Source organism: Streptomyces sp. SGAir0957 (genome assembly GCF_043523415.1).
In genome coordinates, this window is record NZ_CP027290.1 from 169,504 (window position 1) to 400,189 (window position 230,686).

General features: G+C 73.1%; 181 protein-coding genes and 3 pseudogenes (2 of these 184 running past the window's edge). 107 read left to right on the top strand and 77 right to left on the bottom strand.

What is annotated here, in order from left to right; all coding sequences use genetic code 11:
• Window positions 1-263, top strand: the end of a protein-coding gene (locus C1N81_RS01190; RefSeq protein WP_394425802.1) for an ABC transporter permease. It extends 514 nt beyond the left edge of the window; 263 of the gene's 777 nt are visible here — the last part of the coding sequence; its start codon lies off the left edge, out of view; the stop codon is at window positions 261-263.
• A gap of 110 nt (window positions 264-373) precedes the next feature.
• On the opposite strand, the gene C1N81_RS01195 is transcribed toward C1N81_RS01190, so the two are convergent.
• A complete protein-coding gene (locus tag C1N81_RS01195; protein ID WP_394425803.1) occupies window positions 374-1,060 on the bottom strand; it encodes a TetR/AcrR family transcriptional regulator in 687 nt (228 codons plus the stop codon).
• Between the two features lie 53 nt (window positions 1,061-1,113).
• On the opposite strand from C1N81_RS01195, the gene C1N81_RS01200 reads away from it, so the two are divergent.
• Complete coding sequence (locus C1N81_RS01200) at window positions 1,114-2,352, top strand: FAD-dependent oxidoreductase (RefSeq protein WP_394425804.1); 1,239 nt, start codon at window positions 1,114-1,116, stop codon at window positions 2,350-2,352.
• Window positions 2,353-2,379: 27 nt separating this feature from the next.
• On the opposite strand, the gene C1N81_RS01205 is transcribed toward C1N81_RS01200, so the two are convergent.
• The 3 genes from C1N81_RS01205 to C1N81_RS01215 are packed head-to-tail and all read right to left on the bottom strand — an operon-like array spanning window position 2,380 to window position 4,910.
• The gene (locus C1N81_RS01205; RefSeq protein ID WP_394425806.1) at window positions 2,380-2,955 is read right to left on the bottom strand and encodes a transcriptional regulator; all 576 of its coding nucleotides are present in this window, start codon (window positions 2,953-2,955) and stop codon (window positions 2,380-2,382) included.
• 6 nt (window positions 2,956-2,961) lie between these two features.
• A complete protein-coding gene (locus C1N81_RS01210; protein ID WP_394425808.1) occupies window positions 2,962-4,632 on the bottom strand; it encodes a helix-turn-helix domain-containing protein in 1,671 nt (556 codons plus the stop codon).
• A complete protein-coding gene (locus C1N81_RS01215) occupies window positions 4,629-4,910 on the bottom strand; it encodes a hypothetical protein (RefSeq protein WP_394425810.1) in 282 nt (93 codons plus the stop codon). The genes C1N81_RS01210 and C1N81_RS01215 overlap by 4 nt, the downstream gene beginning before the upstream one ends.
• A 158-nt stretch (window positions 4,911-5,068) precedes the next feature.
• Here C1N81_RS01215 and C1N81_RS01220 point away from each other — a divergent pair, with 158 nt between their 5' ends.
• The 4 genes from C1N81_RS01220 (at window position 5,069) to C1N81_RS01235 (ending at window position 7,121) form a co-directional block, all read left to right on the top strand.
• Complete coding sequence (locus C1N81_RS01220; protein WP_394425812.1) at window positions 5,069-5,533, top strand: VOC family protein; 465 nt, start codon at window positions 5,069-5,071, stop codon at window positions 5,531-5,533.
• On the top strand, window positions 5,533-6,009 hold the full coding sequence (locus C1N81_RS01225) for a helix-turn-helix transcriptional regulator (RefSeq protein WP_394426226.1): 477 nt from the start codon (window positions 5,533-5,535) through the stop codon (window positions 6,007-6,009). Before C1N81_RS01220 ends, C1N81_RS01225 begins: the two co-directional genes overlap by 1 nt.
• A complete protein-coding gene (locus C1N81_RS01230; protein ID WP_394425814.1) occupies window positions 6,006-6,641 on the top strand; it encodes a glyoxalase in 636 nt (211 codons plus the stop codon). The genes C1N81_RS01225 and C1N81_RS01230 overlap by 4 nt, the downstream gene beginning before the upstream one ends.
• 90 nt (window positions 6,642-6,731) lie before the next feature.
• The gene (locus tag C1N81_RS01235; protein ID WP_394426228.1) at window positions 6,732-7,121 is read left to right on the top strand and encodes an iron chaperone; all 390 of its coding nucleotides are present in this window, start codon (window positions 6,732-6,734) and stop codon (window positions 7,119-7,121) included.
• 81 nt (window positions 7,122-7,202) lie between these two features.
• Here C1N81_RS01235 and C1N81_RS01240 read toward each other — a convergent pair whose 3' ends face one another.
• The 3 genes from C1N81_RS01240 to C1N81_RS01250 form a co-directional block, all read right to left on the bottom strand.
• Complete coding sequence (locus C1N81_RS01240; protein ID WP_394425816.1) at window positions 7,203-7,580, bottom strand: DUF6009 family protein; 378 nt, start codon at window positions 7,578-7,580, stop codon at window positions 7,203-7,205.
• 163 nt (window positions 7,581-7,743) lie between these two features.
• Window positions 7,744-9,477: a DNA primase family protein gene (locus C1N81_RS01245; protein WP_394425817.1), complete on the bottom strand. Its 1,734-nt coding sequence runs from the start codon at window positions 9,475-9,477 to the stop codon at window positions 7,744-7,746.
• Window positions 9,474-10,472, bottom strand: a complete 999-nt coding sequence (locus tag C1N81_RS01250; protein ID WP_394425819.1) for a bifunctional DNA primase/polymerase — start codon at window positions 10,470-10,472, stop codon at window positions 9,474-9,476. Before C1N81_RS01250 ends, C1N81_RS01245 begins: the two co-directional genes overlap by 4 nt.
• 4,254 nt (window positions 10,473-14,726) lie before the next feature.
• On the opposite strand from C1N81_RS01250, the gene C1N81_RS01255 reads away from it, so the two are divergent.
• Together C1N81_RS01255 and C1N81_RS01260 are read left to right on the top strand one after the other, a co-directional pair.
• Window positions 14,727-15,653 carry a ParA family protein gene (locus C1N81_RS01255; protein ID WP_394425821.1) on the top strand — a complete coding sequence of 309 codons (927 nt, stop codon included), beginning with the start codon at window positions 14,727-14,729 and terminating at the stop codon, window positions 15,651-15,653.
• The gene (locus C1N81_RS01260) at window positions 15,650-16,282 is read left to right on the top strand and encodes a hypothetical protein (RefSeq protein WP_394425823.1); all 633 of its coding nucleotides are present in this window, start codon (window positions 15,650-15,652) and stop codon (window positions 16,280-16,282) included. Before C1N81_RS01255 ends, C1N81_RS01260 begins: the two co-directional genes overlap by 4 nt.
• A gap of 44 nt (window positions 16,283-16,326) precedes the next feature.
• Here C1N81_RS01260 and C1N81_RS01265 read toward each other — a convergent pair whose 3' ends face one another.
• Complete coding sequence (locus tag C1N81_RS01265; protein ID WP_394425824.1) at window positions 16,327-18,108, bottom strand: hypothetical protein; 1,782 nt, start codon at window positions 18,106-18,108, stop codon at window positions 16,327-16,329.
• Between the two features lie 1,070 nt (window positions 18,109-19,178).
• Between C1N81_RS01265 and C1N81_RS01270 the strand changes: the two genes are divergently transcribed.
• Together C1N81_RS01270 and C1N81_RS01275 are read left to right on the top strand one after the other, a co-directional pair.
• Entirely contained in the window at window positions 19,179-20,801 is a 1,623-nt protein-coding gene (locus C1N81_RS01270) for a DNA primase family protein (protein ID WP_394425826.1), read from the top strand.
• A gap of 148 nt (window positions 20,802-20,949) precedes the next feature.
• The gene (locus C1N81_RS01275) at window positions 20,950-21,339 is read left to right on the top strand and encodes a DUF6009 family protein (RefSeq protein ID WP_361075653.1); all 390 of its coding nucleotides are present in this window, start codon (window positions 20,950-20,952) and stop codon (window positions 21,337-21,339) included.
• 184 nt (window positions 21,340-21,523) lie between these two features.
• Here C1N81_RS01275 and C1N81_RS01280 read toward each other — a convergent pair whose 3' ends face one another.
• The 9 genes and pseudogenes from C1N81_RS01280 to C1N81_RS01320 all read right to left on the bottom strand — a co-directional run.
• Window positions 21,524-22,150, bottom strand: a complete 627-nt coding sequence (locus tag C1N81_RS01280) for a histidine phosphatase family protein (protein ID WP_394425828.1) — start codon at window positions 22,148-22,150, stop codon at window positions 21,524-21,526.
• 28 nt (window positions 22,151-22,178) lie between these two features.
• Window positions 22,179-23,102, bottom strand: coding sequence for an alpha/beta fold hydrolase (locus C1N81_RS01285; RefSeq protein ID WP_394425830.1), 924 nt, complete (start codon window positions 23,100-23,102; stop codon window positions 22,179-22,181).
• 13 nt (window positions 23,103-23,115) lie between these two features.
• Complete coding sequence (locus C1N81_RS01290) at window positions 23,116-24,357, bottom strand: beta-ketoacyl-[acyl-carrier-protein] synthase family protein (protein WP_394425832.1); 1,242 nt, start codon at window positions 24,355-24,357, stop codon at window positions 23,116-23,118.
• Window positions 24,354-24,596, bottom strand: a complete 243-nt coding sequence (locus C1N81_RS01295) for a phosphopantetheine-binding protein (protein WP_394425833.1) — start codon at window positions 24,594-24,596, stop codon at window positions 24,354-24,356. Before C1N81_RS01295 ends, C1N81_RS01290 begins: the two co-directional genes overlap by 4 nt.
• Before the next feature lie 54 nt (window positions 24,597-24,650).
• The gene (locus C1N81_RS01300) at window positions 24,651-25,229 is read right to left on the bottom strand and encodes a GtrA family protein (protein WP_394425836.1); all 579 of its coding nucleotides are present in this window, start codon (window positions 25,227-25,229) and stop codon (window positions 24,651-24,653) included.
• A 57-nt stretch (window positions 25,230-25,286) separates the two neighbouring features.
• Window positions 25,287-25,955 carry a DUF4097 family beta strand repeat-containing protein gene (locus tag C1N81_RS01305; RefSeq protein WP_394425838.1) on the bottom strand — a complete coding sequence of 223 codons (669 nt, stop codon included), beginning with the start codon at window positions 25,953-25,955 and terminating at the stop codon, window positions 25,287-25,289.
• Window positions 25,956-26,165: 210 nt separating this feature from the next.
• On the bottom strand, window positions 26,166-26,609 hold the full coding sequence (locus C1N81_RS01310; RefSeq protein ID WP_394425840.1) for a BON domain-containing protein: 444 nt from the start codon (window positions 26,607-26,609) through the stop codon (window positions 26,166-26,168).
• A gap of 223 nt (window positions 26,610-26,832) precedes the next feature.
• A complete protein-coding gene (locus tag C1N81_RS01315) occupies window positions 26,833-27,276 on the bottom strand; it encodes a hypothetical protein (protein WP_394426246.1) in 444 nt (147 codons plus the stop codon).
• 137 nt (window positions 27,277-27,413) lie between these two features.
• Window positions 27,414-27,833, bottom strand: a pseudogene (locus tag C1N81_RS01320) (hypothetical protein); the annotation flags it as partial.
• A 38-nt stretch (window positions 27,834-27,871) separates the two neighbouring features.
• On the opposite strand from C1N81_RS01320, the pseudogene C1N81_RS01325 reads away from it, so the two are divergent.
• Window positions 27,872-28,560, top strand: a pseudogene (locus C1N81_RS01325) (sigma factor).
• A 41-nt stretch (window positions 28,561-28,601) separates the two neighbouring features.
• Here the strand turns inward: C1N81_RS01325 and C1N81_RS01330 are convergent.
• The 3 genes from C1N81_RS01330 to C1N81_RS01340 all read right to left on the bottom strand — a co-directional run bounded on the left by C1N81_RS01330 (window position 28,602) and on the right by C1N81_RS01340 (window position 30,655).
• Entirely contained in the window at window positions 28,602-29,015 is a 414-nt protein-coding gene (locus C1N81_RS01330; protein ID WP_394425842.1) for a hypothetical protein, read from the bottom strand.
• A 94-nt stretch (window positions 29,016-29,109) separates the two neighbouring features.
• Window positions 29,110-29,832 carry an alpha/beta fold hydrolase gene (locus tag C1N81_RS01335; RefSeq protein WP_394425843.1) on the bottom strand — a complete coding sequence of 241 codons (723 nt, stop codon included), beginning with the start codon at window positions 29,830-29,832 and terminating at the stop codon, window positions 29,110-29,112.
• A gap of 139 nt (window positions 29,833-29,971) precedes the next feature.
• A complete protein-coding gene (locus C1N81_RS01340) occupies window positions 29,972-30,655 on the bottom strand; it encodes a ScbR family autoregulator-binding transcription factor (RefSeq protein WP_394425844.1) in 684 nt (227 codons plus the stop codon).
• 178 nt (window positions 30,656-30,833) lie between these two features.
• Here C1N81_RS01340 and C1N81_RS01345 point away from each other — a divergent pair, with 178 nt between their 5' ends.
• The 6 genes from C1N81_RS01345 (at window position 30,834) to C1N81_RS01370 (ending at window position 36,664) form a co-directional block, all read left to right on the top strand.
• A complete protein-coding gene (locus C1N81_RS01345; RefSeq protein ID WP_394425845.1) occupies window positions 30,834-31,799 on the top strand; it encodes a ScbA/BarX family gamma-butyrolactone biosynthesis protein in 966 nt (321 codons plus the stop codon).
• Entirely contained in the window at window positions 31,793-32,926 is a 1,134-nt protein-coding gene (locus C1N81_RS01350) for an acyl-CoA dehydrogenase family protein (protein WP_394425846.1), read from the top strand. Before C1N81_RS01345 ends, C1N81_RS01350 begins: the two co-directional genes overlap by 7 nt.
• The gene (locus C1N81_RS01355) at window positions 32,923-33,606 is read left to right on the top strand and encodes an HAD family hydrolase (RefSeq protein WP_394425847.1); all 684 of its coding nucleotides are present in this window, start codon (window positions 32,923-32,925) and stop codon (window positions 33,604-33,606) included. Before C1N81_RS01350 ends, C1N81_RS01355 begins: the two co-directional genes overlap by 4 nt.
• 142 nt (window positions 33,607-33,748) lie before the next feature.
• The gene (locus tag C1N81_RS01360; RefSeq protein WP_394425849.1) at window positions 33,749-34,303 is read left to right on the top strand and encodes a TetR family transcriptional regulator; all 555 of its coding nucleotides are present in this window, start codon (window positions 33,749-33,751) and stop codon (window positions 34,301-34,303) included.
• A 79-nt stretch (window positions 34,304-34,382) separates the two neighbouring features.
• Window positions 34,383-35,426 (top strand): helix-turn-helix transcriptional regulator, encoded by a 1,044-nt coding sequence (locus C1N81_RS01365; RefSeq protein WP_394425850.1) that lies wholly within the window; start codon window positions 34,383-34,385, stop codon window positions 35,424-35,426.
• A 221-nt stretch (window positions 35,427-35,647) separates the two neighbouring features.
• Window positions 35,648-36,664: an enolase C-terminal domain-like protein gene (locus tag C1N81_RS01370; protein ID WP_394425851.1), complete on the top strand. Its 1,017-nt coding sequence runs from the start codon at window positions 35,648-35,650 to the stop codon at window positions 36,662-36,664.
• A 22-nt stretch (window positions 36,665-36,686) separates the two neighbouring features.
• Here C1N81_RS01370 and C1N81_RS01375 read toward each other — a convergent pair whose 3' ends face one another.
• Entirely contained in the window at window positions 36,687-36,866 is a 180-nt protein-coding gene (locus C1N81_RS01375; protein ID WP_394425852.1) for a hypothetical protein, read from the bottom strand.
• A gap of 293 nt (window positions 36,867-37,159) precedes the next feature.
• Here C1N81_RS01375 and C1N81_RS01380 point away from each other — a divergent pair, with 293 nt between their 5' ends.
• The gene (locus C1N81_RS01380) at window positions 37,160-38,341 is read left to right on the top strand and encodes a LeuA family protein (RefSeq protein ID WP_394425854.1); all 1,182 of its coding nucleotides are present in this window, start codon (window positions 37,160-37,162) and stop codon (window positions 38,339-38,341) included.
• A gap of 92 nt (window positions 38,342-38,433) precedes the next feature.
• Window positions 38,434-39,183 (top strand): response regulator transcription factor, encoded by a 750-nt coding sequence (locus C1N81_RS01385; protein WP_394425855.1) that lies wholly within the window; start codon window positions 38,434-38,436, stop codon window positions 39,181-39,183.
• 75 nt (window positions 39,184-39,258) lie between these two features.
• On the opposite strand, the gene C1N81_RS01390 is transcribed toward C1N81_RS01385, so the two are convergent.
• Entirely contained in the window at window positions 39,259-40,266 is a 1,008-nt protein-coding gene (locus tag C1N81_RS01390) for a TauD/TfdA family dioxygenase (RefSeq protein ID WP_394425856.1), read from the bottom strand.
• A gap of 491 nt (window positions 40,267-40,757) precedes the next feature.
• On the opposite strand from C1N81_RS01390, the gene C1N81_RS01395 reads away from it, so the two are divergent.
• From C1N81_RS01395 to C1N81_RS01405, 3 genes are all read left to right on the top strand, one after another.
• The gene (locus C1N81_RS01395) at window positions 40,758-41,252 is read left to right on the top strand and encodes an RNA polymerase sigma factor (protein WP_394426230.1); all 495 of its coding nucleotides are present in this window, start codon (window positions 40,758-40,760) and stop codon (window positions 41,250-41,252) included.
• 244 nt (window positions 41,253-41,496) lie between these two features.
• Window positions 41,497-41,703: a hypothetical protein gene (locus tag C1N81_RS01400; RefSeq protein WP_394425857.1), complete on the top strand. Its 207-nt coding sequence runs from the start codon at window positions 41,497-41,499 to the stop codon at window positions 41,701-41,703.
• A gap of 288 nt (window positions 41,704-41,991) precedes the next feature.
• The gene (locus C1N81_RS01405) at window positions 41,992-42,321 is read left to right on the top strand and encodes a hypothetical protein (protein WP_394425858.1); all 330 of its coding nucleotides are present in this window, start codon (window positions 41,992-41,994) and stop codon (window positions 42,319-42,321) included.
• Window positions 42,322-42,518: 197 nt separating this feature from the next.
• Here C1N81_RS01405 and C1N81_RS01410 read toward each other — a convergent pair whose 3' ends face one another.
• Together C1N81_RS01410 and C1N81_RS01415 are read right to left on the bottom strand one after the other, a co-directional pair.
• Window positions 42,519-43,697 carry a UDP-N-acetylglucosamine--N-acetylmuramyl-(pentapeptide) pyrophosphoryl-undecaprenol N-acetylglucosamine transferase gene (locus tag C1N81_RS01410; protein ID WP_394425859.1) on the bottom strand — a complete coding sequence of 393 codons (1,179 nt, stop codon included), beginning with the start codon at window positions 43,695-43,697 and terminating at the stop codon, window positions 42,519-42,521.
• A gap of 125 nt (window positions 43,698-43,822) precedes the next feature.
• Complete coding sequence (locus C1N81_RS01415) at window positions 43,823-44,713, bottom strand: ArsR/SmtB family transcription factor (protein WP_394425861.1); 891 nt, start codon at window positions 44,711-44,713, stop codon at window positions 43,823-43,825.
• Window positions 44,714-44,777: 64 nt separating this feature from the next.
• Here C1N81_RS01415 and C1N81_RS01420 point away from each other — a divergent pair, with 64 nt between their 5' ends.
• The 3 genes from C1N81_RS01420 to C1N81_RS01430 all read left to right on the top strand — a co-directional run bounded on the left by C1N81_RS01420 (window position 44,778) and on the right by C1N81_RS01430 (window position 47,692).
• Window positions 44,778-46,256 carry an MFS transporter gene (locus tag C1N81_RS01420; RefSeq protein ID WP_394425863.1) on the top strand — a complete coding sequence of 493 codons (1,479 nt, stop codon included), beginning with the start codon at window positions 44,778-44,780 and terminating at the stop codon, window positions 46,254-46,256.
• 57 nt (window positions 46,257-46,313) lie between these two features.
• On the top strand, window positions 46,314-46,886 hold the full coding sequence (locus C1N81_RS01425) for a TetR/AcrR family transcriptional regulator (protein WP_394425864.1): 573 nt from the start codon (window positions 46,314-46,316) through the stop codon (window positions 46,884-46,886).
• A 170-nt stretch (window positions 46,887-47,056) separates the two neighbouring features.
• The gene (locus C1N81_RS01430) at window positions 47,057-47,692 is read left to right on the top strand and encodes a hypothetical protein (protein WP_394425866.1); all 636 of its coding nucleotides are present in this window, start codon (window positions 47,057-47,059) and stop codon (window positions 47,690-47,692) included.
• Window positions 47,693-47,896: 204 nt separating this feature from the next.
• On the opposite strand, the gene C1N81_RS01435 is transcribed toward C1N81_RS01430, so the two are convergent.
• Window positions 47,897-49,153 (bottom strand): pyridoxal phosphate-dependent aminotransferase, encoded by a 1,257-nt coding sequence (locus C1N81_RS01435; RefSeq protein WP_394425868.1) that lies wholly within the window; start codon window positions 49,151-49,153, stop codon window positions 47,897-47,899.
• Window positions 49,154-49,170: 17 nt separating this feature from the next.
• Entirely contained in the window at window positions 49,171-49,764 is a 594-nt protein-coding gene (locus C1N81_RS01440) for a cysteine hydrolase family protein (protein WP_394425870.1), read from the bottom strand.
• A 152-nt stretch (window positions 49,765-49,916) separates the two neighbouring features.
• Between C1N81_RS01440 and C1N81_RS01445 the strand changes: the two genes are divergently transcribed.
• On the top strand, window positions 49,917-51,797 hold the full coding sequence (locus C1N81_RS01445; protein ID WP_394425871.1) for an FAD/NAD(P)-binding protein: 1,881 nt from the start codon (window positions 49,917-49,919) through the stop codon (window positions 51,795-51,797).
• An 81-nt stretch (window positions 51,798-51,878) separates the two neighbouring features.
• On the top strand, window positions 51,879-52,292 hold the full coding sequence (locus C1N81_RS01450) for a cupin domain-containing protein (RefSeq protein WP_394425873.1): 414 nt from the start codon (window positions 51,879-51,881) through the stop codon (window positions 52,290-52,292).
• Between the two features lie 16 nt (window positions 52,293-52,308).
• On the opposite strand, the gene C1N81_RS01455 is transcribed toward C1N81_RS01450, so the two are convergent.
• The 12 genes from C1N81_RS01455 to C1N81_RS01510 form a co-directional block, all read right to left on the bottom strand.
• Window positions 52,309-53,208: a LysR family transcriptional regulator gene (locus tag C1N81_RS01455; protein WP_394425875.1), complete on the bottom strand. Its 900-nt coding sequence runs from the start codon at window positions 53,206-53,208 to the stop codon at window positions 52,309-52,311.
• Window positions 53,205-53,855 (bottom strand): 3-isopropylmalate dehydratase small subunit, encoded by a 651-nt coding sequence (gene leuD, locus C1N81_RS01460; RefSeq protein ID WP_394425878.1) that lies wholly within the window; start codon window positions 53,853-53,855, stop codon window positions 53,205-53,207. Before leuD ends, C1N81_RS01455 begins: the two co-directional genes overlap by 4 nt.
• 36 nt (window positions 53,856-53,891) lie before the next feature.
• Entirely contained in the window at window positions 53,892-55,292 is a 1,401-nt protein-coding gene (gene leuC / locus C1N81_RS01465; RefSeq protein ID WP_394425880.1) for a 3-isopropylmalate dehydratase large subunit, read from the bottom strand.
• A gap of 201 nt (window positions 55,293-55,493) precedes the next feature.
• Window positions 55,494-56,534 carry a TauD/TfdA family dioxygenase gene (locus C1N81_RS01470; protein ID WP_394425882.1) on the bottom strand — a complete coding sequence of 347 codons (1,041 nt, stop codon included), beginning with the start codon at window positions 56,532-56,534 and terminating at the stop codon, window positions 55,494-55,496.
• A gap of 2 nt (window positions 56,535-56,536) precedes the next feature.
• Window positions 56,537-57,670, bottom strand: coding sequence for an amino acid kinase family protein (locus C1N81_RS01475; RefSeq protein WP_394425884.1), 1,134 nt, complete (start codon window positions 57,668-57,670; stop codon window positions 56,537-56,539).
• Entirely contained in the window at window positions 57,667-58,710 is a 1,044-nt protein-coding gene (locus tag C1N81_RS01480) for an aspartate-semialdehyde dehydrogenase (RefSeq protein ID WP_394425886.1), read from the bottom strand. Before C1N81_RS01480 ends, C1N81_RS01475 begins: the two co-directional genes overlap by 4 nt.
• Window positions 58,707-59,732 carry a DMT family transporter gene (locus tag C1N81_RS01485; protein WP_394425888.1) on the bottom strand — a complete coding sequence of 342 codons (1,026 nt, stop codon included), beginning with the start codon at window positions 59,730-59,732 and terminating at the stop codon, window positions 58,707-58,709. The genes C1N81_RS01480 and C1N81_RS01485 overlap by 4 nt, the downstream gene beginning before the upstream one ends.
• A 40-nt stretch (window positions 59,733-59,772) precedes the next feature.
• Window positions 59,773-60,711, bottom strand: coding sequence for a transporter substrate-binding domain-containing protein (locus C1N81_RS01490; protein ID WP_394425890.1), 939 nt, complete (start codon window positions 60,709-60,711; stop codon window positions 59,773-59,775).
• Between the two features lie 97 nt (window positions 60,712-60,808).
• On the bottom strand, window positions 60,809-62,161 hold the full coding sequence (locus tag C1N81_RS01495) for a methylaspartate mutase (RefSeq protein ID WP_394425891.1): 1,353 nt from the start codon (window positions 62,159-62,161) through the stop codon (window positions 60,809-60,811).
• Window positions 62,158-62,625, bottom strand: coding sequence for a cobalamin B12-binding domain-containing protein (locus C1N81_RS01500; RefSeq protein WP_394425892.1), 468 nt, complete (start codon window positions 62,623-62,625; stop codon window positions 62,158-62,160). Before C1N81_RS01500 ends, C1N81_RS01495 begins: the two co-directional genes overlap by 4 nt.
• A gap of 165 nt (window positions 62,626-62,790) precedes the next feature.
• Complete coding sequence (locus C1N81_RS01505; protein WP_394425893.1) at window positions 62,791-63,723, bottom strand: LysR family transcriptional regulator; 933 nt, start codon at window positions 63,721-63,723, stop codon at window positions 62,791-62,793.
• Between the two features lie 428 nt (window positions 63,724-64,151).
• Window positions 64,152-64,829, bottom strand: coding sequence for a ScbR family autoregulator-binding transcription factor (locus C1N81_RS01510; protein WP_394425896.1), 678 nt, complete (start codon window positions 64,827-64,829; stop codon window positions 64,152-64,154).
• A 382-nt stretch (window positions 64,830-65,211) separates the two neighbouring features.
• Here C1N81_RS01510 and C1N81_RS01515 point away from each other — a divergent pair, with 382 nt between their 5' ends.
• From C1N81_RS01515 to C1N81_RS01575, 13 genes are all read left to right on the top strand, one after another.
• Entirely contained in the window at window positions 65,212-66,057 is an 846-nt protein-coding gene (locus tag C1N81_RS01515) for an AfsR/SARP family transcriptional regulator (RefSeq protein WP_394425898.1), read from the top strand.
• Window positions 66,058-66,173: 116 nt separating this feature from the next.
• Window positions 66,174-67,124: an SRPBCC family protein gene (locus tag C1N81_RS01520; protein ID WP_394425899.1), complete on the top strand. Its 951-nt coding sequence runs from the start codon at window positions 66,174-66,176 to the stop codon at window positions 67,122-67,124.
• On the top strand, window positions 67,121-68,452 hold the full coding sequence (locus C1N81_RS01525; protein ID WP_394425901.1) for a hypothetical protein: 1,332 nt from the start codon (window positions 67,121-67,123) through the stop codon (window positions 68,450-68,452). The genes C1N81_RS01520 and C1N81_RS01525 overlap by 4 nt, the downstream gene beginning before the upstream one ends.
• A 23-nt stretch (window positions 68,453-68,475) precedes the next feature.
• Window positions 68,476-69,372: a 4'-phosphopantetheinyl transferase family protein gene (locus C1N81_RS01530; RefSeq protein WP_394425902.1), complete on the top strand. Its 897-nt coding sequence runs from the start codon at window positions 68,476-68,478 to the stop codon at window positions 69,370-69,372.
• Window positions 69,369-71,408: a condensation domain-containing protein gene (locus C1N81_RS01535; protein ID WP_394425904.1), complete on the top strand. Its 2,040-nt coding sequence runs from the start codon at window positions 69,369-69,371 to the stop codon at window positions 71,406-71,408. Before C1N81_RS01530 ends, C1N81_RS01535 begins: the two co-directional genes overlap by 4 nt.
• 108 nt (window positions 71,409-71,516) lie before the next feature.
• Window positions 71,517-71,711, top strand: coding sequence for an acyl-CoA carboxylase subunit epsilon (locus C1N81_RS01540; protein ID WP_394425906.1), 195 nt, complete (start codon window positions 71,517-71,519; stop codon window positions 71,709-71,711).
• A 74-nt stretch (window positions 71,712-71,785) separates the two neighbouring features.
• The gene (locus C1N81_RS01545) at window positions 71,786-72,472 is read left to right on the top strand and encodes a phosphopantetheine-binding protein (protein ID WP_394425908.1); all 687 of its coding nucleotides are present in this window, start codon (window positions 71,786-71,788) and stop codon (window positions 72,470-72,472) included.
• Window positions 72,473-72,494: 22 nt separating this feature from the next.
• Entirely contained in the window at window positions 72,495-74,315 is a 1,821-nt protein-coding gene (locus C1N81_RS01550) for a beta-ketoacyl synthase N-terminal-like domain-containing protein (protein WP_394425910.1), read from the top strand.
• 14 nt (window positions 74,316-74,329) lie between these two features.
• Window positions 74,330-75,178, top strand: coding sequence for a 4'-phosphopantetheinyl transferase family protein (locus C1N81_RS01555; protein ID WP_394425912.1), 849 nt, complete (start codon window positions 74,330-74,332; stop codon window positions 75,176-75,178).
• Between the two features lie 162 nt (window positions 75,179-75,340).
• Complete coding sequence (locus C1N81_RS01560) at window positions 75,341-76,162, top strand: AfsR/SARP family transcriptional regulator (RefSeq protein WP_394425914.1); 822 nt, start codon at window positions 75,341-75,343, stop codon at window positions 76,160-76,162.
• 432 nt (window positions 76,163-76,594) lie between these two features.
• The gene (locus tag C1N81_RS01565; protein WP_394425915.1) at window positions 76,595-77,860 is read left to right on the top strand and encodes a helix-turn-helix domain-containing protein; all 1,266 of its coding nucleotides are present in this window, start codon (window positions 76,595-76,597) and stop codon (window positions 77,858-77,860) included.
• A 14-nt stretch (window positions 77,861-77,874) separates the two neighbouring features.
• Window positions 77,875-78,087, top strand: a complete 213-nt coding sequence (locus tag C1N81_RS01570; RefSeq protein WP_394425917.1) for a hypothetical protein — start codon at window positions 77,875-77,877, stop codon at window positions 78,085-78,087.
• On the top strand, window positions 78,087-78,557 hold the full coding sequence (locus C1N81_RS01575; RefSeq protein WP_394425919.1) for a hypothetical protein: 471 nt from the start codon (window positions 78,087-78,089) through the stop codon (window positions 78,555-78,557). Before C1N81_RS01570 ends, C1N81_RS01575 begins: the two co-directional genes overlap by 1 nt.
• A 226-nt stretch (window positions 78,558-78,783) precedes the next feature.
• On the opposite strand, the gene C1N81_RS01580 is transcribed toward C1N81_RS01575, so the two are convergent.
• From C1N81_RS01580 to C1N81_RS01605, 6 genes are all read right to left on the bottom strand, one after another.
• Window positions 78,784-80,067, bottom strand: coding sequence for an MFS transporter (locus C1N81_RS01580; protein WP_394425922.1), 1,284 nt, complete (start codon window positions 80,065-80,067; stop codon window positions 78,784-78,786).
• A complete protein-coding gene (locus tag C1N81_RS01585) occupies window positions 80,064-81,914 on the bottom strand; it encodes a hypothetical protein (protein ID WP_394425924.1) in 1,851 nt (616 codons plus the stop codon). The genes C1N81_RS01580 and C1N81_RS01585 overlap by 4 nt, the downstream gene beginning before the upstream one ends.
• Complete coding sequence (locus tag C1N81_RS01590; RefSeq protein ID WP_394425925.1) at window positions 81,911-83,209, bottom strand: ATP-grasp domain-containing protein; 1,299 nt, start codon at window positions 83,207-83,209, stop codon at window positions 81,911-81,913. The genes C1N81_RS01585 and C1N81_RS01590 overlap by 4 nt, the downstream gene beginning before the upstream one ends.
• A gap of 41 nt (window positions 83,210-83,250) precedes the next feature.
• Window positions 83,251-84,321 carry a guanitoxin biosynthesis L-enduracididine beta-hydroxylase GntD gene (gene gntD / locus C1N81_RS01595; RefSeq protein WP_394425927.1) on the bottom strand — a complete coding sequence of 357 codons (1,071 nt, stop codon included), beginning with the start codon at window positions 84,319-84,321 and terminating at the stop codon, window positions 83,251-83,253.
• A complete protein-coding gene (locus C1N81_RS01600) occupies window positions 84,318-89,624 on the bottom strand; it encodes an amino acid adenylation domain-containing protein (RefSeq protein WP_394425929.1) in 5,307 nt (1,768 codons plus the stop codon). The genes gntD and C1N81_RS01600 overlap by 4 nt, the downstream gene beginning before the upstream one ends.
• A gap of 494 nt (window positions 89,625-90,118) precedes the next feature.
• A complete protein-coding gene (locus C1N81_RS01605; RefSeq protein ID WP_394425930.1) occupies window positions 90,119-90,550 on the bottom strand; it encodes a hypothetical protein in 432 nt (143 codons plus the stop codon).
• A 414-nt stretch (window positions 90,551-90,964) separates the two neighbouring features.
• Between C1N81_RS01605 and C1N81_RS01610 the strand changes: the two genes are divergently transcribed.
• From C1N81_RS01610 to C1N81_RS01630, 5 genes are all read left to right on the top strand, one after another.
• Complete coding sequence (locus tag C1N81_RS01610; RefSeq protein ID WP_394425932.1) at window positions 90,965-92,206, top strand: aminotransferase class V-fold PLP-dependent enzyme; 1,242 nt, start codon at window positions 90,965-90,967, stop codon at window positions 92,204-92,206.
• A 180-nt stretch (window positions 92,207-92,386) separates the two neighbouring features.
• Window positions 92,387-92,983 (top strand): ScbR family autoregulator-binding transcription factor, encoded by a 597-nt coding sequence (locus C1N81_RS01615; RefSeq protein WP_394425934.1) that lies wholly within the window; start codon window positions 92,387-92,389, stop codon window positions 92,981-92,983.
• A gap of 409 nt (window positions 92,984-93,392) precedes the next feature.
• Complete coding sequence (locus C1N81_RS01620) at window positions 93,393-93,674, top strand: hypothetical protein (protein WP_394425936.1); 282 nt, start codon at window positions 93,393-93,395, stop codon at window positions 93,672-93,674.
• The gene (locus C1N81_RS01625; protein ID WP_394425937.1) at window positions 93,671-94,069 is read left to right on the top strand and encodes a type II toxin-antitoxin system VapC family toxin; all 399 of its coding nucleotides are present in this window, start codon (window positions 93,671-93,673) and stop codon (window positions 94,067-94,069) included. The genes C1N81_RS01620 and C1N81_RS01625 overlap by 4 nt, the downstream gene beginning before the upstream one ends.
• Before the next feature lie 395 nt (window positions 94,070-94,464).
• The gene (locus tag C1N81_RS01630) at window positions 94,465-94,635 is read left to right on the top strand and encodes a hypothetical protein (RefSeq protein WP_394425939.1); all 171 of its coding nucleotides are present in this window, start codon (window positions 94,465-94,467) and stop codon (window positions 94,633-94,635) included.
• Between the two features lie 50 nt (window positions 94,636-94,685).
• On the opposite strand, the gene C1N81_RS01635 is transcribed toward C1N81_RS01630, so the two are convergent.
• Window positions 94,686-95,759 (bottom strand): hypothetical protein, encoded by a 1,074-nt coding sequence (locus C1N81_RS01635; protein WP_394425941.1) that lies wholly within the window; start codon window positions 95,757-95,759, stop codon window positions 94,686-94,688.
• A 481-nt stretch (window positions 95,760-96,240) separates the two neighbouring features.
• Window positions 96,241-96,738 (bottom strand): nuclear transport factor 2 family protein, encoded by a 498-nt coding sequence (locus C1N81_RS01640; protein ID WP_394425944.1) that lies wholly within the window; start codon window positions 96,736-96,738, stop codon window positions 96,241-96,243.
• A gap of 256 nt (window positions 96,739-96,994) precedes the next feature.
• Here C1N81_RS01640 and C1N81_RS01645 point away from each other — a divergent pair, with 256 nt between their 5' ends.
• Complete coding sequence (locus C1N81_RS01645) at window positions 96,995-97,747, top strand: thioesterase II family protein (RefSeq protein ID WP_394425946.1); 753 nt, start codon at window positions 96,995-96,997, stop codon at window positions 97,745-97,747.
• A gap of 68 nt (window positions 97,748-97,815) precedes the next feature.
• On the opposite strand, the gene argB is transcribed toward C1N81_RS01645, so the two are convergent.
• Both argB and C1N81_RS01655 read right to left on the bottom strand, forming a co-directional pair.
• A complete protein-coding gene (gene argB / locus C1N81_RS01650) occupies window positions 97,816-98,766 on the bottom strand; it encodes an acetylglutamate kinase (protein ID WP_394425947.1) in 951 nt (316 codons plus the stop codon).
• Between the two features lie 193 nt (window positions 98,767-98,959).
• Window positions 98,960-100,312 carry a lysine N(6)-hydroxylase/L-ornithine N(5)-oxygenase family protein gene (locus tag C1N81_RS01655; RefSeq protein ID WP_394425949.1) on the bottom strand — a complete coding sequence of 451 codons (1,353 nt, stop codon included), beginning with the start codon at window positions 100,310-100,312 and terminating at the stop codon, window positions 98,960-98,962.
• 345 nt (window positions 100,313-100,657) lie between these two features.
• Here C1N81_RS01655 and C1N81_RS01660 point away from each other — a divergent pair, with 345 nt between their 5' ends.
• A complete protein-coding gene (locus tag C1N81_RS01660) occupies window positions 100,658-101,302 on the top strand; it encodes an FMN-binding negative transcriptional regulator (protein WP_394425951.1) in 645 nt (214 codons plus the stop codon).
• A 179-nt stretch (window positions 101,303-101,481) separates the two neighbouring features.
• Window positions 101,482-102,465 (top strand): ParB/RepB/Spo0J family partition protein, encoded by a 984-nt coding sequence (locus C1N81_RS01665; RefSeq protein ID WP_394425953.1) that lies wholly within the window; start codon window positions 101,482-101,484, stop codon window positions 102,463-102,465.
• A gap of 208 nt (window positions 102,466-102,673) precedes the next feature.
• Here C1N81_RS01665 and C1N81_RS01670 read toward each other — a convergent pair whose 3' ends face one another.
• The 5 genes from C1N81_RS01670 to C1N81_RS01690 all read right to left on the bottom strand — a co-directional run bounded on the left by C1N81_RS01670 (window position 102,674) and on the right by C1N81_RS01690 (window position 108,655).
• The gene (locus tag C1N81_RS01670; RefSeq protein ID WP_394426232.1) at window positions 102,674-103,864 is read right to left on the bottom strand and encodes an acetylornithine transaminase; all 1,191 of its coding nucleotides are present in this window, start codon (window positions 103,862-103,864) and stop codon (window positions 102,674-102,676) included.
• Window positions 103,865-103,953: 89 nt separating this feature from the next.
• Window positions 103,954-105,105: a bifunctional glutamate N-acetyltransferase/amino-acid acetyltransferase ArgJ gene (argJ, locus tag C1N81_RS01675; RefSeq protein WP_394425955.1), complete on the bottom strand. Its 1,152-nt coding sequence runs from the start codon at window positions 105,103-105,105 to the stop codon at window positions 103,954-103,956.
• The gene (gene argC / locus C1N81_RS01680) at window positions 105,102-106,130 is read right to left on the bottom strand and encodes an N-acetyl-gamma-glutamyl-phosphate reductase (RefSeq protein WP_394425957.1); all 1,029 of its coding nucleotides are present in this window, start codon (window positions 106,128-106,130) and stop codon (window positions 105,102-105,104) included. Before argC ends, argJ begins: the two co-directional genes overlap by 4 nt.
• Before the next feature lie 135 nt (window positions 106,131-106,265).
• On the bottom strand, window positions 106,266-107,441 hold the full coding sequence (locus C1N81_RS01685) for a serine hydrolase domain-containing protein (protein ID WP_394425959.1): 1,176 nt from the start codon (window positions 107,439-107,441) through the stop codon (window positions 106,266-106,268).
• A gap of 473 nt (window positions 107,442-107,914) precedes the next feature.
• On the bottom strand, window positions 107,915-108,655 hold the full coding sequence (locus C1N81_RS01690) for a thioesterase II family protein (RefSeq protein ID WP_394425961.1): 741 nt from the start codon (window positions 108,653-108,655) through the stop codon (window positions 107,915-107,917).
• Window positions 108,656-109,156: 501 nt separating this feature from the next.
• Between C1N81_RS01690 and C1N81_RS01695 the strand changes: the two genes are divergently transcribed.
• From C1N81_RS01695 to C1N81_RS01750, 12 genes are all read left to right on the top strand, one after another.
• Window positions 109,157-109,372: an MbtH family protein gene (locus tag C1N81_RS01695; protein WP_394425963.1), complete on the top strand. Its 216-nt coding sequence runs from the start codon at window positions 109,157-109,159 to the stop codon at window positions 109,370-109,372.
• 107 nt (window positions 109,373-109,479) lie between these two features.
• A complete protein-coding gene (locus C1N81_RS01700; RefSeq protein ID WP_394425965.1) occupies window positions 109,480-110,412 on the top strand; it encodes an LmbU family transcriptional regulator in 933 nt (310 codons plus the stop codon).
• Window positions 110,412-112,004 carry an amino acid adenylation domain-containing protein gene (locus tag C1N81_RS01705; protein WP_394425966.1) on the top strand — a complete coding sequence of 531 codons (1,593 nt, stop codon included), beginning with the start codon at window positions 110,412-110,414 and terminating at the stop codon, window positions 112,002-112,004. The genes C1N81_RS01700 and C1N81_RS01705 overlap by 1 nt, the downstream gene beginning before the upstream one ends.
• Window positions 112,005-112,042: 38 nt before the next feature.
• A complete protein-coding gene (locus tag C1N81_RS01710; protein WP_394425968.1) occupies window positions 112,043-112,276 on the top strand; it encodes a phosphopantetheine-binding protein in 234 nt (77 codons plus the stop codon).
• Between the two features lie 183 nt (window positions 112,277-112,459).
• The gene (locus C1N81_RS01715; protein WP_394425970.1) at window positions 112,460-113,647 is read left to right on the top strand and encodes an NAD(P)/FAD-dependent oxidoreductase; all 1,188 of its coding nucleotides are present in this window, start codon (window positions 112,460-112,462) and stop codon (window positions 113,645-113,647) included.
• Between the two features lie 37 nt (window positions 113,648-113,684).
• Entirely contained in the window at window positions 113,685-121,463 is a 7,779-nt protein-coding gene (locus C1N81_RS01720) for an amino acid adenylation domain-containing protein (RefSeq protein ID WP_394425972.1), read from the top strand.
• Window positions 121,464-121,474: 11 nt separating this feature from the next.
• Window positions 121,475-130,342: a non-ribosomal peptide synthetase gene (locus tag C1N81_RS01725; protein WP_394425974.1), complete on the top strand. Its 8,868-nt coding sequence runs from the start codon at window positions 121,475-121,477 to the stop codon at window positions 130,340-130,342.
• Window positions 130,343-130,346: 4 nt separating this feature from the next.
• Window positions 130,347-134,153, top strand: coding sequence for a non-ribosomal peptide synthetase (locus tag C1N81_RS01730; RefSeq protein ID WP_394425976.1), 3,807 nt, complete (start codon window positions 130,347-130,349; stop codon window positions 134,151-134,153).
• A 74-nt stretch (window positions 134,154-134,227) separates the two neighbouring features.
• Window positions 134,228-134,962 (top strand): thioesterase II family protein, encoded by a 735-nt coding sequence (locus C1N81_RS01735; protein WP_394425978.1) that lies wholly within the window; start codon window positions 134,228-134,230, stop codon window positions 134,960-134,962.
• A gap of 31 nt (window positions 134,963-134,993) precedes the next feature.
• The gene (locus tag C1N81_RS01740) at window positions 134,994-135,995 is read left to right on the top strand and encodes a threonine ammonia-lyase (RefSeq protein ID WP_394425980.1); all 1,002 of its coding nucleotides are present in this window, start codon (window positions 134,994-134,996) and stop codon (window positions 135,993-135,995) included.
• A 68-nt stretch (window positions 135,996-136,063) separates the two neighbouring features.
• Window positions 136,064-136,843, top strand: coding sequence for a thioesterase II family protein (locus tag C1N81_RS01745; RefSeq protein ID WP_394425982.1), 780 nt, complete (start codon window positions 136,064-136,066; stop codon window positions 136,841-136,843).
• Between the two features lie 272 nt (window positions 136,844-137,115).
• Window positions 137,116-138,342, top strand: a complete 1,227-nt coding sequence (locus C1N81_RS01750; protein WP_394425984.1) for a cytochrome P450 — start codon at window positions 137,116-137,118, stop codon at window positions 138,340-138,342.
• A 15-nt stretch (window positions 138,343-138,357) separates the two neighbouring features.
• Here C1N81_RS01750 and C1N81_RS01755 read toward each other — a convergent pair whose 3' ends face one another.
• Window positions 138,358-139,869 carry an FAD-dependent monooxygenase gene (locus C1N81_RS01755; protein WP_394425986.1) on the bottom strand — a complete coding sequence of 504 codons (1,512 nt, stop codon included), beginning with the start codon at window positions 139,867-139,869 and terminating at the stop codon, window positions 138,358-138,360.
• A 306-nt stretch (window positions 139,870-140,175) separates the two neighbouring features.
• Between C1N81_RS01755 and C1N81_RS01760 the strand changes: the two genes are divergently transcribed.
• From C1N81_RS01760 to C1N81_RS01830, 15 genes are all read left to right on the top strand, one after another.
• Complete coding sequence (locus C1N81_RS01760; RefSeq protein ID WP_394425988.1) at window positions 140,176-140,409, top strand: phosphopantetheine-binding protein; 234 nt, start codon at window positions 140,176-140,178, stop codon at window positions 140,407-140,409.
• Complete coding sequence (locus tag C1N81_RS01765; protein ID WP_394425990.1) at window positions 140,406-141,656, top strand: cytochrome P450; 1,251 nt, start codon at window positions 140,406-140,408, stop codon at window positions 141,654-141,656. Before C1N81_RS01760 ends, C1N81_RS01765 begins: the two co-directional genes overlap by 4 nt.
• Window positions 141,653-142,393 carry a thioesterase II family protein gene (locus tag C1N81_RS01770; protein ID WP_394425992.1) on the top strand — a complete coding sequence of 247 codons (741 nt, stop codon included), beginning with the start codon at window positions 141,653-141,655 and terminating at the stop codon, window positions 142,391-142,393. Before C1N81_RS01765 ends, C1N81_RS01770 begins: the two co-directional genes overlap by 4 nt.
• Before the next feature lie 82 nt (window positions 142,394-142,475).
• Window positions 142,476-145,547 (top strand): type I polyketide synthase, encoded by a 3,072-nt coding sequence (locus tag C1N81_RS01775; protein WP_394425994.1) that lies wholly within the window; start codon window positions 142,476-142,478, stop codon window positions 145,545-145,547.
• 77 nt (window positions 145,548-145,624) lie between these two features.
• A complete protein-coding gene (locus tag C1N81_RS01780; protein ID WP_394425996.1) occupies window positions 145,625-151,204 on the top strand; it encodes an SDR family NAD(P)-dependent oxidoreductase in 5,580 nt (1,859 codons plus the stop codon).
• A gap of 7 nt (window positions 151,205-151,211) precedes the next feature.
• A complete protein-coding gene (locus C1N81_RS01785; protein WP_394425998.1) occupies window positions 151,212-157,865 on the top strand; it encodes a type I polyketide synthase in 6,654 nt (2,217 codons plus the stop codon).
• A 5-nt stretch (window positions 157,866-157,870) separates the two neighbouring features.
• Window positions 157,871-160,984, top strand: a complete 3,114-nt coding sequence (locus C1N81_RS01790) for a type I polyketide synthase (RefSeq protein WP_394426000.1) — start codon at window positions 157,871-157,873, stop codon at window positions 160,982-160,984.
• A 183-nt stretch (window positions 160,985-161,167) separates the two neighbouring features.
• Window positions 161,168-164,437: an AMP-binding protein gene (locus C1N81_RS01795; RefSeq protein ID WP_394426001.1), complete on the top strand. Its 3,270-nt coding sequence runs from the start codon at window positions 161,168-161,170 to the stop codon at window positions 164,435-164,437.
• A 59-nt stretch (window positions 164,438-164,496) separates the two neighbouring features.
• A complete protein-coding gene (ccrA, locus tag C1N81_RS01800) occupies window positions 164,497-165,864 on the top strand; it encodes a crotonyl-CoA carboxylase/reductase (protein ID WP_394426005.1) in 1,368 nt (455 codons plus the stop codon).
• On the top strand, window positions 165,861-166,877 hold the full coding sequence (locus tag C1N81_RS01805) for a 3-oxoacyl-ACP synthase III family protein (RefSeq protein WP_394426006.1): 1,017 nt from the start codon (window positions 165,861-165,863) through the stop codon (window positions 166,875-166,877). Before ccrA ends, C1N81_RS01805 begins: the two co-directional genes overlap by 4 nt.
• Complete coding sequence (locus C1N81_RS01810; protein WP_394426008.1) at window positions 166,874-167,755, top strand: 3-hydroxybutyryl-CoA dehydrogenase; 882 nt, start codon at window positions 166,874-166,876, stop codon at window positions 167,753-167,755. Before C1N81_RS01805 ends, C1N81_RS01810 begins: the two co-directional genes overlap by 4 nt.
• 68 nt (window positions 167,756-167,823) lie before the next feature.
• Entirely contained in the window at window positions 167,824-168,189 is a 366-nt protein-coding gene (locus C1N81_RS01815; protein ID WP_394426009.1) for a hypothetical protein, read from the top strand.
• Window positions 168,158-168,685 (top strand): DUF6879 family protein, encoded by a 528-nt coding sequence (locus C1N81_RS01820; protein ID WP_394426011.1) that lies wholly within the window; start codon window positions 168,158-168,160, stop codon window positions 168,683-168,685. Before C1N81_RS01815 ends, C1N81_RS01820 begins: the two co-directional genes overlap by 32 nt.
• Before the next feature lie 7 nt (window positions 168,686-168,692).
• A complete protein-coding gene (locus tag C1N81_RS01825; RefSeq protein WP_394426012.1) occupies window positions 168,693-169,541 on the top strand; it encodes a helix-turn-helix domain-containing protein in 849 nt (282 codons plus the stop codon).
• Between the two features lie 155 nt (window positions 169,542-169,696).
• Window positions 169,697-170,158 carry an ATP-binding protein gene (locus C1N81_RS01830; RefSeq protein ID WP_394426013.1) on the top strand — a complete coding sequence of 154 codons (462 nt, stop codon included), beginning with the start codon at window positions 169,697-169,699 and terminating at the stop codon, window positions 170,156-170,158.
• A gap of 14 nt (window positions 170,159-170,172) precedes the next feature.
• Here the strand turns inward: C1N81_RS01830 and C1N81_RS01835 are convergent, their stop codons facing one another.
• From C1N81_RS01835 to C1N81_RS01870, 8 genes are all read right to left on the bottom strand, one after another.
• Window positions 170,173-170,931 carry a thioesterase II family protein gene (locus C1N81_RS01835; protein WP_394426015.1) on the bottom strand — a complete coding sequence of 253 codons (759 nt, stop codon included), beginning with the start codon at window positions 170,929-170,931 and terminating at the stop codon, window positions 170,173-170,175.
• 104 nt (window positions 170,932-171,035) lie between these two features.
• A complete protein-coding gene (locus tag C1N81_RS01840; RefSeq protein ID WP_394426017.1) occupies window positions 171,036-172,316 on the bottom strand; it encodes an aminotransferase-like domain-containing protein in 1,281 nt (426 codons plus the stop codon).
• Window positions 172,317-172,333: 17 nt separating this feature from the next.
• Window positions 172,334-173,731: an adenosylhomocysteinase gene (ahcY, locus tag C1N81_RS01845; protein WP_394426018.1), complete on the bottom strand. Its 1,398-nt coding sequence runs from the start codon at window positions 173,729-173,731 to the stop codon at window positions 172,334-172,336.
• The gene (gene metF, locus C1N81_RS01850; protein ID WP_394426020.1) at window positions 173,721-174,584 is read right to left on the bottom strand and encodes a methylenetetrahydrofolate reductase [NAD(P)H]; all 864 of its coding nucleotides are present in this window, start codon (window positions 174,582-174,584) and stop codon (window positions 173,721-173,723) included. Before metF ends, ahcY begins: the two co-directional genes overlap by 11 nt.
• Entirely contained in the window at window positions 174,581-178,060 is a 3,480-nt protein-coding gene (gene metH, locus C1N81_RS01855) for a methionine synthase (RefSeq protein ID WP_394426022.1), read from the bottom strand. The genes metF and metH overlap by 4 nt, the downstream gene beginning before the upstream one ends.
• Complete coding sequence (locus C1N81_RS01860) at window positions 178,057-179,040, bottom strand: carbohydrate kinase family protein (RefSeq protein ID WP_394426024.1); 984 nt, start codon at window positions 179,038-179,040, stop codon at window positions 178,057-178,059. Before C1N81_RS01860 ends, metH begins: the two co-directional genes overlap by 4 nt.
• 164 nt (window positions 179,041-179,204) lie before the next feature.
• On the bottom strand, window positions 179,205-180,419 hold the full coding sequence (gene metK, locus C1N81_RS01865; RefSeq protein ID WP_394426025.1) for a methionine adenosyltransferase: 1,215 nt from the start codon (window positions 180,417-180,419) through the stop codon (window positions 179,205-179,207).
• Window positions 180,420-180,649: 230 nt separating this feature from the next.
• Window positions 180,650-182,923, bottom strand: a complete 2,274-nt coding sequence (locus C1N81_RS01870) for an MMPL family transporter (RefSeq protein ID WP_394426027.1) — start codon at window positions 182,921-182,923, stop codon at window positions 180,650-180,652.
• A gap of 420 nt (window positions 182,924-183,343) precedes the next feature.
• Between C1N81_RS01870 and C1N81_RS01875 the strand changes: the two genes are divergently transcribed.
• Entirely contained in the window at window positions 183,344-183,748 is a 405-nt protein-coding gene (locus C1N81_RS01875) for a hypothetical protein (protein ID WP_394426028.1), read from the top strand.
• A 203-nt stretch (window positions 183,749-183,951) separates the two neighbouring features.
• Here the strand turns inward: C1N81_RS01875 and C1N81_RS01880 are convergent, their stop codons facing one another.
• The 3 genes from C1N81_RS01880 to C1N81_RS01890 are packed head-to-tail and all read right to left on the bottom strand — an operon-like array spanning window position 183,952 to window position 186,381.
• Window positions 183,952-184,728, bottom strand: a complete 777-nt coding sequence (locus C1N81_RS01880; RefSeq protein ID WP_394426030.1) for an ABC transporter permease — start codon at window positions 184,726-184,728, stop codon at window positions 183,952-183,954.
• Window positions 184,725-185,687 (bottom strand): ATP-binding cassette domain-containing protein, encoded by a 963-nt coding sequence (locus C1N81_RS01885; protein ID WP_394426032.1) that lies wholly within the window; start codon window positions 185,685-185,687, stop codon window positions 184,725-184,727. The genes C1N81_RS01880 and C1N81_RS01885 overlap by 4 nt, the downstream gene beginning before the upstream one ends.
• 22 nt (window positions 185,688-185,709) lie before the next feature.
• Complete coding sequence (locus C1N81_RS01890) at window positions 185,710-186,381, bottom strand: DUF4097 family beta strand repeat-containing protein (RefSeq protein ID WP_394426034.1); 672 nt, start codon at window positions 186,379-186,381, stop codon at window positions 185,710-185,712.
• A gap of 726 nt (window positions 186,382-187,107) precedes the next feature.
• Between C1N81_RS01890 and C1N81_RS01895 the strand changes: the two genes are divergently transcribed.
• From C1N81_RS01895 to C1N81_RS01920, 6 genes and pseudogenes are all read left to right on the top strand, one after another.
• A complete protein-coding gene (locus C1N81_RS01895; RefSeq protein ID WP_394426036.1) occupies window positions 187,108-187,743 on the top strand; it encodes a ScbR family autoregulator-binding transcription factor in 636 nt (211 codons plus the stop codon).
• Between the two features lie 72 nt (window positions 187,744-187,815).
• The gene (locus tag C1N81_RS01900) at window positions 187,816-188,580 is read left to right on the top strand and encodes an SDR family oxidoreductase (protein ID WP_394426038.1); all 765 of its coding nucleotides are present in this window, start codon (window positions 187,816-187,818) and stop codon (window positions 188,578-188,580) included.
• Between the two features lie 236 nt (window positions 188,581-188,816).
• Window positions 188,817-189,779, top strand: coding sequence for a ScbA/BarX family gamma-butyrolactone biosynthesis protein (locus C1N81_RS01905; RefSeq protein ID WP_394426040.1), 963 nt, complete (start codon window positions 188,817-188,819; stop codon window positions 189,777-189,779).
• A complete protein-coding gene (locus tag C1N81_RS01910) occupies window positions 189,766-190,758 on the top strand; it encodes an NAD-dependent epimerase/dehydratase family protein (protein WP_394426042.1) in 993 nt (330 codons plus the stop codon). Before C1N81_RS01905 ends, C1N81_RS01910 begins: the two co-directional genes overlap by 14 nt.
• Before the next feature lie 209 nt (window positions 190,759-190,967).
• Window positions 190,968-191,459, top strand: a pseudogene (locus C1N81_RS01915) (methylmalonyl-CoA mutase family protein); the annotation flags it as partial.
• Window positions 191,460-191,483: 24 nt separating this feature from the next.
• On the top strand, window positions 191,484-191,678 hold the full coding sequence (locus C1N81_RS01920; protein ID WP_394426234.1) for a methylmalonyl-CoA mutase family protein: 195 nt from the start codon (window positions 191,484-191,486) through the stop codon (window positions 191,676-191,678).
• Here C1N81_RS01920 and C1N81_RS01925 read toward each other — a convergent pair.
• Complete coding sequence (locus C1N81_RS01925) at window positions 191,646-191,960, bottom strand: acyl carrier protein (RefSeq protein ID WP_394426044.1); 315 nt, start codon at window positions 191,958-191,960, stop codon at window positions 191,646-191,648. The genes C1N81_RS01920 and C1N81_RS01925 overlap by 33 nt on opposite strands.
• Before the next feature lie 238 nt (window positions 191,961-192,198).
• On the opposite strand from C1N81_RS01925, the gene C1N81_RS01930 reads away from it, so the two are divergent.
• From C1N81_RS01930 to C1N81_RS01980, 11 genes are read left to right on the top strand one after another with little or no spacing between them, the layout of a single operon-like run.
• Window positions 192,199-192,402, top strand: coding sequence for a hypothetical protein (locus C1N81_RS01930; protein WP_394426046.1), 204 nt, complete (start codon window positions 192,199-192,201; stop codon window positions 192,400-192,402).
• Window positions 192,399-193,193, top strand: coding sequence for a tyrosine-protein phosphatase (locus C1N81_RS01935; protein WP_394426048.1), 795 nt, complete (start codon window positions 192,399-192,401; stop codon window positions 193,191-193,193). The genes C1N81_RS01930 and C1N81_RS01935 overlap by 4 nt, the downstream gene beginning before the upstream one ends.
• Window positions 193,190-194,512: a B12-binding domain-containing radical SAM protein gene (locus C1N81_RS01940; RefSeq protein WP_394426050.1), complete on the top strand. Its 1,323-nt coding sequence runs from the start codon at window positions 193,190-193,192 to the stop codon at window positions 194,510-194,512. Before C1N81_RS01935 ends, C1N81_RS01940 begins: the two co-directional genes overlap by 4 nt.
• Entirely contained in the window at window positions 194,509-195,603 is a 1,095-nt protein-coding gene (locus C1N81_RS01945) for an aminotransferase class I/II-fold pyridoxal phosphate-dependent enzyme (RefSeq protein ID WP_394426052.1), read from the top strand. Before C1N81_RS01940 ends, C1N81_RS01945 begins: the two co-directional genes overlap by 4 nt.
• On the top strand, window positions 195,600-197,420 hold the full coding sequence (locus C1N81_RS01950) for a hypothetical protein (protein ID WP_394426054.1): 1,821 nt from the start codon (window positions 195,600-195,602) through the stop codon (window positions 197,418-197,420). Before C1N81_RS01945 ends, C1N81_RS01950 begins: the two co-directional genes overlap by 4 nt.
• Complete coding sequence (locus C1N81_RS01955) at window positions 197,420-198,130, top strand: 2OG-Fe(II) oxygenase family protein (protein WP_394426056.1); 711 nt, start codon at window positions 197,420-197,422, stop codon at window positions 198,128-198,130. Before C1N81_RS01950 ends, C1N81_RS01955 begins: the two co-directional genes overlap by 1 nt.
• Complete coding sequence (locus tag C1N81_RS01960) at window positions 198,118-198,660, top strand: P-loop NTPase family protein (protein ID WP_394426058.1); 543 nt, start codon at window positions 198,118-198,120, stop codon at window positions 198,658-198,660. Before C1N81_RS01955 ends, C1N81_RS01960 begins: the two co-directional genes overlap by 13 nt.
• On the top strand, window positions 198,651-199,397 hold the full coding sequence (locus C1N81_RS01965; RefSeq protein ID WP_394426060.1) for an HAD family hydrolase: 747 nt from the start codon (window positions 198,651-198,653) through the stop codon (window positions 199,395-199,397). Before C1N81_RS01960 ends, C1N81_RS01965 begins: the two co-directional genes overlap by 10 nt.
• A 15-nt stretch (window positions 199,398-199,412) precedes the next feature.
• A complete protein-coding gene (locus C1N81_RS01970; RefSeq protein WP_394426061.1) occupies window positions 199,413-200,837 on the top strand; it encodes a hypothetical protein in 1,425 nt (474 codons plus the stop codon).
• 14 nt (window positions 200,838-200,851) lie between these two features.
• Window positions 200,852-201,475 (top strand): 2OG-Fe(II) oxygenase, encoded by a 624-nt coding sequence (locus C1N81_RS01975; protein ID WP_394426063.1) that lies wholly within the window; start codon window positions 200,852-200,854, stop codon window positions 201,473-201,475.
• Window positions 201,472-202,776 carry an MFS transporter gene (locus C1N81_RS01980; RefSeq protein WP_394426065.1) on the top strand — a complete coding sequence of 435 codons (1,305 nt, stop codon included), beginning with the start codon at window positions 201,472-201,474 and terminating at the stop codon, window positions 202,774-202,776. Before C1N81_RS01975 ends, C1N81_RS01980 begins: the two co-directional genes overlap by 4 nt.
• 86 nt (window positions 202,777-202,862) lie before the next feature.
• On the opposite strand, the gene C1N81_RS01985 is transcribed toward C1N81_RS01980, so the two are convergent.
• Both C1N81_RS01985 and C1N81_RS01990 read right to left on the bottom strand, forming a co-directional pair.
• On the bottom strand, window positions 202,863-203,711 hold the full coding sequence (locus C1N81_RS01985) for a DUF4097 family beta strand repeat-containing protein (protein WP_394426067.1): 849 nt from the start codon (window positions 203,709-203,711) through the stop codon (window positions 202,863-202,865).
• 83 nt (window positions 203,712-203,794) lie between these two features.
• A complete protein-coding gene (locus C1N81_RS01990) occupies window positions 203,795-204,307 on the bottom strand; it encodes a hypothetical protein (RefSeq protein ID WP_394426069.1) in 513 nt (170 codons plus the stop codon).
• A gap of 241 nt (window positions 204,308-204,548) precedes the next feature.
• Here C1N81_RS01990 and C1N81_RS01995 point away from each other — a divergent pair, with 241 nt between their 5' ends.
• The gene (locus C1N81_RS01995) at window positions 204,549-204,884 is read left to right on the top strand and encodes a hypothetical protein (RefSeq protein WP_394426071.1); all 336 of its coding nucleotides are present in this window, start codon (window positions 204,549-204,551) and stop codon (window positions 204,882-204,884) included.
• Between the two features lie 5 nt (window positions 204,885-204,889).
• On the opposite strand, the gene C1N81_RS02000 is transcribed toward C1N81_RS01995, so the two are convergent.
• Entirely contained in the window at window positions 204,890-205,876 is a 987-nt protein-coding gene (locus C1N81_RS02000) for a LuxR C-terminal-related transcriptional regulator (protein WP_394426073.1), read from the bottom strand.
• Window positions 205,877-206,021: 145 nt separating this feature from the next.
• Here C1N81_RS02000 and C1N81_RS02005 point away from each other — a divergent pair, with 145 nt between their 5' ends.
• Window positions 206,022-206,534, top strand: coding sequence for a hypothetical protein (locus C1N81_RS02005; RefSeq protein WP_394426075.1), 513 nt, complete (start codon window positions 206,022-206,024; stop codon window positions 206,532-206,534).
• Window positions 206,535-206,558: 24 nt separating this feature from the next.
• Window positions 206,559-207,164 (top strand): response regulator transcription factor, encoded by a 606-nt coding sequence (locus C1N81_RS02010; protein WP_394426077.1) that lies wholly within the window; start codon window positions 206,559-206,561, stop codon window positions 207,162-207,164.
• A gap of 83 nt (window positions 207,165-207,247) precedes the next feature.
• Here C1N81_RS02010 and C1N81_RS02015 read toward each other — a convergent pair whose 3' ends face one another.
• From C1N81_RS02015 to C1N81_RS02030, 4 genes are read right to left on the bottom strand one after another with little or no spacing between them, the layout of a single operon-like run.
• Window positions 207,248-208,363, bottom strand: a complete 1,116-nt coding sequence (locus C1N81_RS02015; protein WP_394426078.1) for a 3-dehydroquinate synthase II family protein — start codon at window positions 208,361-208,363, stop codon at window positions 207,248-207,250.
• Window positions 208,335-209,249, bottom strand: coding sequence for a 2-amino-3,7-dideoxy-D-threo-hept-6-ulosonate synthase (locus tag C1N81_RS02020; protein WP_394426080.1), 915 nt, complete (start codon window positions 209,247-209,249; stop codon window positions 208,335-208,337). Before C1N81_RS02020 ends, C1N81_RS02015 begins: the two co-directional genes overlap by 29 nt.
• Entirely contained in the window at window positions 209,146-210,879 is a 1,734-nt protein-coding gene (locus C1N81_RS02025; RefSeq protein WP_394426082.1) for a class I adenylate-forming enzyme family protein, read from the bottom strand. The genes C1N81_RS02020 and C1N81_RS02025 overlap by 104 nt, the downstream gene beginning before the upstream one ends.
• Before the next feature lie 33 nt (window positions 210,880-210,912).
• Window positions 210,913-212,397 (bottom strand): multicopper oxidase family protein, encoded by a 1,485-nt coding sequence (locus C1N81_RS02030; RefSeq protein WP_394426084.1) that lies wholly within the window; start codon window positions 212,395-212,397, stop codon window positions 210,913-210,915.
• Window positions 212,398-212,677: 280 nt separating this feature from the next.
• On the opposite strand from C1N81_RS02030, the gene C1N81_RS02035 reads away from it, so the two are divergent.
• The 3 genes from C1N81_RS02035 to C1N81_RS02045 all read left to right on the top strand — a co-directional run bounded on the left by C1N81_RS02035 (window position 212,678) and on the right by C1N81_RS02045 (window position 214,762).
• On the top strand, window positions 212,678-214,207 hold the full coding sequence (locus C1N81_RS02035; RefSeq protein ID WP_394426086.1) for a SagB/ThcOx family dehydrogenase: 1,530 nt from the start codon (window positions 212,678-212,680) through the stop codon (window positions 214,205-214,207).
• 176 nt (window positions 214,208-214,383) lie between these two features.
• A complete protein-coding gene (locus tag C1N81_RS02040) occupies window positions 214,384-214,554 on the top strand; it encodes a thiazolylpeptide-type bacteriocin (protein ID WP_361075795.1) in 171 nt (56 codons plus the stop codon).
• A 37-nt stretch (window positions 214,555-214,591) separates the two neighbouring features.
• Window positions 214,592-214,762: a thiazolylpeptide-type bacteriocin gene (locus tag C1N81_RS02045; protein WP_361075795.1), complete on the top strand. Its 171-nt coding sequence runs from the start codon at window positions 214,592-214,594 to the stop codon at window positions 214,760-214,762.
• Between the two features lie 122 nt (window positions 214,763-214,884).
• Here the strand turns inward: C1N81_RS02045 and C1N81_RS02050 are convergent, their stop codons facing one another.
• Entirely contained in the window at window positions 214,885-215,475 is a 591-nt protein-coding gene (locus tag C1N81_RS02050) for a hypothetical protein (RefSeq protein WP_394426089.1), read from the bottom strand.
• A gap of 153 nt (window positions 215,476-215,628) precedes the next feature.
• Here C1N81_RS02050 and C1N81_RS02055 point away from each other — a divergent pair, with 153 nt between their 5' ends.
• Genes C1N81_RS02055 through C1N81_RS02080 form a run of 6 tightly spaced genes read left to right on the top strand, consistent with a single transcriptional unit; the run spans window position 215,629 to window position 225,609 of the window.
• The gene (locus C1N81_RS02055) at window positions 215,629-216,831 is read left to right on the top strand and encodes a hypothetical protein (protein WP_394426091.1); all 1,203 of its coding nucleotides are present in this window, start codon (window positions 215,629-215,631) and stop codon (window positions 216,829-216,831) included.
• Window positions 216,828-219,452 (top strand): hypothetical protein, encoded by a 2,625-nt coding sequence (locus C1N81_RS02060; RefSeq protein WP_394426093.1) that lies wholly within the window; start codon window positions 216,828-216,830, stop codon window positions 219,450-219,452. The genes C1N81_RS02055 and C1N81_RS02060 overlap by 4 nt, the downstream gene beginning before the upstream one ends.
• Window positions 219,449-221,227: a hypothetical protein gene (locus C1N81_RS02065; protein WP_394426095.1), complete on the top strand. Its 1,779-nt coding sequence runs from the start codon at window positions 219,449-219,451 to the stop codon at window positions 221,225-221,227. The genes C1N81_RS02060 and C1N81_RS02065 overlap by 4 nt, the downstream gene beginning before the upstream one ends.
• Window positions 221,214-223,139, top strand: a complete 1,926-nt coding sequence (locus C1N81_RS02070) for a TOMM precursor leader peptide-binding protein (RefSeq protein ID WP_394426097.1) — start codon at window positions 221,214-221,216, stop codon at window positions 223,137-223,139. The genes C1N81_RS02065 and C1N81_RS02070 overlap by 14 nt, the downstream gene beginning before the upstream one ends.
• Complete coding sequence (locus C1N81_RS02075; protein WP_394426099.1) at window positions 223,136-224,644, top strand: nitroreductase family protein; 1,509 nt, start codon at window positions 223,136-223,138, stop codon at window positions 224,642-224,644. The genes C1N81_RS02070 and C1N81_RS02075 overlap by 4 nt, the downstream gene beginning before the upstream one ends.
• A gap of 29 nt (window positions 224,645-224,673) precedes the next feature.
• On the top strand, window positions 224,674-225,609 hold the full coding sequence (locus C1N81_RS02080) for a thiopeptide-type bacteriocin biosynthesis protein (protein ID WP_394426101.1): 936 nt from the start codon (window positions 224,674-224,676) through the stop codon (window positions 225,607-225,609).
• A 150-nt stretch (window positions 225,610-225,759) separates the two neighbouring features.
• On the opposite strand, the gene C1N81_RS02085 is transcribed toward C1N81_RS02080, so the two are convergent.
• Together C1N81_RS02085 and C1N81_RS02090 are read right to left on the bottom strand one after the other, a co-directional pair.
• Window positions 225,760-226,596, bottom strand: coding sequence for an ABC transporter permease (locus tag C1N81_RS02085; RefSeq protein WP_394426103.1), 837 nt, complete (start codon window positions 226,594-226,596; stop codon window positions 225,760-225,762).
• Window positions 226,593-227,564, bottom strand: a complete 972-nt coding sequence (locus tag C1N81_RS02090; protein ID WP_394426105.1) for an ABC transporter ATP-binding protein — start codon at window positions 227,562-227,564, stop codon at window positions 226,593-226,595. Before C1N81_RS02090 ends, C1N81_RS02085 begins: the two co-directional genes overlap by 4 nt.
• A 334-nt stretch (window positions 227,565-227,898) precedes the next feature.
• Between C1N81_RS02090 and C1N81_RS02095 the strand changes: the two genes are divergently transcribed.
• Window positions 227,899-229,143: an FAD-dependent monooxygenase gene (locus C1N81_RS02095; protein ID WP_394426106.1), complete on the top strand. Its 1,245-nt coding sequence runs from the start codon at window positions 227,899-227,901 to the stop codon at window positions 229,141-229,143.
• Between the two features lie 17 nt (window positions 229,144-229,160).
• Here C1N81_RS02095 and C1N81_RS02100 read toward each other — a convergent pair whose 3' ends face one another.
• Window positions 229,161-229,724 carry a TetR/AcrR family transcriptional regulator gene (locus tag C1N81_RS02100; RefSeq protein ID WP_394426108.1) on the bottom strand — a complete coding sequence of 188 codons (564 nt, stop codon included), beginning with the start codon at window positions 229,722-229,724 and terminating at the stop codon, window positions 229,161-229,163.
• A gap of 117 nt (window positions 229,725-229,841) precedes the next feature.
• Between C1N81_RS02100 and C1N81_RS02105 the strand changes: the two genes are divergently transcribed.
• Window positions 229,842-230,686 carry the 5' portion of an MFS transporter gene (locus C1N81_RS02105; protein WP_394426110.1) on the top strand. The gene runs 619 nt beyond the window's last position, so 845 of the gene's 1,464 nt are visible here — the first part of the coding sequence; the start codon lies at window positions 229,842-229,844; its stop codon lies off the right edge, out of view.

A 230,686-nucleotide genomic window follows, 5' to 3' on the forward strand; every position in this document is an offset into this window, starting at 1 on the left:
CGGAGGCCGCCAGCAACAACGCGATGCCGCTGATCCTCCTCCCCCTCATCTCCAGCGCCTTCGTCCCCCTGCACTCGATGCCCGGCTGGTTCCAGCCGATCGCCGAGTACCAGCCCTTCACCCCCGCCATCGAGACCCTGCGCGGCCTGCTCCTCGGCAGCGAGATCGGCAACAACGGGTGGATCGCGCTGGTGTGGTGCGTGGCGCTCACCGCCCTCGGTTACCGCTGGTCCCGGGCGCAGTTCGACAGGGACCCGAAGTAGGGGCCGTGCCCGCACACGGAACGAGATCGGCCCCGCCCCGGACGCACGGGGGCGGGGCCGATCTCGCTGTGGTCAACGGGCCTGGGGGCCTGCGGAGCGCGGGGCGCCGGTCAAGGCCGTTCGAGTCGGGCGGCGACCGCGTCCAGGACCCAGTCGAGGCCGGTCGCGAAGGACGTCTCCGGGTCCACGTCCTCACCGTCGTAGACGGCCTTCGACAGCGCCGGGAAACGGCCCGTGGCCAGCATCTTCGTCAGATACGGGCCCGAGGCGCGCTGCCAGTCGTGCTTGGACAGGCCCGTCGCCCGCTCGGCCCGCAGGTTCGTGATCTCACGCCGGATCGCTCCGGTGAAGTAGGAACTGACCGTCTCCACCGCGCGCATGACCGTGTCGATGTCGGCGTGGCCGTCGAAGGCGGTCAGCGTGGCCTCGGCCACGGCGAGGCCGTTCGGCCCCAGGGCGGGACGGCCGCCGAGCAGGTCGGCCAGCCATTCATGCCGCAGAGCGGCCCGCCTGGTGCCGTGGGCGAGGAAGCGCAACGCCTCCCGCCAGTCGGCGGGCGCGCCCTCGGGGAGGATCTCGGCCTGGACCTCGTCCGCCATGAGGTCGAACAGTTCTTCCTTGGTGGAGATGAAGCCGTACAGCCGCATCGGTCCGGCGTTCAGCCGGGCGGCGACCTTGCGCAGCGACACCGCCTCGAGCCCGCCCTCGTCGGCCAGCGCGACGGCGGCGGCGACGATCCGCTCCCGGTCGAGCGGCACGGGGCGAGTCGGCGGCTCCGGCCGGTCCCACACAGTCATGGCCACATCGTACTGTTGCTAGGCAGCGTATCGAGTCAATACAGTGTATCGCCATGAGACTTCGTATCGCCGTGGTCGGGGCCGGTCCCGCAGGCCTCACCCTCGCCCGGGTCCTGCATCGCCACGGCCACCCCGCCACCGTCACCGTCACCGTCCTCGAACGCGACCCCTCCCCCGACGCGCGTCCCGCGGGCGGCACGCTGGACCTGCACGAAGGACTGGGTCAGCGCGCGCTGCTGGACAGGGCCGGGCTGCTGGCGGAGTTCCAGGCGCTGTCCCGTCCCGAGGGGCAGGCCATGCGCATCCTGGACACGGACGGCACCGTCCTGCGCGACTGGCGCCCCCGCCCCGGCGAGCGAGCCAACCCCGAGATCGACCGCGGGCACCTCCGCGACCTGCTGCTCGGCCCCCTCGACGTCCAGTGGGGGCGGGGCGTGAGCCGGGTGGTGCCGGGGGCCCGGGGCGGCGCGGTGGTCCACTTCGCGGACGGCCGCCAGGAGACGTACGACCTCGTGGTCGGCGCGGACGGCGCCTGGTCCAAGGTCCGCCCGGCGCTCTCGTCGGCGGCGCCGCACTACACCGGCGTCACCTACGTCGAGACGTCCCTGGACGACGTCGACGCCCGCCACCCCGACCTCGCCCGGCTGGTCGGCGACGGTTCCATGGCGGTGTACGGCGTGAACCGGGGTCTCGTCGCCCAGCGCAACAGCGGCGGCCACGTCAAGGTGTACGCCCAGTTCCGCACACCGCTGGACCGGTCCGCGGACCCGGACCCGGACCCGGCCGACATCGAGGCCGACACGGACGCCGATGCCGACGCCGTGCGCGCGAGGCTGCTGGCGCTGTTCGACGGCTGGGCCGCGCCCGTCCTCGACCTCCTCCGTCGCGGCACCGCTTTCGTGCGCCGCCCCCTCTACGCCCTGCCGGTGTCCCACACCTGGACCCACGTCCCGGGGGTGACGCTCCTGGGTGACGCCGCCCATCTGATGCCTCCGCTGGGCGCGGGCGCGAACCTCGCGATGCTGGAGGGCGCCGAACTCGCCGAGGCCATCGCCACCACCACCACCGCCACCGCCACCGGTCCCGAGGAACTCGACGAGGCCGTGCGCGCCTTCGAGGAACGGATGGGGGCACGGGCCGGCCGGTGGGCGAAGATCACGACGGCCGGTCTGGAACGCCTGGTGAGCCCGGACCCCGCAGAAGCCATCGCCCTATTCGACGAGGTCCACGAGGTCGATGAGGCCGACCAGGCCGCCACGGCCCACCAGGCCCCTGAGGCCCAGCCGTCCTGACCGCGTGATCGGCCCTCGTGCGGACGGCTACGCGGCGAAGCCGATGTTCATCACGTACTCGTACGCGCCGTACTCCGAGCCCAGGTCCGCCGTGATGTCGTCGAACCAGACCGAGTCCATCGCCTCCTCGTCGTCGGCCGCCCACGCCTCGACCATGCGGTCCCAGCGGCGGACGTTCAGGGTGCGGAAGGAGACGTCGCGCTGGAGGGGGCGGGAGACCTGGGACTGGTTGACGGGGTGGAACTCGACGCGGGTGCCGCGGCCCTGGCGGTTGAGGCGCTGGAGGAGGTGGCGGGCCACGTTGCGACGGCGCACGCGGCGGTAGGCCGCGTCCAGTTGGGCGAGGCTCTTGCGCGACGGGCTCGCCTTCCCCTCCGACCAGCGCTTCAGCGTGCGGTCCGTGACCGTCAGGCCCGCCTCGCGGGCCTGGGCGCGGGCGTGCGGGGTGCGGGTCAGGTAGTTCAGGCGGGCCAGCATGCCCCGGCGGGTGGTGACCGGGCTGGCGATGAAACCGGCCAGCGTGTCCAGCTGGCGGGCCGCCGCCTCGTAGCCCTTCAGGCCCTGGGCGCCGAACTTGCCGAATTCGAGGTTGCGTTGCGGCATCCCGGGCTACGCCTCCGCCTCGTCCTGATCGTCGTCGTACTCGGTCCCCGCCGTGTAGACGTCCTTCACCTTTACCTCGGTGACCGCGCGGCCCTCGGGAAAGACACGGCGCCAGTCGCCGATCACGTGGAGTTCGTCGGTGCCCATCGCGCGGACGACCGTCAGGCCCTCCTCGTGGGCCTTGAGCGCCTTCATCCAGAGGTTGGCGAACGCCTGCGAGCGGATCAGGTGCATCCAGTCCGGGCGGTACAGCTCCCTGTTGTAGTTCGACTCCCCCATCGTGGAGACGAACTTGGAGTACATGGCCTTCACGTACTCCAAAGTCACGTCGTCGTCCTGCTCGATCGCCGTGTCCCGGGCGTCCTTGAGCGCCACCCGGAACTTCTCCAGGAGACCCTCGGTCGCGCCCGACGTGTACGACTCGTGGATCTCGGGCGGGTCGCACAGGCCGTGCTTCGGGCCCGAGACGCGCAGGAGGAGGCGGAGCGTCGGTTCCGTCACCCACAGGGGGCCGGGCTCGTCGCGCCGGCCGATCGGGTTCGGGAGGACCGCGTCGTGGTCCCAGTGCGGCGGCGTGATCAGGTGGACGCCCGCGCGGCGGCGGTCGTGGTCGAAGCCGGTGGAGTGTTCCAGCTGGCCGAGCGGGAGGTGGGTCTTCAGGGCGGAGAGGTAGGCGCCGTTGATGTCCAGGGCGGTGACCTCGTGGGCGCCCGGGGGCAGCTCGGACCGCGTCCACTTCGGGCGGGCCTCCCAGATCTGGTCGGCGCCGCGCGACGTCTGCTTCTTCAGGATGTCCGGCACCCAGGGGTGGGCGATCACCTCGTAGCGGCCGCCCTTGCGTGTCTCGTCGAGCAGCGCCATCGCGTCCGGGATCGCCTTCTTCAGCAGGTCCGCCGTGGCCGCTTCGACGTCGCCGCCGTGGTCGGCGAGGACAGCGGCGACGCGCTTCGCGATGAGCCCGGCGGGTTCGGTCGGGGCCGGCTGGAAGGCCCTGCGGGCCGGGGAGGGGGTGGGTTTGGTGGAGGCGGAGTTCTGGCGCGGGGGGCGACGGGTCGCCGCTCGTGCGGGGGCGGGCCGCTCTCGCGTGGGGGCGGATCGCTCGGGCGCGGGGACTTCGGACGCCGGGGCCTCGGGGGCCGAGGCCTCAGGGGCCGGGGCCGGGGCCGCAGGGACCGGGGATTCAGCCGCCCGGCCGCAGTCCGCCGGGTCCAGGTGCTGGGCGAACCCGGCAACACGCTGACCTGCCAAGTCCCCGCACAGCACGCAGGGTTCGGGCACGGCCAGGGTCTCCACGTCGTCACCGTCACCCACACCGGAACCGGCGCCACCAGCAGAACCGGCGCCGCCACCGGAACCGGCGCCGACGGGCTCCGGCTCGGAGTCGGGCTCCGGCTCCGCATCCTCATCCCGCTCCGGCTCCGCCGCCCCTTCCTGCTCGGCGAGCTTCGCGCTCAACCCCTCCAGCAGGTACGCGTACTTCGCCCGGACGTCGCCCGACGGGTCCCGGTCCGATTCCCAGGCGGTCAGCGTGGACGGGCTCACGCCCAGAGCCCGGGCCACCTGCGCCTTGGCCAGCCGGGCCTGTTCGCGCAGGGCGCGGCGGACCTCGGGGGCGGGGAGCGGGACCTCCGGGGCGACGGAGGCGAGCAGGGAGTCGATGGCGTCGAAGTCGCTCACGCGCCGTCCGCCTTCCGCCTGGCCCGGCGGCGCTCCGCGAGGGCCGGGGTGACCGTCTCCTTCACCCGCTGTTCGCCCCAGCCGGTGAGCTGGGCCGCGCGGCCGATGCGCCCGTGGGCGGGGCGGCCGGTCACGGGGTCCCTGGACAGGTACGTACGGAGCGCCTCGGCGACGCGGGCCTCGGCCGCGCGCAGGGCGGCCACGGCGTCGGCGAGTTCGCGCTCGTCGGCGACTTCGCGCTTGTCGGCGCCGCTCACATCCACCTTCTTCACCGTCACCCACGAAGTGTCGGCAATTCCACGACGCAGGTCAATTCATGGACGGTGTCGATCCCGGCACGACCCCGATTCAGTGACAGTCCAGGAAACGTAGACATCGGCTCAACCGGTCAGGATTCGAGAAGCCCTCCTCCCCCGCCCGCGGCTAGCGTGGCGTCATGGATCTCCGCATTCACACCACCGTCCTCCCGCACGACGACCCCGACGCCTCCCTGGCCTTCTACCGCGACGTCCTCGGCTTCGAGGTCCGCGGTGACGTGGGGCAGGGCAAGATGCGCTGGATCACCGTCGGCCCCGTCGGCCAGCCCGGCATCTCCCTGCTTCTCGCGCCGCCCGCCGTCGACCACGGGATCAGCGAGGACGAGCGCCGCACCATCGCCGAGATGATGGCCAAGGGCACCTACGGCTGGATCCTCCTGGCCACCGGCGATCTCGACGCCACCTTCGAGCAGCTGCAGTCCAGCACCGCGGAGGTGGTGCAGGAACCGACGCTCCAGCCGTACGGGGTCCGGGACTGCGCCTTCCGCGACCCGGCGGGCAACCTGGTCCGCATCCAGGAGGTCCAGGAGGTCCAGGAGGACCGGGCGGACCGGGCGGACCGAGCGACCCGGGAAGGCGAGTGATGTGCCACCCCGGGTTACGGCGCGCGCTGATCGCCGCCCAGCACCTGCGCGACCTCGCGCGGCTGCGCCGGGTGCGCGACCGCATCGACCGTGAGTACGCGCGCCCGCTCGACGTCGAGGAGCTGGCGCGCGCCGCCGGACTGGCCCCGGGCCGGCTCAGCCGGCAGTTCCGTCTCGCCTACACCGCCTCCCCGTACGCGTACCTGATGGCGCGTCGCACCGAGCGGGCGATGGCGCTGCTGCGCCGTGGTGACCTAGGCGTCGCCGAGGTGTGCCGCGCGGTCGGCTGGTCGACGTCGACGGCCGCCTTCGGCGACCGTTTCACCGAGCTGGTCGGCATGGACCCCCTCACGTATCTGCGGCGCGCCGCGACCGCCCCGAACTGGCTTCCCCGGCACGTCACACGGCGTGCGCCGGTATCGAGCAGGAATGAAGAAGCCACCGCCGCAGCGCCGCAACTAGCGTGCTCCGCATGACGACTTCACTCGCCTCCGTGACCCTGGAAGTGGCCGATCCCGCGGCCGCCGAACGCTTCTACTCCGCCGCCTTCGGGCTCGGCCCGCGGCTGCGGCTGCGCGCCTCCGAGGCGCCCACGACCGGCTTCCGCGGCTTCAGCCTGTCGCTCACCGTCGCCCAGCCGGCCGACGTCGACGCCTACCTCGGCGCGGCCCTCAGGGCGGGCGCCAAGGCCCTGAAGCCCGCCGCCAAGTCCCTGTGGGGCTACGGCGGCGTCGTCCAGGCCCCCGACGGCACGATCTGGAAGGCCGCGACCACGGCCAGGAAGGACTCCGGACCGGCCAGGAAGGAGTTCGGCCAGATCGTGCTTCTGCTGGGCGTCGAGGACGTCAAGGCCAGCAAGCAGTTCTACGTCGAGCAGGGCTTGAGCGTCGGCAAGAGCTTCGGCGGCAAGTACGTCGAGTTCGCCTCCGGGGAGAGCGCCGTGAAGCTCGCGCTCTACAAGCGCCGCGGCCTCGCCAAGGACGTGGGCGTGGACGCCGACGGCAGCGGCTCGCACCGCATCGTGCTGGGCGGCGCGGGCGCCGGGCCCTTCACCGACCCGGACGGGTTCGCGTGGGAGCCGGCGTCGGTCACGTCGCCGTCGTCCTGACCGTCCCTGTCCATCCATCAGACCTACGAGAGGAACCCCGTGGCCACCACAGAGAAGCTCGAAGGTTTCACCGCCGAGGAGCGCGAGGCGATGAAGGACCGCGCCAAGGAAGTGAAGTCCGCGCGCCGCGCCAGGGGCGGGGCCAAGGCGGACACCGAGCCCGAGGTCCTCGCCAAGATCGCCGAGATGGACGACGCCGACCGGGCCCTCGCCGAGAAGGTCCACCGGATCGTCCGCGCGGTCGCGCCCGGCCTCCGGCCCAAGCTCTGGTACGGGATGCCCGCGTACGCCAGGGACGGCAAGATCGTCTGCCACTTCCAGTGCGCGGCGAAGTTCAGGTCGCGCTACGCCACGCTCGGCTTCAGCGACCAGGCCGCGCTCGACGACGGGTCGATGTGGCCCACCGCCTTCGCGCTGACCGAATTGACCGCCGACGACGAGAAGCGCATCGGCGAACTGGTGCGCCGGGCGGCTGGCTGAAACGCCCCGAGGACCCCCGGAGACGCTCAGGGACGCCCGGGGACGCCCGGAAGCCTGGCCCGCGAAACGTTTCGGGACCTGCTAGGACGAAGCGGCCGTGAGCTGTCCGCGCTGCGACCGGGGCGTCTTCATGCCGACCCGGCCGGGCTCGATCGTGCGCGGGTCGACTGCCTCACCGGGGGCGCCGACCTCGTAGGGGCCGTCCGGGGCGTTGGGACGGTCGTGCGGGAGGAGGAAGAAGGTGCGGCGTTCGAACAGTCCGCTGTCGGGGTCCTTGTCGGCGCCGGGCAGCAGGTTGGCGTAGCCGATGATGCGGCCGTCGCGCTCGTAGCGGGGCTTGCCCCTGCGCCGGGTCGACTTGTCGAGGGCCTGGCGTACGTAGTCGAGGTTCTCGGTGCTCTCGAGCCAGACCACGGCTTCTTCGTCGGCGAGCTGGCTGTCCTGCAGCATCGAGCTCATGACCGCAGACCCTCCTGATTTTCCTGGACCGGGCACCGGTCCGCGCGTGTGGCGGTCACGCCATGTGTTCTCTTCCCCCTGGGTTGGCTCGCGTTAAGGTCGCCACCGCCATGGTACGGGCAGCACCCGTACCCGCCCAGGGCGATGTCAGGCCTCACGCGTCTCACCGGCCTCCTCCCCCACTCTGCGTGTTCGAGTCGGGGTGCGCGCCGTGCGCACCGTCGGGCAGGAGGGCGAGGCCCGGGTAGAGCTTGCGGTCGTTGTTCTTGATCATTTCGGCCGGGGAGGCCAGGCCGAGGTCCTGCCGGATGCGGCTGGCGAAGGCGCGGCTGGAGGAGGGCCTGATGGACTCGTCGGCGCACCAGCGGCAGTACGTCTCGTAGAGCAGTTTCTGCTCCACCCGCAGGTCGGGGTTGGGGCGGCCGTCCTCGCCCTTGGTGCAGCACTCGCCGATGAAGCGGCCGATGTGGTCCTCGGTCGTCTCGTACGCGGCCGTCGCCAGGCGCACCGAGACGGGGCCGTGCAGCGGGTCGCGGGTGTCGAGGTACCGCTTGGCGCCCTCGATGAGCCAGTGCAGGATGCCGGGGCCCTCGTCGCGGACCAGCTCCACGGCAAGGTTGTCGATCTTTCGCTCGTTGGGCACGACACGTTCGAACGGAATCAGCCGCATCCGGCGCCAGAAGGCGTGGCCGCCGGTGCCGACCTCGGGGCGGTGGTTGCCCAGGAGCCACAGCTTGTGGGTCGGCGTGAACGAGAAGAAGTCCTGCCGCATCCGGCGGGCGGTGATCTTGTCGCCGCCGGTGAGGAGCTTGACCCGGGCCTCGTTGAACTTGTCGTTCGGCTTCAGCTCGCTGCACACCACTATCCGCCGCCCGTGCAACTCGGTGAGTTCGGTGGAGTGTTCGGCGAACTTGCCCTTCTCCATGAGGAACCCGGGCGGCGCGGCGTTGGCGTAGTCGCCGAGCACCTGCGTCATGACGTCGAGCAGCACGGACTTGCCGTTGGCGCCGGAGCCGTACAGGAACGGCAGCACCTGGCCGCCGACGTCGCCGGTGATCGAGTAGCCGAGGAGCACATGCAGGAAGCGCGTGGTCTCCAGGCCCTTCTCGTCGTCGCCGAAGGTGTCGCGCAGGAAGCGGTCCCAGCGCGGGATCGGCATTTTCTGCGGGGCGACCGTCGTGGCGCGCGAGTGCATGTCGGTGAGCGCGTCGGGCTTGCGCAGGGCGCCGGTCTTCAGGTCGACGACCCCGGCCGGGGTGCACAGGGCGTAGATGTCGCCGTCGAGGACGTCGGGGTCCAGGCTCAGGCTGGGCGCGGCCTGCGCCTGGTGCAGGAGCGCCTTCATGCCGGCGGTGGACTGCGTACGCCTGCGGTGCATCAGCAGGTCGCGGTTGCTGAACAGGCCGCGCGGGTCGCTGGCCGGAATCTGCTCGGCCATGTCACCGGCCGCCCACAGCGCCGCCTTCTCGCCGCCCGTGCGCTTCCATCGGTACTGCTCCCAGCAGTACCAGCCGAGGCCCTCGACGTGCCGGAAGCGGTCGCTGAAGAGGCGCGCGAACAGCTTGGCGTTGCCGCGGTCGGTGAGCTCGTCGGGGAACAGCCCGTCGTCGGGGACGCGCTCGTCGACGACGGCGGCGTGTTCGACCGGGACCTCGCCCTCGTCCGTGGCGCGGGACCGGTCCTGCTGCGCGGGTACGCCGGACGGGCGGCGCCCGGCGCGGTCCGGCTCCCCGTCCGGGCCGAGGCCGCCGAGGTCGCCGACATCGCCGCCGTCGCCGTCGTCGCCGACGGCGTCCAGTTCCCCGTCCAGGCGCAGGTCGAAGCTCTCCTGCCGGATCTGCGCGGCGGCGGCGACAGCGTCGAAACGGGGTGGCGGTGGCTGCTCGTCGCTGCTCATGAGCGTCCTCGGGGGTGGAACGGGCGCTGGGCGCCTGCGGACAGCGCGGACTCGATGACGGCGAGGTTGCGTCGCTCCTGGTGCGGCCGGGCCTGTCGCGCCGCGGCCGCCAGCAGGTCACGCACCTCGGCCTCCGCGAGGTGCCCGCCGTGCACCAGACCGCCCGCGGCGTACGCGGCCCGGTTCAGCTTCTCCGTGAAACTGGCCCCCTCCGGCGTCGCCGCACAGGCCGTGACCTCCGCGAGCAGCGGCTCCAGGATCCGGCCGGCGGCGGCCGGTGCGCGCCGCCTCGGCACACGTGTGGCCACCGGGGCGGCGGAACGGGCCTGAGGCGGCTCCTGAGCCCCGGGAACATGCCCGGTGCGGGCGAGTTCGTCGGCGAGCCACGGCGGCAGCGGGGCGGGCGTACGGGCCTCCCCGACGCGCGTGTAGCGCCCCGCGCTCGTACGGGTCGCGGGCGCGACGATGTAACCGTTGTCCGAACGGACGTCGACCTGCCAGGCGAGGGCTGTTCTCGGGCTCGATCCGGTGGACGACTTGTAGCGGGTCCCCGGATGCGGATTTCGGTACCAGATGTGCAGCCCCCCGGATGGTGTTCGAATGCGCAGCGTGCCCTCGTCCTCGGCAGGAGAGGGCAACCCCCGCAGCGCGGCCAGCAGTGCCAACGTGTCGAAACCGGTGGCCAGACCGGCTAGATCCACTTTCGGCCCGATCGGGATACCAGGCAACAGGCGGGAGCGGTCCGGTACTTGCGCGGCGTGCGCGTCCACGTCGATGACGACGAGGTCGGCGGGCCCGCAGGAGACCCCGACCCCGAACCTGGGCTGCGCGCCCCACCAGGCGTCGATCCGCTCAAGGGACGTCGTGGCCGCGTGGAAGCCGTGGCACCAGCGCCCGGCCCGGATGCAGGGACACTCCGCCGGGGCGTGCCTGGCCACCTTGCAGGCCTCGCAGTTGGCGGCGGGCGTCTTCTGCCGGGGCGCCAGCGGATGCACGGGCCACCCCGCCCGTGCGCACCAGCGGGCGACAGCGTGGGGCTGCTCCGTGGCCCCCTCCGGGGCCGGCGGGCTCGGCGCTGGCTGACGCGGCACTACTAGTCCTCGGAAGTCCTTGGTCAAAGGTTGGCTGGTCGCCGCCCAGTTCCTGACAAAACCTATGGCCAGCGGGGGTCTCCCGACGGCCAACGGGACTGAAGGGACTGAGTTTCCGACAATGCGCTGCCGAGACTAGCGCACCCGAGGGCCCGCCCAGTATGCCCCCGCGCGTCGTCGAAACTACAGTCCCGTCAGTCCCGCGTACGGGCATACCGCGCATTCCCGGCTAACAGCCCCATCCCGGGCGTCGGTCCACGGGACTGAAGCACTCCCCCGGACCCGTTCAGTCCCGCACGGGCTTCAGTCCCGTTTCAGTCCCGTAGACGAAAGCCCAGGTCAGAGCGGTTCCCCCCAAAAATCACGGGACTGACGGGACTGAGCCTCCCCCTTATAAGCTACGTACGTGTCCTTATGTGTTCCTTACGTACGCGCGCATATACGCACACACACATGATTAGGAACAAGGGGGTTCAGTCCCGTCAGTCCCGTAAAAAGCCAGACCGGCCCGGGCGCAAGGCTGTGACCTGGGCTTTCTTGAACGGGACTGAAGCGGGACTGAAGCGGGACCGAACGGCGCGCCCGCTTCAGTCCCGTGGCTGGGCCGTCTTTTGGGCGGGCGGAGGGTGGCGGGCGCGGGGCGGCGAAGTGGTCTGGACCCATTGGCTGCGCGGCCGGGGCCGGGACCGGGGCCGGGGTGCGGGTCGTGCTGCGGGCGCTGTGGATGCTGCGGGTGCTGCGGGCGGTGTGGTTGCAGGGGCCGCCTGGGTGCGGGGCGGCTCTTGAGGGGCTCCGGAAGAACCCCGTCAGCCTCAGAAGCCCCCTGAGCCGCCAGGAACGCCCCCGAGCCCCTCCCGGGCCCCGGGACGCCCGAGAGGGCATGAGAGGCCCGCAGAACGCCACTGAGGGCCGCTGAGGGTCACCGAGGGACTACAGCCAGGAGTGGCGACGCGGAACGGAACCGAGATTGCCCGTTCCTCCCCCGCCCACGCTTGCCCCCCGCCCCACTATTACTTGAAAGCTCAAACAATTCTCTCAGAGCCTCTGAGAGCGGCGACGAGGAAACGCGAAACCGGGCTTCGGACGATCCACTCCGGAGCCCATGAGCGTCCCGCCGGGTCTGGGGCGTCCGGACTTCACGGGCAGATCGGCCTCTGACTGCGACGCCGGCCGGGGCCGCGAGAGGCAGCCGCGAGGGGTCTCCCGCGGCCCGGGCCGCTTCAGGTCCCTCGTTCGGGTCGGTCGGGCTCCGGCGGCCTGGGCGGCTGCTGTGTCGACAGTTCGAGGCCGAGGGTCAACACGGCGCGCGCCCCCTGACGGGATAGTCCGAGTTGACCGCCGATGCCGGGGTGCCGCCGCGTTGCCCGCGCCGGTCGGGTCCTCGGACGTGGCGCGAGCGCGGGTTCGTTCGAGGACGAGTTCGGTCCTCCTCCCCCGCCCCTGCTCCGAGCCAGGCCGTCATCCGGGAGGAATCGGGGAGTCGCGGATGGCACGGATCGACGTCACGCCCTTGCACCCAGGGAGGGCGCGCGCAGAGAGCATCACCGGGTTGTGCGCGTACAGGGTGGCGGTGCCGCGTCGCTGAGCAAGCACTGGGCTGCCTCGTGGCTCCTGCCGACCGCAGGTGGTTGTTCCGGTCGACGGAGGAGGCGCCGTGGTCCGCTGACATCGGCGGGAGCGCTGCCGGCGCGGCTTCGGCCGGTGTGCGCGTCGCGGAGGACACCCGCCCAGCCCGACGAGGCTGGACGAGCTTCACTGCGCACATCGGGCGGCCATGCTGCTGCGGCCCCGCTGAAGCGATCTCGGCGTCCGTACGCGCCAGGACGCTGCGTCTCCGGGCCGTGCCGCGTGCCGCTGCCGTTTCCGACCGCCGAATACGGGCTGCTCGCTACGGCCGAGTTCGAGGTGTCTCTCGTGCATCCGGCTCGCTGAGCCGCCAGGAGATGTCGGCAGCACGCCGCGCACCATTGCAGGCCCCGAGCCCGTGGTCAGCGCACGCAAGCCCCAATGAATCCCCCGACTGTCGACGACGCTGCCCCGTTTTGTCGGCCGACCGGGAGCCACCGCGACAGCCGGGCGCACACGAGCTCCGCCCGCCCTCCTCCCCTCGCAGCCAGCCGGACCACGAAGCAGGGCTGCCCAGTCCCGCAGCCGCAAGTGGCATCTCCGGCTGGCTCCGTCACGCACCTTTGGGCAGGCGACCTGAGCAGCGTTATGAGCAAGCCAGCCGCGCTCGTTCAAGGCGTTGCACGGACCAGCGGCTTGAGCAAGGCCAACCGCGAACACCGGCAGCAACGGTGACGCGTCTCGGAACTTATCCGCGCGCTTCAGAACCGCAGGCGAGACACGCCTCAGCCCTGCCGGTCCCCCACATGCAGCGCCCGTCTGCCCCCGCGACGCCGTCACTGGCAAGACAGCTACCTGGATGATCAGGCCCCTGCCCCAGCCGGATGCAAGAAGCTGGGATAGGACACCAACGCTGAGCCCTATCCATGCGATACCTACCCCGCACCCATCCAGGACGGGGCACCTTCCTGACCCACCACCGCAGCGTCAGGTGATGGATCATCACGCCGAGCCGATTACCCTCCAACCGATTTCTCATGGCGTAAGCTGGCGAGCGAACTTGACCTGAAAAACGGCCTCTGACCAGGCAAAACAAACATCGCTGCAAACATGGGAGCAAGCTTGCGTGCAAATCTGAAGCAAGGCGGTGAATCACGCCGTGCACGCAGCCTTGCTCTCGACCTCGACACCTGCCAACTGTCAGGTAACGGTCCATGCCTTGAAGCAGGCCGCTACGTACATGCGGACCAAGGCCCGGGTATTGACTGGCATCGCTACCCCGAGGTGAATCAGTTTGCGGGCGGGCCTGTAGGTCAGTGTCCCTGTCGGCACATGTGCCGGAGCGCCTGTCCGAGCGCCCATGCAAGCAGTGATCAAGCCGGTCATGAGTTCCCGGGTCTGTACGCGGGCGAGTTCGTACACCGGATCGCGGATGCAAAGGTGCGCAGGCACAAGCACCAGAGCGTGCATCGGCGCGCGCACCGGCCTGTTCGTCGACTTCGCGGCCGAACCGCAAAGGAAAGCGCGCACAGGTTCCCCAATTCATCTGCGGACCTACTCGGCTGCCTACCCGCTGACGGGCCGACAGGCCAACACGCCCGCCAAGGGAACAGCCTCCCTGCTCACCCCACCGCCCGTCAGACGGCCAGCGGAACGGCCCACGCACCGCGAGGCACGCACGCCGATGGACCTGCGCGCAGGACCCCGCGCCTACTCGCCCATCGAGCGGCGGACCGGCGTACGAGCCCACCCGCGCACCTGACGCCCCACGGACCAGCCACCCCGTCCGCCTGCCTCACCGCAAGTACCCCACCGCGCAGGCCAGCAGGCAGGTTCCACCGCCCCCAGCCGACCCGGCCCACAAACCCGTACGCAAGCCGAACCGCAACCACAACTGCAAGCCCAACCCCAAGTCGCCCCGCGAACAGGGGAGCGGGCACGCCATCCCACGCCCCGGCACACCCAAGGACCGGTCGGCCCCGCCACATCCCCGCGTATGCGCCGAGCGCCCCGACCGCCCACCCACCAGTGGACCGGCGTGCTTGCTCCCAGCCGTACCAGCGGCGCCGCAAGCCCCTGCATCCGCACGGGTACTGACCCGGTACCAGGCCCGCCCCCCGGCACCACAACTCACCCGCCTCTTCGCCCGCGTGCCAGAAGGTCGGTGTGTCCTCTCACGGGTGCGTACGTACCCCTGCTAGTCTGACGATCCCCACGCGCCACAACTCTGCCGAACATGACTGGTTCTGCGGGGGCGTCAGATGTGCACCAAGCAGGACAGGACACTCGGACAGCGGTGTGGGGCAAGGTAGGTGGACCAGTGAGAGAGCAGGTGGTGAGCACCATGGGCGCACATGTGTGGCTGTTATCGAGCGCACCCCCTGTGGCCTGCTGTTTCGGTGGTCCGGCGGCGTTCAGGGAGCCCCACGGAGGGGTTCCAGGGGGTACTCGGCACCGTGTCGGAGCGTTTTTGAGCGCAGGATCGTTCTGAGAGAAGTTTTCGCCGCACGAACAACCTCAAAAGCGACATACCTTTACCCGGGCCATCCGTGCCTTCACCCGTGTTCGGGCCTGAACAGACTGAGAGGACCCATGTCCAGTCCCTTCGCAGCACCCGGCAGCCACACGCAGCTGCCTCCGATCCCGTGGGCGTCGTTGTCGCACATCTTCATGTTCGGCAACGGGAAGGGCGGCGTCGGGAAGTCGTCGGTCTCGGCCAACGCCGCGGGCAAGGCGGCGCGCAGCGGTCTGCGCACGCTCATCATCGACTGCAACGCGCAGGGCAACATCGCCCGGGAGCTCGGCTACAAGCGGGCCGAATGGAACGACGGCGGCGCGGGCCTCCTCGAGTCGCTCAGGACCGGGACCCCGCTCAAGCCGCGGGAGAACGTGCGGGAGAACCTCGACGTCGTCATGGGCGGACCGGCCCTCGGCGACGAGTTCGGCATCTTCTTCCACACGCTGCTCGCGAAGGAAGGCCCGCACGCCTACCTGCGGTTGCTGCACTGCCTGCTGCCGATCGCGCACCAGTACCAGATCATCATCCTCGACACCCCGCCGGAGAACCCGTCCCTGCAGCGGCTCGCCCTGTCGACCGCGCGCTGGCTGGTCATCCCGGTCAAGAGCGACGGCGGCGCGGAGGACGGCCTGGCCCAGATCGGCCTGGAGTTCTCCTACGTTCGGTTCGTCAGCCAGCTCAACCCGCACCTGGAACTGCTCGGCGTGCTGCTGTTCGACACGGGGCGGACGTACACCGGCATCCACGCCGACGTACGCCAGCAGGTGCGCAAGGTGCTCGGCGAGGACGCGCACATGTTCAAGCACCTCATCGGACACACGGAGTCGGTGGCACGGCTCGTCCGCAAGCGGGGCCTGCTCGTGCAGGAGTTGGCCGACCGGCGCAGGGACGGGGACCGGTCCGTGCCGGAGACCGTCGAGGGCCTGACGGCCGACTATGAAGGATTCACCGAAGAGATGTTCGCTCGGGCTCTCGAGCTGAGGAAGGAAGCCGCCGCATGACCCCGCCCAAGGGCAAGAAGCGCACTGACGAGGACGACGAGCAGAGCATGTCCGACGAAGGCGTCGGCAACCTGTTCAGCGGGGGAGGGGCACCGTCCTCGGCGCTGGCCGGCTGGGCCACCCCGGCACCCGCGGCCGCGCCCGCGCCCGCCGCCGCTCCCGCTGCGCAGGCCGTCGCGGCGCCCGCCACGGTCATCCCGCAGCCCGCACGGCAGAGCGCCCCGGAGCCCGCGCCGGAGCCGCTGAGCGACGCGGACACGGCCAAGCCCGTCGGGTTCTACGTGTCGCAGAACGTCGCCGCGCGCTTTCGCAAGTACCGCAAGCAGAACGACATCACGCACACCCAGATCGTGCTGCTCGCCGTCGAGGCGGCCGCCGAGAAGGGCATCGCGGAGGTCGTCCAGGACGCGCGCCGGGAGCCCAAGTTCCAGTCGAAGCTGTTCGCCGTGACGGTGAAGCCCGACGACTCCGACCTGCGCGGCCTCGGCCCCGTCCAGCTGCAGTACAAGCCGACGCGGGCGCAGAAGGGGATCATCGACCAGCTGGTCGCCGAGTCCGGCCTTCCGGACCACACCAAGTTCCTCGCGGTCGTCCTTGACCAGTACCTGCCCGGCCGCCGGGACGCGTAGCCTCTCGTTCCTCTCCGTCGGGCGGCGCTGCCGCTGGGCGCCCGCTACACCAGGGCGCCCAGCGGCAGCACTCGCTGGGAGAGTCTGCCGCGCAGGCGGCCTGCCGCCGTGTCGACCTCGGCCTCGGCGAGCCAGTCGGCGGTGACCAGCAGCTCGGCGTGTTCGGCGACCTGATCTGCGGTCAGGGCGCAGAACACGGCGGCCTGGTCCAGGGCCAGGCCGCCCGTCCCGCCGCCCCCGGCCCCGTCCCTGTGCCCTTCCCGGTCGTCCCGGTCGTTCTCGTCGGACACGTCCGGCCCGGGTCGCCTCAGCGTCCCGTCGAACGCGCTGTGGGCGGCCGTGTAGAGGGCCAGCAGGCGGCACGTGGCGCCCAGCTTCCTCTTGCGGATCTTGCGGTCGCCCACCGTCCGCTGCGCCCACCCCGAAAGCCGTGAGCGGGTCGACTTGCCGAAGGTGAACGGGCGCGGCTCCGTCGGCAGCAGCGTCGGAACGGTGAAGGACGTCGGGTCCTCCGGCCGCGACTCCAGCAACTCCGCGATGCTCCCCGGCAGCCGCAGCCAGCCCGCCGCCACCAGCCGCTCGCACACCTGCTCCGCCTCGTCCAGGAGCCAGCCGGTGACGTCCTGCCCGGTGACGTTCCCGGTCCCCGCGCGCGCGGCCCGCAGGGTGAGCAGGAGCACCGCGAGACGCGCCTCCGCGTCGGGGTACGGCGTGTGGTCCCGTACGTGGTCGATGACGGCCCGCGCCTGGACGGCCTGACCCCGGGTCAGCAGCCGCTCCACCACGGGCCCGCCCTCGCCGCCCGCGCCGTCGAAGGGGCGGCCGACCCGGTTCTCGTACATCTCCCGCGTGGTCTGCGCGGCGCTCCTGGCGCGCTGCGCCTCGGCCCGCAGCGACCGGTCGCCGGTGACGTCGGCCCACGAGGCGAACGCCTGGGCCTTGCGCTCGTGCAGGAGCGCAAGGCGCGCGAGATCGGGTTCGGCGCACTTCTGGTAGGCGCGGAACGCGTCGCCGAGTTCGATGAGTTCGACCCGCAGGGCGTCGGGCCGCAGGTCGTGCGGCACGGTCCGCTGGGCGATCTTCCCGCCGCGCCGCGCCCGCCGGGGCATACCGGCCGGGGTGGTGCCCCGGGCGCGGGGCACGTCGGCGGCACCGGGGCCGGCCGCGGCAGCGGGGGTCGGTGAGCTGAACAGCGGCGCTGCGGACGCCGACGGGGCGGGGGAGGGGCCGCGGTGGTCCGAGAAGACCGCCGTGACGCCGTCCGGTGCGGTTTCAGAGCTCCCGGCGCCCTCCCGGCCGGGCCCGGCCCTGTGGTGCGACGAGGGGGCCGGGGGAGGGGCCGTGTCCAGGACCCGGCCGCCGGTGGCGGCGGCGCAGCGGGCGCACGTCTCCGCGATCCGCCACAGCCGCCCGGCCCGGTCCGCGTAGACCGAGAGGACCATGGGGCCGCCGCACCGCATCGCCTGGGCGACGGGCCGCGCGGTGTCGCGGCGGCCGGGGAGCGGGCCCGGATCGGGGGTGTGCCACGCGCAGTCGGCGGCGCGGCAGCCGCACAGCGCGTCGCCGCGCGGGCCGCCGCCGTCACGGATCTGGGAGAGGTGCTGGTTGACGTGGTCGACCGCGGCCTTGCGGCCCGCGGCGGCGTGGGGGAGCCGCCGGTCCTGGCAGGCCGGCCGCGAGCAGGACAGCTTGACCGTCCCGGCGGCGGGGCGGCCGTCGGGGTCCAGGCGCAGCACCCACACCCGCCCGGCGGCGCGGTCGTGCTCACGGTCCTGATCGCGGCCGTCGTCGCCGCGGTCGCGGTCTTGCTGCGTAGGGGCATCCATCGCCATGTACGTACTCCGAGCGTTGAATGATCAGTTGCGCGGGCGGTCCTCATCATCGGGGACGCCGTCGGCCCCCTCGGCTGTCCCGTGCCCGCCCCTGCCCGGTGCGCGGCGGGCCCCGGTGCGGCGCCGCACGGCAGTTCAGGCGTTCGAGCCCTACGCCCACGCCTCCGGCCCCGCCGCCATACGCCCAGGTCAGACAGGGTCTAGCGAGGAGTACGGGGCTGACGGGGCTGAAGCTCCAGGTTGTGGCAGGTGCGAGCCCGGTGGTGGTCCCGGGCGTACGCGCACCCGAGTCGATGTCATGCGTACGTGGTAACCCGGCGCCGCGCCCGGCCTGTCGCGGGGCTGAACGGGGCCGAAGCCCGCCGGGGCGTTCGGCCCCGCTTCAGCCCCGCCGTAAAGCCGCAGGTCAGAGCGGTGCTCCCGCGAGGAGCGGGGCTGACGGGGCTGAGACCTGTAGTTATCACCTGTGGAGAGAGTGTTCCTATGCGCGCGCGTATAAGAGTGCTTGTAAAGATGCTTGTATGACCTCCATGCTCTAGCCAGCTGATAACTACGACCTTCAGCCCCTTCAGCCCCGTACCCTTTGGGCTTACCCCGTCTGACCTGCTATTTTTCGGTGCGGGACTGAAGGGGCTGAGCCCCTCCCGCGGGTCTGGACGCGGTTCAGCCCCGTAGCCCCGCGCGCAGGTGTGGGGCTGAAGGGGCTGAAGGTTCCGACACGCAAAGCCCCCTCCCTCGGGACCCCGTCACCGTGGGCTACGCTCGGGCCGTCAACTTGAAAGCTGAGCCCCTTCAGCCCCGTTGATCCCGCCGGCACCCGCCCCGACCAGGTCTTCCCTGCCGGGGACCCTGCCTCCCGTACGCCCCGAACAGCCCGACAAGGACGATCCATTGGCCCGCGAGTCCGCGACACCGGCAACGGTCCCGGACCCTCCCGGCGACGGGCCCACCCTCACGCGCCCCCGCCCGGAGCCAGGCGCCCCCGAGCGAGACCCGCGCGCGTCCACGATCGAGTCCGCTCTGTCCGCAGGCGCCCCGCGCCCGTTCCACCCCCGAGGACGCTCATGAGCGCCGAGCAGCACATCCGCTTCGACGCCGAAACGGCCGCCGAACAGATCCGCCAGCAGGCGTTCGACTTCGACACGCCGGGCACGCCCGAGCCCGCGCCCGGCCCGAGCCTGCCCGCCCAGCAGACCGAGGCCCGCCCCGCCGCCGCGACCGCCACGCTCGAAGTGGCCCCCGCGGCCCCCCAGGCGGCCGTCCCGGCCCCCGACGGACTCCTCCCCGACTCCCTCTCCGACCGGGGCAACGCCAAGCTCTTCGCCCGTCTCTACCGCGACCAGTTCCGCTACGTCATCGGCATGGGCTGGCACTCCTGGGACACCTACCGCTGGAAGCTCACCGGCGGCGACGAGGCCGCCGTCTGGGCCGCCGGTGACATGGCCGAGCAACTTGCCGAGCACGACCCGAGCGGCCGGTTCACCGCCTCCAAACTCGCCGCCCACCGCCGCCACTCCGAGTCGACCACCGGCCTCAAGGCGCTGCTGTTCCAGGCGCAGGCCGCCCCCGGCCTGCGCCTGGACCCCGACGTCCTCGACGGCGACATCTACGCCCTGTGCACCCCCGCCGGCGTCGTCGACCTGCGCACCGGCACCCTGCGCAAGCCCGACCCGCTCACCGACATGCACTCCCGGGCCACCGCCGTCGCCCCGCAGAAGATGCCGATCCCGCGCTTCACCCGGTTCCTCACCGACACCTTCGGCGACGACGACAAGGGCCAGGAAGTCATCCGCTTCCTGCACCTGCTGCTCGGCTACTCGATCACCGGTGACGTGGGCGCGCAGGTCATGCCGTTCCTCTACGGCTCCGGGGCCAACGGCAAGTCCGTGCTCCTCGAAGTCGCCATGCAGATCCTCGGCGACTACGCCAACGCCGCCCCGCTCGGCTTCCTCATGGAGAAGGGCAAGTTCACCGAGCACTCCACCGAGCTGACGGAGCTGCACGGCCGCCGCATCGTCGTGTGCAGCGAGCTGAAGCCCAACGACAAGTTCAACGAGGCCCGCGTCAAGCTCCTCACCGGCGGCGACACCATCACGGCCCGCCGGATGCGGCAGAACTTCTTCACCTTCACCCCGACCCACAAGCTCTGGCTGCTCGGCAACCACCGCCCCGAGGTCGGCACCGGCGGGCACGCCTTCTGGCGGCGCATGAGGATCATCCCGTTCGAGCGCCGCGTACCCAACGAACGTAAGATCGACAACCTTGCCGCCGAGCTCGTCGCCGACGAGGGACCCGGCATCCTGCAGTGGCTCATCGAGGGCGCCGAGCAGTACCTCGCCACCCGCGACCCGCTCACCGGGCCCGCCTCCGTACGCATCGCCACCGCCGCCTACGAGACGACCGAGGACCATATCGGCCGCTTCATCGGCGAACGCTGCGTGAAGGGCGCCGACGCCGACCTGCGCGTCGAGCAGAAGCTCCTCTACGAGACCTACGGGCGCTGGTGCTTCGAGGAGTCCATCCGGGCCTCCACGCCGCGCGCCTTCGCCAGCCGCATCCGCCAGGAGCTCGGCCTGGCCTCACCCGCCGAGATGATCAAAAGCAACGCGTCCAAGCTCTACCCCGGCCTCGCCCTGCTTCCCGAGCATCCCGACGAAAGCGACATTCAGGCAGGAAAGGCACCGTGAGCATCTCAGGCGCACTGGGAGCGCCCACCGGCCGACCGTACGATGGAGTGTGCCGCCGTGACCGCGCGCGCCCCGCCCGCGCAGGTCAGAGCCGCTCGCACACCACAAGGACAGGCCGCCGCACGGCCGCCCGGACACAGGAGGCCCGATGAGCGCGATGCCGCAGGAAGGCGATCTCGCCCAGGAGGCCGAGGTCGTCTGGCTCGAGGACCCGGAAGATCTCGACTACGTACGCCAGGCCCTCGACAAGGTCAGGACCCGCAAGGGCAAGCCGCGCTACGAGCGCGACGGCCGCCTCATCGGCTACACCAACCTCACCCCGCGCGCCCCGCGCAGCTCCGACAGCGGCCTCTTCGCCCGGCGCACCTTCTACCTGCTGCCGCACGACCGGCCCAACTGCCCCGAGGACCCCGACTGCCCGTACATCGTCGGCGCGCCCCTCGAAGCGGTCGACCCGAGCACGATCGAACCCGGCAAGGTCGGCGAGAAGACCGCCCGCTCCCAGGGCACCGCGGACATAGTGCCCGCTGGCTCCTGAACCCCCGATTTCGGCCATATGCGGTGAACGCCACCGCCGAGACTGCCCGCGTACACGGCTTCCGGTGGATCATTTCCCGCCGTCTGCGCGAAACCCGGGTCAGGAAGGCACCCCGACCCGGCTAGCGTGGACCTCGCTCAACGTCGCATCCCCCCGTGTGCGACGTTGAGCTTTTTTCATGGGCTCAGGGCGTGCGGAGCGGGGCGGGGACGCCGGTCCAGCGCAGGTCCTCGGGAAGGTGGCCCTGGTCGTTGTAGGCGAGGACGGCGGCCGGGCGGGTCCCGGTGTAACGGATCACGGTCAGCGCCGCGTTGGCGGGCGTGAACCCCAGCCACCGCCAGGCGGGCGCGTCCAGGGCGGCCCGGACCAGCCAGGCGACGAGGAACGCGTGCGTGACGACCAGCTCGTGCCGGGGCGCGTCCCCCGCGGAGCCGTCGGCCGGTCCGGTGAAGCCGGCGAGAGCGCGCCGGGCCAGCTCCGCGCCGTGCGCCCGCTCCCGCTCCGTCACCGGGGCGAGGCGCGCCAGCAGACCGTCGGCCGAAGCGGACGGCAACTCGTCGCGCCCGGGGACGTGGGGCACGTAGTCCCCGGCCGCCTCGCACGCGTGCAGCGGCACCCCGTCCAGCTCGCGGGCGACCAGGCGCGCCGTCTCCGCGGCGCGGGGCAGCGGCCCGTGGTGCACGGCCGCGAGCGGGACGCCGCGCAGCCGCCGCCCGAGCAGTTCGGCCTGGCGTCGCCCGGCCCCGGTGAGGCCGCCCTCCTCGGAGACGGCCGCGCCGTGCCGGGCGAGATACAGGTATCGATCTTGCATGCGGGGAGGGACGCCTCCCCGGTCCCCGTCAGTTCCGTTGCGTGACGGGTTGCGCGAGTGCGGCGGACCGGCCCCGGCGGTCGCGCTGAGCGATACGCGGTACCGGGCGCAGCGCGTGGGCGGGCGCCGGGGTGTCCGTGATGAAGGAGGTGACCAGGGCGATCGCGGCGTCCGGGCGTTCCAGCATCATCATGTGGTCGCAGTCGGGGACCGTCAGGAAGTGACTGCCGTCGATCGACGAGGCGAAGACCCGCTGCTGCTCCAGGGTGGTGATGGTGTCGTGCTCGCCGCCGAAGACCAGCGCGGGTACGCCCGTGAGACCGCCGACGGGGTTGTTGTGCATCCCCAGGGCGTGGCCGAGAAGGTGGTCGCCGTGCGGCCGCCGGGCGACGCGCAGCAGGGAGCGCCGGAAGAAGCGCAGGGCGAGGTCGCGGCGGTGCACGTAGCGCTCCTCGTCCAGGCAGAACATCTCCGCCGCGATCCCGTCGGCGAACCGCTCCAGATCCCCGGCGGCGATGAGCCGCCCCGCGTCCCTGCCGCGGGCGATCGCCGTGTCGGTGACGCGGGCGGGGACGCCGCCGAGCACGAGCCGTGCGCAGCGCTCGGGGTGCCGCTGCGCGTACCGGTAGGCGATGACGGAACCGTAGGAGTAGCCGTAGAGGTTGACGCGCGGGACGCCCAGGTCGTCGATGACGGCTTCGAGCGCCGCGTCCAGGAGCTCGATGCCGTGTTCGGGCCGCAGGATGTCGGAGCTGCCCGCGCCCGGCAGGTCGGTGGTGACCAGGTCCGCGACGTCGGTGAGGGCGTCCTCCATCTGCGCCCAGTCGTACATGCCCTGGAACGCGCCGCCGAGCGCGACCAGGGGCTCGGTCGTCGCCGTGCCCGTCCGCACGGTCCGGTAGGCGTAGGACAGCCCGTCCACGGTCAGGGAGCGGACGGATTCCGTGAGCATGCGTTCCTTCACCTCAGGCACGGGCGAGCACGAGGGCGGCGTTGTGGCCCCCGAATCCGAGCGATGTGGACACCGCGCACTCCAGGCGCGCGGGGCGGGCGTTCCGGGCCACCACCTGTACGGGCACGGCCGGGTCCTGGACGTCCAGGTTGACCGTGGGCGGCACGAGTTGCGCCTCCAGGGCGAGCGCGGTGAGGGCGGCCTCGATGCCGCCGGAGGCGCCCAGGGCGTGCCCGGTCATGGCCTTGGTGGACGTGACGAGGGGGCCGTCGCCGAGGACGCGGTGCAGGGCGGCGCTCTCGACGAGGTCGTTCATGACGGTCGAGGTGCCGTGCGCGTTGACGTGGCCGATGTCGCGGGCGGCGACCCCGGCGTCGGCGAGCGCGTCGCGCAGCGCCCGTTCGATGCCGCGCCCGTGCTCGTCGGGGGCGACGGCGGAGTGGGCGTCGTTGGAGGCCCCGTACCCGGCGACCTGCGCCCGGACGGTGGCGCCGCGGGCCCGCGCGTGCTCGGGGTCCTCCAGGACGAGGAGCCCGGCGCCCTCGCCGACCACGAAGCCGTCCCGGTCGACGTCGAAGGGGCGGCAGGCGGCGGCCGGGTCGTCCACGCGCGTGGAGAGCGCCTTCATCCGGCACGTACCGGCGAACACGAGCCGCGACGCCAGGGATTCGGCCCCGCCGGCCACGGCGATGTCGCAGCGTCCGGCGCGCAGCCAGTCCAGGGCCGTGCCGATCGCGTCGCTGCCCGAGGCGCAGGCCGTGCAGACCGCGAGGCTCGGGCCGCGCGCGCCGAGGTCCCGGCACACGCTGCCCGCCGCGTTGTTGGGGACGGTCACGGGCGCGACCTTGGGGGAGACCCGGCGGGGCCCGCGCCCGTCGAGCACGGCCTGCTGCTCGTCGTAGAACCGCAGCCCGCCGTGGGCCGAGCCGATCGCCACGCCGACGCGGGCGCCGTCCCAGGTCTCCGGGGTGAGCCCGGCGTCGGCGACGGCCTCCCGCGCGGCGATCACGGCCAGCTGGGCGAAACGGTCCATCAGCCGGATCTCCCGCCCCAGCTCCGTCTCCGGATCAAGGCCGTCGACCACGTACATGAAGTCGCACGGCAGGTCCCGCAGCGACTCCGGCCTGCGCACGCCCGAGGGCACGCGCGCGGTGGTGACCTCGTGCCAGGTCTCCTTGGTGTTGCGTCCCGCGGCGGTCACGAGCCCGATCCCGGTGACCGCGACGGCGGACGGTCCCCGCGTCCCCGGCCTCATGCGACCGCCGCCTTCTCGCGGACGACGTCGAGGAGTTGCTGCACGGTGCTGCGGGACGTCAGGTGCACGTCCTCCAGGTCGCAGCTCAGCTCATCCTCCAGGATGAGCCGCAGCTCCTCCAGTTCGAGCGAATCGATGTGCAGCCGGTACAGCGGTACGTCAGGACGTACGTCTCCCGGCGTGAGCCGGAACATCCGCACCAGCAGGTCGATGACATGGTCGGCGGTCGTCTCCAGCAACTGCTGCTCCCTACTCGGCGCTGCAAAGGCTCCTGACTAACTCCCGCCCGGCCGTCAGGCAACGCCCACGCACTCCCGGGCGCCCGCGGGACCCGGCAAGAACCCTTTCGAGCCACCGGATTGCGCATGTTCTGGCGAACCGCTTCTCCACATTCGAGAGCAAGTACGGGTCCGCGTACGAGTCCGGGTACGGGTCGCGAACACGTAGAGCCGCAGTGTGAGGAACCGTCCGGCACCGGCGAGACCGGAGGCGCCGAGATAGACGGCCTGCTCGGTCAGCGCGCCGGGGGAGGGGTGCACGAGGTGCAGGAGGAGCACCGCGAGGCTGGTGGCCAGGTAGGCCGCGCTCGCCGATCCGGCGGACTGCCAGTGCTCCCGCAGGCTGGCGCGGCGCCCCTTGGCGAAGGTGAACCGGGCGTGCAGCTCGGTGCAGATCAGGGTCGAGACGACGGTGACGACGGCGTTGGCGACCGCCCAGGGCACCGCCGCACCCTCGGCCACCACCGGCACGGCCAGGCCGGCCAGGACCCCGACCCCGCCCCCGAGCCCCACGAACCGCACGAAGGAGGCGATCGCCCCGGGCCCTGCGGACGCGGCCGCGCGTGCGGGCGCCTGCGCTGTCGACGACTTCATGGCGGTGTCCTTTCGGGAGCGGGGGGGGGAGGGAGGGGGCGCCGACCGGTGCGGCGGTCAGAGGCTGCGGGCGGTGATGTCGCCGTACGAGGTGGTGGCGCGGACGGTCAGTCCGGGGGTGGCGTCGGCGTTCTTGAGCGCGTTGTGCACCCGGCCGTAGGAGGTACGGGCGTCGAGCGCGGCGGAGACCCCGTGGGCGGCGCCGACGGTGATCGCGCCGGACTCGGTGCGCAGCTCGACCGTGCCCCGGACGCCCTCGGTGACGGTGATGTCGCCGTTCTGCGTGCTGATCTCGGCCGATCCGCCCAGGCGGCCGACGGTCACGTCACCCTCCATCAGGCTCAGCCGGCCGCCCGCCACCTCGTCGAGCAGGACCGTGGCCCGCGCGCCCTCGAAGTCGACGTCACCGAGGGGTCCGGTGCCGCGCAGTTCGATGTCGGCGCCCTTCGCCCGGACCCGGGACCCGGCGGGCAGTTCGACGGTGACCACGACGGCCCCGCTCTGCCCGAGCAGCCGCTTCTTCGCCTCGGGCGCCTCGACGCGCAGGACTCCGTCGTCGTACTGGACGGTGATGTCCTGCGCGGCCTGCGCGTCGCGGCTCCTGGCAGCGTCGGCGGGGAGGACCCGCACGGTGGCGTCGGCGCGGTCGGCGGCGACGAGCTCGACGCGGCCGGCGGGGATGTCGAGGACGGTGAGGACGGGGGAGGGGGTGTCGACGTTCTGCATGGTGGGCTCCTCGGATGCGCGTTCCTTGTTTCTGATGATGGAAACGCTACGTTGCGTTCATAGACTTGGCAACGTACTTATTGCATCCGAGGAGCAAAAGGCCAGGTGAGTGAAGTTATTTCGTTGCAACGAGCTAAGGTGCAACGCAACGTGCGGCTGCACTCGCATTGCAATGATGGCGAGTGAACGCCACGCGCGGGGAACGGTGCGTCAGGCCGCCGGGGCCCGTACGACCAGACCCGCGACGATGTCGCCGGGCCCGGTCACGACGGGGCGGTTGGCGGCCAGCAGCCGGTTGACGGCGTCGGGGGTGCCATAGGCACGGTCGGCGACGTCATCGAGTGCCTCGCCGTCCCGGACGGTGATGAAGCGCGGGGCGATGTCCTCCTGTCCCGCCGCGACCCGGTCCTCGACCTCGGTGACGCCTTCCACGTTGCCGAGGGCGAGCAGGATCTTCTCCTTCTGGTCCTGCATCGCGGAGTCCCCGACGACGACGACCGTGGCGCCCTCGACGCTCACCCGGAAATGATCGTCCGTCAGCCCGAGTTCCTCGATGCGCTCCTTGAGCTGGGCCGCCGCCTTGTCCGGCTCGGCCGACAGCGGCACCTTGAGGCGGTGGCCCACTTCCCGCGCGAACGAGTACAGCGTCGTCATACGTTCTCCGTTCTCTGGCGCGGCCCGCGAGACACGAGCGGTACCGCTCCTGCCGGTTCTTCCTCCCACGGCTACCCTGCGCGGACCCCTTCCCGCCCCGGGCCGTCCCGCCGCCCTCACCCGGGCGGCCGAACGCGGCCGTCGCGGAGGCGGCCGGGCTCTCAGAACCCGATGGCCTCGCGGAGCAGGAGCACGGTGCCGCGTCCCGGGCGGGGGTCCGCGTTCAGGACGAGGAGCCGGTTGACGGCGCTGGGCACCCCGTACGCGGCCCGGGCGCGCTCGTTCTCCAGCGGGAGGGCGTGTTCCTCGACGCGGCGCAGGGCGGTGGCCAGGCGCCGGTGGCCCGGTCGAGGTTGCGCAGGCGCGGGCGGACGGCGTCGTAGCGCCCACCGGCGTTGAGGTCGTCGTCGATGCCGGACAGCCGCAGCGTCTCACTGGCCCCCGTGAGCACACTGGCCCCCTCCGGGATCAACTCCTTGACGCGGACCCGCGCTGCGGCGGCGCCCTGGAGGACCTCGGCGGCGAACCCGTTGGCCCGCAGCGCGTCCGCCACCCGTTCGAGGCGGGCATCCGTCGCCGCCTCCGTGCAGGACGGCGCCGGGCGGGCCGCGGGCTCGGGCGCCGAACCCGCGAGCGGCGACGTGTCCAGGTAGCGGACCTCGTACACCCGCTCGGCGAACCTCCAGCCCTCGTCCGTACGCCGGTAACGGTCGTGATAGACGGCGGGTTGATGCCTTGCCGCCCGTTCAGCGTGCGGGCGATCTCCTGGATGTAGGCGCGTCCGCTCGCCTCGTCGCCGTCGAGCACGATCGTGCCGGGGTGCGTGTTCTGCACGAAGAAGTCCCACTGCCTCTGCAACCGCTCGCCCCCGGCCAGGATCTCCTCGCGGCCGACCTGCTCGACAGGGATGTTCGGCATGCGCAGCACCCCGTCCGGGGTGAACAGCGACGCGAGGCGGGGGCGGTCGCGCATCATGGCCGCGTCGGTGAACTCGCCGCGCAGGGCCTCGATCTTCACGCGGTCCGCGATGGCCTGGCAGTCGTGGACGGCGTGGATATCGCGGATGTCGTCGATGTCGTCGATGCCTTTCATGGAAGCCCTCTCTGTGTCGTGTCGTGTCGTGATGTGTCGTGTCGTCGTGCTCGGGTTGTGGCCCTCACCGGTTACGACAAGACGGCCCCGCGTGGTGTGAGGTGGCGAGGTGATGGCGTTCGGGCGGACCATGGCCTGACATTTCGACGCGTCGCGTTGTCGTATCGGGTATGACCACGACCCGGACCGAGCACCGCGACGACGAGCCGAGGCTCGGCGCGATCATGAGCGAGCGCCGTCGGCTGACCAACCTCGCCTACCGGCTCCTCGGCTCCCTCACCGACGCCGAGGACGTCGTGCAGGAGACCTACGCCCGCTGGTACGCCATGTCCGCGGCCGAGCAACGGGCCATCGAGTCGCCCGGCGCCTGGCTGATGAAGGTCGCGGGACGCATCTGCCTGAACCTGCTCGGCTCGGCGCGGGCCCGGCGTGAGACCTACGTGGGGGAGTGGATACCGGAACCGCTGCCCGAACCCACGGAGTGGATCACCGGCCGCCCCGGCGCGGGCGGCAGCGACCCCGGTTCCCGACGGCCTGGGAGACCAAGGACATCGAGGCCCTGATCGGCCTGCTCGACCCGGACGCCACCGCGACCGCGGACGGCGGCGGCCTGGCCGTCACCCACCTCGACCCGCTCGTCGGCGGCGAACGGATCGCGCACGCCTACGTCGAGATCGCCCGCGTCACCGGCGCGCGCACCACCTTCACGGAGTGCACGGTCAACGACCTGCCCGGCCTGATCGCGCATCAGGAGGGCCACCTGGCGACGGTGTTCGCGTTCGACATCGTGGCCGACCGGATCAGAAACATCTGGGCGGTCCGCAACCCGGAGAAACTGCGCCCTTGGCAGAACGACTGATACACGCGCCGCCTCCGTGCTTGCTCGGGGTCGCCCGTGACTCATCCGCACCGCAGCGCTGTGCGCGCCGCGCCCCCGAACGTCGCGGCGAACTCCTGGGCGGCCGGTACATGAGTGGCGGCGCGCTCGGAGGCGTCGAGCGGGCGGAGATCCTGGGTGAGCGAGCCGCTGACCTGGGCGGTCACCGGCTGCCCGTTGGGGCCCCGCGCCCGGGGGAGCCGGAAGCCGTCGATGCCGCAGACCCGGTCGAGGTCCGCCGCCTCGACGGCGGAGGGCGCGTGGGTGGTGGTGCCCGTCCCGGCCGTCCTGCCGCACTCGGCGGCGGCGGTGAACGCGGAGGTGGCCGAGGTCAGCAGGCGGCTCATGCCGTCGGGGTCGCCCGTCGTCCCCCGGCTGGTGACGGCGGCGCGCAGCACGGGCCGCGCGCCGCCCCCAATGTTGGAACGGCAGTACAAGTGCTCGCTCCCCGCAGAAGGCCGGGCGGGCCCTTCGTCGTGCTCCGGGCGTCCGGTGGTCGTCCCGTTCCCGGCGGTGGTCCTTCGGGGGTGCTCAGCCGGCGGCCGCCAGTTCGCGGGCGAAGCGGCGTACGGCGTCCGTGAAGGCCTCCGGAGCGTCGAAGTTCGCCAAGTGGCGGGCGCGCGGGATCAGTTCGATGCGGGTGTGTGGGTGTGCGCGGGCGAAGTCCGCCTCCCCGGAGCGGAACACGGTGTCCTTCTCGCCGTTCAGGATGAGCACGGGGGCCTTCACGTACCGCATCGCGCTCGCGTCGAAGCGGCCGAGCACCTCGCCCCAGGCCGCCGGCAGGGTGTGGAAGGCGTAGCCGGAACGGATGGTCTCCTCGACCACGTCGCGGGGGTACAGCCGCCACAGCAAACGGTCGTTCCAGCGGGTGAGGCGGTCCGCGGGCAGTCGGGGGACGAGCCCGGCGGCCCACCGGTACGGCGCGGCCAGCGGGGAGCGGGTGGAGGCGCTGGCCCCCGCGAGGACCAGGCCGCGCAGCCGGTCGGGGCAGCGCCGCGCGAACTCCAGCGACGCGTATCCGCCCAGCGAGTGCCCGACGACCAGGGCCGGACCGCGGCCGAGCGCGTCCACGGCGGAAGCGATGATCGCCGTGGCCGTGGCCAGACTCCAGGGCTCGGCCGCGCGCTCGCCGTGGCCGGGCAGATCGATCGCGGCGACCGGGAACTCGTTGCGGAGGGTGACGAGCTGGGGGCTCCACTGTGCCGCGCTGAAGCGCGTTCCGTGCACGAAGACGATGGGCGGTGCGTCCATGTTCCTCGCCGGCATCGGCCCCCCAGGTGGCGTCGTTCCCGCGCCGACTTTAGCGGCGCGGTCTGCGACGGCGCCCCCCACCGGCTCGTCGGCCGTCAGGTTGGCGGGCGCGCCGGGTCACCTCCGCGCCTGTGCCCGTTCAGGCCCGCAGCGCATAGAACAGCAGCTCACGCGTGTCGGCCCAGCGCCGCACCAACTCCCCCCTGCGGTCGAGGCGGGAGGCGATGTGCTGGGTGCCGAAGAAGGTGGCGATCAGGGTGTGGGCGGCGGCGTCGGGGGTGATGCCCTCGCGGAGTTCGCCGGCCTCCTGGGCCTCGGTCAGGAGTTGGCGCAGGAGTTCGATCCAGCCGACGTAGGGCGTGGGGAGGGTGCCCTCGGGCAGGGGCTGTTCCATCTGGAGGCGGGCGCCGCCCCGGACGATCGGGTCGTCCTGGAAGGTGGCCGCCGTCTGGTCGAGCAGCTCGACGAGGGTGTCCATCGGGCCGAGCCCCTTGCTCTGCGCGGCCTGCAGCAGGAGCGGCCAGCGGGCGTAGTGCGCCTCGACGACCGCGATCGTCAGCGCCTCCTTGGTGGGGTAGTGGAAGTAGACCGCGCCCTTGGTCATGCCCACTTCGTCCGCGACGTCCTTGATGGACGTGCCCGCGTACCCGCGCTGGTCGAACAGGAGCGCCGCCGCCTCCAGGACCTGGAGGCGGGTCTGGACGGCCCGCTCCTGGTGCAGTTCGGGGCTGCGTCCGCTGCGCGCGGCCGGCGCTCTGGAGTTGTCGGGTTCCGGGAACACCGCCTTGCTGTTCCTGCGCTGGTTGTTACCTGCTGCATTCACTGTTGAGCCTCCTCGCAGCTCTCACGTTCCGGGCGGGTCAGTGCTCCCCAGCCCCGAACCGCCATTGCAATATACCTTCCCGTAGGTATATTTTCGACCCGCCAAGTGGTCGGTGACCGGGGGGAGTTCCAGGTCACCCGCTTCTTCCAGGGAGGGGAAAGACGTGCACGACCTTGCCATGAGACTCGGTTCCGTTCCGCACCCCAAGCGTTCCACCGAGGTTCACGTCCCACGGACGATGGTCCACAAGATGGCGGACCACGAGGTGCTGCTCGCGTCCGCCGCGCGGCTCACCGAGGACCGGTTCGCCGTCCGGCTGCGCTGGCCCGACGAGCACCTGCTCCACCACCTCCGTGCCGACGGCGGCCGGGACTCCCTGGTCGTCGCCGAGACGATGCGGCAGGCCGGGATCTACCTCTCGCACCGCTTCCACGACGTTCCCGCCGACTACGCGTTCGTCCTGCACCGTTTCGACTTCCAGCTGACGGAGCCGGTGCGTGACAGCGGCTCGGGCGCCGACGCCGCGCTCGACATCCAGGTGTTCCGGGAGCCGGGCAACTCCCGGCGGTTCCGGATGGCGTCCGCGGCATGGCTCGTGATCGGCGGTCGCCGCGTGGGCCGGGCGACCATGAAGTGGGACGCGTTCGCGCCCCGCCAGTACGCCATCATCCGCCACCGGGGAGGCGCCCCGGACCCCGCCCCCGTCGCCGCACCGGCCCCCGCCGCGCTGCGCGCGCTGCCCGCGGACCTCGTCGGCCGGGACCGCGCCGACGCCGTGCTGCTCGCCGAGGACCCCGCCCTGCCGGGGAACTGGTGGCTGCGCATGGACACCGGGCACCCCGCCCTGTTCGACCACGCCAGCGACCACACCCCCGGGATGGTCATCGTCGAGGCGTTCCGCCAGGCCGTCCTCGCCCGGATGTCCGGGCAGGCCGCCGACTGGGAGATCCGCCGACTGGACGTCTCCTTCCACGCGTTCGGCCAGCTCGGCCTGGCGGTCAACATCGTCGCCGAGCCGGTCGGGGAGGGCGCGTTCCAGCTCGTCGCCATGCAGGGGACGCGGCCGCTGGCCTCGGCCCGCGTGACCGGCTGCGCCGGCGAGAGCGGCCCGGCGCCCGTCCTGGCGGGAGCCGCCGCATGCTGAGCGACCTGCACCGTACGCTGACCGCCGCCCGCGAGGACCGGGCCCTGCTCGACGAGGGCCGCCGGCTGACCGACCGGGTCGCCGACGCCCTGGTCGCCGACGGTTTCGCGCGGCACTTCGTGCCTGAACACTTAGGCGGCTGCGCGGGGACGTTCACCGCGCTGCTCGACGCGGTCTCCAGCGTGGCGGAGACCTGCGCGTCCACCGCCTGGTGCGCCGCCCTCTACGCCGCCCACGGCCGCCTCGCCTCCTACCTTCCCGAGGAGGGGCAGCGCGCCCTGTGGGACCGCGGCCCCGACGTGTGCGTCGCCGCGTCCGTCGTACCGCCGCAGGGCAGGGCCGAACGGGTCGACGGCGGCTGGCGGATCACCGGCGAGTGGACCATGGCAAGCGGCGTCGACCAGGCGGACTGGGTGCTGCTCGCCTCCCTGGTCGACCCGCCCGCGGGCGCGGCGGGTCCGGCGCGCGAGAACCGCGTCTTCGCCGTCCCGCGCCCCGACGTCAAGGTCCGCGACACCTGGCACCCCATCGGTATGCGGGGCACCGGGAGCAACACGGTCGAGGCCGAGGTGTTCGTCCCCGGGCACCTCTCCTTCACCGTCCGCGACCTCGCGAGCGCCAAGCCGCACGCGGCGCGCTGCCACACGGTGCCGTTCCCCCTGGTGGCGGGCCTGATCTTCGCCGCGCCCGTGCTCGGGGCCGCCGAGGGCATCCTGCGCCACTGGTGGAACCAGCAGTGCCTGCGGACCCGCCCCGACGGCAGCACGGCCGCCCACCAGCCCGCCCAGCAACGGGTGCTGGCCTCGGCGTCCGCGCAGATCCAGTCGGCCCGGCTGCTCCTGGAGCGGGCCGCCCAACGCGGTGACACCGCGCCGATCACGCCGCTCCTCGTCGCCGAGAACCAGCGTGACGTCGCCGCGGCGGTGGAGCTGTGCGGCACCGCCGCCGACGCCATGCTGCACGCGGCCGGTGCGCGGGCCCTGGACGACACCAACCCGTTGCAGCGCGCCTGGCGGGACATCACCACGGCCCGCGCCCACGGCACCCTCGACCCCGAGAAGGCCGCGGCCGCCTACGCGCAGGCCCGGCTCGCCGCGCACGCGGCGGAGACCGAAGGAGCCCGATGACGCGCCGCGTGGCGTTCTTCGACGTCGACGAGACCCTGCTGGCGGAGAAGAGCATGGTCAGTTTCTGGCGCCACTGGAGCGCCCAACTCGCGCGCGAGGGGCGGACGCCGGGCGACCTGCGCACCGCCGGTGCCGACCGGGCGACGCTGAACCGCGCCTACTTCACGCACTTCGCGGGCGTCCACCGCGCGGTGCTCGAGGAGTCCGCCCGCCGCTGGTACGCCGGATACCGGCGGGGCCGCCGCGCCTATCTGCCCGCGACGCTGCGCCGCCTGCACGGGCACCGCGCGTACGGGGACGAGATCGCCCTGGTGACCGGCTCGGGCCGGCTGCTCGTGCAGCCCCTCGCCGACGATCTCGGCGCCCATCACGTACTGGCCACCGAGCAGGTGACCGACGCGGGGGGCAGGTTCACCGGCGACGTGGCACGCTCCCTGATCGGCGACGGCAAGAGGGAGGCGGTGAACGCGCTGCTGCGGCGCCTCGGCGTCCGCGCCGAGGACTGTTACGCCTACGGCGACCACAGCACCGATCTGCCGATGCTGACCGCGGTCGGCCACCCCGTCGTGGTCGGCGACGACCCGGTGCTCACCGGCCACGGTCTGCCGCGCGGCTGGCGGTTCCTGGCCAATGTCCCAGGTCCGCGCGGTGTGTCCGCCGAGGTGATGCCCGTCTGCTGACCGGTTTCGGCCCGCAACGCCCCTGTGGCCGCTGTGGGCCAAAACCATCCGCAGAAAAAATACCTTCGGGAGGGTATTTTGTTCTCATGCAGCATTCACCGTGCCGGTGCGGCACAGCGGACACGGCGGAGGGACGTCCGCGATGAGCCAGCTCCGTGCCCAGCGCACGCGCCGCCGGCTTCTGCGCGCCGCCGCCCAGGAGTTCGCCAGGCTCGGCTACTCCGGGGCCCGGCTGACGGACGTGGTCGACCGGATCGGCATGACCAAAGGCGCCCTGTACGGGCACTTCACCTCCAAGCAGGACCTGGCCGCCGCCGTCCGCGACGAGGCCCTGCACCGCTGGGAGACCCTCCGGACGGACGTGGCCGCGACCCGTGCCGACGCGCTCGGGCGGCTGCGGGCGCTGGCCGAACGGCTGGTGCGCTGCATGGAACGCGACCCGCACGTGCGCGCCGCCGCCCGGTTCGCCGCCGACCGGCGGCCGGAAGCGGGGGAGCGGGACCTGCTCGCCGCCGTCACCGCCCACGTCGCCGTCCTCGCACAACAGGCGGAGGACGACGGGCACCTCACGGCGGCCCTGCCCGCCCGCACCTTCACCGACCTGCTCATCACCACCGTCTTCGCGGGCGACCGGTCGGGCTCCGACCGGCGCACCCGGCTCAACGGGCTCTGGGACCTCCTGGACCACACCCGGTGAACGACGAGGACGGCTCCCCCACATCCGGCAACGACGCGCCCCGGACCACCGGCGCGGAAAGGCAGCGGACGCTATGAGCGTGCCGACCTTGGGACCCCAGGCCCTGCGCCTGTTCGAGTACGCCTCGACCCGCAGCGACTGGTCCCTGCGCAGCGCCTGCGAACAACTCGACGCCACCGCGGACGAGTTGGAGCCGGCCCGGCAGGAACTGATCCGTCTCGGCCTGCTCATCGAGGCCGCGGGCGACACCACCGACGGCGAGCGGGCCGCACGGGCCACCGCGCCCGAGGCCGCCCTGCTGCGCCTGCTCACCTCGCAGGAGACGGCCGCGGCCCGGCTGACCGAGGAGATCCGCTCCACCCGCGAACAGATCGACGCGATGCGCGAGGCGTTCCTGCCGCTGCACGCCGCGCGCAGCAGCGGGCTCGACAGCGAGGTCGTCACCGACCCCGACCGGATCGCCCGCGTCCTCGGCGACACCGCCGACATCGCGACCTCCGAGATCCTCAGCATGCACCCGGGGCCCGTCATGGCGCCGGAGGCGCTGGCCGAGGGGTTGCGGCGCGACCAGCGGGTCCTCGACCGCGGGGTCACCATGCGCAGCATCCATCTGCGGCCGATGACCCGCATCATCCACTCGATGAACCATCTTCAGGAGTTGCAGGCGGCGGGCGCGCGGGTGCGCATCGCCCACGTCGTCCCGTTCCGGTTCATCCTCGTCGACCGCGTCCAGGCCCTGGTGCCCGCCCTGCACACCAATTCCAGGAACGCGATGATGGTGCTGCGCGGCGAGGCCGTCACCGCCCTGCTGGTCAAGGTGTTCGAGATGTGCTGGGCCTCCGCCGCCCCGCTGAGCGCCGCCGAGGGCGCCCCCGAGGCCGGGCTCACCTCCCAGCAGCTGTGGGTCCTGCGCCTGATGTCCACCGGCCGCAAGGACGAGGCGATAGCCCGCGAACTCGGCGTCTCCGTGCGCACGCTGCGCCGCGTCATGGCCGACCTCATGGCGCGGCTCGGCGTGGAGAGCCGCTTCCAGGCCGGGATCACCGCAGCGAAGATGGGGCTGCTCGACCAGGGCGACGCTGGCGTACGGGGCGACCCGGGCGCGCCGGGCGGCCCGAGCTGAGGGCACGGGGTGGGTGGGCCGTGCCGCCGGGGCTGGCCGTATCGGCCGTGCGGGCTGTTGTGTCCGGGCCGCCCGAGCGGGCTGCACCCGCCGTGCCGCCCAGGCCACCCGCGCTGACCGCAACCGGACACGCCGCAGGGTGCCGTGCCCGGCTCCTGGCGACCGCGCGGGGCCACTGGCCATGATGAGGCTCCGCCACTCCGGCAGCCTCAGGAGCCCACGTGTTCGACCCCGCACTGCTTCGATCCGTCACCGGGACACCGCTGCGTGTCGAGTGCGCCATCCTGCCCGCCCGGCCGCTGCGCCCGGCGTCGTGGCCCGGCGCCTGGTCCGTCGTCCGGATCACCGCGCGCAACGCGGGCAGCACGGGCCGGGGCGAGGCGACCCTGCGCCCCGGGATCGCCGCCCACCGGCCCGCCGCCCTGCGCACCCAGCTGGACCGGGCGCGCCCCGCGCTGCTCCGCATGATCAGCCCCACCGAACTGCCCGCGCTGCTCCCGGCCGGGCCGCTGCGCAGCGCGATGGACACCGCGCTGTGGGATCTGCTGGCCAAGCGCACGGGACAGCCGGTGTGGTCCCTGGTCGGGGCGGAGCGGCCGCGGTCCGTGCCGCTCGTCCACACCGTGGAGCGGGGCGGACCGGAGGCGCTCGCGGGGGAGTTGGAGCACAGCGCGGACTTCGACGCGCTGCGGGTCAAGCTCGGCGCCCCCGCCGTCGAGGACGACCTCGCCCGGCTCACCGCGGTGCGCAGGCGCCGCCCCGACGCCTGGCTGATGGCCGCCGCCGACGGCGCCTGGGACGTGGACCGGCTGCGCACCATGCTCCCCGTTCTGCACGACCACGGCGTGCGGCTGCTCGAACAGCCTCTGCCGGAGGCCGAGTCCGGGGTGCTCAGCACCTTGCGCCGGCCCTTCCCGATCATCACGAGGACGGCGTACGGGGACGACCGGGACGTCGGCCCCCTGGTCTCCCGCTACGACGGGATGCGGCTCACCCTCGACGCCGTCGGCGGACTGACCACCGCCCTGCGCCTCATGGAACAGGCCGACCAGCTGGGCCTCCTGGTCCTGCTCGGCTCGCCCCCGGCGACACCGCGCTCCTGGGCCGCCGCGCTCCAGGCGGCGCCGGGCGCGCACTACGTGAACTACACGCCCGGGCTCACCCTGCGCGACGGCGCGGGACCGGTGCGGCCGACGGACGGGGCGCTGGCCCCGCCGCCCGCACCGCTCTGGGGCTGAACACCCCGTCACCCGAGGCGCGTCAGCCCCATATCAGGTCACCGGGCGCGTTAGCGGAGGCGGTCGTGTCCGTCCGCCCGGCCGGGGCGGACTGGGCGGCGGAGAACACGCCCGCCGACAGCGCGGCGGCGACGGCGCACACGGAGACGAGACGGGCCAGCTTCGCGGGGACACCGGCGCTGCGGGAGCGGGACATACGCATGGGAAATCCTTCTTCCGGTACGGGGAAAGGAAAGGGGAAGCGGCGCCTTCCAGCGCCTCGGGGAAAACTCTCGCATTCCACCTCCACCTTTGGGCAATGGGTTGATGTGACCCAACGGTGCCGTGGCCGCGACATGCCACCCGAGCCGTGTACCGCACCCGCGAAAACCCTCGGGACCCAACAGGGCCATGGCCCTTCCCGGCCACCTCCACGACGCCTTGTCCCTGCTCAACCCCGCTTAGATAGGGCGGAGTTCGGCTGCGCGAGCGGCGCCGTATCAGGAAAGGGACACGATGTCAGGCACAGCGGAATCACGTCGGATCTCGATATTCGACACCACGCTCAGGGACGGCGAACAAGCTCCCGCGAACGCGATGAACCCGTACCAGAAACTCGACATGGCGCTGCGCGTGGAAGCCCTCGGCGCGGATTACATCGAAGCCGGATTTCCGGCCTCCTCACCCAGCGAGTTCGAGGCCACGGAACTGATATCAAAGAAGCTGACGTCCGCCAGGTTCACCACGTTCTGCCGGGCGGTCCGCGCCGACGTGGACACCGCCGTGGCGGCCGGCGGTACCGACCGCCACCAGGTGCAGATCATGGCCACCGGCAGCGACATGCACCTGCTCCACAAGCGCGGGATCAGCCGCGCGCAGGCGGTCGAGGAGGTCGCGGACACCGTCGCCCACGCCCGCTCCCTCGGCGTCGCGGAGGTGTCCGTCGGCATCGAGGACGCCAGCCGCGGCGAGGAGGAGCTGCTGCACACCATCGTCGACGGCGCCGTCGAGGCGGGCGCCACCTGCTTCGCCGTCGCCGACACCTCCGGCTGCAACCTGCCCCAGGAGTACGCCGCGCTCATCACGGCGTTCCGCTCCTGGCTGCCGGACACGGTCCGGATCGCCACCCACTGCCACGACGACTTCGGCCTCTCCCTCGCCAACGCCGTCGCCGGTCTCCAGGCGGGCGCCGACGAGGTGCAGGCGACCCTCGGCGGCATCGGCGAACGCGCGGGCAACACCCCGCTCGAAGAGCTGGCCGCGCTGCTCTCGTACAAGGGCGACGTCCTCGGCATGCACACCGACATCGACGTCTCCGCCATGTACGAGGCGTACACCGCGCTGCGCGGCCACATCCGCCTGGAGGAGCCCCGCAACAAGGCCATCTTCGGGACGTACGCCTTCGGCACCGCCGCCGGCATCCACCAGCAGGGCATGCTGCGCAACCCGGCCACCTACGAGTACGTGGAGCCCGCCCGGTTCGGCCGCGAGCGCTCCCTGCTCATCGGGCGGCACTCGGGCCGGGCCGTGCTGCGCCACATCCTCGACGAACTGCGCGTCGAGGTGAGCGAGGCGGAGCTGGCCGAGCTGTACCGCACCCACATCGCCGAACGCACGGGCGGCGACTGCGAGGACATCTCCGTGCTCAGGGAGCGGCTGGCCCGGGAGCTCGTGGCCCAGCCGCTCGCGGCGGCCTGACCGCGCCGGCGGCCGGGGCCGACCCCATGCGGCCCCGGCCGCCACCGTGGCACCAAGCGCGGACCAACGCGAGGACCAACAGGAGAGCGGCAATGGAACGGACCGAACGGACCGAGTGGACCGTGCACAACGCCGACGACGGGCGCATCCTGCTGTGCGCGCCGGAACCGGCCGAGGTGACCGTCCTGCTCGCGGACGCCGACCCGGTCTCCCGGCACGTCCTGGCCGGGGCCCTCGCGGGCGCCGACCGGATCACGGTCGCGGGCACGGCCGACAGCACGCAGCCGCTGCACCGCTGGCCGCTGAGCGAGGCCGACGTCGTCGTGCTCGCGGGCCTGGCCGGGCCCCGCCCGGCGCCCGTCGTCACCGAACTGCTGCACAAGGGGGCGCGGGTCGTGCTGCTCGACACCCGGTGGACGGGGCCCTCGCTCGCCGCCGCGCTGACGGCGGGCTGCGCGGGCGCCCTCATCAAGGATCACGAGGTCGGCAGGCTCGCCGCGGCGGTCCGCGCGGTGGCGGCCGGGCACACGGTCGTCTCGCCGCGGCTGGTCGGTCTGTGGCCGGGGGCGCACCGGCCGCCGGAGCGGCCCTCGCGCCCGCCGCGCCCGGACCGCTCCGCCGGAGTGCGGCTGCGCGAACTGACCGAGCGGGAGCGCGCGGTCCTGACCTGTCTCGCCGAGGGGTTGTCGACGAAGGAGACGGCCGAGCGTCTCAAGGTGACCGCGGCGACGGTCAAGAGCCATGTGTCGCACGCGCTGGCCAAACTCGGGGTCCGCAACCGCCTGGAGGCGGTCCTCCTCATGCGCCGCGCGCTCGACGAGGACCTGCCTCCATGGCTGTAGAAGGTCGCCGGTCGTGCGGTCCGGCCGGCGGCGGTCGGGGGAGGTGCCGCCGGCCGGAGGTCCAGGCAGGGGTGGTCAGTCGCCGACGCGGCCGCGGACCCCGTCGAGCCAGCGGCCGGAGTGGCGCTCGGCCGCCGCCTCGTCGCGGAAGGCGTACGTCTTCAACAGCCAGCGTTGGCGGGCCGCGGCCGCGTCGTTGATCTCCATCTTGTCGCGGCTGTGCAGGCCGTCCTGGTTGGCGAAGGTGAAGAGGTCACCGGTGCGGATGCGGTGGCGGGTCTTGTCCGCGCGCACGATCGCGTTCTTCAGCGCGAGCAGGGCGTCCTTCGCCGCGACGGGGGCGTCCGGCGCCGCCGTCGTGCAGGTGTCCAGGTAGCGGAAGCTGTGGTGGTTCTCCAGGATCGGGTGGACCTCGGAGACCGTCAGGGTCTTGTTGTTGTCCCGCGAGAAGACGTCGAACGGCGTGACGAACTGCGCCGTGCGCAGCTCGGCCTGCTCCTCGTCGGTGAGGTGCGCGAGGAGGTCGCGCCCGTCCACGAACCCGGTGTAGATGAACTCGCCCTCGGGGCAGTGCATGCCGAGCAGCGAGATGAAGTCGGCGCGGACCGGGTGCGCGGTGCGGTCGTTGTGGTAGACGAGTTCGCTGTCGCTGAATCCGGTCTGCATACCGCTGTAGCGGTTGATGGCGACGACGTCGGTGAAGAAGTCCCCGTTGAACCGCGTCGCGTAGGACAGCAGCGGCGTCCTCACCAGCTGCGCGAACAGTTCGAGGAACGCCTCGCCGACGAAGGTCTTCTTCTTCGCGTGCTTGTCCGCGACCGGGTCGTCGAGGTCGAGCAGCGGAATCTCCGCGTCCAGCGGGCAGTTGCGCAGCACATGCGCGTCCCGGGCGCCGCTCGCGCGGTCCGCGTGGATACGGGCGCAGAGGTCGGTGAAGAAGGCGGGCACCTCACCACGGGCGATGACGTCGCCGACGGCCCGGGAGAAGTCCTCGTAGTCCTCGTACGGGTTCTTGGCCACGGAGTCGAGCACGGCGGTCAGCTGTTCACGCTCGGGATCGGAGAGTACGTAGACGGGTTCCATACCCCGATCCTCACGGCCACCCGGCGCCCCGCACATCGGCTCCCGGAGGAGCCGCCCGCGCCCTCGTACGCCATCGACGAGCGCCGCCTCCGCCAAAGTGGAGGCGCCCGCTGGGTGCGCGACCAGTGACCGGGCCTGTGGGCAGGGCAGGTCTGTCATTCCCCGCATCACCGGGTCGGGCCGCGCTACCGGGGCGCGAGTTGTTTCTGACTGGATCACACTTTCCTCTCCGGCGCTCCGTCTCCTGCATATGGCAGGTCCCTCCGCCCGGAGGGGCTTGGTCCTCCCTCAGGAGGGGAGGACGTGGATAAGGAGTGAGGAGCGGTTGCATGAAGGCCGAGACTGGAGCCGCCAGTTGCGGCGGAAAGGGCTCGCGATCACCGCGAGTATGGATTCCACGGCCCTTGCGGGGAGGAGGTGTATCCCTCGGGGACTCCGGGACTGATTCATTGCCTCTTGAGTCACGCAAGCAGTGGAACAAGGCCCGGACTATGTGCCCGGTCTGCCTTGCCCTCGCCGGCCAGTACAAGATCTCTCGTCATGAGGCGGAGGACGTCTGGCAGGAGGTCTCTATGGCCGTCTGGAAGCGCCTCCAGCAGGGGCCGGTCGAACATATCGGTGCCTATGTGCGTCAGGCCTGCCGCAACGGCCTGCTGGACCACGCGAAGAAGCAGCAGAAGCGTGCCGAGATCTTCTTCGGCGATGACCAGGAGCGCTACGAGCGGCACAGGGCCTCCGAGCCGGTCTTCACGGAGGCTCTGGACGCGAAGATCCGCGAGATGCTGGACGACATCCGTCCCATCGTCACCGAGCACGAAGCACGGATCTTCATCCTCCGGTGCCAGCTCGGCTGGCGGATCAAGCTCGTCGCCGAGACTTTGCAGATAAGCGAAGACGCGGTCAAGTCCGCCTACCAGTCCGGCAAACGCAAGCTCCGGGCGGTCGGCTACGACGGGGGCCTCCTCGAAGCCCTGAATCCCGACTGATGCATAGGGCCTTGCTCAACTCCTCCTGCCGTCGCCCCCAACCCACGGGATGACAACGGCTCCCCAGCCCTCGCGGCTTTCTTCGCGACCTTGCGGCCGCAGGATCCACCACCCAGGGATCATGCGGCCGCTGGGCCGAGTGGAGACCCGCGCTGCCACGCAGGTCTTCGGCACCAGAGCCAACTGGTGCCAAGTCCGACATCCAACTGATGCCGTTTGCCCGGTATCGGGGGAGGAGTACAGAATGTCCATCTTGACCTCATGGGTCAGCGCCTTCTTCATCGCTCTCTGGGCTGTCCTCGTCAACACGGTCGACAGGTGCAAGATCGCCCTCGACATCGTCATGCTCGACTACCACCGCAAGGTTGTTTCTCGCGGAACCTCGTGGACTTTTCCGTCTCTCGCGCTGACGGGTCCCACTTGGTCAGAGCGAAGGGGCGACCATGTGTGATGAATTATGTAACTGCCCGGCACACGCAGTAGTGGGGACGGCGTCGGGGGTTCGGCACGTACGGGGGACACGGGGGGAAACGGGAGACCAGATCAACTTTGTGAGCGGGCACTTACACAAGTGGTGACGCTCGCCACAACAGACGCGACGCGACTGGGCCGGACCCACTTTTCAGGGTCCGGCCCAGTCATGTCCGGTGTCAGGAACCAAACGGCACCGGAGCCGCTGCCCACTTGGCCTCAGAAACCGTGGGCATCGCGGTGATGGAGCCTCCAAGGAGGATCCACCTTGTTCAGCATCCCCGAGAATCAGGTTGAGCACCACCAAGAAATCGATGTGAAGCTTGCCGGCATCGAGCGTGAAATGTGCCGCTTGGCAGAGCGCAAGGTCGAGGCCGAGCGAGAGCGCCGCCGCCTTCGCCGCCACCGTCGTGCACTTCGCGGCCGTACGCCCGCCCGGATCGTGCGCACGGGGCTCCGCCTTTCGCTCATCAGTGTCGGTACCGTCGCGTTCGTCGTCGGCGGGGTCATGTTCGTCATGGGGGTCCCCGCAGCCAAGATGCTCATCGACGCTGGTACGGCCGCATGGAGTCTCGCGGCCACGTTTTCTGTGAAGTAGCAGTCGGCAAGGGACTGATGTCTCCCGGGAATGGGTTCCGTCCCGGCTGATATCGATCAGCACCGGCTGGCTCCGATCTGTTGCGTCAGCGAGCCCAGCGCAGCGACTGTCCAGCAGGACGGATGGAGTGAAATCCGATACGGGGCACATGTGCAACGACTGCGCCGTTCTCATCGAGGCGGGCACCGCCCGGCACATCAGCCGGTGGTGACCGGCCGACCCAGCGCGGCGGACAGCACCTCGTCGACGAGCCTGTCCGCCGCGTCCGGCCGCCCGAGCGCACGCGCCCGCTCCGCCATGACGGTACGGACCTGCGTATCGGCGAGCAGCCGGACCAGAGCGGTCCGGAGCTGTGCGGCGGTCACCTCTCCCGTCAGGGCGAGTGCGGCCCCGGCCGCCTCCAAGTGGCGGGCGTTGTGCACCTGCTCGTTCCCGGCCGACGTCGCCAGCGGTACGAACACGGCGGGCTTGCCGAGCGCGGTCAGCTCGGCCAACGTCCCTGCCCCGCTGCGGGACACCACGACATCGGCGAGCGCCAGCACATCGGGCAGCTCCGTGCCGACGAACCCGGTCACGTGGTAGCGGCCCGCCAGCAGCGGCGACAGCGCGGCCGCCCGCTCCCGCAGCGCCTCCTCGTTCGCGGGCCCACACTGGTGGACCACATTCGCCCGCTCGAGCAGCCACGGCAGCACCTCGCCGACCAGGCCGTTGATCTGCTGGGAGCCCTGCGCGCCGCCCGTCACGTACACCGTCGGCAGCCTCTGGTCGAAGCCGGTCAGCCCGAGCGCGTGAACAGCCTTGTCCCCGTGTCCTGACAGCACCTCCGGCCGCACCGGGTTGCCGGTCACCACGGCCACCTTGCGGGCCTCGTCCGACAGCAGTTCCAGCGTCGACGCCGACGACACGCAGATCCGGGTGGCCGACCCTGCCAACTGCCGGTTCGCCAGGCCGAGACGGACCGTCTGCTCGTGCAGCACCAGCGGGCGGTGGCAGATACGGGCCGCCATTCCGGCGGGCACCGCCGCGTAGCCACCGGTGGCCAGCACCGCGTCCGGCCTGAATGCCGCGATGGCCCTCCGCGCCTGGGCCACCCCGAGCGGTACGCGCGCCATGTCCCTCACGTTCGCGGGTGACGCCAGTTTGAACGGATTCCTCGACCGGCGGATCTTCCCCGTTGCCACGGCGGTGAAGGCGATGCCTTCGGCCGGTGCCACACGGGCCTCCAGGCCGTCAGCGGCTCCGATCCACAGCACATCGAGCGTCCGGCCCTGGCCGACGAGCCGGGCCTCCAGGGTGCGTACCGCCGTCAGGGCGGGATACGTATGTCCACCGGTTCCACCGCCGGTGACGGCGAGGCGGAAGGGGGTGCCGCGCATCGGGCTGCTCCTCGTACGGCTGGAGAACGAGCGAGCCGCCCACGGTAGTGGGTACGGGGCACTCCAGAGGCACGCGCGACCCCGTCGCATCCTTTCGGGTCAGCAGGAGGCTTCGGGCGAGGCGCTTACACCGCCAGTTCAAGCCCGAGCGCGTCGCGCAGCCCCGTCGCGCCCTCGTCCGTCAGGTGGACGACGCGGGGGGCCGCGCCCCAGCGGACCCAGCCGAGCGTGAACAGGCGGTCTGTCAGGGCCGCGCCGAGGCCGCCGGCCAGGTGGTGTTGCTGTTCGCTCCAGTCGACGCAGTACAGGACGGCGGGGCGGCGCGGCGGGAGGCGGTCCGTGTCGACGCCGAGCGCGGCGAGCTGCCGGTGCCCGGTGTCGGTGATCCGGTACTGGACGTCGCGGCCGTAGGACGAGGGGCGGTCGCGCACCGCCTCCTGGGGGCGGTGGATGCCGTCGTGGCCGCTGAGCACGCCGCGTTCGAGCAGCGCCCGCATCACCGCGACGCCGAGTTGCCCGGCCAGATGGTCGTAGCAGGTGCGCGAGCGGTGCAGGGCGTTGGTGCGGCTGCTCTGCTTCAGGGAGGTGATGGGCAGCGGCGGGGCGATCAGGGCCAGGGACTCCAGGGCGGCGCTCACCTCGGGCCCTGCCAGCCGGTAGTAGCGGTGGCGGCCCTGCTGCTCGACGGTGACGAACTCGCCCTGTACGAGTTTGGCCAGGTGCACACTGGCGGTGGCCGCGCTGACCCCGGCCTCGCCCGCGAGCGCGCCCGCGGGCAGGGCGCGGCCGTCGGCCAGGCATTTGAGGATGCGGGCCCGCGAGGGGTCGGCGATCAGGGCGGCGGCCCGCGCGATGTCGGTCTGGTGCTTGAGGGGCTCGCCCTCCCGGTCGGCGGGGGAGGGGGCGGTGGCACGGGACGGGGCCGGGCGGGCCGGCCCACGGCTGACATTCGGCTCGGCGTTCGCCACGGCATTCGGCACGGCGTTCGGCTGGGCGTTCGGCTCGGCATTCGGCATGTGCACAGCCTAGGACATCGACACTTCGTCGTGCATCTAAACAATGGGGCCCGAAGCTGATCTCATGACCGCCACGGAGATCACCCCCAGCCCTGGGAGCACCGGTTCCACGGCCCCTGCCCCGCAGCAGACCGCCGCCCCCGCCGCCGCCCCCAAGCCCGCCCTCGCCCTCGGCCCGCTCATCGCGCTCAGCCTCGGCTACTTCCTGGTGATGCTCGACGTCACCGTCGTCAACGTCGCCATCCCCGACATCCGCGCCTCGCTCGACACCGGCGCCTCCGCGATGCAGTGGATCGTCGACGGCTACAGCACCGTCTTCGCCGGGCTCCTGCTGCTCGGCGGCGGACTCGCCGACCGGCTCGGGCACCGCCGGATGTTCCTCACCGGACTCGGCGTCTTCACCGCCGCCTCGCTGGCCTGCGGCTTCGCCGCCTCGCCCGGCGTGCTGATCGCCGGTCGGCTCGGCCAGGGCGCGGGCGCCGCGCTGCTCGTCCCCGCCTCGCTCGCGCTGCTCCAGGTCACCTACCCGGACCGGGCGCTGCGTGCGCGGGCCATCGCCATCTGGGGTGCGGTCGCCTCCGTCGCCTTCGGCGCGGGCCCCGCCGTCGGCGGACTGCTCGTCTCCGGGTTCGACTGGCGCTCGGTGTTCTGGCTGAACCTGCCCGTCGGCGCCCTCGCCGTGTTCCTGACCCTGCGCCACGTCCCCGCCTCCCCGCGCAAGACGAACGCCCGCCGCATGGACCCGCTCGGCCAGGTCCTCGGCATCGTCGGCCTCGTCGCCCTGGCCGGCGGCCTCAACGAAGCGGGCTCGCACGGCTGGACCTCCCCGCTCGTCCTGTCCGCCTTCGGACTCGGCGCCGCCGCACTGACCGCCTTCGCGCTGGTCGAGCGCGGCCTCGAAGCCCGCGAGGCCACCGGCCGCACCGAGCGCGCCCCGCTGCTTCCGCCGTCCCTGTTCCGCTCAGGCGCCTTCACCTCGACCGCCGCCATCGGCCTGCTGATCAGCCTCGGCTACTACGGGATGCTCTTCCTGACCACCCTCTACTTCCAGCAGGAGCGCGGCTACAGCGTCCTCGCCACCGGGCTCGCCCTGCTCCCGTCGGTCTGCATGGGCCTGATCGCCGCGCCCCTCTTCAGCCGCGTCGCCGCCCGCACCGGCCCCTACGTCCCGATGGCCGCGGGCCTCGCCCTCGGCACCGCCGGCTTCCTCGGCTGGGTCATGGCCGGACCCCACACCTCCTACCCGGTCCTCCTCTTCGCCCTGATCGCCACCGGACTCGGCCAGACCATGACCGCCCTCGCCGCCACCGCCGCGATCATCGAGGCCGCGCCCGCCTCGGGGGCCGGTATCGCCTCCGCCGTCTTCAACGTCTCCCGGCAGGTCGGCAGCGCCGTCGGCGTGGCCCTGTTCGGCACCTTCGTCGCCGCCTCCGGCACCTTCACCTCCGGCCTGCGCCTGTCGGCGGGGATCGCCGCCGCCGCCTTCGCCACCGGCACCCTGCTCGCCCTCTCGGTACGGCGCCGGGCCCAGCGAAACGCCTGATGGGCACCATCGAAAACGCTGATCGAGCAACCCCCGTACCGTCGATAAGGTGCCGTCATGTCGAGTGCGGAACGCCTGATCGAAGCCACCCGGGACCTCCTGTGGGAGCGCGGCTACTCCGGTACCAGCCCCAAGGCCATCCAGGCGCGCTCCGGTGTCGGGGTCGGCAGCATGTACCACCACTTCGACGGCAAGGCGGGGCTCGCCCTCGCCGCGATGCGGCGCAGCGCCCACGACCTCAAGGAGAGCGCCGAGGCCCACTTCTCCGGGCCCGGCCCGGCGGGGCGCCGCATCGCCTCCTACCTCGGGCGCGAGCGCGACGTGCTGCGCGGCTGCCCCATCGGGCGCCTGACGATGGACGCCGACGTCATCGACAACGACGCCCTGCGCGCCCCGCTGGACGAGGTGTTCGCCTGGCTGCGCGGCCGCCTCGCCGACCTCGTCGCCGAGGGGCAGGAGAACGGTGAATTCTGCCCGGACCTCGACCCGCAGGCGGTCGGCGCGATGCTCGCCGCCGTCGTCCAGGGCGGCTACGTGATGGCCCGCTCGGCCGACACCGTGGAACCCTTCGACGCCGCCACCCGGGGAGCCCTGTGCCTGCTCGGCCTGCGGGTCCCGCAGCACGCGTGAGCGCCCGTCCCAGGACGCCGCGCCGAACATTCCGCCCCGCGAGCGCATTGCGGTGCCGCGTCGCGCGTCCAAAACCGGTCGTCCGGCCGAATCCCTGGTGAACCCCGGCGGGGGCGCGTCCCGGCATGGGGTCGCCCGCGCGCCAGGACCGCGCACCACGGAGACGCGTCATGACACTCACCAGACCCGCGACGGTGCCGTACATCGCCGCGTGGAGCGGCGAGTCGGTGCCGTCCTCCCCGCTCATGTACTCGGTCGCGGTCCCCGGGCTCGCGTACGTCGACGAGAAGCCCGACGACCGTGCGCACGGCGTGCTGTGGAAGCGGTGCGACGACGCCCCGGGCAGGGGCCGGCCCCGGTTCGGCGACGTCCACCCGCGGCGCCAGCTCGCCGTGATGCGCGATCTCGGCTGCCAGGTCTGCGGCCAGAGCGCCGACGAGAACGACGACGGGGTGCTGTGGGTCCTCGAGGACAACCGTGGTGACTGGGCGGGCTGGCCCTCCGGCCTGATGACGACGCACCCGCCGGTCTGTCTGCGCCACGCCAGGGAGGCGATGACCGCCTGCCCGCACCTCGCCACGGGGTGCGTCGCCGTACGGGTCGGGGCGTCCGAGCCGGTCGCGGTCCACGGGCGGCACTTCGCCGTCGACGGGGAGCGCATCGTGGCCCGGGGCCGCGGGGTCGTCGAGCTCGACTCGCCCCGGATCCGGTGGACGCTCGGCGGCCAGCTGCTCCGCAGCCTGCGCGAGTGCACGCTCGTGGATCTCGGCAGGCCGACGCGCGGCGGGCGGCCCATGCGGGCGTGACAGGCGTCGGCCACAGGTTCCCGCCGTCCCGCAGGTCGGTGCCGGCGGGTGGGGAAGGGCGGCGGCGCGTACGGCGCAAAGGGGCGCCGCCGCCCGACCCGAATCGACCCGCAGCAGATCGTCCGCCCGACCCGAAATAGACCCGCAGCAGATCGTCCGCCCGACCCGAAATAGACCCGCGTCAGATCGTCCGCCCGACCCGAATCAGACCGGAGGGACCCCGTCCCGTTCCGCCAGCGCCCGGCCCATTCGTTCGAGCGCCGTCTCCAGGATGTCCGGGGACGTCGCGAACGACACGCGGACGAAGCCCTCGCCGCCCGGGCCGAACGCCGAGCCCGGCATCAGGGCGACACCGGCCCGCTCCAGGACCCACTGGGCGAAGGACGCCGCGTCGGTGAAGCCCGTGCCGCGGATGTCGGCGAAGGCGTAGAACGCTCCGTCCGGGGGCGAACAGACCACACCCGGAAGTGAGTTGAGGCCCCGGATCGTCAGGTCGCGGCGGTGCGCGTACTGCTCGTGCATCTCCCGTACCGGGTCCTGCGGGCCCCTCAGGGCGGCGACCCCGCCCCGCTGCACGAACGAGCCGGTGCAGCCCACGGTGTGCTGCGCCACCTTGAGCAGCTGCTCCATGAGGTCCGTCGGCCCGGCCGCGTACCCGAGGCGCCAGCCGGTCATCGCGTAGCCCTTGGAGAAGCCGTTGACGGTGAGGGTGCGGTCGGCGCAGCACGGCAGGGCGCCGAGGCTGAGGTGTTCGCGGCCGTCGTAGAGGATCTTCTCGTAGATCTCGTCGGCGACGAGGAGAACGTCGTGCTCCGCCGCGAACTGGCTGATCGCGCGCGCCTCCTCGTGGGTCAGGCAGTGGCCCGTCGGGTTGTTCGGCGAGTTGACCAGGAGCGCCTTCGTGCGCGGTGACACATGTGCTTCGAGCAGCTCCCTGGTGATGCGGAAGCCGTTCGCCGCGTCCAGGCCGATCTGTACCGGGTGCGCCCCGATGAGCCGGGCCATCGCCGTGTAGCTGACCCAGCTCGGGGTCGGCACGAGGAGTTCGTCGCCGGGGTCGAGCACCGTGACCAGCGCCGCGAACAGCGCGTGCTTGGCCGAGGGGGTGACGACGATGTCGGTGGCCGCGTCGACGGTGATGTTGTTGTCCTTGGCCAGCTTTTCGGCGATCGCGTCCAGGAGTTCCGGCAGTCCCCGGCTGGGCGTGTAGTGCGTGAAGCCCTCGCGCAGCGCGCCGACCGCCTCGTCGACGACGTGCGCCGGGGTGTCGAAGTCCGGTTCGCCGCCGCCGAGGTCGAGGACGTCGACGCCCTGCGCGCGCAACTGCGCCACCATGTCGAACACCGCGTACGTCGCCGATTTCCCCACGCCGCCGAAGCGGGCCGCGGCCCGGTTGCTCTTGTCGTTGCTCTTGTCGTTGCCCTTGTCGTTGGCCGTCTCGTCGCCCATGTCGTTGGCCATGTCGTCGCCCCCCGCCGTCAGAGGGTCGCGGCCGGCGCGGGCAGCGCGTCGGCGACCGTGGTGAGCGTGGAGATGTGGGACAGGACCTTCAGCGCCGCCTCGTGCACCTCGGCGTCGCCCGCGAGCGTCGCGTCCTCCAGGACCTCGACCCGGTAGTCCCGGTCGTGCGCGGCCTGCGCGGTGGTCAGGACGACCAGCTCCGTGGAGACGCCGGTGAGCAGCAGCGTGTCGATGCCCTGGGTGCGCAGCAGCACCTCCAGGTTCGTGCCGTGGAAGGGGCTGATGCGGTGCTTGGCGATCACCGGTTCGCCGGGCAGCGGCGCGAGCGCGTCGTGCACCTTTGTGGCCCAACTGCCGAGGAGCAGCCGCTCGTCGGGCTTGGCCTTCGCGAACACCGGCGAGCCCGCGGGCCACTGCGGATAGCCCTCGGTGAAGCCGACCACGACGTAGATCACCGGTATGCCCGTCGCGCGGGCCCGCGCGATCGCGTCCGCCGTGTGCTCGATGACGTTCCGCCCGACGGCCTGCCGGTGGTAGCCCTCAGCCGCGTACTTGCCGTCCGGGTGCACGATCTCGTTGATGAGGTCGAGTACGAGGAGCGCCCTGCTCATTTCTCCGCCTTCCTGTTCCGTCACCGTAATGACAGAAATCTATGAACAACTCTCATGCGAAGCATCAATAAAGCCGTCTTGAACAGTAGGTACAGCGGCTCCTATCTTTTTGCCTACAGCCCGCTCATCCCACTGATCGAAAGGTGTCGGACATGAAGGTGGCCATAGTCGGGAGCGGTCCGCGGGGACTTTCGGTCCTGGAGCGCATGGCGGCGCGTCTCGCGGAGCGGCCGCCCGCCGAGGCCACCGACATCTTCCTGATCGACGCGCACCAGGTCGGCAGTGGCCGCGTCTGGCGCACTGACCAGCCGAAATGGTTCCTGATGAACACGGTGGCGGACGAGGTCTCCGCCTTCTCGGGGCAGCCGGACGGCGGCCCCACAAGACCCGGTGCGGGACCGTCCCTCGCGCAGTGGTGGCAGTCGGTGGACCCGGAATACCCGGGCCCCAACAGTTATGCGTCGCGCGCCCTGCACGGACGGTACATGCAATTCATCCTCAACATCATCGAGGAAAGCCTCCCGGGCAATGTCCGGCTGATTCCGATAAAAGCCACCGTCGATCGGCTCGAACGCGGCGACGGCGGTTATCGGCTGACGTTCCGGGAAAGCGCGCACCTCACCGTCGACCGGGTCGTCCTGACGACCGGTCACACCGTCCCCGAGCCCACCGGGAACCAGCGCCGCCTCGCCGAGTACGCGGACGCGCACCCCGGACTGCGGTACATCGCCGGTGACTCGGCCGCCGACATGCCGCTCGACGCGATCCCGGCGGGCACGCCCGTCGGGGTGCTCGGCCTCGGTCTCTCCTTCTACGACGTGATGGCCGCCCTCACCGAGGGGCGCGGCGGAACTTACGAGGAGGACGGGCGCGGCGGTCTCGTCTACCGGCCGAGCGGCACCGAGCCGGTGCTCGTCGCCGGTTCGCGCAGCGCCATGCCGCTGCCTGCCCGGGGCCGCAACCAGAAGCACCACGACCACCGCTACGACCACATGCTGTTCACCACCGAACGCATCCTGGCCTCGCGCACGCACGGCGAGATCTCCTTCGCCGAGGACGCGGTGCCGTGGCTGCTCGCCGAGGTCGAACTCGTCTACTACGCGACGACGTTGGAAGCGCGGCACGGGCCGGGGAAGTCGGCCGCGTTCGTCGCCGAGGTGGTCGCCGCCGCCGAGGACGGGGTGCCCGACGTCGTCGCCATAGCCGCCGGGTACGGGCTCGCGGACGTGGACCGCATCGACCTCGACGAGCAGGCCCGCCCGTTCGCGGGCCGCCACTTCGACAACCCGGAGGCCTTCGCCGCCGCTCTGACCGGGGCGCTCGCCGACGACCTGGCGCACGCCGAGACCGGCAACGTCGACGACCCGCTCAAGGCCGCCCTCGACGTCATCCGCGACTCCCGCGCCGTCATCCGCTCGCTCGTCGACTTCGCCGGGCTCACCCCGACCTCGCACCGCGAGGACTTCCTCGGCTGGTACGTGCCGCGCAGCTCCTTCCTCGCGGCGGGCCCGCCCCGGGTGCGCCTGCGCCAGGTGATGGCGCTCCTGGAGTGCGGCCTGCTGCGGATCGCCGGACCCGACACCCGGTACCTGCCCGACCCCGCGTCCGGCCGCTTCGCCGTGCACTCGCCGTACGTGGCCGGGTCCAAGGTGCTCGTCGACACCGTCGTCGACGCCCGTATCCCCACCCCCGACGTGCGCACCGACCCGCATCCGCTCACCCGGAACCTGGTCGCCCAGGGACTGTGGACCTCGTACGTCAACCGGGGCGCCGACGGCGACCGGTTCGACACCGGCGGCGTCGCCGTCACCGGGGCGCCCTTCCACCCGCTCGACGCGGACGGCCGGGCCGAGCGGGGCCTGTACGTCCTGGGCATCCCCACCGAGCACACCCGCTGGTTCATGCAGGGCGGCAGCAGCCGCCCGGGTTTCTGGACGGACTTCGTGCAGAACGCCGACGCCATCGCCGCCGACCTCGTCACCCCGCTGCGGGCCGCCGTCCCCGCCCCGGCCGACGCCGCCCTCGCCCGCTAGGAATACGCCGCCCTCGCCCGTCAGCCGATCCTGCCCCGCCGACCCTTTCGCCCCGCCGCCGCCGAGAAAGCGAGCCCCGCCATGTCCCTCGTCACCGCCCCTGCCGTGCCCGCCGACGCCGCCGCGCCGCCGCGCCCCGTGACCGTCGTACGCGACATCTTCGACCCCCTCGGGCTCGACGCGCTGTCCTGGGAGAGCTGGGCCGAGCCCGGCCGGGCCGGCGTCGACGTGCACCGCCTCTACACCACCGACGACGCCGCGAACGGCGCGGCGATGATCACCAGGATGGCGCCGGGCGCCCACGGCGACCTGCACGAACACCTCGGCCACGAACTGATCGTGGTCCTGGACGGCGAACTCCTCAACAGCAACGGCGACCGCTACCGGCCCGGCGACCTGGTCATCGAGGAGCCCGGCAGCGTCCACCAGGTCAGCACCGAGACCGGCTGCACCGTGCTCGGCATCCGCCACGCCCCGACGCGCCCGGTGGCGTGAGCGGGCGCGGACTCTCTCAGCGCACCGCAACGGGCCGCCTCCCCTGGTCGCTGCGGAGCGCCAGCGGACGCGCCGCGTCGACGAACGCCTCCACCGCCGGAGAGCCGTGCGAGCCGAGCCGCGTCCCGAGCCCCAAGTGCCGGACGACGGCGGGCGACAGCGGCACCAGGCGCACGTCGGGCAGGACAAGGGGCAGGGCGAGGCGCGGCAGGACGGTCACGCCGAGTCCGGCGCCGACCATGGCGAGCAGCGCGTTGATGTCCCGCAGATGGTGGCCGACCTCGGGATCGAGGCCCACCGTGCGGAACGCGGCCCGCACCAGCGTCTCGACCGCGCCGACCGGCATCAGGAACGGGTCCCGCGCCAGCTCGTCGATGCGCAGCTCGGCCCGCTCCGCCTCGCGGTGGCCCGACGGCACCACCGCGACCAGCTCGTCCTGGAGCAGCGGGACCGTGGTCAGGCCCCGCTTGGGCAGGGTGACGATGCCGACGTCGACGCCGTTGCCGCGCAGCCACTGGGTGATCTGGGTGTCGCTGCCCTCGCGCAGCTCGATCTCAAGGCGGGGGCAGCGCGCCCGCAGTTCGGCCATGACGGCGGGCAGCAGCCGGGCCGCGAAGCTCTGGCTGGTGCCGATCCGCAAGGGGCCCTCGGGCCCGGCCCCTGCGGCGCGGGCGGCCCGCCGGACCCGTTCGGCCTGCACCACCATCAGGCGCGCCGGTTCCAGGGCCCGGTGCCCGGCGTCGGTGAGCCGCACCCCGGAGCGGTCCCGCTCCATCAGGGTCACGCCCAGCTCCGCCTCCAGACCGGCGATGGCGTGGCTGATCGCGGACTGGCTGATCTCCAGGGCGCGGGCCGCGTTGGTGAACGAGCCGGTGTCGGCGATGGCGACGAACGCGGCGCACTGCGTCAGCTTCATCGGTCCACCGCGACCGGCACAGGCACCTGCACCGGCACAGGCGCCTGCACCGGCACCGGCGTCCGCGTCACCGGCAGCGCCGGGCGCCTGGTCGCCTCGTAGTTGGCGATGTCCTCGGCGAAGCGCAGGGTGTCGTCGATGGCGTCCAGGCCGCCGAGGAGACGGCGCCGCACGTCCTCGTCGAGGGTGAAGGGCTGTACGAGGTAGCCGCACCGCACCTGCTGCTCCTGGAGGTCGACGGTGACCTCGACCGTCGGGTCCTCCTCCGTGAGCCGCCACAGGCGCTCCACCACCGCGTGCGGTACGACGACGGTGAGCAGGCCGTTCATCAGCGAGTTGCCGCGGAAGATGTCGCCGAACCGGGGCGCGATCACCACCCGGAACCCGTAGTCCTGGAGCGCCCAGACCGCGTACTCGCGCGAGGAGCCGGTGCCGAAGTCGGTGCCCGCGACCAGGATGTCGGCGCCCTGCCGCTCCGCCCGGTTGAGGACGAAGCCGGGGTCGGCCCGCCAGTCGGCGAACAGCGCGTCGGCGTGCCCGTCGCGGGTGGTGCTCGCGCAGAACCGCACCGGGATGATCTGGTCGGTGTCGACGTCGGTGCGGCGCAGCGGCACCGCGCGGCCGGTGTGCCGGATGAACTTCTCCATGGCGTGGTGGCTCCGTCTCACGGATCGGTGGAGGTCTCAGAGATCGGCGGGCGAGGACAGCCGGCCGGTGACCGCCGTCGCGGCGGCCACGGCGGGCGACACGATGTGGGTGCGGGAGCCGCGGCCCTGCCGGCCCTCGAAGTTGCGGTTGTTGGTGGACGCGGCCCGCTGGCCGGGCAGGAGCCGGTCCTCGTTGAGCGCCGCGCACATCGAGCAGCCCGCGCCGATCCGGAAGTCGGCGCCCGCCTCGGCGAACACCTGGTCCAGGCCCTCCTCGACGGCGCGCAGGCGCACCTGCGCCGAGCCCGGCACGATCATCATGTGCAGCCCGTCGGCGACCTTGCGGCCGCGCAGCACGTCGGCGGCGGCTCGCAGGTCCTCGATGCGGCTGTTGGTGCAGGAGCCGAGGAAGACGGTGTCGACGGTGATGTCGCGCAGCGCGGTGCCCGGCTTCAGGTCCATGTAGGCGAGGGCCCGTTCGGCGGCGGCGCGCTCCTCGGCCGTCGCGAAGTCCGCGGCGGCCGGGACGTGGCCGTCGAGCGGGATGCTCTGCGCCGGGTTGGTGCCCCAGGACACGTACGGGCTCAGGGAGGCCGCGTCGAGGTGGACCTCCTTGTCGAAGCGGGCGTCCGCGTCGGTGGCCAGGGAGCGCCAGTACGCGACCTCGGCGTCCCAGGCGGCGCCCTCGGGCATCCCGGGACGGTCGGCGAGGTAGGCGAACGTCGTCTCGTCCGGGGCGATCATCCCGGCCCGCGACCCGGCCTCCACGGACATGTTGCACAGCGTCATCCGGGCCTCCATCGACAGCGCCCGGACGCCCTCGCCCCGGTACTCGATGATGTGGCCCTGTCCGCCCGCCGTCCCGACCCGCGCGATCAGCGCGAGGACGAGGTCCTTGGCGCCGACGCCCTCGGGCAGTGTCCCGGCGACGTTCACCGCCATGGTCCGCAGCGGCCGCATCGGCAGCGTCTGGGTGGCCAGGACGTGCTCGACCTGGCTGGCGCCGATGCCGAACGCGAGCGCGCCGAACGCGCCGAGCGTCGTGGTGTGCGAGTCGCAGCACACGATGGTCATCCCCGGGCGTACGAGGCCGAGTTCGGGCGCGATGACGTGGACGATGCCCTGGCCGGGGTCGCCGAAGCGGTGCAGCGGGATGCCGAACTCGGCGCAGTTGGCCCGCATCAGCTCGGCCTGCCGGCGCCCCTCGCGGTCCTTGATGACGCGGTCCAGGGCGAGCGTCGGCGTGTTGTGGTCCTCGGTGCCCACCGTCAGGTCGGGGCGGCGCACCGTGCGGCCCGCCGCGCGCAGCCGGTCGAACGCCTGCGGGGTGTTCACCTCGTGGAGCAGCTGCAGATCCACGTAGAGCAGATCGTCGCCGCCGCCCCCGCCCCGCACCACATGGGCGTCCCACGTCTTGTGCGCCAGTGTCCTGCCCATGGTCTCCCTCACGTCGCTCCCCTGCGGTTGCGGGTACGTAGATCATGGGGCGCCGGAGGGGCGGAGGGACGGGCTCGCCCCTGGCCCCCAGGGGCGTGACCGGTCGAGGCCACGGCGCCACCGCACACGCGAAGGCCCCGCACCGGGCCCGGGGTTCACCCGGGTCCGGCACGGGGCGGCCGCGTGGGAAGCGGCGGCGGATCAGTAGTGCACCCGCCGGTTGTCGTCCGTGACCCGGTAGCGCACGTTCCACAGGCTGCGCCGCACGTAGGTGCGCTGGAGCCAGCGGTCCTGGCCGTCGTAGCGGGCGGTGAACGTCGAGCGGGCGTGCACACCCTTGCGGTTGTTGATCAGCAGGGCCTGTCCTGGCCGCAGGCGGACGCTGTGCGCGACGGTCCCGCACACCTCCTGGAGGATGTCGAGGGCCTCGCGGGCGCCGCCGGTGAGCGGGTGCACGCCGTTGGCGGAGATCGCGATCTCCGGGTACGAGGTGTGCCCGCTGATCATCGCCACCGGGTCGGAGAGCACTTCCTGGCCGTCGGCGACGTCGCGGACATAGCTGCCCGGCGCGTTGAGCCGGAACAGCGGGGAGCGCAGCGTCTCCAGGACCGAGGCGGGCAGCGCGGCGGAGATGTCGCGGGCGTCGGCGTAGTAGGTGCCGGCGATCCCGTCGTGGTCGGCGCGCAGGCAGCTGAGGACGAGGAAGTCCGGGTTGGCGACGTCGTAGCGGCCGATCACGTCGTGCATGATGTCGCTGTGGAAGTTGAGGAAGACCTCCGACCCCTGGTTGGTCTGGGTCTTCGAGCCGCCCGGCACCGGCACCACGTCATGGATCAGCTGGCCGGCCTTCTCCGTCAGGACGCCCATCGGCTCGCCGAGCAGACCGCTCAGGCCGAGCAGCACGCCCTCGGCGACGAACGAGGTCTTCTCGGTGCTGGGGCCGCCGTCCGAGGGGGTGTCCGGCAGCACGGCGTCCACGGGAAGGTTGCTGACGAGGGCGACGCCCGGGGTGTCGACATGCCGCCCGAAGTCCATCACCTGCTGCAGGAGCGCGGTCGGCAGCGTCGCGAAGATCTGCAGCAGCCTCGCCGTCGACCGGTCGATGTCGATGTTCGGATCAGGGAGCGCCGCCAGCTGTTCGGTGAGGGCGTCTCGGACGGCGTCGGGAAGGGCGATCTCGGCGAAGGTCGGCCCGGAGAGGGGGGCGGTGGCCGGGACGCCGTGGTCGGTGGTCGCGGTCATGTTCATACTCCTTGCATCTCGAGCAGGGGTGCGTTGGGGTCCGCGCTCGGGCGGTTCACGTGGTCGTGCAGTCGTTGGGACAGGTGCAGCGCGTCCTCCTCGTCCCGGGCCAGCTGGGTCACCACCTCGCTGCCGCGGATCGCGGAGACCGGCACCCCCGCGTACTCGCCGGGGGTGATGCCCTGGCGCCGCTGGAACTCGGGGAGGTCGACGAAGCCGCCGGTGACCGCGACGAGCGGGCCCGACGTCAGGCGCACCACGTCGATGTTGGCGCCGTGGAAGGCCGCGTACGCCTGGTCGGCGAACTCGTCGGTGGCGTAGCGCAGCGCGGCGGAGCGCTGGTTCAGGACGACGGCGGCGACCGTGGAACCGGCGGCGCCGATGACGGTGCCGATGGTGAACGGGTCCCGGTTGTAGCGGCACACGATCTCGATGCCGTGGCGCTGGGCGAGCCGCACCGACCTGCGGTGCAGCACCTTCGCGCCGTACAGGGACATCAGCGACGCCGTGTTGTACGACACCTGGTGGAGCAGTTGCGCGCCGGTGATCAGGTGCGGGTCGCTGCTGTAGATGCCGTCGACGTCGGAGTGCACCTCGCAGCGCGCCGCGCCGACGGCCGCCGCCACCGCCACCGCCGACAGGTCCGAGCTGTTCTTGCCGAGCCAGGTCGGCCGGCCCTCCTTGTCCGCGGCCTGGCCGCCGGGGACCACGACGACCTCGTTCTCGCTCAGCGCCGCGCGCAGCGGAGCCGGGTCCGTGTGTTCCAGGCGGGCCCACATGAACGCCGAGTCGGTGGTCAGGCCCAGCTGGTGGCCCGCGAGCACGGTCGCGCTGCGGCCGGTGCGGTGCAGCGCCGTCGCGAGGAGCTGCGCGCCGACGGTGTCGGCGAGCGTCAGCAGACCGGCGACCGTCTCGTCCTCGGGGTGCGCGTTGACCTGGCTGAGGCGCTCGCGGAACTGCTCGGTCTCGCCCGGCTGGCCGCTCACCACGACCACCAGGCGGGTGTTCTCCTGCTCCACCCTGCGCGACAGCGCCTCGGCGAGCTGCCCGTACGCGGCGAGCGTACGGAAGCTGGAGCCGCCGAACTTCATCACGACGGGCGGCTTGACGTGCGCCGGTGGCGCGGAGGCCGTCACACCGTCCCCCGGGCCATGAGCTCCTCCGCGATCTGGATCGCGTTCAGGGCGGCGCCGATGGTGAGGTTGTCGGCGACCAGCCAGAGCCAGAAGGCGCGCGGGTTGTTGGGGTTGACCCGGACCCGGCCGACGTGGACCCGGTTCGGGTCGTCGATGGTGGCCGGGGTCGGGAACTGCCGGACCTCGTCGAGGTCGTGCACGGTGACCTCGGGCAGCGCGGCGAGCACCTCGACCAGCTCGGCGCGGTCCACGACGCCCTGCGCCTCGATCCAGACGGCCTCCGAGTGCCCGGTGACGACGGGGACGCGGACACAGGTGGTGGTGACGTCCAGGTGCGGGATGCCGAGGATCTTCCGGGACTCCTGGAGCATCTTCTGCTCCTCAAGGGTGAACCCGGTGTCGAGGAAGCGGTCGATCTTCGGGATGACGTTGAACGCCAGGGAGGGGGTGAACTCCTTGTTCGGGTACGGCTCGTCGGGCCGCTCCAGGGCCGCCCGGCTGGCGTCCTTCAGCTCGTCCACGCCCGGGTGGCCGAGGCCCGACGCCGCCTGGTAGGTGCTGACGACGGCCTGCCGCACGCCCCAGCGCTCCTCGACGCCCTTCAGGAGCCGGACGAGGGGGATCGTCGAGCAGTTCGGGTTGGCGATGACCCCGGACTTCGGACGCTGGTCCAGCTCGTGGGCGTTGACCTGCGGGACGACGAGCGGGGTGTCCGGGTCCATGCGGTAGGCGATGGTGTTGTCGATGACGACGGCACCGGCCGCGGTCGCCTTCGGCACCCACTGCTGGCTGGCCTCCGTACCGGCCGAGAAGAACGCCAGGTCCACGGTGGAGAAGTCGAACTCGTCGACCGCCTGCACCGGGTACGCGATTCCGTCGACGGTGAGTTCGGTGCCGGCCGAGCGGGCCGAGGCGACCAGCTGGACCGAGCGGTAGCGAAGACCGCGCTGCTCGATCAGGTCGATGAGCGTGTTGCCGACGGCTCCGGTCGCCCCGACGATGGCTATGCGCGGCGCGCTGGAATCGGTGACGAGCGTCATCGGGAGCCTCCGGAGGTGATCGTGACCTGGTTGTCGGTGGTCGTGCCGGTGGTGGTCCGGCTGGTGGTCGTCGTGTCGGCGGCCGTCTCGTCGGCGGCGGGCGCCGCCAGCGGGGCCTTCGCCTTCCGCTTGAAGGACCAGCCCAGGTTGATGCCCAGGCTCGCGGCGACGATCAGCGGAATGCCGAGCGCCTGGAGCAGGCTGACGCTGTGCCCGTACACCGCCCAGTCCATGAGCATCGCGACGGCCGGGTAGACGAAGGCGAGCACGGCGATCTTCGGCGTGGGCAGCTTCTGGTACGCCGAGTACATGAGGACGTACATCACGCAGGTGTGGATGAGGCCGAGGCCGACGAGCCAGCCCCAGTCGGCGCCCGTGCCCTTCATCTCGCCCAGGGACGTGAAGGGCAGCAGCAGGAAGATGCCGAGCACCAGCTGGACCAGGGCGACCAGGTGCGGACGTACGCCCGTGACCCGCTTGGTGATGACGGTGGAGATGGCGTAGAAGACGGCGGCGAGCAGCGCGTAGCCGAGGCCCGCCAGGTAGGAGCTGTCGCCGCTGCCCGTCAGGTCGGACGCGGAGACGCCCGCGACCAGGATCAGGCCGACGAACGCGACACCGAGCCAGCCGAACTTCGTCGCCGTCAGCTTGTCGCGGAAGAGCAGCGCGCCGAGCAGCACCACGTAGAACGGCTGCGTGTGGTAGACGACCGTCGCCACCGAGATGGACGTGCCCTCGTAACTCTCGAACAGGAACGCCCAGTTGAAGACGATGAAGACGCCGCCGAGCGCGGCGAGACCCAGCTTCTTCGGCGTGAAGTTGTGGTTCTTGAAGAAGCCGCGCACCAGGCAGTACAGGCCCAGGGCGGCGGTGCCGAACAGGCAGCGGAAGAAGACGACGTTGAAGGGGGACGCGCCCGATTCGATGACGAAGACGCCGAGGGTGCCCGAGAGCACCATGGCGAGGGTCAGCTCGGTCGCTCCCTTCTTCTCCGTGCCCGGGGCCCGGGTGTCGGTACTCATGAGGAAGCCTTTCGCAGCAGGAAGGAATCGGGGGTCGGGGTCAGTGGAGGGGCACGGCGTACTGCAGGCCGCCGCGCGTGTACAGCTCGTTGAGGCCGCGCGGCACGGCGAGCCCCGAGGCCGCGCCGAGGTTGCGCTCGTAGACGTCCGCGTAGGTGCCGACCGCGTCGAGGACCCGCGCCGCCCAGCCCTCGTCGAGACCGATCGCCGGGCCGTGCGCGCCCGCCGCCTCGGCCGCCTGCGCGAGGGCCTTCTCCCGCTCGCCGACCTCCTCGACGTGGAACTCGGCGGACACCAGGAGCTGGAGCACCCAGCGGCACAGCCGGAACCAGGCGGCGTCGTCGTCACGGACCGCCGCGGCCATCGGCTCACGGGAGATGGCCGTGTCGAGGATGAGGTGCGCCGACGGGTCGGGCAGCGCCGCCCGCTCCCCGGCGAGCGCCACCCGGTCCAGGACATAGGCCGCGCAGTCGCCGCTCGCGTAGCCGGCCAGCGTCGCCGCCGGGGTCGGATGGGCGACCGGCTCCACCGCGAGGCCGCGGCTGCCGTACCAGGACGCCAGGTTGGCCGCGCTGGTCGTGCCCGCCTGGACCGCGACCTTGCGGCCGTTCAGCTCCGCGGGGTGGGTGATGCCGCTGTCGGCGGGGACGAGGAAACCCTCGCCGTCGTAGCAGGTCACCCCGGCGAACAGCACCGGCAGCGCCTCGCGGCCGAGCGTCCAGCTGACGTTGGCCACGGTCAGCTCGGCGTCGCCGTCCGCCAGGTGGGAGAGCCGGTCCGCCGGATCGGACGAGACCCACTCGACGGCGTCCGGGTCACCGGCCGCCGCCGCGGCGACCGCCCGCGCCACATCGGCGTCGAGACCCGACCAGCGGCCGTCGTCGCCTCGCAGCGACAGACCGCGGATCCCACGGCTCACCACCGCCCGCAGGGCGCCGCGGGCGCGCACCGCGTCGAGGGTGGGTGTACGTGTGTTCACGACAGGCTCCTCGGATAGGGACGTACGGAGGGGAAGAGGGTGGTGAGGGCCCGCAGCCCCAGCGCCCGGACCCGGCGCCGGGCCAGCGCGGAGAGCGTCATGCCAGCTCCCTGGGGTGCGGCCGGGGCGTGTACTGCACGCTGCGCAGATGGCCGTGGGTGAGCTGCTCGCCGTCGAAGCGCCGCTCGTTGAAGCCGAGCATGGTCAGCAGCCCCTTGGCGCTCACCGGCCGCGCGGACTTGCGCTCCACGCCGAGCGGCATCCGCCCCGGCTCCGCCCACTGCAACATGCCGCCCGCGTCGACGTAGGCCCGCGACTTGTTGGCGTTGTCCTGGTGCAGGCAGTACGGGACGTCCAGCATGCCCCGCTCGAACGCCTTGACCAGCGCCTCGCCCACCGTCGGCGCCAGCTCCAGGGTGCTGTCGATCAGCAGCCTCGCCTCCTCGTAGATGCCCGAGTCGGTCGCCACGACGGCCCGCCCCGCGCGCCCCGCCTCGTCGCGGGCGATGGACTCGGCGAATTCGAGCGCGTCGACGTTCTCGGCGATCGTCGGGATGCGGTGCGCCTCCGCGGGCGTCTTCACGATCAACCGCTCGCTGCCGCTGCGGACCGCGAGCCGCACACTTTCCTCGAGGATCCGGTAGGAACCGGTGGGCGTCCGGGGGAAGACACCCATGAACGTGTAGAGCACGACGTGCCAGGTCGCCGCGCCGAGGCGTTCGCCGGCGAACCGGCGCAGCGCCGCGACGGCCTCCAGATCCTGCCCGGGATGCGTCTGCTGCGCGTAGCTCAGCGAGATGTCGCTCAGCCCGTGCTCCCGGAAGAACAGGGCCTCGAGGACGCTCAGCGCCACCAGCAGGCTCGGCGGGCACAACTGCCCCAGCATGCAGCCGCCGAAGCTCTCCAGGTGCATCGGCTCGGGCTGCTCGGCGATCAGCTCGCAGCACCGGGCCCACGCCTCCACGGCCCGGCTGATCGGGGCGCGGCTGTACGGCAGGCAGTACGACACCGGGCCGCCCTCGGTGGCGTCGACACCCGCCTCGACCATCGCCTGGAACAGCGGATAGGGAAGCGCCGAACCGTGCCGTACCTGAACGGGGAACTCAGGCCCGGACACGGAGTCGAGGAGCGCCCGTGTCGTACCGGCCCCGTGGGCGACCAGCGGGAAACCGTTCAACTCCGCGCCCGTGCGCAGCGCCTGACGCGCCGAGTCGTGGTCGTTGACCCGCGTGTAGCTGTCCAGGGTGATCGTGCCGATCGCCGAGGCGTCGGCGCGCCGGACACCGAGCAGCCCCTCGCGCATCGTGGCCAGATCGGCGAACCCCATACGGGGCTGGACGACGAGCCGGCCCTGCGCGTGCATACCGTGCACATAGCGGGAAAAGCGCCCGCCCTTGTTCTCGGAACCGACGACGGACCCTAAGTGCGACGCCTGTGTCAACTCGCTCATGCCGCCGCCTCCGAAGAAAGCAGAGCGGGCCGGGAGGACGTGCTGTCGAGCGTGCCGAGGAATTCCTGGAAACCCTCGATACCGCCGTCGGCCTCGAACACCGCGTCATAGCCGCTGAGGGAGAGTTCTTCGGCGAACACAATGTTGTCGGCGCCGCGCACACCGAGTTTTCCTCCGATCACCACGCGCAGACCGGACAGTTCGGGGTGGCTCCGTATCCGGCGGATCAGCCGTAGCCCGTCGAGGTGCCCGTGTCCGTTGACCGTGCTGATGACCAGCACATCCGGCATCGAACGCAGGCACTCCTCGATGATGAGATCGTCGGGGACGCAGGCCCCCAGATTCGTCACGTGGGCACCCTGTTCCTCGAGCAGCAGCTGCAGGAAAACGAGATTCCACATGTGGGCGTCGGAGGACACGCTCGACACGACAAAGCGCTTGGACGGAAGCATGACCTGGGACATGTTGATTCCCTCTGGTGTGTAACTGGGACTCTAAAAGTCTCTGCGGCGCCCGACAGAAAATCCAGGATTCCGCTTCGGTGAAACAGATGGCTTTGATCGCCTGAACCGATCGATGAAGCTAATCCATTCATGCGCAGCATGAAAAAGCCTCATGCGTCCGGGAATTCAGGCCCCCTGGCTCTCGCTCCGGCTCCGGGCCTGGCCCTCCTGGTACTCCCGGCTCAGGAAGTCGATGACCTTCTCCACGAACACCTGCCGCTCCCGCGAGAGCTGAGCCCCCTTGCGCCACGCCAGCTGCGTGTAGAGCACGAAGGGGACCTCCCAGGCCAGCGGTACGAGCGCGCCCGAGGCCAGCTCGTCCAGGACGGTCATCCGGGGCAGGAGACTGACCCCGAGCCCGGCGCCGACGCCGCGCTTGATCGCCTCGACGTTGCCGAACTCCAGGAACGGCACGGGCTCGCCGGAACCGTCGTTCAGCTCCGCCTCCAGGAGTTCCCGGTAGGCGCAGCCGGCCTCCGGCGCGAGCACCGACTCCAGACGCAGGTCGTCCGTGGCCACCTTCACCTCGTGGGCGAGGCGGTGCTCGGGGGAGGCCACCACGACCAGCTCCTCCGTGCCGAGGACCTCGCTGTGCACCCCGGAGTGCTGCGTCTCCGCCTCCATCAGGAAGCCCGCGTCGAACACGCCCTGGCGCAGGGAGTGCAGGGTCTCGGCGCACAGGCTCGGGCGCAGCGCGATCTGCAGCCGCGGGTAGCGGTGGTGGAAGTACTCCAGGACCGCCGGCATCCGGTAGGAGGTGATGCTCTCCATCGTCCCGATCGTCAGCACCCCCTCCGGCTGGGCGTCGGGGGAGGCCGCCCCGCGCGCCTCGTCGGCGAGCGACAGCATCTGCCCCGCGTAGGGCAGCAGCCGCGTACCGGCGGGCGTCAGCTTCACCTTCCCGCCGACCCGCTCGAACAGATCACTGCCGAGCGACACCTCCAGGTTCTTGATCTGGGCCGTCACACTGGATTGCGCATAGTTCAGCTCGGCCGCGGCGCGGGTGAAACTCCCCAGCACGGCCACACGGTGAAACGTGCGAAGTTGACGGATGTCCATTGCTCTCTCCCGGTGCGCTACGTGGAGTTGACCCACGGTGGACGAGACACCGAGCCTGCCGATCCGCCCCGTCGCGTGGAAGAAGCAACGGATGGCACACACTGCCCACGACACGTATGTGCCGCGCCGCACGTACGAGTGCGGAACGCGGCGATGTTGCGGTGCGCCTCGACCAGGAGGCGCCGACCAGGAGGCGCCGACCAGGAGGCGCCGACCAGGAGGCGTCGACCAGGGGCGTCTACGGCATTGATAACGCGCGGGCCCGGCCCGAGCCCGGGAAAGTGCTGGCCACGACACCAGAACGCAACCGCTGGTCGCGTTCTGGGGCATCTTCGGGCGGACAGCCGAGCGGTGGCGGAGTTCCGGGACGTGGCCCCGCCCACCGCGGGGCACGGCGAGGCGGGTTCACGGCCTCGCGAGAGGGATGGTCAGGCCGTCAGGCTCGGGGTGTCGTAGGCGTCGGTGATCTTCGCCTCGACCTCCGCGAAGACCTCCGCGCCGCGCTCGCCGGAGAGGTCGATCGTGGTGAGCACGGACGACTGCACGACGCTGGGCAGGAAGTGGCGCAGCAGCACCGACGTCCGCTGGTCGAGGTCCGCGTAGTTGCTGACGGCCTGCGACATCGAGTGCACGCCCGCGTAGGCGCCCACCAGGAGTTCGGCCGTCTCCGCCGGCACGACGTGCGGCAGCAGCTCGCCCTGCGACTTGGCCACGACGAGCAGGTCGGTCGTGCCCTTGCTCCAGTCCGAGAAGAACGCGCCGCGGTTGAGCTCGGCCGCCTGCTGGTCCATGGCGAGCCGGACACCCGCCCGCACCAGCGCGTCGTGCTGCAGCCGGTAGGTCTGGAGCAGCACGGTGTCGGCGAGCTCCTGCATCTTGCAGACGCGGTCGGGGACGGAACCCATGCGGCGCCCCTGAGCGTCCATCACGCCGTACGCGAGCTCCGCCTTCGACTGGAAGTGGAAGTACAGGGCGCCCTTGGTGACGCCCGCGGTACGCAGAATGTCGGTGATCGTCGCGGCTTGGTAGCCGCGCTCCTCGAACACACTCGCGGCGGCAGCCAGGATGTGCCGTCGTGTGCGGATGGCACGGTCCTGCTTGGCCATGGGATCCACCACCTCCAGATCGGATGCCGAGGTCTGCCATCGAAAAAAACCGTCAAGTTCGTATCTTAGCGGCTCCGTCGGCGCCTCATCAGAGTGGGGAGCGATCACGTTCTGGTGATCTTGGCGCGGAGAGAGCCCCGCAGGTGCGAGGACTGGGCGGTAGGTGACGCCCAGGTAAACAAAACAGCCTGCCTGGTTTGGTTTGACCGTGCACGCATCGCTGAATAGAGCACGTTTGACCTGGTTTTCCCTAGCGGACGGGGGTCGTGATCCCTATGAGGCCCCAGTCGAACGCGTTGACAAACCGCCCGGCCTGTTTTTTACTGACGACGTCACAGAGGAAGCGCTCCAGTGCGGAGCGGCAGGCGAACGGGGAGACCTCGTGGACATCGACGTACTCGGCACACTCGCCGTACGGGAGCATGGCGTCTCGGTCACCCCGAGCGCGCCCAAACCCCGTCAGGTGCTCGCGCTGCTCGCGCTGAACGTGAATCAGGTGGTGCCGGTCAGCGTGCTCACCGAGGAACTCTGGGGGGTGCAGCCCCCGCGCAGCGCACGGCCCACCCTCCAGACCTACGTGCTGCAACTGCGCGAACTCATCGGCATGGCCCTCGCCAAGTCCGGCGCCGCCGAACTGCGGTGCGCCAAGGACGTCCTGATGACCGTCCCCGGCGGCTACCTCCTCAGGAGCGAGGAAGGCACCAGCGACATCAAGGAGTTCGAGCGGCTCGCGGGCGCCGGCTACCGGGCCATGGACGCCGAGGACTACCAGGACGCCGCCCGCCGCCTGCGCGAGGCGCTCGCCCTGTGGACCGGGTCCGCGCTGGCCGACATCCAGGCGGGCGTCCACCTGGAACCCCAGATCAAGCGCCTTGAGGAGAGCCGGCTGTGCGCGCTCGACCAGCGCATCGAGGCCGACCTGCGGCTCGGCCGGCACCGCGGGCTGCTCGCCGAACTGACCGTCCTCGTCAGCCGGTACCCCACGCACGAGAACCTGTGCGGCCAGTTCATGCTCGCCCTGCACCGCTCCGGGCGGCGCGGCGAAGCCCTCAGCGCCTACCAGCGGCTGCGCACGACCCTGGTGCGCACGCTCGGCCTCGAACCGTCGGCGCCGCTCGTGAAACTGCAGCGCGCCATCCTGGTCTCCGGCCCGGACACCGCCGCCGCGCCGCTCCATCTCGCCGAACGCGAGCCGAGTTCCGCCGCCGGCCTCACCCGGGCGGGCTGACCTTCGAGCGCCCGCGGCGCCGGCCGCGCCCCGCGGTGCTTCCGCCGGGGCTCGACGGCCGCTCCAGGCGAGCCGCCCAGCATGACCGCGCCAGTGCACACCGGAGGAGGGGCCCCATGACACGACCGTGCGGGCGCTCCGCCCGGCACACCGTGTCCGTCGGCGCTCCGGCGTCGGTCGTCCACGGGCTGCTCGCCGACGCGCCCCGCTGGCCGCTCTTCCTGCCCTCGTGCGTCCACGCCGAACGACTGGACGCCGACGCCCGCACGGACGAACTCCTCGTCTGGACCTGGACGGACGGCCAGGTGCGCGGCGGGCTCGTGCGGCGCACCCTGCGACCGGCCGAACGCGCCGTCGACTTCGTGGAGTTCGCCGACGACGCCGCGTCCGGACCCGGCCCGCAGGCGTCCGGCACCTGGAGCGTCGAGCCCGAGGGCGCGGGCCGCTGCCTCCTGACCCTGCGCTACGAGCGGCTGCGCCCCGACCCGTTCGAGCCCCCGCACTCCCTGGCCCGCCAGGTGCGCGGCCGGCTCGGCGAGATCAGGGACGCCGCCGAACGCTGGGAGACCCTCGACGAGTCGCTGCTCTCGCTGACCGACAGCGCCCGCGTCGACGGGGCCCCCGAGCTGGTCTACGACCTCCTGCACCGGATCGGGGACTGGCCCGAACTCCTGCCGCACGTCGACGAGGCCACGGTGCGCGAGGACCGGCCCGGGGTCCAGCACGTCACCCTCGGCCTCGGCACCCCGCAGGGCGGCGAACCGCTCACCGTCACCTGCGTACGGCTGTGCTTCCCCCACGCCGGACGCATCGTCCACAAGGCGCGCGTCGAGCACGAACTGATCGCGGCGTACAGCGGCGAGTGGTCCCTCGTGCCGGACGCGTCCGGGTCCACCGTCACCAGCACCCACCACGTGCTGCTGCGCCCGGGGGCGCTGGATCCGGGTCCGCCGCCCGACGGCGCGCGGGCCCGCCTGCGCGTCGGCGCATGGCTCACCGGAACCGACCGGGACACGCTCGACCTGCTCAAGTGGCACGCGGAAAGCCCCGTACGCCGACTGCGATGACATCCACCGAGGACGAGGGGAGGCCGACCATGGTCCGCACGCCGTCGCCCCGGGCCACCGGACGGCAGCCGCGCGGCGCGGCACAGGACGCGCCGCGCCTTGAGGCGCTGCTCGGCGACCCCGACGACCCCGCCAACCCCTACGGCCGCGCCGCGCTCGCCGCCGCGCGGCGCGCGCACCGGCCGCCGGCCGGGGACGACGAGCCGGCCGGGGCGGTGCCCTGGGACGACGGCCCGTACGCCGACGCCGACCGGCTCGTCCGCGTCCTGCGCCCGCTGCTCCGCCGGGATCTGGCACTCGGTCACGCCTGGGCGGCGCGGCTCCTCGGCGCCGCCCCGTCGTCCCGCCCGGACGACAGCGTCCGGGCCCTGCTCGGCCCCGCGGCGCTCGTCGCGGCGACGGGCGGCGTGCTCTACGGCACCGCCCGCTTCGTGGACGTCCGCGCTCCCCGCGAGCCGGCCGTGCGGCAGTGGCAACCCGCCCTCGCCGCCGTCTTCGCCGACCTGCTGGCCTGCGAGGCCCTGACCGTGACCGCCCTGCGCGCGGCCCGCCCCGGCGACGGGGCCGACCCCCTTCCGGCCGCCGTCGTCGGCTACGTCGTCCCCCGGCTCGTCGGCGAACTCCTCGCGGACCTCGAACTGGTCCTGCACGAGACGGGGTCGGGCCCGGACAGCACCGAGCGCCTGGCCCTGGCGGCCCTGCACGCGCAACGCCCCGCGACGGGCGTCGACGAAACCGCCGCGGCGGCCCACCGGACCCGCCTCACGGAACTCCTGCCGACCCTCGCCGGCCCCACCAAGGCGGACACCGACCAGCACATGGATCAAGTCCCGCCCCCTGACCTGTTCCGACTGGACCGTGCCGCGCCGGGCCTCGCCGCGCCCATCGGCGACCCCCATTGGGGCCAAGCCCTCCTGTCCGTCCTGCCCGGGCCCGTGGACGTGGGGGAGCAGGAGTCGGCGGCGGGCGCGCTCGCGCGCGTCGCGCGGCGGCTCGCCGTCGAGCAGCGTGCGGTGCTGCGCGCGTGCGCGACGGCGGGGTCCGGGGGGCCGGACCATCCGGCGGCCCGGGCCCTGGCCGACCGGTGCGCCACCGTGCTGCTCGCGGGCGCCGCGCTCGGGGTCGCGCGGGCCGCCGGGCGGGCCCGCGACCCCTTCCTCGGCGGCCCGGACTGGATCCTGCTCGCCCTGGAGCGCCTCGCGCACCGGCTGGGCACCCCGCTGCCCGCCCACCGGGCCGCGCCGCGCGCCCGGCTGTGGGCCGAACTCGCCGGACGGACCCGGCGCGGCGTCGACTGCGACGTCCGCGCCACGAAGCTGCTGTGGTGACACGAGTGAACCGGGAGACTGACATGAGCGCGCACCGGTCCGTGGCGCCACCCCTGCACCTGCCGGGCCCCGACGCCCCCTGGGAGCAGGTGCACGAACGGGCCCGCGCCACCGGGCGGGCCGTGGTGCACACCACCTGGGGCGAGTGGCTGTACGCCGCCCTCCTCGCACCGGACCTGCGGGGCCTCCTCGGCCACGATTGGCCGCGCTACCGGCAGAGTCCGACCGCCGCGGACCGGTTCACCTTCGCCGTGTCCCGTATGGTCATCAAGTACACGGCCGCCGCCGTCCTGGAGGCCGCCCCGGTGGATCTGGACCTCGCCTACCAGCCGGGCGGCCGCCCCGGTCTGCGCGGCTACGGCGAGGAACTCCATCTGAGCCTCGCCCACACGGAGGAGCTCGTCGTCGTCGCCGTCAGCACGGCGGGACCCGTCGGCGTCGACACGGAATCCGTCGAACGGCACGCCTCCTACCCGCTGTTGCGCGACCAGGTGTGCACCCCGCAGGAGGCCGTCGTCCTCGACGCGCTGCCCGAGGACGAGCGCCGCGCCCGCTTCCTGCGGCTGTGGACGCTGAAGGAGGCGTACACCAAGGCGCTCGGCCATGGCATGCGGCGCCGGTTCAGCACCGTGGGCTTCACCTGGGACGACGAGGGGCGGGCCGCGCTCGCCGGAGACTCCGCGGGCGAGCGGGGGTGGTCCTTCGCCACCCATCTGGTCGGCGGCCGCTACCTGGTGAGCGAGGCCCACCGCGCGACGGCGCCGCGCCCCGGCGCGCCGTACAGCCCCGGCGAACTGACGGCGAACCTCAGCGAACTGACGGCTGGACCCGGCGAACTGCCGACGAGCCCCGGCGAACTGACGGCAAGCCTCAGTGATCTGGTGGCACCGCTCGCCCCGCCCCCGCCGGCCGGCGCATGAGCAGCCACCAGCCGCACGCGGACACCGTGCCCGTCGTGCTCCACGAACCCGGCTCCACGTCCCCCGCGTCGCCGGTCCTGTTCGAGCTGTGCGCACCGCTCGACGCGGCGGCCGCCGAGGCCGTCGCCGCCCGCCTCGCGCTGCGCCACCGCACGTGCACGGTCTCCCTCGACGACGACGGCACCGGCCGCCGCCTGCTGCGCCTCACCCCGGACGCCACCGCACCCCCGGCGCCCCGGGCACCGGCACCGGCGTCGGCCGTCGCGGAACTCCTCGCGGACCTGCTGCAGCCACCGGGCGCCGAGTCGATCCCGGTGACGGGCCATCAGCGCGACCTGCTCACCGCCGCCCTCAGGGGTCCCGGCGGCCCCGGCCGCCATGTCGAGCAGCTCTGCTGGACCTGGGCGGGTCCCCTGGACGTGCCGCTGTTCACCGCGGCCTGGCAGTCGGTGGCCGACCGGGAGGCCGTGCTGCGCGCCTCGTTCGACTGGACCGCCGCGCCCCGCCTCGTCATCCACGAGCACACGCCCCTGGAGATCGCCCGGTACGCGGCGGCCACCGTCAGCTGGAGCGAACTGCTGCGCAGGGACCGGGAGCGGGGGTTCGCGCCGCACCGGCCGGGACTGCTGCGGCTCTCCCTGCTCGACGGAGCGTCCTCGGCGCGGGCCACGACCCGTGTCCTCATGAGCTACCACCGCGCCCTGCTCGACGAACGCGGCGCACACCTGCTGGTGCGCGAGTTCTACCGCGCCTACCTCGGGGACGGCTCCGTCCCCGGCGGCGAGCGGCGCCCCGACATCCGCGACCACGCCGCCTGGGCCGCGGGCCTCAGCCTGGACGGCGCACGGCGGTTCTGGCAGGGGGCGGGGCCGCCGCGCGACGCGGCGGTGAGCCCCGGCCGGCCCGGCGGCGCCACCCACCAGGGCGGCACCGGCCGCGTGCGGCGCAGGCTGCGGCCGCACCACACGGCACGGCTGCGCGCCTGGGCCGCGTTGCAGGGCGCGGGGGAGAGCAGCGTGCTGCACGTGGTGTGGGCGCTGCTGCTGTACCGCGCGGCGGGCACCCGGCGCCCCTCGCCGGTCACCTTCGACGTGCACTTCTCCGGCCGCGACCTCGCCATGCGGGACGCCGCGGCCGTGCCGGGCCTCCTCGGCAGCGCCCTCCCGATGACCGTGACCGTCGACCCGGCCACCCCGGTGGACGAGCTGCTGCGGCAGGTCCGTGACGCGGCCCTCGACCTGAGCGCGTACGCCTGGGTCTCCGGCGACCACGTCCGCGGCTGGAGCGGCCGGGCCGACGACCCGCGCCTCACCGACACCCTCGTACGGTTCGACAGCCGCCCCGAACTGCCGCCCGCGCTGCTCTCCGCGCTCGCCGCCCGCGACATCGAGGTGGACGTGCCGCACGAGGTGGGCGCGGACACCAGCCTCCCGGTGACCCTCGTCGCCCGGTACGACACCGACGGCGGACTGCTGCTCACGGCCACGCACGACCGGGCCGAACTCTCCGACGCCGACGCCGCGCAGATCCTGTCCCAGTGCGTGCACCTGCTGCGCAGCCTGTCCGAACGGCCGCACCCCGCGGGCACCGTCGGCGACGTCCTCGCGCTCCTCGACAGCTCCGGGATACCGCGCGCCGCCCGGCACACGCCCGTGGCGGCGGGCGCCGACGTACGGGTGCTGCGCCGCGGCGGACCCCGCGCGGACGTCATCTGCCTCATCACGGTGCCCGGCGTCGCGCCCGGCGCCCACGAGGCGCTGATCCGCGCCTACGACGGACCGGAACACGTCGTGGCGCTGCGCCCCGGGGAGCCCGCCGACGCGCTGCCCCCGGCCGTGACGCGGCTCCTCGGACCGCACGGCCGCCTGGTGGTCTGCGGCAGCGGACCCGCCGCCTGCGCCGCGTTCGTGATCGGCCGGGCCAGGGCCTCGGCCGCCGCCGCGACGACCGTCGTCATGACGGGCATCGGCTCCGCCGCGAGCAGCGCCGACGCGCTCGCCCGCGCCCTGGTCCTGCGCCGCGCACGCGACGGCTGACGCGGCGCGGGCGACCCGGGCGACCGGCCCGGGCGACCGGCTCGAGCGGTACGTGAGCGGACGTCGAGCGGCGCCGTGGACGCTGGTCCCCACGCCACGGGAGGGGCCATGGGCGAAGCGCACCACGGCAGGTTCGGCATCCGCGTCGAGCGGGGCCGCGCCAGCGACGAGGAACTCGCCGCGCTCACGGTCGTCCTCTTGGCCCTGCGCGCCAAGGCGAGGCGAGCCGAACGGCGCCCCGGCAACCGCCGCAGCCGCCAGCTGCGGATGGACGACTACCGGGCCCCGCACAGCTGGCGCTGAACGGACCCGCGCGGCCCCGGCCCGCATCCGGCCCCGTACGCAGGAGCACGACACCGATCCAGGAGGCGTCCAGCATGACCAGCGAGCCCCGCACCGCCTGGCAGGAGGCGCCCGAGGCAGCCGCGGCCGGTGTACGCGCCGCAGTGGTGGGGGAACTCGCCGCCGTCCTGCGCGTCGACGCGGACCGGATCGACCCGCACCGGCGCTTCCAGGCGTTCGGCCTCGACTCCATCCGCACCGCCGAACTCGTCGCGGCCGTCAACGCCCGCTACGGCACCGCCGTCATGGCCGCCGCGCTCTACGACCACCCGACACCCGACGCCCTGGCCCATCACGTGCTGGCCCAGCTCCCCGCCCCGGCGCTCCGCCCCGCCCGCCCGGAGTCCGAGGTACGCGCCACCCTGCGCGGGCAGCTCGCGGACATCCTGCGCTGCGACCCCCGCGACATCGACCCGGCCGTCCCCTTCCCCCAGCTCGGCCTCGACTCCCTGCTCGCCGGTGAGTTCGTCGCCCGCGTCAACGCCGCCTTCGGCCTCGCCGAGCGGCCCGCCACGCTGTACGACCACCGCGACCTCGCGGCGATGGCCGCGTACATCGCGGGCGCACCGGCGGGCGCCGCCCCGGCCGCGCCCCGGCCCGCCACCCCGCCCGCCCTCTCGGCCCTCACCCCGGACGAGGTGACCGCGCTGCTCGACGCGGTGCGCGCCGACATGCTCACCGTCGACGAAGCCACCGCACTGCTCGCGTCCCGGCCCGCCTGAGCCCCGCCGACCAAGGACCACCATGGACACCAGGGAGATACTCACCCGGTTCAAGAGCGGCACGCTGGCCCGGGAACAGGCGGTGACCCTGCTGACCGCGCCGCCGGGCGCCGCCCCGGCCGGTGAACCAGCGGCGTCGGAGCCGGAGCCGGAGCCAAGGTCGGAGTCGGAGTCGGAGTCGGCGCCGGAGTCGGAGTCGGCCCAGGACCCGGCCCCGCGACCGGACATCGCCCCCGCGCACGACACCCGTGGGACCACGGCGCCCGCCGCGTACGCGATCACCGCCGTGCACGGATGGTTCCCGCACGGGGACGGCCTCGACGCCCCCTGGAACTCCGCGATGGACGACGACGGCGAGCGGCGGGGGGCGACCCTGCCGGACGCCGACCCCTTCGACGCCGCGTTCTTCGGGATCACCCCGGACACGGCGGACCAACTCGGCTCCTCGGGGCGGGTGTTGCTGAAGACGGTGTGGCGGACGCTGGAGGGCGCCGGACAACTCGGGGCCCGGCTCTCCGCCCTGACCACGGCGGACGGCGAACCCCGCGCCGTCGGCGTGTTCCTCGCCCACGGCCCCCTCTCCGGGGACACCGCCGCCACGACGAGCTGCGGCGGAGCCCTGCCCGGACGCCTCTCCGCCCTCCTCGACCTGCGCGGACCGAGCCACTGCGTCGACAGCGGCGCGGCATCCTTCCTCACCGCCCTGCACTCCGCGACCACGGCGCTGCGCACCGGCAACTGCGCGGCGGCACTGGTCGCCGCCGTCGACGCCGGGCCACTGCCCTGCGCGGGCGCCGTGCTCGTCCGGCCGCTCGACGCGGCGCACGCCGCCGGGGACACGGTGCACGCCGTCGTCCGTGGCGCCGCCGTCGCGCACGCCGGGCGCGCCGCGTCCGCCGACACCGATGCCCGGCTCGCCCGGCGGGCTCGGACGGCGGCGGGCCTCGACGACGCCGACATCGCCGTGTGCGAGACGCCGTACGAGGCGGGCGCCGCCACCGGGTTCGCGGCGCTCGGCCGCGCCGTCCTCCGGCTCGGCCGCGCGGAGGCGATCGCCCAGGGCCCGGGGCCGCGCCGCGCCTCCGTCGCCGTACGCGGGGAGCACGGCGCCGCCGCCCACGTGATCCTGGAGGAGCCGCCCGAGCCCCGGCCCCGGGCGCGGGCCGCCACCGTCCCGTCCGGGCGGCCCGAACTGATCCTGCTGTCGGCGCCCACGCCACGGCACCTGGCGGCCACCGCGCGGCGGCTCGCCGACCGGCTGCGCGCGCCCGACGACCCCGCCGGGCCCCTCCCCGCGCTCGCCGACCTCGCGACGGAACTCCGTATCGGCCGCGAGGCCCAGCCGTGCCGCCTCGCGCTGCACTCCAAGACGACGCACGAACTCGCCGCACGACTGACGGAGTTCGCCGCGCACCCGGACACCGCACACAGCGCCGACCTGCGAACGACAGGCGACGCGGGCCCACTCCTCGACCCCGGCCTGCCCGAGACGGCCCACTACCTCACGGCCCTGCGCCACGGCGCCCACGGAGCGGCCCTCGCCCGCCTCTGGCTCGCCGGAGTCGACGTGACCCACGGCGAGGACACCGCCGGCCAGCCCGTCATCCCCCTGCCAGCCTCGGCGATGCTGCCGGGCCCACCCGATGCCGCGTCCATAATGAGTGACGGTCCGCTAATGAACGACGGTCCGCTAATGAACGACGGTCCGACAATGAGTGACGGCCCGTCAAGAACGGCCGGTCCCGCGCCGAGCGATGACCCGGCGCCGAGCGACCCTCCCGCGCCGAGTGCCGCCCCCGCTGCACATGCCGCTCCCGCTGCGACTGGTGGTCCCCTCCGATGACCCTGGCCGGGACCGTGACCGAGCAGCCATACACCGCCGAGCCCGCCCCCGCGCCCCCCGCAGGGGCCACCGCGCCCGTGAAGATCTGGCTGTGTCCCAATGAGGATCTTTCGCCGGAGCTGGCGAGTGTGCTGGCCAAGAACTGGCTCGACGAGGAGGAGCAGCGCACCGCGGGGCAGTTCCTCTTCGAGCGGGACCGGCGTCAGTACCTCGTCGCCCACACGCTGGTCCGGCGGGCGCTGGCCCTGGAGGCCGGGCTCGCCGAGGCGGAGCTGGCGATCTGGCGGTCCCCGCGCGGCCGCCCGTTTCTGCGGCCGCTGCCCGGGGGGCTGCCGCGCGGCGGCGGTCACCTGGACTTCAACCTGTCGCACGCCAACGGCTACAACCTGCTCGGCATCGTGCGCAGGCACCGGGTCGGTGTGGACGTCGAACTCCTCGGCCGGGACGCGCAGGCCCTGGACACGGTCGCGTCCACCTTCGCGGCCGAGGAGCGGGAGTGGGTGGCGCGCGCCGCGCCGGGCCGTGACCGGGACCGCCGGGTGCTGCGGCTGTGGACCCTGAAGGAGGCCTACTCCAAGGCGCGGGGCCTCGGACTCGGGCTGCCTTTCGACGAGTTCGCGTTCACTCTGGCCGACGACAGCGGCGTGCTGGGCTTCCGCCCGCCGCCCGGAGACCCGTTCGACCGCTGGCGGTTCCTTGAGCTGGAGCCGGTCGACGACGTGCTGGTCGCGATCGCCGTCCCCGCCGACACCGGCGGCGACGACGAACCGGCCGCCCTCCAGCTCCACCACGGCTTCCCGTGGTCCCGCGCCGCCCCGCACCTCGTCGACCTGCCCGAGCCGCTGGGCGCACCCGCCCCTTGAGCGCGGGCGCGGGCAACGGGCAACAGGACGCGTGGACTTCGGCTAGAAGGCGGCTAGAGGAAAACGCGCCGGACGACGCGGCCCGCTAGCGTGCTCGACGGCGCGGTTTTCGGACGCCGGAAGGAACGCGGACCAGGATTTTCGATGAGGGTGGAGGACGCCGTGCAGATCAAGATTCTCGGTCCGTTGAGCGCCGAGGTGGACGGCGTCTCGATCGTCCCGACGGCGGGCAAGCCCCGGCAGATCCTGTCGCTGATGGCCTTGTACCCGGGCCGCGTCATGCCCGTGCCCACGCTCATGGAGGAGCTGTGGGACACCGCGCTGCCGGCGAGCGCGCTGACGACGCTGCAGACCTACATCCTGCAACTGCGCCGCAAGCTGGGTACGGCCATGGGCCCCGGCGGCCCGGCCGGTGTCAGGGACGTCCTCGCCACCCGGCACGGCGGCTACCTGCTGCAGATCCCGGAGGACAGCGTCGACGCCTACCGGTACGAGAAGCTGGCGCGGGAGGGCCAGGCCGCCTTCGCCACCGGGGACAACGACGTGGCCGCCGCCCGATTCCGCGCCGCGCTCGACCTGTGGTCCGGTGCCCCCCTCGTGGACGTGAAGGCGGGGCCGGTCCTGGACATCGAGGTCAGAAGGTTGCGGGAGAGCCGCCTGGTCACCGTGGAGCGCCGCATCGACGCCGACCTGCGCCTGGGGCGGCACGCGGAACTCATCGCCGAACTCACCGACCTGACGGTGCGTCACCCGCATCACGAGGGGCTCCACTCGCAGTCCATGCTGGCCCTGTACCGCTCGGGACGGCAGGCCTCCGCGCTCGCCGCCTACCGCAGGCTCCAGCGCGCCCTGGTCGAGGAGCTCGGCGTGGAGCCGTCCCCGCAACTGCAGCGCATGCACCAGGCCATGCTCGCCGTCGACCCGCAGCTGGACGTCCTCGCGGGCCCGCGCAACAGCTCGACCTTCGACCTGTTCGCGGCCTGAACCCGCGCACGACACAGGCTTTCCGGCCCAGGCCGGCGAACCCCCGGCCCATCCCGGCCGGGGGTTCGGCATGTCAGGGCCAGTCGTCGTCCGACGGCGTGTACCGGCATGCTCCGTGGGGGGTGCCACCGCCCCGGAGCACGTCGCGGTGCACAGGAATCGAATACGTCATGGGCGACCCCCGAAAGGCTGGACGAGGCGCGGGCGCAGGCGCCGGCCGACGGTCCTCGAGATCCTGCCCTGATCCGCTGGACATCCCCTGGACCTCCGCTTGAGAAAGACGTGAAGGCGGCCTGAGGGGCGGGGCACGGCCGTGGCAAACGTTTGCCCGGCTGTTGCCCGCCGCTCTACGCTCGACGCGGTCATGACGCCACCGGCCGTTCGCGGCCCGCAGCCCGCCGCTGTGCCCGTGTTCCCGGAGGGAAGCCGCTTATGCTCCGACAGCCCGCGTTCGGCCGTCGCCTGAGGAAGATGCGCCTCGCGCAGGGCCTCTCCCAGACCGCCCTCGCCGGTGAGGGCATGTCCACCGGCTACCTCTCCCGTCTGGAGTCGGGCGCCCGCCAGCCCACCGCGCGGGCCGTCGCCCACCTCGCCGCGCGCCTCGGCGTGCAGCCCGAGGACTTCGAGGAACCCGCGGGCGGCTCCCTCGCCAACGCGCTCACCCTCGCCGCCTCCTCCGGCGCCGACGACGCCATGGACACCCTGCGCGACGCCCTCGCCGCCGAGGCGCACGAATCCCCTGTGCTGCGCTGGCAGACCCTGTGGCAACTGGCCCACCACCGCAGGCTCCAGGGCGATCACACCGCGGAGCGGGCCTACCTGGACGACCTGGTCCGGCTCGGCGACGAGGTCGACCTCCCCGCACTGCGCGTGCGGGGCCTGCACCGGCTCGCCCGCTGCCTGCGCACCCTTGGCGAGGTCTCCGCGGCCCTCGACGCCGCGGGCGCCGCCCACCGTCTCGCCCGGGAACACTCCCTGGGCGTGGAGGACCGGGCCGGGGTGCTGCTCGCGCTCGTGTCGGTGGAGGCCGAGGCGGGCCGGCTGCCGGACGCCCGCGCGCACGCCGACGAACTCACCGCCCTCGTCGAGGGCCGCACGGACACTTTGTGGACGGAGGCCGTCTGGACCGCGGCCTCCGTGCGCACCCGCCAGGGCGACTACCAGGGCGCGCAGCACTACCTGGAGCAGGCCCTCGAACGGTTCTCCAGCAGCGACGACCTCGTGCTGTGGCTGCGGCTGCGGCTGAGCGCGGGACGGCTGTACCTGCTGAAGACACCCGCGGACGTGGACGCCGCCGAACGGTGCGCGGCCGCCGCGGGACAGGCCCTCGCCCTCGTCGGCACCGACGGCATGCGCCAGCAGCTGACCGCGCTCAAGGCCGACATAGCCTTCCGGACGGAACGGTACGACGAGGCCCGCGCCCTCCTCACCGAGCTGGAGGGCAAGCCGCTGCGCATGACCTACGTCGACCAGGTCAGGCTCGACGTCCTCCGTCACCAACTGCGCGTCCTGGCCGGTGACATGAGCGGCGTCGACGGGCTGCGCGGGCTCGCCGAGCAGGCCCAGGCCGACGCCATGATCGACCTCGCCGCCGAGGTCTGGCGCATCCTCGCCAGGACGCTCTCCGAACTCCACCCGGGTTCGACCCCCTCTGCAGCGCCGGCGGCCACGCTGAACGGCCGAGCAGCATCCACGTAGACGGAGGGGCATCCATGAAGAAGACCCGTACGACGCGTACGGCCGCGGGCGTCGTCGCGGCCGCCGCGCTCACCACCGGCCTCGTCCTCGCCGGCGGGGGACCGGCCGCCGCCGCGCCCCTGTGCGTCTCGCCCGCGCAGCTGGAGCAGAGCCTCAAGGAGGCCGTCGCCCTGGAGCGGTCCGCCGAACCGGGTGAGCTGGCGCCCACCACCGTCGGCAGGTACTGATGACCGGCACCGGGGACGGCGCGGGCACCGCCTGGTGTCCGAGCGGCGTCGCCGACGCACCGGAGTCCGTGCTCCTCGGAGTGCGCTCCGGGCCGGACGGACAGGTGGCCTATCTGGCCGAACCCGTGCCGGCCGGCACGGCGCTCGGCATGGTGCCGCCGGACATCGAGCCCCGCAGGATCCTCCGGTTCGCCTCGCACTGCGTCGCCTCCTGCGCCAACCGGCGCGGCGACGACTGCACCCTGGTCGAGCGGGTCGTCGCGGGGTTCCCTGAGCAGGAGTCCCGCGGCCTGCCTCGGTGCCATCTGCGGGCGAACTGCAAATGGTGGGGGCAGACGGGCCCCGCGGCCTGCCGTCGCTGCCCCGCCGTGTCCACGCGCCACCACAGCGACGACGAGCGGTCCGTCCTGGTGGCCGACCCGGCCGCCACCGCCGAGCAGATCGACGCCCATTTCGCCCACAGTCGCTGACCGCCCGTCGCCGGACGGCGCACGACCCGACCGCCCCGGGGCCCGCCATGGCCCGGGGCGGTCAGAGCCTGTGTCATATCCCCGGTCGGGCGCGCGGAGTCTGGCACGCCCGCTCGCCGCGTTGCCGAAAAGCCCTAGTAGCTCCGCTACGAGGACTCTCCGGCGCCTTGCGATCGCACGCACCAGACGCCGCGCGCTGATCCGACCGGGAATATGACACAGGCTCTCACGTCGCGGCCGGTTCGGGCGCCGCCTCCCGGCCCGCGGCCGGGCCGGGGGACCGGCCCGTCGTCAGGGTCCGCACCTGGCGGCTGCAGAGCGCCGCCGCCGTCACGCCCACCACGAGCGCGGCGCCCGCGAGCAGCGTGGCCCGCACCCCGAAGTGGCCGGCCACCGGGCCCGCCGCCATCTCGCCGAGCGGCAGCGCGACGAACGAGCCGAGCGCGTCGTAGGAGTAGACCCGCGCCAGCCGGTCCGCCGGGATGTTCTCCTGCAACGACACGTCCCAGGCGACCCCGAACTGTTCCAGGGCCGCGCCGTTCGCGAACATCGCGACGCTGAGCAGCAGGGCCCCGGGTGCCTCGGCGAGCACCACGAGCGGCAGCGACTCGACGGCCACCAGCGCGACGCCGACCAGGAGGGCGTGCCGGATCCGGGACCGGGCCGCGAGGACGCCGCCGGCCACCGCGCCCAGCATCTGGGCGGCCAGGACCGCACCCCACACCCCGCGCCCGAACGTGTCGTCGGCGACCACCGGGCCGAGCACCTGGATGCCGCCCGCGACCACCGCGTTGACGACCATGAACTGTGCCACCACGATCCACACCCAGCGGCGCGCGGTGAACTCCCGCCAGCCCTCCGCCAGTTCGCGCAGCGGGCGGACCCGCTCGGCCGGCGCCGCGGGCCGCTCCTCGCTCACCTTCACCCCGGTGAAGAAGGCCGCGGCCCCGAGGAACGCCACCGCGTTGCCGAGCAGTCCCCAGCCGGGGCCGAAGACGGCGGCGACGATGCCCGCGAGCGACGATCCGGCGATCGCGCCGATGTTGGTGGCCATGCGCATCACCGCGTTGGCCGGGCGCAGCACCTCCTGCGGCACGGTCTGCGGGGTGAGCGAGGCGGAGGCGGGCAGCGACAGGGCCGCCAGCGCGCCGTTGAGGACGCTGAGCACCACGAGCAGGGCGATGGACGTCGCCTCCAGGAGCACGCTCACCGCGATGGCCGCCTGCACCCCCGCCGCCGCCAGCGCGGAGCCCTGGAGCACGAGCGTGCGCCGGACGCGGTCCGCCACCACGCCGCCCACGAGGAGCAGCGCCACGTTGGCCAGCGACCGCGCCCCGACGACGATGCCGAGGTCGGTGGCCCGGCCCGTGGTGTCGAGGACGGCGAAGGCCAGGGCGACCGGCGCCATCGCGTTGGCGAAGTACACCAGCATCCGTCCCGCGGCCAGGTTCCGGAACGGGCGGTGGCGCAGGGGGAGCCAGGACCCCGTGGTGTGCGTTGTGCCGTTCATGCGCGTGCGAACTCCGTTCCGGCCGCGGGGGCCGTCGCCTGTGCACCGGCCGCCGGGGCGACGGCGAAGTGCACGCGTGAGACCGAGATGCCCAGGTCCTGGACCGCGTAGGGGCAGAAGTAGTAGGCCTGCGGGGTCGCTGCGGGCGCGACCGCCAGGGTGAACGTGGTCCGCACCCGCTCGCCGGGCCCGCCCGCCGCCACCCGGCGCAGCACCGGGCCCGCCTTCGCGTCCAGGTAGACGGGCAGCACGATACCGAGGTTGATCGTCCCGGCGCGGCGCGCCACGGTCTCCACGGTCACGTCGAGGACCTCGCCCGCGACGACGGTGTCGGCCGCCTCCACCTCCAACAGGGGCGCGCCGTCGTGGGAGTTGGCGACGTCGCCGCAGCGGGCGCACAGCACCTGCACCGTGTCGGTGATCGCGGGCACCCGGCCGCGCCTGCGGTAGGCCCGCAGCGGACGCCCGCAGGCGCAGGGCGCGTCCAGGTCGTAGGGGGCGCCGGCGACGCTGCGCTCGCCGAAGTAGGTGGGGAAGTTCAGGACCGGGTCGTCGTGGTGCTTGGCGAAGCGGTGGGCGAGGGCGAGGTCGAGTGAGGTGGTCTCGCGGGCGATCGCCGCCCGGGACTCGGCGGCCTGCGGCGGGGCGAGCGCCACGGTGCGCACCACGTCGTGCAGCAGCGTGTCGGCGAGGGAGCGCAGCCGGGGCCGCAGCGGGTGGCCGGCTTCGAGCAGCCCGCTGTCGAGGAGGCCGGTCAGGCGGGCGCCGAGCGCGTGCACGTCGGGGCCGTCCTCGCCGCTCGCGGCCTTCTCGCCGGGCGCCGGTGCGGCGGGCGCGCCCGAGGACTCCAGGCCCACCTGTGTGAACGCCGGGTACGGGTTGATGTCGCGCAGCGCCTCGTTGACGGCGGAGGCCGTGTTGCCCGCGCCGCGTGCGCCGTCCAGCCATACGAGGTTCTCGGGCCGCTGCCCGTCGCAGGCCGTGAGCGTGGCGAGGACCGTCTGGGCCGGCCCGTCCAGGGCGTTCAGGAGGATCAGGTACTTGGGGTCGTACATGGCGTGGCCCGCCGTCGCCCCGCTGAAGCAGTTGGCGAGCACCAGCTCGGCCGCCCGGATGCCATGGGCGGGGATCAGCTTGTCCATGGGCTTGGTGCAGCCGAGCCCGTAGGCGCACTTGGGTCCCGGGGCCCCGGGGGTGGCCGCGACCGGGCTCGCCCCGCACAGCGTGAACTGGCCCAGGTTCAGCTGGTCGTCCTTGCCGTTGCCGTGGAAGAGGACCCGGCGCCACACCCGGCCGAGGGCCAGGTCTCTGACGTCCAGGCGCCGTACGTCCTCGGCGCCGCACCACACGTCCGCGCCCGCCGCCGGGGCGGCCGTGTCCAGCTCGGAGACGACGCCGACCTCCGCGTCCGCCGCCACCCGCGCGTACTGCTTGGCCACCACCCAGCTGAGGCTGTGCACATCACGGCCCGTCAGCTGGAACACCGCACGCCCCGCCGCGTACGCGGTGTCGAGCAGGGGCTGGACCGTGTCGCCGCGCAGCCGGGCGTACGTGCCGAGGAGCAGCACCGAGCCCTCGCCGGGCAGCTCTCCCGCGTCCCGTACCCAGCGGCGGGCCAGCGGCCGGGCGAGGGCGAGGAGCGGTTCGGGCAGTTCCGGGTCGAGGAGCAGGCCGGTGTCGGCCGGGGCGGGGGAGCGGCGGCCGGTGTACACCTGCTCGGCCAGCGCGATGCCGTCGAGGAGGTCGGCGCGGTCCCCGGTCCACACCGGCAGCGGCCCGCCCTGCCCGTACGCCTCCACCGCCCCGGCATAGGCGCCCGGTTCGGTGTGCGCGGCGAAGACGCTCATGACGCGGACCCCGCGCCCGTCTCGTCGGCCACCGTCAGCTCGAAGTGGCGCAGCACCGCGTGCATCCGCCGCTCCACCTCGGCGGCGGTGGCGCCCTCCACGTGGACGTAGCCGGTGGAGGCGTGCGAGGCGCGCGGCGGGTCGAGGACGTCGCCGACGGCGGCCGTCAGGTGCGCGCCGATGACGCCGGGCAGCCGCAGCAGCTCCTTCTCGGTGCTGATGTGCGTCACGCGGCCCGCCCGCGTGGGCAGCAGCAGGTCGCCGACCGCGCGGTCGCGGGTGTAGCGCGGGTGCGGCACCCGGTCCAGGTAGGTGTCGAGGATGGTGTGCAGGAAGTCGAAGCCGTAGGCGAGGCCGTGGTTCATCGGGACCTCGCAGCCGCTGAGCCGCGCCGCGACCTCGCTCATCACGAACGAGCCGTCCTCCTTGAGGAAGAACTCGCCGTGCAGATAGCCGTGCGGGATCGCGAGACCGTCGGTGAGCCGCTGTGCCAGCTCCCGCGCGTCGACGGGGATCTCCTCGCTCGGCGCGTACGTGATGTTGGCGTTGATCTTGCCGTCGAGGACCTCCAGGATCGGCACCGGGTTCTTCGACAGGTAGGCGTCCAGGACGACGCCGCGCGCGATGACCGCGCACAGCTGGAACTCCTGCCCCTTGATGTACTCCTCGGCCATCCACTCCAGGGCCGGGTCGAGGTCCGGTACGGCGGCCACGTCGGCCGGGGTGTCGAGGCGGTAGGTGCCGATGCAGGAGTCGGCGTCGACGGGCTTGAGGATCACCGGCCAGCCGGACTCCTCGCCGAAGTCGACCACGTCCTGCTTGGAGGTGACCGCCCGGTAGCGGGCGTGCGGGATGCCGAGTTCGGCGTAGCGGTCCTTCATCGTCGTCTTGTCGCGGACCCAGCCGACCTGCTCCTGGCTCAGGTGCGGCAGGTCCACCAGCTCCGCGAAGCGCTGGGCGTCGGCCTGGAGCGCCTCGTTGGGGTTGCAGAAGAAGCGGGGGCGCGGCAGCGCCGGGGTGCCCTTCACCCAGCGCAGGTAGCGGGCGGCCTCCTCCTCCAGCGGGGCGGAGGTGTTCAGGGTGAACGTCGGCACGTGCGCGGTCCGCTCGACGTACTCCTCGCTCAGGGGAACGGAGTCGAAGCGCAGCAGGACGACGTCGACGTCGTCGCGGGCCAGGACGTGGTCGGTGAAGGTGGCCCGGCGGCTCTCCACGAACAGGACGGTCGGCACCGCGACCGGGGCGACGGGGGCGGCGGGGGCGGGGGCGGGGACGAGGGTCAGGGTGGCGTTCATGGTCGTACTCCAAGGTCCGGTGCGGGCGGGGGAGGGGGTGGTCAGCCGATGACGCGGGTGGCGCCGTCCAGGCGCCCTGGACGGGTGCGGCGCAGATCGCGCACCAGGTTGACCCGCTTGAGCCAGCGGTCCCCGCCGTCGAACCCGGCGCGGAAGGCGCGCCGGCCGTGCACCACGTTGCGGTTGTCGACGAAGCAGACGGCGCCGGTGTCCACGACGACGTCGGTCAGGTGGGAGTCGAGGTGGGCGACGACGTGGGCCAGCGCCTCCGCGGCCTCGGTGTCGCCGTCCTGGGCGCGGAAGAAGTCCCGGTCGATGCGGAGCACCGGCAGATCGGCATGGCCCTCCAGGATGGGCACGGGCCGGGGCACGAAGGCGCCGTCGGCGAACTCGTGCGCGGAGTCGGGCAGGGCGATGAAACGGGGCTCGGAGAGGACCCGCCGCACGCGCTCGGGCAGCCGGTGCGGCTCGACATGGGCCAGGGTCGTGGCGATCCCGGCCGTGTTGCGCAGGGCGAACAGGCCCACCCAGTCGGCGCGGTAGGGGGAGAAGGCGTCCTCGGTGTGCCAGGCCAGTTCCAGGGCGCTGGACGCCGAGATCAGGCTGTTCTCGTAGCCCTTGCTCGGCAGGATGTCGGTGACGAGACGGCCCGCCTGCTGGGTGGCCCAGCCGGTGACGTCGCCGAGCAGCGCCGAGTACAGCACGAGCAGGCAGCCGTACACCTGGCTCGCCTCGGTGTCCGCCTCGCTCCAGTGGCGCGGGGTCGCGCCGAGCGCCTCCTGGTCGACGAGGTTGCCGCGGATGAGGGTGGCGTGGGTGGCCTCGTCGCGCCGCGCGCTGTTCAGGTGGCGGCGCACCGCGATCGGCAGCTCGTGGGCGAGCACCGGCGCCTCGTCGAGGAAGCGCGGGTCGTCGGCCGCCTTGTACGTCTTCAGGCAGGCCGCCGCCAGGGCGTGCGCGGCGCGCGCCTCACGCGGCGTCAGGTCCAGCGCGTGGTGGTGCGTCGCGGTGAGGGTGTCGTCGGCGATCGGGGCGGGGGCCGGGGCGGTGATCGTCATGGCGTTCTCCGGAAGCGGGTCGGTGGCGGTGGCGGGTGCGGTGGCGGCGGTCATCGGGTGTCACCCGGCCGGCTGCCGATGTGGTCGAGGCAGAGTTCGTAGAGGTCCTCGGCGTGGGTCTCGTGCCAGCCCTCGGGGGCGGCGACCGCCGCAGGCCACAGCGCGTGGTGGCCCCGGGGGTCGGAGAGGACGACGAAGGTGGCGAAGTCGTCGGTGAACGGGTCGTCGTCGGCGGGTCCGTCGAGGACGCTCAGGCTGCCGTCGGCCGCCAGGCGGGCGGCCTGCCCGGTGCGCCACATCCGGGCCGTCGTGCCGGGCGCCGCGAACGGGTCGGGCAGGAACCGCTCCCCGGTCAGCGTGGGCGTCCCGGCGTAGCCCTGGGCCACGCCCGCGCCCGCGATGTACAGGGCGCCGGTCTCCCCGGGTTCCACCGGGCGCAGCGCGGCGTCCAGGATGTGGGCGCGGTAGCCGGGCGCGGGCCGGGCGGGTCCGTTCCCGGTCTGCTCGACGACGAGGCGGCCCTCCGCCCAGCCGCCGCTGACGGCCAGTTCGGTGCCCTCGGCGCGGGCCAGGGCGAGGAGCGCGCACAGCGTCTCGTCCGCGCCGCCGACGACGGTGCGGGCCCCCGTCGCGCGCAGCCAGCCGAGTACCTCGTGCGGCACGGACGACCGGGTCAGCGAGGCGTCCGGCACGTGCACCCGGGCGCCCGAGGCGAGGGCGCCGAGCAGGCCGAGCGCGGCGTCCCCGTCCGGGTAGCCGTGCACGAGCCAGGCGGCCTCGGCGGGCCGGGCCAGGGTCGCGGCGGCGACGGCGGCGGAGCCGACCACGACCGTGCCGTCGTCGGTGGGCACGAGCAGCAGCGGGTCGTCGGCGGTCGCGGGGCGCAGCCGGTCGGCGTCGGTGAACGGCCAGTTCCCGGCCGGCGCCGGTTCGGCGGCCTCGTCGCGCACCAGCCGGGCCGCGCCCGGCACCTGCGCGAGCAGCAGGTCGGCGGGCCCGTCGAGGAGCAGTACGACGGGCCGCAGCTGTCCGGGCAGCGCGGGGACCGGCTGCGCGGGGTCCACCGGGAGCAGCGCCGCTCCGGTCCTGGCGACGGCGAGGGCGGCCACCGCGAACGCGGCGGGCGAGGACAGCGCGGTCAGGACCGAGGTGCCGGGGCCCGCCCGGTGTTCGAGCAGCGCGTGCGCCAACAGGTCGGCGCAGGCGCCCAGTTCGCCGTAGGTGAGGCCGGCCATGACCTGCGCCCCGGGGGCCTCGGCGACCTGGGCGGCGATCAGCGCGGCCGGGTCGCCGGCGGGCAGTGCGGTGTCCGCGCCCGCCCAGGCACCGTCCGCGTCGGTGGTGCCCGCTGCCGGGCGCAGCCGGGCGATCGTGCGGGCCGGGTCGGCGAGCGCGGCCTCAAGGACGGCGACGAAGCGGTCGGTGAGGGAGGCGGCGGTGGCCTCGTCGACCGACGCGGCCAGGCGGGCGGTGGTGAGGCGGATCCCGGCACTGCCGCCGGCGGGGGTCTGCCGCTCGGTCAGGGTGAGGCCCAGGTCGGCGCCGGACGGTACCGGGCGCCGCGGCTCGGGGCGCACGGTCAGTCCGGCCGCCTCGAAGCGCGCGTCGGTCTCCTGAAGGACCGTGAGGGCCACGCCGCCGGGCCGGGCGAGCGGGCTCGCGGCGTCGCGGTAGGCGGCGAGGTCCGACGCGCGGACCAGGCCCAGCAGTTCGGTGAAGCCGGTCTCCGCCGACGCGTCCACGGTGAGGGCCAGGGTGCGTCCGTAGGGGCCGACGGCGTCGCGCAGGGCGTCGCTGTCGCGGGCCGGGACCGGGGCGGCGACGGTGACCCGCCCGTGCGGGCCGCTCTCCGCGCCGAGCTGGGTGAGCAGGGCGACGAGCGCCGCGTGCGCCACCATGAACACGGTGACTCCGTGCTCGGCGGCGAACGCCGTGAGCCGGGTGTGCAGGTCCGCGTCGAGCTCGGTCTCCGCAGTGCCGTACCGCGCACCGGCCGGTGCCGTCGCGGGAGCGTCCGGCAGGGCGGTGGGCGCGAGGTCGCCGTGGTGCGCGCGGGGCGCCGACGAGCGGGCGGCGGGGGAGCGGTGCGGGGTGTCGCCGGTGGCGCGGGCGCCGTAGGCGCGGGCGAGTTCGGCCGCGAGCGGCAGCTGCGACCACAGGTCGACGGCGTCGGCGGGCAGGGACAGTTCGAGCAGGTGCTCGTCGGCGGACAGGGCGTGCAGCCGGGTCCCGGCCGCGCCGATCCGCGAGTTGCGCAGCGCCTCGTGCCGGTTGCCCAGGTCGACGAGGGCGGCGTCCAGGGCCCGCTCGTTCAGCGCCCCGTGCAGCCGCAGTGCCAGGGTGGCGGCGCCCTCCGCGCCGCCGGGCCCGGTGAAGGCGGCGGGGACGTCACCGACCAGCGCGGCGAACGCGGCCGGGGTCGGCGCCTCGTACACCGCCCGGCTCCCGGGGTCGGCGCCCAGCGTCGTACGGGCCTTGGACAGCAGCCGGGCCGCGGCGAGCGAGTGTCCGCCGATCCGGAAGAAGTCCGAGTCGGCGCGCACTTGGCCGCGCTCCACCCCGAGCACCTCGGCGAACAGGTCGCGCACGATCTCCTGGAGCGGGGTGCCCGGCAGGGCGCCGGTCCGCTCGGCGGTGAACGACGGCGCGGGCAGCGCCTTGCGGTCGACCTTGCCGTTGGCGTTCAGCGGCAGCGCGTCCAGGAGCAGCAGCGCCGACGGGATCATGTAGTCCGGCAGCCGCTCCTGGAGGTGGCCGGTGAGGGCGACGTCGAGGCCGACGGTGCGGTCGAAGGCGTTCGGGGTGTTCGCGCACTCCCCGGCGGCCACCGCCGGACCCGTGCGCACGCCGGTCAGCGCACCGGCCGGCACCTGGTCCGGGTCGACGAAGACGATGTCCAGCAGGGCGGCGCCCTCCCCCGACCAGGTCGGCAGCGCCAGATAGCCCAGGCGCTCACCGGCCGCGCACAGCTCCTCGGGGTCCGGTGCGACGGCGGGCAGGTCCGCCGCCGCCTCAAGCTCCGCGAGCGCCGTGGCCTCTCCGTGCACCCGGAGGTTGGGCACCGCGGCGAGCCGCAGCGTCGCGGGCCGCCCGGCCGCCAGGCGGTCGGTGACCGCCGCCGCCGAGGCGACGTCCCGACCCCAGCGCAGGACGGGCGCGGTCGCGAGGTCGGCGACCGGCGCGGCGGTCGAGAGCACGGCCTCGTAGCGGTAGCGGCTCAGCTCGTTGTGGTGCACGCCCCGCTTCACCCGTACGTCCACGGCGCGCACCGCGGGCAGTTCGCGGGCCAGCGCGTCGAACAGGGCCGGGGCGAGGAGCAGTTCGGTCTCCAGGGCCACCCGCTCCTCGACGGAGCGCAGCAGGGCGTCCCGGGTCTTGTCCGCGCCGCCCGGCGAGGCCAGCTCCACACCGGTCTGGAAGGTACGGGCCAGGTCGAGGTTGCGCAGATCGCCGAGGAGCAGCGCGCCGCCCGGCGCGAGCAGCGGCAGCACGCCCTCGATCACGGTCCGCAGGTAGTCGAGGCCCGGGAAGTACTGGATCACCGAGTTGATGACGACGGTGTCGAAGTGCCCGGCGGGCAGGCCACTCGTGTCCTCGGCGCCCCGGCGGTGCAGCCGGACCTTCGCGGCCAGCTCCGGGTCGGCCTGCGTCTGCGCGGTCAGCGCCGCGATCACCCGCTCGGAGAAGTCGGTGCCCCAGTACTCCTCGCACTCCGGGTCCCTGGCCAGATGGCCCATGAGCAGACCGGTGCCGACGCCGATCTCCAGGACCCGGCGGCGGGGCAGCTCCCGGACGCGCTCCAGGGTGGCGCCCTGCCACTCGCGCATCTGCTCCAGGGGGATCGGCCGCGCGTCGTAACTGCTGTTCCAGCCCGCGAAGTCGGTGCCGAGCTCGGCGGACCCGGCGTCGTCGTACAGCGTCTCGTAGATCTCCTTCCACTCGGTGACCTGCGCGTCGGGCTCGGCGGCGGCAGCGGCCGGCGGCGCGGGCACCACGTGCGCGACGAGCCGCTTGTCGCCGTCGGGCGTCTCGTGCAGCGACACCGCCGCCGCCGCGACCCCCGGGTGGGCGGTCAACTGCGCCTCGATCTCGCCCAGTTCGATCCGGAAGCCGCGCAGCTTGATCTGGTTGTCGACGCGGCCGACGAACTCCAGGGCGCCGTCCTCGCGGAGCAGCACCACGTCGCCGGTGCGGTAGAGCCTGCCCCCGCCGCCGGTGAAGGTGTCCTCGACGAAGCGCTCCGCGGTCAGCTCGGGGCGGTCCAGGTAACCGGTGGCCAGACCCGGGCCGCCGAGCAGGAGTTCACCGGTGGCGCCGGGCGCGACCGGGGCGCCGTCGGGGGAGACGACGACGGCGACGGTGGCGCCGAGGGCCCGGCCGATCGGGATGGTCCGCGCGTCCTCGGCGGGCACCTCGACCTCGTGCCAGGTGGCGAACGTGGTCGTCTCGGTCGGCCCGTACACGTGCAGCAGCCGCCCGGGCGCGCCCGCCGCGCACACCTCGCGCACCCGGCGCGGGTCGCAGGCCTCGCCGCCGAACAGCACGGTGCGCAGCGGGGCGAAGGCCGCGGGGCGCTCCCGTGCGATGAGATTGAACAGGGCGGTGGTCAGGAAGATCGTGGACACCCCGTACGCGGCGACCGCCTCCTCGAAGCGGCCCGGGTCGACGACGGTCTCCTTCGCCAGACCCACCAGTCGGGCCCCGGCGGCGAGCGTCGTCCACACCTCGAACGTCACGGCGTCGAACGCGGGATTCGCGGCCTGGGCGACCACGTCCGTCGGGTCGAGGCGCAGATAGTCGTAGGACCGCGCGAAGTCGACGACGGCCCGGTGCGGGACGACGACGCCCTTCGGGGTCCCCGTCGTTCCCGAGGTGTAGCAGACGTACGCGGCGTCGTCCGGGCCCGCGACCGGCTCCGGCAGCCCGGCGGGGCGCGCGGCGATCGCGCCGGCCTCGGCGTCGAGATCGACGACCACCGTGTCGAGCCCCGCGTACTCCTCCGGCGCCGCGCCCTGCGTCAGCACGGCCCGCGCGGTGCTGTCCCGCACGATCAGGCGGCGCCGCTCCACGGGGTTCGCCGGGTCCACCGGCACGTAGGCCGCGCCGGTCCGCACGACGGCCAGGAACGCGGTCACCATCGCGGGCCCCGGGGCGACCGACGTCACCACCCGGTCCCCGCGGCCCACGCCCCGCTCCCGCAGATGCGCGGCCAAGCGGTTGGCGGCCAGGCTCAGTTCGGCGTACGTGAGGGACACGTCACCGGCGCCGGCCGGGTAGGTGACCGCGGTCGCGTCGGGCCGCAGGTGGACGTGCTGCTCGACAAGGTCGGAGACCGACAGGACCGACAGGACCGACATCACATGGCTCCTCACGACGAACGCTCTGGCTTGGCAATTTCTTGCCAGAACCATGGCAACCCCCCGTCGAGGCGGTGTCTCGAACCACTTGAGCGGCGGTGGATCGGCTGGTGGGGGGTGGGGCGGGGGGTACGTCTGGCACCGGGGCCCTTGCCGGGCGGGGGCTACGTCTGGCACCGGGGCCCTTGCCGGGCGGGGGGTACGTCTGGCACCGGGGCCCCTGCCGGGCGGGGGTGGACCCGGGCTTCCCGGGGCGGCTGCGGGCCTCCGCCGGGCCCGGGCAGAGGCGGGGGCGGGGGCAGAGGCGGGGGCGGTGGTACATCGCGCGGGGGGAGTTGCCCGGGGGCGGCGGGACCGTCGCGCCCAGACGTGCCCGCCGACGTGGGCCCGCGCCCCACGGTGCTCGTCGCTCGGCGGACAGCCGAAACCCCCGCTGCGGCCTGGGGCCGGCGGGGGCTGTCGATGGCGCGCGCCCGTCCTGAACGGGCGAGGGGTCAGACGGCGGCGGTGGCGGGGGCGACGGGCCACTCGTCGCGCGGGGCGGCGGCGGGGGCGATGGGCCAGTCGTCCCCGGGGACCGAGGCGGGGGCGATGGGCCAGTCGTCGCCGGGGACCGAGGCGGGGGCGATCGGCCAGTCGTCGCCCGGGGCGACGGCCGGGGTGACAGCGGGGGCGATGGGCCAGTCGTCGCCGGGGATCGAGGCGGGGGCGATGGGCCAGTCGTCGCCGGGGACCGACGCCGGGGCGACGGGCCACTCGTCGCGGGGCGCGGCGGCCGGGGCCACCGGCCAGTCGTCGCCCGGGGTCGCCGCGTGTACCGACTGCGCGGTGAGCGCGGACGCCGTCGTGGCGCTGATCCCTATGCCGGTGAAGGCGGTCGCGGCGACGGCAGTGGCGGTGACGGCGATGCGGGCGATGCGGTTCATGGCTGACTCCTCTGTGACAACTCTGCGTTTGCCGTTTGGCAACCTTCTGCCAAGAAGGTTGGCAAGGAGTTCTCGGGAATCACTAGCAAATCGGTCAAATATGGGTGGATTTGCGCGGCAGAGGGACTTCACGCGCGGCCCAGAAACCCTGAAAAGCGCTGGTGAACCGGGTCTGGCCTGCGCGGCGCCAGCCACCCGCCCGCTCGGGAAACGCCCTGGCAAAGCTGGGCAACCGCTGGAGAACCGATCCGGCCCCCACCGGCGGAGCCGACCCCGCCGCGCCGAATTGCCCGTTTCGACCGTTCCACTAGAGCCGCACCGGAGCGCATGTTGCCAACAATCAAAGGGAGTTGGCAAGGTAGTGCCAATTCACTGGCAAAGAATTGCCTCATGGAACGGGGGGAGGCCCCGGACATGACTGCGACGGCCCACGGCGATCCCAGGGTCCACCTGGACGCGGCCGGCCTGGGCTCGATGCCCACCACCGCTCGCGCTGCCCTCATCGAGTGGACACGTCACGAAGACCGCTACGGTCCCTACGCGTTGGAGGAGTACCTGGACGATGTCGTGCACGACGAGCTGCGCGCGCGCCTGACCGGCCTCCTGAAGGCGCCGGCCGGCGACACCGTGCTGTTCACGGGCTCGGCGGACGCCTTCGCCACGGTGGTGTCACGCCTGCCCCTCGGCCCGCACGACCGGATCTGGACCACGCCCTACGAGGGCGTCGCCAACCTGACCGCCCTCTACGCGGCACGCGACCGCACCCGGTGCGGCCTGGACGTGGTTCCGCTGCGCCCGGACGGCGACCTGGACACGGAGTGGATGGCCGCGCACATCGACGACGACGTCGCGTTCGTCTCGGTGACCCAGGTGCCGGCGGGCTGCGGCATCGTCAACCCCGTCGAGGCGATCGGCCGCATCCTCGCGCCGCATCGCTGCCTGTACGCCGTCGACGCGTCCTACGCCGTCGGGCAGTTGCCCGTCGACGTGGAGCGCACCGGCTGCGATCTGCTGACCGGCGACGGCTGGCGGTTCCTGCGCGGGCCCCGTTTCATCGGCTTCGCCCATGTCTCCCGGCGCCTGCGCGAGACGCTCGTCCCGCCGGGGCTGGTGCCGCTGGTGCCACCGCACGGGGCGGCCGTCGTCGCCCTGAGCGCGGCCCTCGCCGCCCACCGGGACGAAGCGCCGGACGAGGCGCTGACGGCCGCGCTGCGCACCGCCGTGGAGGAGGCACCGGGCACCGAACTGATCGTCCCGGGGCGGCTCCAGTCCCACATCCTCGCCTTCCGGCACGAGCGGATACCCGCGGCGCAGATCCGGCGCCGCCTCGCGGCCCGCGGGGTCGATGTGCGCAAGACGGTCGCGGCGGAGTCACCCCTGTTCCGGCCGGGCCCGGACTTCACCACGGCCGTGCGCGCCTCCGTCCACCAGGACAACTCCGAGCGGGACATCGAGCGCTTCGGCGCGGCGCTGCGGGAGATCCTGGCGCAGGAGATGCCACACCCCCAGCCACTCCTCCTCCCGCAACCACAGCCACAACGCCTCCCCCGGACGCAGTCGCAGCTGCAGCCGCACTCGTCCCCCCACGCGCACACGCCCACGCCTCGCGACCCCGCACCCACCCGCCCCGCCCTCACGCTGGTGGGAGGCGCGTGACGGCCCGGGGGTCTCTAGAAACCGTACGCGCGGTTTGTTATTGTTCCGGACGTGGGTCCGTACGCCGACCTGCCGCGACGAAAGAAGCGGCGACCCGCCTCAGTGCAAGCGCAGCGAGCGGTGGAGCGCGGCGGTGACGGGCAAGCGACCTGCCGGGACCGCCCCGCAGCCAGGAGGAGCATGATGGTCAAGCAGGAGCGGGCGGTCCGGACGCGGCAGTTGCTGGTCCGCGCCGCGGCGGAGGTCTTCGCGCGGGACGGGTTCGCGCTCGCCTCGCTCACCATGATCAGCCGGTGTGCCGGGGTGAGCACCGGCGCCCTGCACTTCCATTTCCCGAGCAAGCAGGCCCTGGCCGACGCCGTCCTGGCGGAGGCGGCCGCGGTGCTCGAACAGACGACGAGCAGGGCCGACGAGATGGCGGACCCGTTGAGAGCCCTGGTCGAGGCGACGCGCGGCCTGATGAGCGGGATCGCGGACGACGCCGTCGTGCGCGCCGGGTTCGCGCTGTCCGGGGATCCGGCCCGCGCGCGGGGAGACGTGGACCTGCGGCAGTGGTGGCAGGCGTGGATCGAGCGCACGCTGCTCCGCGCGGAGCGTGCGGGGTGTCTTCCCGAGGGCACGTCCTGTGCGCAGATCGCGCCGGTCGTCGTCGCGGTGACCGTGGGTTTCGAGGTGCTCGGCTGCCGGGACCCGGCCTGGCTCACGCGCCGGAAGATCGACCGTTTCTGGGAGTTGCTGCTGCCCCGCCCGGCCGGCTCGGTTCCGGCGCGACGGTGAGCGCGGCCGCAATGCAGCGCGACCGGTCGGTTTCTGCGTCGGGCTGCTCGGGTCGCTCGGGCTTCTCGGGTTGTTCGGACGGCTCCTGGGAGGGCGGTCCTGGTCCGGCCGGTGCTGCTGTCCATGTCGGGCAGGCCGAGCTTGGGCGGGCCCCGTCACTCTGACCAGCATAGGTAGCTCGACCGTCAGGTGGTCGTGCTGGTCGGATCGCACCGCGGAGCCCCAGAAAGAGTGGAAGCCGGCGCCCACCGGGGAAACTCCGCACGGTCCACCCCATACGGGGATCAGCCGTTGAGGCGGCGTTGCTGCTGCACAGTCCGCCAACCTCCGCGCTGAAGCCCCTCGTCGTCCGCCCAGTGGCCCGTGCACTTGCCGCGCACTATGCCATAGTTAATGGCATACTCGACGTGTGACTGATGACGACGTTGACTTCCCGCCCGGCGACGGCCCCACCAGTGGTATCTCCGTCACCCTGACCACCGGGACTCTGCAGGCGATCCGTGAGCGGGTCGGCAAGCGAGGCGTCTCGGCCTACCTGGAGAAGGCGGCCCAGCGCCAGATCGAGCGCGACAACCTGGACGAGCTGATCGCGGACTTCGACCAGGTGCACGGCCCGGCCGACCCTGAGGCCGTGGCGGCCAAGCGCGCCCGGCTGACCGGAGGCGCTTCGAGCGCCGGAGTGGCCGCGTGAGCGGTGTCCTGGTCCTGGACAGCGAGGGTCTGGCAAAGGCGGTACAGCGTGATCGGGAGATTCACGAGTGGCTGACGGCGGCCCGTGACGCGGACCTGCCCGTGATCACCTCAGCCGCCGTGCTGGTCGAGGTGATCCACCCGAAACTCAACGACGCCGCTCTGAAGTGGACCCTGTCTCGCCTGAGTGTCGAGCCAGTGACCCAGACCGTCGCGCAGTCCGCCGCTGCTCTGCTGCGTACAGCAGGGCTGCACGGCCACAAGTACGCCATTGACGCCATGCTGTGCGCGACCGCCCTGCAGCATCCCGGCCGGGTAACGATCCTGACTTCGGACGTGGAAGACATCGGGCTGCTCACTGCCGGGCATCCGCGCCTGAGTGCCGAGAAGGTTTGATCCGCGGCGCCTTGTGGACGGTGGTCGCCGTGCGGCCCCGGCTCTGGCTCTGGCTCTGGCTGGTACGACGGCCAACGCCGACGTTTGGTCGGCCCAGAAGCAGACAGCGCAGTAGCGGTCGGTCGACATTCGAGCCGCATCCTGGGCCTTTAGCCGCAGGGAGTCCTGTGCGCCCCGGAAGTAACCGACCCTGCTGAGGTATCACTCGCCGATACCTTGTTCCCCCTCAGTCGCAAGGGAGCAGCAGCCGGCGCACCCTCGGTCGAGGGGCCGCGCTGTAGCCGGGGACTCGCTCGTGCGTCGGTTCGTTGGCCGGTTCCGCTCGTGGGGAAGGCGGAATTCCGCCACATGCTGGTGGTGTCCGGCAGGCGAGCGGTCTCACCTTGGAGGACCCTGTGTCCTTCGACGAGCCGGTGACGCTCAGCGCGCTGCGTGCTGCCGGGACGTTCCACCCTCCGCAGAGCTATCGCTATCTGAAGACTGCTGAACTGCGTCAGGTATCAGCGGCCGGGCCCACGGTGGGCAGTGCGCTGCGGCAAGCACTGCCGGCTGTGGTGCACGCGTAGCAGGCGGGGCTCTGTGTCGATCGATCGCAGAGCCCCTTCGACACTGCTCGTCAGCCGCTGAACACAGCTTGGTATGCGGCCTGCCCCTGCTGCACCAACAGAGTGAGGCCCGCTGTTGTGGTCGTGATGGCCCCCAGAGCCTCCTGCACGCGCAGGTATGCAGCCCTGACCCGCCCGGGCTCCGGTTGCTCGGCGGAGGAAGCTTCCTCCAGGATCTCAACGTCCTGAATCAGTGCTTCCTGCTGGTCCCCCGAGGCTCCCAGCGTCGGGGTCAACTGCCGCACCAAGTGCGCGAACTCGACGAGTGCGGAGGCGTCGAAGCCGAAGCTGTTGTTCTGCGCCACGCTCTGCTGGGATCCGGCGACGATACCGGAGGAGTTGTTGAAGTTGTATGTGTCGCCGGTGCGCTGCTGGCGGCTGAGATAGTCGCTCACTGTTCCTCCGGACAGTACGCAGTCAGTGCCTGAGTCAGTGACTTCGGCCTTGATCGAGGTCGTGGTGCTCGGGTCTTCGTCGGTCCGGAGGACAAGGCCCCGCCGGGTCAGGTGCTCCAGTGCGCCGAGGATTTCGTCCACGGACAGGGAATCGCCGGCGAAGTACGAGCCCGGCGACTCCACGAACGCCATGACCTCCACGGCTTCTCGACCGCGGCCGGTCTGGAACAGCCAATGCAGCAATGCGTCGCATGCATGGACGAACCGTGCGACCGAGTCGGCCTGCAGCGCCCTGAGCTGTTGCGCCGCCAGCGTTCCCTCGTCGGTTAGGAAGACCTGGGAGTCAGCGCCGGAGAAGTCCCGGGAGATCTCGACGAGCCCGTGGTGCTCCAACTGCAAGGCCATGGATTTGGCCTCGGTCGACGGCAGCCCCTCCGAGTCGACATACGACGAGACGTCAGCAGCCACTCCTGGCTGCAGGGCGGCCAGGTCGTCAAGCCACACGAGTAGGCGCGAGAGATGTGGATCCTTCTCGATGCCTGCGTTCACGGGCGAAGCCGACGCAATCTCCGGAGCGTCCGCTTGGACCGGAACACGGATGGGATGCTTGCGGGCCGCGCGCTCGAATTCCTTCGCGATCTCTCGCTGCATCTTCTCGATGGCCCGCTTGTTGATCTCGAATCCGGTCATGCGCGCCCTCCTGTCGTCGGTGACGCCAAGAAGCCTAATGAGCACCACTGACAACGCAGCTCCCGAACGAGCAGCCCGGCACGCGCGGGGAGTTGAGGACGGTCACCTTGGCCACGGGTGAGGAATGGATCGCGGTGGTCCGGTACACAGCCGCCGTGACCTGCTGCTTTGCGTGTGCGGATTCACGAAGGCCCTATGTAGAAGTGGCGCAGGTCACACAGATCACTTCTCGCGATTTGAGGCACCTGAGAGTCGAGTCGCCCAAAGTGGGCCCCCGAGCACCCTTGTGATGACTGCTCGACCTCGACTTAGGGCACGCGGAGGGCGCGTAGGCTCCGAAATGGACTAGACAACAAATAAACTCTAGGCCGTCAGCCTGGGGTTTCTGTATGGAGCGGGTGACGAGAATCGAACTCGCACTCTCAGCTTGGGGAGTTCAGAATTTCGGGGTCCGGAATCTCCGATGGCGTCGGCCCGGCTCTCACGCCAAGTCGTCGCGGGTCACCCGGCGGTGTGCGATGAGCCATGTGTCGTGTTCGTGCCTGAGGACGTCCTCGATCATGCACACGTGCAGCACTCTGGAGTCCGCGCCGGGCGGCACCGCGTACGCCAGTGCCGAGCAGCGCGTCCGCACCGTCGCGTCGGGCTGGGGCCGTACGTCCAGCATGCCGATCCAGTGGGCGAGCCGGCCGCCGGCAGGGCGGCGCGCCGTCGCCTGCTCGCGGGTCCACAGGGTGAGCCCGGTGGCGACCGGCATGGGGCCGGGCAGGAACGGCAGCTCCAGGAGCGCGTCGTCGGTGAAGGTGTCGGCCAAGGCCGCCGTGTCGTGGGCGTCCAGGATGCGCATCTGCTGTCCGTAGAAGCTCTGTGCCTGCGCGTACAGGGCGGCGAACTCGCCGCCGAGCGTGTGTCGGGCGGCGCTCGCCACTTCGACGGTCATGGTCCGGCCCTCGCTCTCGTCCGTAAGAGCCTGTGTCATAGCTCCGGTCGGGCGCTCCGGGCGACCGGACTCGGTCCGCACAGCATCCGGGACCGGCATCGCACGCCCGTCCAGTCCTCCTTGAGCGCAGCCGACCCCGCGAGAACCCGTCCGCCACACCGCGCGAGGACGCGACGAGAACCGGTCGAGGCCCGCTGGTGCGCGGCGTCCGGGGGCCGGGCGCACGGTTATCGTCCGAACGTCCCGGCCCCGACCGCCGGGCACCGCAGGGAGTGCCTCAGCGAGGGAGTTCGCCATGCACAGCGCGGAAGAGCCGGAGCTGCGGCTGTTCGTGTTCCACCACTCCGGTGGTTCGCATCTCGCGTACCGGGACTGGCCCGCCCACTTCCCGGCGGGCTGGCAGGTGCGCTGCCCCGACGCGCCCGGCCGTGGGCCGCGGGACGGGAGCCCCGCGCTGTCGAGCACCGACGCCCTGCTCGACCACCACCTGCGCGAGCTGGACGGTGAACTCACCGGCTCCTTCGCGTTCTTCGGGCACAGCATGGGCGGCATGGTCGCCTACGAGCTGGCGCGCCGGCTCCTCGACGCGGGCCGGACCCCGCCGGTCTGGCTCGGGGTGTCCGCACGCGGCACCCTGCACCCGGACGGCGACGCGCACCGCAGGCACCTGCTCTCCGACGACGAGCTGCGCCGGGAGCTCGCGGCCATGGGTGGCACTCCTTCCGTCGTCCTCGAACACCAGGAACTGTGGGAGCTCTTCGCCCCGACCATCCGCGCGGACCTGCGCATCAGCGAGACCTGGCGCACCCCGCCGCTCGCCGCGCCGCTGCCGGTGCCGCTCTCGGTCTTCGGCGGCACCCGCGACAAGGTGGCGCCACCGCACCGCCTGGACGGCTGGGCGGCCGTCAGCGAGCACTTCCTCGGCCGGCACCTCTTCGACGGCGGCCACTTCTACTTCCAGGACCGGCTCGCGGAGGTGGCCGCCCGGATCCAGGAGGACGTGCGACGGGCGACGTCGCTCACCGGACCCGCCGCGGCGGTGCTCTGACGGACCCGCCGCGGCGGTGCCCCGACGGGTCCGCGCCGCCGCCCCGACCGGGGAGACGACACAGGCTCTCAGGCCGCGTCGACGACCTGGTCGCGCAGCCAGCGTTCGTCGCGCGCGGCCGAGGGGGTCTCGTCCGGGTCCGGCAGGATGACGGTGCCGACCCCGTCGTCGGTGAACATCTCCAGGAGCACGGAGTGCGGGACCCGCCCGTCGATGACACGGGCCGCGCCCACCCCGCCGCGCACGGCGTTCAGGCAGCCGGTCATCTTGGGGACCATGCCGTCGTGCAGTTCGGGCAGGAGTTTCTCCAGCTCCTTGGCGGTCAGCCGGGCGATGACCTCCTCGCTGTGGGGCCAGCCCGCGTACAGGCCGGCGACGTCGGTCAGCATGACGAGCCGCTCCGCACGCAGCGCGATGGCGAGCGCGGCCGCCACGGTGTCGGCGTTGACGTTGTAGACCCGGCCGTCCTCGACGCTGCGGGCCAGCGGGGAGACGACGGGGATCCGCCCGTCCGCAAGGAGGCTGTCGAGCGCGCCGGTGTTGACGCCGGTGATGTCACCGACCCGGCCCACGTCGACCGGTTCCCCGTCGATCCACGGCCGGTGCCGTACGGCGAGCACGGTGTCGGCGTCCTCGCCGGTCATGCCGACGGCGAGCGGTCCCGAACGGTTGATCAGGCCCACGAGTTCGCGCTGCACCTGGCCGGCCAGGACCATCCGCACCACGTCCATCGCGGCCTCCGTGGTGACCCGCAGGCCGCCCTTGAACTCGCGTCTCAGTCCCCGCCGCGCGAGTTCGGCGTCGATCTGCGGCCCACCGCCGTGCACCACCACGGGGCGCAGCCCGGCGTAGCGCAGGAAGGCGATGTCGCGGGCGAAGGCGGCCGTGAGGTCCTCGTCGACCATGGCGTGCCCGCCCAGCTTGATGACGACGGTGCGGCCCTGGTGCCGGGCCAGCCACGGCAGGGCGTCGCCGACGGACTGGGCCTTGAACAGGGCCGGGTGTGTGCTGAGGGACATCAGGACCTCGCTCAGTACGGAACGTTCGACTGTGACGTGCGGGATTCGGCTGTGCCGCATCATCGCGCTTCGCCGAGGCCGAGCGGAAGGGAATTCCCGCGGTCGGAGAATTCGCTTTTCGCTCGGCCGGGACTCGGAAAAGAACGGAGAACGGCTCGAGCGGAAAGGGAGCCGTGCTTTCTCGCCCGGTTTCTCACACGATCGAGGGCGTGATGTCGTCGGACAACGGCTGGTCGAGTTCGCGCTCGGTGCGGCGGAGCACGATCGAGTCGGCTATCTCACCGCTGCGGATGGCGATGTTCGACAGCAGGGAAGAGGAGAGGCCGTGGCTGTGCTCGGTGCCGCCCTGGAGATAGACGCCGCTGCTCAATTCCGGTGTGGAGACCAGACGGTAGTCGCGCTCCACCCGGTGCCGGCCCGCCGTGTCGCGCAGGAAGTACCGGTCGAAGTCGCCGAGCAGCCGGGCGGGGTCGAGGCCGTCGTAGCCGGTGGCGAACACCAGGGCGTCGACGGCGAGTTCCTCGGTGCTGTCGTCGAGGAGCGAGCGCAGCACCACCTGGGTGGCGTCGCCGCTCCTGCGGACCTCGGCGACCCGGGTGAGGTTGCGGAAGTCGAGGCGGTGGACGCCGCTCACCCGCTCGTCGTAGGAGCGCTGGTAGAGGGCGCGGATGACGTCGGAGTCGACCACCGAGTAGTTGGTGTTGCGGTGGTAGCGCCAGAAGGCGTCCTGGGCGTGCTCGGCGCCGTAGTAGTAGTCGTCGACCGCGGCGGGGTCGAACACCTGGTTGGCGAAGGGGGTGTCGTCGGCGACGGAGTAGCCGTACGAGGGGACGACCGAGCACACCTGGGCGTGCGGCAGCGAGTCGTACAGGAAGCGGGTGATCTCGGCGGCGCTCTGGCCCGCGCCGACCACCGCCACGCTGCGCAGCTCCTCGGGGTCGCGGGCGTTGAACCTGCTCAGGAACTCGGAGCTGTGCCAGACCCGGTCGTCCGCCGTGACGCCCTTGGGCAGGCGCGGGACGAGGCCGGTGGAGATCGCCACGTTGCGGGCGGTGACCACGCTGACGGTGCCGTCGGCCCCGCGCGCCTCGACCTCCAGAAGGCCGGCCGACGCGGCGCCGGGCTCCGCCACCGGACGGATCGCGGTGACCTCGGTGCCGTAGGAGACGCGGTCGCCCAGCTGGCCCGCGGCCCACTCCAGATACTGGTGGAACTCCTGGCGGGTCGGGAAGAAGTCCTGGTTGTTCACGAACTGCACGAGCCTGTTCGAGGCGTGCAGGAACGAGATGAAGCTGAACCGGGACTGCGGGTTCCTGAAGGTCGCGAGGTCCTTGAGGAACGAGATCTGCATGGTCGTCGACGGGAGCACCATGTTCCGGTGCCAGCCGAACCTGGGCTGCCGCTCGAAGAAGTGGGAGGTGACCGGATGCTGCGCGGAGCTCGCCCCCTGCTCCTCCAGGGCGACCGCGAGCGACAGGTTGGACGGGCCGAACCCGATGCCGACCACGTCGTAGATCTCCTGGCTGAGGCTGCCCGGTGTGTCCATGGAATTTTCCCCCATTGTGTCGGGATTACTCCGCGTCAGGGTGTGCGGAGGCTTGGCAAAACCTTGCCAAGATAGTGGCAACACATTCCAGAGAGTTCGTACAGGGGTGGTGGAGCGGCGCTGGAGTCCCAGGTGAAAGAGCGCCTTTTGAGCCGTGTTCCGCGGCGTCAATCCACGGAAATTGGCCGGGCGTTGTCGTGTCGGCGGGACGGCGATATGGTCGGGCCGGGCCCTGGGGTCCCGCGCGTGGCACGGCCTGTGGAACAGGCGCCCGCACAGAATGCGATCCGTCAATTCCCGCGGCAGAGCCGTGCGGTGAGCGCATGGCCGAAAGGAAGCATCCGGATGTTCGTTCCCAGCTTTTATCGCGAACCGGACAGTTCGTGGATGGTGGACCTGATACGCGGAAATCCGCTGGCGCTCGCCGTGTCCAACGGCGCCGCGGAGGACGGCCCGTTCGCCACGCACCTGCCGGTCATCTTCGACCCGGAGACCGCCGCGGACGTCAGCGGCGACCTGCCGGGCGTCACGCTGCTCGGGCACATGAACCGGGCGAACCCGCACTGGGCCGCGCTGCGCAGCGGCGGTGTGCTGCTGCTGACGTTCACGGGCCCGCACTCCTACGTGTCGCCCACCGTCTACGCGAAGAGCCCGGCCGCGCCGACCTGGAACTTCACCTCCGTCCACGTACGCGGCGTGGTGGAGAAGATCTCCTCCATCGAGGAGACGCTCGACGTGGTGCGCTCCACCGTGCGCGCCTTCGAGGGGGACTTCGGCGACGGCTGGGACATGACCGGCTCGCAGGACTACTTCCGCAAGATCGTGCCGGCCGTGGGCGCGTTCCGGTTCACCGTGACCGGCGCCGAGGGCATGTTCAAGCTCAGCCAGGAGCAGCCCGGCGAGGTGCGCGAGAGGGTGCGCGAGTCGTTCGGGCAGAGCGGCTGCACGTACAAGCGGGAGACCGCCGACCTGATGAGCCGTCTGCCGTAACCGTGGCCACAGTCATCCGGCCCGTACTGGGGCGGCGCCCGAGCGGCGCCCGAGTGTCGCTGGAGACCGCCCTGACCTGTCGTCCCGGCTCATTGCAAACCAGTGGCCCGGTATGTTTTTCTCGGCTCGACAGCCCGCGCGGACCGGCCTGTGCCGGCGCCACAACGGAGGAGGGTCTCTTGACGGGGCTTCGGACGGTCACGGCGGACATCACTCGGGCTCCGGACGGCCCCGGCCGACGGGCCGTCCTGGCGCTGCGCACACTCCTCGACTCCGACTCGCCGCGGCTCGACGGCGAGGACGCAGGGCGCATCCGGCACCTGGCCGAGCTGGACGCGCCGCTGCCGCCGATCCTCGTGCACCGGGCGACGCTGCGCGTCATCGACGGCATGCACCGGGTCAGGGCGGCCCGTCTGCGCGGTGACACCACCATCGAGGCGGAGTTCTTCGACGGCGACGCCACGGACGCCTTCGCCCTCGCGACGAGGCTGAACATCGCGCACGGCCTTCCGCTGACCCAGGCCGACCGGGCCGCCGCGGCCGAACGGCTGCTGCGCGCACGGCCCTCCTGGTCGGACCGGCGGATCGCCGCCGACGCCGGACTCTCCGCCGGGACCGTCGCCGCCATCCGGCGTCGTTCGACCGTCCAGGACGAACAGTTGAACACGCGCATCGGCCGCGACGGCCGGGTGCGCCCGCTGCAGGCGACCGAGGGACGGCTCCGCGCGAGCCAGGTCATCGCCGCGAACCCCGCGGCGACGCTGCGCGAGATCGCCGCGGTCGCCGGGATAGCGACGGCCACCGCCAAGGACGTACGGGACCGGATGCGCCAGGGCCAGGGCCCGCTGCCCCCGGGCCGCACCGGCGCGGCGCCTGCCGACACCCCGGTGACGGCAGGCGCGGGCCGGTCCGCCGCCCGTGTCCCGGCGGCCGCCATCGGGCTGCTCCTGCCGAGCGTCTGCAAGGACCCGTCGCTGCGCACCGAGGCCGGACGCACCCTGCTGCGGATGCTGAGCGCCCACTCGATCGGCGACGAGGCCAAATGGCTCCGCCTCGCCCGCAGCGTCCCCGGCCACCGCGCCGACCTCCTGGCCCAGGCGGCCCGCCGCTGCGCCGACCACTGGCTCCGCCTGGCCAACGAACTGGAGGCACGGCGCACTTGACGCGTCCGCGTGCTTCGTCGGTGGGCCGGGGCGTATGCGCCGGTCGGCCGGGCGTACGCCCCGGCGCCGTAGGGCTGTCCTCGGATGCGGCTCCGGAGCCTTGGCCGCCGCCCGCCGATAAGCGCGCTTCGGGTGCGCCGCCGTCGTGGCTGGGCGCGCAGTTCCCCGCGCCCCTGGGTGGTGGGGGCCGAGCCCGTCAGGCGGCCCTTTACGTCCCGGACGCCGCCGACCCGAGCGTCGTGCCGGCCGTGTCCGACAACGCTGCCCGCAGGCGGTCCAGGCACATGTCCACCTCTTGTTCCGTGACGGTCAGGGGCGGGGCGAAGCGGAGGGTGTCGGGGGCGACCGCGTTCACCAGCAGCCCCCTGTCCTGCGCCGCCTGGCGGACCCGGCCCGCGATGTCGTCGCGCAGGACCAGGGCGAGGAGCAGACCCGCGCCCCGGACCTCGCCGGCCAGGGGGTGGTTCAGGGTCTCCAGGCCGTGCCGCAGGCGTCGCCCCGTACGGGTCACCTGGGCGAGGAGCCCGTCCCGTTCGATGGTGTCCAGGACCGCGAGGGCCGCCGCGCACACCACCGGGTTGCCGCTGAAGGTCGACCCGTGCGTGCCGGGCGTGAGCAGACCCGCGGCCGGGCCGAAGGCGAGCGTGGCGCCGATGGGCAGGCCGCCGCCGAGCCCCTTGGCGAGGGTGACGACATCCGCCTCGACCCCGTCGGCCTGCGCGGCGAACCAGTGGCCCGTGCGCCCGATGCCGGTCTGGATCTCGTCCAGGACGAGCAGGGCGCCCGCCGCCGCGGTGATCTCGCGGGCGGCCCGCAGATAGCCGGGCGGGGGCACGATCACCCCGTTCTCCCCCTGCACCGGCTCCAGGACCACGAGCGCCGTGCGCGGGGTGACGGCGCGCCGCAGCGCCTCGGTGTCGCCGTACGGTATGTGGTCCACGTCGCCGGGCAGCGGAGCGAACGGGCGCTGTTTCGCGGGCTGTCCGGTGAGCGCCAGCGCCCCCATCGTGCGGCCGTGGAAGCCGCCGGCGGCGGCCACCATGCGGGTGCGGCCGGTGAGCCGGCCGATCTTGAACGCCGCCTCGTTCGCCTCCGCCCCCGAGTTGGAGAAGTAGACCCGGCCTTCGCGCCCCGCGAGCCGCAGCAGACGTTCGGCGAGCCGCACGGTCGGCTCGGCGATGAACAGGTTCGACACGTGGCCGAGGGCGGCGATCTGCCCGGACACGGCCCCCACCACGGCGGGATGGGCGTGCCCCAGCGCGTTGACCGCGATCCCGCCGACGAAGTCCAGGTAGGCGGCGCCCTCCGCGTCCCACACCCGGGTGCCCCGGCCGCGCGTGAGCGTCAGCGCGGGGGTGCCGAAGTTGTCCATCATGACGTCCTGCCAGCGCCGGGCCATCGCCTCGTTGCCGGTGGTCGGGTGCGTGGTCAGGGCCGTGCTCACGCCCGTGGCGAGGTCAGGGGCCAGGTCGGTCGTCATGCCGGTCGTCATGAGGAGTACTCGCTGTTCTCGTGCACGTACGCGGCGGTCAGGTCGTTGGTCCAGATGACGGCGGAGTCCGTGCCCGCGCCGAGTTCGACGCGGATGCCGACCTCGCGGGCGCCCATGTCGACGAGCGCGCGGTCGTCGCCCGCCGCCCCGTCCTTGCAGACCCATACGTCGTTGATGGCGACGGCGATCCGGTCCGGGTCGAAGACGGCGTGGGTGGTGCCGATGGCGGACAGGACGCGGCCCCAGTTGGGGTCCTCGCCGTGCAGGGCGCACTTGAGGAGGTTGTTGCGGGCGACGGAGCGGCCCACCTCGACGGCGTCGTCCTCGCTCGCGGCGCCCGCCACCTCGATGCGGATCTCCTTGCTCGCGCCCTCGGCGTCCTTGATGAGCTGCCGGGCCAGGTCGGCGCAGACCTCGCGGACCGCCTCGGCGAACACGTCGTACTTTGGGGCGGTTCCGCTCGCGCCCGAGGCGAGCAGCAGGACGGTGTCGTTGGTCGACATGCAGCCGTCGGAGTCGACCCGGTCGAAGGTGGTGCGGGTGGCGGACCGCAGCGCCCGGTCCAGGTCCGCCGCGTCGGCGACGGCGTCCGTGGTGAGCACGACGAGCATGGTCGCGAGTCCGGGCGCGAGCATTCCGGCGCCCTTGGCCATGCCGCCGACGGTCCACCCGTCGCGGGTGACCTCGGCCGTCTTGTGCACGGTGTCGGTGGTCATGACGGCGACGGCCGCGTCCTCGCCGCCGGATCTCGACCGGCGTACGACGGTCTCGTCGACGCCCGCGAGGAGCCGGTCCATGGGCAGGGCGACGCCGATGAGCCCGGTGGAGCAGACGGCGACGTCCGCGGGGGCGAGGCCGAGCCGGTCCGCGACCCGCTCGGCCGTGTCCCGGGTGTCCCGCGCGCCCTGGGGTCCTGTGCAGGCGTTGGCGCCGCCCGAGTTGAGGACGACCGCCCGCAGCACGCCGTCGGCGACGCTTGCGCGGGTCCACCGGACGGGCGCGGCCTGCACGCGGTTGGAGGTGAAGACACCCGCCGCGCCGTGGAGCGGGCCCTCGTTGACCACGAGGGCCAGGTCCTGTGCTCCGTTCTCCTTGATGCCCGCGGCCACTCCCGCCGCGGTGAAGCCTCGTGCTGCGGTGACGCTCACGGTGCGACTCCGATCGTGGAAAGGCCCAGTGCCTCCGGCAGGCCCAGGGCGATGTTCATGCTCTGCACGGCCCCGCCGGCCGTGCCCTTGACCAGGTTGTCGATGACGCCGACGGCGATGATCCGGCCGGCCACGGGGTCGAGGGCCACCTGGATCCGGGCGGCGTTGGAGCCGGCCACGGCGCCGGTGGCGGGCCACTGCCCCTCGGGGAGCAGCCGCACGAACGGTTCGTCGGCCAGCGTCTTCTCGTACGCGGCCCGTACGTCGTCGGCGCGGACCCCGGGGCGCGCGGCGGCGGAGCAGGTGGCGAGGATGCCGCGGGGCATCGGGGCGAGGGTGGGGGTGAAGGAGACGGTGACCGGCTCGCCCGCCGCGGCGCCCAGGTGCTGGCTCATCTCGGGCGTGTGCCGGTGTGTGCCGCCCACGCCGTAGGGCCGCATCGAGCCCATCACCTCGCTGCCGAGCAGGTCCGCGCGGGCGGCCCTGCCCGCGCCCGAGGTCCCGGAGGCGGCGACGACCACCGCCTGGGGTTCGGCGAGCCCGGCCGCGTAGGCGGGGAAGAGGGAGAGGAGCGCGGCGGTCGGGTAGCAGCCCGGCACGGCGATGCGCCGCGCCCCGGCCAACTCGGCGCGTGCGCCCGGCAGTTCGGGCAGTCCATAGGGCCAGGTGCCCGCGTGCGGGGTCCCGTAGAACGTCTCCCAGGCGGCCGGGTCCGCGAGGCGGAAGTCGGCGCCGCAGTCGACGACGAGCGACTCCTCGCCCAGTTGCGCCGCGAGGGCGGCGGACTGGCCGTGCGGCAGGGCGAGGAAGACGACGTCGTGGCCGCGCAGGGCCTCCGCCGTGGTGGCCAGGACCTGGCGGTCGGCCAGCGGTTCCAGATGCGGTTGCAGCGCGCCGAGGCGCTGCCCCGCGCTGGAGTGGCCCGTCAGTGCGCCGATCTCCACCCCGGGATGGTGCAGGAGCAGGCGCAGGAGCTCACCTCCCGCGTATCCACTGGCTCCCGCCACGGCTGCTCGCACGGTCATGAGTCCTCCCCGTTGACAGACATGTCGTTGTAACGCGGGCGCGGTCCGGTCATCAATGGGTTCAGGCATGTTCATGACAAGCACCGCGGGGATCGTGGAGCGGACCGGTCACCGGCCCGCTCCACGATCCCGCCGTCAGCCCGCCTGCGTCCCGCAGAACTCCGCGTCCAGGACGGGCAGGAGCGACGCGCCGCCCCAGTCGCTGTTGAAGTTGAACGTGAACACGTGGCTCCCGTCCTCGCTGAAGGAGGACACCGAGATCCAGCCCACCGCGCCCCCGTCGTGGTACCAGACGTCCCCGCAACCCAGCGTCAGCCGCTCGATGCCGAGCCCGTACGACGAGGCCGGGACGTCAGGGTTGACGACGGTTGTCCTCATCTCCCTCAACTGCCGGGCGGGCAGCAGCTTTCCGCCCATCAAAGCCGCGTAGAACCGGTTCAGGTCCGCGGCGCTGGAGATGATGTCGCCGTTGCCCCAGGCCTGCGAGCCGTTCACCTCGGTGACGTCCTCGACGCGGTCCGGCTGGTCGGCGAAGAGCCGGGAGTAGCCGCGGCCGCTCGGCTGCGGCAGCTTGGTGCCCGTGCCCGGGTTCGACGTCGCCGTCAGCCCCAGCGGGGCGATGATCCGGCGGCGCACCTCCTCCTCGTACTTCCTGCCGCCGACCTTCTCGACGACCATCGCGGCGAGCAGGTCATTGGTGTTGGAGAACCAGTGCCGGGCGCCCGGCTGGTACGCGGGCGGGTGGGAGAGGGCCACCTTGACGCGCTGGTCGTGCGGCAGGGTGTCGTAGCGGTGCTGGAGGTAACCGTCGCCGAGCACGTACGTCTGGACGTACGCCGTGTCGGAGAAGTAGTCGAACAGGCCGCTGGTGTGGTTGAGGAGCTGGCGCACCGTGATCGCGCGGCCGTCGTTGCCGTTGCCGGTCACCAGGCCCGGCAGCCAGCGGTCCACGCTGTCGTCGAGGCTGAGCTTCTTCTCCGCCTCCATCTGCAGGAGCACCGTCGCCACGAAGGTGGCGGTGATGGCGCCCGTCCTGAACCGGTCGCGCTGGCCGCGCGGTGCCCCCGTACGCAGATCGCCGACGCCGGTGGCCGACTTCCAGACCCCCGACGCGTCGCGCGCCTCGGCGGTCACGCCCGGCACCCCGGCCGCGACGGCCGCGTCGATCGCCGCCTGCGTCCCGGCGTGCGAGGCCGTCGTGACGGCCGTGTCCCCGGCGGCCCGCGCCGGGCTCGCGAAGGCGGTGGCCATGACCGCGCAGGCCGCCAGACCCACCACACCGGCCCTCGGTCTCATCCCTCGTATCGCCATCGCCCGCTCCCCTGTCCTCGGCCGTGATTGGCCGATGCCTTACTTGTGCGCTCTGACGGCGGCACCGTAAGTTAGTGATGTCCCGGGCCGGTAGCTTGTGCGGTGATTCCACGGGGCGGCGACCGGGTGACCAGGCGTGACGGTATGAACAGGTGTGCCCTGGAAGGCAGTTGGGGGCCGACCTGACACCCGGATCCGGGCCGTGCCCGGGCGCCGCGGGGCGGTGCGCGGACGGCCGGAAGCGGTCGGTCGCATTCCGGCCTCGGGCCGGGGGAGTGCGGGCCACCGGGTGAGGGGAGCGTCCGCCCGAGTGGCGACGGCGGGGCGAAGAGGCAGCCGGCCGCCACTGGCGCGGCTCGCGTTCCGTGCCGCCCCGCGGCAGCGGTGGGCCTGCGTCGGGCGTGGACCGGCAGCGGTCGGTGGCGGCTCGGGCCGGAGAAGGGAGCGTCCGCCGAAGATGGTGGTGCGGGTGCTCAGAGGGGGCTGGTCGCCGCCGTGAGTGCCGCGCGCGCGTCCCGTTCCACCCGGCGCAGCAACGGGCCGGGGTCGGGCGCGAAGTAAAAGTGGCCGCCGTCGAGCACGCGCACGCCGAGGAAGTGCTCGGTGTGGTCCGCCCAGCCGGCCATCCGCGCCGCCGAGGCCGCGTCGTCCTCCGCGCCCGCGAACGCGGACAGGGCCACCGGCAGCGGGCCCGCGCCGGGGCGTGGCCGCCAGCCCTCCACCACCCGCAGGTCGGCGCGGATGACCGGGGCGAACACCGCCCACAGGTCCGGGTCGTCGAAGACGTCGCCGGGGGTGCCGCCGAGCCGCCGCAGACGGTCCCGCAGCGCGGCGTCGGACAGCTCGCCGTAGCGGGTCGGGTGCCCGGCCGCGCTCGGTGCGGGCCGCGCCGATACGCCGATCCACACGGGCCGGGGCAGGCCCCGTTCGACGGCCCGGCAGGCGATCTCGTACGCGAGGAGCGCGCCCATGCTGTGGCCGAACAAGGCGTACGGGACCTCCGGCGCGGGCTCGATGACGCGCAGCAGGAAGTCGGCGAGGCGCCCGGCGTCCGGGACCGGGTCGAGGTCCATGAGATGGCCGTGCCCCGGGGCGTCGAGGAGCCGCACGTCCCACGTGTCCGGCAGCCGGGCCGGCCAGTGCCGGAAGGGCACGTGCGAGCCGCCCGCGTGGTGCAGGACGAACAGCCGGAGCTGCGGTCGGGTGCGGTCCATCGCTCTCCCTCGGCCTGGGCCGGTCCCGGCCGAACAGGTCCTCGGCCGGTTCCAGTTCGGCCGAACAGGTCCTCGGCCGGTGCCGGTCCGGCTGAACAGGGCCTCGGATAGGCCGGGTTGGCCGGGCGGGCCCTCGGGCGTACCCGCCGACGATAGTGCGTCCGGGGTGTCCGGCGGGGCCCGCTCCAGGCCCCCTCAGGCCGCCCCTGAGCACGCGTCGAGCGGTTCTGCGGGGCGGGCCCGAAGGCGCCGTGCGGGGCGGCTCCAGAACTGCTTGAGCCCGGGACGACTCGGCTCTTCGGCTCTTGTAGCCGCGTTGCCCGGGTCCCTACGGTGACGTGGCAGCGCCGGGGTGGCCCGACGCCGACGTCCGGTTCGCCGGACCCCGCGTCCAGGGCCGACCGGACGACGCCGCACGGCGAACATGCCCGAGGGCGTCGCGCATCCGGCCCGCCGCATCGCAATCCCGGACCATTCCATGACGGTTAAGGACGGTGCCCGTTGAGCACGAACCCCTTCGATGACGAGGACGGCCGCTTCCACGTTCTGATCAACGACGAGGAGCAGCACTCCCTGTGGCCGGCGTTCGCCGAGGTGCCCGCGGGCTGGCGCGCCGTCTTCGGCGAGGCGTCCCGGGCCGAGTGCCTGCAGTACGTCGAGCAGAACTGGACCGACCTGCGGCCCAAGAGTCTCCAGGACGCGATGGCGGGGGACTGACCTCCGCCTGGAGCCCGCAGGACGCAGAGCCCGGAAAACACTGAATGGGGGAGATGAACGTGGCGACGGGCGCCGTGAGAACCGCGAGCAGACACGGAACGAGGCCGGTGACCGGCGGCGGCGGTGCGCCCGCCCGCGACGTGGTCCCGAACTTCGTCGGGACACCGGCCAAGGTGCGCAAGTCGGGGATGTCCTTCCCGCAGAACCTGCCGGAGCGGGCCTGGGAGGAGATCGGGACGAACCTGCGCGAGCTGGTGAACTCCTCCGCCTGGTGGCTCGCCGACTGGCTGCTCTTCGGGGAGGCCACCTACGGGTGGCGCCGGTACAAGGAGGCCATAGAGCGCACCGGCCTCGACTACCAGACCCTGCGCAACTACGCGTGGGTGGCCCGGCGGTTCGAGCACCACCGCCGCCACGACGCCCTCAGCTTCGCCCACCACGCCGAGGTGACCCGCCTCTCACCGCCCGAGCAGGACTACTGGCTACGCAGGGCCGAACAACAGAAGTGGTCCCGCAACGAACTCCGCAAGGCGGTCCGCGCAGCACTGGCGGCCCAGAACGACACGCCCCCGGCCAACGGCATGTCGGTCAACGGGTCCGCGGCCCCGGGCACGTCGGCCACCGGCCCCGCAGCCCCCACAGCCATAGCCACCGGCACATCGGCCACCGCCATGTCGGCCGACGGTGCCTCGCTCACCGCCCCGTCCACCCCGGCCACCGGCACGTCGCCCACCGGCCCCGCGCCCACCGGCACGTCGCCCACCGCCCCCGCGCCCACCGCCCCCGCACCCACCGGGGCCCCGGAGCCCACCGCCCCGGACAGCACCGCCCCGGACAGCACCGCCCCGGGCATCACGGTCACCGCCGGAGGCCACGCGCAGGGCGCCACTCTCACCCTTGAGCTCTCCGCCGGTCAGTTCGAGTACTACTCGAAGGCCGCCGCCGCGCACGGCCTGTCCGTCGGCAAGTGGGTCACCCAGGTGCTCGACACCGCCGACCGGCGATCCGCCCAGAGGGCCTCTCACATCGGAGTCAGTTGATGATCCTTCAGGGAAAGCGGGTCGCCCTGCCCCCGGCGCCCGTCGTCCACCACCGGTTCGAGGCGAACGCGGCGGCCACGCCCGACGCCCCCGCCGTGGTCCGCGCGGGCGAGCACATGACGTACGCCCAGCTCGACGCCGCGGCGAACCGGTTCGCGCACTATCTCATCGAGCGCGGCCACGGGCGCGGCGCGAAGGTCGGGCTGTGCCTGGACTACTCCTTCGACCTGCTCGTCGCCCTCCTCGGCACGCTCAAGGCGGGCGCCGCCTACGTGCCGTTCGACCCGGCCTATCCGGCGGCCCGCATCGAGCAGCTGCTCGGGCAGGTGCCGGGCCTCGCGCTGATCGTGGCGTCCGGGGCGACCGCCCCGATGGTCGCCGCAGCCACCGTCGACGTCGTCGATCTGGAGCAGCTCACCGGCACCCTGGAGGGTCTGCCCGCGAGCAGCCCCGGCGTGGACGTCACCGGGGACGACGTCTGCTACGCCGTCTTCACCTCGGGGTCGACCGGCACACCGAAGCTGACCGCCGTGCGCCACGAGGGCTGGTTCAACCTCATGAACTGGCTGCGGCTGGAGTACGGGCTGCACAGCGGCTCGCACCACCTCGTGGTCAGCGCGTTCGGCTTCGACCTGTCCCAGCGCGCCCTGATGACCCCGCTGTTCTGCGGCGCGACCCAGCACCTCATGGCGAGCCGGAACTTCGACGCGATGATGGCCTACCGCGTCCTCAAGGAGCACGACATCCGCGTCGTGCACTGCGCCTCCAGCACCCTGTACGTCCTCATCGACTGGGAGAGCGCGCGGGGCGGCGACGCGCTGACCCGCCTCGACTACGTGCTCTTCGGCGGGGAGGCGCTCAAGCCCGAGCGGCTCACCGCGTGGATGCGCCGCGAGGGCAACACGTGCACGCTGCTGCACCAGTACGGCGTCGCCGAGTGCACGGATGTCGCGACCTCCTACGACCTGTCCGCGTACCGGCCCGGCGAGCACGCCATCCCGCCGGTCGGCCGGCCCGCGTACAACACCGACATCCACCTCCTCGACGAGGAGCTGCGCGGTGTCGCGCCGGGGGAGTCCGGCGAGATCTGCATCGCGGGGGCGGGTGTCGGCGCGGGTTATCTGGGCGGCTCGGGCCCCGAGAACGCGAAGTTCACGACCGCCGAGATCGACGGCGCCCCGGTCCGGCTCTACCGCACCGGCGACCGCGGGCACGTCGACGCGTCCGGCCAGCTGATCGTCGCGGGGCGGATGGACGCGCAGGTGAAGGTGCGCGGCATGCGCATCGACCCGACCGACGTCGAGCGGGCCCTCGGCCGGCTGCCCGGCGTCCGGGAGGCCGCCGTCGCGGTCACGCGCGGCGCGGCCGGGGAGGCCGAGCTGACCGCTTTCCTCGTGCCCACGCGGCACGAACTCAGCGAGGACGACGTGCGCCTGGGCCTCCTGCGGGTCCTGCCACGGAACATGGTCCCGGCCCGGTTCGTGACCATCCTCCGCCTTCCGCTCAGCCCGCACGGAAAGGTCGACCGCGCGGCGCTCGTCGCGTCCCTCGAGAAGCACCACGCCCTCAGCAGCAGCGGCACCGCGGCGTGAATGCGGCGCGGGCCGTCATGACGAACGAAAGGAATGCGATGACCGCCGACCGCGTACGCGCCATCTGGTGCCGGGAGCTGAAGCGCGACGACATCGCGCCCGACGACGATTTCTTCGCCCTGGGCGGCCAGTCCGTCATCATGGTGCAGATTCAGGGCGCCTTCATGGACGAGCTGAACGTCGAGGTCCCGATGGACCAGATGTTCCTCAACCCGACGGTGGCGTCCATCTCCGCATACATCGAATCGCTGACCGCCGGGGCGTCCCGGTAACAGCCGCTGAGCGGCGCCGAGTTGTGTCCCGCCGGCGGGACACCGTGCATAGCATCGAGAACGTAGATCCGGCCGCTGCCGAGCTGCCCCGAAAATCCGTGCCGAAAAGCCGTGCCGGTAAGTCGCGCCTAAAAGCCGTGCCGGAAAACTCCGCAAGAAACCACCCGGTAAGAGAGGAGAGCCATGTACGACGTGATTGTCGTAGGTGCCCGTTGCGCGGGTTCGCCGACAGCCATGCTCTTTGCGCGGCAGGGTTATCGTGTCCTGCTCCTGGAAAAGGCGAATTTCCCGCAGGACACCCTCTCCTCGCACTACATCCACATGCAGGGAATGTCCCTGCTGAACCGCTGGGGCCTGCTCGGCAAGCTGAGCGACGCGGGCTGCCGGAAGATCACCCGGCAGAGCTACGAGGGCCCCGGCGTCCGCATCGAGGGCTTCTCCCTGCCGCTGGACGGCGTCACGTACACCTACGCGCCGCGCCGGTACGTGCTCGACCCGCTCCTCGCGGAGGGCGCCGCCGAGGCGGGCGTCGACTTCCGGCAGGGCTGCGCGGTCAAGGACCTCGTCTGGGAGGACGACCGGGTGGTCGGCGTGCGCTGCACGACGCCCAGCGGCACCACGACGGTCGAACGGGCCCGCCTGGTCGTCGGCGCGGACGGTATGCGCTCGCTGGTCGCCCGCAAGGCGGGCGCGCAGAACGTCATCGAGCACCCGCGCGTCACCTGCACCTACTACAGCTACTGGGCGGACGTGCCCGCCGACTTCGAGCTGTACGAGCGCCCCGGCCGCTGGATCGGCGTCATCCCCACCAACGACGATCTGACGCTGCTCATGACGTACTTCCCGCAGGAGGAGTACCAGGAGGTCCGCAAGGGCGTGGAGCCCTTCTACCTCGACTCCTTCCGCACCACGGCCCCCGCCCTGTACGAGCGGATGCGCTCGGGCCGGCGCGTGGAGCAGCTGTACGGCACCGGCCACCAGGAGAACTTCTTCCGCAAGGCGTACGGGCCCGGCTGGGCGCTGGTCGGCGACGCCGTCACGCACAAGGACTCCATCACCGCCCGCGGCATCACCGAGGCCTTCGTCCAGGCGCAGTCCCTGACCGGGCACATCGGCGGTGAACTGCACGACGACGCCGCGCTCGACGCCGCCCTCGAACGCTACGAGCTGGACCTGAGCGGCGAGGCCCTCAGCCAGTACCAGGGCGCCCTCAACGTGGCCGAGCTCAAGCCCGAGGGGCGCACCGACATGCTGCGCAAGCTGGTCGGCCACCAGGAGCACGTCGACCGGTACTTCTCGACGCTGTCGGGCGCGTGCTCACTCGACGACTTCTACAACGACGACCTGCTGACCCTGCTCGACCAGAGCTGAGTGACGACCGCTTTCCGGTAGCCGATTTGGAGACACAATGATCCCGTTGTCGTTCGCGCAGCGCCGGCTGTGGTTCGTGGACCGGTTCGAAGGCCCTTCGCCGACCTACAACGGCGCCTTCGCCCTGCGGCTGACCGGAGACCTTGACGTGCCGGCGCTGCGCGCGGCGCTGCGCGACCTCGTCGACCGGCACGAGGCCCTGCGCACGGTGATCGTCGAGGGCGACGACGGGGTCCCGCACCAGCAGGTCCTCGCCTGCGGGCAGCGCCCGTTCGAGCTGGGGCTCGTCGAGGTCACGGGTGAGGAGGAGCGGGCCGCGGCGGTCGACGCGGTGGCCACCGAGATCTTCGACCTCGCCGCCGACCTGCCGATCCGCGCCCGCCTCGTCCGCAGCGCGCCGGGCGAGCACACGCTCGTCGTCGTGGCCCACCACATCGCGGTGGACGGCGAGTCCTTCGGGCCGCTCTTCCGCGACCTGACCACGGCGTACGCGGCACGCCGCGAGGGCACCGCCCCGGCCTGGGAGCCGCTGCCCGTCCAGTACGCGGACTACACGCTGTGGCAGCTCGACGTGCTCGGCGACGAGTCCGACCCGGAGAGCCTCGCCGCCCGTCAGCTCGCCTACTGGCGCGAGATGCTGGCCGACCTGCCGCAGCCGATCCAACTGCCGACGGACCGCCCGCGCCCCCGCGTGCTCAGCCCCGGCGGCGACCGCGTCCCCTTCGTGATCGAGCCCGCGCTGCTCGGCTCCGTGGAGAAGCTCGCCATGGAGGCCGACGCCACGGTGTCGATGGTGATGCACACGGCGCTCGCCGTGCTCCTGCACCACCTCGGCTGCGGCGACGACCTGCCCATCGGCGCCCCGATCACGGACCGCACCGACGAGGAGCTGCGCGACCTCATCGGCTTCTTCGTCAACACCTGGGTGCTGCGCGCCGACCTGAGCGGCAACCCGACCTTCCGCGCCCTGCTCGACCAGGTGCGCGAGCGGTCCCTGGCCGCCTACGACAACCAGGACATGCCCTTCGAGCGGCTCGTGGAGCTGCTCAACCCGGACCGCTCCACCGCGTACAACCCGTTCTTCCAGGTGATGCTGTCCTGGCAGCCGCCCGTGCCGGACCTGGAGATACCGGGCCTCGGCGTGCGCACCGAGCGCCTGGAGACGGCCACCGCCAAGTTCGACCTCTTCTTCGACCTGCTGCCGGACCGCTCCGGCGGGGCCCAGTGCCGCCTGGAGTACTCCACCGCCCTGTTCGACCGGGACACGGCCGAGGGCCTCGCGCGGCGCTTCGTCCGCGTCCTGGAGCGGCTCGTCACCGACGCCGGGCGCACGATCGGCACCGTCGACGTGCTCGACGCCACCGAGCGCGCGCGCCTGATCGCCCCGCTCGACGCCACCGCCCCGGCGTCCCGGGAGACCGTGCCCGAGCTGTTCGAGCGGCAGGTGGCGCGGACCCCGCACGCCCCTGCCCTGGTCCACGACGGCCGGACCCTGACCTACCGCGAACTCGACGACCGGGCCAACGCCGTCGCCTGGGAGCTGATCGCGCGCGGCGCGGGCCCCGAGGACCTGGTGCTGCTCGCCCTCGACCGCACCGAGGACCTGGTCGCCGGGCTGCTCGGCATCCTCAAGTCCGGCGCCGGATACGTGCCGTTGGACCCGCAGTACCTGGCCGGCCGCGCGGAGAGCGTCCTCGCGCAGGCGGCCCCGCGCTTCGCGGTCACCGACGCCGCGACCTGGCAGCGACTGCCCTCGGCCGACGGTGTCACGGCCGTCGACGTCGACGAGCGGGCCGGGTGGAACACGCCCCAGGGCGCCCCCGACGACACGGCCAGGACGAGCCCGCTCGACCCGGACCACATCGCGTACGTGATGTTCACCTCCGGCTCCACGGGCCGCCCGAAGGGTGCCACGCTCACCCACCGCGGCGTGGTCAACGGCGTACGGGAACTGGTGCGGGTGCTCGACGCGCCCGCCGGGTGGCGGATGCTCGCGGGCACCTCCGTCAACTTCGACGTCTCCGTCTTCGAACTGCTCACCACGCTGTCCACCGGCGGCACCGTCGAACTCGTCGCGAACGCCCTGGACCTCGCCGAGCGCGACAGCTGGGACGGACAGGTGATCAGCGGCGTCCCCTCGGTCCTCGCCGAGCTGGTGCCGCACCTGCACAAGGCGCCGGAGGTCCGCTCGGTCGTCCTCGCCGGCGACATCCTGCCCGGCCGCCTGGTGCGCCAGATCCGCGAGGCGCTGCCCGGCATCCAGATCGTCAACTCCTACGGGCAGAGCGAGAGTTTCTACGCCACCACGTTCTCCGTCGACGCGGCCGACGCCCCGGCCGACGGCGACGTGGCCCCCATCGGCACCCCGCTGGGCGGCATGAGCGCCTACGTCCTCGGCCCCGGGCTCGCCCCCGCGCCGCAGGGCGTGATCGGCGAGCTGTACGTGGCCGGGGCCTGCCTGGGCCGCGGCTACCACGGCCGCCCCGGCCTGACCGCCGAACGCTGGGTCGCGAACCCCTACGGCGCCCCCGGCGCGCGCATGTACCGCACCGGCGACCTCGCCCGCTGGAACGCCGACGGGGAGCTTGAGTGCGTCGGCCGCGGCGACGGCCAGGTCAAGGTGCGCGGCTTCCGCATCGAGACCGCCGAGGTCGAGTCCGCGATCACCGCGCACCCCGGCATCAGCGAGGCCGTCGTCATCAGCCGCGAGGTGCCCGCGGGCGGCAAGCGGCTCGTCGCCTACGTCGTGCACACCGGCGAGGGCGGCGTCGGCGACGACGGCGCGGGCGGCATCGGCGACGTCGACGTGCTCGCCGGGGCGTCCGCCGCCGAGCTGCGCACCTTCGTCGCGGCGCGCCTTCCCGACTACATGGTCCCCTCCGCGTTCGTGGCCCTCGGCCGCCTGCCGCTCGGCCCGACCGGCAAGCTCGACCGCGCGGCCCTGCCCGAGCCGGAGTTCCTGGGCGAGACGTACCGGCAGCCGCGCACCGAGGCCGAGCAGATCATCACCGCCGCCTACGCGGACGTCCTCGGCGTCGACCGGGTCGGCATCGACGACGACTTCTTCGCGGTCGGCGGCGACAGCCTGCGCTCCATCCAGGTGGTGGCCCGCGCCCGCGCCCGCGGTCTCGAACTGTCCACGCGCGAGATCTTCGAGTGCCGCACGGCCGCGCGGCTCGCCGAGGCGGCCGCCGCCCGGCAGGGCCGCACCCCGGTCCTCGCCGAGCTGGAGGGCGGCGGCGTCGGCCCGCTGCCGCTGCAGCCCGTCGCCCGTGAGGTGTTCGGGCACGGCGGGGGGACGAATCGTTTCGCCATGTCGATGGTGCTCGAACTGCCCGCGTCCGTCGACGCGGACCGCCTCGCCGCGACGCTCGACGCCGTCCTCGACACCCACGACCTGCTCCGCTCCCGCCTCGTCCGCGGCGACGAACCCGTCCTCGTCGCCGCCGCGCCCGGCACCGTACGGGCGGCCGGACTGCTCCGCCGGGTCGACTGCGACGGCGACTGGGACGAGCCCGCCGCGCTCGCCGCGGCCAAGGCCGAGCTGTACGACGCGGTCGGCCGGCTCGACCCGGAGGCCGGGACGATGGCGGACTTCGTCTGGTTCGCCCCGCCGTCCGGGCCGGGCCGCCTCCTCGTGGTCCTGCACCACCTCGTGGTCGACGGCGTCTCCTGGCGCATCCTGATGTCCGACCTCGCCGAGGCCTGGCAGGACGTCCGCGACGGCCGCGCCCCCGAGCTGCCCGCCATCGGCACCTCCGCCCGCCGCTGGGCCGCCGCGCTCCAGGACGAGGCGTTCAGCGAGGAGCGGGAGGCCGAACTCGACCACTGGCGCGAGGTCCTCGAAGGCCCCAACCCGCCGCTCGGGGCCCGCGCGTTCGACCCGTCCGCCGACGTGTGGTCCACCGTCGAGAGCGTCCGGGTGCAGCTGCCCGCCGACGTCACCGAGGCCGTCCTCACCGAGCTGCCCGCCGCGTTCCGCGCCACCGGCACCGACGTCCTCCTCGCCGCCCTCGCCCTCGCGGTCAACCGCTGGCGCGGCACCGACGAGTCCACCCTCGTCCGCCTCGAAGGACACGGCCGCGAGGAGGAGGCCGTCCCCGGCGCCGACCTGTCGCGCACCGTCGGATGGTTCACGACGATGTACCCGGCCCGCGTCGACGTCTCCGGCGTGGACACGGCCGGCGTGCTCACCGGCGGCCCCGCCGCCGCACAGGCCGTCAAGCGCGTCAAGGAACAACTGCGCGCCGTCCCCGGCAAGGGCCTCGGCTACGGGCTCCTGCGCCACCTCAACCCCGAGACCGCCGAGCAGCTCGACGACCTCGCCGCACCGCAGATCGGCTTCAACTACCTCGGCCGGATCACCGACAGCGACGTGCCCGAGCACCTGCGCACCGACGGCTGGGGCCCCTCGGCGTGGTCCGCCGAACTCATCGCCGAGCCCGACCCCGACCTCCCCGCGCTCTCCGCCCTGGAGGTCAACTCGGTCGTCACCGACACCCCCGACGGCGCCCGCCTCCAGGCCGCCTTCATGTTCCCGACCGGAGTCCTCACCCGCGAACAGGCGGCCGAGCTGGCCGAGTCGTGGGTCGAGGTCATCAACGGCATGGCCGCGCACGCCGCGAGCGGGAAGGCCGGGGGCCTGACCCCGTCGGACGCCCCGCTGGTCACCGTGGGCCAGGCCGACATCGAGACCTGGGAGGAGCGCTACGGCCGCCTCGCCGAGGTGTGGCCGCAGGCACCGGGCCAGTCCGGCATCCAGTTCCAGGCGGCCCTCGCGGACGGCAGCTTCGACGTCTACCACATGCAGTTCGTCCTGCACCTGTCCGGCGCCGTCGAGCCGGAGCGCATGAGGGCGGCCGGACAGGCCCTCCTGGAGCGCTACCCGAACCTGCGCTCCGCGTTCCTCACCACCGCCGACGGCGAGCCCGTCCAGGTCGTCGCCGAACACGTCACGCTGCCCTGGCGCCACCTCGACCTGACGGGGCGGACCGACGCGGAGCAGGACGCGGAGCTCGACGCGGCCCTCGCCGCCGACCGCGGCGAACAGCTCGACCCCGCCCGGCCGCCGCTGCTGCGCCTGGCGCTGCTCACCTGCGGGCCGCGCCGTTCCAAGCTCATCATCACCGCGCACCACACCCTCTTCGACGGCTGGTCGTCCCCGCTGGTCATCACGGACCTGATCCGGCTGTACGGCGACGCCGGCGCGCTCGGTCCCGTGCGCTCCTACGGCGACTACCTGGCCTGGCTGTCCCGGCAGGACCGGGACGCGTCGGCCGCCCGCTGGAAGGAGGAGCTGGACGGGTTCGACCAGCCGACCCTCGTCGCCGCCGACGCGGTCGCCGAGGGCGACGCGACCTCGCTCGGCCGCGTCGAGGTGCCGTTCAGCATCGACCAGGGCCGCGAACTCGCGCGGCGCGCCGCCGAACTCGGCGTCACGCTCAACACGCTCCTCCAGGGCGCCTGGGCGGTCCTGCTCTCCAAGCTGACCGGGCAGCAGGACGTGGTGTTCGGCGCCGCCGTCAACGGCCGCCCCGCCGACCTGACGGGCTCGGACGAAATGGTCGGCCTGTTCATCAACACCCTGCCGACCAGGGCCGAGTGCCGACCGGAGCAGAGCCTCGGCGACGTCATCACGAACCTGCAGAACCGGCAGATCAGCCTGCTCGACCACCACTACTACGGCCTGGCCGACATCCAGCGCGGCACCGGCCTGCCGTCCCTGTTCGACACGATCGTCGTCTTCGAGAACTACCCCATCGACCGCGAAGGCATCATTGAGGCGAACGACTCGGCGGGCCTCACCATCGACGCCATCCGCCCCTTCGCGGGCTCCCACTACCCCCTCACCCTCAACTCCTCCGACCCCTACCTGCGGCTCTCCCTCGACTACCAGCGCAACCTCTACCGGCGCGACGCGGCCGAGATGGTCGCCGCCCGCCTCGTACGGGTCCTGGAACAGGTCCTGCAAGACCCGCACATGCCCGTCGGCGCGGTCGACGTGCTCGGCGACGACGAACGCGACTGGCTCGTCCACGGTGTCAACGCGACGGCGCGTGAGGTGGCGGCGGGAACGTTGCCGGGTGCTTTCGAGGCGCAGGTGGAGCGGTCGCCGGGTGCGGTGGCGTTGGTGGGTGAGTCGGAGTCGCTGACGTATGCGGAGTTCAATGCGCGGGCGAACCGGCTGGCGCACTGGCTGATCGAGCAGGGTGCGGGTCCGGAGCGGCTGGTCGCGGTGCGGATTCCGCGCTCCGTGGATCTGCTGGTGGCCATTTATGCGGTGGTGAAGTCGGGTGCGGCGTATGTGCCGGTGGACCCTGAACTGCCGGCGGACCGGGTGCGGCATGTGCTGGATGTGGCGCAGCCGCTGCTCGTGCTCGATGAGGTTCTGCCGGATGTGTCGTCGTACCCGGAGTCGAACCCGGTGCGGGAGCTGTCGCCTGATCATGCGGCGTATGTGATCTTCACGTCGGGTTCGACGGGTGGGCCGAAGGGTGTGCAGGTGGCGCACCGTTCGATCATGAACCGGCTGGCCTGGGGGCTCGGCTATTTCGAGGTCGGTCCCGAGGATCGGGTGTTGCTGTCGACGACGGCGAGTTTCGATGTGTCGGTGCCGGAGTTGTTCGCGGCGTTGCAGGTGGGTGCGGCGGTGGTGATCGCGCGTCCGGACGGGCGGCGTGATCCGGCGTATCTGGCGGAGCTGATCCGGCGTGAGGGGGTGACGGGGGCGGACTTCGTGCCCTCGTTGCTGGAGGTGTTCGTCTCCGAGCCGGGGGCGAAGGAGTGCACGAGCCTGCGGTGGATCGAGGTGGCGGGCGAGGCGTTCCCGCCGGCGCTGGCCAACAAGGTGACCGAAGTGCTGCCGCAGTGTGGGGTGTTCAACCTCTACGGGCCTACAGAGGCGTCGGTGGAGGTGACCGCCTACCGGCACAAGCCGGGCGCGGACCGGGTGCCGATCGGGGCACCGGTGTGGAACACCCAGGTGTATGTCCTGGACGCGGCGCTCAAGCCGGTGGCGCCGGGTGTCGCGGGCGAGCTGTATCTCGCGGGTGCCGGGCTGGCCCGCGGCTATCTCGGCCAGACGGCTTTGACGGCGGGCCGGTTCGTGGCCTGCCCGTTCGGGGCCCCGGGCGCGCGGATGTATCGCACGGGTGACTTGGTGCGCTGGTCCCACGACGGGCAGGTGGAGTACATCGGGCGGACCGACTTCCAGGTCAAGGTCCGCGGTTTCCGCATCGAACTCGGCGAGATCGAGCAGGCCCTCACCGGCCATCAGGACGTCGACACCGCCGTCGTCGTCGTCCGCGAGGACCAGGCCGACGACCAGCGCATCGTCGCCTACGTCGTACCCGCCGGCGGCAAGCCGGAGGCCGCGCTCGACCTCACCGCCCTGACCGACCACGTACGCGGCCACCTGCCCGAGTACATGGTCCCCACCGCGATCGTGCCGCTCGCCGAACTCCCGACGACGACCAGCGGAAAGCTCGACCGCAAGGCGCTGCCCGCACCGGACCACACCGAGGTGGAGACCGGACGCGGACCGCGCGACCGCACCGAGGAAGTCCTCTGCCGGCTCTTCGCCGACCTGCTCGGCGTCGCGGAGATCGGCATCGACGCCGACTTCTTCGACCGCGGCGGGCACTCCCTGCTGGCCACCCGGCTGACCGGCCGGATACGCAATGAGCTTCACGTCGACGTGAAAGTCACCACGGTCTTCCGTCATCCGACCGTCGCCCAACTGGCGGCGCAGATAAAGGAACTGGCCACGTCGAACCGCCCCCGGCTGCGTCCCCAGCTGGGCCAGACGACCGTTTAGGAGAAGCGTCGATGATCCCCTTGTCCTTCGCCCAGCGGCGGATGTGGTTCCTGCACCGCCTGGAAGGGCCGTCCGCGACGTACAACATCCCGTTCGTGCTGCGCCTGGACGGGGCGCTCGACACCGCCGCCCTGGCCGCCGCGATCACCGACGTCGCCGACCGGCACGACAGCCTGCGCACCCTGGTCGTCGAGAACGCGGACGGCACACCGGAGCAGCGGGTCCTCCCCTCCGACGAGGCGGTCCTGCCGTTCAGGGTCGTCGACGTCGATCCGGACGCCCTGGACGCCGTACTGCACGAGGAACTGGTCCTGGGCTTCGACCTGGAGACCGAACTCCCCCTGCGCACAACGGTGTTCCGGCTCTCGGAGCGCGAACACGTCCTGGCGTTCGTGTTCCACCACATCGCCGCCGACGGCTCCTCCATGGCCCCGTTCCTCAAGGACCTGGTCGCCGCCTACACGGCCCGCCACGACAAGAACGCGCCGCAGTGGACGCCGCTGCCGGTCCAGTACAAGGACTACACGCTGTGGCAGCGCCAGCTCCTCGGCGAGGACGGCGACCGCGAGAGCGTCGCCGCCCCGCAGATCGCGTACTGGCGCAGGGAACTGGACGAGGTGCCGCAGCCGGTGCAGCTCCCGCTGGACCGGCCCCGGCCCACGGTCGTCGGACACCGCGGTGGCCACGTCGAGTTCCTGCTCGACTCCGACCTCGTCTCCCGGCTCGGAAAAATCGCCGCCGACCGCGGCGCCACCGCCCCGATGGTCGCCCAGGCCGCCCTCGCCGTCCTCCTGAACAAGCTGGGCGCGGGCGAGGACGTCACGATCGGCAGCCCGATCGCCGGACGCACCGACGAGGCCCTGAACGACCTGGTCGGCTTCTTCGTCAACACCTGGGTGCTCCGTGCCGACCTGTCGAAGAACCCGTCGTTCGGCGACACCGTCGAACAGGTCCGGGACAAGGCCCTCGCCGCCTACGACAACCAGGACGTCCCCTTCGAGCGGCTCGTCGAACTGCTCAACCTGGAGCGCTCCACCTCGTACCCGCCACTGTTCCAGGTGATGCTCGCCTGGCAGTTCGTGTGGCCGGACATCGAGATGCCGGGCCTGGAGGTCACCCCCGTCCCGGCGGGCACCGACACCGCCAAGTTCGACCTCTTCTTCAACATCGTCCCCGACGCCACGGGCCGCGCCCACGGGCGCCTCGAGTACGCGGCGGACCTCTTCGACCACTCCACGGCCGTCGCCGTCGTCGACCGTCTCGTCCGCATCCTGGAGCAGGTCGCAGCCGACCCCGGGGTGCGCCTCGGCGACGTCGACGTGCTCGACACCGCCGAGCGCCGGCTGCTCCTCGCCGACTGGAACGCGACGGCGCGTGAGGTGGCGGCGGGGACGTTGCCGGGTGCGTTTGAGGCGCAGGTGGAGCGGTCGCCGGGTGCGGTGGCGTTGGTGGGTGAGTCGGAGTCGCTGACGTATGCGGAGCTGAACGCGCGGGCGAACCGGCTGGCGCACTGGCTGATCGAGCAGGGTGCGGGTCCGGAGCGGCTGGTCGCGGTGCGGATTCCGCGCTCCGTGGATCTGCTGGTCGCGATCTACGCGGTGGTGAAGTCGGGTGCGGCGTATGTGCCGGTGGACCCGGAGCTGCCGGCGGACCGGGTGCGGCATGTGCTGGATGTGGCGCAGCCGCTGCTGGTGCTGGATGAGGTGTTGCCGGATGTGTCGTCGTACCCGGAGTCGAACCCGGTGCGGGAGCTGTCGCCTGATCATGCGGCGTATGTGATCTTCACGTCGGGTTCGACGGGTGGGCCGAAGGGTGTGCAGGTGGCGCACCGTTCGATCATGAACCGGCTGGCCTGGGGGCTCGGTTATTTCGAGGTGGGCCCGGAGGATCGGGTGCTGCTGAGCACGACGGCGAGTTTCGATGTGTCGGTGCCGGAGTTGTTCGCGGCGTTGCAGGTGGGTGCGCGGGTGGTGATCGCGCGTCCGGACGGGCGGCGGGATCCGGCGTATCTGGCGGAGTTGATCCGGCGTGAGGGGGTGACGGGGGCGGACTTCGTGCCCTCGTTGCTGGAGGTGTTCGTCTCGGAGCCGGGGGCGAAGGAGTGCACGAGCCTGCGGTGGATCGAGGTGGCGGGGGAGGCGTTCCCGCCGGCGCTGGCGAACAAGGTGGCCGAGGTGCTGCCGGGGTGTGGGGTGTTCAACCTCTACGGGCCGACGGAGGCGTCGGTGGAGGTGACCGCCTACCGGCACAAGCCGGGGGCGGAGCGGGTGCCGATCGGGGCGCCGGTGTGGAACACCCAGGTGTATGTCCTGGACGCGGCGCTCAAGCCGGTGGCACCTGGTGTCGCGGGTGAGCTGTATCTCGCGGGCGCGGGGCTGGCCCGCGGCTACCTCGGCCAGACCGCGCTGACGGCGGGCCGGTTCGTGGCCTGCCCGTTCGGCGGGCCGGGTGCGCGGATGTATCGCACGGGTGACTTGGTGCGCTGGTCGCGCGACGGGCAGGTGGAGTACATCGGGCGGACCGACTTCCAGGTCAAGGTCCGCGGTTTCCGCATCGAACTCGCCGAGATCGAGCAGGCCCTCACCGACCACCCCGGCGTGGCCCAGGCCACCGTGGTCGTCCGCGAGGACAGCGAGGGCGGCAAGCGCCTCGTCGGCTACGTCGTCCCGGACCCCCATGCCGCCGTCGAGGACGCCGACGACCAGCAGGACGACTGGCGCGAACTCTACGACGACAGCTACCGGGCCTCCGAGGACGAGGCGTGGGGCGAGGACTTCCAGATGTGGACGTCGTCGTACGACGGCGAACCGATCCCCGTCGAGCAGATGCGGCAGTGGCGGGACGCGGCCGTCGCCCAGGTGCTGCGCCACGCGCCCCGGCGCGTCCTCGACATCGGCGTCGGCTCCGGCCTCCTCCTCGCCAAGATCGTCGGGGAGGTCGAGGAGTACTGGGGCACCGACATCTCGGCCCCCGTCGTGGAGCGCGTCACCGCCCAGGCCGAACGGTTCGGGTTCGGCGACCGGGTCCACCTCAGCGCCCGTACCGCCGACGAACTGGCCGACCTGCCCAAGGGCCACTTCGACACGGTGGTCCTGAACTCCGTCGCCCAGTACTTCCCGAGCGCCGAGTACCTCGACCACGTGCTGTGCCAGACGATGGAGCTGCTCGAACCCGGCGGCCGGATGATCGTCGGCGACGTCCGCAACGCCTCGACGCTGCGCGTCCTGCTCACCGCCGTGCAGCGCGCCGCCCACCCGCACGCGTCCCACGACGAGCTGCGCACGTTCGTGGAGAAGGAACTGCTCGCCGAGCGCGAACTCGTCGTCCCGCCCGAGTGGTTCGCCGACTGGGCGGCCCGGCACTCCGTCGCCGTCGACATCCGCCTCAAGCCCGGCGGGGCGCACAACGAACTGACCCGGCACCGCTACGAGGTCGTCCTGCACAAGGCGCCCGCCGACGTGCTCGACCTCAGCGGCCTGCCCGAGGTGCCGTGGGGCGGCCAGCTCGCCGCCCCCGCCGACCTGGCGGCGCGGACCGGGGACGGGCCCGTGCGCGTCACCGGCATCCCCTCCACCCGCCTCGCCGAGGAGGCCGCCGTGGCGGTCGCCGCCGGACTCCTCGACCCGACGGCGCTGCCCGGCGAGGCCGTCGACCCGCAGGACCTCACCGAGTGGGCCCGCGCCCACGGCCTGGAGGCGGTCCTCACCCTGTCCGGCGAGGACCCGCGCTGCTACGACGCGCTGCTGCTGCCCGAGCTGCCCGCCGGGGCCGCCCTCACCGGCACCTTCGTCACCACCGAGGCGGGGCGGCGGGCCCGGCCCAACACCCCGGCCCTCGCCAAGGCGATCGGCCCGCTGCTCGCCGGACTCCCCGACTACCTCACCGAGCGGCTCCCCGGCTACATGGTGCCCGCCGCGCTCGTGCCGCTCTCGGAGATCCCGCTGACCCCGAGCGGCAAGCTGAACCGGCGGGTGCTGCCGCCGCCGGACTACGCGCAGGCCTCGACCGGACGCGCGCCGCGCAACCGGATCGAGGAGTCGTTCTGCGCGCTCTTCGCCGAGGTGCTCGGCCTGCGGACCGTCGGCATCGACGACGACTTCTTCACGACCGGCGGCGACAGCATCCGCTCCATCCAGGTCGTCGCCCGCGCCAGGGCGCTCGGCATGGCCGTCAGCACGCGGGAGGTCTTCGAGCACCGCACCGTCGCCCGCCTCGCCGAACTCGTCGAGGGCCGCGACGACACCCGCGTCACCCTGGCCGAGCTGCCCGGCGGCGGCGTCGGCCGCGCCCCGCTGCCCCCCATGGCCGCCCACGTCCTCGGGCTCGGCGGCGGCATCGGCCGGTTCTCCATGTCCGGGATGCTGACCCTGCCGGGCGACATCGACCGTACGGGGCTGCTCGCCACGCTGAGCGACCTCCTCGACCGGCACGACGTGCTGCGCTCCCGGCTCGACCGGGACGAGCCCGGACTTGTGATCGCGCCGCCCGGCAGCGTCGACCCCGCCGACCTCCTGCGCGAGGTGCCCCTCGACGGCGCCGACGCGCACGCCGAACTGGACGCCGCCGCGGGCCGGCTCGACCCGGACGCCGGAGTGATGGCCCAGTTCGTCCGGTTCACCTCCGACACCGACACCGACGCCGACCGGCTGCTGATCGTCCTGCACCACCTCGTCGTCGACGGGGTGTCCTGGCGGATCCTCGTCCCGGACCTGGCCGCCGCCTGGCAGCGGGTCCGCGAGGGCAGCGCGCCGCAACCCGTGAAGGGCACCTCCCTGCGCCGCTGGGCGCACGCCCTGGTCGACCTCGCGGCCGACGAGGAGAAGACCGCGGCACAACTGCCGGTCTGGCAGGAGATCCTCAGCGGCGACGAGCCCGTGCTCGGCGCCCGCGCACTGGACCGCACCCAGGATGTCGCCGCCACCGTCGACACCGTGCGCGTCCAGCTCCCCGCGGACGTCACCCGGACCCTCCTGACCCACGTGCCCGCGGTCTTCCGCGGCCGCGTCGACGACGGCCTGCTCGCCGCGCTCGCCCTCGCCCTCACCGCCTGGCGCCGCAGCCGCGGCGAGTCCGGCTCCTCGGCGCTCGTGCGCATGGAGGGCCACGGCCGCGAGGAGCACGTGGTGCCCGGCGCCGACCTGTCGGGCACCGTCGGCTGGTTCACCTCGGTGTTCCCGGTCCGCCTCGACCTGACCGGCGTCGACGTGGCCGACGCGCTCGACGGCGGCGCCGCCGCGGGCCGCGCCCTCAAGGCCGTCAAGGAACAACTGCGCGCGGTGCCCGACAACGGCATCGGCTACGGCGTGCTGCGCCACCTCAACGCCGCGACCGGCGCCGCCCTGGCCGCCGCACGCGAACCCCAGATCGGCTTCAACTACCTGGGCCGCACCTCCGCCGCCCCCGCCGCACAGGACGGCGCGGGCTGGACCCCGGACAGCACCTACCGGGACCTGATCGCCGCCCCGGACGCCGACATGCCGGTCCTCTCCGCCCTGGAGATCAACGCGGTCGCCACCGACACCGGCGACGGCGACGAACTGACCGCCTACTTCGGCTTCCCGACCGGCGTCCTCTCCCGCGCCGAGGTCACCGAACTGGCCGGCCTGTGGGTGCGGGCCCTGACCGCGCTCGCGCGGTACGCCGGGACGGACGACGCCGGGGGCCTGACCCCGTCGGACGCCCCCCTCGTCGACGTCGGCCAGGACGCCATAGACGGCTGGGAGGCCCGCTACGGCGCCCTCGCCGAGATCTGGCCGACGACCCCGGCCCAGTCCGGCATCCACTTCCACACCCAGATGGCCGGCTCGTCGTTCGACGCCTACCACATGCAGCTGGTCTTCCACCTCTCCGGCGACGTCGACCCCGAGCGGATGCACCGGGCCGGGCAGGCGCTCATCGAGCGCTACACCAACCTCCGCGCCGCCTTCACCGCCCAGGCCGACGGCGACATCGTCCAGGTCGTGCCCGCGCACGGGGTGACCCTGCCCTGGCGCCACCTCGACCTGACCGCCGCCGAACAGGCCGAGGCGAGCGCGACGTTCGAGGAGTTCCTCACCCAGGACCGGGCCGAGCACTTCGACATGGCCGCCCCGCCGCTCATGCGGCTCGCCCTGGCCGTGCTCGAACCCGGCCGCGCCGAACTCGTCGTCACCGCCCACCACATCCTCTTCGACGGCTGGTCCATCCCCCTGCTCATGCAGGACCTGCTGCTCCTGTACGCGGCCCACGGCGACCCGTCGGGCCTGCGGCCCACCCGCAGCTACGGGGACTTCCTGGCCTGGCGGGCACGGCAGGACGAGGCGGAGGCGGCCCGCGCCTGGGCGGCCGAGATCGAGGGGGTCGAGGAGCCGACGCTGCTCGCCCCCGGCTCCCAGCACACCGACGACGGCCTCGGACAGGTCGAGTTCGCCCCGTCCGCCGAGGTGTCGGCCCGGCTCGACCGGCGCGCCGCCGAACTGGGCGTCACCGTCAACACCATCGTCCAGGGCGCCTGGGGTCTGCTGCTCGGTCAGCTCACCGGCCGCCGCGACCTGCTGTTCGGAGCCACCGTCTCCGGCCGCCCGCCCGCCGTCGCGGACGTCGAGACGATGGTCGGGATGTTCATCAACACCCTGCCCGTCCGCGTCGCGTACGCCCCCGGCGACACCTTCGCCGAGGTCCTGACCCGGCTGCAGGAGCGCCAGGCCGCCCTGATGGACCACCATCACCACGGGCTCGCCGAGATCCAGCAGGCCGCCGGGCTGCCGTCCCTCTTCGACACCCTGGTCGTCTTCGAGTCCTACCCGGTCGACGAGGAGGGCATCAGCGCCGCGACCGAGGCCGCCGACGGCGTCGCCTTCACCGGCCTGCGCCCCTCCAACGGCACCCACTACCCGCTGGGCCTGATGGCGGCGGTCGAGCCGCACCTCCAGTTCATCCTCCAGTACGCGCACGGCGTGTTCGACCAGGCCACCGTCGAGGCGTACGCGGCCCGGCTGCTCCGCGTCCTGGAGCAGCTGGCCGACGCGCCCGGCCGCAAGGTCGCCGCGCTCGACGTCCTGGAGCCGGCCGAACGCGAGCGCCTGCTCGTCACGCTCAACGACACGGACGCCCCGACGCCGGACGTCACGGTCCCCGGCCTCGTCGAGGCGCAGGCGGCACGGACCCCGGACGAGATCGCCGTGGTCGCCGACGGCGTCTCGCTCACCTACCGCGAGCTGACCGCCCGGGCCGACCGGCTCGCGCGGGAGCTGGCCGGGCGCGGGGTCGGCCCCGAGTCGCTGGTCGCGGTGTCCCTGCCGCGCACCGCGGACCTGGTGGTCGCCCTGCTCGCGGTCCTGAAGGCGGGCGGCGCCTATCTGCCCGTCGACCCGAAGTACCCCGGACACCGTCTGGCGGCGATCCTCGGCGAGGCGGCGCCGCGCCTGGTCCTGACGGACACGGCGACGGCCAAGACGCTGCCCGGGCACGACGCCCCGGACCTCCTCCTCGACACGCTCGACCTGTCCGAGGGCGACGGACCGGCGCTTGAACTCCCGTCCCGGGCCCAGCAGTTGGCGTACGTGATGTACACCTCCGGCTCCACGGGCCGGCCCAAGGGCGTCGCCATCACCCACGCCAACGTGGTCAACGGCGTGCTGCGGCTCGCCGACCGCGTCGGCATGGCGCCCGGCAAGCGGATCCTCGCGGGCACCTCCGTCAACTTCGACGTCTCCGTGTTCGAGATCTTCACGGCCCTCGCGGTCGGCGGCGTCGTCGAACTGGTCCGGGACGTCCTGGTCCTCGGCGAGCGGAAGGAGGGCTGGAGCGGCGCCGTCATCTCGACCGTCCCGTCCGCCTTCGCCGAACTCGTCGACGAGATCGCCGGACGCACCGACGTGGAGACGCTCGTCTTCGCCGGTGAGGCGCTGCCCGCGGCCCTGGTCGCGAAGGTCCGCGAGGCGCTCCCCGGCACCCGGGTCGTCAACGCCTACGGGCAGAGCGAGTCGTTCTACGCCACCACCTGCGCCGTCACCGCCGCGCCGGGCGACACGGCGGGCAGCGCGCCCGTCGGCACCCCGCTCGGCAACATGCGGGCCTACGTCCTCGGCCCCGGCCTCGCCCCCGTGCCGCCCGGCGCCGTCGGCGACCTGTACGTCGGCGGCAGCGTCGGCCGCGGCTACCACGGCCGCACCGCACTGACCGCCGAGCGCTTCCTCGCCGACCCGTTCGGCCCGGCGGGCGCCCGCATGTACCGCACCGGCGACCTGGCCCGCGTCAACGCCGAAGGACAACTGGAGTACGCGGGCCGCGGCGACGCCCAGGTGAAGGTGCGCGGCTTCCGCATCGAGCCCGCCGAGGTCGAGGCCGCGCTCACCGCGCACCCCGGCATCGCGCAGGCCACCGTCATCGCCCGCGACGGACGCGGCGACAGCACCGGAAAGCTGCTCGTCGCCTACACGGTGGCCACCGGCGACGGCTCGGCCGCCCCGGCCACCAGGGAGCTGCAGGCCTTCGTCGCCGAACGGCTCCCGGAGTACATGGTGCCGTCCGCCTTCGTGGCCCTGGACCGGCTCCCGCTCGCCCCCAACGGCAAGCTGGACCGGGCCGCCCTGCCCGAGCCGGAGTACACCGGCGCCGCCTACCGGGAGCCCGGCACCGCCCGCGAGAAGGGCCTGGCCGCGCTCTTCGCCGAGGTGCTCGGCGTGGACCGGGTCGGCGCCGACGACGGGTTCTTCGAGCTCGGCGGGCACTCCCTGCTCGCCACCCGGCTGATCAGCCGGGCCCGCGCCGAGATGGGCGTCGAGATACCCATCCGCAAGATCTTCGACCTTCCGACGGTGGCCGCGCTCGCCGCGTGGACAGAGGAACTGGCCGCTCCCCGTCGTCCCGGTTTGCGCAAGATGTTTGTAGAGGAGTGAAGCAATGATTCCGCTGTCATTCGCCCAACGCCGCATGTGGGTCCTGCACCAGCTGGAGGGGGGCTCGGACTCCTGGAACATGGCGGCCGCCTTCCGGCTCACCGGCTCCCTCGACCGGGACGTCCTCGCCGCGGCGATCCGCGACGTGGTCGAGCGGCACGAGATCCTGCGCACCGTCTACCCGACCGACGACCAGGGCGAGCCGCACCAGCGCATCCTGCCGATCGCGCAGGCCTCGCCGGAGCTGCCGCTCACGGAGACGGCGCCGGACGACGTGTCCGGCGCCGTCGAGAAGGCCATCGCCCACCGCTTCGACCTGACCGGCGAACTCCCCTTGCGGGCGAGCCTGTTCCGCTGCGGGCCCCAGGAGCACGTTCTCGTCCTGGTCATCCACCACATCGCCACGGACGGCAGCTCGGGCGCCCCGCTGGTGCGCGACCTCGCCGCGGCCTACACCGCACGCCGCGGCGGGCGCGCCCCGGCCTGGGAGCCGCTGCCCGTGCAGTACAAGGACTACACGATGTGGCAGCGCGAGGTCCTCGGCGACGTGGCGGACCCCGGGAGCCTCGCCGCCACCCAGGTCGAGTACTGGCGCAAGGAACTCGCGGGCGTACCCCAGCCGTTGAACCTGCCGCTGGACCGCCCGCGGCCCGCCGAGGCGAGCGGGCGCGGCGCCACCGTCGACCTCGTGATCGAGCCCGGGGTGGCGACCGGGCTGCAGAACCTCGCCGACCGGCGCGGATCGACCCTGTCGATGGTCCTCCAGGCCGCGCTCGCTGTCCTGCTCCAGCAGCTCGGCGGCGGCCAGGACGTGACCATCGGCAGCTCGATCGCCGGCCGCACCGACGAGGCCCTCAACGACCTCATCGGATTCTTCGTCAACACCCAGGTCCTGCGGGTGGACCTGTCCGGCGACCCGGCCTTCACCGACCTCCTCGGCCAGGTGCGGGACAAGGCGCTGGCCGCCTACGAGAACCAGGACGTGCCCTTCGACACGCTGGTCGAGGCGATCAACCCGGAGCGCTCGGCGGCGTACCAGCCGCTGTTCCAGGTGATGCTCGGCGTGCAGAACTACGAGCGGCCCGACCTCGAACTCGCCGGGCTGAAGGTGGAGGTCGAGCAGGCCACCCCCTCGACCTCCAAGGTCGACCTGTTCTTCAACGTCATCACCGACTCCACGGGGGCGCTGCGCGGCGACATCCAGTACGCCACCGACCTCTTCGACCGCGACACCGTCGAGGCCGTCGCCGGACGGTTCGCGCGCGTCCTGGAGCAGCTCGTCGCCGATCCCGGGACGCGCGTCGGCGACGTCGACGTCCTGACCGCCCAGGAACGCCGCCACCTGCTCGTCGAGGTCAACGACACCGCCGAGCCGACCCTGGACCTCGTGGCGGCGCTCCGCGAGCGGGTCGGTGCCGCGCCGCGGGCGCTCGCCGTCGTCGGCGCGGAGGAGACGCTCACCTACGAGGAGCTGGAGGCCCGCTCGAACCGGCTGGCGCACTGGCTGATCGGCCGGGGCGTGCGGACCGAGTCCCGGGTCGCCGTGCGCCTGCCCCGCAATGTGAACCTGGTGGTGGCGCTGCTCGCGGTGATCAAGTCCGGCGGGGCGTACGTCCCGATCGACCCGGACCACCCGCGCTCCCGCATCGACTACATCCTGGAGCACGCGGACCCGGTGCTCGTCCTCGACGCCGAGGCGCTCGCGGGCGTCGACTGGACGGCACTGCCCGACACGGCGCCGCGGGTGACGGTCCGGCCCGAGAACACCCAGTACGTCATCTACACGTCCGGCTCGACGGGCCGGCCGAAGGGCGTCACCATCCCGCGCGGCGCGGTCGCCAACTACCTGGCCACGGCGGGCCGCACGTTCCCGCTCGCGCCCGGCGAGCGGATGCTGTTCAGCACGACCGTCGCCTTCGACATGGCCAACACCGAGCTGTACCTCCCCTTCGTCTGCGGCGCCACCATGGTCGTCGCGGACAAGGAGACCGTCGCCGACCCCGCCGCCGTCCTCGCGCTGATCCGCCGCCACGGCATCACCGCCGTGCAGGCCACCCCCGCCTTCTTCCAGATGCTGCTCATGCACGACCCGCTCGCCGCGAAGGGGCTGCGCATCATCATCGGCGCGGAGGCCGTGCCCGTACGCCTCGCCGAGACCCTCGCCAAGCAGGCCACCGAGGTCTACAACATGTACGGCCCGACCGAGACCGTGACCTGGTGCACCCAGGCGCTCGTCGAGCTGGGGGAGGGCGCCCCGATCGGCCGCCCCATGGGCAACTTCCAGGTGTACGTCCTGGACGCGCGGCTGCGCCCCGTCCCGCGCGGCGTCGAGGGCGAGCTGTACATCGCGGGGGCCGGGATGGCCCGCGGCTACCAGAGCCGCCCCGACCTGAGCGCCGAACGGTTCGTGGCCTGCCCGTTCGGGCCCGCGGGCAGCCGGATGTACCGCACCGGCGACCTCGTGCGCTGGGACCGCAACGGGCAGCTGCAGTACATCGCCCGCACCGACTTCCAGGTCAAGGTCCGCGGCTTCCGCATCGAGCTGGGCGAGATCGAGCACGCCCTCGACGGGCACCCCTCGGTCGCCCGCGCGGCCGTCGTGGTCCGCGAGAACCACGACGGCGACAAGCGCATCGTGGCCTACGTCGTGCCCGAGCCGGACGCCACGGGCCAGGGCGGCGGGAGCGCGGAGCTGCTCGCCGAACTCACCGAGCACCTGCGCCGACGGCTCCCCGAGTACATGGTGCCCGCCGCGGTCATCCCGCTCGACGAGATCCCGCTGAACCCGAACGGCAAGCTCGACCGCGCCGCGCTCCCGGCCGAGGACACGGCCGCCCCGCAGGGCCGCGGGCCGCGCAACTCCCACGAGGAGAAGCTCTGCGCGCTCTACGCGGAGCTGCTCGACCGCGAGAACATCGGCATCGACGACGACTTCTTCGCCCTCGGCGGGCACTCGCTCCTCGCCACCCGGCTCAGCGCCGGCATCCGCACCCGCTTCGGCGTCGACGTGCCGCTCAAGACCATCATCAAGTTCCCCACGGTCGCCGAGCTGGCCGCGCTGCTGCTCACCGGCGACATCCCCGTGGAGCTCGCCGACCCGTTCTCCGTCGTGCTGCCGCTCAACGCCGACCCGGGCACCGGCAAGGAGCCGGTGTGGTTCTTCCACGGCGGCGGCGGCCTCGGCTGGGCCTACTTCAGCTTCGTCCTGCACGTCGAGGACCGGCCCGCCTACGCCCTGCAGGCCCGCGGCTCCGACGGCAAGGACAAACTGGCCGGCTCGGTGGAGGAGATGGTCGAGGACTACGTCACCGAGATGCTGAAGATCCAGCCCGAGGGGCCCTTCCACCTCATCGGCTGGTCCTACGGCGGCACCGTGGTGCAGGCCGTCGCCGCCGCCCTCGACCGGCGCGGGCACGAGATCTCCTTCGTGGCGATCCTCGACTCGCAGCCGGGCGGCCACGGCTTCACCGAGATCCACGCGGGCAAGACGGAGTCCGACTACCGGGGGGAGCTGGAGGAGTACTTCGGCCAGTACATCGGCACCGGCAACCAGGGCGACTTCCTGGACACCATGGCGAAGGTGCTGACCAACAACACGACGCTGATGATGGACTTCGAGTCGCCGGTCTACCGCGGCGACGTCGTCTTCTTCAGCGCGACGCTGCAGGACGAGACCTACGCGCACCTGTGGCGGCCGTACGTGCTCGGGGACATCGAGGTGCACGACGTGCGCGCGGTGCACCACGAGATGCACATGCCGGGCCCCGTGGCCGAGGTCTTCGAGGTCATCAACCGCAGGCTGGCGGCATGACCGGGCCCCGCGCGCACGCGACCGCAACGACGGACTCTCCCATGCTTCCCATGGACGATCGGGGTGGATCAAACATGACAGGACCCGGCAGGTCCGAGCAGGACGGCGACCGGACCACGCTGCTGTGCGTGCCGTTCGCCGGAGCAGGCCCCTCCTTCTTCCACCCCTGGCGGGAGCTGTCCGCAGGGCGGTGGCGGGTCACCTCGGTCGAACTGCCCGGCAGGGAACGGCGGTTCCTGGAGGAGCCGTACCAGAACGTCGTCGAGGCCGCCAAGGCCGAGATCGACACCATCGCCCGTGACCTCGGCGAGGGCGCGCGGACCGTCCTCTTCGGGCACAGCCTCGGCGCGGTCCTCGCCTACGAGCTGGCCCACCTGCTGACCAGCCGGGGCGTACACGTCGAGCGGCTGGTCGTCAGCGGTTCGCCGGGCCCCTGGACCCAGCGCGAACGGCGGGCGGCGGGCCTCAGCGGCGACGAGTTCCTCGCCCGCGTCGAGGAGTTCGCGGGCTTCCGGCACGAGGCGCTCGACCACCCGGAGATGCGCGAGCTGATCCTGCCCGCGCTGCACGCCGACTGCACGATGCACGAGGCGTACGTGCCGAGCACCGACACACCGCTGACGGTGCCGGTCTGCTCGCTGCGCGGCGACCGCGACGGCCTGGTCACCGCCGAGGAGGCCCGCCAGTGGCAGTCCGCGACCACGGGCGCCTTCACCTACGAGGAGTTCCCCGGCGACCACATGTACCTGGTCGACAGCGGCCGCGAGGTCCTCGACGTGATCGAGGCCCAGTCGGCGCACGGGCACTGACCCCGGCGACCCGGAGAAACGGAGACCCATCATGCCGATCGGCGCGAACCTCGTGGCCGTCGCCGAGCAGCCGCTGCTGCTCAGTTACGAAGGCGTGCACGACGCCCGGGACCGGATCGCGCGCCGTGTGCTCCAGACGCCCGTCGTACGCAGCGACGAACTGGAGCGCGTGGCCGGCGCCCGGCTGTGGCTGAAGGCGGAGAACCTCCAGCGCGGCGGCTCCTTCAAGATGCGCGGCGCGCTCCTCGCCGTCGAGCGCCTCGTCGCCGCGGGCAGCCCCGGCGTCGTCGCGCAGTCCACCGGCAACCACGCCATCGCCGTGGCCATAGCCGCCGCCCAGCACGGGCTCCCCGCCGTCCTCGTGCTGCCCGTCGACGCCGCGCCGACCAAGGTGCGGCGCATCCGCGCGGCGGGCGCCGAGGTGCTCCAGGCGGGCACCACCCTCGCCGAACGGATCGCGGTCCTCCAAGAGGTCAGGAGCGCCCGCGGCTACGACGAGATCGACCCCTACCAGAACCTGGACGTGGTGGCGGGGCAGGGCACCGCGACAGCCGACCTGCTGCACCAGGTGGCGGCGGCGGGCGGCGCCCTGGACGCGGTGGTGCTGCCCGTCGGCGGCGGCAGCGCGCTGGCCGGCGCGTGCCTGGCCACCGCGGGGCAGGGCATCGACGTCTACGGCGCCGAACCCGCCGCCGTCCCCGCCCTGACGGCGGCGCTGCGCGCGGGCGGCCCCGTCACCGTGGACGCGCGGCCCACCATCGCCGACGGCCTGCGGCCCGACCGCATCGGCCAGCTCCCCTACGACCTGGCGCACGACGCGGTCGCCGGGGTCTTCACCCTGGAGGAGAGCGCCATCGCGGAGGCGCTGCGCCTCGTGCTCGTCCACGCCCGGCTGCTCATCGAACCGGCCGCGGCCACCGCGGTGGCCGGCGCGCTGCGCCTCGCCGCCGAGGGCCGCGCCCGCGACATCGGCGTCCTCGTCTCGGGCGGCAACGTCGAGACGGCCCTCGTGGCGCGGCTCCTGAACTCCTGAACCTCCGCACACACGCTCCCGCGACACCTCGGTACACGTCCCCGCACAGACACACGGAAAGGCCGGTCATGACAGGGTCCAGGACCTACGACGGGCAGTGGGTGCACCGCTTCCACCCCAACGACGCCAGCGACTTCCGCCTCGTCTGCTTCCCGCACGCGGGAGGCGCGGCGAGCTACTTCTACGGCCTGTCCGAGGCGCTCGCGCCGGTCCTGGACACGCTCGTCGTCCAGTACCCGGGGCGGCAGGACCGGCGCGCCGAGGGCTGCGTCGAAAGCCTCGCCGAGCTCGCCGACCTCGCCTACGCGGCGCTGCGGCGCGCCGAGGACGGCCGGCCTCTCGTCTTCTTCGGCCACAGCATGGGCTCGGTCCTCGCCTTCGAGGTCGCACGCCGCTACCAGGACGATGCGGGCGCCCCGCCCGTCCACCTGGTGGCCTCCGGCTACCCGCCGCCCTCCCTGCTGCGCGGCGGCACGGTCCACCGCCGCGACGACGCGGGACTCGTCGAGGAGCTGCTCCTGGTCGGCGGCACCGACCCCGTCTACCTGGACAACGCCCACCTGCGGGCCGCCATCCTCGCGGCCGTCCGGGGCGACTACACGGCCATCGAGACCCACCCCCGCACGCGCGGTGTGCTCGACTGCCCGATCACGATGCTGGTCGGCACCGACGACCCGCACACCACCCTCGCCGAGGCCGAGTCCTGGCGGGAGCACACCAGCGCGGAATTCGGCCTGCACGTCTTCCAGGGCGGCCACTTCTACCTCGACGAGCACGGCGCGGCGGTCAACGAGATCCTCGCGGGCGCCGTCCGGGGCGCGGCCGGGACGCTGGTGCCCGGCGCGTAGAAACCGGTGGCGCCATGATGGCGCAGCGGTGGTGTCATAACGAGCCGTTCCGGCGCCCCCTGTTTCGGCCTGGTCCTTACGGGCCCACACGGGGGAGTTGTGCCGGTTGTGTCTGGATATAGCGGCTGAACTGGGCGACGGGACACGCCCGTTCATTGGCCGAAGAAGGGGTTGTGCATCGGGCGGAGCGGGGCGCGGGTGCCACTTTGGCCCGCAGTGGTGCCATGGGTGTGCCATGGTGGGATCACAGCCCCCGCAGGAGAGGAAAGCCCGTGAGCCGAACCGTCCCGGTCCCCACCGGCCTCCCCATGGAGCGCGACGCAGGCCCCTTCGACCCGCCCCGGCGGATCACCGAACTGCGCGACGCCCGCCCCGTCAGCCCGCTGCTCTTCCCCGACGGCCACGAGGGCTGGCTGGTCACCGGCCACGACGAGGTACGCCAACTCCTCGCCGACACCCGGTTCAGCTCCCGCCTCGACCTCGGCCCGCTGCACGTCCCCTACGAAGTGCCGGGGATGCCCCCGGTCACCGAGCCCTCCCCGCAGATCCCGGGCATGTTCATCAGCATGGACCCGCCGGACCACGGCCGGCTGCGCCGCAAGCTCATCGGCGCCTTCACCGTCAAACGCATGAAGACGCTGGAGGAGCACATCGTCGCCATCGCGGAGCGGCAGCTGGACGCGATGGAGCGCATGACCCCGCCGGTCGACCTGGTCAGGGAGTTCGCGCTGCCGCTGCCCCTCCTCGTGATCTGCGAGATGCTCGGCGTCCCCTACGAGGACCGGGGCGACTTCCAGAAGAACTCGGCCACCTTCATGGAGCGGGACGTGGCCCTCGACGAGAAGATGGCCGCCTACACCGGCCTGACGACGTATCTGGCCGAACTCGTCACCGCCAAGCGCGCGGCGCCGGACGACGACCTCCTGTCCGACCTGGCCCGCCAGGACGACCTCACCGTCGAGGAGCTCGTCGGCATCGCCTTCCTGCTGCTGATCGCCGGTCACGAGACCACGGTCAACCAGCTGGGCCTCGGCACCTTCGCGCTCCTGGAGAACCCCGCGCAGGCCGCCGAACTCCGCGCCGACCCGGGCCTGATGCCGGACGCCGTCGAGGAGATCATGCGCTATCTCTCCGTCGCCGACATCTTCTACCGTTACGCCACGGAGGACATCGAGCTGGGCGGCGAGACGATCCCGAAGGGCTCCACGGTCGTCGTCTCCCTGCTTGCCGCCAACCGCGACCCGCGCCGCTTCGAGGACCCCGACGCCCTCGACGTCCACCGCAAGGCCCGCGGCCAGCTCGGCTTCGGCCATGGCGTCCACCAGTGCCTCGGCCAGCAACTGGCCCGCATCGAGATGCGCGCGGGCTTCGACGGACTGCTCCGCCGCTTCCCGACGCTCCGCCTCGCCGTCCCCGCCGACGAGGTGCGGCTGCGGACCGACATGAACATCTACGGCGTCCACGCGCTCCCGGTCACCTGGGAGGCGGCGGGGCGGTAGGCCGGGCCGCCGCGGTCACCGGCCGGGCCCCACCCAGGTGGTGAGCGCCGCCCGCAGCGCCGCCGCGTCCGGGGCCTCGTCGACGTCGGCGGCCCAGGCCACATGGCCGTCGGGGCGGATCAGGAGCGCGGCGGGCGCCGGCACGTCGCCGACGGCGGGGACCGGCCAGTGGTCGTCCTCGCTGTGCGCCTCGACCACGTCGACGCGGTCGGTCCAGCCACCGGCCGCCCGCGCCGCCCAGGCGCCGCCGTCCAGGGCGAGCAGGACGGGCCGGGCGGCGTGCAGCAGTTCGTGGACGCCCACGACGCCCTCGGGCGTCTTCAGGTCGGCGTCCGGTACCCGCCGCCCGGCGAGCGGATGGTCCCCGTCGACCGGGTAGCGCAGGTCGAGCGCGGTCAGCAGATGGCGCAGGTAGCGGTTGACGTCGTCGAAGACCATCAGCGCGCCGAACACCTCGCGCAGCGCGTCCGTCTGCGGTCCGGGCCGCACCAGCGCCGACTGCGCCCGCGTGTTCTGCAGGACCCGCTCGGCGACCGGGTGCCGTTCGGCGTGGTAGGTGTCGAGGAGGCCGTCCGGGGCGTCGCCGCGGACCACGGCGCCTAGCTTCCAGCCCAGGTTGACCGCGTCCTGCACGCCCATGTTCAGGCCCTGCCCGCCGGCCGGGAAGTGGATGTGCGCGGCGTCGCCCGCGAGCAGCACCCGGCCCGCCCGGTACCGGTCGGCCTGGCGCGCGGCGTCGCTGAACCGGGAGACCCAGCGCGGGTTGCGCATCCCGAAGTCGGTGCCCGCGACCCGCACCATCGACTCCTTCAGCTGCTCGAAGGTGACGGCCTCGTCGCGCCCCGCCACCCGGTCGAACTCGGACGTGATGACCCGGTGCCAGCCCGGCTCGAACGCGATCGCCGAGTAGTCCCCCGCCGGGGTGCGCCGCACCCACACGTAGTCCTCGGGCAGCTCGGGCACCTCCACGTCGCCGATCAGCGCGGTCATCGTCGCGTCGGTGCCGGGGAAGCCGATGCCCGCGAGGCGGCGCACCGTGGAGCGGCCGCCGTCGCAGCCCACCAGGTAGCGGGCGCGCAGCGGCGCGGGCACGGTGTCGCCCGAGCGCAGCTCGACCGTGACTCCGTCCCGGTCCGGTACGAGGCCGCTCACCTCGCACGAGCGGCGCACCCGCGCCCCCAGCTCGTCGGCGCGCTCCTCCAGGAGCCGTTCGACGGCGGACTGCAGGATCATCAGCGGGTAGGGGTGGCGCGACTCGGACTCGTCGAAGTCCAGGTAGAGGCCGGAGAAGTGGCCGACCGGCTGCAGTTCGCCCTCGTCGAGGAAGCGGTCCACGATGCCGCGCTGGTCGAGGAGTTCCAGCGTGCGGGAGTGGATCCCGCCGGCCCGTGACTCGCCCGAGCGCCGCGCGAGCGGCTCGACCACCGTCACATCGACGCCGGCGAGCCGCAGTTCGCAGGCGAGCATCAGGCCCGTGGGTCCGGCGCCCGCGATCACCACGTCCGTGTCCCAGCCGGTCTCTGCCACGTCGTTCCCCTCAATCCCGGTGATCCCGGCCGCGCGCCGCGCGCCCCGGGCATGGGTGTCTGGACCCTCACGGTCGAGCCCGGCCCGCCACCTGTTCAAGACACCTCACGTCCCGGGCGTGCGGGGGTGCGGAGGCGCTTGTCGCCGTCCCGCCGGCGGGACGAGGCTCGGTCCACGGAACCGGCCCGGACGCTCCCCCGACGGGAGGTGTGTCCCGCCGGCGGGACGGCGGGCGGGCCGCGACACGCGGGACCGAAAAGGACACGAGCGGGTGCTCCCGGTCGGTGGAGGAAGGAAAGACTGGCAATGGATTCGCTCGGACACGACATCGCGAAGCTGTGGGCCCAGCACCTCGAACGCGCCGAGGTCGGGGTGGACGACGACTTCTTCACGCTCGGCGGCAACTCGCTGTCCGGCATCAAGATCATCGACCAGGTGGCGCAGGACTACGGCGTACGGCTCTCGGTGCGCGACTTCTACCTGGCCCAGACCCCGGCGCGGGTCGCCGCCCTGATCGAGCAGGGGAGGGCGGCGGCGTGAGGCTGACGCCGGGACCCGCGCGCGACGTCGACCTCGACGGCCTCGACCTGTTCGATCTCGACCTCTACTCCTCCGGTGATCCGCACCCCGTCTGGGACGTCCTGCGGGAGAAGGCCCCCGTGCACCGTCAAGCCCTGCCCGGCGGGCGGGAGTTCTGGTCGGTGACCCGGTACGAGGACGTCTGCCGGGTGCTCGGCGACCACCGCGAGTTCACCTCGGAGCGCGGCACCACCCCGACCCACGTCGGCATCGACGACCCGGCCGCGGGCAAGCTCCTCACGTCCACCGACCCGCCCCGGCACACCGAGGTCCGCAGGCCGCTCGGGACCAGACTCACCGCCCGCGCCGTGAAGTCCTGGGAGGACTCCATCCGCGCGACGGTGGTCCGCTTCCTCGAACCGGCTTTGGACGGAGAGGTGTTCGACCTGGCCGAGCGGGCGCTGCTGCTCCCCGCGATGGTCACCGGACCGCTCCTCGGCATCCCGGCCGCGGACTGGGAGGAGCTCGTCCAGCTGACCGCGATGGTCACGGCCCCCTCCGACCCGCACTTCCAGATCGGCAACGAGCCCACCACGCTCGCCATCGCCCACCACGAACTGGTCGCCTACGTCACCGATTGGGTCAAGGGCCGCCGCGCCACCGGCATCGAGGACGACAGCCTCCTGCACCACCTGATGAGCGTGCGCGCGGGCGGCGCCCCGCTGACCGACGAGGAGATCGCCCTCGACGGGTACAGCATCCTGCTCGGCGCCAACGTGACGACGCCGCACACCGTCTCCGGAACCGTGCAGGCGCTCATGGAGCGGCCCGAGCAGTTCGACAAGGCGCAGGCCGACCCGACGCTGATCCCCAACCTCGTCGAGGAGGGGCTGCGCTGGACCTCCGCCGCCTGCAACTTCATGCGCTACGCCGTCGACGACGTCGAACTCCCCGGCGGCACCATCCCGGCCCGCGCCGCCGTCGTCGCCTGGATCGGCGCGGCCAACCGGGACCCCGGGCTCTTCGCCGACCCGCACACCTTCGACCTCACCCGGCCCAACGCCAAGCGCCACGTCGCCTTCGGTTTCGGGCCGCACTTCTGCATCGGCGCCCCGCTGGCCAGGATCACCCTGCGGATCTTCTTCGAGGAGCTGCTCCAGCGGTTCGCGTCCTTCGAACCCGCCGGCGAGCCCGAGCACCTGCGCTCGTACTTCATCTCCGGACTGACCCGCTTCCCCCTCACCGCGCAGAAACGGCGGACGCCATGACGACCGGTCCCTCCACGCTCGCCCCCTCGCCGTGGTTCGTCCGGCCGCCGTCCGCCGACCACGCCGCGCGCCTCTTCTGCTTCCCCTTCTCCGGGTCCGGGGCGTCGGCGTTCAGCGCCTGGCCGACCGCGCTCGACGGCGTCGAGATCTGCCCCGTGCAGTTCCCCGGCCGCGAGAACCGGCTCGGCCACCCGCACTACGGCACCTACGAGGCTCTCGCCGACGCCCTGGTCGAACCGCTGACGCCGCTGCTCGACCGGCCGTTCGCGTTCTTCGGGCACTGCTCCGGCGTGGTCCCCGCCTACGAGACCGCCCTGCGGCTCGCCGAGGCCGGACTGCCCACCCCGCAGGCCCTGTTCGTCTCCGGGCAGCCCGCGCCGCACGACGCCTCGCGCGACCGGATGCTCACCATGACCGAGCCCGAACTGCGCGCCGAGGTCGAGTCGTTCCTCCGGGGCCGCGGCATCGCACCGCGCGAGGACATGCTCGACCTGGGCCTCATGGTGCTGCTGCGGGACACCGCGGCGGCCCTCGCCTACCGGCGCGAGACACCGGCGCCGCTCAACTGCCCCGTCGTCGTCCTGCACTGGCGCGACGACGCCGACGTGCGCCTCGACGACCTCCAGGGCTGGCGCCGGTACGCGGACTCCGTCGAGTTCCGTGTGCTCGCGGGCGGCCACTACGACTTCATGGACGCACCGGACGACCTGCGCGGCCTGCTGACCCGCTGGCCGTGACCGCAGGACCGCGGGCGCGTGCGCCGCACGCCGAGGGATCCGGCAGGACCGGCGGACCCGGCCGAATTCGGAAGGACACAACATGAGTGGCGCAGCCACCGATATCGCGGTCGTCGGACTGTCGTGCCGGTTCCCCGGTGTGGACGGCCCCGACGAGTTCTGGCGTCTGCTGGCCGGCGGGGGATCGACCGTCGGCAGGTTCCCCGCGGACCGCGCGGCCGACGCCCGGGTCGACCTCACCGGCCACCCGGACGCCGCCACCCTGACCACCGGCTCCTTCCTCGGCTCCGTCGACACCTTCGACGCCGAGTTCTTCGGGGTGTCCGCCGCCGAGGCCGCCGCCATGGACCCCGTGCAGCGCCTCGGCCTCGAACTCGCCTGGGAGGCGGTCGAGGACGCGGGCATCGCGGCGCCCGCGCTCGCCGGCCGGGAGATCGACGTCGTCGTCGGCGCCGCCCCCTCCGGCTACGACCGGCTGCGCGGCCGCACCGGCAGCGACAGGGACGACCACTACGCCGCCCTCGGCTCCAGCGGCGCCCTCATCGCCAACCGCATCTCCCACCTCTTCGACGTACGCGGCATGAGCCTGGCCGCCGACTCCGGCCAGTCCTCCTCCCTGGTCTCCCTCGCGCTGACCTGCGACCGCATCCGCTCCGGCGCCGTCGACCTGGCCCTCGCGGGCGGCGTGCACCTCATCACGGACCCCGAGTCCGGCACCGCCCTGGCCAACCTCGGCGCCCTCTCGCCCGACGGCCACTGCTTCCCCTTCGACGAGCGGGCGGGTGGCTTCGTGCGCGGCGAGGGCGGCGCGTTCGTCCTGCTCAAGCGGCTCGACCTCGCCGTCGCCGACGGCGACCACCTCTACGCCGTGGTGCGCGGCTGGGGCGTGCGCAGCGGCGGCGCCTCGTCCCGGATGCCCGACCCGAGCCCCGCCGGCCAGGCGTCGGCCGTCCTGACCGCGCTGCGCCACGCGGACCTCCCGTTCGACGCGGTCGACTACGTGGAGGCGCACGGCACCGGCACCCGGCTCGGCGACCCCGCCGAACTGGCCGGGCTGCGTCAGGTGGGGGCCGAGCACGGCCGCGCCCGCCCCCTCGTCGTCGGCTCGGTGAAGGCGAACGTCGGCCACCTGGAGCCCGCCGCGGGCCTGGCCGGCTTCGTCAAGACCGTGCTCTGCCTGGACCGCGGCCAACTGGTCCCCACCCCCAACTTCCGCACCCCGAACCCCGCCGTGGCCGACTTCGGCAAGGACTTCGAGGTCCTCACGGCCGCGCGGCCCTGGACCGGGACACCGGAACGGCCGCGCCGCGCCGGGGTCTCCTCGATCGGCATGGGCGGCACCAACGCCCACCTCGTCCTCGAACAGGCCCCGCAGCCCACCTCCGCCGAGCCCGCGCAGGACCCCGCCGCCGTCCCGTGGGTGCTGTCGGCCCGCACGGACGCGGCCCTGCGCCAACAGGCCGCCCGTCTGCGGGACTTCGTCGCCGCCCACCCCGAGCCGTCCACCGCCGCCGTCGGACACGCGCTGGCCACCGCGCGCACCCCGTTCGCGCACCGCGCGGCCGTCGTCGCCGGGGACCGGGCGGAGGCGCTCGCCGGACTCGACCTGCTCGCCCAGGGCGACACGTCGGCCCGCGCGGTACGCGGCACGGCGCACGCCGCGACGGGGCCCGTCGTGTTCGTCTTCCCCGGCCAGGGCTCGCAGTGGACCGGCATGGGACGCCGCCTGTACGCGGAGTCCCCGGTCTTCGCCGAGGCCGTCGACGCCTGCGCGAAGGCCCTGGACCCGTGGCTGGACTGGAGCCTGCTCAACATGGTGACGGGCGCGGGACCGGCCCCCTCGCTGGACGACGGGGACGCCGTACGCCAGCCCGCCCTCTTCGCGATGATGGTGTCCCTGGCCCGGCTGTGGCGCTCCCTCGGCGTCGTCCCCGACGTCGTCATGGGCCACTCGCAGGGCGAGATCGCCGCGGCCTGCGCGGCCGGCGCCCTGAGCCTCGAGGACGCCGCCCGCGTCATCGCGCTGCGCAGCCGCGCCCTGTCCGCACTGGCCGGACACGGCGCCATGACCGCCGTGGCCGCCCCCCTGAGCTGGGTCGAGGAGCGCCTCAGCCGGTGGCCGGGACGGCTGAGCGTGGCCGTGGTCAACGGACCGGAAGCCGTGGTGATCGCGGGAGAGCCCGCCGCCGTCGAGGAGTTCACCGTGCTCGCCGACGACGACGGCGTACGGGTGCGCCGGATCAAGGTCGAGTACGCGTCGCACTCCCCGCACGTCGAACGCATCCGGGACGAGATCCTCGCGGCGGGCGAGGGCATCACACCGCTGGAGACCGCCGTCGAGTTCCACTCCACGGTCACCGCGGGCCCGCTCGACACCCGCCGCCTGGACGCCTCGTACTGGTACGACAACCTGCGCGAGCCGGTCCGCTTCGGCGCGACCCTGGAGCAGCTGATGCGGACCCGCGGCGGCGTCTTCGTCGAGGTCAACCCGCACCCCATCCTCCAGGTCGCCATGGCGGAGGCCGCCGACGCGCTGCCCAGCCCGCCGCCCGTCGTCTCCACCCTCACCCGGCACGACGGCAGCCTCGGCAAGGTGGTGGCGTCCCTCGCCGAACTCCACGTACGCGGCGCGCCCGTCAACTGGAAGGCCACGTTCGCTGGGGCCCGGCCGGGCAGGACCCCGCTGCCGACCTACCCGTTCCAGCGGCAGCGGTACTGGCTGACCGCGTCCGGCACCACCGGCACCACCGAGGCACCGGCCGACGCACCGCGGCCCGGCGCGGACACGGCGCAGCTCGCCACGCCCGCCGCCGTCCTCGCCCTCGTCTGCGACGAGACGGCGGCCCTGCTGCGCGCCAAGGGCGCCGCGGTGACCGGGGCGGACCTCCAGGCGCGGGCGGCCGAGACCTTCAAGGCCCTCGGCTTCGACTCCTCGATGGCGGTGGAGCTGCGCAACAGGCTCAACGCGGCGGCGGGCCTGCGCCTTCCGGCGACCGTCGCCTTCAGCCGCCCCACCGCCCAGGAACTCGCCCTCCACCTGCACTCCCTCCTCGCCCCTCAGCCGCCCGGCGAGCCGGAGCCGGAGGCGGGCCCCGACCTGGAGGACCACAGCGACGACGACCTCTACGCCCTGATCGACCGCGGCTACGTCTAGGCCGTGACCGCAGCGGGCCCCCTGCGCCCGCGCCCGCACTTTTTGACATGCAACGTGTTCCGTTGAGGGAGGCCCTGGTGGAGGAAGTCGACAAGCTCCGGTCCTATCTGCGACGCGCGGTCGGCGACGCGCAGGAGCTGCGCGAGCGGGTGCGCGAGCTGGAGGAGTCCGCACGCGAGCCCATCGCCGTCGTCGGCGCGGGATGCCGCTTCCCGGGCGGCGCGACCTCCCCCGAAGCGCTCTGGGACCTCGTCGCCGGCGGCGTGGACGCGATGGGCGGCTTCCCGGCCGACCGCGGCTGGGACCTGGAGGGGCTCTACGACCCGGACCCCGAGGCGGCCGGGAAGACGTACACGCGCTCCGGCGGATTCCTCGACGGCCTGGCCGACTTCGACGCGTCGTTCTTCGGCATCAGCCCCCGCGAGGCGCTGGCCATGGACCCGCAGCAGCGGCTGATGCTCGAAACCTCCTGGGAGGCCCTTGAGCGCGCGGGCATCGACCCGGAGACGCTGCGCTCCACACAGACCGGCGTGTTCACCGGCCTGTACGACGTCGACTACGGCCCGCGGCTCGGCGGCAGCGCGGGCGGTGAGGTGGAGGGCTTCCGGCTCACCGGCACCTACCTCAGCGCGGCCTCCGGCAGGGTCGCGTACACGCTCGGCCTGCACGGCCCTGCCGTGTCGACGGACACCGCGTGCTCGGCCTCGCTCGTCGCCGTCCACCAGGCGGTGCGGTCGCTGCGCTCGGGCGAGTGCACGATGGCCCTCGCGGGCGGCGTCTCCGTGCTGCCGACCCCCGGCATGTTCGTCGAACTCGCCCGCCAGCGCGGTCTGTCGGAGGACGGGCGGTGCAAGGCGTTCGCCGACGCGGCGGACGGCACCGGCTTCTCCGAGGGCGCGGGCGTCCTCGTCCTGGAGCGGCTCTCGGACGCCCGCCGCAACGGCCACCAGGTGTGGGCGGTGATCCGGGGCAGCGCCGTCAACCAGGACGGCGCCTCCAACGGCCTGAGCGCGCCGAACGGCCTGGCGCAGCAGCGCGTCATCCGCGCCGCCCTCGCCGACGCGGGCCTGGGTGTCACCGACGTGGACGCGGTCGAGGCGCACGGCACCGGCACCCGCCTCGGCGACCCCATCGAGGCCGAGGCGCTGCTCGCCACCTACGGCCAGGACCGCGAGGGCCGCGACCCGCTGTGGCTCGGCTCCCTGAAGTCGAACCTCGGCCACACGCAGGCGGCCGCGGGCGTCGGCGGCCTCATCAAGATGGTCATGGCGATGCGCCACGGTGTGCTGCCCAGAACCCTGCACGTGGACCGCCCGTCCTCGCACGTCGACTGGGAGTCGGGCGCCGTCGAGCTGCTCACCGAATCCCGCGACTGGACCACCCCCGGGGACCGGCCGCGCCGCGCGGGCGTCTCCGGGTTCGGCATCAGCGGCACCAACGCACACGTCATCCTCGAACAGGCCCCCGCCCCGCAGGCGTCCGAGGAGGCCCCGCGCCTGCTCACCGACTGCGGCCCGTCCGTGCCCTGGGTGCTGTCCGCCCGCTCCGGACAGGCGCTGCGCCACCAGGCGGAGCGGCTGCACGCCGCACTGGCCGCCGACCCGGACGTGCCCGCCGCCGCCGTGGGGCACGCCCTGGTGACGACCCGCTCGCGCTTCGACCACCGCCAGGTCGTCATCGGCACCGGCCGCGAGGACCTGCTCGCCGCCCTTGCCGCCGTCGCCGCGGGTGACGAACCCGGCGCCGCCGCCGTGTCCGGCACCGCCCGGACGCTCGGCAAGACCGTGTTCGTCTTCCCCGGCCAGGGCGGCCAGTGGCTCGCGATGGGCCGGGAACTGTACGAGACGTCACCGGTGTTCGCCGATCAACTGCGCGCCTGCGCGGACGCGTTGGAGCCGTGGATCTCCTGGCCGCTGATCGACACCGTGTGCGGCGGGCCCGACGCGGCCGACCTCGCGGACATCGACGTCGTCCAGCCCGCGCTGTTCGCGGTGATGGTCTCCCTCGCCCAGGTGTGGCGCTCGCTCGGCGTGACCCCGGACGTGGTGATCGGCCACTCCCAGGGCGAGATCGCCGCCGCCTACGTGGCGGGCGCCCTCACGCTCCAGGACGCCGCCAAGATCGTCGCCCTGCGCTCCCGGCTCCTCGCCACCGTCGCCGGGCAGGGCACCATGGCCGGGATCCTGCTGCCGCAGGAGCGGGTGCGGGAGATGCTGGCCGGCCAGGAGGCCCGGATCGGGATCGCCGCGGTCAACGGGCCGAACGCGACGACGGTCTCGGGCGAGAGCGCGGCGGTCGAGGAACTCGTCGCCGCCTGCCAGGCCGAGGGCGCCCGCGCCCGCGCCATCAAGTCCAGCGTGCCCGGCCACTCACCGCTCATGGACCGCTTCGACGGCCGCCTCCAGCAGGAGCTGGGCCGGATCTCGCCGCGGCCGACCCCGGTGACGATCTACTCGACCGTGACCGGCGACGTCATCGACCCCGCCGCGCTCGACGCCGGCTACTGGTACCGCAACCTGCGCGAACCGGTCCAGTTCGGCACCGCCATGGGCCGCCTGGTCGAGCGGGAGCGCGACAGCGTCGCCGTCGAGGTCAGCCCGCACCCGCTGCTCGTCATGAACATCCAGGAGATGTACGACGAGACCCCCGGCGCCACCGGTCTCGCGGTGGGCACGCTGCGCCGCGACGCGGGCGGACTCACCCGCGTCCACGAGTCGGCCGCCGAGGCGTTCGTGGCGGGCCTGGACGTGGCCTGGCGGCAGGTGTTCGCACCGCGCGACAACGAGGCGGCCGAGCCGGTCGCCCTGCCCACCTACCCCTTCCAGCGCCGCCGCTACTGGATCGACACCCCCGAGGAGACCACCGCCGCCCGCACCTCGGACCACCCGCTCCTCGACGCCGTGATCGACCTGCCCGGCGAAGGCCCGGACGGCTCCGGCGGCGTCGTCGCCAGTGGCCGCCTCTCCCTCGAACGCCACCCGTGGCTCGGCGAACACGTCGTCCACGGCGCCGTCCTCCTGCCGCCGGGCGTCCTCGCGGAACTCGCCGCCTGGGCCGCGCACCGCGCCGGACGCGACACCGTCGGCGAACTCACCCTGGAGACACCCCTCGTCCTCTCCCGCACCGCCGAGCGCGAACTGCGGGTCGCCGTCGACGCCGGGCACACCCTCACCGTGCACTCGCGCGCCGAGGGCGAGAGCACGTGGACCCGCAACGCCGTCGGCACCGCCACCACGACCGCCCCCGCCGCCGAGGGCCTCACCGCCTGGCCGCCCCCGGGCGCGGACCTCGTGCCCTTCGAGGACGAGTACACCCGGCTCGCCGCCCTCGGCTTCGCCCACGGCCCGCAGCTGCGCGGCCTCACGCAGGTGTGGCGGCGCGGCGAGACCCTGTACGCGGAGGTCGAACTCCCCGACGGGCACGGCACGGACCAGAGCCGCTTCCGGCTCCACCCGGCGCTGCTGCACGCAGCGCTCCTGCCGCTCGGGCTCGGCGCCTTCGTCGACCCCGGCCGGGCCGGCGGCTGGCTGCCGCGGCGCTGCACCGGCCTGCGCATCGGCCCCGGGCGGGCGTCGGCGCTGCGCGTCCGCCTCGCCCCCGCGGGCGACCGCACCCTGTCGGTGACGCTCGCGGACCAGGACGGCGCGCCGGTCGGCTCCATCGAGGCGCTGACCCTGGCCCCGGCCGACGTGGCACAGCTGGCCGAGCTGAGCTTCGACCGGCAGGACGCCCTGTTCCGCGTGGACTGGGCCCCCGTACCGACGCCGGACGGTGGAACCGGGGCGCCGTTCGCGGTCCTGGGCGCACCGGGCACGGCCCCGCAAGGCGCGGACACTCACCAGGACCTCGACGAACTCGCGGCCAGCCAACGGGAGTTGCCCCCGGTCGTCCTCGCGTACGTCGACAGCGCGCTCGCGGGCGAAGGGCCGCTCGGCGGCGACGTCCCCGGCACCGTCGAGCGCACGCTCCACGGCGTCCTCGGCCTGACCCGGCGCTGGCTGACCGACGAGCGGTTCGCCGGATCGCGCCTCGCCCTCGTCACCGGGAACGCCCTCCACTACGACGCCGCGGGCCGCCGTCCCGACCCCGCCGCGGCAGCCGTCTGGGGCTTCGTACGGTCCGCCCAGACCGAGCACCCGGGCCGCCTCACCCTCATCGACACCGACGGGCAGGAAGCCTCGCTCGCCCTCGTCCCGGCGGCCGCCGCCACCGGCGACGCGCAGCTCAGGATCGGCTCCGGCGCCCTGAGCGCGCCGCGCCTCGCACCCGCCGCCACCCGGCCCGCGCACGAGGCGCCCGAGTTCGGCACCGGCTCCGTACTGATCACCGGCGGCACCAGCGGCCTCGGCGCGATGCTCGCCCGGCACCTCGTCGCCCGGCACGACGTGCGCAGCCTCGTGCTCAGCAGCAGGCGCGGCCCGGACGCCCCCGCGGCGGCGGCGCTGCGCGAGGAGCTGACGGCGGCCGGCGCCAGGGTCGAGATCGTCGCCTGCGACACGACGGACCGCGACGCCGTGGCCGCCCTGCTCGCCGCCGTACCCGGCGAGCACCCGCTGACGGCGGTCGTGCACTGTGCGGGGATGCTCGACGACGGCGTCGTCGAGGCCATGACCGAGGAGCGCGTCGACGCGGTCCTCGCCCCGAAGGTGCGCGGCGCCTGGCACCTGCACGAGCTGACGAAGGACCTGGAGCTCACCGCGTTCGTCCTGTACTCCTCGATCGCGGGCGTCTTCGGCACCGCGGGCCAGGCCAACTACGCGGCGGCCAACGCCTTCCTCGACGCACTGGCCGAGGCGCGCCGCGCCGAGGGGCTGCCCGCCACCTCGATGTGCTGGGGCTTCTGGGCCGAGCGCAGCGAGATGAGCGCCGACCTCGGCGCCGCGGACATCGCCCGGATGCGGCGCCAGGGCCTGCGCCCGCTGGCCTCGGCGGAAGGGCTCGCGCTCTTCGACGCGGCCGTCACGGCGGGCGACCCGGTCGTGGTGCCGGTCCGCCTCGACCTCACGGCGCCCGGCGACATGGCCTCGCCGCTGCTGCGCGCCCTGGCCGCCTCGTCCGCCGCGTCCGCCGCGCCCGGCGGGACGGCCGACGCGAAGCCCACCGGCGCCGCGCTCAGCGAACAGCTGACGTCGCTGTCGCCCGAGGAGGCGCAGGCGCTGCTCCTGGAGACCGTGCGCACCCAGACCGCGCTCGTCCTCGGCCACGCCGAGGCCGCGCGCGTCAGCGCCACCGAACCCTTCAGGAAGCTCGGCGTCGACTCGCTCACCGCGCTCGAACTGCGCAAGAGGCTGACGGCGGCGACCGGCCTGAAACTGCCCGCCACGCTCGTCTTCGACCACCCGAACCCGGCCGCCGTCGCCGGACTCCTCGCCGAGCGCCTCACCCGGCGCCCCGACGCGGAAGCCGTCGCCGACCCCGGCACGGAGGCCCCGGCGGAGCACCTCGTCAAGGAGATCGAAGGGCTCGGCGCCCGGCTCGAAGGGGCGTTCGCCCGACTCGCCCAGGACGAGCGCACGACCATTTCCACGCTGCTCGGCGAGTTGCAGGGCCGCGTCCGTTCGCTGGCGGGCGACCAAGCGCCCACCACCGTCGTCGACCAGATCAGTTCGGCCTCCGCGGGGGACCTCCTCGCGCTGCTGGACAAAGAGCTCGGCTAGGGGAGCCATGACAAACGACAACAATGCCGAGGTCCTCGACTACCTCAAGCGGACATCGATCGAGCTCCTTGAGACGCGCAAGCGCCTGAAGGAGCTGACCGACGCCGCCGCCGAGCCGATCGCGATCGTGGGCGTCGCCTGCCGCTACCCGGGCGGGGTCGGCTCCCCCGAGCAGCTGTGGGAGCTGGTGCGCGACGGCGCGGACGTCGTGTCCGACTTCCCCGACGACCGGGGCTGGGACCTGGCGGACCTGCACGGCACGACGGGGCAGGGCGGCAGCTCCGCCACCCGCTCGGGCGGATTCCTGTACGACGCGGGCGACTTCGACGCCGAGTTCTTCGGGCTCAGCCCGCGCGAGGCGCTCTCCGCCGACCCGCAGCACCGGCTGCTCCTGGAGACGTCGTGGGAGGCGCTGGAGCGCGCGCACATCGACCCGCGGTCCCTGCTGGGCAGCGACACCGGCGTCTTCGCGGGCATCGCCTACTTCGGGTACGGCAACCACTTCGACACCCCCGACGCCATCGCGGGCTACGCCCAGACCGGCGCGCTGCTGAGCGTGGCGTCCGGCCGGGTCGCGTACGCCCTCGGCCTCCAGGGCCCGGCCGTCTCGACGGACACGGCGTGCTCCTCCTCCCTGGTGACGGTGCATCAGGCGGTGCGTTCGCTGCGGCAGGGCGAGTGCGGTCTCGCGCTCGCCGGCGGCGTCACCGTCATGGGGACGCCGCAGGTCTTCCGCGAGATGTCCACCCTCGGCGGCCTCTCGGAGGACGGGCGGTGCAGGGCGTTCGCCGACGCGGCGGACGGCACCGGCTTCTCCGAGGGCGTCGGCGTCCTCGTCCTGGAGCGGCTCTCGGACGCGCGGCGCAACGGCCACCAGGTGTGGGCGGTGATCCGGGGCAGCGCCGTCAACCAGGACGGCGCCTCCAACGGCCTGACCGCCCCGAGCGGCCCCGCCCAGCAGCGCGTCATCCGCGCCGCGCTCGCCGACGCCCGTCTCCGGGCGGGCGACGTGGACGCGGTGGAGGCGCACGGCACCGGCACCACGCTCGGCGACCCCATCGAGGCGGGCGCCCTGCTCGCCACCTACGGCCAGGAGCGGGCGGGCGGCGACCCGCTGTGGCTCGGCTCCCTGAAGTCGAACACCGGGCACACGCAGGCGGCCGCGGGCGTCGGCGGCGTCATCAAGATGGTCATGGCGATGCGCCACGGTGTGCTGCCGAAGACCCTGCACGTGGACAGCCCCTCGTCGCACGTCGACTGGGAGTCGGGGGCGGTCGAGCTGCTCACCGAGGCCCGCGACTGGACCACCCCCGAGGACCGGCCGCGCCGCGCGGCCGTCTCCGCGTTCGGCGTCAGCGGCACCAACGCCCACGTGATCCTGGAGGAGCCGCCCGCGCAGGAGGACGGCGGGCCGTCCGGCGCGCAGGACATCCCGTACGGCGGCGGTGACGCCGTGCCCTGGGTGCTGTCCGCGCGCTCGCGCCGGGCGCTCGAGGCGCAGGCCCGCAAGCTGCGCGACTTCGCCGCCACCAGCACTGCCACCGCCACCGCCACCGGCCCCGGCCCCGGCCAGGACCTCACCGACCTCGGCTGGTCGCTGGTGGCGGGCAGGGCCCCGTTCGAGCACCGCGCCGTCGTCGTCGGCCGGGACCGCGACGAGCTGCTGAGCGCGCTCACCGCCCTGAGCGAGGGCGAGGAGTCCCCGGCGGTGGTGCACGGCACCGTCGGCGAACGCGGCTCCACCGTCTTCCTGTTCCCCGGCCAGGGCACCCAGTGGACGGGCGTGGCCCGGGAGCTGTACGACGCCTACCCGGTGTTCGCGCGGAGCCTCGACGAGACCTGCGCCCGCCTCGACGCCGAGCTGCCGTTCGCGCTGAAGCCGCTGCTCCTCGCCGAGGAGGGCGACGCCGACTGGGTCGACGAGGCCACCCGGCGCGAGCGCACGGACATGGCGCAGGCCGCGCTCTTCGCCCTCCAGGTCGCCCTCTACCGGCTGATCACCCGGTACGCACCGCGCCCCGACCGCCTGATCGGCCACTCCGTCGGCGAGATCGCGGCGGCCCACGTGTCCGGGGTCCTCGACCTGGACACCGCCGTCCGCCTGGTCGCCGCGCGCGGCCGCACGATGCAGACGGTCACCGAGCAGGGCGCCATGCTGGCCGTGCGCGCCCCGCACGAGCGGGTGGAGGAGGTGATCGGCGCCTACGACCGGGTCGGCGTCGCCGCCGTCAACGGCCCCGGGTCGGTGGTCGTGTCGGGCCTGCGCGAGCAGGTCCACGCGCTCCGCGACGCGTTCACCGCCGACGGGGTGCAGGCGAAACTCCTCCCGGTCGACCACGCCTTCCACTCGCCGCTCATGGACCCGATCCTGGCCGCGTTCGCCGACGCGCTCGGCGACCTGCCCGCCGACCGCGAGGCGACGGTCCCGATCGTCTCCACCCGCCTCGGCCGCGAGGCCACCGCGCGGGAGCTGACCTCAGCCGCCTACTGGGTGGACCACGTCCGCGCGCCCGTGCGCTTCCACGAGGCCGTGGAGGCGGCCCGCGCCGCCGGAGCGGGCGTCTTCGTCGAGGTCGGTCCGGGCGCGACGCTCGCGAGCATCATCAAGGAGACGTTCGCCGGGCAGGGCGCGCACGACACGGTCGTCGTGTCGGCATCGCGCAGGGGCCGCCCCGGCCCGCAGGCGCTGCTCGCCGCGCTCGGCGGACTGCACGTCCACGGCGCCCCCGTCGACTGGGCCGCCCTGTTCGGCACCCGCCGCCGGGTCGACCTGCCGACGTACGCCTTCCAGCACCAGCGCTACTGGCTGGACTTCCAGGCCGCCGCGCGGACGGCCGACGTCGCCGCCGCCGGGCTGACCGCCGCCGGGCATCCGCTGCTCGGCGCCGTCGTGGACCTCCCCGGCAGCGGCGAGAGCGTCTTCACGGCCCAGTGGTCGCTGCGCACCCACGGCTGGCTGGCCGACCACACCGCGTTCGGCGCCGTCGTCGTCCCGGCCACCGCGCAGCTGGACCTCGCGCTGTCGGCCGCCGCCCACGTCGGATGCGGCGCGGTGGAACAGCTGACCCTCGAAGTGCCGCTGATCCTGCCCGACTCCGGCGACGTGCGGATCCGCGTCGTCGTCGGCGCGGCGGACGACGACGGCCGCCGCACCCTGGACGTCTACTCCCGCCCCGCCGACGAAGAGGCGGAGCGAGGCTGGACCCGGCACGCGATGGGCACGGTGCTGCCCGCCGGAGACCCGGCCCCCGAACTCGCCGACACCGCGCGCGCCCTGGCCTCCTGGCCGCCCGCGGGCGCCCGGCGCATCGACATCGGCTCCCTCTACGACACGTTCACCGAGGCGGGCTTCGACTACGGGCCCGGCTTCCGCGGCCTGCGCGAGGTGTGGCGCCGGGGCGACGACCTGTTCGCCCTCGCCACCTTGCCCGACACCGCCGACGGCGTCGCCGCCGAGAAGTTCGCCCTGCACCCCGCGCTCCTCGACACCGTCCTGCACACGGCGATCGCGGGCGGCGTCGTCGAGGTGAGCGGTGAGCGCAGCGTGATGCCGTTCTCCTGGTCCGGCGTCGAACTGGCCGGGCCCGGCGCCGCGACCGTCCGGGTCCGCCTCACCGCGGCGGGCGAGGAGACGGTCGCGCTGACCGTCGCCGACGAGCGGGGCCGCGCCGTCGCCGCCATCGGCGCACTGGCGTTCCGCCCGGCCGGCGCCCAGCAGGTGCACTCCGCGCGCGGCGCCGCACGCCAACCGCTGTACGAGGTGCGCTGGCGGCCCCTGAAGGAGACGGCACCGCGCGCCGCACGCCAGGCGTGGGCCGTGCTCGGCGCGCCGGACGGCCCGGCCGCCCGGCTGCGCACGGCGCGGGGCGGCGACACCACGCTGCACCCGTCCCTCGACGCGCTCCTGGCCGCACAGCAGCCGCCCGCGCACATCGCCCTGTGCCTGGACGACCTCGTCGCCGAAGGCGCGGCCACCGATCCGCTCGCCGCCACCCGCGACGCCGACAAACGCGTCCTGGACCTGCTCCAGCAGTTCCTCGCCGACGCCCGCCTCGCCGGGTCCACCCTCGCGGTCGTCACCCGCCTCGCCGTCGGCGCGGACGCGCGGAACCGCGTCGAGTCGCTGCCCGGCGCGTCCGTGTGGGGCCTGGTCCGCTCGGCGCAGAGCGAGCACCCCGGCCGGTTCCGGCTCCTGGACCTCGACGACACCGACGCCTCCTGGGCGTCCATCGCCGACGCGCTCGGCGGCGACGAGGCGCAACTCGCCCTGCGCGAAGGGTCGTTGCTGGTGCCCCGGCTCGCCGCCGCCGCGCCCGACGAGCACCGCCTCCCGGAGCCGCCCCCCGGCCACCGCCTCGGCATCCCGGAGCGGGGCACCGTCGAGAACCTGACCTGGGTGCCGTGCCCCGAGGTCGACGCACCCCTGACCAGCGGCCAGGTCCGCATCGCCGTCCAGGCCGCCGGGCTCAACTTCCGCGACGTCACCATCGCCCTCGGCCTCGTCAGCAGGACCGCGTTCGACGCGGGGCTCGGCAGCGAGGGCGCGGGAACCGTCCTCGCCGTCGCCGACGACGTCACCGACCTCGCCCCCGGCGACCGCGTCACCGGCATCTTCACCGGCGCCTTCGGCCGCACCGCCGTCGCCGACCGCCGCATGCTCGTACCCGTCCCCGACGGCTGGAGCCTCGCCGAGGCGGCCTCCGTGCCGTGCACCTTCCTCACCGCCTACCACGGGCTGCTGCGCGTCGCCCGGCTCAAGAAGGGGCAGCGGGTCCTCATCCACGCGGCGGCGGGCGGCGTCGGCATGGCCGCCGTACAGCTCGCGCAGCACGTCGGCGCCGAGATCTACGCCACCGCCAGCGAGGCCAAGTGGCCCGCCCTGCGCGCCCTCGGCATCGACGACGACCACCTGGCGTCCTCCCGCGACCTGGAGTTCGCCGGGAAGTTCCTGCGCGCCACCGACGGCCGGGGCGTGGACGTCGTCCTCAACTCCCTGGCCCACGAGTTCGTCGACGCCTCCCTGACGCTGCTGCCGGGCGGCGGGCACTTCGCCGAGATGGGCAAGACGGACATCCGCGAGCCCGAGACGGTCGCCGCGGCCCACCCCGGCGTCCACTACGAGGCGTTCGACCTCTGGGAAGCCGGACCCGACGCCCTCCAGGACATGTTCCGCGCCGTCATGGAGCTGTTCGCGGACGGCCGGATCCACCGGGGCCCGATCACCCTGACCCCGATCCGCGACGCCCGCCGCACCTTCCGCGAGATGAGCCAGGGCCGCCACATCGGCAAGCTCGTCCTGGAGGTGGGCGACCCCTTCGGCGGCGGCACCGTGCTCGTCACGGGCGGCACCGGGGGAGTGGGCTCCCTCGTCGCCCGCCACCTCGTCACCGGACACGGCGTACGCAGCCTGGTCCTCGCCAGCCGCGGCGGACCGGCCGCCGAGGGCGCCCCCGACCTCGTCGCCGCACTGGAGGCCGCCGGGGCGCACGTACACGTCGTGGCCTGCGACGTGGCGGACCGCGACGCCGTGGCCGCGCTCCTCGCCGATCTGCCGGGCCGCGACCCGCTGACCGCCGTCGTGCACGCCGCGGGCGCCCTCGCCGACGGCACCGTGGAGTCGCTGACCGCCAAGAGCGTCGACCACGTCCTCGACGCCAAGGCCGGCGGCGCCCACCACCTGCACGAACTCACCCGCGGGCGGCCCCTGTCGGCGTTCGTCGAGTTCTCCGCCTTCGCCGGCCAGACCGGCAACGCGGGACAGGCCAACTACGCCGCCGCCAACACCTTCCTCGACGGCCTCGCCGCCCGGCGCAGGGCCGAGGGCCTGCCCGCCACCTCCCTGTGCTGGGGCTGGTGGGAGGAGAGCAGCGGCATGACCGGCGAACTCCACCGCGCCGACCTCTCCCGGCTGCGCCGCGCGGGCATCGCCGCGATGCCGACCGCCGAGGCCCTCGCCCTGTTCGACGCGGCGGTCGCCGAGAACAAGGCCGTCCTCGTGCCCGCCCGCATCGACCTCGCCGCGCTGCGCGGCAGGCCCGCCGACGAGGTGCCGCCGCTCCTGCGCGACCTCGTCGAGGCGGCCCGCCCCCGCCGCGCCGCGACCGCCACCGCCCCGAGCGGCGGCCCGGCGGGGCTCGTCGACAAGCTGGCCGCCCTGCCCGGGCCGCAGGCGCGCGAGGCCGTCCTGGAGCGGATCCGCGACCGGGCCGCCGTCGTCCTCGGACACAGCTCGGGCGCGGGCGTCGACGCCGACCAGGCGTTCACCCAGCTCGGCTTCGACTCCCTGACCGCCGTCGAGCTCTGCAACCTGCTGGCGGCCGAGACCGGCCTGCGCCTGCCGTCCACCGTCGTCTTCAGCTACCCGACCCCGCGCGAACTGGGCGAGCACCTCTACGGCCTGCTGCGCCCGGAGGGCGAGGGGAACAGCGCCGCCGACACCGCATCGGAGACGGACGGGGCCGCCGACGAGGCGCGCGTCCGCGAAGTCCTGCGCACCGTACCGATCGAGCGGCTGCGCGCCGCGGGCCTGCTCGAACCGGTCCTCGCCCTGGCCGGCGCGGCCGGGGACCCCGGGGACGCCGAACCCGGCGAACCCGCCGACGATCTGTCCGACCTGGACCTGGATTCCCTGGTCGACCTGGCCCTGGACGAGAAGAGGTGAACGGCATGACCGACTCGACCGACCGCACGGCGGACGGCGCGGACCGGGTCCAGCGGGCGCTGCGCACGCTGCTGGAGGAGCGCGACCGGCTCCGCCGCGAGAACGAGGACCTGAAGGCGGGTCGCGGCGAACCGATCGCGATCGTCTCCATGGCCTGCCGCTACCCGGGCGGCGTCGCCTCGCCCGAGGATTTGTGGGAGGCCGTCCGCGAGGGCCGCGACCTCGTGGGCGACTTCCCCGGCGACCGCGGCTGGCGCGACGTGTACGACGCCGACCCCGACGCCACCGGCAAGGCCTACACCCGCCAGGGCGGCTTCCTGTCCGACGTGGCCGGGTTCGACGCCGAGTTCTTCAACATCAGCCCGCGCGAGGCGCTCGCCGTCGACCCGCACCACCGGCTGCTCCTGGAGACGTCGTGGGAGGCGTTCGAGCGGGCGGGCATCGTCCCCGCCGACGTACGGGGAAGCGACGTCGGCGTCTTCACGGGCGTCAGCTCCTCCGAGTACGGCTGGCGCTTCCTGGAGGGCGGCCAGAAGGACCTGGAGGGCTACCTGCTGTACGGCTCCGCCCTGAGCGTGGCCTCCGGCCGGGTCTCCTACGAACTGGGCCTCACCGGGCCCTCGGTCTCCCTGGACACGGCGTGCTCCTCGTCGCTCGTGTCGCTGCACATGGCGGTGCGGTCCTTGCGGTCGGGCGAGTGCTCGCTCGCCCTCGCGGGTGGCGCGCTGGTGATGGCGACGCCCGCGATGTTCGTCGAGTTCTCCCGCCAGCGCGCCCTGTCCGCCGACGGCCGCTGCAAGGCGTTCGCCGACGGCGCCGACGGCACCGGCTGGGCGGAGGGCGCGGGCGTCCTCCTCCTCGAACGGCTCTCCGACGCCCGTCGCAACGGCCACCCCGTCCTCGCCGTCGTACGCGGCAGCGCGGTCAACCAGGACGGCGCCAGCAACGGCCTGACCGCCCCCAACGGCCGCGCCCAGGAGAAGGTCATCCGCACGGCCCTCGCCAACGCGGGCGTCGACCCGGCCGACGTGGACCTTCTCGAGGCGCACGGCACCGGCACCCGGCTCGGCGACCCCATCGAGGCGGGCGCCCTGCTCGCCACCTACGGGCAGGGGCGCCGCGACGGCAGGCCGCTGTGGCTGGGCTCCCTGAAGTCGAACATGGGGCACGCGCAGGCCGCGGCCGGGGTCGGCGGCGTCATCAAGGCCGTCATGGCGCTGCGCGAGGGCTACCTGCCGAAGACCCTGCACGTGAGCGCGCCGACCTCGGAGGTCGACTGGTCCTGCGGCGCCGTCGAGGTCCTCGCCGAGGGCCGCGAGTGGGCCCGCGCCGACGGGCCGCGCCGGGCGGGCGTGTCCTCGTTCGGCGTCAGCGGCACCAACGCGCACGTCGTCCTGGAGGAGGCGGAGCCCGCGGAGGAGCCCGCCGCCCCCACCGGCCCCGCAGTGCCGGGCGGCCTTGTGCCCTGGACGCTGTCCGCCAAGAGCGCGGCGGCCCTGCGTCAACAGGCGGCGCGGCTACGGGAGTTCGCCGCCGCCGATCCGACCCTGGACCTCGCCGAGGCAGGCTGGTCGCTGCTGTCGAGCCGCTCCCGGTTCCCCCACCGGGCCGTGGCCCTGGGCCGCGACCGCGACGAACTCCTCGCAGGGCTCGACGCGTTGAGCGAGGGCGCCGAGTCACCCGCGGTCGTCCAGGGCACCGCGGGCCCGCTCGGCGGCGTCGCCTTCGTCTTCCCCGGCCAGGGCTCCCAGTGGCCCGGCATGGGACGCGAACTGTACGAGGCGTTCCCGGTCTTCGCGGAGAGCGTCGACGCCTGCGCCGAGGCCCTGTCCGAGTGGGTCGACTGGTCGCTCCTCGACGTCATCCGCGGCGCCGAGGGCGCCCCGGGCTTCGACCGCGTCGACGTGGTGCAGCCCGCGCTCTTCGCGGTGATGGTCTCCACGGCCGCCCTGTGGCGCTCCTGGGGCGTGGAACCGTCCGCGGTGATCGGCCACAGCCAGGGCGAGATCGCCGCCGCGTACGTGGGCGGAGCGCTGTCCCTGCGCGACGCCACCCGCGTCGTCGCGCTGCGCAGCAAGGCCCTGGTGGACCTCAACGGGCACGGCGGGATGGCGTCGGTCGGCACGTCCGCGGACGAGGTGGAGCGGCATCTGGCGCCCTGGGGCGACCAGGTGAGCGTCGCCGTCGTCAACGGCCCCTCCTCGGTCGTCGTCTCCGGCGAACCCGAGGCGCTCGACGAGTTCGTGGAGAAGATGAACGCCGAAGGCGTCCAGGCCCGCCGCATCAAGGTCGACTACGCCTCGCACTCCCACCACGTGACCCGCGTCCGCGACCAGGTGATCGACTCCCTGGCCGACGTCCGTCCCACCACGTCGACGGTGCCGTTCTACTCGACCCTGTACGGCGAGGTCATCGACACCGCGCGCCTCGACGCCGGCTACTGGTACGAGAACCTGCGACAGAAGGTCCTCTTCGAGCCCTCCGCACGCAAGCTGGCCGAGGCCGGGTTCCGGGTCTTCGTCGAGGTCAGCCCGCACCCCGTACTGACCGTGCCGGTGCAGGAGATCCTCGACGACGAGGGCGCCGAGGACGCCCTCGTCCTGTCCTCCTCCAGGCGCGGCAGAGGCGAGGTGGAGTCCGTGCTCACCTCGCTGGCCACGCTCCACGCGCGCGGCGGCGCCGTCGACTGGGCCGCCCTGTTCGGCCCGCGCCGACGGGTCGACCTGCCCACGTACGCCTTCCAGCACCGGCGCTACTGGCTCAGCTCCGCCCACACCGCGGCCGTCGCGCAGGCGGAGGGCGCCGAGCCGCCCGCGCCCGACGCGGCCGGGGAACGGCCCCTGGCCGAGCGGGTCGCCGCGCTCCAGGGCGACGCGGCGAAGGACCTCGTGCTCGACCACGTCCTGGAGAAGGTCGCCGTCGTGCTCGGACACACCTCCGGCGCCTCGGTCGAGGCCGACCGCGAGTTCAAGGAGCTCGGTTTCGACTCGCTGCTCTCCGTCGAACTCAGCAAACGTCTGAGCGCCTCGACGGGGCAGAAACTGCGGCCCAACCTGGTGCTGCGGCACCCCTCGCCGCGGCGCATCGCCGGATACCTCACCACCCTGCTGGCCGCGTAGCGCGCCCGCGCGCCCGGTCCGTCCGTCCCGCCGGCGGGACACCGCAAGCCGTCACGGCACGGTGTCCCGCCGGTTCCGAACTGTCTTGTCCGCCCGGGCCGCTCTCCCGACCATGGGGGGTGATCTGCGAATTCATCCGGTTTCCGGGCCATTTTTTCGAGGCTTGTCTAGGGGTTGATCTACGTGCGTTCATTCGGTGCGTCCTCCGCGCACAAGGGCATGTGGCGAGCGCAGGAAATGGCTCCCGACACGCCGAACCACGCGCTGACCATGTGGGACGTGGACGGTGACCTGGACAAGGGAGCCATCGAGTCCGCGTTCCTGCACGTCATGGACGAGGCGGAGGTCCTGCGCGTCACCTTCCGCGACGACGGCGAGGGGCTCCGCCTGATCCCCCGGGAGCTGGGCGACTGGCGGCCGTTCACCCTGGACCTCAGCGCCGAGGCCGACCCCGAGCAGGCCGCCCGCGACGCCCTCGCCGACCTGGTCCGCCGGCCCTTCGACCTCGGCCAGGACCTGCTGTTCCGGCTCGGCGTCGTCACCCTGTCCGCCGACCGCCACCTCCTGGTCATCGCCTACCACCACCTCATCTCCGACGGGTTCGGCGCGGGCGGCCTGCTCTCCCGCCGCCTCGCCGAGGTCTACACGGCCCTCGTACGCGGCGAGCCGGTCCCCGGGCTCGAACACCCGTGGGACACCGCGTCGTTCGCCGCCGAGGCCACCGACTACCTCGTCTCCGAGAAGTTCAGCGAGGACTCCGCCTTCTGGCGCGACTACCTCACGGACGCGCCCGCCCCCGCGCAGATCCCGCGCCCCGCCCTCTCCGACGAGCGGCGCGCCGCCCTCGCCGAGCCGCTCAGCAGCGCCGACCGGTGGTCCGAGGTGGCCGGGACCATCGGCATGGTCTCCCGCACCCTGACCGTGCCGCGCGCGGAGGCCGACACCTGGACCGAGGCCGCGCAGGACCTCGGGCTGTGGATGTCGCAGCTGGTCACCGCCGCCACGGCCGTCTATCTGCGGCACCGCTGCGAGCGCCCCGAGTTCCTGCTCTCGCTCGCGGTCGGCAACCGTATCGGCGTCGCCAGCCGTACCCCGGGCCTCGCCGTCAACGTGGTCCCGGTGCACGCGAAGGTCGGCCTCGGCACCTCCTTCGCGGACGTCGCCGACGCGCTCGTCGACGACACGTACGAGATCTTCGACCACACCGCCTGCCACTACTCCGACATCCAGCGCGCCGCCGCAACGACCCTGAGCGACCGGGGCAGTTACGGCGCCGTCGTCAACGTCGTCGAGTTCGTCGAGCGGATCGCCTTCGGCGACAGCCCCGCCCGCTACTGCGGCGCGACCACCGGCACCTTCGAGGAGCTGTCCATCGGCGTCTACACCGACGGCAGCCCCGACAGCGACCTGTTCATCCGGCTCGACGCCCCCGCCCGCCTCTACGACCGCGCCGAACTCCGCTTCATCGGCGAAGACTTGATCGCCCACATCCGGGCCGTCCTCGCCGCGGGCGACCGGCCGGTCGGCGCCCTGGACGTGCTCACCGGCGAGCCCCGCGAGCGGGTGCTCGCGGCGGCCCACGGCGTGCGGACGGCTTCCTGCGGCCTCACCCTCCCGGAACTGTTCACCCGCACCGCCGGGCACAGCCCCGACGCGGTCGCCCTGGCCGACGCGTCCGGCGAGGTGACGTACGGCGAACTCGCCGCGCGCTCCGACCGGCTGGCCCGCGCACTGCGCGCCCGGGGCATCGGACCCGAGACGGTCGTCGCGGTGGCGCTGCCACGCTCGGCGGAGCTGGCCGCGACCCTCCTCGGCGTGGCGAAGGCGGGCGGCGCGTACCTGCCCGTCGACCCGGCGGAGACCGCTGACCGCATCACCGCGCGGCTCACCGCCGCCCCGGCGCGCCTCCTGCTCACCGACGCCGCGACGGCCGCACGCCTGGGCGCGAGCACGGGCCGTCCCGTGACCACGGTCGCCGCGCTCCTGTCCGACGACCAGGGCGACGCCCCGGCCGTCGGGGGCGTGGATGCCCCGGCCACGACTGGTGACGCGCCTTCGTCCGACCAGGTCAGCGACGCCCAGGCCACCCTCGCCGCCCCGCACCCCGACCAGCTCCTCGCCGTCCTCCCCGACGCCGCCGACGGGACGGTCGCCCTCACCCACCGCGCTCTCGAACAGTTCACCCGGGACCAGCAGTGGAGCGGCGCCGGGGACAGCACCGTCCTGTGGCACACCCCGCACACCTCCGACGCGCTCGCCCTCGAACTGTGGGTGCCCCTCCTCGCCGGCGGCCGCGTCGTCGTGGCGCCGGGCGAGCACCTCGACGCCGACGCCCTGGCAGCCGCCCGCGCCGCCCACGGCATCACCACGCTGTGGCTGCCCGCGGGCCGCCTCGCGACGCTCGCCGCCGAACGCCCTGAAGCCCTGGACGGGCTGCGCGAGGTCGTCACCGGCGGCGACCGGGTGCCCGCCGCCGCGCTGCGCCGCGTCCGCGCGGCCTGCCCCGGCCTGAGCATCGTCCTCGGCCACGGCCCGGCCGCGTCGGCCGGGTTCACCGCCTCCCACCGCCTGACCCCCGGGGAGCCCGTGCGCCCCGGCACGCTCGGCCGCCCCCTCGACGCCACCTCCCTGCACGTCCTCGGCCCGGGCCTCGCCCCCGTGCCCGCCGGTGTGACCGGTGACCTGTACGTGGCCGGGCCCGGCCTGGCGCGCGGCTTCGCCGGGCGGGCCGCGGCGACCGCGGAGCACTTCGTGGCCTGCCCGTTCGGACCGGCGGGCACCGTCATGTACCGGACCGGGGACCGCGTACGCCTCGGCGACGACGACCGGCTCGTGCACGTGGGCCGGGCGGGCGCCCAGGTCGACGTGCGCGGCGCCCGCGTCGAGCCCGCCGAGGTCGAGGAGGCCCTGGCCGACCACGACAACCTCGCGCGGGCCGTCGTCGTCGGCGCGGCGGACGAGGCGGGCCGGCCGCGCCTGGCCGCGTACGTCGTCCCGGCCGCGGGCCGGACCGTGTCGGCCGACGAGCTGCGCCGGTTCGCCGCGAGCCGGCTGCCCGAGGCCCTGGTCCCGTCGGTGTTCACCGTCCTCGACGCCCTGCCGGTGACGGCGGGCGGCCGGGTGGACCTCGCGGCGCTGCCCGAGCCCGCCGGCGCCGAGGACACCTACCGGGCCCCGCGCAACGACACCGAGCGCATCCTGGCCAAGGCCTTCGCCGACGTCCTCGAACTCGAACGCGTCGGCATCGACGACGACTTCTTCGACCTCGGCGGCAACTCGCTGCGGGCGATCCGCCTCGTCGGCCTGATCCGCACCGAACTCAAGCAGGAAGTCTCCATCCGCCGCCTGTTCGCCGCCCGTACCGTCACCGGCCTCTCCGACATGTGGAAGGACCTCGGGCAGGCCCGCAGGCCCAGTCTGCGCAGGCGCACCAGGGACGGCGCGGTCCTGTAACACCCCGAGCAACGCTCGGCCGATGCCCCCGAATTCAGCGGGTGAGGAGAAAGGGAATCATGGATTCTTTGACAGAAGCCCTGCTGTCCGGGGCAGGCCCCGACGACATCGGGCGACACGCGCTTCCCACGGAGTACCGGGCGGCGCATCTGCTGGCCGCCGACGTCGGCATGTTCGACGGGGTCGCCGATCCCGACGTGCGCAAGTCGCTGCACGTCGGATCGGTCCCGATGCCGGAGCTCGCCCCGGACGAGGTGGTTGTCGCCGTCATGGCGAGCTCCATCAACTACAACACCGTCTGGTCGGCGACGTTCGAGCCGGTGCCGACCTTCGAGTTCCTCAAGCGCCAGGCCCGCCGGGGCGGCTGGGACGCCCGGCACGACCTGCCGTACCAGGTCGTCGGCTCGGACGCCGCGGGTGTCGTCGTGCGCGCCGGGTCCGGCGTACGCCACTGGAAGCCGGGCGACCACGTGGTGGCCAGCTGCGTCCAGGTCGACGACCAGGAACCGGCCACCCACGACGACGCCATGCTCTCCACAGGTCAGCGCATCTGGGGCTACGAGACGAACTTCGGCGGCCTCGCCCACTACGCGATCGTCCGCGCCAGCCAGCTGCTGCCCAAGCCGCCGCACCTGACCTGGGAGGAGGCGGCGAGCGTCCTGCTCACCGCGGCCACCTCCTACCGGATGCTCGTCAGCGACAACGGCGCCCGCATCAAGCAGGGCGACATCGTGCTCGTCTGGGGCGCCACCGGCGGACTCGGCGCCTACGCCGTGCAGCTGGTGAAGAACGCGGGCGGCATTCCCGTCGGCGTCGTCGGCTCCGAGCACAAGGCGGCGGCGCTGCGAAGGCTCGGCTGCGACGTCGTCATCGACCGCAGCGAGATCGGCCTCGGCGACGACCAGGCACCGTCCCCGGAACGCACCATCGAGCTGGGCAAGCGGCTCGGCCGGGAGATCCGCCGCCAGGTCGGCGAGGACCCGCACGTCGTCTTCGACTACGTCGGCCGCGCCACGTTCGGGATCTCCGTGTTCGTCGTCCGCAAGGGCGGCACCGTCGTCACCTGCGGCTCCAGCACCGGCTACGACCACCACTTCGACAACCGCTACCTGTGGATGAACCTCAAGCGGGTCATCGGCAGCCACGCCGCGAACCTCCAGGAACAGGCCGAGTGCAACCGCCTGTTCCGCCTCGGCCACCTCGCCCCCGTCCTCTCCGACGTCTTCCCGCTCGACGAGGTCGGCGAGGCGGCCCGCCTCGTCCAGCTCAACCGGCACATCGGCAAGGTCGGCGTCCTGTGCCTCGCCCCCGAGGGGGGCCTCGGCGTCACCGACCCCGCGCTGCGGGAGAAGATCGGCGCCGAACGGCTGAACCCGCTGCGAGGCCTGGGCGCGACGCCACGCACCGCCGAAGGCGCCCTGTCATGACCGGGCCCACGACCACCGGCACCGGCACCGGCATCGGCATCCTCTCCACCGGCTCCTACGTGCCCAAGCACGAGGTGAGCAACGAGGAGGTCGCGGAGCGCGTCGGCGTCACCGCCGAGTGGATCGAGCGCAAGACCCAGATACGCTCGCGCCGCTACGCCGCCGACCACGAGGCGACGTCGGACCTGGCGATCAGGGCGGCGGAACGCGCGCTGCAGCAGGCGCGCCTGACCCCCGCCCAGATCGACTACATCATCCTCTCCACCTCCACCGGCGACTTCCCCCAACCGCCGACCTCCTACCTCGTCCAGCACGGCCTGGGCGCCTACGGCGCCGCCTGCTTCGACATCAACGTCGTGTGCAGCGGCTTCGTCTACGCCCTCTCCGTGGCCCACGCCCTGGTCAGCGCGCGCCCCGGCGCCCGCGCACTGGTCATCGGCGCCGACGTGTACTCGCGCATCCTCGACTTCACCGACCGCAGGACCGCCATCCTGTTCGCCGACGGAGCAGGCGCCGCGGTCGTCGGAGCGGTCCCCGCCCCGTACGGGATCATCGCCACCGACCTCGCCAGCCGGGGCGACGCCCACCATCTGATCCGCGTCGAGGCGGGCGGCAGCCGCCACCCGGCGTCGGCGGAGACCGTCGCCGAGGGCGGCCACCACTTCAAGATGGACGGCCGCGGCGTACGGGACTTCGTCGCCGAACACGTGCCGCCCGCACTGCGCGCCCTCACCGACCGGGCCGGCGTCGACATCGGCGCCGTCGACCACTTCGTCCCGCACCAGGCCAACGGCGTGATGCTGACGGACGTCGTCGAACGCGCGGGCCTCACCGCCGCGCACACCCACCGCACCCTGGTCCGGTACGGGAACGTCGGCAGCGCCTCGGTGCCCCTCGCACTCGACGAGGCCCACCGCACCGGCGCCCTCACACCTGGCGACCTCGTGCTGCTCGCCGGCTTCGGCGGCGGCATGTCGATCGGAGCATCACTACTGACCTGGGGGACCCCATGACCACAACGACGACCGGCAGCGACACGATCGAGAGAGTGGGTGTAGCGGGCAGCGGCATCATGGGCACCGGCATCGCCGAACTGTGCGCCAAGTCCGGCCTCGACGTCGTCGTCGCGGTGTTCTCCGACGCCTCCCTCGACGCGGGCCCGCGCCGCCTGGCCGCCTCCCTCGACCGGGGCGTCGCCCGCGGCAAACTGACCACCGACGAACGCGACGCCGCGCTGGCCCGGGTCACCTACACCCGCGACCTCGCCGACCTCGCCGACCGCCAGCTGGTGATCGAGGCGATCAAGGAGGACGAGCCCCTCAAGCTCGACCTCTTCGCCACCCTCGACAAGATCGTGGAAGACCCGGCGGCCATCCTCGCGACCAACACCTCCTCGCTCCCCGTCGTCCGCCTCTCCGCCGCCACCCGCCGCCCCGAGCACGTCCTCGGCCTGCACTTCTTCAACCCGGTCCCGGCACTGCCGCTCGTCGAGGTGATCCCCTCGGTCCTCACGGACAAGACGGTCCGGGACCGCGCCCTGACCTTCGTCCGCGACGTCCTCGGCAAACAGCCGATCACCTCACCGGACCGCGCCGGCTTCCTCGTCAACGCGCTGCTCTTCCCCTACCTGCTCTCCGCCGTCCGCATGGTCGAATCGGGCCTCGCCACCGCGGAGACCATCGACCAGGGCATGACCCAGGGCTGCTCCCACCCCATGGGCCCCCTGCGCCTGGCCGACCTGATCGGCCTCGACACGACCGTCTCCATCGCACAAGCCATGTACGAGGAGTTCAAGGAACCCCTCTACGCCCCGCCCCCGCTCCTGCTCCGCATGGTGGAGGGCGGCCTCCTCGGCAAGAAGTCCGGCCGGGGCTTCTACCCGTACCCGTGACGGACCCGGCGAAGGGCCCGGGCGGCGTCCATCGCCCGGGCCAGTTGTCGTAGAGAGCCCGTACACGCATGACCGCGACACTCCAGCCCGGTCTTCACCGCTTTGTGAGGCCCGTTGCCGTCTTGACGGAGTTCCTGCCGTGGGCAACGCTCATAGAAGTCCGTAGAAGCCAGAGGGTTCGGGGGAGAGCCATGACGCTGCGGTTCATCGCGAAAGACCCGAATACGAACGGGGACAACTGTCCCACCGTCTGGGTCGACGAGAAGACGAACGACTTCGTCATCCAGGGCTGGAAGGCTGACGAGGCGACGGAGAGGGAGTGCCTGGAGACGGGCAGCATCCCGGACACCGAAGCCGTCGTCCGCCTCCCCGCCCGCATGGTGGACGCGATCAGGGAGGCGTGTGTTGCCGCAGACGGTCCCGCCGTTCGCTGAGCTGCTCGTCAACTGCCGTCACAGCGCCGTCCACCTGGAGACGCGGGACGTCTACGAGGTCGAGAACGAGGACGAGGACTTCGCCGCCTGGCGGGCCGGCCGGCGGCACACCCCGGAGAACCGGGACGAGTGGTGGAACGACTTCCACACCTCTGTGGCCCGGGCCGTGGGGCGCGGCGTCACAGTCCGCCGAGCCCGGGTCGTCTCAGAGCCGCTTTCGGAGTACGTGCGCTACGAGCACGCGTCCACGTTCCAGAACGTCCTGGCGGGCGAAGAGGTCCGGTGGCTCCCCCGCCGCCTGGCTTCGGACCTGCTGATCCCCGCCAATGACCTCTGGCTCTTCGACCAGAACCTGATCCGCTTCGGCCTGTTCTCCGGGGAGGGGACCTTCGTGGGCCACACCCTCAGCGATGACCCTGCCCTGATCAAGAGCGTCTCCGAGTCCTTCGAGAGCATCTGGAACCGAGCCGTCCCGCACGACAGCTACACCATCTGAGCGAAGAATGAGCGAGTCGCCGACCGCCGCCGTACAAACTGCCCGGCTACAACTGGCCGCCCGACTGCGGGAGATCCGTAAGGACGCCGGCCTGACAGCAACCGAGCTTGCACGGCGGCTGGACTGGTACCCCTCGAAGGTCTCCCGCATCGAGCACGCCCGGACCCCTCCGTCCATCGCTGACATCCGCCTCTGGTGTGCGGCCTGCGGAGCCGAGAGCGCGGCAGACGACCTCGTGGCCTCCGCCCAGTCCGCTGACTCGATGTACGTGGAGTGGCGCCGGGTGCAGCGCACCGGCCTGCGGCACCTCCAGGAGTCCCGGGTCGAGCTGTACGAGCGCACCCGACTCTTCCGGATCTACTGCTCCACCGTGGTCCCCGGTCTCCTCCAGACGCCCTCGTATGCCACCGCGCTCCTCAACTCGATCTCGCGTTTCCACCAGACTCCGAACGACGTGGAGGAGGCCGTGGAAGCCCGTATGCGGCGCTCCCGGGTGCTCTTCATCAACGGCAACCGGTTCTCCGTCCTGGTGGAGGAGTCCGTCCTCCGGTACCAGGTGGGCGACTCCGAGACGATGGCGGGCCAACTCGGCTATCTGCTCACGCTGATGTCCCTGCCCTCGGTCAGCCTCGGCGTGATCCCCTTTGCCACCTCTCGTCCTCTGTGGACCCTGGAGACCTTCAACGTCTTCGACGACGCCAGGGTGCATGTCGAGCTGCTGTCGGCGGCCGTGAAGATCACCGCTCCGGGTGAGGTCGAGCAGTACGTCAGGGCTGCCAAGGAGATGGCGGACATGGCCGTGCACGGCGCCGCCGCACGGGACTTGATCACCGGTGCCATTGCCCAACTGGGGTAGACACCGTAGAAAACCGTAGAAACGTGTGGAGGCGTCAACGGCGCCTTTCCTACGGTCGCAGGGCCGCTTGCTGTCGGGTCGCCTCGCGCCTGTGAATCGGTCTGTGACCCACAGTCGGGCGGCATCCCTGACGTTCGACAGCGGACGAGGTCCCGATGACAGTGACCACCACACCCCGCCCGACCGGGCACCCCGGGTACTCCACCCGCCTCCCCCGTGAGGCGGAGAGCGCCGCCATCGCACGCCACCTCGTCCGGACCGCTCTGGCGGCCTGGGATCTGGAGGAGCTGATCGAGGATGCCGTTCTGGTCATGTCGGAGCTGGTCTCCAACGCCGTGGACCACGGCTGCCTTCCGCACATCCGAGTGATCGTGAATCGCCCTACGAAGAGCTGGGTGTGTCTCGGCGTGGTGGACCGTTCGAAGGTCGTCCCGATGATGCGGACGGACTCCAACTCCGACGGGGACCCGATCCGAGGGCGCGGCCTGGTGATCGTGGACGCGCTGACGGACCGCTGGGGCACCGACCTCTACGGGTGGGGCAAGCAGGTCTGGGGCGAGCTGAGGGCCGGAGCCGGGGAGCCACCTGATGCAGCGGGCTCCCCGTCCTGCCCGTGAGGAAGAGAGCCGTCTCAGACGGCGGCCGTGCGCGCCGCCGCCACCCCCTCCGTGACCGCGTCAGCGACCGGCCGCAGCTGGTCGAAGAGGTAGAAGTGGCCGCCGGGGAAGACCTTCAGGCCGAAGTCGCGGGTGGTGTGGGCCCGCCAGGTCCACATGTCGTCGACCGTCGTCATCGGGTCGCTGTCGCCGGTCAGCGCGGTCACCGGGACGTCGAGCGACTCGCCGCCCTCCCAGCGGACCGTGCCGAGGATGCGGTAGTCGGCCCGCAGCGCCGGCAGCACGATCTCCAGGATCTCCGGGTCCTCCAGCATCGCCTGCTCGGTGCCGCCGAGGCGGCGGACGTCGGCCAGTACGTCGTCCTCGCCGAACCGGCCGTACTCGTTGTCGCGGCCGTCCGGCGCGCCCCGCCCCGACAGGAACAGCCGCTCCGGCGGGGGCAGTTCCTCGCGGGCGAGGAGCCGGGCCGTCTCGAAGGCGACGAGCGCGCCCATGCTGTGCCCGAACAGGGCGTAGGGCCGCCCGGGGTCGGCGGCCAGCTCACGGGCCAGTTCCGCGGCGACCGCCCCGACCAGGGCGTCCAGGTCGGTGAACGGCTCCTCGCGGTAGCGGTCCTGGCGCCCCGGGTACTGCAGGGCGACCACGTCGAAGGCGGACGGCAGGGTGCGCGCCAGTTGCATGTACGCGGTCGCGGAGCCGCCCGCGTGGGGGAAGCAGAAGAGCCGGGGCCCGCTGCCGACAGGGGTGAAGCGTCGGAACCACGTGCTGTTCACGGTCGGAAGTCCCTTCGTGGGCGAAAAGGCCACCGACCCCGACGGAGCACTCTCTCCGGCGGGGTCGGGGCGTTGTCCGGGCTCATGGCCGCACGGAGCGGTACTCACGCGCGGAACTCGCATACCTCCGATGCTCCGGGGGCGCGCTCGGCCGTCGCTGGAGAGCCGATGGAGGGGGCGGGCTCCAGCTCGGCCGACAACACGCCGGCCAGCCGCCGCACCCCCTCGACGATCCGCTCCGGCGTCGGGTAGCAGTACGAGAGCCGCATCTGCCGCGCCCCGGACTTGTCCGCGTAGAAGCCGCTGCCCGACGCGTACGCGACCCCGGCCGCGACGGCCCGCGGCAGCATCGCCCGGGTGTCGACGCCCTCGGGCACGGTCACCCACACATAGAACCCGCCGTCCGGCACGGTCCAGGAGCACCCCGGCGGCAGCAGGCGCTCCAGCGCGTCGAGCATCGCGTCGCGCCGCGCCCGGTACAGGCCCCGGAACACCCCGATCTGCTCCTGCCAGTCGTGCGCGGCGAGGTAGCGCTCCACGATCATCTGGTTGAGCGTGGGCGGGCACAGCGTCGCCGACTCCATCGCGAGGACGAGCTTGTCCCGTACCTCGTCCGGCGCGAGCACCCAGCCGACCCGCAGTCCGGAGGCGAACGTCTTCGAGAACGAGCCCAGGTAGACGACGTTGTCCGGGTCCATGGAGCGCAGCGCCGGATGCGCGACGCCGTCGAAGCCGAGCAGCCCGTACGGGTTGTCCTCCACCACAAGCACGTCGTGCGCGCGGCAGATCTCCAGGATCTCGGCGCGCCGCCCCACCGCGAGCGTCACGCCCGCCGGATTGTGGAAGTTCGGGATCGTGTAGAGCAGCTTCACCCGCTGCCCGGCGGCCCCGGCGCGCCGCAGCGCCGCCCGCAGCTCGTCGGGGACCAACCCGTGCTCGTCCATCGGCACATGCACGACCTGTGCCTGGAACGCCGCGAACGAGCCAAGAGCGCCCACGTACGAGGGGCCTTCGGCGAGCACCACGTCGCCCGGGTCGCAGAGCAGCCGGGTCAGCAGGTCGATGCCCATCTGCGAGCCGACCGTCACCACGACGTCCTCCGGGCGCGCGGCGATCCCCTCCAGCGCCATGACGTCACAGATCCGCTCCCGCAGCGGCGGCAGTCCGTGCGCGGAGGCGTATTGCAGTGCCGTCAGACCGTCCTGGGCGACGAGCCGCGCCATCTGCCGGGAGAGAGCGTCGAGCGGCAGGGCGGCCAGATTCGGCATGCCGCCCGCGAGGGAGACCACCTCCGGCCTGCTGGCGACCGCGAACAGCGCCCGGATCTCCGAGGCTTCCATGCCGGCCGTGCGCACGGCGAACCGGTTCGCTGCGATGTCGTGCACCTGGTCCTCCCGCCCCGTCAGTAGCGGTAGTGGTCGGGCTTGTACGGACCGTCGACCTCGACGCCGATGTACGACGCCTGCTCCGGGCGGAGCGTCGTCAGCTTCACGCCGAGCGAGTCCAGGTGGAGGCGGGCGACCTTCTCGTCCAAATGCTTGGGCAGCGTGTAGACGCCCACCGGGTACTCGGACTGCTTGGTGAACAGCTCGATCTGCGCGAGGGTCTGGTCGGCGAACGAGTTGGACATCACGAAGGACGGGTGCCCGGTGGCGTTGCCCAGGTTCAGCAGGCGGCCCTCGGACAGCACGATGATGACCTTGCCGTCCGGGAACGTCCACGTGTGGACCTGCGGCTTCACCTCGTCCTTGACGATGCCGTCGATCTTCGCGAGCCCGGCCATGTCGATCTCGTTGTCGAAGTGGCCGATGTTGCCGACGATGGCCTGGTGCTTCATCTTGGCCATGTCGCTCGCCATGATGATGTCCTTGTTGCCGGTCGTGGTGACGAAGATGTCGGCCTTGTCGACGACCTCGTCGAGCGTCGTGACCTGGTAGCCGTCCATCGCCGCCTGGAGCGCGCAGATCGGGTCGATCTCGGTGATGATCACGCGGGCGCCCTGGCCGCGCAGCGATTCCGCGGAGCCCTTGCCGACGTCGCCGTAGCCGCAGACGACGGCGGTCTTGCCGCCGATCAGGACATCGGTGGCGCGGTTGATGCCGTCGACCAGTGAGTGGCGGCAGCCGTACTTGTTGTCGAACTTCGACTTCGTCACCGCGTCGTTCACGTTGATCGCGGGGAACAGGAGGGTGCCCTCGCGCTGCATCTCGTACAGGCGGTGGACACCGGTCGTGGTCTCCTCCGTCACGCCGCGGATCTCCGAGGCGATGGCGGTCCAGTCGAGCGTGGAGCGCTCGAGGAGGCCGCGCACGACGGTCATCTCCTCGCCGGACGCCTCCGGCAGCGCGCCGGTCTTCTGGCGTTCGACGCCGAGGTGGACGAGGAGGGTGGCGTCGCCGCCGTCGTCCAGGATCATGTTCGGGCCGTTGTGTCCGGGCCAGGTCAGCGCCTGCTCGGTGCACCACCAGTACTCCTCGAGGGTCTCGCCCTTCCAGGCGAAGACCGGGATTCCGGCGGCGGCGATGGCGGCGGCCGCGTGGTCCTGCGTCGAGTAGATGTTGCAGGAGACCCAGCGGACCTCGGCGCCGAGCGCGACGAGGGTCTCGATGAGGACGGCCGTCTGGACGGTCATGTGCAGGGAGCCGGTGATCCGGGCGCCCGCCAGCGGCTGGGCGTCGGCGTACTCCGCGCGGATCGACATCAGGCCGGGCATCTCGTGCTCGGCGAGGGTGATCTCCTTGCGGCCGAACGCGGCGAGGGAGAGGTCGGCGACCTTGAAGTCGGTGAACTCAGCTGACATGGAGGCTCCTTGAGCTGTTCAGTACGGCACGGTGGATGTCCAGGGTCGCCGTGGACTTGTTGAGCGTGATGTAGTGCAGGCCGGGGGCGCCTTCGGCGAGCAGCCGCTCGGCCATCGCCGTGGCGTGGGCGACGCCGATCTCGTACGCGTCCCGCGGGCGGTCCCGGGCCGCCTCCAGGCGGTGCGCGAGGTCCTCGGGGAACGCGGCGCCGGACAGCTCGGCGAACCGGCCGATCTGGCGGGCGTCCGTGGCCGGCATGATCTCCGGGATGATCGGCGTGGCGCAGCCGGCGGCCGCCACCCGGTCCCGGAGCCGCAGATAGTCCTCCACGTCGAAGAACATCTGGGTGACCGCGTAGTCCGCGCCGGCGCGGCACTTGGCCACGAAGTGGCGGATGTCGCTGTCCCAGTCCGGCGAGCGCGGGTGCATCTCGGGGAACGCCGCCACCCCGATCCTGAACTCGCCGAGCGAGCGCACGAGTTCGACGAGCTGGTAGGCGTAGGTGAAGCCGTCCGGGTGGGGCCGCCAGGGACCCCTCGGGTCGCCGGGCGGGTCGCCGCGCAGGACGAGGACGTCCCGTACGCCGACGTCCGCGTACTGGCCGATGATGTGCCGCAGCTCGGCCACGGAGTGGTCGACGGCCGTCAGGTGCGCCACGGGGCGCAGGGTCGTCTCGGCGACGATGCGCTGGGTGACCTGGACCGTGCGCTCGCGCGAGGAGCCGCCCGCGCCGTAGGTGACGGAGACGAAGTCGGGGGCGAGGGGTTCGATCCGGCGCAGCGCCTGCCACAGGGTCTGCTCGCCCTTGGCGGTCTTCGGCGGGAAGAACTCGAAGGAGAACGTCGGTCTCACCGTCCGCCTCCCGCCCGGCCCGCGTTGAAGTAGCTGGCCTCGGGGTGGTGGACGACGATGGCGTCGGTGGACTGCTCGGGGTGGAGCTGGAACTCCTCGCTGAGGTGGACGCCGATCCGCTCGGGCCGGAGCAGGCCGGCGATCTTGGCGCGGTCCTCCAGGTCCGGGCAGGCCGGGTAGCCGAGGGAGTAGCGGCAGCCCTGGTACTCGGTGCGGAACATGCCGTCCATCGCGGCCGGGTCGCTGCCCGCGATGGAGAGTTCGGCGCGGACGCGGGCGTGCCAGTACTCGGCGAGCGCCTCCGCCAACTGGACAGAGAGGCCGTGGAGTTCGAAATAGTCGCGGTAGGAGTCGGCGGCGAAGAGTTCGGCGGTCGCCTCACCGACCTTGGAGCCGACGGTGACGACCTGCAGCCCGACCACGTCGATATCCCCCGACTCCTCCGGGCGGAAGAAGTCGGCTAGGCAGAGGCGGCGGCCGCGGGCCTGGCGCGGGAAGGTGAAGCGGGTCCGCTCGTGACCGGTGTCGTTCAGGATGATCAGGTCGTCGCCCTTGGACACGCAGGGGAAGTAGCCGTGGACGACGGCCGCCTCCAGGAGGTTCTCGGTGCGCAGCCGGTCCAGCCACATCCGCAGCCGGGGCCGCCCCTCGCTCTCGACGGTGTCGCCCTTGAGGCCCCACTGGCCCTTGAAGAGAGCGCCCTCGTCGAGCCAGGACGCGTACTCCTTGAGCTGGATGCCCTTGACGACGCGGCTCCCCCAGAAGGGCGGCTCCGGCACGGGGTTGCCGGTGGCGACGTCCGAGCGGCCGGTGTCCCGCGGCTCCTCCAGGACGAACTCCCGCTTCGGCACACGGCGTTGCTTCAGTTCGGGGAGGGTGGCGCCGGGGACGCCGCGCTTGACCGCGATCAGGGCGTCCATCAGGCGCAGGCCTTCGAAGGCGTCGCGGGCGTAGCGGACCTCGCCCTCGTAGATCTCGTGGAGGTCTTGTTCGACGTAGGCGCGGGTGAGGGCGGCGCCGCCGAGGATGACGGGGTAGTCGGCGGCCATCTTGCGCTGGTTCAGCTCCTGCAGGTTCTCCTTCATGATCACGGTGGATTTGACGAGGAGGCCCGACATGCCGATGACGTCGGCCTTGTGTTCCTCGGCGGCTTCCAGGATCGCGGAGACGGGCTGCTTGATGCCCAGGTTGACGACGTTGTAGCCGTTGTTGGACAGGATGATGTCGACGAGGTTCTTGCCGATGTCGTGGACGTCGCCGCGCACGGTGGCAAGCACGATGGTGCCCTTGCCCTCGGAGTCGGACTTCTCCATGTGCGGCTCCAGATAGGCCACCGCGTTCTTCATCACCTCGGCCGACTGGAGCACGAACGGCAGCTGCATCTGGCCGGAGCCGAACAGTTCGCCGACCACCTTCATGCCCGCGAGCAGGGTGTTGTTGACGATGTCCAGGGCGGGCGTGGACCGGAGGGCTTCGGCCAGGTCTTGATCGAGGCCGTTCTTCTCCCCGTCGATGATGCGGCGCTGGAGGCGCTCCTCCAGCGGCAGCGCGGCCAGTTCCTCGGCCTTGCCGGCCTTGAGGGACTTGGCGGTGGCGCCCTCGAACAGCGCCATCAGCTTCTGCAGCGGGTCATAGCCCTCGGCGCGCCGGTCGTAGATCAGGTCCAGGGCGGTCTGCACCTGCTCCTCGTCGAAGCGGGCGATCGGCAGGATCTTCGAGGCGTGCACGATCGCCGAGTCCAGACCCGCCTTGACGCACTCGTCCAGGAAGACGGAGTTCAGCACGATCCGCGCGGCCGGGTTCAGACCGAAGGAGATGTTGGACAGGCCGAGCGTGGTCTGCACGTCCGGGTGGCGCTTCTTCAGCTCCCGGATCGCCTCGATCGTCGCGATGCCGTCGCCCCGCGACTCTTCCTGACCGGTGCAGATGGTGAAGGTCAGACAGTCGATGAGGAGGTCCGACTCCTGGATGCCCCAGTTCGTCGTCAGGTCGGTGATGAGGCGTTCGGCGATGGCGACCTTGTGCTCGACGGTGCGGGCCTGGCCCTCCTCGTCGATCGTCAGCGCGATCAGCGCCGCGCCGTGCTCCTGCGCGAGGCGGGTGACCTTCGCGAAGCGCGAGTCCGGGCCGTCCCCGTCCTCGTAGTTGACCGAGTTCAGGACCGCCCGGCCGCCGAGCTTTTCCAGGCCCGCGCGCAGCACGTCGACCTCGGTGGAGTCCAGCACGATCGGGAGGGTGGAGGCGGTGGCGAAGCGGCCGGCCAGCTCCTCCATGTCGGCGACGCCGTCCCGGCCCACGTAGTCGACGCACAGGTCGAGCATGTGCGCGCCCTCGCGGATCTGCTCCCGCGCCATCTCCACACAGTCGTCCCAGCGGGCCTCCAGCATCGCCTCGCGGAACTTCTTCGACCCGTTCGCGTTCGTCCGCTCACCGATCGCCATGTACGCCGTGTCCTGGCGGAACGGCACCGACTGGTACAGCGACGCCGCGCCGGGCTCCGGGCGCGGGTCGCGCACGGTCAGCTCCGCGCCGCGCACCCGCAGGACGACCTGCCGCAGATGCTCGGGTGTCGTCCCGCAGCAGCCGCCGACCAGCGAAAGGCCGTACTCCCGCACGAACGTCTCCTGCGCGTCCGCCAGGCCCTCCGGGCCCAGCGGGAAGGTGGCGCCCTCCGAACTCAGCACCGGCAGGCCCGCGTTGGGCATGCACATCAGCGGTATGGAGGAGTGCCGCGCCAGATGGCGCAGGTGCTCGGTCATCTCGGCCGGGCCGGTCGAGCAGTTGAGGCCGATCAGGTCGATACCCAGCGGCTCAAGGGCCGTCAGTGCCGCGCCGATCTCCGAGCCGAGCAGCATCGTGCCGGTCGTCTCGAAGGCGAGCGAGCAGATCAGGGGCGTGTCGGCGCCGAGCGCGTCCATCGCGCGCCGCGCACCGATCAGTGCCGCCTTCGTCTGCAACAAGTCCTGCGTCGTCTCGACGAGGAGCGCGTCCGCGCCTCCCGACAGGAGCCCTTCGGCGTTGCGCTGGAACCCGTCGCGCAGCACGTCGTACGTGGTGTGCCCGAGGGTCGGCAGCTTCGTGCCGGGCCCGATGGAGCCGAGGACCCAGCGCCGCTGACCGGTGGAGTCGGTGAAGGCGTCGGCGACCTCGCGGGCGATCCGGGCGCCCGCCTCCGACAGTTCGTGGGCCCGCTCCGATATCTCGTACTCGCCGAGCGCCGCGTGGTTCGCGCCGAACGTGTTGGTCTCCACGCAGTCGACGCCCACCGCGAAGTACGCCTCGTGCACGGAGCGCACGATGTCGGGGCGGGTCACGTTGAGGACCTCGTTGCACCCTTCGAGCTGCTGGAAGTCGTCCAGGGTCGGCTCCCGCTCCTGGAGCATGGTGCCCATCGCGCCGTCCGCGACGACCACGCGCGTCGCGAGGGCGTCGCGGAGCGCGGCGACGCGGGCGCGGCCCTCGTCCACGGCGCTCATGACCGTCCGCCCAGGACCGTCGCGAGCGGACCGACGGCGCCGTGGCCGTAGACACGTTCGACGATGCGGGTCAGCTCCGCCGCGTCCACCTCGTACGTCTGCGAACCGACCGCGGCGAGGACCACCGAGGCCAGCGCGCAGCCCAGGTGGGCCGCGGACCGGGCGTCGGCGCCGTGGCCGACGGCGGCGAGGAAACCGGCGCGGAAGGCGTCGCCGACACCGGTCGGATCGGCCGTCTCGGCGACGGGGACGGCGGGGACGGCGAGGGGCGCGCGTCCGGCGCTCTCGACGCGGGCGCCGCCCGCGCCGAGGGTGGTGATCCACGTGCCGACGGCGGCGAGCACCTCCTCGCGGGACCAGCCGGTGCGCTCGCGCAGCAGCGCCGCCTCGTACTCGTTGGTGAACAGCCAGGTCGCGCCGGTCACCAGCGCGCGCACCTGCTCCCCGTCCAGGCGGGCGAGTTGCTGCGAGGGGTCGGCGGCGAAGGGGATGCCGAGGGCACGGCAGTCGGCCGTGTGCCGCAGCATCGCCGTGGGGTCGTCGGGGGAGACCAGGACGAGGCCCGGGCGTTCGGCGCCCGTGAACAGGGGGCGCAGGTCGATGTCGGCGGCCTCGGCCATCGCGCCGGTGTGGAACGCGGCGATCTGGTTGGCGTCCTCGTCGGTGATGCACATGAAGCGGGCCGTCTGCCGCTCGGGCGCGACCCGGACCCCGCCGGTGTCCACGCCGTGCTCCTTCAGCCACACCTCGTACTCGGCGAAGTCGGCGCCGACCGCCCCGACGAGCAGCGGCGCGAGGCCGAGACCGCCGAGCCCGAACGCGATGTTCGCGGCGACGCCGCCCCTGCGGACCTCGAGCCGGTCGACGAGGAAGGAGAGCGAGAGGTGCGCCAGCTGGTCGGGCAGCAGATGGTCGGCGAACCGCCCGGGAAAGACCATCAGATGGTCGGTGGCTATGGAACCGGTCACCGCGATGCGCACAGATCACTCCTTGGTCGCTTCGGTTGCTTCGGTCGCTTCGGTCGCTGATCGCCGGTGGCGCACGGGACCGGCCCACCGGGGCCGCGGCCGTGCTCCCGCCCGAACTGCCGCCGGGCCCGGCCGTCGGGCGGCGGACCCGGCGGGCCCGCCGCACGGCTGCGGGCTCAGATGCCCGCGGCCGCCTTGAGCTGCTGGGCGCGGTCGGTGCGCTCCCAGGTGAAGTCGGGCAGTTCACGGCCGAAGTGGCCGTAGGCGGCGGTCTGCGCGTAGATCGGGCGGAGCAGGTCGAGGTCGCGGATGATCGCGGCGGGGCGCAGGTCGAAGACCTCGGCGATCGCCGCCTCGATCGTGGCCTGCGCGACCTTGCCGGTGCCGAAGGTCTCCACGAACAGGCCGACCGGCTCGGCCTTGCCGATCGCGTACGCGACCTGCACCTCGCAGCGGGAGGCGAGCCCTGCCGCGACGACGTTCTTCGCGACCCAGCGCATCGCGTACGCGGCGCTGCGGTCCACCTTGGACGGGTCCTTGCCGGAGAACGCGCCGCCGCCGTGGCGGGCCATGCCGCCGTACGTGTCGATGATGATCTTGCGGCCGGTCAGGCCCGCGTCGCCCATCGGGCCGCCGATCTCGAACCGGCCCGTCGGGTTGACCAGGAGCCGGTAGTCGTCCGTCTCCAGCTTGATCCCGTCCTCGGCGAGCTGGTGGAGGACGTGCTCGACGACGTGTTCGCGCAGGTCGGGGACGAGCAGGGAGTCCAGGTCGATGCCGGGGGCGTGCTGCGAGGAGACGACGACCGTGTCGAGCCGGACCGGGCGGCTGCCCTGGTACTCGACGGTGACCTGCGTCTTGCCGTCGGGCCGCAGATAGGGGACCGTGCCGTCCTTGCGCACCGCGGTCAGGCGCCGCGAGAGCCGGTGGGCCAGCTCGATCGGCAGCGGCATCAGGGTGGGCGTCTCGTCGGTCGCGTAGCCGAACATCAGGCCCTGGTCGCCCGCGCCCTGCTGGTCGAGCTCGTCACCGCCGTCCGCGCCCTCGACGCGCTTCTCGTACGCCGTGTCGACGCCCTGCGCGATGTCCGGCGACTGCGCGCCGATCGACACCGAGACACCGCAGGACGCGCCGTCGAAGCCCTTGGCGGAGGAGTCGTAGCCGATGTCGAGGACGGCCTCGCGCACGAGCTGCGCGATCGGCGCGTACGCCGTCGTCGTCACCTCGCCGGCCACGTGCACCAGACCGGTGGTGATCAGCGTCTCGACCGCGACACGGGAGGCGGGGTCCTCCCGCAGCAGCGCGTCGAGCACGGTGTCGCTGATCCGGTCGGCGATCTTGTCGGGATGTCCTTCGGTCACGGACTCCGAGGTGAACAGGCGACGGGACATGACTCTCCAGACGGTTGTGGCCCACAACGCGAAGGGCGTCGGACACGAAGCGCGGCACAGGCGGGCGGGACCGCCCGGGTGCCTGCCACGATGACCGACGCCGAAAGAGGAGCACTCGAAGAGCGGCAGAACCCCGCCAGAGCCAGCCGCCGCCCGGTACACCCGCCGCCCTGCACACCCGCGGCCCGGCGCGATCCGTGCGGGATCGGGCCGGGCCGCAGGAGTCCGGGTCAGTGCACGAGGTCGCGCTCGTACGCCCCCGGTTCACCCTGCCTGCCGGGTCCTGCGGGCAGCGGGGCGGTCGGCGGGCGGTGCAGCTTCTCGCCCTCGACGTCGACGTTCGGCAGGAGGCGGCCGAGCCAGCGGGGCAGCCACCAGGCGGCGTCGCCGAGGAGGGCGTGCACGGCGGGCACGATGGTCATGCGGACGAGGAACGCGTCGAACAGGACGGCCGACGCGAGACCGAAGCCCATCATCTTGACCAGGTCGTTGACCTCGAAGATGAAGCCGGAGAAGACGCTGATCATGATGATCGCGGCGGCGGTGACGACCCGTCCGCTGTGCCGGAAGCCGGTCACGACGGCCTCCTCGGCCCCGGCGCCGTGCACGTACGCCTCCCGCATCCGGGTCACGAGGAAGACCTCGTAGTCCATCGCGAGCCCGAAGACCACACCGATCATGAACATCGGCATCGTCGTCATGATCGGGCCCGGCTGGTCGACCCCGAGCACGTCGGCGGCCCAGCCCCACTGGAAGACCGCGACCACCGCGCCGAGCGCCGCGCTCACCGACAGGAGGAAGCCGAGCGCCGCCTTCAGCGGCACGAGCACCGAGCGGAACACCAGGAGCAGCAGCAGGAACGCGAGGCCGACCACCAGCGCCAGGTAGGGCACGAGCGCGTCGGACAGCGCCTGCGAGAAGTCGATGAACAGGGCGGTCTGCCCCGTCACCAGGATCTCGGCCGCGCCCGAGGACGCCGCAAGGGTCGCGGCCCGCGCACGGACGTCCTTGACCAGTTCCTTCGTCGCGTCGTCCGTCGGTCCGGTCTTCGGGACGACGCTGAGGATCGCCGTGTCGCCCGCCTTGTTGGCGGTGGCGGGCGAGACGGACGCGACGCCCGCCACCTTCTTCAGGGCGGCGCCCGCCTTGTCGCCTGCGGCCGCCGCGTCCCGGCCCTCGACGGTCACCGTCAGCGGACCGTTGAAGCCGGGCCCGAACGACTGCGACAGCAGGTCGTACGCCTTGCGCTGCGTGGTGTCCTTCGCCATCGTGCCCTCGCCCGGCAGACCGAGCTCCAGCCGCGTTGCGGGCAGGGCCAGCGCCCCGAGCCCGAGGACCGCGACGATCAGCACACCCACCGGGCGGCGCACCACGAACGAGGCCCAGCGCGTCGACAGGTTCGGCTTGGTCCGCGCGGCGAGCTTCGCCGCCTTCTTCTCGGACCGGGCCAGCTTGCGCGGCGACAGCGGCTTTTTCGTCCGGACGAGACGCCGGTCGGCGACGCGCAGCACACGGCGCGGAGCGAAGCCGAGCAGGGCCGGTACGAGGGTGACCGCGACCAGTACGGCGACGGCGACCGTACCCGCGGCGGCGAGCCCCATCTTGGTGAGGACCGGGATGTTCACGACCGCGAGACCGGCGAGCGCGATGATCACGGTGAGCCCGGCGAAGACGACCGCCGAACCGGCGGTGCCGGTCGCCCGGCCCGCCGCGACGTCGGGGGAGTGCCCCTCGGCGATCTCGGCGCGGTAGCGGAAGATGACGAACAGGGCGTAGTCGATGCCGACCGCGAGGCCGATCATCATCGCCAGCGTCGACGTCGTGGCCGAGAGGTCGAGCGCGCTGCCGAGCGCGGTGATCGCGGACGTGCCGATGCCGACCCCGATGAGGGCGGTGAGCAGCGGCATCCCGGCGGCGAGCAGCGCGCCGAACGTCAGCACGAGGACGACGGCGGAGACGAGCACACCGATCTGCTCGCCGGTGCCGTTCATCTCCTGCTCGACCATGATGGCGTCGCCGCCCGCCTCGACGGTCAGACTGCCGTCGCGGGCCCGGTCGGTGGCCTTGGTGAGCGCGTCGTGCGCCGCGTCGGTGACGTCGGGCGCCGCGACCTCGTAGGTCACCACCGCGTACGCGGTCCGGCCGTCGCCGCTGATCGAGCGGGCCTTGAACGGGTCGGCCACGGCGGCCACTTGCGGCGCCTTGCCGAGTTCGCCGACGAGGCGTTCGACGGCGGCGCGCTCGTCGGAGATCGTCCTCCCGGCGGGTGCGCGCAGCACCACACGGGCGCTGGCGCCCTCGGCGCTCGCGTCGGGGAACTTCTTCTCCAGCAGGTCGAACGCCTTCTGGGACTCGGTGCCCGGCATCGAGAACTGCTCGGTCGGCGGGGTGGGCGCGGAGGACGCCGCGGCACCGGCGCCGACGACGATCAGCACCCAGAAGAGAGCGAAGAGGCCGCGGCGCCTGAAGGCGAGTCGGCCGAGTCGGTAAAGGAAGGTAGCCACGGCAACCGCGCTTCCGTCGTGAGGGGTCGGGGACGTACGCACGGGCCGGCCGCCGGGCGTGTCACGCCGGGGCGATCGGCTCCGTACGCACACACGTTGACGGGAAGGGCCAGGGGCCGAGCGGGATCTCCGCGGTCTCTGGAGCGCTTCTCCAGCGGTTCTCGACGGCACGCACCGTTTCCGGCCAGCCGTGAGCCGGGCCCGCACCGGTCGCGCTGAAGACCGGGCAGAGCATCGCTGCAGAACCCGTGGACCGGCCCCCACCGCCCGCCGCGGCCGCGCCACGATGGGCGCGCGCGTCCTGTCCGGCACCACCGCACGCCCACCGGTCGTCACCGCACGCCCACCGGTCGCCGACCGGTCCTCCACCGGTCGTCACCGCACGCCCACCGGCCGTCTCAGGGAAGGGACCCGACCCCCATGCCCCGCACCCACGCTCCGACACGTCCGCGCGTCCTTGCCGCCGCCGCCGCGATCGCCCTCGCCGCGGGGGCGCTCACCCTCGCGGGCTGCGAGGCGGCCCACCGCACCCTGGACTGCGTCCGCACCGCCAACGCCGTCGCGGGCAGCGTCGACGACCTCCAACGGGCCGCGCGCGACGCCGCGTTGGACCCCTCCGAGGCCGACGGCTACTTCTCCCCGATCGAGGACGACCTGAGGGACATCGCCGGGCAGAGCGACGACGTCGACGTGGACCGGGCCGTCAAGGATCTGGGCCGGGCCGTCGCCAACGTCGTCGAGGCCCTCAAGAACGGCGACACGAGCCCGGACCTGGGCCCCGCCAAGGCCGCCGCGGGCGAACTGACCAAAGCCTGCACACGATGAGCCGGGCGCTGCCGGTGCGCGCCCGCGCGTGAAACGCCGGAAGCCCGCCGGTGCCCCACGGGGGGTGGGCGGGGCGCCGGCGGGCGGGCTCGGGGTCGCGGGGGCGGTGTGGCCCCCGGGCGGACTCCCTGCCCCGAGCATTCCGGCGGCCGGGGGAGGGCCGCTCGTGAACCGCTGGAGAGGGAGTGCGCCGCAGACCCGGGTTACTTGGGGTCGGCGTTGAACTGGGCCTTGGACCACAGGTAGCCGAGGACGGTCAGGCCCACGCACCAGACGAGGGCGATCCACCCGTTGTTGCCGATCTCGCTGCCGAGGAGCAGGCCGCGCAGGGTCTCGATGGCGGGGGTGAAGGGCTGGTACTCGGCGATCGGCTGGAACCAGCCGGGCATCGAGTGCAGCGGGACGAAGGCGCTGGAGATGAGGGGGAGGAGGATCAGCGGCATCGCGTTGTTGCTGGCGGCCTCCGCGTTCGGGCTGCCGAGGCCCATGCCGACCGCGATCCAGGTGAACGCGAGGGTGAAGAGCGTGACCAGGCCGAAGGCCGCGAGCCACTCCAGGACCGAGGCGTCGACCGAGCGGAAGCCCATGGCGACACCGATGGCGCCGACGAGGACCAGGCTCAGGAGCGTCTGCACGACGCTGCCGACGACGTGCCCGAAGAGGATCGAGCTGCGGTGGATGGCCATGGTGCGGAAGCGGGCGATGATGCCCTCGCTCATGTCCGTGGAGACGGAGACCGCGGTGCCGATGGTGGTCGAGCCGATCGTCATCAGCAGGATGCCGGGGACGATGAAGGAGATGTAGGCGTCGCGGCCCGCGCCGCCGCTCATCGTGTCGCCGAAGATGTAGACGAAGAGCAGGAGCAGCATCACCGGGGTGAGCAGCAGGTTCAGGGTGAGCGAGGGGTAGCGGCGGGCGTGCAGCAGGTTGCGGCGCAGCATCGTGCCCGAGTCGCGGACCGCGAGGGACAGGGAGCTCATCGGACGGTCTCCTTGGGCTGGGTGGGGACGCCGCTCGTGCTGGTGAGCGCGAAGAACACGTCGTCCAGGTCGGGGGTGTGCACGGTCAGCTCGTCGGCCTCGATGCCGGCCGCGTCGAGCCGGTCCAGGATCGAGCGCAGGTTGCGCTGGCTGCCGTCGCTGGGGATCTGCAGGGCCAGCGTCTCGTCGTCGCGCGCGGCCTCGGTCAGGGCGAGGGCGGCGGACTGGAAGGCGATGGGGTCGGTGAAGCGGAGGCGGACGTGGCCGCCGGGGACCAGCCGCTTCAGCTCCTCGGCGGTGCCCTCGGCCGCGATCTTGCCGTCGTTCAGGACCGCGATGCGGTCGGCGAGTTCGTCGGCCTCCTCCAGGTACTGGGTGGTGAGGAACACGGTGACGCCGTCGGTGACGAGCTCGCGGATGATGTTCCACATGTTGTGGCGCGAGCGCGGGTCGAGGCCGGTCGTCGGCTCGTCCAGGAAGATGATCCGCGGGCTGCCGACCAGCGTCATCGCGATGTCAAGGCGGCGCTTCATGCCGCCTGAGTAGGTCGAGGCGGGCTTCTTGGCCGCCTCCACCAGGTCGAAACGGGCCAGGAGTTCGGCGGTGACGCGCCGCCCCTCGGCCTTGGACAGGTGGTGCAGGTCGGCCATGAGGAGCATGTTCTCCTCGCCGGTGATCAGCCCGTCGACGGCGGAGAACTGCCCCGTGACACCGATGACGGCGCGGGCGGACTGGGCCTTCGTGGCGAGGTCGTGCCCGCCGACCGTGATCTGCCCGGAGCCCGGGTCGGGCGCGATCAGGGTGGAGAGGATCTTCACGGCGGTGGTCTTGCCGGCACCGTTGGGCCCGAGGAGGGAGAAGATCGTGCCTTCGGGGACGGTGATGTCGAAGCCGTCGAGGACGGTCTTGTCTCCGTAGGACTTGCGCAACCCGTGCGCCGCGATGGCCAGGTTCGTCATGGGGGGAGCTCCGTTTCGGGGTTCAGAGGCCGCGGGCGGTGATGTCGCCGTGCGAGGTGGTCGCGTGGATGGTCAGACCGGCGGCGGCACCGTCGCTGTTGCGCAGCGTGTTGGTGACCCGGCCGTAGGCGGTGCGGGCGTCGAGGGTGGCGGAGACGCCGGGGGCGGCGCCCACCGAGATCCGGCCCGACTCGGTGTGCAGGGTGAGAGTGCCGTTCGAGGCTTCGGTGACGGTCAGGTCGCCCTTCTGGGCGCGCAGTTCGGCGGATCCGGTGAGGCGGGCCACCGACACGTTCCCGTCGGCGACGGTGAGCCGGGTGTGCGCGCTCTCGTCCAGGGCGACGGTGGCCTGCGCCCCCTCGAAGGTGACGTCGCCGAGCCGGCCCTTGGTGGTCAGTTCGGCGCTCGCGGCCTTCGCGTCGACGTGCGATCCGGCGGGCAGGTGGACGGTCACCTCGACGGAGCCGGAGTTGCCGAGCACCCCGTGCTTCGCCTCGGGCGCCTCGATCCGCAGCACGCCCTCGCGGAAGGAGACCTCGATCTGCTCGGCGGCCTTCACGTCGCGGCTCTTGCCGGCGTCGGCGGGCAGCACCTCGACGCTCGTCTCGGCCTGGTCGGCCGCGACGAGGTGGATGCGCCCCGCCGGGATGTCGAGGACGGTCGGGACCGGGGCCGGGGTGTCGAACTTCTGCATCGTGCTCTCCTTCATCCGCGTCGCGGTCCCTGCGGCCCGCCGTTTCTGATGATGGAAACGCTACGTTGCATTCACGGTTCCGGCAACACGACTGGTGCACTCAACTCGCAAGCAGTGCAGGTCAGAACCGCATAATCATTGCAATGAACTTGGTTTGAATGCAACGATTCGAGGGTTGAGTGTTGCAATGATTGACGGTGAACGCGCTGCGGGAGCGCCGGGCCGCGCGCGGGCCGCCGCGCCCGGGACCGGGTGAACGTGCCGACTGTCCCGCGCGCCGGTGCAGCGCCGCTCGAACCTCACTTGAGCCACGACGTCCGCCCGGCGCGGCCCGGTCGTTTCGGTGGCTGGAAACGCTACGTTGCGTTCAGTGACGTGGCACAGTCTTCACGGTGCAACTACGCTACGAAGCAGGCAAAGCGCGGGAAGGGTTGCAACGATCTCTAGGTGAACGCAACAGCGGGCCCCAAAATCGTTGCAACAAGTCGGAGGTGAACGCCAGGTGCGGTGCTCTCTCCGCTGGTCGTCGCCGTACGCGGACGGCATATGCGCACACCCCATTGCGCACAAAAAACCTACCGAGCGGTTTAAATTGACTTGCCATTCGACCGGTTCCTACAGTCATGCGCACTCCGGGCGGATCTCTCCCCGCGCCGGTGGCCTCACGCTGTCGTACGCGGGTGGCTGATGTCGGCCCGTACACGGACATTACGAGGTGAAGCGCCCATGAAGGCGAAGCAGGAGCGGTCGGCGCGGACGCTGGAGCGGCTGATCACGTCCGCGGCGCAGCTGTTCGCGGACCGCGGCTTCGTCCGGGCCACCCTCGGCGACGTGAGCGTGGCGGCCGGCGTCACCAAGGGCGCGCTCTTCTTCCACTTTGCCACCAAGGACGACCTCGCGGACGCGGTCCAGATGCGCGGCCAGGAGATCTGCGAGGCCGCCATCAGGTCCATCGCCCGGCGGGAGGAGCTCAGCCTGCAGGTCCTGATCGACGCCACGCACGAGCTCAACCGCCTGCTGCGCGAGGACCCGTTCGTGCGGGCGAGCGTGCGGATCACCCGGGAGCGCGGGAGCGGGGCCGGGGCCCCGTCCGACTTCTACCCGCTGTGGCTGGGGCGGCTGTGGGAGCTCCTCGACGAGGCCCGGCGCAAGAACGAACTGGACGGCCAGGTCGCCGACGGATCGGCCCGTACCCTCGTCACCGCCGCGGTCTCCGGGGTCGAGGTCCTCGCCTCGATGGGGGTGCCGGCGGACGAGGGCGACGCGTGGCTGACGCGCCTGTGGGAGCTGTTCCTGCCGCTCCTCGTGCCGCCCGGCGATCCGCACCAGGTACGGACCATGGCCTTCACAGATCTCCCGTAGATTGCCCATGAGTGCTACAAACTTCACACGCTGGGGGCTGTTCGCTCCTGCGGGGGAGTCTCAGGGGGAGACATGGGCGCTTTGGCGGGCAAGACGGCGTTGGTCACCGGAGCGAGTCGCGGGATAGGGCGCGGTATCGCGCGCCGCCTCGCCCGCGAAGGGGCCCTGGTCGGTGTGCACTTCAAGGGGGACGACGCCGCGGCCGACGAGACGTTGAGCGCGATCCGCGACGACGGCGGCCGCGCCTTCTCGATCCGGGCCGACCTCGGCGCACCCGGCGCGGTGGAGCTGATGTACGCCCAGTTCGACGCGGGGGTGGCCCAGTTGGGCGCGGCCCCGGGTCTGGACATCCTGGTCAACAACGCGGGGGTCAGCGGCGCGGCCCGCATCGAGGAGGTCACCCCCGAGCTGTTCGACCGCATCTTCGCGGTGAACACCAGGTCGCTGGTGTTCGTGTCGCAGCAGGCGGTCAAACGCATCCACGACGGCGGCCGGATCATCAACGTCTCGTCGGCCGCGACGCGCCTCGCCTACCCCGAGTCCCTCGTCTACTCGATGAGCAAGGGGGCCGTGGACACCTTCACCCTGGCGCTCGCCAAGGAGATGGGGGACCGCAACATCACGGTGAACGCGGTGCGTCCGGGGTTCATCGAGACCGACATGAACGCCACGAAGCGGCTGAACGCCAAGGCCGCGGACGAACTGGCGGCGTGGTCGGTCTTCAACCGCCTCGGCCAGCCCACGGACGTCGCCGACATCGTCCTGTTCCTGGCGTCCGACGCGTCCCGGTGGATCACCGGGCAGTGCATCGACGCCTCGGGCGGCAGCCGCCTCTAAGGCTCTCACCTCGCGGTTCTCACGACCCGTGGGGCCCGTGCGGCCCTGACGCCGCCGGGCCTCCCGGCGGCCCAACCCTTCCGCCTACCCCAATTTGCCGACTACACATGTAAAAAAAAACCAGTCGACTGGTATTCTCTCCTTACTTTCGTGGCGCACTGGGGGCTTCGCGCCCGTCGTTTGTTCTGCTCAGGACGCGTTTTCATCCCGATCGACGTCTTAGCCAGGGGGACAAGGTGAGTCTGCTTCTCCAGACCGACCGTCCGGACCACCGGACAGGCCACGACCGCGACCTCGATCTCTTCGAACAGACCGTCCCGCGCAGCCTCGTGCACCGCGCCGCGGTCTCCGAGGTGCTCGTGACCGGATGGCGGAGCACCGAGGGCACCTCGTACCGGCTCGGTGCCCAGTGGTCGCGCGGACACAGCTACTACGGGTCCGTCGCGAACCGGTGGCACGATCCGATGCTGTTTGCCGAATCGATTCGGCAGGCTTGTCTGCTGCTCGCCCACGAGGCGCTGGACGTCCCCATGACGCACCAGTTCCTCACCACCCGCACCTCCTTCGAGGCCGACGAGGCCGGAGTCCGGCTGTCGCGTCCCGGACGCCCCGCCCACGTCGTGCTCGACATGAGCCTCGCCGAGGTCAAACGCCGTGCCGGAGCGGTCAGTTCGTACGCCTACGACGTCGTCGCCCTGCGCGACGGCGAGCGCATCGGCAAGGGCTACCTGCAAGGCCAGTGCGTCTCCCCGGCCGTCTACAAGCGGCTGCGCGGCGACTGCTTCGCGGCGCGGGCGTCGCACCCCGCCGGACAGCCGGTGGAACCCCGGCTCGTCGGGCGGGACAACGAGTTCGACGTCGTGCTCGGCACCTCCGTGGCCGACGGCGTGCTGCCGCTGCGCATCGACCCGGAGCACCCGGTCCTCTTCGACCACCCTGTCGACCACGTGTCCGGCATGGTGCTGATGGAAGCCGCGCGGCAGATGGCGCTGCTCGCCCTGCGGGCACCCTCGGCCCTGCTGGTCGCCTGCGAGGCGCACTTCAAGCGGTACGTCGAGTTCCACGTCCCGTGCCTGGTGACCGCGGGCCCCTCGGAGGTCGACGCGGCGGGCCGCACCCACCTCACCGTCCACTTCCACCAGGGCGGCACCGAGGTCGGCGCGTGCCGGGTCGCGCTGGACACCAGTGCGCAGGACTGAGCCGGACGGGGGCGCGGGAGCCACGGCGGTCGCACCGGCCGCCGTGGACACCGTGCTCGTCGCGGGCGGCACGGGCTTCATCGGCCGGGCCGTCGTCCGCGAACTCCGGGCCCGCACCGGCACCGCCGTACGGGTGCTGTCCTCCCGGGGCGGGCCGCGCCTGCCCGCCGGCTCGCCCGTGCGCCACGTCCGCGCCGACCTGACCCGCCGCGACACCCTGCGGGGAACCTGCGACGGCGTCACGACACTGGTGCACACCGCCTCCTACGTCGGACGGGACGCCGAGCGCTGCGCCGCCGTCAACCACGCCGGGACCCTGGCGCTGCTCGACGAGGCGCGGCGGGCCGGGGTGGACCGCGTCGTCCACATCAGCACCGCGTCCGTCTACGGCGGCGGTCCCCATCGCGGGGCGCGCGAAGGGGAGGTGCCGCTGTGCCCGGAGTCCGCGGCGAGCGCCTCCAGGGTGCGCGGCGAGCAGGCCGTGCTCGACGCGGGCGGAGCGGTCCTGCGGCCGCACCTCGTGTACGGGGAGGGGGACCGGTGGGTGGTGCCCGCCATCGACCGGCTGCTGCGCCGCGTCCCCGTGTGGCCGGCCGGCTGCGACCCGCTCATGTCGGTCATCGCCGTCCGCGACCTGGCCCGCTGCGTCGTCGCCCTGGCGCTCGACCCGTGGGCGGTGCGCGGACCGGAGGTCTTCCACGCGGCGGACCCGCGGCCCGTGACGATGGCCCGGCTGCGATCCGCGCTGCACGATCTCCTCGGCACACCCCTGCCGACCCGCACGCTCCCGCCCGGCGAGCACCGCTCCCGCGTCCGCACCGCCCTGCCCGCCCTCTCCGACCACCAGTACGCCCTGCTCACCCAGGACCACTGGTACGACGCGGCCAAACTGTGGACCCGGACCGGCCGGCACCCGGGCCCGGGCCTGGAGACGAGGCTCGCGGAGAGCCGGGACTGGTACCGCTTGTACGGGAGTTGAGGGCCCTGGCCATGGGCGTTCGAGTGCGGCTTCAGCCCGGCTCCAGCCGCCTGCGATCGTTCCTCCAGCCGTGATGTGTAGCGTTTCGGGCGTTCGACGAGCCTGTATCGCACCACGGGTCCGCCGCCCGGTCCGTCCGGACGTGTGGGCCAGGACCGACAGGAGCCGACTCGCGTATGACCGTGCAGATCACCGCTCCCGGCGTACGCGCGGGCCGCGGAACCGCGGTGGAGGCCAACGCCCGGTACCGGCAGCTGATCGCGAACGGGGCGACCTGGCTGTCGGTCACCTTCGACCTGCCCACCCGGCTCGGCCACGACAGCGACGCCCCGGCCGCCGCGGGTGAGGTCGGCAGGGACGGCGTCGCGGTCGACTCGATCGACGACATGCGCGTCCTGTTCGGCGGCATCCCGCTCGGCGACGTCTCCACCTCGATGACCGTCGGCGCCCCGGCCGCACCGCTGCTCCTCCTCTACCACCTGGTGGCCGAGGAACAAGGGGTGGCCGCCGACCGGCTGACCGGGGCGCTGCGCCACGGCCGGGCCGGGCAGCACCCCCGCGCGGCCGCGCCCCTCTTCCCGCCCCGCGCTTCCCTGCGGCTGAACGCGGACGTCCTCGCCTACTGCAGGGCCGAACTCCCGCGCTGGGGCACGGCCGCACCGCAAGGCCCCGGCGACGACGCCCCGGCAGGCCCCGCACCCCGGCGCAGCGCGCCCGGCGCCGGGCTGCGGCAGGGCGAACGTCTCGCCAAACTCCGCGCCTGGCGCTGCGGGGACCGTGTCGACGCCGCTCTGACGGCGCTGCGCACGACCGCGGCCGGACCGGACAACGTCCTGCACCCGATGAAGACCGCCCTGTCCGCCGGGGCGACCCTCGGCGAGGTCTGCTCAGTACTGCGCGAGGTGTGGGGCACCGGGTGACACGGATCCCGCGAGCGTCCATGGGGCCGCTCCGGAGGCGGCGCCGGTCCGGCGGGTGATGAACGCGTCGATGGCGCGCACCGAGCGCAGTTCGTCCGCGTCCGGTATCCAGCCGTCGAGGTCGACGGCGTAGCGGTCGCAGATCCAGGCGACCAGCTGCATGACGCCCATGCTGTCGAGGACGCCGTGGGCCAGCAAATCCTGGTCCGGCTCCGGTGCGCCCGCCGGGGCCCCGCCGAGCTGGGTGGCCAGGAACTCTTCGATGGCCTGGGAGTGACGCATCAGGACTCCTTCGCGGACGCGGGCCGGGCCCATCGGTTCTATGGGCCCGGCCTCGACTTCCGCTTGAATTCCGGTGCATCGGGAAGCGGGCGGAGAATTGCTCTGAGGGTTCGCTGGAGAGCCGGTCGACGGAATTGCGGTCGCTCTTGTTGCCGCACGGGCGGGCTGTAATCGTTCGGGGCGGGCCGCACTCCGGGTCCATGTGTTCTTCCCTGCTGATTCTCCAGGAAGGTTCCTGATGTCCGAGAACGAGATGATGAACAGTTCGTCCGACGGCTGGGACGGCGAGATCGCGGCGAACGTCTCCGCCGACTGGGACGGCGAGATCGCGGCGAACGTCTCCGCCGACTGGGACGGCGAGTCCCTCCCGAACGAGGCCCGCCTGAGCAGCGAGGGCAGCCTCGACGCCGCCTCGCTCAATGACGGGCTCATCGCGGAATGACCCGGCGCTGGGGCGCGGGAGAGCCCCGCGTTCCAGCCTCCCGCCGGCTGAACACCCGGGACATCGGCGGTATCCCGACCTCTTTCGGGGAGGAGACCGCACCGGGGGTGGTATTCAGGACCGCCGCCATGGAATGCGCGCTCCCGGGACTCGTCCTCGACATGGCCGGGGAAGGGGAGGAGAACCGCTGCACGGCGGATCGGGAAAGAATTCATTTCCTCGACCTGAGGTCGCCATCGGAGGTGACCGAAGATATCCCTGTACCCGCCTCCGTGACGGTGCACCGCATTCCGCTGCGCGACCCCGACACCGCCCGCCGCGTGCCCCCGTCGGCCCGCGGCCCGGAATACTTCGCGAAGAGTTACGTGCGCATGATGCCGGGCGCCTGGACGGTCGTGGAAAGCCTTCTGCGTCTCGTCGCCGAGGACACCGGACCGGTCGTCGTCGGCTGCCGGCTCGGCAAGGACCGCACCGGCCTGGTGATCCTGCTCCTGCTGCGCCTCCTCGGCGTGCGCGACCCCGACAATCGCGCGGAGTTCGCCCGCACCGGCCCGGCGCTCGCCCGGCGCCGCGACTGGCTCGACGCCTACGCCGCGCGGCGGGGCGAGAGCCCCGCCGAGGTGCTGCGCCGCTGCGACCTTCCGCCGGGCGTCCCCCAGCACGTGCTCGACGTCCTGCGCCTGCGCGCCGCACGGGACGCCGGGGGGCCCGCTCCCCGGCCGGCCGTCGACGCGGCCCTGCTCCGACGGGCCCGCGCCCGCCTCACGCGACCGAAAGGTGAACTGGCATGAAGGTCCTGGTCCTGTGGCCGCCGCACGTCCCCAGCTACTTCAACGCGGGACACCACATCAGCACGTTCCTGACGGCCAACTACCTGCGCACCCTGCCCGAGGTCGACGAGGTGCGCGCCGTCGACGCGGGCGCGCTGAACTACACCTGGAAAGAGATCGGCGACCTGCTCTTCCAGGAGCGGGCGGACGTGCTGGCCGTCATGAACGACTTCGACAACGTCGACGACCTGCCCCGCCTGCTGACCTACGTGCGCACCCTCTCCCCGGACACCAAGGTGGTCACCGCGGGACGGCTGAGCAGCCAGGCACCCCGCGCCTTCGACGGCTACGACCTGGACGCGGTGGTCGTCGGCGGCGACCCGGAGGCGGGCGTCGCCGCGTACGTCCGCCACGTCGCGGGCGCCCAGCAGGCGCCCCTGCCCGGCGTCGTGCTGCGCGGCCAGGACGTGCGCGACGCGGCCCCCGGCACCTTCCTGCCCGCGTCCGAGTGGGTGCTGCCCGCCGTCGAGGAGATCCCGTACCAGGCCTACGAGCGGATGTACCAGCGCGACCAGAACAAGTTCTGCGGCATCCCGAACCGCCGCGAACTGGTCGTCCCCGCGTCCCGCGGCTGCCCGGTGAACTGCTCATTCTGCGAGGTCCCCACCTTCCAGGGGCTGCGCGACCGCAGGCTGAGCGTCGAGCGGACCGTCGACTACATCCGGACCAGCTTCGCGGCGCACCCCTTCGAGTACGTGGCGTTCTACGCGCCCACCTTCACGCTCGACCGCAAGTGGACCGAGCGCCTGTGCCGCGAACTGATCGACCTCGGCAGCCCGTACCCGTGGAAGTGCGCCACGACCGTCGCCCACCTCGGCGAACCGCTCCTGGAGGCGATGGCCGCGTCCGGCTGCGTACGCGTCAGCGTCGGCGTGGAGACCCTCGACCCGTCGGGGCACGCCGCGCTGCCCCGCCTCAAGCGCATGGAGCAGCAGCGCTACGAGGAGCTCGCCGCGGCCTGCGCCCGGCTCGGCGTCGAACTGAACTGCTTCGTCATCATGGGGCTGCCGGGGACGACCCCGCAGGGCGCCGAGGACACCGTGCGCGCCATCCGTGAGGTGGACGGCCGGGTCCGGCCGACGGTGTACTCGTCGATGGACCGGCTGCGCGCCGCGACGAGCCCCGCCGAGGCGTCCGCGTTCAACCGGCAGCTCCTGCACCCGGACGAGGCGCCCGACCGCGAGACGGCCCAGCGCCTCTACCACCTGGTCTACGGCCGTGAGGACCGGGTCACCCCGGTGACCGGGCGCGTCCCGCAGCGGCTGGAGCAGGCCCGATGACCGTCGTCGGGGAGGCGCACTGGCGGCTCCTCCCGCGGCCGGTGGTGCGGGAGCGGCGGGCGGCCGACCCGCGCGTGAACCTCAGCTCCAACGAACTCCACCATCCTCAAGTGCCTTCGCTCGTAAGGGAGTTGACGGACGGCTTCGATCCCGCCGTGCTCCGCGGCTACCCGGTGCAGGAGCCCGCCGCCGCCGCGGCGGGCGCACTGCTCGGCCTTCCCCCGCACCACCTGCTGCTCTCCGCCGGTTCGGACGCCGTGATCCGGCTCCTGCTGACCTCGCTGCGCGGCGCCTTCCCGGGCGGCCTCCTGCTCCAGGAGCCCAACTACGAGGCGTGGACCCAGGCGGTGGACGCGCCGCTGTGGCGGCTGCGGAAGGTGGCCTCGCCGGACGGCACGGCCACGGGGTCCGCCGAGGCGATGCTCGCCGCCGCCGCGGAATCCGAGCCCGCTCTCGTCGTGGTCTCCTGGCCGAACGGCCCGGCCGGCCACACACCGGACCTCGGCCACGTCGCCGAACTGTCGGCCGTGTGCCGCGGCCGGGGACACCTGCTCGTCGTCGACGGCTGCTACGCCGGGTTCGCCGGCGACCCCCTGAAGGTCGCCGCACTGGCCGACGACCACTGCCTGACCCTGCTGAGCTGGTCGAAGATGTTCGGTTTCGCGGGCGGCCGGCTCGCCGTCGCCTGCGGCGGCCCCGACCTGGTGCACCGGCTGCGCGCGGCCCGCCAGGAGGACCACGTCTCCGCCTGGGCGCTGCACGCCCTGACCCGCACCGGCCAGGTCTACGACCGCTTCGCGCAGGTGTGGCGGGACATCGCCGCCACCCGGGAATCGGCCCGGGCACGGCTCGCCGCGCTCGGCCACCCCGTACCGGAGTCCGGCGGCAACTTCCTGCACGTACCGCGCCCCACGGCCGCCTCCGCCGCCGCGCTGACCGCCCGCCTCTCGCACAGCGGCTACCGCGTACGGGACATGGGCCGCACCACCGGACTCCACCACCACGTGCGGTTCACCGTCGCCCACGGGCCGGTCGGCGAACGGTTCCTGGACCGCCTTGAGCACCACCTCGCGGAGGTCGGCGGGGCATGACCACTCTCAGCACCCCGCCCGCCGCGCCGCCCGCCGGCCACCACTGGCGGGCCGTGGCCGACTGGTACGGCCTCGACCCCGCGCCCGCGCCGGGGCCGGGGGCGCTGCCGATGCTCTGCCCGACGACGGCGGAGCCCGGCGACCCGCCCCGCGAACTCAACGCGCTCTACCGCACGTTGCAGGCGCACCACGACGGCGACCTCGGACTCGGCGCGGAAGGCGTCCGGTTCGTCCGCGCCAAGGGCCTGCGCGCCCCCGACGTCGCCTGGCGCCACGACACGCTGCTCATCGACACCCTGCACGCCACCGTCCTGCTCGACGGGGAGCACTGCGCCCCGGACCGCGACGCGCTGCGCCGCGTGCTGACCGAGGGCGTGCGCCGCCTCGTCGTGGTCGCCCACGGCGACGGCGGCCACCTCGACCTCGGCCCCCTCGTGGCGTGCGGCCTGTACACCTCCGTCGAACGGGACCTGGCGTCCGGCGCGCCCCTGGAGCGCGGCTGCCGGGCGGGCGTCACCTGCAAGCGCTCCCGCGACCACGGCAACGTGCTGCTGTGCCGCGACATCAAGGCCGGCAGCGTGACCCTCGTCGCCTGCAAGGCCGGCTCGGTCATCGACCCCGCCTACCCCTCCAGCACCAACGTGGTGGTCGGCTTCCTCGACGGATACGCCGCCACGGTCGTCGCGCCGCCCGGCAACGCGTCCGCCTCCCCGGCCATCACCCACGGCCTGTACGCGCTGGCCGGCGACAGCACGCCGCACCGCGTGCGCGCCTACCTCGACGACGTGTCGGGCCGCGGCCGCGTCCACTACCGGATCTTCGGCACCCCCGGCGCGCAGGACACCGGCCCCGGCGGGGACACCACCCCGCGCTCCGGCCGCGGGGTGAGCGTGCACCACGTCGCCCGACCCGACGACGGGGAGAGGCACTTCGCCCTGCGCGTGTCGGACGGCACCGCCCTGCGCCCCGGCGTCGACAGCGCCTACGGGCGCCGCCACCTCGTGCTGCCCGAAGGACTCTCCCCAAACGTGGTGCGCCTCGTGCCCGACTGGGCGCCGCGCGCCGCCGACCTGGACAGCCACCGCCTGGACCTGGAGCGGATGCGCCTGATGTACGGGCAGCTGACGGGCGCGCTCGTCTCCTCGCCCGCCCGGCGCCGCGCCCTCGAACTCGGCGAACGCCTGGCCGCGCTGCGCCACCGGCACGAGGCGTCCCGGCTGACCGCGGTGCGCCGCCTCGCCGGCGGGGCCGCCCACGGCCTCGTCACCCATCCCGGCGGACAGGAGGCCACCCGGCAACTGCTCGACGCCTGGGCCGAGGGCGTCGCCGAGACCCTCGAACTGCTCCTCGTCCAGCAGGACCCGGCCGACCTGCTCACCTCGGCCATGTGGCCGCAAGGCGAACGGCTCGGCCAGGAGGGCTGCGAGGTGTGCGGCCGCCGCATGCACGTGCTCACCTACCGCGACCTGCTCGGCTCCACGGGCCGCCTGCGCCACGACTGCCCGCACTGCGGCAGCCGCCGCGTCACCCCGGACGCCACCGACTCCTGCGTCACCTTCCGCCTCGTCCCCGGACCCGACCCCGCCCTGGAGGTCAACCCCGAGACGGCGCACGGCAGTTGCCACGTCGTGTGGCAGGCCGCGTTCAAGAACAGCGCCACCGTCTTCCCCGTCCGCCGCGCCCGCCTCGGCACCACGCCCGAACGGCTGCCGCTGCCCGTCCCCGACGACCTCACCGACCAACTGCACACGGTCAAGGCCGTCGTGGTCAGCGGCAGCCAGATGTGGTCCTGGCGCACCCGATGGAGGGCCCGCTGATGCCCCGGCCCACCGCCGCACCGGCCCTGTCCGGCTCCGCACCGGGAACGGAGACCGGCACCCGCCGCACCCGGCCCTTCCCGCACGTCGTCCTCGGCCCCGGCGCCCTGCTCGGCGCCGCCGCCACGGCCCGCCTCACCGCGACCTTCCCCGCCCACCTCCTGCGCACCGCCCGCCACCGCGACGGCGGCGACAAGACGTACACCGTCCACGCGCTCACCCTCCACCGGCACGGCACCCCCGCCCCCGTCCTCGACGGCCTCGACCCCGTCTGGCGCGCGGCGGTGAACCGGCTGACCGACCCGGCCCACGGCGCCCTCATGCTGCGGCTGCTCGGCCTGCCCGCCGCACCCCTCGACATCGAGGTCCGGCTGACCGAGTACCGGCACGGCGGCTGGATGTCCCGCCACACCGACCGCGCCGACAAGGCGTTCTCCCAGAACCTCTACCTCTGCCCCGGCTGGCTCCCGCACTGGGGCGGCGGCCTCGGCCTCTACCCGACGGAGACCGCCCCCGAGCCCGCCGCGACGTTCCTGCCCGGCGACGGCAACTCCCTGGCCTTCGCCCGCTCCGAGCACTCCTGGCACGAGGTGTTCCCCGTCGACGCGCGGGCCCGCGCACCACGCCGCGCGCTCCTCCTCCACGCCCACTGGGCCCGCACCGGGGACGCGGGCGCGGACCGATCGGGGGAGGCGTCATGCGGCTCGTAGTCGTCGGAGCCCCGGGAGCGGGCAAGTCCCGTCTCGCCACCGCCCTCGCGGCCCGCACCAGCGTGCCCCTGTACGACCTCGACGACCTGTACTGGGGCAGCGGCTGGACCCGCCCGGACCCCGAGGTGTGGCGCGCCCGCCAGCGCGAGGTCACCGGCCGGGACAGCTGGATCATCGCCGGGAACTTCCAGCCGACCTTGGACATCCGCGTCCGCCGGGCCACCCATCTGATCGTCGTCGACCCCGGCCCGGCCGTCTGCCTGGGGCGCCTCGCCCGCCGGACGCTCGGCATCTACCTCGGCCGGACCGAGGACCTGCCCCTCGGCCTGCGCGCCGAAGGACGCCTGCGGGCCGGGCGCGGACTCACCGGCATCGCCCGCACCGCCGCCCACTACCGCCGCGTCGAACTGCCGCGCACCCGCCGCCTCGCGCACACGCACGGACTGCGGCCGCTGTACGTCGGACGCGCCCCCGACCTGACCGCCCTCCTCGCCCGTCTCGCCCCCGACAGGAGCACCCGATGCGCGTGACCACGCCGACGCCGCCGCGCGCCGTCGCGTTCGACTTCTTCGGCACCCTCGGCCACTGGGAGCCCGGCACCGTCGGCAGCCCCGCCCAGGTCCTGTACGACGCGGCCCCCGACCGCGCCCGGATCGACACCGTCCACCTCGTCGACCTGGTGGAGGGGGTGAACGGCACCGCCCAGAGCGACGCGCCGGTCACCGCCGAGGCCTACGCGCGCTGGGAGGAGGACAGCTGGCGCGCCGCCGCCGACTACGCCCGCGTACCCGTCACCACGGCGCTCGTCGAGGAGCTCCGCGCCGTCCTCCACACCCGCCGCCTCGCGCTCTACGAGGACGTGCGCCCCGCCCTGCGCGCCCTGCGCGAGCACCGGATCCCGTGGGTCCTGTGCTCCAACGCCTCGCCCGACGTCGAGGGCAAGCTGCACGCCCTGCTCGGCCCCGGACTGGGCCCGCGGGCCTGCGTCGTGTCGTGGCGGACCGGCGCCCGCAAACCGCACCCGCGCATGTTCACGAGCGTCCTCGACGCACTCGGCCCGTGCACCGCCGCCGAGACCCTGTTCGTCGGCGACCGCTACGACTGCGACGTCGCGGGCCCCCGCGCCCACGGTTTTCGCACCGCGCTCCTCGACCGCGACGGACGAGCGGGCCTCCCCGCCGCCGAACGGGCCACGACCACCGTCTGGGACGACCTGCGGCCCCTGACCGCACTCCTCGAAAGACCGCTTGCAGACCGATCTCTCTGAAAGGCGGAGACCACCGTGAGCAGCAACGCCCCGACCCTTTCCCCCGTCCTGGCCCCGGCCCGTCCTCCCGCCCCGGTCCCGGACCGTCTCACGGTGCGCGGCGGCAACCCCGCGCGCGGCCGCGCGAGCGTCTCCGGCTTCAAGCACGTCATGGTGCTCGCCGTCGCCTACGCCGTCGGCTCCCGGCGCCGCACCGTCCTCACCAACGTGCCCGACATCCTGGAGACCCGCACCTACCTGGAGCTGCTGCCCCCACTGGGCGTCCACACCTCGCGGGCGGGCTCCGGCCTCGTCCTCGCCCCCGGCGACCTGCCGTCCACGGGCGACGCGACCGGCCCCGCCACGACGCTGCCGCCCGCCGCCGCGAACATCCACGGCAGCCTCTACCTCCTGCCCCCGCTCCTCGCCCGCCAGGGCCGCGTCGGCTTCTCCGCGTTCGGCGGCTGCCCCATAGGCAGCGCCCAGGACCGCGGCGCCCGCCCCTGGCACCACATCGTGCGCGTACTGGAACACTTCGGCGCCCGCTTCGACGCCGTACGCCGCGAACTCACCCTGCCCGCACGGCGCTACCGGGCCGTCGAACTCGACCTCGGCCTGTTCGCCGACGACCAGGACCGGCTCACCGGAGCCGAGTACTCGGGAGCCACCAAGGCCGCCGTCCTCGCCGCCGCGTTCGCCGACGGCACCACCGTGCTGCACCGCCCCTACCGCAAGGCGGAACTGGAGTCGCTCCTGTGCCTCCTGGAACAGGACGGCGTCGGCGTGCGGCGGGCACCGGACCGCATCGAGATCACCCCGCGCCCCGCCCGCCGCCAGGACCTGCTCACCTACGACCTGCCGCCGGACCTCCTCGAAGTGGTGACGTGGACGACCGTCGCCGCCGTCACCGGCGGCCGCGTCCACCTCACCAACGTCACCATGAACACGCTGCGCGAAGGGCTGCGGGCGGAGCACGCGCTGTGGCGCGCCGCCGGTGTGCGGTTCGCCGAGCACGACGGCGGCGTCCTCGTCGGCGCCCCGCGCGACGGCCGCTTCGCCCCGCTGCCCGAGATCCGCGTCGACCCCACCACCATCTACAGCGACTCGCAGCCCCTGTTCACCGTCCTCGCCACCCGGTGCCCGGGCCCCACCCGGATCGTCGACGGCGTGTGGCAGGGCCGCTACCACCACCTCGACGGACTCGCGGCGCTCGGCGCGGACACCCGCCACACCGCCGACGGCGTCCTCGTCGGCGCCTCGCCCCTGCGCGTCCCCGCGGGCGGGGCCGAGGTCCACGCCACCGACCTGCGCTGCGCCGCCGCCCTCCTGGTCGCCGCCCTCGCCGCCGACGGCGGGCCCGTGCACATCACGGGCACCCGCCACCTCGAACGCGGCTACGACCATCTGCCGGAGAAGCTCGCCGGCTGCTTCGCCCGCTCCCCGCTCCCGTCGGCCCTGTGACCCCAGGAGTCCGCATGTCCACCGATGTCCGGCACCGCACCGTCACCGAGGCCCTGGCCGGGGCCCGCCTGCGGACCCGGCCCTGGTCCCACGCCTGGCTCGACCAGGCCCTCGCCCCCCGACTCGCGCAAGAACTGGCCCGCTCCTTCGACACGCTCGCCCTCGCGCCCTGCGCGCAGTACGAGGGCGACAAGACCTACCGCATGGCCACCCGCCCCCTCGCCGTCGACGACCCGGACTCCTGGCCCGGCGGCCCGTGGCCCGAGCTGCTCTCCACGCTGACCTCCCCCGCCTACCGCGCGCAGATGGCCCGCCTGACCGGCATCGACCTGGCCGGTGCACGGCTGTCGGTCAACCTGTGGGAGTACGCGGGCGGCGACTGGCTCTCGCCGCACGTCGACAAGGCCGAGAAGATCGTCACCCAGATCCTCTACCTGAGCGACGGCTGGACCCGCGCCGACGGCGGCGAACTGCTCGTCCTCGACGGCCGCGACGCCACCCGTCCCACGGCCGCGCACCCGCCGCTGCTCGGCACCAGCGCCGTCCTCGTCCGCTCCGACGCCTCCTGGCACGCGGTCCGCAGCCCGGCGCCCACGGCCCCGCCCCGGCGGTCCGTGACCGTCACCTTCCTGCGGTGAGCGGCGTCAAGGACCGTCCCACGGACGGCGCCACCACCCGCGGGAGCGGGCCGCGCCGCGGCGACTTCACGCTGCTGTGGTGCAGCGAGACGATCTCCCTGTTCGGCACGCAGGTCACGCTCGTCGCCCTGCCGCTGACCGCGGTGCTCACCCTCGACGCGTCCGGCCCGCAGATGGGCCTCATCACCGCCACCGGCTGGCTGCCGATCGTGCTGCTCGGCCTCCTCGCCGGCGCCTGGTCCGACCGGCACGACCAGCGCCGGACCATGCTCGTGTGCCATGTGTTCCGGGCCCTGCTGATCGGCGCGATCCCGCTGCTGTCCGCCCTCGGCCTGCTCTCCGTCCCCCTCCTGCTGCTCCTCGCCTTCACCATCGGCTGCTTCGGCGTCTTCTTCGACGTCGCCTACCAGACGCTCGTGCCGCACACCGTCGCCGCCGACGACCTCGCGCGCGCCAACGGCCGCCTGGAGATGAGCCGTTCGTTCGCGCAGCTCGTCGGGCCGAGCGCGGCCGGGTTCCTCGTGGTGCAGTTCTCCCCGGCGGGGGCGCTCACCCTCGACGCCGCGTCCTACGCCGTCTCCGCCGCCTGCGTCCTCGCCATCACGGCACGGCGCACCCCGCCGCCGCCCCCCGAAGCCGTCCCCTCCGCGCCCGCCCGGCACCGGCTCCGCGACGACCTGGCCGAAGGGTTCCGCTTCATCGCCCGCCACCGCCCGGTCCAGCTCGTGATCGTCGCCGGAGCGGCCTCGAACCTCTTCACCGCGGGCCTGATGGCCCTCCAAGTCCTCTACGCCACCCGCGACCTCGGCCTCTCGCCGCGCACCATCGGCGTCTGCCTCGCCGCGGAAGGAGCGGCCGCCCTGATCGGGTCGGCGTGCGTGACGCGCGTCATCGCCCGCGGCGGAGAACCCCGCACCGTCCTCATCGGCCTCGCGCTGCTCACCGGCGGCGGCTTCGTCCTCGCCGCCACCACCCGGGACTGGTCGTGGGCCGGATTCGCCGCCGCCCAGTTCGCGTTCGGCCTCAGCTCGCCCCTGATCAACGTCGCCCTGGTGACCCTGCGCCAGCGCCTCACCCCCGCCCCCGTGCTCGGCCGCGTCAACGCGGCGGCCCGCGTCGGCATCATGTCGAGCCTGCCCCTGGGCTCGCTCCTCGCGGGCGTCGTCGCGGGAGCCGTCGGCAACCAGGGCGCGCTGTGGTTCTGCGCCTTCGGCCTGGCGGCGGTGGTGGCGACGACCGGGGTGCCGCTGCTGCGCGTCCATGGCGCGGAGGCCGGCCGGCGGGAGGCGCCCGTCGGCTGAACGCGTACGGGGCGGCTGCGTTCGGGTCGGCCGGGCTCGGCTTCGCCCGGCTCGGCTCGGCCCTGTTCGGCTCCGCTCGGCCGGGCTCAGCCGAGGGCGCGCCGCACCTCGACATTGCCGTGCCGCGTACGGGCCCGCACCTCGACGGTCTCCTCGGCGTCGGCCGGACTCGCGGACGCGGCGAGGGAGTTGAGCACCTGCCCGGAGACGGAACCGACGTCGAGCCAGGCGGCCGTGCCCTCGCGGATGCCGACCTCTATGGCCCCGTCGGAGGTCTCCAGCTGGACGGTGCCGCGCGCCACGTCGAGGAGGCGCAAGGTGCCGTGGGCGGTGGTCGCGGTGACGGAACCCTCGGCCCGGCCGATCGTGATGTCCCCGTTGGCGCCGCTGACCCGCAGATCACCGGTGATGTCGCCGAGAGTCGTGCCGCCGTGCGAGTTCCTCAGGACGGCGGTGCCCTCGACCGACCCGACGCGCAGACTCCCGGAGCTGGTGGTGATCTCCGCCGCGCCTCTGACCCGCTCCACGGACAGGGACCCGTGGGTCGCCGTCAGATGCAGCGGCCCCGTGGTGCCGAACCGGACATCACCCGACGAGGTCTTCACCCGGACCTCGCCCAGCGTGCCCTCGCCCCGTACGTGCGCCCAGGCGCCGGTGACGTCGAGGCGCGACGCGGCGGGCAGTTCGACCGTGACATCGACGGTGCCGGTGCGGCCGAGGCCGAACAGAGCGCCCTTGGGCGTCCTGATCTGCAACGTGCCGTCCGCGAAAGCCACCTCGGTCTGCGCGGCGGCCCTGACGTCCAGCTCCCGCCCCGGATCGCGGGGCCGCGCCTCGACGACGGTCTCGCCCCGCTCACCGGCCACGACCTGAAGCGACCCGGCTTCCAGGTGCGCGGTCACCGAGATCGGCTGAGGAGTCTCAAAAGCAGGCATGACTGTCCCGTCTGGCGTCCCGCACGGGGACGAGGCGTAGGGGGGTGGACACGGGGGAGGGGCGCGACGTGTGGCTCCGAGCGCTAACGCACCCAGCCGGTGAAGCTCTGCCCGACAGCCCGCGGTCTCTCGGCGGCGCGCGACCGCGCACCACCCGGCTCGACGGCGGCCGCGACGGCCCGCACCAGCCAGGCGTTCACCGACAGACCCTCCCGCCCGGCCGCCTCCTCGGCACGCGCCTTCAGATGCGCGGGCAGCCGCAGATTGACGCGCGCGGTGCCGCCCTCGTCACCGCCCTCGGGCGCCACCGGGAGCTCCTCCCGCGGCGCCGGCCGCCCGTGCGGCAGATCGCCGGGCGGCAGCGTCACGACGAAGTCGGGCTCGATCCCCCGCAACCGCACGTCGACCGAGCCCGGCGCCAGCTCCCGGGTGACATCACTCATCGCGGCGGAGAGCGCGCCGAGCAGCGTCAGCCGAGCCGCCGACTCCAGCGGAGCGGTGAGCCGCTCGGCCAGCTCCCGGGCTTCCTCACCCCCGGCTTCGGCGGCCACCGCGAGCTCGCGGCGCAGGGTGTCGACGTACGGCGTGAGATCCATGACGCCACTATGGCACCACAATGGCGCCACGCGCCATGCACCGGGCGCCGGGGGTCGGCAGTTCCCTGCCAGGCAACTTCCTGACCTCGTGCGATGCGGACAGGGGCGGGGGCGGGGTGGTTTTCTCTTCTCAGCGGCCGGAAAGCGCGGGGAACGCGATCCGGCCCGGGGGAGCTGAAGTACCACCGGCTCCATGCGCACTGATCCGCACACGTCCGACCGCATGGAATGGAGACCTGTCGTGGCCCGTACCAACCGTTGTATCTCCGCTATCGTCACCCTCGCCGCCGCCGGCGTCCTGGCCGGGATCGCCTGCGCGGCGCCCGCCCAGGCGGCCGACGGGCTGGGGACGCCGCAGGTCACGACCCAGGACTTCACCTGGCCCACGCCGCCGTCGGGCCGCCCCGGCCACGGCGGGCTGACGGACCTCCGGGACGTCCGGACCGCCCTGGACTCCGCGTCCGACTTCACCTGGCCCGTCGAGGGCGGCAAGGCGCCGGGCGACTTCGTCTGGCCGGCCGGGCCGACGAACTCGCCCGACGACTTCGTCTGGCCCGCGCCGCCGGTCAAGCCGTGACGCCGTCAGATCCACTGGCGGCGATTGGCCTGGACCCCCGCCTCGAACCGGCTGGACGCCCCGAGCCGCTCCATCAGTTCGGCCACGATGCGCCGCTCCGTGCGGACACCGATGCCGAGCGCCCGCGCCACGGCCTCGTCGGTGAGGCCGGTGGCGAGGAGCTGGAGCAGTTTGCGTTCCTGCGGGGTGAGTTCGCTCGCCGGGTCGGTGCCGGACGGTTCCTGGTGGAAGGGCGACGCGTGCTCCCAGTACGCCTCGAACAGGGCGCGCATGGCGAGCACCACGGGCCGGCTGCTGAACACCAGCGCCGACGGCCCCGTCTGGCCGGGCAGTCCGGCGACGACCGCCGCGCTCGTGTCGACGATCAGCAGCCGCATGGGCAGCGTCGGGGACGTGCGGATCTCGCTGTGGCGCTCCGCCATCCACTGCGCGTGCGCCTTGGTCACCCGGTCGTTGGTGACGCTGTCGAGGTAGATCGAGCGGAACCGGACGCCGCGGGCGAACGCCCGCTCGTTCAGCGGCCGGGCCGCCTCGATCGACTCCTCGGTCAGACCGCTCACGGGATGGAACGCCAGGGACTCGTGGCGGCAGGACTCGGCGAGGGCCTCCAGCCGGATCCGGATGTCGTCGACGTTGTCGAGCTCCTCGGTGCCGTCCGTGCCGGGCCGGCTGGAGGTGGCGTACTCGGCGGCAAGGGCCGCGAGCGCGGCCCGGTTCTGCTCGATGCGCTGCTGCCGCCAGGCCAGTTCGTCCTGCTCGCGCTGGAGCAGGACCTTCAGGCCGAGCGAGGGGTTGACCGCGCGCAGGGCTCCGGGCGAGTCCCGTGAGGGTGCCAGGAGCGAGAGGTCGGACAGGCGGTCCAGGGCCGCCTTCACACAGCTGAGATCGATGTCGAGGAGCTGGGCGAGCCGGTCGGGGTCGTGTTCCTTGTGGAACAGGATCGCCCGGTAGACGCCGAGCGTCTCCTGGTCCAGAGCTGATGACTCGGCCACGTGGTGTCCCCCTGAACCGCATGTACGGGCCGGCCGTCCGCACGCGCCCGCCGCGCGGCACGAACGACAGGCATGGGGGATCGTCACGATCGACGCCCCCGTGATCGTTCACATATTCGTCACACTACCCCGTTCGGGAGTTCCGGTGCCCCCTTCAACTACCTTCTCCTCCCCGCCCCTCGCCGGCGCCGTCGTCCTCGTCGTCGACGCGACCGCGGGCGTGGGCCGCCGCATCGCCACCCGGCTGTGCGCGGCGGGCGCGGCGGTGGCGGTGGTCGCCGCGGGGCATCCGGGGCGCGCGGACGACGCGGCCACCAACGCGGCGTTCCTCTGCAAGGAGCTGGCGGACATCGGGCTGGTCGCACTGCCCTACCAGGTCGACACCGAGCGGGCGGAGACCTTCGGGGCGCTGCCGGGCCAGATCGCGGCGGACCTCGGCGCCGCCACCGCCTGCGTGGTGGTGATCCCGCCGGGCTGTGCGGCCGGGCCGTTACCGGCGGCCATGCGGGTCCTGTCCGGGGCGATCGCGGCGGCGCTGCCGCCCCGCGCCGCGTACCTGGAGGTCGAGGCGGTCGAGGAGACGGCGGACCAGGAGCGGCTGGTCCAGGAGGTCATGGGGCGGCTGACCGCCCGGCACGGTTCACGTCAGGAGTGCTGACGACACGTCATGGGGGAATGCGCTATGTCCGTACGCCTGGTCGTCGCCGGCGACCACCAACTCGTCCTCGAGGCCTTCGCCGAGACGCTCAACAGCATCGAGGGGCTCAGCGTGGTGGGTCTCGCCACGTCCTGCGACGCGGTCCTGCCCGCCGTCGAACGGCACCGGCCCACCGTGCTGCTGCTCGGCGAGCCCACTCTGGGCGGCAAGGCGCTGCAGGTCGCCATGGAGGTGCGCAGCCTGTACCCGAAGTGCGGGGTCGCGCTGATGGTGGGGGCGGCGACCCCGTCCGTGGTGGACCGGGCGGTCGCCGCGGGCGCGCTGGGCGTCGTACCGAAGAACGCCCGGCTTCCGCAGCTCGTCACGACGCTGATGGGGGTCGCGGGCGGCTGCCTGACCGTGGACCCGTCGCTGCTGCGGCCCGCCGACGCGGGGGAGTCCTCGCTCAGTACGCGGGAGACGGACGTCCTGCGCCTGACCGCGAGCGGGGCGACGGTGAAGGAGATCGCGGGCGAGCTGTTCCTCGCGGCGGGCACCGTACGCAACCTCACCTCGGCCGCGATCAAGAAGCTCGGCGGACGCAACCGGTTCGACGCGGCCCGCATCGCGGGGGAGCACGGACTCCTGTGACCCGGGCCCCGAGAGGCGCCGCACATGCGCCGGCCCCGGCACGAGGCGTGCCGGGGCTGGGCGGAACACTGCGAACGCTGTCCTCACTTCTCCAGGCAGAACTCCTGGATCGGATAGCCGACATGGCGGTCCGCGGTCGGCAGGTGGCCGAGGATGCGGTCGCCCGGCTTCAGCTCCGTGGAGTTGAGCACCGCCGAGCCGGGGCCGAGGACCCGCACGTGCCAGTCGTCCTGGAGGATCAGGTTGACGGTCTGGCCGCTGGGGGCCACCGCGTCGATGGAGATCAGCGGCCGGGTCTCGATCTTGACCCGGCCGACGGAGACGGGCCGGGTGCGGCCCTCCACGTCGACGGCGAGGACCTTGCTGCCCGCGTGGAGTTCGCTGAGGTAGTTCGTACGCCCCTCCTCGGAGACGGTGTACGAGTGCAGCGCCCCGGCGTTGACCCGGAACGGGCGGGTCGGCATGTACGGCAGCGGGTGGGTCTCGCTGACGCACAGGACCATGCCCTTGGAGTGCGAGCCGACGAGGATGCCCTCGTCCTTGCGGAAGTGCGTCGTGGTGTCGACGCAGGCCCGCTCGCCCATGCCGATGTGGGTGGTGGCGGTGACGGTCAGCTCCACCAGGTCGACCTTGCCGGCGCGGGCGGCCGCCGCCGCCCGCAGCGCGGTCGCGTCGCCGACCTTGGCGCCCCGCATCAGCACGCCGTCCGAGCCGAGTTCGAGGACGCCGTAGACGATCTCGGCCTCGTCGGTGTCGGCCGCCGTGGTGATGATCGAGCCCGGGGCGCCCGAGGCCGCCGCGATCACGATCTCCAGCGGGATCTTCGTCGGGTCGCGAAAGTCCAGGACGGCCCACGGCTCCAGACGGGCCGCGAGGCAGGCGTCCTCCAGGGTGTCGGCGTCGACGATCTCGACGTAGCGCCCGAACTGGACGCCCGGGTGCGCCTTTTCGAGGGCGGCCCGCTCGTCCTTGCCGCCCGCGACGACGACCAGGTCGGCGGCGCCGAGGTCGGCCGGGACAGCGTCGGGCCCGGCCTCGTACAGCAGGACCTTGCGGACCAGGGGCGGCAGGTCGGCGAAGGCGGCCGGGTCGGCGGCGACGATGCCGTCGATCCGCTGGTGCAGGGCCTCTTCGAGGACGGCGGCGGTGGCGTCGCCGGCGCCGCGGATGTCAAGCCAGCACAGTTTGGCGTCCGTCATGATGCGGGTCTCCTGTCAGGTCGGGCAGGTCGGTCAGGTGGTCGGGGGTCAGGCGCACGGTCGGGTCGGCGTCGGCGGCCGGGAAGCCGACCGGGCCGAAGTGCTGTTCGGGGAAGTGGTGGATCAGGCGGGCCACCTGCGCGGCGAGCCGCCGGGGGTCCGCGGCCTGAAAGATGTTGCGGCCCATCGCCACCCCGCCCGCGCCGCCCGCGAGGGCGCCCCGTACATAGGTGAGGACGTCCCGCTCGGTGGCCATCGCGGGGCCGCCCGCGACGAGGACCGGCACCGGGCAGGCGGCGGTCAGGTCGAGCATCTCCGCGGTGGAGCCGAGGAAGACGGTCTTGACGAGGTCCGCGCCGAGGTCGGCGGCGACGGTGACGGCGTGCGCCACCATGCCGGGGTCGCGCGGGTCGGTGACGCGCGGGCCGCGGGCGTAGACCATGGCGAGCAGCGGCAGGTTCCACCGGTCGCAGGCGTCGGCGATCCGTCCGAGGTCGCCGATCTGCTGCCGTTCGTCGTCCGAGCCCACGTTGACGTGGACGCTGACCGCGTCCGCGCCGAGCCGCAGGGCCTCCTCGACCTGCGTGACCATGTACTTGGCGTCGGGGTCCAGGGCCTGACTCGTCGAGGCGTTGAGGTGGATGATCAGCGACATCGCGGCGAACCGCTCCGGGCTGATGTGGCGGACGCTGCCCTTGTGCACGACGACCGCGTCGGCGCCGCCCGCGGCGAGCTGCCCGGCGAGTTCGTCGAGGGTCGTGCCCTTGGGCACCACGGGCCCGTCACTGATCGAATGGTCGAGAGGGGTGATCATCAGGCCGGCCGTGCTGTGGCGGTAGAGCCGCCGCAGCCGCAGGGACCGGGCGAAGTGGCCGTATCCGGTCATGGAGCGCCCTTTCTGTTGCGCGAGGTGGTGCGCCGGCCGGCGCACCGCGTGCCGGGGAACCGTCGCGCGGAGCCGCCGGCCGGGCCCGTACGGGGACGGCCAGGGAGCGCAGCCGCGCGCGGTCCGGTTTGCCGGACGGGGTGAGCGGCAGCCGCGGCCACACGGACACGGCGACCGGGGCGTGCTCGGGCGTGAGCGTCGCCGCGACGTAGTCCCGCAGGTCGCAGGAGGTGTGGGCGGCGCCCGAGTACAGCTCGACGGCGGCGTGCACCTGCTCCACGAACTGCTCGTCGCGCACCCCGAACACCGCCGCCTGCCGCACCTGCGGGTGGCGCATCAGCGCCGCCTCGATGGCCGCCGGGTCGAGCTTGAGACCGCCGTGCTTGATCACGTCGCCGACCCGGCCGTCCAGGCGCAGATAGCCGTAGCGGTCCCAGTGTCCGAGGTCGCCGGTGCGCAGCCAGCCGTCCCGGTACGTGGCTCCGGTCAGCTCCGCGTCGCCCAGGTAACCGGCCGAGACGGTGGGGGAGTCGACCCAGATCTCGCCGCTCTGCCCGCGCCCGAGCGGGGTGCCGGTGCCGGGCGCCCGGATCTCGACGCGCACCCAGGGGAAGGGGCGCCCCGCCGAGCCGAGCAGTTCGGGCTCCCGGTGGTCGAGCGGCGTGAGGCTGCTGATGCCGCCCGCCTCCGTGGTCCCGTACACCTGGATCAGGACGTCGCCGAAGACCTCGACCGCCTGGCGGACCCGGTCGGGGGCGGCCGGGGTCCCGCTGTAGGTGATGCGGCGCAGCGACGACAGGTCGTAGGAGGTGATGAGCGGACGGTCGAGCAGCCGGTACAGGTGCGGGACGGCCAAGTACACGTCGGTGACGCCGAGTTCGGCGATGGCTTCGAGCGTGGCGTCGGCGTCGAACTCGTCGTGCAGGACGACGCTGCCGCCGCCGCACAGCACCGCGTCGGCCATCGGCGCCGTCGTGTGGCTGATGGGGGTGACGGAGAGCAGCGTCGCGGGGCCCGTGGTGTCGAGGCCGTCGGCGAGGCGGCCGACGAGGTGTTCACGGGTGCGGTAGCGCTGCCCGACCATCTTGGGCCGGCCGGTGCTTCCGCTGGTGAAGTCGACGACGGCGAGGTCGTCGGCGCGCGGCGGCGGCGTGTCCGGCACCGCCTCAAAGGCGTCGCCCGCCGGGCGGGGGATCGCCAGGACGGTGAGCCCCGGGCGGCGCAGCGTCAGCCACCTGCCGCGGGCCGCGCTGTCCTCGTCGGTGTCGTCCACGAGCAGCAGCGGGACGTCCAGGGCGGCGAGGACCTCGGCCTGCGTGGACAGGGTGAAGGTCTCCGTGTCCGTGCGCGGGTTCATCGAGCGGATGTAGACCGAGGTCGCGCCGAGCAGGTGCGCGGCGTAGCGGGCGCTGAGCATCGACGGATGGTTGGGGCCCGTCAGGATGGCGACGGTGGTGCCGGGCCCGGCACCGTGGGCGCGCAGCAGGGCGGCGCAGCCGAGCACGGACGCGCGCAGTCCGGCCGCCGTCACCGCCGTGCCGGGGCGGCGCAGGACGATCCGCTCGGGGTCGCGGCCGAGCGCGGCGAGCACACGGCGGGTGTAAGGGCGGGAAATGCTGGGGGAGTTCATGGTCCTCCTTTCCGGATCGCGGACCGGCGGCGGTCAGGCGATTTTGAGCTGCGCCATCATTCCCATGGCGCTGTGGTCGATCATGTGGCAGTGGTACGGATAGACACCGCGGTGCGTATCGAAGGTGAGCTGGAGTTTCGCGGTCTGCCCCGGGAACAGCAGGACGGTGTCCTTCAGCCCGGCCTCGGCCGGATAAGGCGGCTGTCCGTCGCGCTCGATGATGCGGAACTGCACCAGGTGCGTATGGAAGTTGTGCGGGATGGTGGCGCTCTTGTTGGTGACCGTCCACACCTCGGTGGTGCCCCACGCGATGTGGGTGTCGATGCGGTCGGGGTCGAAGGTCTTCCCGTTGATGTACGCCTGGTGGCCGCTGCCCGGCTCGTCCATGGTGAGGTCGAAGGAGCGCTCGACGGTCGGCGTGGGCAGCGCGGGCAGTGTGGCGAGCGCGGCCGGGACGCGGCTGGCGTCGGGGGTGCGTTCCCCGACGTCGAACCGCATGACCTGGCCGACGAGGTCGGTCGGGCCCGGCCCCAGCATGTTGGCGAGGACGAGCCGCGTGCCCGGCGCGTACTGCGCGAAGTCGACGACGAAGTCGATGCGTTCACCGGGGGAGAGCACCAGGACGGGTGTCTCGGCGGGCGCCGCGAGGAGGCCGCCGTCCGAGCCGATCTGCTGCACGGGGTGCTGGGTGGTGCTGCCGTCGGACAGGGCGAGGACGAAGATCCGCAGGTTGCACGAGTTGACGAGCCGGAAGCGGTACTTGCGGCCCTCGACCTTCAGATACGGCCACGGCCTGCCGTTGACCAGCAGCGTCGTGCGGTTCTCGGCGTCGTCCATCGTGTAGACCATGGCGGCGTTCTCGTCGAACCGCGCGTCCCGCAGGACGAGGGGGATGTCGTACTTCCCCGACGGCAGGCCGAGCCGGTCCTCCGCGGCGTCACCGAGCAGGTAGAGACCGGAAAGGCCCCGGTAGACGTGCTCGGACTCCATGTGATGGGCGTGGTCGTGCGTCCACAGGGTGGCGGCCGGCTGATCGTTCTCGTAGACGTAGGTGCGCCGGCGGCCCGGTGCGATGGTGTCCATCATGCCGCCGTCGTGCTCCACCGGGTTGTTGCCGCCGTGCAGGTGTACGGAGGTCGGCATGTCCAGCGCGTTGATCTGCTCGACGACGGCCGTCCTGCCGCGCCGGGCCCGGATCGTCGGGCCCGGGAACGAGCCGTTGTAGGTGAGGACGTCGGTGCGGGTGCCCGGCAGGATCTCCTTGCTCGCGCGCCGCATCGTGATCCGGTAGTGGTCGGCGCGGGCGGTCCTGCGGTACGGGGCGAGGACCGGCGGCACCGTCAGCGGCACGGAGAACGGCGCGACGGACGGCGCCGCCGCCCGTGCCGGAACCGCGCCGGAGGCCGCCGCGGCCGGCTGCCCCGAGGTGAGGGTCTGGAAGACGCCGCCCGCGGCGCCGACCGCCCCGACGGCACCGGTGGTGAGACCGAGGCGTATCGCGTGACGACGAGTGAACACGGCTGTCTTCCTTGTCTGTTGAGCGTGGGGAATTCGTGTTCTGATCCTGTGCCGCGGTCGCCGGATCTCCGAGCGAAAACGGCCCGGCCCTGGCATGTGTCACGTGCTTTCATGACCCCGGTCACGCGCGGGAATGGTGACTGTCATTTCGTGCGTACGGGAACGGAGCCGCCGGTGTAGCGGGCGTCAGAGTGACTTCATGAATTCCGCATCCGTACCCGCATCCGCATCCGCATCCGCATCCGTACCCGAACCCGTACCTGTACCCGTATCCGTATCCGTGAAGGATTTCCCACCCGCCCGGCCGGTCCGGGCGCTGCGCACCGATGTACAGGTCGTCCACGACGAGGCCACGGACACCGCCGTCCTGCGCGCCCCCGTCACCTCCCTCGTCCTGCGCCCGGTGGGCGGCGCGCTGCGTACGGTCCTGGACCGGCTCGTCGCGGGACCGCTGCCGCACGAGGAGCTCTGCGCGGGGCTCGACGACGCCGGCCGCCGTCGCGCCGACGCGCTCTTCGAGCGGGCCGGCCACCTGCTGGCCCACAGCGTCCTCACCCATCAACCACCGTCCGACAGGCGGGAGTTGCTGCGCCTGGAGCCGACGACGCGCGACGCCCGCGGGCGGGTCGCGTCCGTCGCGGCCGACGCGCGGGTGCGGCTGTCCCGGTTCGCCCTGTGCCGCAGCCGCGAGGACGTTCTCGTCCTGGAGTCACCGCTCGCGAAGTTCCGCGCCGTCCTGGCCGACCCCGCCGCCCGGCAGCTGGTGGCCGCGCTCGGACAGCCCGGCGCCGCCGCCCGGGCCGGTGCCGGTACGGGCCTGAGCGGACCGGAGACGCTCGACGTGCTCGCGCATCTCGTCGGCGCGGACCTCGTCGAGGTCGCCGGCGCCGACGGGACGTTCCCCTCCGACACCGAACCCGTGCTGCGCCAGTGGGACTTCCACGACCTGCTCTTCCACTCCCGCGTCCGCTCCGGCCGCTTCGACGAGGCGTTCGGCGCCCTGTACCCCTACCGCGGCGAGATCGAGCCGCGGCCCGCCGTGAAGCCGCCGCCCGCGGGCCCCGCCACCGACCTGTACCGGCCGCGCCGCGCCGACCTCGACGCCCGCGACCCGTCACTGACCACCGCGCTGGAGACCCGCCGGTCCCACCGCACCTTCGGCGAACGACCGCTCACGGCACGGGAGTTGGGGGAGTTCCTCTACCGGGTGCAGCGCATCCGCGTCCATCACGCGCCGCCCGACGCGACCGACCGCGACGAGGTCGTCTCCCGCCCCTACCCGAGCGGCGGCTCGCTCTACGAACTGGAGCTGTACGTCACGGTGGAGCGCTGCGAGGGCCTCGCGCCCGGCGTCTACCACTACGACTCGTACGCGCACCGCCTCGTCCTCGTCAACGAGTCGGCGCACGACCGGCGCTCCCTGCTCGGCGTGGCCTCGCGCTCGGTCGGCTTCGACGTCCACCCCGACGTCCTGTTCACGGTGACGTCGCGGTTCCAGCGCATGGCGTGGAAGTACCGGGCGATGGCCTACGCGACGACGCTGCGCCACACCGGCGTCCTCTACCAGACCATGTACCTGGTGGCCACGGCGATGGGCCTCGCGCCCTGCGGCCTCGGCAACGGGGACGCCGACCTGTCCGCCCGCGTCCTCGGCCTGGACTACCTCCAGGAGTCGTCGGTGGGGGACTTCCTCCTCGGCACCCCGGGGCCCGACGCCGGCATACCCGAGCGGCCCGGCAGCGAATGGCACATGGTGAACAGCCCGGAATGGGCCCTGCCGGCGCCGGAAGAAACGTCATCCGGCGCGTGATAAATGTCAGCCGGAGGCCAGGAGGTCTGGTGCGGCGGTGACGGGTCGAGCAAGATGAATTCCAGAGCCGGACGGGAAAGGAAAAACCCGCGGGAAATCCCGGCGCGGGTTCTCCGAATTCCGAGCGGCAGTCCCGGAGAAATCCCATCAGGAATTCCTAGTCAAGGAGAAGTCACATGACCGCCAAGGACATCAAGAACGCCGACGAGCAGGCCTTCGACGGCTTCGACGCGGACGAGCTGGAGACCCTCGAGGTCGCCGACGGCGTCGCGCTGCCGGAGATGGGCGCCTCCAGCGGCTCGATCGGCACGTCGTCCTCGTCCTCCAGCACCTGCTCGGCCTGCTGACCCACCCCCTCGACGGATCCCCGAAAGGACCACAGACATGACCGCCAAGGACATCAAGAACGCCGACGAGCAGGCCTTCGACGGCTTCGACGCGGACGAGCTGGAGACCCTCGAGGTCGCCGACGGCGTCGCGCTGCCCGAGATGGGCGCCTCCAGCGGCTCGATCGGCACCTCGTCCTCGTCCTCCAGCACCTGCTCCGCCTGCTGAAGTGGCGTGATGCGCGGTACCGCGTGAGAAACGCGTCAAGGATGCGCCTGTCCGGCCACCGCGGCCGGTCGGGCACATCCTTGCGTTCGTGTGCGGGCGGGTCGGTCGGGGCGGCGGGGGTGTCAGCCGCGCACGGCCACGTGGTAGGCGGAGGCCCACAGGACGACGGCGGACACCAGGCCCACCACGACGCGCACGCTCTCGTCCGCGACGCCGGCCGCGTAGAGGACGAGCCCGACGACGGCCGCCGCGGTGAGCAGCGCGGCCGTCCACTTGTACTGCCACTGGTCGTAAAGGCGTGACAGCGGGAAGAAGTGCAGGCCCACGACGAGCGCGATGCCCACCGGGATGAGCCCCTGGCGGTCGGTGGCGTTGGCCGCCGCGATCACCGCGAAGATGGCCACCACCTCGACGGTGTTGACGATGCCCACCCCGCGCGCCCACTTCTCGGGCAGGTTCACCGTCCGGGGCGAGGGCGCGGCACCGCCGCGGTACCCCAGGTAGAGGGCGCCCGCGGTGACCAGGACGGCGGCGACCTCGATCGCCAGCGGCACGGCGTCCGTGCCGGAGCCGGTGCCGGAGGCCCCGGCGAAGGCCCACAACAGGCCGAAAACGGACAGGACCAAGGCGCCTCTGCGGCGCAATGTGCGCGTCAGCGCGAGGCATTCGGCGTCCGCCGGGGATGTGGGGGACGGCGTCGTCGTGGGTGTCATTGGTGGAGGATACATCGGCCCTTCACATACGTCATGGAAAGCGTGACGTATGTAAGGTGCGGGCCCCTTTGTTCTTCCGCCGCCAATTCGGGACACCAAAAATATGTTCCACGATTCCGACGTTTTCGATTTCATTGCGGAAGGTGCCAGGACATGGGGGTTGACGCTCCGGAGCGCATAGCCGTGAGGCCGGGTTCCACCGACCTGACGGGGGTGCGGCTCCACACACGGATGCCGGTGACACCGGCCTGGCTGGCCCGGTACGTCGTCCCGGTCGCCCGGGACATGAGCGGGCGCGGGGTGCCCGGTGTGCAGGTGCGCCGGGGCTGGCTGCACGGACCGCACATCGACCTCCTCGCCCCGGCCGCCGGCGGGGCGCCCGCCGGGGGCGCCGACTGGGCGGCGGTCCTCGCCGGCCTCGACGCCGGCCCCCTGGACCCGAGCCGGGCCCTGACCGAGGAGCAGTACCTCGGCCAGGCGCGGGAGTGGGGCCGCCTCGAAGGGGTGCAGCCGCCCTACCTGCCGCTGCGCGAACACGGCGCCGCGGAGCACGTCGCCGCCGGCGACCCCGCCCTGCGCTCCCGCGACCCGCGCCTGGACGCGCTGCGCACGGTCGTGCTCGGCGCCCTCACCCCGCCCGTCCTGACGACGATCGAGGGCATGGCGGAGCGGCCCCGCAGCGCCACGGTCCGCCTGGCGGAGGCGTTCGCCGCGCTCGTCGACACCCATGCGCTCGGCCCCGCCTACGGCGTCTTCTCGCCGCGCTCCCACGTGGAGGCGTTCCTCGCCTGGGCGGCGCCCACCAAGGACATGCGGCCCGCCTTCCGCGCACGCCTCGCCCAGGACGCGCCCGCCCTGCGCGCGGTCGTCGAGCAGCGGCTCGGCGGCGAGGTGTCGCCCGCCGCCGCGCAGTGGCGCACCGCGTTCGCCTACGCGGCCGGGGTCCTGGACAGCGCCGTCGCCGCCGGAACCCTCACCGGCGACCTCCTCGACTCCGTCGGCGACGCCGTCGACCGCAGCGAGATGGGCCCGCCCGGGGCGCCGACCGTGGTCCCGCGCGGCGCGCAGCCGGACACCGACTTCCACCGCACCGTGCACGGCTCGGGCGCGATCGACACCCCGTCGCCGTTCTTCGCCGCGTACCGGCTCCTGACGAACCTCTTCTACCAGCAACTGCCCCTGCTGACCGTCCCGCCGATGCAGCGCTACTACATGTGCTTCGCCCTCGCCGAGACCGTCGACGAGGTCCTCGGCACGAGCTGGCGCGACCGCCTGGACCGGACGCGTACGAGTACCGACACGGCCACGGCCACCGCCGCACCGGGCGCGGCCGGCCTGACGGGAGCGACACGATGAACAGCCCCGAACCCCAATGGTTCCTGCGCGTCAACCCGCTGCGCCGCAGCCGCCTCGCCGATCCCGCGCAGCGCCGCCTGCTGAACGAACTCGCCCGCGCGGAAGCCGAGTTGGCGGACGCCGCCGAACCCTGCTCCCAGGTCCTCTACGAGCGGATCGGCGCCGCCGGGTCGGACGCCGAGCGCCGCGAGCTGATCGCGCTGCGCCGCGCCATCCACAACGGCCGCGCCCCGCGCAAGGAGAGCGGGACCCCCGCGGCGCGCACCCCGGCCGTGGCCCGCTGGCTCGCCGCCCACCAGGAGCGGGAGCGGCTGCGCGGCGCCGTCGCCGAGGGCTACGCGGCCGCCTCCGACCGCGAACGCGCGACCCTGGCCCGCCTGCTGGGCGACGACGACCTGCTGCGCTCGCTCGCCCTGGTCGCCCCCGAGGTGCACCAGGAGGCCGAGCGCTACCGCGCCGCCGTCCAGGGCCCCGGCAAGGTCTCCGCCCGCACCCGCAAGTCGGAGCGCGGCCTCATCCAGTACGTGACCCGGGCCATGGTGCGCACCAGCCCGCTGTCCCGGTTCACCGCCGTCGGCATCGCCGAACCGGCCCCCGCCGGCGACGAGGAGGCCGTACGCCCCGGCGACGTCGCCTTCACCGGCGCCGAGGCCGTCCCCGGCCTGGACCGCGTCATGCTCGGCTACGTCCTCGGCGACCTGCCCGAGGCCCCCGAGGACCAGGACGCGGACCCGGCCGGGCCGTGGGTGGGCGTCCCGCCGACCTCCGCACCCGACCCCGCCGCGGGCAAGCTCTTCTTCCTCCACGTCACCGAGCAGGGCATCCGGCGCCTCGCCCTCCCGCTCGACGGCCCCGTGGGCGACCTGCTCGACGCCCTGTCGATGGGGCCGCGCCGCTACCCGGCCGTCGTCGCCCATGTCGCCGCACGCGCGGGCTGCACCGAGGAGGAGGCCGGCCGCCGGGTGCGGCAGGCGCTGCGCCAGGGTGTGCTGTGCACGTTCGCCCGCGCCGAGGAGCACATCGCCCGCGCCGACTACGACGACCTGCTCACCCTCCCGGCGACAGCACGCACACAGCAGGCTGCCGAACTGGCGGCCACGGTCCGCACCGCCCTGCCGCGCCTCGCCGGCACCCCGGCCCAGGAGCGCGGCGCGGCCCTCGCCCGCCTGCGCGCCGACCTCGGCCGGTTCAGCCAGGCGGCGGGCCGCCCCGCGCACATCACGGTCGAGGAGGACTACGTCATGCCACCGCTGAAGGTGGCCTCCGCCGACTGGCACCCGCAACTCGCCGACGTCGGACCCGCGGTGGAGCTCCTCTCCGTCTTCGACTGGCTGCACGACGTACGGGTCCTGATGACCGCCGCGTTCGTCGAGCGCTTCGGCGCGGGCGCGAACGTGCCGCTCGCCGAGCACGCCGCCCACATCGTCGCCGAGGTCTCCCGCCGGGCCGCCGCGATGGCCGCCGTCTACGGCCCCGGGGGCAGCGGCAAGGCCACCGCGCTGACCGGCCTCGGCCCCGCCGACGGCAGCCTGGAGCGCATGTACCTGCTGCGCCGCGAGCTCTCCGACGCGGTGCACGCCCAGCTCACCAAGGCGGCCCAGGCGGGCGCCGACACCCTGGCGCTCACGGCGTCGGACGTGGCCGAACTGACCCGCGCCCTGCCCGACCGCTTCCGCCAGGACCCGCTCGTCTACGGCGTCCTCCTCCAGCAGGCCGGGGACCAACTCGTCCTCAACGACGGTCTGCCCGGCCACGGGATGCTCTACGCCCGCTTCCTGGAGGCCGACCGCCGCCAGGGCGGCCGCGCCCTGCCCCGCCTCGCCGAACGCCTCGACCGCTTCTACGGCAGCGACGGCACCCGCGTCACCGAGGACCTGGGCCTGCACCGGCTCAACGTCAACGCGCACAGCCCGATCCTGCCCGGCGGTCTCACCGCCGAGGACTGGTTCACCCTGCGCCTCGCGCACGACGCGGCGACGGACACCCTCACCGTCGAGGACGCGGACGGCCGCCCCCTGCGCGTCCTGCCCCTCGGCACCGGCCACCCCGGCCTGTTCCCGCCGCCCCTGTCGGTCGCCTCCGGGCTCGTCATCAGCGGCCGCCTCTTCAACAGCCTCCCCAACTCCTGGCACGCGGCGACCCCCTGGGACGGCGAGGCCACCCGCACCGCCCCCCGGATGACGGTCGGTGACGTGGTCGTCGGACGCCGCCGCTGGTACGGCGGGGCCGAACTCGACACGGCCGTCGCGGCGGGCCCCGACGAGCACGAGCGGCTCCTCGCCCTCACCGCATGGCGGGCCCGGCACGGCGTCCCCGAGGAGGTCGTCGTCAAGTCGGCCCCCGACGACGAGGGCCCCCTGTCGGTCGGCGCCCCCGACGTCCAGTCCAAGCGCCTCCAGCAGAAACCGCAGTACGTCGACCTGTCCAGCGCCCTCGCCGCCCGCGTCCTGCCCCGGATGCTGGAGCGCCGCGGCGGCGGCGCCGACTACCTGGAAGAGGCGCTGCCCGGCGTCACCGACGGCACGCACGCCACGGAGTGGGTGGTCGAGGTCGGCCGCGCGGCAGGCGGCGCGTTCACGTACGCCCCGCAGAACCCGGCACCGGAAGGAGAGCGCTCATGACGCCGACGGAGACGGAGGCGCGGCGGGACACACCGGCCCCCGAGGCCCCCGGGACACCGGGACCGCCGCTCAGGACCCGCCCCGGGCTGCACTACGCCCCGGTCGCCGGAGGCGTCTACTTCAACGGGACGCGCGGACAGTTCGTGCTGCGCGGCTCGGACATCCTCTACGCCGTCGCGGACGTCTGCCTGCCGCTCCTGGAGGCGGGCACGACCGAGGACGCGCTGGTCGCCGAGTTCGGCACGGAACGCGCGCGGCCCGCCGTCCGCCACCTCGTCACCAAGCTGAGGGAGAACGGCCTGCTGCTCGACGCCGCGGCGTTCAGCGCCCCGGAGCCCCCGGACGCCCGACACGCCCCGTACGCCGAGAGCCTGGCCCGGCTCGCCGCGCACCTCGACGACCCGTACGCCGCGTTCGCCCGGCTGCGCCGCACCCCGGTGGAGCTGCGCGGACCGGCGACGGCGGTGGCCCCGGCCCGCAGGGGCCTGCACCGGGCCGGCGTCGCCCACACGACCGTGGCCGCGCCGGAGCACGAGGCGGCCCTGTCGCGGCTGCCCGCCCACCTGCTCCCCGTCGGCGACCCGACGGCGCACGGCGGGGCCACCGCCCCCCGAGCGGTGATCGAGTTCCTCGACGGCGACCACACGGCGCAGGACGAGGGCGAGGGGGACTGGACCTGGGCCGAGGAGCCGGGCACGGTCCACGTCCCCGTCCTGCTCGGCCCCGGCATCGGCCTCGTAGGCCCCGTCGGCGCGCGCCCCGCCGCCTGGCGCGTCCTGCGCGAGCGCGCCCTCGCCTGGGCCGAGGCCGAGGGGATCGGTCCCGCGGCGGGCCCGGTGGCGCACTCCCTGGCGGGGGCCCTCGCCGCGCAGCTCCTGGCCGACACCCTCACGGGTGTCGCGGAGCCCGGCGAGGCCCACGTCGTCCACGGCCCCGGCCTGACGGCCGACCGCATCACCGTCGCGGGCGCCCCCGCGGCCGAAGCGGTCACCGTCGCCCTCGACGACGCTCCCGCCGAACCGCTGCCGGACCCGGAGGACGTGCTCGCACCGGCCCGCGCCGTGACCGCCCGCTGGACCGGCCTCTTCGCCCTCCCGCAAGGGGAGCGGCTGCCCCAGATGCCGCTCGCCCTGCGGGCCGCCGAGCACCGGGCCGACCGCACCGGCACCGTCCTCGCCTGGGCGGGCCACCAGGAAGCCGCGACCGTGGCCGCCGCCCTGGCCGCCCTCAGGGACCGCGTCGGCGACAGGCCCGGCACCCCGGCCGCCGGACTCACCCGCGAACACTGGCTGCTGGACGGCGCGCTCCGTCAACTGGCGCCCGGCAAGGGGCAGTTGGCGGACGGGCTCGTGCTCGACCCCGAGACGGACCGCGTCCTCGGCGCCCTGCGCGCCCACCTCGCCCCGGCCGCACCGCAGATCACCCTCGCCCGGACCGGCGGAGTCGACTGGCTCCTCGCCGAGGTCACCGTCGCGGGCCGGCGCCTGGGCGCGGGCTGGGGCGCCACCGCTGCGGAGGCGGCGCATTACGCCCTCGGCACCGCCTTGGCCGCCGCCCAGACGGACGGCGCGTTCCCCGTCCCGCCGCTGTCCACCGACGCCCTGTCGACCACCGGCGCCGCCGCCCGCGCCGCACTGCGCGCACAACTCACCGCCCGGGGCGCCACGTACGAAGGGCACGCCCACCGCACGGACCCCGTCCTCGGTGACGTCCCCTTCTGGTACGGCCCGGTGACCGCCCTTCCCGTCCAGGAGCCCGCCGATGACGACGACTGACCCGCGCACCGCCGCCCCGGTGCTCCCCGGCCCCGCCCTGCCCGTGACCGCCCACGACGACTGGCTGGAGCCCCTGGAAGCGCTCGCGCGCACGAGTGGCGCCACCGTCTCGGTGAACCTGGGATGGGACCTCGACTGGGAGCGCGGCCCCCTCGACGCCGCGCCCGGCACACCCCACCTCTCGGTCCGCGTCCACGACGACGAGGTCATGATCGGCCCCCTGTGGGTGCCGGGCACCGACTCCGCCTGCGCCGCCTGCGCCGAGGTCCGCGAACGCACCGTCCTCGACCACCCCCTGGTCGGCGACCTCACCCGGGCCACCCGCGCCACCACCGCGCCCGCCCCGCTCCTGCCCGAGCTGCTGCGCACCGCCCTGACCCATCTGGCGGACCGGCCGCTCGCGCCGGGCGAGGCGTACGCGGTGACCCTGCGCGGCGCCCGCCGCCACCGCATCGCCCGCAGCTTCTGGTGCCCGGTGTGCGGCCCGAAGCCCGAGGACCTCGTCAGCGCGGAGACCCCTCCGCCGCCGAAGGTCCTGCGACCCCGCCCGGCCGTCCCCGGCGACGCCACGCGCACCGCCGACAGCCGCCTCGTCGAACCCGGCCACCTGCGCGAACGCCTCGTCGACGAACGGTTCGGGCCGGTCCGCGCCATCCTGCGCGAATCGCACGCCCCGTTCGCGATGAGCATGGCCGTCGTCGCGGACGCCCCCGCGATGGGCCACGGCAGGGCCCGTACGTTCGAGGAGACCGAACCCGTCGCCGTCCTGGAGGCGTACGAGCGCCTGGGCGGCTACCCGTACGACATCCCGCTGCTGACCGGCCGCTCCTACCGCGATGTCGCCGAGCACGCCGTCGACCCGGACACCCTCGGCCGCTACACCGCCGAGCAGCTCGCCCACCCCACCAGCCGGGCCACGCCGTTCACCGCCGACACCCCGATGGACTGGGCGTGGGGCCACGACCTGGCCGACGGCAGCCCCCTGCTCGTCCCGGCCGACCACGCCTTCTACCAGTACGAGTACGCGTTCCGCAGGGACCGCCGCGCCGCCCGGATCGCGGGCGCGGCGCACCGCAGGCACTACTTCTTCGACTGCTCCAGCGGCTGCGCCGTCGGCGCCAACTACGAGGAGGCCGCGCTGCACTCCCTCTTCGAACTCGCCGAGCGCGACGCGTTCCTGACCTCCTGGTACCGCGCCGAGCCGCTGCCGCACATCCCGGTCCCCACCCTCACCGACCCCACCAGCCGGGCCATGATCGACCTGATCCGCTCGCGCGGCTTCGACGTCCATCTGCTGGTCGCCACCCGGGACATCGCGCTGCCGGTGGTGTGGGTCATCGCCGTCAACGAGAAGAACCCGTTCCCGGCGACGTTCTCGTCCGCCGGTTCGGGCGCCGACCCGCAGTCCGCGATCCGCGGGGCCCTGCGCGAGGTCGCGCAGCTCGTCACCAACCCGGTCGACTGGACCCGCGAGCAGGTCGAGCCCATGGTCGACAACCCCTGGCTGGTCGAGGAGCTGGAGGACCACGTGCGGTTCTCCTCGCTGCCCGAGACCCGCGGCCGCGCCCTCGCCGGGCTCGGCGGCCCGGCCGTCACCCTCGACGAGGCGTTCCCCGACTGGCCGGGCCGGCTCGAACGCGCCGCCGGCGGCGACGTGCGCGCCACCCTCTCCTACGTCGCCTCGCTCTTCGCCGATGCCGGGCTCGACCGCATCGTCGTCGTCGACCAGACCAGCCGCGAACACGCCGACGCCGGGATCGCGGTCACCCGCGCCGTCGTCCCCGGCATCGTGCCCATGTGCTTCGGCCACGCCCAGCAGCGCCTCGACGGACTGCCCCGGCTCCAGGCGGCGCTGCGCGGCACGGCGCAGGAACACCGGGCCGTCCCCTACGACCCCCACCCGTTCCCGTGACGGCGCCCGCGCCCGAGTGGACCCGCCGGGCCCCGGTCGACCTGCCGGGGCCCGAGGGCGACAACAGCATCGCGCGCGAACCCCTCTGGTACGCGTACGGCAGGGGAGAGGACCGCCCGCAGCCGCCGGCCTGGACCTACGCTCCGACCCCGCCACCCGACAGCCACGTACCGCCGCCCCCGCCACGCCCCGCCGGGCCGTCGAAGACCCTGCCCCTGGGCACCACGCAGCGCCTCTCCGCGCTGCCCTACCCCGCCCTCCCGGCGCCGGGCGGCGGGCCCGACGCGTTGCTGCACGCCCTGACCACGACGTTCGCCCCGCTGCGCCGCGAACCGGAGAACCCGTACAACGAGCACCGCCCCTACGCCTCCCCCCGCTGCCTCTTCCCCGTCCACGCGTTCGTGGGCGGGGACGGCGGCGACTGGCGGCTCCTGGAACCGGACCGGCACGCGCTGACCGGACCGCCCTCCAGCGCCCCCACGCGGATCGCCCTCACCGGCAGATACACCGCGATCCCGCCCGCCTACCAATGGTTCCGCGGCTCCCTCGTCGCCCTCGAACTCGGCATGGTGCTGCGCGCGCTGAGCCTCGGCCTGGAACTGTCCGGGGTGCCCGCGACGCTCACCCTGCCCGACGGGAACGCGCCCGCGCTCCTCGCGGAGGCGGGCCTCGACCGCACCTGGGAATGGTCGCTGCCCTGGCTGATCGAGACGGCGGGCACGCCCCGGCGGCGCTCCCCGGCGGCCCCGGCCGAGCCCCCGGTACCGGACAGCGACCCCTCCCTCACGGACATCGTCGACGTCAACAGGGGTCAGCTGTACGGGAGTTCGGCGCATCCGGTGACGACGGCGGTCCCCGCGGGGCTGCCCCCGTCCGCGCTCACCCCCGACTGGGCCGAACTCCTGTGGCGGCGCCACTCCGGGCGGATGCCGCGCGGCCTGCACGGCATGGACTCCGCCGCGCGCCACGCCCCGCTGCCCGCGGCCACCCTGCGCGCCGTGACGGCCTGGCTCGGCGTGCCGCCCCCGCACCCGGCGCTCGCCGCCGCCTTCGACGCGGTCACCGTGACCGCCGTGACCCAGCACATCGACGGCCACGCCACGGGCGTCCACCGCCTGCGCGACGGGGCCGCACACCTGGTGCGGGCCGACCGCGGCGCGCCCGCGGCCCTCGAAGCGGCCTACGGGTACGGCCTGTCGCCCGTCAACGGCTGCGGCGTCGCCAAGGCGCCCCTCACCGTCTTCTTCTCCGTACGCCCCCGCGACCTGTTCGCCCGCCTCGGCCCCGCCGGCTGGGGCGCGGCCCAGCACGCCTGCGGCTGGGCCGTCCACGGACTGTGCCTCGCCGCCGCGGCGACCGGCCTGTTCGCCCGCCCCGTACGGGCCTTCCAGGAGATCCCCGCCAAGGAGGTCGTCGCGCTGGACGAGGACGAGACGATCGTCCTGTCCGCCGTCGTCGGCGTCCCCCGGGAGACCGGAGGACCCGTGCTCGACCTGCGGCTGTGAGCCGCCCGCCCCCGGACAAGGGAACGCACATGCCCGACACCACAACGACAACGACACCCCGGCGCTGGAGCGCCTGGCACCTGCATCTGGGCACGACCGCGCGCACCGCGCACGACCGCGTCCTGACGGACGTCATCGGACCCACCGTCGCCGAACTGCCGCCCGCCGCCCAGTGGTTCTTCCTGCGCTACTGGCAGTCGGGACCCCATCTGCGCCTCCGCGTCGCCGACCTGACCCCGGAGGCGTACGCGCGCGTGGAGGAAGCCCTGCGCGCACGGCTCGCGGACGCGGGGCGACTCCGGGAGGGCGAGGCACCGCTGGCCCCGGAGGCGTACCGGGAAGGCGCGTCCCGGCTCGCCGCCGCGGGGGAGACCGGGGCCGACGCCACCGTGCGGGACCTCCTCCCGCCGGGCGTGCACCGGGCCGCCTACGACCCCGAGTTCGAGCGGTACGGCGGCCCTGCCCTCATGCCAGCCGCCGAGTCGCTCTTCCACCTCTCCAGCGCCCTCGTCCTGCGCCTGACCCCCGCGATCACCGGCGACTCCCGGCGGGCCACGCTCGCCCTGCGCGGCACGCTCTCCGCCGCCGTCGCCCTCGGCGACCCGGCCGAGCGCGCCCACTACTTCGCGCGCGGCCGCGACGCCTGGCGGGCCTGGGCCACCGACGCGGGGCACCCCGCGGACCTCCTCGACCGGATCACCCGCGTCGACCAGGACCCCGCGACGGCGCGCGTCGCACCGGACGCCCACGGCCCGTTCGCCGCCTGGCACACGGCCCTGGCCGCCCACGCGAGCGACATCCGCCGCACTTCGCCGACCCACCCCGGGATGATCCTCTTCTCCCACGCCCACATGCTCCACAACCGTCTGGGCCTGAGCCTCCTGGAGGAGCTGCGCACGTACGCGTGGCTCGCCCACGTCTTCCCGGTGACGACACCGGCACCGCACCTGGCACCCGCCGGCTGACTCCCCCCGTCACGACGGGTGCCCACCCGAAGGCCCGGCCGGATTCCCCCTCCGGCCGGGCCTCTCCCTTGTCCGCGCGAGGCCGCACAACGCCGAGGGGGCCTCCGAAGAGGCCCCCTCGATGGAGTGGCTCACCCAGCGCGGGCAGTACTACTCAGGGCGCGGATCCCAGCGGAAGCTGCGCACCGCGACGAGCGCGCCGATCACACCCCACGCCGCGAGCACCCCCAGCTCCTTCCACTGGAACTGCGAGCCCTGCGTGAACGAGGCCATGATGGCGTCGTTGAACGGCTTCACGGGCAGCAGCCCGGCGATGTTGTTCAGCACCTCCGCGTGGACCGGGAAGTAGCTGCCCGAGATGAACACCAGCGGGAACTGGATGAACTGCACGACCGCGGGCGCCGCCTCCGAGTTCTTGATGAGCGAGGCGACCCCGACGCCCAGCGCGCAGAAACTGGCCGCGCCGAGCACCAGGGTGAGCGCGAGAGCGCCCCAGCCCTCGGGCAGGCCGACCCCGTACAGGTTCCCGATGCCGAGCACGAGCGCCACGTCCACGACGCTGACGACCACGCAGTGCACCAGCAGCCCCGCGAAGTACACCCAGGCGGGCAGCGGAGTGGCGTGCAGCCGCTTGAGGATGCCGGTCTGCCGGCGCATCGCGAGCACGATCGCCAACTGCCCGTAGCAGGCGCCGAGGACGGAGACGGCCGCGATGGTCGGCGTGTAGTACTCCATGCCGTTGAGGCCGAAGAAGAACTCCTCGCTCTCGCCGCCGCCGAAGACGGCACCGAAGATCGAGATGATGAGGATCGGCAGGACGAAGGTGAACACCATCGACTGGGGGTTCCGCCAGAACGACAGCTGCTCGTAGCGGATCTGGTGCGCGAGGAGCGCCAACGAGCCGCGCTCGTCCGGCCGTTCGGCCCGCGCGCGCTCCCGCCGTCCGGCGGCGGTGGTGGTGGTCGTGGGGGGAAGGGTGCTGGTCATCGTCGGCTCCGTCCGGGTCGGCGGCCCCGCGGCGTGCGCCCCGTGGCCGGAATCGAGGCGTCCTGCTCCGCATGGGCGCTGGTCAGACCGAGGTAGACGTCCTCAAGGGTCGGCTGCTCGACGGTCAGCCGCTCCAGCGTCGTGCCGCGGTCGAGGGCCCACGAGGTGAGCCGGTGCAGCGCGGACGTCGCCTCCTTCGCCTCGACGGTGACGAGACCGTCCTCGGCGTCGGCGACCGTCAGCGGCACCTCGCCGATGGCGGCACCGGCGGGCAACGCGAACCGGATCTTGGTGAGCGCGCTGTCGCGGCCCCCGAGCGTGTCCGGCGTCCCCGCGGCGACGATGCGCCCGGCGGCGATGACGGCGACGTTGTCGGCCAGCGCCTGCGCCTCGTCCATGTAGTGCGTGGTCAGCAGGATCGTCGTCCCCGCGTCCCGCAGATTGCGTACGGCCTCCCAGGCGCCGCGCCGCGCCCCCGGGTCGAACCCGGTGGTCGGCTCGTCCAGGAAGAGGAGTCGCGGATCGCCGATCACGCCGAGGGCGAGGTCGAGCCGCCGCTTCTGCCCGCCGGAGAGGTCCTTGACCTTGGCGCCGCGCTTCCCGTCCAGGCCGACGAGGTCGATGACCTCGTCGACGTCGCGCGGGGCCGGGTAATAGCCCGCGTTACGGGCGATGGTCTCCCGCACCGACAGATACGGCTCCACCGCGATGTCCTGGAGCACGAGCCCGATCTGCCCGCGCAGCCACCGCCCGTCGGCCTTCTCCCCGGGGTCCTTGCCGAGGACGCGGACCTCGCCGCCGTCCCGCTCCCGGAACCCCTCCAGGATCTCCATCGTGGTCGTCTTGCCGGCCCCGTTCGGCCCGAGCAGCGCGAAGATCTCGCCCTCCTCGACGGTGAAGTCCACACCGCGGACGGCCTCGTGGTCCCCGTACTTCTTGAGCAGGCCCTCCACGGCCACCGCGGTCACCGCGGCCACCCCGCGCCTGGCTGCCGTGTCACTGTCACTGTCACTGGTCTCCTCCGAGCGAGGGATGGCGAACTGCTTCCGTGTACGAGGAAGTTATGGCTGGCCAGGCCGGTGACAGCAGTACGGGAGCGGGAACCGATGACGTCCGTCACGCAAGCGGCGACAGTTGTCAGCCCCCGCCCCGCCGGACGTTGCCGCACCCGTACCCGCCGCCGATGCTCAAGTCCTCCCGACCGATGCCACCCATGACACCGGTGCCACCGATGACACCGATGACAGGGCGACTGACAGTGCGACGACACGGAAGGCGGTCCCGGACGTGCAGACGGGCGATGTGAGGACAGCGGACGAGACGAAGCGGCGCTCCCCCGACACGGAGCGGCCGCACATCGCCGTCATCGGCGCGGGCATCGGCGGCCTCACCCTCGCCGGCGCGCTCACCGCGACCGGAACGCCGTACGTGATCCACGAGCAGACCCGCGAACTGGCCGAGGTCGGCGCGGGCGTCCAGCTGTCCCCGAACGCGATCAGGCCCCTGCTGCGCCTGGGCCTCGGCCCGGCCCTCGAAGAGCACGCGGTCCGGATCGAGGCGATGGAGGTCCGCGGCTGGAACGGCCGCCCGATCGCCCGCACCCCGCTCGGCGGCGAGTGCGAGCGCATGTTCTCGGCCCCGTATCTGACGATCCACCGCGCCCATCTGCACGAGGCGTTGCTCTCCCTCGTCGACCGGGACCGCCTCGGCCTCGGCCGGCGCCTGCGCACCCTTGAGGAGCGCCCCGGCGACGCGGGCGTCCGGCTCACCTTCGAGGACGGCACGGTCTCCGCGGCCGACGTGGTGGTCGGCGCCGACGGCATCCACTCCACCGTCCGCGAGGTACTGCGCCGCGACGAGGCCGTCTTCTCGGGCCTCGGCATCTACCGCGGTCTCGTCCCCGTCGACGCGCTCCCGCCCGCCGCCCGCGAACGCCTGGTCCGCCTCTGGCTCGGCCCCGGCGGCCACTTCGTCTGCTACCCCGTCGCCTCGGGCCGCCTGCTCAGCTATGCCGCGACCGTCCCGCTCGACGGCCCGCCGCCGCCCGAGTCCTGGTCCAGGGCGGGCGACCCCGAGCAGTTGCGTGCCGCCTTCGGCGACTGGACGGGCCTGGTCGCCGACATCGTCGCCGCGGTCGAGGCGACCCACCAGTGGGCCCTGCACGACCGCGCACCCCTCAAAGCGTGGTCGACGGAGCGCGTCACCCTGGTCGGCGACGCCGCCCATCCGATGCTGCCGTTCATGGCCCAGGGCGCGAACCAGGCGATCGAGGACGCGATGGACCTGGCCGCCTGCCTGACCGGCGCCCCCCGCGGGGACGTCGCGCACCGGCTCTCGCGCTACGAGTCCCTGCGCATGCCCCGCACCGCCGAGATCCAGCGCGGCTCACGAGGCAACGCGGGGGTTCTCCATCTCCCCGACGGTCCGGCCCAGCGCCGCAGGGACGCGCAGATGGCCGTGCACGCGGCGCTGCGCGACCGGGCCCCGCTGTACGCGCACGAGACGGGCCGCAGCGTGGTCCCGCTGACGGCGTCCGGGGCGGCCTGAACCCGGGTCCTCCCCGCTCACAGCAGCCGGTCGACCAGTTCGTCCACGTACTTCGGGGTGAACTCCATGCCGAACAGGACGCGGAGGTACATCGGCGCCAGGACGTGGTCGAGGAAGTCGAGCGCGGCGGGCGGGTCCTCGCCGCGTTCCCGGGCGCGGTCGAGCATGGACTGCAGTTGCCGGGTGCGTTCGGTGCGCAGGGCGTCCCGCGCCTGCGCGCCCTGATCGCCGGTGCCCTCCAGGGCGAAGGCGAGGCGCAGCAGCGCGAGGCCGTCGGGCCCGGTGATCTCGCGGGCGACCTGGGCCGCGTACGTGCGCAGGTCACCGGCGAGGCTCCCGGTGTCGGGCATCGGCGACCGCGCGTCGAGCCGGGTCAGCGCCACATCGGCGAGCAGCGCCTCCAGGCTGCCCCACCGGCGGTAGACGCTGCTGTCGGCCACGCCCGCGCGGGCCGCGACCTCGCCGACGGTGAAGTTCCCGTAGCCGCGCTCGTTGATCAGGTCGGTGACCGCCTGGTGCACCTGGGCGCCGACGCGGGCGCTGCGCCCGCCGGGCCGCCGGGCTCGCTGTGGCTCATTCATGCCCCCACCCTAACCCCTTAACGCAGTCGCCACTTGCGTTTGTGCGGGCACCCCCTTACGGTCTACTAACGCAGTCGACGACTGCGTTAGTAGCTCCGACCTTCGGGAGGAACCCTCATGGCCGCATCACCCGCGACGGCCGTGGGCAGCCGGACCAACCGGTCCGTCCTGCTCACGGTGGTCTGCCTCGGCCAGTTCATGGTCCTGCTCGACAACACCATCGTCGGAGCGGCGCTCCCCGACATGCGGCTCCGCCTGGACACCCAACTCACCGGCCTGCAATGGATCGTGGACGCCTACGTCCTCCTGGTCGCCATGCTGCTGCTCTCCGGCGGCGTCTTCGCCGACCGGTTCGGCCGCAAGCGCGTCTACCTGACCGGCGTCGCCGTGTTCACCGCCGCCTCGCTCGTGTGCAGCCTCGCGCCCTCGCTCGGCTGGCTGATCGCAGGGCGCGTCCTGCAAGGCGTCGGCGCCGCCGCGCTCAGCCCCGCCTCGCTCGCCCTGCTCGTCGCCGCCCATCCCGTACCGCGCGAACGCGTCAGGGCGATAGGACTGTGGGCCGGACTCAGCGGCATCGGCCTGGCCGCGGGTCCCGTCGCGGGCGGCGTCCTGACGGAGGCCTTCGGCTGGCCCGCGATCTTCCTGGTCAACCTGCCCATCGGCCTGCTCCTCCTGCTGCTCGGCCTGCGCCGCCTCGAAGAGACCCGCAACCCGGACGCCCCCGCCGTCGACGTGCCGGGCACGGTGCTGTCCGTCCTCACGGTGGGAGTGCTGACCTACGGCCTGATCGAGGGCGGCGCCCGCGGCTGGACGTCACCGCCGATCCTGGGCAGCTTCGCCGCCGCGGCCGTCCTCCTCGTCGCCTTCCTCGTCGTCGAGGCGCGTCATCCCGCCCCGATGCTGCCGCCGCGCCTGTTCCGCGAGCGCCTGTTCACCGTCTCCAACGCCGCCATGGTCGTGGT

Bases quoted from the DNA above. Each gene is read 5' to 3' on its own strand.
- C1N81_RS01590 (WP_394425925.1), bottom strand. From the start codon at position 83,209: ATGAACGCCACCCTGACCCTCGTCCCCGCCCCCGCCCCCGCCGCCCCC.
- metK (WP_394426025.1), bottom strand. From the start codon at position 180,419: ATGTCCCGTCGCCTGTTCACCTCGGAGTCCGTGACCGAAGGACATCCC.
- C1N81_RS01945 (WP_394426052.1), top strand. From the start codon at position 194,509: ATGACCGTCGTCGGGGAGGCGCACTGGCGGCTCCTCCCGCGGCCGGTG.
- C1N81_RS02055 (WP_394426091.1), top strand. From the start codon at position 215,629: ATGGGGGTTGACGCTCCGGAGCGCATAGCCGTGAGGCCGGGTTCCACC.
- C1N81_RS01225 (WP_394426226.1), top strand. From the start codon at position 5,533: ATGTGCCACCCCGGGTTACGGCGCGCGCTGATCGCCGCCCAGCACCTG.
- C1N81_RS01235 (WP_394426228.1), top strand. From the start codon at position 6,732: ATGAAGGACCGCGCCAAGGAAGTGAAGTCCGCGCGCCGCGCCAGGGGC.
- C1N81_RS02020 (WP_394426080.1), bottom strand. From the start codon at position 209,249: ATGACCGGATACGGCCACTTCGCCCGGTCCCTGCGGCTGCGGCGGCTC.
- C1N81_RS01955 (WP_394426056.1), top strand. From the start codon at position 197,420: ATGCCCCGGCCCACCGCCGCACCGGCCCTGTCCGGCTCCGCACCGGGA.
- C1N81_RS01930 (WP_394426046.1), top strand. From the start codon at position 192,199: ATGTCCGAGAACGAGATGATGAACAGTTCGTCCGACGGCTGGGACGGC.
- C1N81_RS02085 (WP_394426103.1), bottom strand. From the start codon at position 226,596: ATGACCAGCACCCTTCCCCCCACGACCACCACCACCGCCGCCGGACGG.
- C1N81_RS01280 (WP_394425828.1), bottom strand. From the start codon at position 22,150: ATGCAAGATCGATACCTGTATCTCGCCCGGCACGGCGCGGCCGTCTCC.
- C1N81_RS01645 (WP_394425946.1), top strand. From the start codon at position 96,995: ATGCACAGCGCGGAAGAGCCGGAGCTGCGGCTGTTCGTGTTCCACCAC.
- C1N81_RS01430 (WP_394425866.1), top strand. From the start codon at position 47,057: ATGACACTCACCAGACCCGCGACGGTGCCGTACATCGCCGCGTGGAGC.
- C1N81_RS02070 (WP_394426097.1), top strand. From the start codon at position 221,214: ATGACGACGACTGACCCGCGCACCGCCGCCCCGGTGCTCCCCGGCCCC.
- C1N81_RS01255 (WP_394425821.1), top strand. From the start codon at position 14,727: ATGTCCAGTCCCTTCGCAGCACCCGGCAGCCACACGCAGCTGCCTCCG.
- C1N81_RS02025 (WP_394426082.1), bottom strand. From the start codon at position 210,879: ATGAACTCCCCCAGCATTTCCCGCCCTTACACCCGCCGTGTGCTCGCC.
- C1N81_RS01545 (WP_394425908.1), top strand. From the start codon at position 71,786: ATGACCAGCGAGCCCCGCACCGCCTGGCAGGAGGCGCCCGAGGCAGCC.
- C1N81_RS01605 (WP_394425930.1), bottom strand. From the start codon at position 90,550: ATGAACCGCATCGCCCGCATCGCCGTCACCGCCACTGCCGTCGCCGCG.
- C1N81_RS01525 (WP_394425901.1), top strand. From the start codon at position 67,121: ATGACATCCACCGAGGACGAGGGGAGGCCGACCATGGTCCGCACGCCG.
- C1N81_RS01940 (WP_394426050.1), top strand. From the start codon at position 193,190: ATGAAGGTCCTGGTCCTGTGGCCGCCGCACGTCCCCAGCTACTTCAAC.
- C1N81_RS01725 (WP_394425974.1), top strand. From the start codon at position 121,475: ATGATCCCCTTGTCCTTCGCCCAGCGGCGGATGTGGTTCCTGCACCGC.
- C1N81_RS01420 (WP_394425863.1), top strand. From the start codon at position 44,778: ATGACCGCCACGGAGATCACCCCCAGCCCTGGGAGCACCGGTTCCACG.
- C1N81_RS01640 (WP_394425944.1), bottom strand. From the start codon at position 96,738: ATGACACAGGCTCTTACGGACGAGAGCGAGGGCCGGACCATGACCGTC.
- C1N81_RS01985 (WP_394426067.1), bottom strand. From the start codon at position 203,711: ATGCCTGCTTTTGAGACTCCTCAGCCGATCTCGGTGACCGCGCACCTG.
- C1N81_RS01740 (WP_394425980.1), top strand. From the start codon at position 134,994: ATGCCGATCGGCGCGAACCTCGTGGCCGTCGCCGAGCAGCCGCTGCTG.
- C1N81_RS02060 (WP_394426093.1), top strand. From the start codon at position 216,828: ATGAACAGCCCCGAACCCCAATGGTTCCTGCGCGTCAACCCGCTGCGC.
- C1N81_RS01275 (WP_361075653.1), top strand. From the start codon at position 20,950: ATGAGCGCGATGCCGCAGGAAGGCGATCTCGCCCAGGAGGCCGAGGTC.
- C1N81_RS01240 (WP_394425816.1), bottom strand. From the start codon at position 7,580: ATGAGCTCGATGCTGCAGGACAGCCAGCTCGCCGACGAAGAAGCCGTG.
- C1N81_RS01385 (WP_394425855.1), top strand. From the start codon at position 38,434: ATGGAACGGACCGAACGGACCGAGTGGACCGTGCACAACGCCGACGAC.
- C1N81_RS01565 (WP_394425915.1), top strand. From the start codon at position 76,595: ATGCTCCGACAGCCCGCGTTCGGCCGTCGCCTGAGGAAGATGCGCCTC.
- C1N81_RS01220 (WP_394425812.1), top strand. From the start codon at position 5,069: ATGGATCTCCGCATTCACACCACCGTCCTCCCGCACGACGACCCCGAC.
- C1N81_RS01825 (WP_394426012.1), top strand. From the start codon at position 168,693: ATGAGCGAGTCGCCGACCGCCGCCGTACAAACTGCCCGGCTACAACTG.
- C1N81_RS01265 (WP_394425824.1), bottom strand. From the start codon at position 18,108: ATGGATGCCCCTACGCAGCAAGACCGCGACCGCGGCGACGACGGCCGC.
- C1N81_RS01885 (WP_394426032.1), bottom strand. From the start codon at position 185,687: ATGACGAACCTGGCCATCGCGGCGCACGGGTTGCGCAAGTCCTACGGA.
- C1N81_RS01685 (WP_394425959.1), bottom strand. From the start codon at position 107,441: ATGGCGATACGAGGGATGAGACCGAGGGCCGGTGTGGTGGGTCTGGCG.
- C1N81_RS01200 (WP_394425804.1), top strand. From the start codon at position 1,114: ATGAGACTTCGTATCGCCGTGGTCGGGGCCGGTCCCGCAGGCCTCACC.
- C1N81_RS01655 (WP_394425949.1), bottom strand. From the start codon at position 100,312: ATGGACACACCGGGCAGCCTCAGCCAGGAGATCTACGACGTGGTCGGC.
- C1N81_RS01270 (WP_394425826.1), top strand. From the start codon at position 19,179: ATGAGCGCCGAGCAGCACATCCGCTTCGACGCCGAAACGGCCGCCGAA.
- C1N81_RS01615 (WP_394425934.1), top strand. From the start codon at position 92,387: ATGATGGTCAAGCAGGAGCGGGCGGTCCGGACGCGGCAGTTGCTGGTC.
- C1N81_RS01260 (WP_394425823.1), top strand. From the start codon at position 15,650: ATGACCCCGCCCAAGGGCAAGAAGCGCACTGACGAGGACGACGAGCAG.
- C1N81_RS01990 (WP_394426069.1), bottom strand. From the start codon at position 204,307: ATGGATCTCACGCCGTACGTCGACACCCTGCGCCGCGAGCTCGCGGTG.
- C1N81_RS01435 (WP_394425868.1), bottom strand. From the start codon at position 49,153: ATGGCCAACGACATGGGCGACGAGACGGCCAACGACAAGGGCAACGAC.
- C1N81_RS01745 (WP_394425982.1), top strand. From the start codon at position 136,064: ATGACAGGGTCCAGGACCTACGACGGGCAGTGGGTGCACCGCTTCCAC.
- C1N81_RS01660 (WP_394425951.1), top strand. From the start codon at position 100,658: ATGTTCGTTCCCAGCTTTTATCGCGAACCGGACAGTTCGTGGATGGTG.
- C1N81_RS01690 (WP_394425961.1), bottom strand. From the start codon at position 108,655: ATGGACCGCACCCGACCGCAGCTCCGGCTGTTCGTCCTGCACCACGCG.
- C1N81_RS01790 (WP_394426000.1), top strand. From the start codon at position 157,871: ATGACCGACTCGACCGACCGCACGGCGGACGGCGCGGACCGGGTCCAG.
- C1N81_RS01635 (WP_394425941.1), bottom strand. From the start codon at position 95,759: ATGACCGGATTCGAGATCAACAAGCGGGCCATCGAGAAGATGCAGCGA.
- C1N81_RS01975 (WP_394426063.1), top strand. From the start codon at position 200,852: ATGTCCACCGATGTCCGGCACCGCACCGTCACCGAGGCCCTGGCCGGG.
- C1N81_RS01965 (WP_394426060.1), top strand. From the start codon at position 198,651: ATGCGCGTGACCACGCCGACGCCGCCGCGCGCCGTCGCGTTCGACTTC.
- C1N81_RS01350 (WP_394425846.1), top strand. From the start codon at position 31,793: ATGCTGAGCGACCTGCACCGTACGCTGACCGCCGCCCGCGAGGACCGG.
- C1N81_RS01195 (WP_394425803.1), bottom strand. From the start codon at position 1,060: ATGACTGTGTGGGACCGGCCGGAGCCGCCGACTCGCCCCGTGCCGCTC.
- C1N81_RS01585 (WP_394425924.1), bottom strand. From the start codon at position 81,914: ATGAGCGTCTTCGCCGCGCACACCGAACCGGGCGCCTATGCCGGGGCG.
- C1N81_RS01925 (WP_394426044.1), bottom strand. From the start codon at position 191,960: ATGCGTCACTCCCAGGCCATCGAAGAGTTCCTGGCCACCCAGCTCGGC.
- C1N81_RS01600 (WP_394425929.1), bottom strand. From the start codon at position 89,624: ATGTCGGTCCTGTCGGTCCTGTCGGTCTCCGACCTTGTCGAGCAGCAC.
- C1N81_RS01735 (WP_394425978.1), top strand. From the start codon at position 134,228: ATGACAGGACCCGGCAGGTCCGAGCAGGACGGCGACCGGACCACGCTG.
- C1N81_RS02015 (WP_394426078.1), bottom strand. From the start codon at position 208,363: ATGACGGACGCCAAACTGTGCTGGCTTGACATCCGCGGCGCCGGCGAC.
- C1N81_RS01530 (WP_394425902.1), top strand. From the start codon at position 68,476: ATGAGCGCGCACCGGTCCGTGGCGCCACCCCTGCACCTGCCGGGCCCC.
- C1N81_RS01415 (WP_394425861.1), bottom strand. From the start codon at position 44,713: ATGCCGAATGCCGAGCCGAACGCCCAGCCGAACGCCGTGCCGAATGCC.
- C1N81_RS01360 (WP_394425849.1), top strand. From the start codon at position 33,749: ATGAGCCAGCTCCGTGCCCAGCGCACGCGCCGCCGGCTTCTGCGCGCC.
- C1N81_RS01670 (WP_394426232.1), bottom strand. From the start codon at position 103,864: ATGGCCCGGCGCTGGCAGGACGTCATGATGGACAACTTCGGCACCCCC.
- C1N81_RS01950 (WP_394426054.1), top strand. From the start codon at position 195,600: ATGACCACTCTCAGCACCCCGCCCGCCGCGCCGCCCGCCGGCCACCAC.
- C1N81_RS01610 (WP_394425932.1), top strand. From the start codon at position 90,965: ATGACTGCGACGGCCCACGGCGATCCCAGGGTCCACCTGGACGCGGCC.
- C1N81_RS01710 (WP_394425968.1), top strand. From the start codon at position 112,043: ATGACCGCCGACCGCGTACGCGCCATCTGGTGCCGGGAGCTGAAGCGC.
- C1N81_RS01520 (WP_394425899.1), top strand. From the start codon at position 66,174: ATGACACGACCGTGCGGGCGCTCCGCCCGGCACACCGTGTCCGTCGGC.
- C1N81_RS01455 (WP_394425875.1), bottom strand. From the start codon at position 53,208: ATGAAGCTGACGCAGTGCGCCGCGTTCGTCGCCATCGCCGACACCGGC.
- C1N81_RS01770 (WP_394425992.1), top strand. From the start codon at position 141,653: ATGACGACCGGTCCCTCCACGCTCGCCCCCTCGCCGTGGTTCGTCCGG.
- C1N81_RS01805 (WP_394426006.1), top strand. From the start codon at position 165,861: ATGACCGGGCCCACGACCACCGGCACCGGCACCGGCATCGGCATCCTC.
- leuD (WP_394425878.1), bottom strand. From the start codon at position 53,855: ATGGAGAAGTTCATCCGGCACACCGGCCGCGCGGTGCCGCTGCGCCGC.
- C1N81_RS01815 (WP_394426009.1), top strand. From the start codon at position 167,824: ATGACCGCGACACTCCAGCCCGGTCTTCACCGCTTTGTGAGGCCCGTT.
- C1N81_RS01470 (WP_394425882.1), bottom strand. From the start codon at position 56,534: ATGACCGCGACCACCGACCACGGCGTCCCGGCCACCGCCCCCCTCTCC.
- C1N81_RS01550 (WP_394425910.1), top strand. From the start codon at position 72,495: ATGGACACCAGGGAGATACTCACCCGGTTCAAGAGCGGCACGCTGGCC.
- gntD (WP_394425927.1), bottom strand. From the start codon at position 84,321: ATGACCGCCGCCACCGCACCCGCCACCGCCACCGACCCGCTTCCGGAG.
- C1N81_RS01375 (WP_394425852.1), bottom strand. From the start codon at position 36,866: ATGCGTATGTCCCGCTCCCGCAGCGCCGGTGTCCCCGCGAAGCTGGCC.
- C1N81_RS01890 (WP_394426034.1), bottom strand. From the start codon at position 186,381: ATGCAGAAGTTCGACACCCCGGCCCCGGTCCCGACCGTCCTCGACATC.
- C1N81_RS01570 (WP_394425917.1), top strand. From the start codon at position 77,875: ATGAAGAAGACCCGTACGACGCGTACGGCCGCGGGCGTCGTCGCGGCC.
- C1N81_RS01830 (WP_394426013.1), top strand. From the start codon at position 169,697: ATGACAGTGACCACCACACCCCGCCCGACCGGGCACCCCGGGTACTCC.
- leuC (WP_394425880.1), bottom strand. From the start codon at position 55,292: ATGGGCAGGACACTGGCGCACAAGACGTGGGACGCCCATGTGGTGCGG.
- ccrA (WP_394426005.1), top strand. From the start codon at position 164,497: ATGGATTCTTTGACAGAAGCCCTGCTGTCCGGGGCAGGCCCCGACGAC.
- C1N81_RS01505 (WP_394425893.1), bottom strand. From the start codon at position 63,723: ATGGACATCCGTCAACTTCGCACGTTTCACCGTGTGGCCGTGCTGGGG.
- C1N81_RS01540 (WP_394425906.1), top strand. From the start codon at position 71,517: ATGGGCGAAGCGCACCACGGCAGGTTCGGCATCCGCGTCGAGCGGGGC.
- C1N81_RS01205 (WP_394425806.1), bottom strand. From the start codon at position 2,955: ATGCCGCAACGCAACCTCGAATTCGGCAAGTTCGGCGCCCAGGGCCTG.
- ahcY (WP_394426018.1), bottom strand. From the start codon at position 173,731: ATGTCAGCTGAGTTCACCGACTTCAAGGTCGCCGACCTCTCCCTCGCC.
- C1N81_RS01810 (WP_394426008.1), top strand. From the start codon at position 166,874: ATGACCACAACGACGACCGGCAGCGACACGATCGAGAGAGTGGGTGTA.
- C1N81_RS01395 (WP_394426230.1), top strand. From the start codon at position 40,758: ATGTGCCCGGTCTGCCTTGCCCTCGCCGGCCAGTACAAGATCTCTCGT.
- C1N81_RS02045 (WP_361075795.1), top strand. From the start codon at position 214,592: ATGACCGCCAAGGACATCAAGAACGCCGACGAGCAGGCCTTCGACGGC.
- C1N81_RS01485 (WP_394425888.1), bottom strand. From the start codon at position 59,732: ATGAGTACCGACACCCGGGCCCCGGGCACGGAGAAGAAGGGAGCGACC.
- C1N81_RS01400 (WP_394425857.1), top strand. From the start codon at position 41,497: ATGTCCATCTTGACCTCATGGGTCAGCGCCTTCTTCATCGCTCTCTGG.
- C1N81_RS01900 (WP_394426038.1), top strand. From the start codon at position 187,816: ATGGGCGCTTTGGCGGGCAAGACGGCGTTGGTCACCGGAGCGAGTCGC.
- C1N81_RS01345 (WP_394425845.1), top strand. From the start codon at position 30,834: ATGAGACTCGGTTCCGTTCCGCACCCCAAGCGTTCCACCGAGGTTCAC.
- C1N81_RS01720 (WP_394425972.1), top strand. From the start codon at position 113,685: ATGATCCCGTTGTCGTTCGCGCAGCGCCGGCTGTGGTTCGTGGACCGG.
- C1N81_RS01575 (WP_394425919.1), top strand. From the start codon at position 78,087: ATGACCGGCACCGGGGACGGCGCGGGCACCGCCTGGTGTCCGAGCGGC.
- C1N81_RS01245 (WP_394425817.1), bottom strand. From the start codon at position 9,477: ATGAGCAGCGACGAGCAGCCACCGCCACCCCGTTTCGACGCTGTCGCC.
- C1N81_RS01875 (WP_394426028.1), top strand. From the start codon at position 183,344: ATGCCCCGCACCCACGCTCCGACACGTCCGCGCGTCCTTGCCGCCGCC.
- C1N81_RS01760 (WP_394425988.1), top strand. From the start codon at position 140,176: ATGGATTCGCTCGGACACGACATCGCGAAGCTGTGGGCCCAGCACCTC.
- C1N81_RS02080 (WP_394426101.1), top strand. From the start codon at position 224,674: ATGCCCGACACCACAACGACAACGACACCCCGGCGCTGGAGCGCCTGG.
- C1N81_RS01445 (WP_394425871.1), top strand. From the start codon at position 49,917: ATGAAGGTGGCCATAGTCGGGAGCGGTCCGCGGGGACTTTCGGTCCTG.
- C1N81_RS01285 (WP_394425830.1), bottom strand. From the start codon at position 23,102: ATGCTCACGGAATCCGTCCGCTCCCTGACCGTGGACGGGCTGTCCTAC.
- C1N81_RS02050 (WP_394426089.1), bottom strand. From the start codon at position 215,475: ATGACACCCACGACGACGCCGTCCCCCACATCCCCGGCGGACGCCGAA.
- C1N81_RS01935 (WP_394426048.1), top strand. From the start codon at position 192,399: ATGACCCGGCGCTGGGGCGCGGGAGAGCCCCGCGTTCCAGCCTCCCGC.
- C1N81_RS01390 (WP_394425856.1), bottom strand. From the start codon at position 40,266: ATGGAACCCGTCTACGTACTCTCCGATCCCGAGCGTGAACAGCTGACC.
- C1N81_RS01775 (WP_394425994.1), top strand. From the start codon at position 142,476: ATGAGTGGCGCAGCCACCGATATCGCGGTCGTCGGACTGTCGTGCCGG.
- C1N81_RS01730 (WP_394425976.1), top strand. From the start codon at position 130,347: ATGATTCCGCTGTCATTCGCCCAACGCCGCATGTGGGTCCTGCACCAG.
- C1N81_RS01410 (WP_394425859.1), bottom strand. From the start codon at position 43,697: ATGCGCGGCACCCCCTTCCGCCTCGCCGTCACCGGCGGTGGAACCGGT.
- argB (WP_394425947.1), bottom strand. From the start codon at position 98,766: ATGTCCCTCAGCACACACCCGGCCCTGTTCAAGGCCCAGTCCGTCGGC.
- C1N81_RS01480 (WP_394425886.1), bottom strand. From the start codon at position 58,710: ATGACGCTCGTCACCGATTCCAGCGCGCCGCGCATAGCCATCGTCGGG.
- C1N81_RS02010 (WP_394426077.1), top strand. From the start codon at position 206,559: ATGTCCGTACGCCTGGTCGTCGCCGGCGACCACCAACTCGTCCTCGAG.
- argC (WP_394425957.1), bottom strand. From the start codon at position 106,130: ATGACCGTGCGAGCAGCCGTGGCGGGAGCCAGTGGATACGCGGGAGGT.
- C1N81_RS01785 (WP_394425998.1), top strand. From the start codon at position 151,212: ATGACAAACGACAACAATGCCGAGGTCCTCGACTACCTCAAGCGGACA.
- C1N81_RS01355 (WP_394425847.1), top strand. From the start codon at position 32,923: ATGACGCGCCGCGTGGCGTTCTTCGACGTCGACGAGACCCTGCTGGCG.
- C1N81_RS01880 (WP_394426030.1), bottom strand. From the start codon at position 184,728: ATGAGCTCCCTGTCCCTCGCGGTCCGCGACTCGGGCACGATGCTGCGC.
- C1N81_RS01425 (WP_394425864.1), top strand. From the start codon at position 46,314: ATGTCGAGTGCGGAACGCCTGATCGAAGCCACCCGGGACCTCCTGTGG.
- C1N81_RS01305 (WP_394425838.1), bottom strand. From the start codon at position 25,955: ATGCAGAACGTCGACACCCCCTCCCCCGTCCTCACCGTCCTCGACATC.
- C1N81_RS01450 (WP_394425873.1), top strand. From the start codon at position 51,879: ATGTCCCTCGTCACCGCCCCTGCCGTGCCCGCCGACGCCGCCGCGCCG.
- C1N81_RS01230 (WP_394425814.1), top strand. From the start codon at position 6,006: ATGACGACTTCACTCGCCTCCGTGACCCTGGAAGTGGCCGATCCCGCG.
- C1N81_RS01440 (WP_394425870.1), bottom strand. From the start codon at position 49,764: ATGAGCAGGGCGCTCCTCGTACTCGACCTCATCAACGAGATCGTGCAC.
- C1N81_RS01535 (WP_394425904.1), top strand. From the start codon at position 69,369: ATGAGCAGCCACCAGCCGCACGCGGACACCGTGCCCGTCGTGCTCCAC.
- C1N81_RS01895 (WP_394426036.1), top strand. From the start codon at position 187,108: ATGAAGGCGAAGCAGGAGCGGTCGGCGCGGACGCTGGAGCGGCTGATC.
- metH (WP_394426022.1), bottom strand. From the start codon at position 178,060: ATGAGCGCCGTGGACGAGGGCCGCGCCCGCGTCGCCGCGCTCCGCGAC.
- C1N81_RS01310 (WP_394425840.1), bottom strand. From the start codon at position 26,609: ATGACGACGCTGTACTCGTTCGCGCGGGAAGTGGGCCACCGCCTCAAG.
- C1N81_RS01290 (WP_394425832.1), bottom strand. From the start codon at position 24,357: ATGAGGCCGGGGACGCGGGGACCGTCCGCCGTCGCGGTCACCGGGATC.
- C1N81_RS01510 (WP_394425896.1), bottom strand. From the start codon at position 64,829: ATGGCCAAGCAGGACCGTGCCATCCGCACACGACGGCACATCCTGGCT.
- C1N81_RS01715 (WP_394425970.1), top strand. From the start codon at position 112,460: ATGTACGACGTGATTGTCGTAGGTGCCCGTTGCGCGGGTTCGCCGACA.
- C1N81_RS01300 (WP_394425836.1), bottom strand. From the start codon at position 25,229: ATGAAGTCGTCGACAGCGCAGGCGCCCGCACGCGCGGCCGCGTCCGCA.
- C1N81_RS01495 (WP_394425891.1), bottom strand. From the start codon at position 62,161: ATGAGCGAGTTGACACAGGCGTCGCACTTAGGGTCCGTCGTCGGTTCC.
- C1N81_RS01580 (WP_394425922.1), bottom strand. From the start codon at position 80,067: ATGAACGGCACAACGCACACCACGGGGTCCTGGCTCCCCCTGCGCCAC.
- C1N81_RS01705 (WP_394425966.1), top strand. From the start codon at position 110,412: ATGATCCTTCAGGGAAAGCGGGTCGCCCTGCCCCCGGCGCCCGTCGTC.
- C1N81_RS01335 (WP_394425843.1), bottom strand. From the start codon at position 29,832: ATGGACGCACCGCCCATCGTCTTCGTGCACGGAACGCGCTTCAGCGCG.
- C1N81_RS02065 (WP_394426095.1), top strand. From the start codon at position 219,449: ATGACGCCGACGGAGACGGAGGCGCGGCGGGACACACCGGCCCCCGAG.
- C1N81_RS01960 (WP_394426058.1), top strand. From the start codon at position 198,118: ATGCGGCTCGTAGTCGTCGGAGCCCCGGGAGCGGGCAAGTCCCGTCTC.
- C1N81_RS02100 (WP_394426108.1), bottom strand. From the start codon at position 229,724: ATGAATGAGCCACAGCGAGCCCGGCGGCCCGGCGGGCGCAGCGCCCGC.
- C1N81_RS01380 (WP_394425854.1), top strand. From the start codon at position 37,160: ATGTCAGGCACAGCGGAATCACGTCGGATCTCGATATTCGACACCACG.
- C1N81_RS01500 (WP_394425892.1), bottom strand. From the start codon at position 62,625: ATGTCCCAGGTCATGCTTCCGTCCAAGCGCTTTGTCGTGTCGAGCGTG.
- C1N81_RS02040 (WP_361075795.1), top strand. From the start codon at position 214,384: ATGACCGCCAAGGACATCAAGAACGCCGACGAGCAGGCCTTCGACGGC.